Genomic DNA, 227,133 nt, shown 5'->3' on the forward strand with positions numbered 1-227,133 from the left:
TATCCCCCTTGAGAGAAACCGTTTTCCAGCGCTGGCGCCAAGGTGATTGTCTCGACGGCTTCACAGATGGTCCGAAGTTGACGCAATCTGAATGGAAATCGGTTTCTAGTAGCGTTATATGCTTTCACTCACAACACCGCTGGTCACCAGCCGCCCCGCCCGGCAGGGCGCTACGGCCCGGGGACTTACGAAAGGCAGACCATGGTCAGGAAATCGGCAACGGGCAGGATCGGCATCGCGGACGTTGCCATCAGGGCCGGCGTTTCGCATGCCACCGTTTCGCGGGTGATGAACGGCAATTTCACCGTGGATCCTGAGATTGCTGCCCGCGTCCGGGCAGCCGCGGCGGAGCTGAAGTACCAGCCCAATCCGGTGGGGCGCAGCCTGGCCCTGGGTAAAACAGACACCATCGGCATTGTGGTCCCGGACCTCGCCAACCCCACATTCCAGGCCATCCTGCGTGGATTGAGCCGGGCCGCGGCACAGGACGGCTACCGCGTCCTGATTGCCGACTCCTTCGAAGTCTCCAGTGAAGAAGCCATCCTCGCCGGCGAAGCCCGACGGCGTTGTGACGGGCTGGTGCTGTGCGCCCCGCGCATGAGCGACACTGAGCTGGAGGAGATAGCCCCGTCACTGCATCCGCTGGTCCTGATCAACAGGACCACTGCCGCTCCGAAGGTACCCAGCCTGGTGGTGGATTACGGACAGGGCGTCCAGGACCTGGCCGAGCATCTGGCAGAGCTCGGCCACACCCGCCTGGCATTCCTGGCGGGCCCGGCACGCAGCGCCTCCAACGCGCTCCGGCTCCAGGGCCTGGAATCGTTCAAGGCTGCCCATCCCCACGTGGATGTCAGGATGCTCGAAGGCGGCTCTGACTTTGACACCGGCCACGGTGCCGTGGATGCCGTGCTGGACAGTGGCGCCACGGGCATCCTGGCCTTCAATGACCTCGTGGCCATGGGCCTGATGAGCGGGCTTCACGAGCGCGGCGTGGACGTACCCGGGGATATCTCCGTCACGGGCTTCGATGACATTCCCTTCGCGCGGTACACCACCCCCGCCCTGACCACGGCGGCCGTGCCCATCACGGAGCTTGGCCAGCAGGCATGGCACCAGCTGCGGGCGCTGATCCGGAAGGAAGACAACGACGCACCCGGCAGCAGGTACCAGCCGCGCCTGGAGGTCAGGGCCAGCAGCGGGCCGGCGAAGGACTGACTTTCCTACTCATCCAGCAAGACCCTCGCGAGATGGCAGTTAATGGCAATGCCGAGCGGGGACACTGCCGCGAAGTGCTTTCTCGATCCCGCCGCCACTGAAACCAGCACTCCTCAGCCCCGCCGCGCTTAGCCCGGCAATCCCGGACGCAGGCCTGCTTCCCGGTAGTAGCCCTCGATGTGGGCGGCCACCAGCTTGGCCCCCCGCTCGCCGTCGCCGTTCCGGATAGCGGCAAGGATCTCCCGGTGCTCGGCCCGAAGGCGTGCGGCCGTGGCGTCCCAGTCCGGGAGATTGGCCGTGAGCTCTGCGGCGTAGCCCTGGATCGACTCCCGCAGCGATCCCATCATGGCGCTGACCACGGCATTTCCAGCGGCATCGGCAAGAGCCAGGTGGAACCTGACATCCAGCGCGAGAAAGTCATCAACAGGCGAGCCCGCTTCCATGGACGCGCCGGGCGATACTGCAGCGCCGGCCTCACGTGCAGTCCCGGCCTCACCTCCGGCCGGTCCGACGGCGTCCATCTCGTCCAGGAGGCTGGCTGCGGTGTCCAGTTCAGGGGCATCCGGCTTCGCCCGTGCAGCGGCCCAGGACTCCAGCAATACCCGGGTCTCCACAATGTCAGACACCGGAAGGTGCTGCGTGGCAACGTGGAGGCGCAGCGCCGAGCCCAGCGCCGCCGTCGGATCTGAAATCACCACCGTTCCGGATTCCGGTCCCGAGCCCACACCCGCACGGACAACACCCATGGCCTCCAGGATCCGGATGGCTTCCCGAACGGAGGTCCGGGAAACCTGCAGCTGTTCGGCCAGCGTGCGCTCGGCGGGAAGGCGGCCGCCCACGGTCAGCAGGCCCTCGGAGAGCTGCTTCTCGATCCAGTGCAGGACAAGTTGGTGGGTGCGCATACGGCCATCCTAGTTGATATGGTTGGACCACATGGCCTAAAGTGTGGTTAGACCACAGCCGTCCGGCCCACCACGAAGGAAGCCATGACCCATACGATCCAGCCGAACAACCCCGAGACTACTCCGGCGCCGGACGCCACGGACGTTCCCGCCGTCGGCACACCACCGCGGCCCGCAGCGGCGGCTCCTCTGCCGGCCGCCCTCAAGCGCCGCCTCCCTAAATACTCCGACCTGGCGCCCCTGATGCAATTCAAAAAGCCCGAGTTCAGCAAGGAAGCACGGCTCAAGCGCGCCAGCACCATCTGGGAACTGCGGGACATCGCCAAGCGCCGCACACCCCAGGCGCCCTTCGACTACACGGACGGCGCGGCCGAAGGTGAGATCACGCTGCGCCGCGCACGCGAAGCATTCCTGGACATCGAGTTCCGGCCGGGCATCCTGCGCAACGTCTCGAGCATCGACCTGAGCACGGAGATCCTGGGCAAGTCCTCCCGGCTGCCGGTAGGAATCGCCCCCACCGGGTTCACCCGCATGATGCAGTCCGAGGGCGAGTACGCCGGTTCACAGGCAGCCGAGGCCGCAGGCATTCCCTACACGCTGTCCACCATGGGCACCGCCTCCATCGAGGACGTGGCGGCGGCGGCCCCCGGCGGCCGCAACTGGTTCCAGCTCTACCTCTGGACGGACCGCGACCGCTCGCTGGAACTGATCGACCGCGCCGCCAAGGCCGGGAATGACACCCTGATGGTGACGGTGGACACGGCAGTGGCCGGAGCCCGCCTCCGGGACGTCCGCAACGGCATGACCATCCCGCCGGCGCTCACCATCAAGACGGTGCTGGATGCGTCCTACCGCCCGGCCTGGTGGTTTAACTTCCTCACGCACGAGCCGCTGACGTTCGCCTCACTGTCCCGCTACACCGGCACCGTGGCCGACCTCATCAACTCAATGTTCGATCCCACCCTCACGTTCGAGGACCTCGACTGGCTGCGTGAAACCTGGAAGGGCAAGCTGGTGGTCAAGGGCATCCAGACCGTCGAGGATGCCCGCAGAGTGGTGGACCACGGCGCCGACGGTGTGATCCTCTCCAACCACGGTGGGCGCCAGCTGGACCGGGCACCCATCCCGTTCCACCTGCTCCCCGAGGTCAAGCAGGCCTTCACCGCGGACAACACCGACGCCGTGATCATGCTCGATACCGGCATTATGAGCGGTGCGGACATCGTGGCTGCGCTGGCCCTGGGCGCCGACTTCACGCTGATTGGCCGCGCCTACCTCTACGGCCTGATGGCAGGCGGCCGGGCAGGGGTGGACCGCGCCCTCCAGATCCTGGAGAAGGACATGGCCCGCACCATGGCGCTGCTGGGCGTCAGCAGGATCTCCGAGCTCACACCGGACCACGTGCGGCTGCTCAACAAGTAAGGTGCGCGCCGGCCCAACTGACTCGCACTTAACGCTGTGAAAACCCGTTTTGGGAGCGTTAACTGCGAGTCAGTTGGGCTGACGGGCTACTTCTTGCGGCCGAACTTCGGGAGGTTGGGCAGGTTGGCCAGCAGGTCCGCGGCCTTGGTGGCGGCGCGGCCCACGGTCCGGCCGATCTGCTGCGGGACGGTGTCGTCGCTTAGCGGAGCGGTGGTACCGCCGGGAATAACGACGGCGGGACTCAACTCCGAGCCCCCGCGCGCGCCCGTCCCAGCAGGCACGGCTCCGGCAGCCACAGCCCCGGCAGCCACAGACTCTGCGGCCAACGCATGCGCAGCCACTAGCTCACCATCGCGGCCCTCGGCTGGCGTCCCCTGGGCCGGCGTCCCCTGGGTTGGCGCCCCCTGGGCCGGGGTGACCTCGGTTCCCTGCAGCTCCGGCGACCTATTCAGTGCGGCGGAGGGTCCGACGTCGAACGTCCCCAGCCAGCTGGCCACACTCTCCAGCGGCTTGGAGTTGAGCGCGTAATAGCGCTTCTGTCCCTGCGCGCGCATGGTGACAAGCTGCGCTTCACGAAGAACCTTGAGGTGCTTTGAAATGGTGGGCTGACTGGCTGACAGTTCCTCTACCAGCTCCCCCACCGCTTTGTCCCCCGAACGAAGGGATACCAGGATGTCACGCCGGGTTGCTTCCGCAATGACGGCAAATACGTCGTCTGTCACCATGCCTCCCACCCTAGCGACATATACGCCGAAAGGCATCAACTATTTCGGCTGCTGACGCACTTGCAAAGCAGGGTGTTGGTGGCATTCGCGTCAGTCGAACCAAGGGTCCAACCCGTGGAGGGGAAAGACTGCTTTCCGCGTAGCCATGACCGTCCTGTCCACGGCGTCGTTGGGATCGAACCCCACTTCCCAGGACCGCCACCACAGCTCCACGTCGTCGCCCATGAGCGCTGGGGCTGCCGCGCCGAACTTGTCCTGGACGTAACTGCGCCAGTCCTCCGGCACACGGCTCCCCGGCGGGACAGGGCGGCCTGCTGCGATCGCGATCAGATGGCTCCAGGATCGCGGCACCACATCCATCACGTTGTAGCCGCCTCCTCCGGTGGCAATCCACCGGTTCCCGCAGTGCCGGGCTGCAAGGGCGGCGATAGCGTTGGCGGCCTCGCGCTGGCCGTCAACGCTGACATTCAAATGGGCCAGAGGGTCCAGTCGGTGCGAGTCGCAACCATGCTGGCTGACGATCACTTCAGGCTTGAATGCGCCCACCAGTTGCGGCACCACGGCATGAAAGGCGCGCAGCCAGCCGGCATCCGCCGTCCCCGACGGCAGCGCAACATTCACGGCCGTGCCCTCAGCTTGCGGGCCTCCGATCTCATCCGCGAAGCCGGTTCCCGGGAACAGCGTGAGCCCGCTTTCATGCAGCGAAATGGTGAGCACCCGCGGATCAGCCCAGAAGATGCTTTCCGTCCCGTCCCCGTGGTGCGCGTCGACGTCGATATAGACAACGCGCGCAATGCCGCCGTCGAGCAGCCTGCGGACGGCAAGCGCAGAATCGTTGTAGATGCAGAAGCCGCTGGCCCGATCGCGGGCGGCATGGTGGAGGCCACCGCCAAAGTTCACGGCTCGGAGGGCACTGCCGTCCAGGATGGCCGAGGCTGCGAGCAGGGAACCGCCGGCCAGTCTTGCAGCGGCCTCATGCATACCCGCAAAGGCCGGATCATCTTCGGTCCCCAGACCCCGGGCTTCGTCGGCGAAATATGGATCCTCGCTGACCCGGTGTACCGCCGCCACAAAATCCGACGAATGCACGGTCTCCAGCTCGGCGTCGGATGCTATCTCCGGCGCGGCAATGGAGACGTGGTCCAGGTCCAGCAGCCCCAGGCTCCGGGCAAGCCGCGCGGTAAGATCCATCCGTTCCGGTGCCATCGGGTGTCCGGGGCCGAAGTTGTAATCGGTCATGGACGAGTTCCACACCACCGTCGTTGGTGGTGCGGGCTGGCTGAGACCGGGCAGGAATGTCATCAATCACAGGCTACCCGAGCCCGCCGCCCCTCTGGCCCGGCCATTAGTGGTTTACTACTGAAGGAAACAGTTTCTACCGAGGAAAAGCCACACACATGACGGAACGCCAGTCGAGGCCCCGGAGCCCGGCCAGCTGGCACCCTGCCGCCCAAGAGCGGGAAGGCCTCTGGATCTTTACGCGGCTGCGCGACTTTATCGACGATATTGCCAATACTTCGCCGGCCCGGCTTGCCCTGAGTGTGTTCGGCGTGGTCATCCTGGTGTTCACCCTGCTGCTTTCCCTGCCAGTCTCTGCTGCCAGCGGCGAAGCGACACCCCTGCACCAGGCAATGTTCACGGCAGCTTCCGCGGTGTGCGTCACAGGCCTGACAGTGGTATCGACGGCTGTCCACTGGTCCTTCTTCGGCCAGCTGGTCATCCTGGTGGGCATCTTCGTCGGCGGCCTGGGCACTTTGACGCTGGCGTCACTGCTGGCCCTGATGGTGAGCAAGAGGCTTGGCGTCCGCGGCAAGCTCATCGCCCAGGAAGCCATGAACAACGCCGGCCGCCTGGGCGAGGTGGGTACGTTGCTCCGGATCGTCATCACCACGTCCGTGGTCATCGAGGGGTTCCTGGCGCTGGCCCTGATCCCGCGGTTCATGACCCTGGGCGAGCCCTTCTGGCAGTCGGTCTGGCACGGTATTTTCTACGCGATCTCCGCCTTTAACAACGCCGGCTTCACTCCGCATTCGGACGGCATTGTGCCCTACGAAACAGATCTGTGGATACTGGTTCCGCTGATGGTGGGCGTGTTCCTGGGCAGCCTGGGCTTCCCCGTGGTGATGGTCCTGCAGCAGAACGGGCTGAACTGGAAAAAGTGGAACCTGCACACCAAACTGACTATTCAGGTCTCCTTCATCCTGCTCGCGGCAGGAACAGTGCTGTGGGCGCTGATGGAGTGGGATAACACCCGGACCATTGGCCCCATGAACCTGGGCGACAAGATCACACACTCCCTTTTTGCCTCCGTCATGACCAGGTCCGGCGGGTTCAACCTCGTTGAACAGAATCACATGGAGTCCACCACCATGCTGCTCACGGACGCCCTGATGTTCGCGGGCGGCGGCTCGGCCTCCACCGCCGGCGGCATCAAGGTCACCACCATTGCCGTGATGTTCCTGGCCATCGTTGCCGAGGCCCGCGGCGATTCCGACGTCCAGGTCTACGGCCGGACCATTCCGCAGGGCACCATGCGCGTGGCCATCTCCGTGATCGTGGCCGGCGCCACCCTTGTTTCCGTCTCCGCCTTCCTCCTTCTTCAAATCAGTGGCGCGTCGCTGGACCGGGTGCTGTTCGAAACCATTTCAGCCTTCGCCACCGTGGGACTCAGCACCAACCTCAGTGCCGAGCTCCCGCCGTCGGGCGTTTATGTCCTTACTGCCTTGATGTTCGCCGGCCGCGTGGGCACCGTTACCCTTGCAGCTGCGCTGGCGTTGCGACAGCGCAGCCAGCTGTACCACTATCCGGAAGAGAGGCCCATCATTGGCTAATTCCTCAGGCATCCCCAGCCGCCCCGCCCACAATGCGCCGGTCCTGGTGATCGGGCTGGGCCGTTTTGGCTCCTCGACGGCGGAACAGCTGGTGAAGCAGGGCCGGGAAGTCCTTGCCATCGAACGCGACCGGACACTGGTGCAGAAGTGGGCGCCGCTTCTGACCCACGTGGTGGAGGCGGATGCCACCAACATCGACGCGCTGCGCCAGCTGGGCGCCCAGGAATTTACGTCGGCGGTGGTGGGGGTGGGCACGTCCATCGAGTCCTCAGTGCTGATCACCGTAAACCTGGTGGATCTGGGCATAGAGCACCTGTGGGTCAAGGCGATCACGCCGTCGCACGGCAAGATCCTGACCAGGATCGGTGCCAACCACGTCATTTACCCAGAGGCCGATGCCGGTGTCCGGGCCGCGCACCTGGTGTCCGGCCGCATGCTTGACTTCATCGAGTTCGACGACGACTTCGCGATCGTCAAAATGTATCCACCGCGTGAAACAGTAGGTTTCACGCTGGATGAATCCAAGGTCCGCTCCAAATACGGGGTGACAATTGTTGGCGTTAAGTCCCCCGGCGAGGACTTCACCTACGCGCGTCCGGAGACCAAGGTGTCTTCACGGGACATGCTCATTGTGTCCGGCCACGTTGACCTGCTGGAACGGTTCGCCGCCCGCCCTTAACCCCGAGTTTTTGTCCATTTGTGGCGACTTTGCCACGGTGCAAGTCGCCACAAATGGACAAAAACTCAATGGCGGGGGCTAGCCCAGCTGCCGCGTGATCTCGGCCGCGCGCTCGGCCGCAGCCCGGGCGCCCGCAGCGATGATCGAAGGAATCCCCTGCTCATCAAACGTGGCGATGGCACGTTCGGTGGTGCCGTTGGGGCTGGTCACGGACTTCCGCAGCGCCGACGGATCGGCTCCCGGCTCGGCCAGCATAAAGCCTGCCCCCGCCACCGTTTCCCGGGCGAGGAGCAGCGACAGTTCACGGTCTAGGCCCAGCTCGACGCCGGCGGATGCCATGGCCTCGGCAAGGTAGAACGCGTAGGCCGGCCCCGAGCCGCTGATTGCCGACAGCGCATCCACCTGCTCCTCGGGCACCTCCACCACGGTGCCTGCCGGTTTGAGGATGTCCTTGGCCTTCTGAAGCTGCTCAGGGCTGCAGTTGGTGCCAGGCGATACGGAGACCACGCCACGGCCCAGCTTTGCCGGAGTATTGGGCATGGTACGGATAACTGGCTGTCCGGGTGGCAGGGCGGCTTCCAGTTGCTCCAGTGAAACCGCCGCGGCCACGCTGATGACGATGGTATCGGGCGACAGGGAACGGCTGATTTCCCGGGCCAGGTCAACTATGCCTGCCGGTTTGACGCCCAGGATGACGACGCCGGAACCCTTGGCCGCCTGCCTGTTATTCTCGGGTTCTTCCTCGCTGGCGATGGCGGTGATGCCATGGTGGCGCTGTGCCAGTTCGGCCGCCCGCTCCGCCCTTCGGACAGTGGCCACGATGTCGGCAGGGTCTATTCCGCCTTCCACCAGGCCGGTCAGGATTGCTTCGTTCATGGATCCACAGCCAAGGAATGCGATTCGGTTGCTCATGGTTCCATCATGGCAGTTAGCCAGCGTAGCCCAAAAGGAAGCGATTCACAGCCGGCTCCCATGTTCAATGCAGGTTGCTCCCACCTTCGGCACCTAACGTAGTTATTACCTCATTGAGGGTGCGAGTGATGCGGCAAGCATGGGGATGTTTGCCCGAGGCGCCGGCAGTCTCCAACAGGTTTTCCCCCCATTTTCCTGTTGCGGGCGCCGGCGCTTTCGCGTTAACCGGCACCTTCAGGACCAAAAGCGGCCGTGTCAGCTGGCCAGCGAGCCTTCGGGCGCAATCACATGCGGGGCCGGATGCAGGGGCCCGGAGAAGACCAGCTGGTCCAGCCGGCGCAGGATCAATCCTTCGCGCAGCGCCCACGGACAGATCTTGACCTTCTTGAACTTGAACAGCTCCAAAGCTGCTTCGGCCACCAGCGCCCCGGCGAGGAGCTGGTTGGCGCGGGCTTCGGAGACGCCTGGCAGGTGAAGGCGGTCTTCGGACTTCATGGCGGAAATGCGCTGGGCCCAGACTCCCAGGTCGGTGGCGTTCAGCTCACGCTTGACGTATGGACCTGCCGCGCTGGGGGCTGCCCCCGCGATCCTTGCCAGGGACCGGAAAGTCTTCGATGTTCCGCCGACGAGGTTCGCCCGGCCCAAGCCGTCGAACTCGCGGACCGCGGGTTTCAGTGTGGCCCGAATGTAGCGGCGCAGCTCCTTGACGCTCTTCGCCGACGGCGGGTCCTCCGACAGCCAGTCCCGCGTGAGGCGGCTGGCGCCGAGCGGAACGGACGTTGCCACTTCGGGAAGCTCGTCCTGGCCGAAGGCCATTTCAAAGGAGCCGCCGCCGATATCGAGGTTGAGGATGGGGCCGGCGCCCCAGCCGTACCAGCGGCGGACGGCGAAGAAGGTCATGGAGGCCTCTTCGCTTCCCGTCAGCTCCTGCAGGGTCACGGTGGTCTCGTGCTTGACGCGGGCCAGCACGGCAGGGCCATTGGTGGCTTCCCGGATGGCCGACGTACAGAAGGCCAGGAGATCCGCTGCTTTGTGCTTGGCCGCGAACTCCCAGGCCTCCAGGACGAATTCCGTCAGCTCGTGTTGGCCCGCCTCGGTGATGTTGCCGTCGTCGTCCAGGTATTGGACCAACGACAGAGGCCGTTTGTGCGAGGCGAAAGGCACCGGGCGCGCGCCAGGGTGGGCGTCCACCAGGAGAAGGTGGACAGTGTTGGACCCAATATCAAGGACGCCTAGCCGCATGCAGCCATTATTCCCCGGCCCGGCCTCCTGCTCACAACCGGGTCGCCGGAAGTCAGCTACGGCTGGCGTCAGTTCGCGTCAGGATCCGTGGGAGCGCCGTCGGGAAGCTCATCCGCGCGCTTGAAGTCCCGCTTGATATTGGCCACGCCCTCGGGGTTGATCTCGAAACCGAAAGCGGCTCCCGGGTTGATCACCATACCCAGCTCCTCACCGATGTTGGCGATGATGGCGGCGCCCTGCGTGCCCAGGATGTTTGGTGCTGCCTCAAGGTACTGCTGGTCAACGCGGGTGGGGTGGGAGAAGACCGCCAGGACGGGGTCGCCGTCGGCGTTGGCCAAAACGAGGGGCTCAACCTGTGAGTCCTCACCCTCGATGCCTTCGGTGCTGATGACGTAGACCTCGCTGTTGAGGAAGGACAGGATGACGTCCACGGGGCTGGCGTCGGGCTGTCCACCCTGGGCGAGCTTCTCTTCGAGGTCGTTCAGCGGGTTGGTATCGGCAATTCCAGGCTGTTCAGTCATGTGTCTACTCGATCACGTTGCGCACCCCGGCGCAATTCCTCCAACACCAGCCTGCCGGATGACAGGAATCCGGCAGCAAGACGTCAAGCGTGGGCCCACACCGTCCGGGTCCCTGGCCGAGCCTGCGAGGCAAGGGAGACGGTGGGGAGAACGAGCGAGCACGCCGAGGATTTCTGCCATCCGGGGCGTCCCCTTACTTTTTGGCCGCGGCCTTCTTCTTGGCCGGGGCCTTGCGGGCCGTTGTGGTGCGCTTGACGGGGCCCTTGGCCCGCTTTTCCGCGAGAAGTTCGACGGCGCGTTCCCTGGTCAGTTCCTCCAGCGACGTGGTGCGCGGGACGGTGATGTTGGTGACGCCGTCGGTGATGTACGGGCCGAAGCGGCCCTCCTTCACCACGATGTTCTTTTCCGACACGGGGTCCGGACCGAACTCGGCCAGCGGCGGAACCGCGGCGCGGGCACCGCGCTGCTTGGGCTGGGAGTAGATCTCCAGGGCCTGCTCCAGCGTGATGGTGAAGATTTCTTCTTCCGAACCGATGGAACGGGAGTCCGTGCCCTTCTTCAGGTACGGGCCGAACCGGCCGTTCTGCACCGTGATGAGGTTGCCCTCGGCGTCCTCGCCCAGTACCCGGGGCAGGCTCATCAGCTGCAGCGCCTCATCCAGGGTGACCGAATCAACCGACATCGAGGCAAACAGCGATCCCGTGCGCGGCTTAGCCTTGACGGGCTTCTTCGGCGGCTTGGGCTTGCCGTTCTTGTAGTACTCCACGGGCTGGTTGGCCAGCTGTTCGTCGGTCATCTCCGCGATGACCTCCGTGACATAGGCACCATAGCGGCCGTTTTTTGCCACGACGGTGTGCCCCGTGTGCGGATCGGTGCCCAACACGCGTTCTTCCGGGGCGGCCGTCTCCATCAGCTCCACAGCCTTGGCAGCAGTCAGCTCGTCCGGCGCCAGGTCCTCGGGGACGTTGGCACGCGAGGACTCAACCACCTCTCCCGTCTTGGCATCCACGGTGGGGATGGAGCTTTCCAGATACGGGCCGAACTTCCCCACTCGCAGGGTGATGCCGTCAGCGATGGGCACGGAGTTGATCTCGCGTGCGTCGATCTCGCCGAGGTTGTTCACGATGCTCAGCAGGCCAGGATCAGCGTCTTCACCGTAGTAGAAGTGCTTGAGCCAGGCTGAACCTACGGCCTGGCCGTTGGCGATCTTGTCCAGGTCGCCTTCCATGTCAGCCGTGAACTCGTAATCCACGTAGTCGGTGAAGTGCTGCTCCAGCAGGCGGATCACGGAGAACGCGATCCAGCTGGGCACCAGTGCGGAGCCCTGTTTTCGGACGTAGCCGCGGTCCTGGATGGTGGAAATCGTGGAGGCGTAGGTGGACGGGCGGCCAATGCCCTTCTTTTCCAGTTCAGCCGTCAGGGATGCTTCCGTGAAGCGCGGCGGCGGCGAGGTTTCGTGGCCGACGGCGATGATGTCCGAGGCCTTGAGGGCATCGCCCTTGGCAACGTTGGGAAGCCGACGGGCTTCGTCGGAGTCCTCATCGCCACGGGTTTCGTCCTTGCCTTCTTCGTAGGCGGCGAGGAAGCCGGGGAAGGTGATGACGGTGCCGGAGGCGGAGAATTCGGCGTCCCTGCCGTCAGCAGCCACTGCGCCGAGGCGGATGGTGGCCGTCGAACCCTTGGCGTCACCCATCTGGGAGGCGACCGTGCGCTTCCAAATCAGTTCGTAGAGGCGGAACTCGTCGCCGGAGAGCTGTTTGGCCACCTGCGCCGGCGTGCGGAAGGAGTCACCGGCGGGGCGGATGGCCTCGTGGGCTTCCTGCGCGTTCGCAGCCTTGCTGGAGTAGACGCGCGGCGACGCCGGGATGTATTCCGGGCCGTAGAGCTCGGACGCCTGGCGGCGGGCGGCCGTGACTGCCTCGTCGCTCAGCGCTGAGGAGTCCGTACGCATATAGGTGATGTAGCCGTTTTCATACAGGCGCTGGGCAACCTGCATGGTGCTCTTGGAGGAGAAGCGCAGCTTGCGGCCGGCTTCCTGCTGGAGCGTGGAGGTGGTGAACGGTGCCGCGGGCCGGCGGGTGTACGGCTTGGTGTCTACCGAGCGGACAGTGAACGACGCGTCCTGCAGCCCGGCTGCCAGGGAGGTGGCCAGTTCCTCGTTCAGGTGCGCCACGTTGCGCGAGGTGAGGACGCCGTCGTCGTTGAAGTCACGGCCGGTGGCTACCTTGGCGCCGTCAACGGCTGCCAGCTTGGCTTTGAAAGAACCGGAATCGGCTCCAAACTGCCCGGTGAGGTCCCAGTAGGACGCCGCCTTGAAAGCCATCCGTTCGCGTTCGCGGTCCACCACCATGCGGGTGACCACGGACTGCACGCGGCCGGCGGACAGGCCGCGGGCCACCTTGCGCCACAGGACGGGGGAAATCTCGTAGCCGTAGAGGCGGTCCAGTACCCGGCGGGTTTCCTGGGCATCCACCAGCGCCGCATCAACATCGCGCAGGTTGTCCATGGCGCGGTGGATGGCTTCCTTGGTGATTTCGCCGAACGTCATCCGGTATACCGGGACCTTGGGCTTGAGCACTTCCAGCAGGTGCCACGCGATGGCCTCGCCCTCGCGGTCCCCATCGGTTGCGAGGTAGAGAGCGTCGGCATCTTTGAGCTGGGCCTTGAGCTCGGCAACCTTTTTCTTCTTGTCCGGAGACACCACGTAGTACGGCTTGAAGTCGTTTTCGATGTCGACGGCGAACTTGCCCACCGATGTCTTCTTCAGTTCAGCGGGGAGCTCTGACGGCTGCGGCAGGTCGCGGATGTGACCGATGGAGGCCTCTACGATGAAGCCCTCGCCGAGGTACTTGGCGATAGTCTTGCTCTTGGCCGGAGACTCCACAATCACGAGTTTCTTGCCTGTTTTGGCCTTGCTTGGCACGGTGCTCCTACAGAAAAAGGTTTGCTCGGGCAGATGAGCCCATACTGGCCTAGTTCACCATATTTTGGACAAACATGCGCATTCCTGTGGAAAAGACCTTGCTTTTCGGGATGCGGTGATGGCCCGGATTTCCAGTGTTTACAGAACTCCCGGCGCGTCTGCCGTGGAGGTGACTCCGGCGGGGCCGGGGCCGGAAACAGTGCCTGAACCTGGGTTTAGACCGGGGTCTGAAACAGGGCCGGAAACAGGGTCTGAACGGTCGTCCGGAATCAGTGACCACATCGCGGCCATCCGCTCGGACCCAGGCGGAATCCGCTGCGGGTCCTCCAGCTCGTACTCCTTGAGCAGCGCAAACAGGCGTTCGGTCAGTTCTGCCTGCTGCTCCCGGGTCAGGTGCAGCAGGTTGCTCGCGAGGACGACGGCGGTGGGGTCCTGCGCCTGGCCCCCGTTTCCCCGCCTTTCCTCCCGGGCTTGGCCGTAGGCGCGGGCCCGGCGCCTGAAAGCTTCCAGTTCCAGGTCCAGGACGGCGAATTCCGGGCTGGCTGCTCCTCCGCCCGAATTGATGGTGACGTCGGTTCCCGCGGCTTTCCAGCGGCGCTCCCGGGCGTCACCGGAGGCTGCAGCCGGCACCACGATGCCCCACTTCTGCAGAGCGCGCAGGTGGTAGCTCATGGCGCTGGGCGTCAGCCCGGTCTGGACAGCCAGTTCCGTGGCCGTCCGGCTGAGCTGGGTGGAATACAGCTCCGAGATAACCTCAAGCCGGGCAGCATGGGCCAGGGCGCGGATGGCTTTGGGATCGGTGATTTCCACCTTCGTCCCGGCACGGTCACGCGGGCCCTCGGCAGCCGCTGGTGCAGCCCCTGGCGCAGCCGCTGGCGTCGGCCTGGCAGCTGCGGAAGGCACGCCCGGGTCCGCGTATTCCGTATCCACCGTTTCAGTCTAGCCAGCCCGCCCCAGCTGTGAAAGAAACGCTTGACATCGCGGAACCGCCCAACCTGCTAGGCAGGCAACAGGAAGCCGTCGCGCACCAGGTTCGCCACCTCGGTGCGCAGCCCGCTCCTGAAAGCACCGGCGTCGAACCCGTCCTCCCCCGCAAGACTGCCGCCCAGGAGCGCTTCCAGGGCGCCGATAATCTGCCCGACGGACAGATCACCGTCACACGCGGAGACGAATCCGGCCAGTTCCGTGCTGAGCAGGTTGGTACGGCGGAGCCCCGCTCCCTGGCGGAGGAGGATGACACCGGGGTGTTCCGCCCCCGGACGCTGGTGGCGCTCCTCTGTGACGTCCTCCGCCACCAGCAGGTGCGCATCCTCAAGGCTGCAGGCTGCCAGCCAGTCGGAACGCTCGACGGCGGAGCCCAGGTGGGGCCCGATTGGCTGTTCAATGGGGTACGTGATTTCCTCGAAGCGGTTGATGATGGCTGCGCCGGGCCCGTCACCGAGGGGCCGCCGGAGCCAGATCATGCCGAAGCCGATGCCTTCCACGTTCCGCGACTCAAAGTCGTCCAGATACGCGGCATACGCGTCCAGGTAATGTTTCCTGTCCCGGCCTTCGGAGGCATCCCGCAGCCAGGTTTCGGCGTACTGCTCCGGACCCACCTGCTCACGCTGGATGAACCAGGCGTCCACGCCTGGACTGACCCAGTCCCGTGGCCGCTCCTGCCACTCCGTCCCGGCAGCAATCTCCCAGTTGCCCAGCAATTGCGCGGTGCCTCCCGGGACAAGAACGCCGGGCAAAGCGGCCACCAGCGACGCCACGATCTCATCGCCCGGAAGGCCGCCGTCCCGGTACGTGAACTGCTCCGAGGTGTCTTCGTGAGTGGTCCGGGGCGTGATGACAAACGGCGGATTGGACACCACCTGATCGAACTTTTCACCCTTAACCGGATCCAAGAGGGACCCCAGGCGCAGGCTCACCCTCTCCTCCAGGCGTTCCGGGTCCACCTGGAGCACCTCTGCGTTGAGGAGCAGGTTGAAGCGGGTGAAGGCCAGCGCGCGCTCGGAGATGTCCGTGGCTGTCACATGCGCGGCCTGGTGGAGGAGGTGGAACGTCTGGATCCCGCAGCCCGTGCCAAGGTCAAGTGCCCTCGCTGCCGGACGCCGGATGGTGGACTGCACCAGGGTGGTGGAAGCCTGCCCGATCCCCAGCACATGGTCATGCCGGAGCACTCCGCCGAGCTGGTGGGCGGCAAGGTCGCTCGCAACCCAGAGCTCAGCGCCGCCGGCTTCGCCTGCCGCCTCAGTCGCCGGGCTCCCCGCCCAGCCGTACGGCCGCAGGTCCGCCTTGGCGCGGAGCAGGTCCTGCGCCGACTGATCAGTGCCGGGAACGGGCTCCACCAGGTCCAGCGTCAGCAAGCCGTCCGTCCCAACTCCCGGCAGGGCGGCGTCGAGCATGTCACGCTCTTGCGGTTCGGCCAGCAGCCAGAGACGTACAACGGCGGCGAGCGCCGCCGTCGTACCCTCGCCGTGGGCTGCACTTTCGGTGGCCAGCAGGGCGGGAATGAGCTGGTCCCGGTGCAGCGCACGGTAAGCGGAGTCACCCAGGAGCTCCGCTACGCCGTCGAGCGTGTACTCCACCCTGCGCAGGTCTGCGGCGAGCGCGGTGAGCAGTTCCGGAAGATCGCTGCGGGGAGCGTCAGGGGTGTTGCCGGCGGTAAAGAGCGAGGAGTCAGTCACCGGTCAAGTCTATTGGCGGCTGACGTCCTGTTCCGGAGCTACAGGTTCCGCTCCGCATAGACCGCCAGCGCGTCCCTGACAAAGGTGGCACCCTCCGCGCCGCCGTAATTGGCGCCGAACCGGGGATCCGCCACATACATCTCGCCGAGACCCATGACGTATGCCTTGACGTTACCTTTGCTGCCTGCAGCCCCTGCGACCCCTGCATCCCCTGCATCCCCTGGAACATCAGCAGGCGTTCCGGGGATATCTGTCAGCCACTGCACGTGCCGGCGTGCGATGTCCTGGGCCTCAGCGCTTTCCGGGGCAATCCCGGAGGTCGCCGCTGCGATCCAGTCGGCGCCCAGCTGCTGCGAGCGCTGCTTCCATTCGGCCTTCTCCTGGGCGCCCATGCCGCGCCACCACGCGTCTCCGCGGGCGTAGGCGTCCTTGCCCCAGCGCTCCTCCACCTCGTCCTTGTACTGCGTGTGGTCGAAACCGTTGAACATGTCTTCTGCCATGATTTCGCCGCCTCCTTTCACTGCTTCGATGGTTTGCCTGACCGACGCGATCTGCCGCGCCAGCCTGTCCTGTTCCTGCTTCAGCCACTCGAGGTGCCCTGCGAGCGCTGTGGCGGCGTCCGCCTGGTCGTCGAGCACCTGGCTGATGACCGGCAGGCCCAGCCCCAGTCCACGCAGGAGCAGGATCCGCTGGAGCTGCACCAGGGCGGCCTGGTTGTAGTACCGGTAGCCGTTGTGCCCGGTGCGGCTTGGTTTGAGGAGGCCGATGTCGTCGTAGTGGCGCAGCGTCCGGCTGGTGGTGCCTGCAATCCGGGCTATGTCCTGGATGGACCAGTCCATCGCTTCCTCCTGCCAATCGTCTGTGGACCCGTTGCCTGGGCTGCTACATCCACCGTAGATGTTGACGTAGCGTCAAGGTCAAGAGGCTCAGCAATGGCCTTTCACCGTGCGGCGTATTATGGACGAATGCAGACACAGCAGCGATTTATCAGCCCTCGGCCGCTTACCGGCCGCACGGGCTTCCCATCGCGCGCCTGACTGGAGCTGCCGGGGTCCGTCCGGCTCAGCGGTTGAGGGTGTTCTCCCCCTCCCGTACCTGATGCACCAAAGGACCCCCTGACATGAAGAACTACCTTTCCCTCACCCAGCTCAACTCTGCCCTGTCCCTGCGCGACCTGTCCGATCCTGAAGCCGGTCCGCATGCCATGCAGCTGCTCCTGGCGGACGTGGTCGCAGCGCTTGAACGCCTGTGGTCGGTGCCGTCCCAGATCCACAGGATCAATCCGCTGGTGGCCACGTCTGACAACTACGACCGGCTGGGGTACTCGCCCGACGACGTCACTCGCGACTCACGCTATTCGCGCCATGTGAGCCCCACCGTGATGCTCCGCAGCCATACGTCCGCCGGAATTCCCGCACTCCTGGACTCGCTGCGCGGCGAACTGGGCCACTACGACGCCCTGCACGTGCTTCCGGGCCTGGTGTATCGCCGGGATGCCATCGACAGGACCCACGTTGGCGCCCCGCACCAGGTGGATCTGTGGCGGCTCAAGGCGCGCGGGCTGTTGGGGCCTACGGACCTGGAGGCGATGATGGCCACCGTGGTGGAAGCTGTGCTCCCTGCTGCTGAGCACCCCGGGATCGAGTGGCGGGCCACGCCGGCACAGCACAGCTATACCGCGGCGGGAAGGCAGCTGGACGTGCTGGTCACCCTGCCCGATGGACGGCGCGAATGGCTGGAACTGGCCGAGTGCGGCCTGGTGGCTGCGCCTGTCCTCCGTGGCTCAGGGTTGGACCCCCGCCGGTGGGCGGGCCTGGCACTGGGCATGGGCCTTGACCGTGCGCTGATGCTGCGGAAGGGCATCACGGACATCCGGCTCCTTCGTTCCGCGCATCCGGACGTCCAGCGCCAGCTGCTGGATCTTGCTCCGTACCGTCCCGTATCGGCCATGCCCGAGGTCCGCCGCGACCTCTCGCTGGTGCTGCCCTCCGCGGACGAGGCCGACGTCGAGCTTCTCGGCGATCTGGCCCGCACCGCGGTGGGGGCGGATGCGGACGTCCTGGCTGCCCTTGAGGTCAAGGCGGTGACGCCGACGGCGGAGCTGCCGCCCGCCGCCGTCGAACGCCTGGCGATGGCCGCCGGCCAGGTGAATGTGCTGGTGCGGCTGGTGTTTCAGCCGCTGGAGCGGACACTGACGGATGCGGAGGCCAACGCCTTGCGGGACCGGGTTTACCTGGCCCTGCACCGAGGCGGCGTGCAGGAGCTGATCGCCGGGTAAGTTTGAGGCATGGCTGTCCGTCTTTGGTCGCTTCCGTGCGCCCTGTCCCGTTCCCTCTCCGCCGCAGCTGCAGTCGGTGTCCTGCTGGCGGTTGCCGGCTGCGCCCAGCAGCTTTCCGTGGAGAACGCGGATGTGCCCGGGTGGAAGGCCACTGCGCTGCCGTCCGCCCCCGGAAGTGTGGCAGAAGACGCGGGCAGGATCCTGAACTCGCAGCCGATGGAGCACACCGAGGATGTTGCCGCGGGCAGGTACACACTCACCCTGGTGTGCGAGGGCGGAGGCAAGGCCTTCCTGGCGGTCCGGTCAGGCGGCCGCGAGCTGGTGGATCTGGGGGCCGCCTGCTATGGCACCCGTGAGAGCACCAAGGTCACCGTGGCGGAAGCGGGCCCGCTGGAGATCAGCGCGTCCAGCGTGGATGCGCCGCTGCTCTACGCCTACCAGCTGGTGCCGGCAGGGTAGCTGGCGAATTGGGGGATCCCTAATACCTGCATTGGGTGGCGCCAGGTCTGGTCTGGCGTCAAGGCCGGGCCTACAGTCAGAGTATGCCCGCCGTTCAGGGGGCGCCATCGCGCCGCAACGCGGTTTCCTTTCCGGGCTGGTGCCCGTCCCGGAACGCGCGGCTGCGCACCCGCTCCAGTGCCGGCGTCGTGCTGTGGGCCGTCGGCGCCATGATCGCTGGAGCGTCGCTGGCAGGGTGTGAATACACGTACGAGGACGGGCGGAACCTTCCTGATCCTGCGGCGTCGGCGGCTCCGGCTGCCACCGCCCCCGTGTTCACCCGGGATCCGCGGCGGGACGATCCCGTCAGCGAGGCCGAGGTGGGGCCATGGCTGGAAGAAGCGCTGCCGGAGACCAAACAGCAGGTCATCCACATGGACCATGGCCTGCTGGCCGGGAACCAGGCCCAGACGGAGGAGGCAGCGGGCCTGCCGGCAGGAACTTATGCGCTGTCCTTGGCCTGCAAGGGCCAGCGGCGCGTGACGTTTACCGTTCGCAGCGACAACGTGACGTTGGTGGACGTGGGCCTGCGGTGCGGATCAACCAGGCAGTACGTCGTCTACATTTCCGGGGAGTCCATGCTGACCTTCCGCATGGAGTCCCGGTCCGCGGCCAACTACGCCTACCGGCTGGCACTGCTCTGACGCAGCTCTCTGACACAGCGGCGGGGTTCAGGCCGCACAGCCGTCCGGGCAGCGCAAGGTCTCCGGACTCGAGGCGCATTCACTGCAGTACAACGTAAGGGTGCGGCAGCTGGGGTTGGAGCAGTTCTCGAATTTGCTGGTGGGAGCGTCGCAGCGGGTACATTCGCCGATGGTCTTGGCGTCCTCACTGAACTCCACGTGCATGCGCTTGTCGAAGACGTACAGCGAGCCCTCCCAGAGGCCCTGGTCCTTGAATGTTTCGCCATACCGGACGATGCCGCCATCCAGCTGGTAGACCTCTTTGAACCCCCGGTTCACCATGAGGCTGGAGAGCACCTCGCAGCGGATGCCGCCAGTGCAATACGTGACAACCGGCTTGTCCTTGAGGGAATCATATTTGCCGGAGTCGAGCTCCTTGATGAAATCGTGGGTGGTGGCAACATCGGGAACGACTGCGTCCTTGAACCGGCCAATCTGCGCTTCAAACGCGTTGCGGCCATCGAAAAACACCACCTCCTCGCCAGCCTGTTTCCTGGTGTCCACGAGTTGATGGAGCTCTTCGGGCTGGAGATGAGTGCCGCCGCCCACCACACCGTTGGCATCAACCTTGAGTTCGCCGGGGGCGCCGAAGGAGACAATCTCGTCCCTGACCTTGACGCTGAGCCGTGGAAAGTCCCCGGCGCCGCCGTCAGACCATTTCACGTCGATGCCATGAAAGCCCTTGTATTCGCGGGTGGTTTTCACGTACTGCTTCACCGCGCCGATCTCCCCTCCGACCGTGGCGTTAATGCCGTCCTTGGAGATCAGGATGCGTCCCGTGAGTCCGAGCTTCTCGCACAAGGCGCGCTGCCAGAGCCGGACCGCGTCCGGGTCAGCGATCGGAGTAAAGCCGTAAAAAAGCACAATTCTGTTCAAAGCCACGTATTTAAGGGTACTGGGTGGCCCGAGCCGTCCAGCCTGGACGACATGTACCGGGAGCCGAGCTGCTGGAAGAAGGGCGTCGGGATCACGGCAGCCAGGACCAGAGGGGCCGGGAGACGAAGTCAGGATCGCAGTTTGCCCGGATCACAATTGCGTAAGCAAGTCATAACGGGGCACCGTACCCCTGTTGCTTGTGACAGGGCTGGAATAGTCTCATCACATGAGTCCGGACGCCATGGTTGGAGACATCACACGCCTTCTTGAAGTCTGGGTAGCCGGTTGGGCCGGCTGCCGCGGATACCCGACGGCCACCGAGGGCCGCTTTCCCGCTGTGCTGCGGGCCGACACCACCGGGGAATGGGAGTATTTCGCGCATGACCCCTCAGATGAGGAATTTGCTTCCCTTGCTGCGAAGGCAGCCGAAGCTCCTTCAAGGGTGCTCAGCATTTTGACCAACGACCTTGCCCGCTACACCTACCTGGCCGAAAAACACCGGCTCAACGTCACTTCCGCCTCCCAGGCAATGATGATCGTGGACATGGAAACACAGGACTCGGAAGATCCCTGGCTCTCCGATGACGACCTCGCGCTTGAAACGAGCGAGCTCGACGGCGTGCACCACGCAGTGGTCCGGTCCGGTGACGCCCTGGCGGCCAGCGGGCGTGTCTTTGTGATTGACGGGACGGCAGTTTTCGACAAAATCGTCACGGAACCGGACTTCCAGCGGCGAGGGCTGGGCAGCTTTATCATGAAGGCGCTGGCGGCGCAGGCTTTTGAGCACGATGTGGAAAACGGCCTGCTGCTGGCGTCCCTGGATGGTCAGAAGCTGTATTCGCACCTCGGGTGGTCCACCGTCTGCCGGGTTCTGATGCTGTCCGCCTCCACCGAGGGCTCCGATCTTTCCGTCTGATCCTGACCGGCCTGCGCGCGATCGGCTGCTTCTGGGCGGCCGCCTCTGGGCGATCAATTTTTCCAACGTGCCCAATGATTTTTTCCTGGGTGAAAGAATGTTGGGGTGAACCCCCATGACTCCCTGATTCCCTTGCTGGGCCGCGGCCCGGATCCGGAACAGCTGCGTCATGTCCGCACGATTCCGGCCCGCCGCGCCGTCCACGAGGAATGGCCCGAGTGGGCGCACCCTGATCTCGTGGCTGCCTATGGTTCCCTTGGCATCCACAAGCCCTACCGCCACCAGATCCAGGCCGCCAACCTTGCCAACGGTGGCGAGCACGTGGTGATCGCCACCGGCACGGCCTCCGGTAAGTCGCTGGCATACCAGCTTCCGGCACTGGACGCTATCCACCGCTCGGAGCTTCGGGTCCTGTCCCAGCCAGGAAAAATTCACGACGACGGCGCCGTGACCCTTTATCTCTCTCCCACCAAGGCCCTCGCCGCGGACCAGCTGGCAGCCATCCGCTCGCTGAAGCTGCCCACGGTCCGGGCCGAGACCTACGACGGCGACACTGATCCTTCATCCCGCCGGTGGATCCGGGACCATGCCAACTTCGTCCTGGCCAACCCGGATATGCTCCACTTCGGCATCCTTCCCAACCACGCCTGGTGGGCAAGCTTCTTCCGCCGCCTGCAGTACGTGATCGTTGATGAGGCCCACAGCTACCGTGGAGTATTCGGCTCGCACGTCGCCAACCTGATGCGACGCCTGCGGCGCATCTGCGCTTACTACAATTCCGGAACCTCCAACCCGGGGCCGGTTTTCATCGCTGCGTCAGCCACCGCATCGGAGCCTGGCACATCCTTCGGGCGGCTGATTGGGGCACCTGTCCGGGCTGTTGCCGAGGACTGTTCACCGCACGGCTCAACGACCGTGGCCTTTTGGGAGCCTGCTCTGATGGAGCTCAGGGGTGAAAACGGTGCCCGGGAACGGCGCACAGCCGTCGCGGAAACTGCTGACCTCCTGGCCAACCTGGTCTCCTCCCGCATCCGGACCATTGCCTTCATCAAGTCGCGGCGGGGGGCGGAAACCATCTCCTCCATTACCAAGCGCCTCCTGGACGAAGTGGATCCCAGCCTGCCCCAACGGGTTGCGGCCTACCGGTCCGGTTACCTGCCGGAAGAGCGGCGCGCCCTGGAACGGTCCCTGCGTTCCGGGGAGCTCCTTGGCGTCTCCAGCACTTCGGCCCTGGAACTGGGAATCGATATCTCCGGCCTGGATGCCGTGCTGGTGGCCGGCTGGCCCGGGACCAGGGCGTCCTTGTTTCAGCAGATAGGCCGTGCCGGACGGGCGGGCCAGGACGCCATCGCAGCATTTGTAGCCAGCGATGACCCCCTGGACACCTACCTGGTCAATCATCCCGAGGCGATCTTCGACGTATCCGTTGAGGCGACCGTCTTCGATCCCTCCAACCCGTATGTGCTGGGGCCGCACCTGTGCGCCGCGGCCGCGGAGCTGCCCCTTGGCGTGGCCGAACTGGGCCTGTTCGGCAGTTCATCTGAAAAACTGCTCGGACAGCTCGTGGCGCAGGGATATCTTCGGCGCCGGCCTGCCGGGTGGTTCTGGACGCACTCACAAAGTGCTGCGGCCATGGTCAATCTGCGGGCCGACGGCGGCGGACCGGTGAGTATTGTGGACGCCGATACGGGTTCCCTGCTGGGCACCATGGACTCTCCCCAAACGCACTATCAGGCGCACACAGGTGCCGTCTATGTCCATCAGGGCGAGAGCTACGTGGTGGAAGACCTGAATGAGGACGACCACTGCGTGGTGGTGCGGCGTGCCAACCCGGACTACTACACCACGGCCCGGGACGTCACCCAGATCGAGGTACTGGGGACGCAGCGGACTGCCCAATGGGGCGATGTTTCCGTGCATTTTGGCGACGTGAAAGTCACAACACAGGTGGTCTCCTTTCAGCGCAAGGCGTTGATCTCGAACGAGATCCTGGGCGAGGAGCCCTTGGAGCTGGGGGCCAGGGATCTCTTCACCAAAGCGGTCTGGTTTGTGGTGGAAAACCGATCGCTGGCAGGAGCAGGGCTCATCGAAGCCCAGTTCCCCGGCGCCCTTCACGCCGCCGAGCACGCTGCCATCGGACTGTTGCCGCTGGTGGCCTCCAGTGACCGCTGGGATATTGGCGGTGTGTCCACAGCCATCCATGCCGACACCGGGATGCCCACCATTTTTGTCTACGACGGGCACGCCGGCGGTGCCGGTTTTGCCGAGCGCGGTTTCGAGAAGGCCAAGGTATGGCTCTCCGCCACCCGGGATGCCATCGAGGCCTGCGAATGTGAATCAGGCTGCCCGTCCTGTGTGCAGTCCCCCAAGTGCGGCAATAAGAACAACCCTTTGGACAAGGCAGCGGCCATCACCCTGATCGATGTGCTGCTCAGGGATGCGAGCGAGGCCGCAACAGGCAGCGACTTGTTCGAGGCACCCAGCTTCCAGAGCTAGGGCGGAGGTCCTGCACGCGCTTGGCCGGTTGCGGTCCCCAGGACTGTCCTGGCGAGCAGTTCTGTCCGGACCTCAACTGTCTGGCCGGCACCTTCTGTGCAGCTCACGAGCCTGGCGGAACGTATTCCTGCCAGGTCAGCTGCCACCGCACACGGCTCGCCGGGCGTGAGGCCGCGCAGGGCATCGGCCGCGGCGAGGGCCGCCAGATCCGCGGCGGCTGCCGCCCTGCTGGCCATCACCGCTGACTGCGCCAACAACAGCATCAGAGCCATGGCCATCATCACCACTAGCGCGAGTCCCGCTGCCAGGACAGTGCCCGAGCCGCGCTCCGGGTGGTCCCGGATCCTGCCGCTCATGCGGCCGCCCGCCCCCGCAATTGGTGCATCATCAGGAGCTCGCCGAGGGCCACCGACCCCAGCGTTGTTGCCAGTTCCGCGGCCGGCATCTGCAGGGCAACCGAAGTTTCACTACGCGTAGACGCCACAGCAGTCAACGTCCAGGGCACCGTCGTTCCCAACGGGCCACCAACCCGATCAGCCACCGTGATACTCACCCATTCGCCATCAGCGGCCACCGCAGCTGTTGCGGTGGCTCCGGCCAACGTCCTGACGATCCCCTCGACAGCTGCGACGCTCTCGCCCCGCGCCAATGCCCTGGCACCGGCCCGCGCCGCCTCCTCCAAACGAAGCTGGGTAACCCCTGCCGCGGCTCCCGCCAGGAGCAACGCCAGCAGCAGCAGGACTGCCGGCAATGCCACCGCGAACTCCGCCGTTACGGCCCCGCGGGCATTTCGCCGTCCATGGCAACCAAGCCTGAAACAGCAATGGAGGATGCTTCCACCTGCCTGACGCCAACGTGCACATGCTCGGAGGCTCGAGCGGCAAGCACCGGGCATCCTGGTCATGGCAAGGCCAGCGCCGTACGGATGAGGTTCAGCAGGAAGCCACGTACTTCGTCACTGCGGAGAATGAAGACCAGCAGGCCGGCGAATCCCACCGCCGCCAACGTGGTGATGGCATATTCAGCGGTGGCCATTCCTGCCTCCGAACCCATAAGCCGGATACCGCGCCGACGCCGCTGCAGGCGGCTGACACCTGGGTACAGCTCGATTACGTTGTCATTGCCCTGCGCCGCCGGCGCCTGCCCGACGCCCGGACGCGCTACAGCCTTCGACTCGTTGGCACTGCGGCCGAGCGGGAGTGTGGGAGTGGGAGCGCCTGGCGTGGGCGCTTCAGGGCTGCTTTGGCTAAGTGACATGGTGATGTTCCTTTCGGCAGTCCGGCCTGGTTGCCGGTGGATTCGACTCTTCCCGGCCACGCAAATGGCGGTAAGGGTGAACGTGTCCTAAGTGGAAAACAGGGTGGCTGCGGCTGGCTGTGGAGGAAGAGAGCCAGGTGTGGGGGAAGAGCTGCACAAGGAGGACACCCTAAGGTGCAGCATCTGCCCGGGATATGAAACCTCACTGCGCTCTGTCAATCGGCGACCCCATCGGCCTGCGGCCGATGACATAACTGCTGCCGCACCCTTAGCTCTGGCTTGCGCCGCTGACATGTCTCATAACTAACGATGAACACTTGATTTTGCCAGCAGGTTGCAAGACGTAGTTACGAGAATTGCCGTTGCCATCCCATTCCAAGATTCGCCAGAGTCCGTGACAGTGCACTTGAGGCGACTGTTCACTCATTGAGACTTCTCGTTTCCCAATGGTTTCGAGGCACAGAGGAGCCACCTGAGTGGATTTGATAGGGAGCCGTACCTAGGTCTGACTACCAGAAGTGATCCAGGACTAGTTTTTCAGTGATATGCCTAGACATTTCGGACGAATCGATTTCGGGATGGTTGGCCTCAGCCCAGGTGGCCAGCGCGTCGCTGTAGTTGCTGAGCGGTCCGCCCGGGTCACGCACGACGCGCTCCGCTTCAGTGCGCAGTTTATTGATGGCGGCTTGCACTGCCGAGTGGAGTTTCGGTTCCACGCGGGGGCTTGCCGGGTCGGCAAGCGTAGCGACGTACCGACGCCAAGCTTCACTGTAGGCTCTCAGCGCTCTGTTCAGCTCTTTGTCGTCCATGCCCTCAATTATGAGATGGGACAAGGTAAGAGCGGGGAACAGCATGCCGAAGTTCCTCGTTTCGCTTGACTGTATAGCTCACGGTCCACCAGGTGGTCCCTCCTGGCGGGTGTCTGTGTGGTCCCGGCAGGGCAAGGACCTGACCTATTCTGTTGGCGTCAACGGCCGCTGTGCTGACCTTTGCCTGATGAGAGTGCAGCGGAAAGGGGTCAGGATCCCGAGGGAACCAGTGCCAGCAGCACCGGAATGACGCCCAGGCAAATGAAGGCCGGCAGCGAACACAGTCCGAGGGGAATGACCAGCTTCACGCCGAGGGATGCCGCACGTTTCTCCGCGGCCCGGTACCGCTCGCGGCGCAGCCTGGCAGCCTGGGCATAAAGAATGGCCGAGGATGGGGCGCCGGTCAGTGCTGCGAAACCCAACGCGTCACGCAGCTCGAGAATCTCGGGCAGGCGCACCTCCGAGCTCCGCCACGCCGTCTCCCAGTCCGCCCCGATGGCTAGGGCCGAAACGACCGGACGCAGCGATCTGCAGTAGTCACTGGAGGCAACAGACGCCACAAGGTCCAGTGAACGTCCTATTCCTGACCCCGAGTCCAGCATCGCGGCCACGAGCTCCAGGATCATCGGAGTGTCACGCAGTCCCTCCAGGTCGCCACCCCGGCCCAGGTCCGCAGACATGTCCGGGCTTCGGAACCGGTCCCCCGACTTCCCGCGTGCGGACGATGCAGGTGCAGCGCAAAGGCCGAGCAGCCGCCTCCTGGCCCGGCCGTGGTCCGCGAAAGCCAGGGTCGCGGCGGCGGCCAGGACGAATACCAGGGGAAGTACCGGGAAAAAGCTCTCTGTCATGGGACGGCCGCCCCTGCCGCGGCATGGACCAACCGCGAAGACCAGATCCGCCCGGCAACGGTGAGGACCACTCCAGCAGCCAGCGCCGCCAGGCCAAGAGGCGTGCCTAACAGGACGGCAAGAGGATCTACGCCCAAGGCAATACCCAGGCCAAGGCCCATCAGCGGGAGCCACGTCAGGAGGCTGACCGTGGCTTTGGGCCCCGCGAGCGCAGTCTGCCGGGCGGCCTCGGCGTCATCCTCCACCTCGAGCTGGCTGGCAAAGCGGGAGAGGACGTCAGCCAGGGGACACCCGCTCGCCTCGGCAATATCGAGGCAGGCAGCGAGGTCGATCCAGGTTCGGTTCTCTTTGCCTCCACGCGGGAAGGCGTTCCTGGCCGACATTCTGAGGGCGTCGGACACCGGTGCGCCACGGAAGGCTGCGGCCCTGGCGGCTCCGAGCATAGCCATTGAAGCCGAGCTCAGGCCAGAGCCGGCCCGCCCAGTCATGGCGACTTCCTGCCTCATTGTCCGCCATGACTGTTCGCTCCTCTCCCGTTGTCCGGTCCGTCCAGGCGCTTCCGTCGATGCAGGTCCTTCAGGCCTCCGGGCAGATCCTTCCGGCACGCCGGCATGGACCAGCCATAGCTCCTCCCACAGCCTCGCGGGAGTCCGGCCGCCCTTCAGTAACGCGGCGAGCTGCTGCACTACCAGGGTCATGGAGACACCGGCGGCACCCGCGCCGGCCCTGCCGGCATGACGCCCGGGACTCGGGAACCAACCGCCGGGGAACCAAGAACCACTGAACCAACCACCGCTGAACCAGGAACCGGCGAAGGCAGTATCCACAGAAGGACCACGGAGGGATCCGTCACTGGATGGGGCACCCCGGCCGCCCCACTTGGAGCCCGCCGAGCCAAAGCTGCCCACTTTGCCAGTGCCCGCAGCGCGCCGGAACCGTCGCACAACGACCCCGGGCCGATGGAGGAGCAACACGGCCACCACCAGGACGATGGCCAGCAGCACGGTCATGCTGCCGTTCCGGAAACTGTTCGAAAAGTGCCGGCGGATACAAAACCGCCGCCTGATGCCTGGCCCAGCCGCAGCCCAAGACGTGCGGCGAGCGGCGCCCACGCCGGACCGGGACGGGTTTGGCCGCTGTCAGTTTCCGCAGCGTCTGTTGCCCTGGCGCCCGTCTCCACCGCACCGGTCTCTGACGGGCTAGGCTCCCAAACGCCAGTCTCCAGCGGGTCAGTCCCCCAAGCGCCTCTCTTAAGCGTGCCACTCGCCATTGCACCAGCCTCCAGCACTCCAGTTTCAAAAACGTCAGCCTCCAAAGCAGGAACTACCGTCAGGCCGTCGGGACCGTTGTCCACCACCCCGATGCAGGCCACGCGGCGCCCAGACGCAGACCTGTTCACGTGGATAACCACATCAAGGGCGCTGGCAGCCTGAAGCCTGACGGCGTCCTCCCCCAGCCCGGCCAATGCCCCCAGGGCTACAAGCCGGGCCGGGACTGCGGTGGCAGTGTTGGCGTGGATGGTTCCGCCCCCTCCGGTGTGGCCGGTATTCATGGCGGTAAGGAGCTCCCGGACTTCAGCCCCACGGCATTCCCCCACAACCAGCCTGTCCGGCCGCATCCGCAACGCCTGCCGGACCAACTCGCCGAGATCCACCTCACCGCCGCCTTCCAGGTTCCCGTGGCGGGATTCCAGCGACACAATATGCGGGTGAACGGGGTTCAGTTCCGCGGCATCCTCGATCAGCACCAGCCGTTCGCCCGGAGAGCAGAGGCCCAGCAGGGTGGACAGCAGGGTTGTTTTGCCTGAGCCGGTGGCTCCGCTGATGAGGAAGCTCAGCCGGCGCTCCACAATACGTTCGAGGACATCCTGGACAAGAGGGCCGAACATGCCTCCGGACCGGAGTTCGTCAAGGCTGAATACCTGCTCGCGCCGGATCCGGATACTGAGCAGGGTGCCTGCGGTGGAAATGGGCGGCAGCACAGCGTGGACACGGTAGCCGCCATCCAACCTGACATCCACGCACGGCGACCCGTCATCAAGCCGTCTGCCGCCGGCAGCGACCAGCCGTGAGGCCAGGGCCCGCAACTGGCTTTCACCTGCAAAGAAGACGTTGGCCCGCTCAATCCCCTTTCCCCTGTCGACCCACACGGAGTCCGGGGCGTTAACGAAGATATCTGTCACCGCCACGTCCCTGGTCAGCTCCTGAAGGGGGCCCAGCCCGTTGAGTTCAGCACTGATGCGTTCCATCGCGGCAAGGGAACCGGCAGTCCCCAACAGCTTGCCGGTGGCCTGGACCGCCGCGGCCACCCGGGAAGGGGTGACCGGTCCGGCGTCGGCCATCACCGATTCCCGGACGGTCTCCAGCAGCGCCGAATCCAGTGCCCATGGATCCTGGGCCCTGGACTGCCGGCGCCGGATCCCTGCTGCAGAGCCTGCGGTGCCTGGTGAAAGGGGCGGACGGCCGCTCACAGGAGTTCACCCATCGGGAGCTCGCCCTCAAGCAGGTCCAGAACCGAAGCGGCAAAGTGCCTGACGCCGCGCCGTTTGCCCAACTCGAGGAGCCGTCCGTTCTCTGACGCGGCACCCACGCCACGGATCTCCGGGACTCTTCCGTGCACCGGCAGCCCCACGGCGTCCGCAATCATGGCACCGTCCAGGGCCGCTCCTGTTTTGCCCCTGATGAGGAGTGCAGTTTCAACGGGCGGAAGCTCCTGCAACAGCCGGGCTGAAGCGACCGCAGCTTTCAGCAGTGCAGGAACCACCACCAGGATGCGGTCGCAGTCCCAGGCGAAGGTCTGCAGCTGTTCGGAGCCGCGCCCTATGTCCACGACCACCAGCTCGTACCCACGCCGTGCCGCATCCATGACACCTGCCGTGGTGGGACCGTCCACTGGAGTGGGCCGGTCCCGGCTGCCCGGCCAGGACAGGAAGGAAAAACCTCCGGCGACGGGAAGGGAATCAGAAAGCTGTTCAGGATCGATGCTGCCGCTGGCCTCGGAGAGATCCGGCCAGCGCAGGCCCGGCGTCTCTTCGGCAGCGAGGGCAAGTTCCAGCCCGCCGCCCCAGGGATCGCCGTCCACCAGCAGTACGCGCGCACCCAGCCCCGCCGCCGCCTGCGCGATCCAGATGGCAGACGTAGTGGCACCTGCCCCACCGCAACCGCCCGTAACGCCGAGCACCAGGCCGCCGGGCTCGGGTGAGCGCGACCTGCTCAGATATTCCGCCAGCCAGGCTGCGGCGTCCGGCAGCACCGCTACCCTTTCAGCCCCGAGGGCAGCGGCCAGATGCCAGAGGCTGTCACCTTCTCCGTTGAGTCCCACCAGGACCGCCGGCGCCCGCCGCCGGGGTGGCAACTCACGGACGTCACTTCCCACCAGCACCGCTGCTGCTGAATCCCAGTATTTGGCGGCATCGGCCACGTCAGGCACCACACGAAGCTGTCCTCCGGCGGCGGCAACAATCCGTTCCACCTCACCCCGGAGAACGTTGAAGCCTGTGACCAGCAGAACCTCTGCAGAGTCATCCGGCAGCCATGCTGCCCCGGCAGGATCCGGCCCCCGCGCCAGGGTCATTCCGGTGGCCTGTGAGCGGTTGCCCGCAGGGGAGCTGCGGCGTGCCGGACCTGATGGGGCGCCCTGTTCAAAGGTGGACGACGGTAGCTGATGCCTGCTCATGGGACCACTCTCCCGCTGCCCGCGGAACCCGCTAAAGGGGCGCAGTGATCTATGTGGACAACACTCCGGAATGGCCGGCTGTGGAGGGGCGGTCAATCAGGCCTTTCCCACAGGGCAGAATGAGAACCATGTACTTGCTGCTCGCCGCCCACGCCGATGGCGCAGTGCTGCAGGAAGTCACCCAGGCGGGCGATCCCCACCCGGACAACCCGGAACCGTGCGTGGTCAGCGCGGCCGGTCTCCCCGCCGTCGTACGCCAGCGGGAACAGGCGCACGGAGCGCCTCCACCCCGCTGGATCTGGCACCGGACACAGGACTGGTATCCGGCTCTCCTGGCGTCCGGGGTGGAAGTTGACCGGTGCTATGACCTGACGCTGTGCGGCAACATCCTGGCCTACTCCCAGTTCACGGCGCACACCGAATACGCCCGGAAGGCCGAAATGATCACGCTTGACGATCCGCAGCAGCCGCCGCGTGCCCTCCAGCCGCCGCCACCGCCCGCCGAGCAGGGTGCGCTCTTTGAGGATCTGGCCCGGGGTGCACTATCGCAGCCTACGCTGAACGAACTGCGCGCCGAATACGCTGCCCAGCAGTCAGCCCTGGCCTCGGCCAGCGGCGCCGACAATCAGCAGAAGCGCCTTCAGCTGCTCCTCGCGGCTGAATCTGCCGGGGCGATGATCGCAGCGGAAATGCAGCATACAGGAGTTCCGTGGCGGGAGGACCTGCACGGGCAAATCCTGGCGGACCACCTCGGGCCCCGCCCGCCGCTGGGCCACCGGCCGGCGAAGCTTGAGGCGCTTAATACTGAGTTGCGCGGCCTGCTCAGTTCGCCCGGGCTGAATCCTGACTCCCCGCAGGAGCTGATGCGCGCCCTGCACCGCAACGGCATTGAGGTAAAGAGCACCCGAAAGTGGGAGCTCCAGGAATCCAGCCACCCTGCCATCGAACCGCTGCTGGCCTACAAGAAACTCTCCCGCCTGCACACCGCCAACGGCTGGGCGTGGCTGGACGCGTGGGTTAAGAACGGCCGGTTCCAGCCCGAATACGTGGTGGGCGGAGTAGTGTCCGGCCGGTGGGCCTCCCGCGGCGGCGGTGCCCTGCAGATTCCGCGCCAGATCCGCGGCGCCGTGCATGCGGATCCCGGCTACAAACTTATTGTCGCGGATGCTTCGCAGCTGGAACCCCGGGTCCTGGTGGCCCTCGCGCAGGACTCCAAAATGGCGGAGGCCGCAAGGGACAAGGACCTCTATGCGGGTATTGCGGCGCAGGGGTTCGGCGGTGACCGTGCGAAGGCAAAGATTGCCCTGCTTGGCGCCATTTACGGTGCCACTACCGGCGAATCCGGCCGCCTGATGCCGCAGCTCGCCCGTACTTACCCCCGCGCCGTGGGCTTTGTGGAGCAGGCAGCGCGCGACGGCGAGCAGGGCGGCGCCGTTACTACCCGGCTGGGCCGCAGCAGCCCTCCGCCATCGGAGGGCTGGCTCCAAAGCCAGCGGACCTCCACCGCGGAGGAGCAACGCCGGGCCGACTCAATCGCCCGTTCCCGCGGCCGTTTTACCCGCAACTTTGTGGTGCAGGGTTCGGCGGCTGACTGGGCGGCATGCTGGCTGGCGGAATTACGACGGCGGTTGCGCACCATGCGCGCGGAAGACTCCTTTCAGGCGGAACTGGTGTTTTTCCTGCACGACGAAGTGATGGTGCACGCTCCGGAGGCCGGCGTGCAGGCATGTATCCGTGCCATCGAGGAAGCCGCCGGGGCAGCCAAAGAGCTGCTGTTCGGCCGCATTCCCGTCGAATTTCCGGTCAGTGTGGCCGTGGTCGATTCATACGACAACGCCAAGTAGACGCACCGGCTGACAGCCCCTGCTCTTGTGGCTGCGGCCATGCGCAAGGGAAACTGGCCACATGAGCGGTGTTCAGGAGCAGCAGGCCGGCTCCGGGCGATCTTCCGGCATCCAGCACCAAAGCGGAATCCGGCCGCATACGGCGCTGGCCGGCTACCTGCTGGACCAACTGAATGTGCTGGAAGGCGATCTCCCCCTCGCCGGCGCCGGAGATCCGGAAGCCGTCCATAACGCGAGGGTTGCGGTACGCCGCTTCCGCTCGGTGGCCACGTGCAACAGGTTCCTTCTGCCCGATTTCCCGGCGGACGACGTCGGCATGCTGAAGACGCTGGCCCGCGGGCTGGGCGAATCACGTGACGCTGAGGTCCAGGCCCAGCGGATGTCCTTGGTGCTGAATGCCGACGGTCCGTGGCACCGTGAGGAGAGCCTGTGGAAGCTGGTTGAAGGCCTCCGTGCCCGGGCGGTGGAACGGGCGGCGTCGCTGGAGCAGACGGCTGCAGGCCCGGCTTTGGCCAGGGTGCGGGGCATTCTCGCAGCAGGTTGGGGCCACACCGGCAGGATGGAGGTCACAGCAGCGCTGCAGAACCGCTGGGAACGGCTCGGTATCCTGATGGCGAAGGCGCGGGAACCGTTGCCCTTGGACGAGCACCACCTCCACCTGCACAACGTCCGTAAAGCGATTAAGGGACTTCGCTATTCGGCCGAGGCGGTAACCGCGTCATTTGGGGAACCTGCCCTGGCCATCGTTCGCCCTGCCACGGCCCTGCAGCGGCTCCTGGGCGAACAGCATGATGCCATTGTGGCCGGCGCCTTGCTGGCTGATGCTGCACGGGCCCATTCTGCAGGCGGCCTTTCTGTAGGCGTCTCTGTGGGCGTCCTTGACGTTGATCCGCAGGACGCAGCACCACTGGCGCGGCTGGAGTTCCTGCACGCGGTCTCCGCCGAAACGGAGTTTTTCCGACTGGTTGCCCTTGACCCGGTTCCGTCACCCGCCATCGTGATGACCGTCCGACGTACTGAGAGCGCCCTGCCATAGCCGATTTTCCTTGCGGGCTCCAGTCATGCCTGATGCCGGGACCACCAACGACGTGCGCAGAAATGTACCCGGCAGTAGCTATCCTCTGTGCCGGGGATCACGTTACAGTCGGATGCGTGACTGTAGCAGCACGGTCCACCGGCATTGCAAAGAAGCATACCCAGGGGAGGTCCGGCTTATGGCGGGCAGGTTCGAAATTCACCGTGTTGGCGACGAGTCCTACAGGCTCCGGCTTACAGACGCGGAGGGGAACGTTGTGGCGGTTTCGCCGAACTTTAAACATGTCAGCGCACTGCTTGAGGGCATCAAGGCAATGCGCGAAAACGCTGCTACCGGAATAGTGGTTGATCTCCGGCAGCAGACGCAGTCGTAGCGGCATTGTCGTACCAGACATCGTCATACGGGAAGCAGTTTTGGGCGTGGGGCGTGAAGGTGGGCCCCTGAAAGAGTGCCCTGACCGGGTTAGATGTCTATCACGTGCAGGCGGGTGCGGTCCCACGGGACCGCCCATCCCAACTGCTCGAAGAGTCCCGTCAGCACCATCCCGGTAAAGCCCCACACCAGGACACCGTTCACCGTGAAGGCCGGGCTGTTAAAGGTCCGGCCGCCCCGGCTGACGGTGGACATTACACGGTTGTCCGGGTCCAGCAGGTCGCGGACCGGAATCCGGAACACCTGTGCGGACTCGGCATAGTCCACCACCCGAACCTGCGACGGCGAAGCCCACCAGCCCAGCACGGGTGTGACCAGGAAATTGCTCCGGGCCAGCCCCAGCTCCTGGAGGGTGCCCAGGACTTCAACTCCCGTGACATCCAGCCCGGTTTCCTCTTCCGCCTCACGCAGGGCGGCAGCCACCGGGGATTCGTTGGGGTCAATGGTGCCGCCCGGAAACGCTACCTGGCCGGGATGGGAATCCAGGGTGTGCGCTCGTTCCAGCAGCAGGATGTCCAGGTCCGCGGGCGCCAGGGATTTCCCTGAGGAAGCGGGGACGTTGTCCAGCACGCCGAACAGCATCAGGACCGCGGCCCTGCGGGCAATGCTTTCATCCACGGTGAGGGTGGCCCAGAGCGCGTTGGGTGCGGGTGCGGTCCCGGATTCGGTCCTTCGCACCAGGTCCATGAGGTCCTGCCGGGCGCTCACGGATTTCTCTTCTGGGATTCCATCCGGATCTCGGCGGCCCTGTGCGTTTCTGCGAGCAGCTTTTCCAGGAGCGGCTCGCTGCCGGGGGCGAGTTCGTATTTCAGCAGCTTGGCGGCCTTGGCAGGATCTGTTTCCCCAAGCCCGTAGCTGGGACACCAGTTGGCCACAGGACACGCACCGCATGCCGGTTTCCGTGAATGGCACACCCGCCGTCCGTGGAACACCACGCGGTGGGAGAGCATGGTCCAATCCTTTGGCTCAAAAAGCTCGGCAACGTCGAATTCGATCTGGACAGGATCCTCAGACTGGGTCCAGCCAAAGCGGCGGGCCAGGCGGCCGAAATGGGTGTCCACGGTGATTCCGGGAATTCCAAAGGCGTTGCCCAGGACCACGTTGGCTGTCTTGCGTCCCACGCCAGGCAAAGTGACCAGGTCCTCAAGCCGTCCCGGCACCACGCCGTCGTAGTCGTCCACAAGACGGGTGGCCAAGGCAATCAGATTCCGGGTTTTGGCCCGGAAAAAGCCTGTCGGTTTGATGATCGCTTCCAGGTCTGCCGGGTCAGCCTCGGCAAGGCTGCGCGCATCCGGGTACCGCGCAAAGAGCAGCGGAGTGATCTGATTGACGGTGACGTCTGTAGTCTGCGCCGACAGAACCGTGGCAACCAGCAGTTCCAGCGGGCTCCGGAAATCAAGCTCTGCGTGGGCGTAGGGGTACTTCTCTGCCAGCACCCTGTTGATCCGGCGTGCCCTGCGCTTGAGGGCAAGCAAGGACTCCGATGAGACCCGTGGACCCGCCGCCGCTGCGCCGGAAAGTGCGCCGGCTGCCGCTGCACCCGCCACCACTGCACCGGCCACGGCCGCACCGGCGACAGCGCCGGAGGCCGCGGCCGCTGCAGCGGCCGCAGCCTCCTTGGGACTACGGGAAGCCGGCACGGTACCTGCTACCCGCGCTCGATGTTGCTGAGGTCGCGCAGCACACCAAGACGCCCGTCAGTGTGCTGAACCAGGAACTCGTGTCCGCGGTCCTCCAGTGCCAGTACCCAGCCTCCCGGTTCGATCACAAAGGCGGGGGCGCCGGTTTGTGGGTGAAACGCAGTTCGGTGCTGCGCTACGGCGAACCAGAAGGCCTCGTGGACCGGGGCTTCGTCCGACTCGTCCGCACGGCTTGCCGGATCAACTGTGGCTCCAATGGGCTCCTGGCTCCGGACCTGCTGATGCACCACGGTTGCGGGGGCAGGCTCCCAGGCTGCCGACGATCCGGCGTCTCCTGGTGCTGAATTGCCCGAAGCCGCAGTGCCAGACGCTGCGGCACCGGACGCTCCGGCACCAGCAAGGGCTCCACCTGTTGTTGCGGCGCCGGCAGCCGCCGTCGGAAGGCTGGCTGCCTGGGTTTCCTCCGCGGCGGACGTCCGGCCAGCCGGAGGTACGACGTCGGCTGCCTGGGTTGCGGGGGTGTGGTCACCTGCCACTGACCACTCGGTCATTTCGGCTGCTGAGGAGACTGCGGCCGCACTTCCTGCCCCAGCCGCGGCGGGGACCGTTCCGGATCCGGCAGCAGCCGGCACCGCCCCCGTTGGAGCTGTGCCCGGCGTTGGTACCGCCGATGATCCGCCATGAGCGGCAGATGCTCCGACCTGCGACGCAGCGCTTCCGGCGGCAGCACCGTGCGGGACAGTCGCTCCCTGCGGGGCTGCAGTTCCGCGGGCGTGAGGCGTTGCGTGCGGATTAATAGCTTCATGCTGGGCAGCCGCGGTGGGCTTGGGAGCCTTCGGCGTGTGCGGCCTCGGCAGCGGAACGGCTGATTCCCGGGCCAGCACGTGGGCAGGTGATTCCTTACGGTCCAGGAAGTCGCCGGCAAAATACGGAATGAACCGGGCCAGCACGGTAGCGGCAAACAGGACCACGGAGCCGATGAGTCCCACCAGCAGACTGTGGGCGTAGGCGCTTGCCACCGTCAGGAAGAAGAACGCCAGGGCGAAGGAGGCCACCACGGACGCGAACTGGTCAACGGACAGCGAACCGATCCGGATCCGTGTGGCGGGTGCCAGCCTGCGGGCGGCAAAAAGTGCGCTCACGATGAGCGGCAGGACCATTCCCAGGCCAAGGAAAAACAGGCTGCCGGCGTTCCAGAGGTTAAACCGGCCGCCAAAAATTGGCAGCAGCGAGGCGACGAAGAGAATGAGGGTGGCGGCAAAGACCGCCAGATCGCGAACCGTGAACGGCCCCAGGACTGCCTGGTTGGTGGTGCCGGGTTTGGCGGTGTTCCGCGGACCACTGGCTCCTGGCCCGCCGTCGGTCCCTGTTCCCGCGCCGCCCGCGGACGAGCCACCAGGCCCGGCCCCTGTTGAGCGGCCAAGTTTCTGGCCAAGTTTCTGGCCGAAGCTCTGCTGGTTCATTTGTTCTCCTTAGCGTGGCGGCGCCCGGGACGGTTTCGACCCAAACTGTGCCGTCTGAAACAGCGGCACCGGCCGGATGAAGGCACGTGGTGTGCCCGTCCGGACGACTCCGTGGAAAGTCACAATTCAGTTTCAGCCTAGTCAACCGCATGGCCGATCACTAGCCGAGCGGCCGGAGCGGCGCCATCAGCAGGAGCGTTGGGTGACCATTCACCGCTTAATAAACGCCGCTCACGGGCGCCTGTGTGACAGCGCCCACACGGCTGGGGAATCAAGCATTAGTGTTGATCGAGGAACAGCTCTTTGCGGAATGCCCGTGATCAGCCGCTGCCCGCCGTCGTGCATGTGGCGCCGCAGCGGGCCGGTGACGGCAGGCCGCGCAGCAAGGATCGATGAATGATGAGGTTCACCATGTCCCAGGACAACCCCAGCACCACGGTTACCGCAGCCGACGCCGCACCTCAGGAAAGTCAGCAGGAAAGTCAGCCGGGCAGCCAGCACAGAGACCAGCCGGGTGATGCCTTTGAAAACCTGCTGCATGAGACACGGGCCTTCCCGCCTACTCCGGAATTCGCTGCTGACGCCGTTGTCACGGCTGCGGATTATGCAGAGGCCGACGCCGACCGGCCGGCTTTTTGGGCCAAAAAGGCACGCGAGCTGCTCACCTGGAACAAAGACTTCAGCCAGGCCCTGGACTGGTCCAACCCGCCGTTCGCGAAGTGGTTCGTGGGAGGGGAGGTCAACGCCGCGTACAACGCGCTGGACCGGCACGTGGAGAACGGCCTGGGGGACCGGGTGGCCATCTATTTCGAGGGCGAACCCGGCGACACCCGCACGTACACGTACGCCCAGCTCACCGACGAGGTCAAAAAAGCCGCCAACGCTTTTGAGTCCCTCGGTGTTTCCAAGGGTGACCGCGTGGCGGTGTACCTGCCGATGATCCCTGAGGCTGTCATCACGCTCCTGGCCTGCGCCCGGATCGGCGCGGTGCATTCGGTGGTATTCGGAGGTTTCTCCGCCGACGCCCTGCGGTCCCGGATCGAGGACGCCGAAGCCAAGCTGGTGGTCACGGCCGACGGCACGTACCGCCGCGGCAAGCCCAGCGCACTGAAGCCCGCGGTGGACCAGGCCCTGTCCGCCGATGGCCACAGCGTGCAGAACGTGGTGGTGGTCAAACGCAACGGCCAGGACGTGGACTGGCACGAGGGCCGGGACCACTGGTGGTCCGATACCGTTGACGGCGCCTCAACCCGGCACACCGCCGTCGGCCATGACTCCGAACATCCGCTGTTCATCCTCTACACCTCCGGCACCACGGGCAAGCCCAAGGGCATCCTGCACACCACCGGCGGGTACCTCACCCAGACCGCCTACACCCACAAGGCAGTCTTCGACCTGCACCCGGCCACCGACGTGTACTGGTGCACGGCCGACGTCGGCTGGGTCACCGGCCACTCCTACGTCGCTTACGCACCCCTCATCAACGGTGCCACCCAGGTCATATATGAAGGCACCCCCGATTCCCCGCACCAGGGCCGGTGGTGGGAGATCGTGGAGAAGTACAAGGTCTCCATCCTGTACACCGCACCCACTGCCATCCGCACCTTCATGAAATGGGGCCGGGAGATCCCGGACAGGTACGATCTGTCCTCCATCCGCGTGCTGGGCTCGGTGGGCGAATCCATCAACCCCGAGGCGTGGATGTGGTACCGCGAGGTCATCGGCGCAAACGCCGGCAAGAACGGCGAGCGCAAGGACCACCCGGCCCCGATCGTGGACACGTGGTGGCAGACCGAGACCGGCGCGCAAATGATCGCCCCGCTGCCCGGCGTCACCGCCACCAAGCCAGGCTCAGCGCAAACACCGCTGCCCGGCATCGCCGTGGACGTTGTGGACGAACAGGGCGAATCAGTCCCCAACGGCCACGGCGGATTCCTGGTCATTCGCGAACCCTGGCCGGCCATGCTCCGCGGCATCTGGGGCGACCCGCAACGCTTCAAGGACACCTACTGGTCACGCTTTGAAAACATGTACTTCGCCGGCGACGGAGCCAAAAAGGACGACGACGGCGACATCTGGCTCTTGGGCCGGGTGGATGACGTGATGAACGTGTCCGGCCACCGGCTCTCCACCACCGAAATCGAATCAGCACTGGTCTCCCACCCCTCCGTGGCCGAGGCAGCCGTCGTGGGGGCCGCGGACGAAACCACCGGCCAGGCCGTCGTCGCGTTTGTCATCCTGCGCGGTGACGCGGTGGACTCCGGCGACACGATCGTGCAGGAACTCCGCAACCACGTGGGCAAGGAAATCGGCCCCATCGCCAAACCCAAAACCATCCTCGTGGTCCCCGAACTGCCCAAGACCCGCTCCGGCAAAATCATGCGGCGCCTCCTCAAAGACGTAGCGGAGGGCCGCGAAGTAGGCGACGCCACCACCCTGTCGGACAACACAGTGATGCAGCAGATCGCCGCCTCCCTAAGAAAATAAAATTAAAGGGGAGGGGCAGCAAAGGTGCGGCTCCTCGGAGGCAAGGGATGGGTCCCACAACCGTGACGAGCTGATGAGTGGGAGTTATCCGGCAGCCTCCTCAGCGGGGCCTACGCCGTTAGGGTTCCCTGGCCGAGCTTGCGAGGCTAGGGGGACGGCGGGGACGGAACGAGCAGCACGCCGAGGATGACTCCCACTCGTCAGCGGACTGAACCCTAGACTGGGACCAGCCCTGTCCCCGTCCTAAGGATCCGCCCCAGATGCTCCCCGCTGCACGTCACCAGGCTATTGTGGACACGGTCCAGCGCGAGCGGGTCGTGCGCGTGTCCGACTTGGCGCAGCAGCTGGGCGTTTCCCTCATGACTGTGCGGCGGGACATTGAGCTGCTGGAAGAAAGCGGCCGGCTGGAACGCATCCACGGCGGTGCCAAGCTTCCAGGTGATCCCAGCACTCACGAGCCGGGCTTCGAACTCAAGTCCACCCAGCTGACAGCAGAGAAAAGGGCCATAGCGCAGGAGGCGGCCGCCCTGGTCCAGGAAGGCATGGCTATTGGGCTCAGCGCAGGAACCACTACCTGGGCGCTGGCGCAGGAACTGGTCAACGGTCCGCGGATCACCGTGGTGACCAACTCGATGCGGATTGCCGATCTGTTCCATCACGGTGCCTCGGCCGGAACAGCCCGCTTCGGCTCCACCGTGATCCTGATCGGCGGCGAGCGAACGCCGTCGGATGCACTTGTGGGACCCATCGCGACAGCCGCGCTGAAGCAACTGCACCTGGATGTCCTGTTCCTCGGCGTGCACGGCATGGACGCGGAGGCGGGTTTCACCACTCCAAACCTGCTGGAGGCCGAAACGGACCGCGCCTTTGTGGCCGCGGCCCGGAAGGTGGTTGTCCTTGCGGACCACACCAAGTGGGGGCTGCTGGGGATCAGCACCATTGCCGGTTTGAATGAGGCTGACGAGATCGTCACCGACTCCGGACTGGGCATGGACGCCCAACGGATCCTTGGCGAGCGAATCGGCAAAGTGCGGATCGCCTCAGCCTAGGGGCAGCCGCAGGACTGCCTGACGTGGAGCCGGGTGTCGAAAATCCGGTGCATGGGCTTGTCGCCCCGGCGGGCGCCCACCAGGGCAGCCACGGCGGCCTCTGCCATCTCGGCCACGGGCTGCTCAACAGTGGTCAGCGGCGGCCATGAATACTCGGCCTCAACGGAGCCGTCAAAGGACGCCACCGCGATCTCATCGGGAACGGCCAGGCCTGCCTCATGGACGGCCCGCAACAGGCCGATCCCCTGCATGTCAGAGGTGGCGAAGATCGCCGTTGGCCGGTTGACGGACGCCAGGAGGCGCTGCCCGGCAACATATCCGCCGGGCCGGGTGAATGAGCTGTAGACGATGGGCCCTTCGGGCAGCCCTGCCTCCTGCAAAGCTTCCCGCCAGCCCACTTCGCGGCCGTCCGTGGTGCCCGAAACGTTGGTTCCCATCGCCAGGCCGATATTGGTATGGCCATGTCCAATCAGGTGCTCTACGGCGATCCGGGCGCCGGCGGCAAGGTCCACACCGATGCTGTTAAAGCCGGGGGCGTCCCTCTCCTGGTTCAGCAGCACCGACGGGATGTCCGCCGTTTCCAGGACCTCCAGGTCAGGCTCGAAGAGGACACTGGCCAGCAGCACTCCGTCCACCTGCCGCGCAGCGAGGTTGCGGATATTGCGCCGCTCCTTGGCCAGGTTTCCGTCCGAGTTGCTCAGCACCAGGGCGTAGCCCAAGGCAGCGGCCGCGTCCTCGACGGCGTGGGCAAAAAGGGAAAAGAAGGGGTTCGAGTTGTCCGGGACGATGAGCCCCAGCGTCTCACTGGAGCCCAGCTTGAGCGCACGGGCCGCTGCGTTGGGCCGGTAGCCCAGGACGCGGATGGCGTCCTGGACCTTCGCTTCGGTGGCGGGCGCCACCTTCTTGGGCCCGCCATTGACCACATAGCTGACGACGGCGGTGCTGACGCCCGCATACCGGGCAACATCCTTGCGCGTCACTGGTCCGCGGGGAGCCTGCACTGCTGGAGTGGTCATGGACTTCATGCTAACTGTCAGATTCCGGGGGCGTCGCCGAAGTCGCGGATGGGCAGCCGCTCCCCGTTGCGCTGCGCTGACTGGTGCGCCACGATGCCGGGCAGCGTGAACCGCGCGGCAACCCAGGCGTTCACCGGTGGCAGGGTGCGGCTATTGACGGCGGTCACGAAGTCGTCCACCAGGAAATGGTGGCTGCCCTCGTGGCCGTTCGGGGCGCCGCGGAACTCCTGCGGAAGCCGTTCGGCGTCATGGACGGGCGAGAGCCCCGAAACGAAGGCGTCCCTCAGCTCCACTGCAACGTTGGCAAGCGACGGGTCGTCCAGGGACATGCTGGCCCGGGTTTCCAGCTGCTCGGAAATGTCGTGGACGTTTTCCTTGTCCTGCCACACCGTGACCTTTGCCAGCTGTTCAAAGCTGGCGTCCGTGCCGAAGAACCGGAACCGGGACTCCCTGATATGGGACGGGTAACCCACTCGACGCATCTCATTGGTCCTCATGACGCCGCCGTCGTTGAGTTCAAAGAGGGCCGTGGCATTGGAAAAGTCATTGCCGAACATGCTGACGTCCTTGTCGAAAACGCCATCATTGCGGTCATCCTTGACTCCTACACAGCTCACACTGACAGCATGCGCGGGGATGGCACCCAGCACTCCCCCTACAGCATGGGTGGGGTACAGCATGGGAGGGTAGCTGGCGGTTTCCTTCCACCGTTCGCCTCCGCTGTACTGGTAGGCGTCGTAGAATCCAAGGTCCATGTCATGGACGTAGTCGCCTTCGCTGTAGAAGATGCGGCCGAACTTCCCGGCGGCAAGCTGCTTGCGGGCGTAGACGGTGGCGGGGTTGTAGTAGCTGGTCTCCCCCATCATGTAGACCAGCCCTGTGTCCCTGACGGCGTCGATGATGCGGGCGATTTCGTCCTCGGAGATGGCCATCGGGACGGCTGAGTAGACGTGCTTGCCGGCGCGGAGCGCCTGCTCCACCAGCGGGCCGTGGGTCCAGCGCTGCGTGAAGATGGCCACGGCATCGACGTCGGAGGCAAGGAGTTCGTCGAAATCCGCCTTGACCCCTGCAAGGTGCAGGCGGTCTGCAGCCTCGGCCGCACGCTCCGGAACCTCATCCACCACGTACACGGCGCTGACTCCGGGGTGGAGATGGAACAGGTGGGCGAATTGACCACCAAACTGGCCCACGCCTACTACGCCTATTGAAAACGTCATTGTCTGCCTTCCGTGAGTGGTTGCGGGTATCTGCCGGGCAAGCGCTCTCCCATGACTTGCCAGTGTTTCACCGGAATCTACTCGAGTCAACAGTACGAGGTTGCCGGGAAAACTTTCCAAAGAAAAGCAGAAGAAATACTTGCTGGACTAAATCTACTCGTGTAGATTCGCGGTTAGTTGTTACCCACCTCACAGTCAGGAAGGGTCGAAGATGACCACCCTTACCAAACAGCAACGGGACCCGGCGGGCCGGGCAGCGCGACCCAAAGCAGGAAAAAACGGCAGTACCGGCAAGAAAAGCGTGATCCATCAACTGGGCGACCTGAAGATGGCAATGTTTTTTATCCTCCCCGCAATGATCGGCTTCGTGGTCTTTTTCCTGATCCCCACCATCCGCGGCGTCTACCTCAGCTTCACCGAATACAGCATCCTGGGGGACCCCACCTGGATCGGCATCAAGAACTACACCGCGATCTTCGCTGATGAACTGTTCTGGAACTCCATGGCGGTCACCGTGCAGTACGTGGCAATCAACATCGGTTTCCAGACAGTTATTGCGCTTGGGCTGGCACTCCTGATGCACCGCGTGGCAAAGTCAACGTTCATCCGCGGCGCCCTGCTGATGCCGTTCCTCGTGGCCAACGTCATCGTTGCGCTGCTGTGGTTCTGGATGCTGGATTACCAGTTGGGCATCGTCAATGAAGTCATCAGCTGGATCGGACTGCCACGCATCGCCTTCTTCGGAAGCGAGCAATGGGCCATCCCCACTATCGCTGCCGTCAACGTGTGGCGCCACATGGGTTACACCGCCCTGTTGATCTTTGCCGGCCTCCAGGCCATACCGCAGCACGTCTACGAGGTGGCATCCCTGGATGGCGCATCTCCCACAAGGACCTTCTGGGGCATCACCATCCCCCTGCTGCGCCCGGTACTGGTGCTGGTCCTGGTAGTTACAGTGATCGGATCGTTCCAGGTCTTCGACACCGTTGCCGTCACCACGGGCGGCGGTCCCATCAACGCCTCCCGCGTCATCCAGATGTACATCTATCAAAAGGCCTTCACCGAGTCGGACTTCGGGTATGCCTCCGCACTGTCCGTCATTCTCTTCGTCATCCTCGCCCTGGTGGCCTTCGTGCAGATGAAGTTCCTCAAGGGCAACGAATCGGACCTGGACTAAGGACCCCGCAATGACTACCTCGACTCCCTCCCTGCAAGACGCCGCCACGTCAACCCGAGCTCCAATCGCCAAGCCCCGCAAGCCCTTCAACTGGGGCCGTGCCGGGGCGTGGGCCCTCGTGATCCTTGCGTTGATCGTCACTATTGCGCCGTTCCTGTGGATGCTCCGCACTGCCCTTTCCAGCAACCATTCCCTCGCGGCCAACGCAGGCAACCTGCTGCCCGCCGATTTCAGCTGGGGCGCCTTCAAACGCGTCCTGGGCCTGCAAACCCCTGAGGAGGCCATAGCGGAAGGCGGCTCCGGTGCTGCCATCAACTTCTGGTGGTACCTCCGAAGCTCCATCATCGTTTCCACGCTGGTCACGGCGGGGCAGGTCTTCTTCAGTGCAATGGCCGCCTATGCCTTTTCCCGGCTCCGCTGGCCGGGCAGGGACAAAGTATTCGCCCTGTTCCTGGCCACCATGATGGTGCCGCCAATCTTCACAGCACTGCCCAACTTCCTGATGATCAAGAACCTGGGACTGCTGAACACCTACGCCGGCATCATCCTGCCCTTCCTGTTCATGACACCCTTCGCCATCTTCTTCCTGCGCCAGTTCTTCATGAGCATGTCCAGGGAAGTGGAAGAAGCAGCCATGCTGGACGGCGCGCACAAGTTCCGCATCTTCTTCCAAATCGTGCTTCCCAACGCCGCCGCACCCCTGGCCACGCTCGCGTTGCTAACGTTCATCGGCACGTGGAACGAGTACTTCTGGCCCCTACTGGTGGGCCAGGACGAAAGCGTCCGGGTCCTCACTGTGGGGCTGGGTGTTTTCAAGTCCCAGTCGCCACAAGGCGCACCCGACTGGAGCGGCCTCATGGCGGCCACCCTTATCGCCGCGCTTCCTGTCCTCCTGCTGTTCATCGCCTTCGGCAAGAAGGTAGTGAATTCGATCGGGTTCTCCGGGGTCAAATAGGCCTCCACCCCTGTCCCACCGCACCACTTTTCCCAGTTTCACTATTTTCCGCAGTTCCCCGTTTCGCCTGCCTGAATCGAAAGGTCCATCATGAAAAAATCCCTTGGCGTCGCCGCTGCTGCCGCTGCCTTTGCCCTGTCCCTGTCCGCCTGTGGCGCACCAGCTCCTGCCTCCACGGAGGCCAAGGGCGAAATCAATTATTGGCTCTGGGACGCCAACCAGCTGCCGGCCTACCAGCAGTGTGCTGACGATTTCACCAAGGCCAACCCGGACATCAAGGTCAAGATCACCCAGCGCGGCTGGGATGATTACTGGACCACCCTGACCAATGGATTTGTTGCCTCAACCGCCCCGGACGTCTTCACCAACCACCTGGCCAAGTACCCTGAATTTGCCTCCAAGAAGCAACTCCTCGCCCTTGACGACGCCGTCAAGAACGACAAGCTCAACTTGGATATCTACAACAAGGGCCTCACCGATCTCTGGGTCACCGAAGACGGCAAACGCTACGGGCTGCCCAAGGACTGGGACACCATCGCTTTGTTCTATAACAAGAAGCTGATCGCCGATGCCGGGTACACCGAGGAGCAGCTCAAGGACCTTGACTGGAACCCGAAGGATGGCGGCAGCTACGAAAAGGCCATCGCCCACCTCACGGTGGACAAGAACGGCAAGCGCGGCGACGAGCCCGGCTTCGACAAGAACAACGTTGCGGTTTATGGCCTTGGCCTGGAAAACTCCGGCTCCGGTACCGGCCAGACCCAGTGGAGTTTCCTCAGTGCCACCATGGGCTGGACCCACACAGACAAGAACCCCTGGGGCAAGGAGTTCAACTACGACGACCCCAAATTCCAGGAAACCATCACCTGGTGGACTGGACTCGTGGATAAGGGCTACATGCCCAAGCTGGAGACCACTGTGGGCGCCAGCGTGACTGACAACTTCGGTGCCGGTAAGGCCGCCATCAACACCAACGGTTCGTGGATGATCGGCCAGTACACCAGCTACAAGGGCGTGGAAACAGGCATTGCTCCCACTCCCAAGGGACCCAGCGGCAAGCGGGCCAGCATGTTCAACGGCCTGGCCGACTCCATCTGGGCGGGTACCAAGAATCCTGCCGCCTCAGTCAAGTGGGTGGAATACCTGGCCTCCGCAGACTGCCAGGACGTCGTAGCCAAGAAGGCTGTAGTCTTCCCGGCCATCAGTACCTCCTCCGAGATCGCGGCCAAGGCATTCGCGGACAAGGGCATTGATGTCAGCGCCTTCACCACACACGTAGAAGACGAAACCACGTTCCTCCTCCCGATCGCTGACAAAGCGGCGAAGGTCGAGGGCATCATGGAGCCGGCCATGGACGCTGTCGTGTCAGGCAAGAAGCCGGCCAGCTCACTTTCCGAGGCCAACGAGCAGGTCAACGCCCTCTTCAAGTAGGGCCCGCATCGTGGCTGCGGGTGTGGCCGCAGCCACCCGGTCCGGATGCCGCCGTTTCCTCCTTGCGACGGCGGCATCCGGACCACACAGGCATAACAGCAATCAGCAACACAACAGCAACCAGCATCAGCAACCAGACCGAAAGAGACATACCTATGGATCCGCTCTACCTCCGTACCACCGGCACCAGCCTGGTGATCAGCTTCAGCAGCGGGGAGGCCGAGATTATCCATTGGGGCGCCGATCTTGGCGCCAGCCTTCCGGACCTCGCCATCCTTGGGGAACCCATCCCGCACTCGGCTGTGGACGCAACGGTCACCGCCGGGCTCCTGCCGCAGGCATCCTCAAGCTGGCGCGGCAGGCCGGCACTCCGTGGACACCGAATCGCTGACGGGATCCCCGGCCACGATTTCTCGGCCCGCCTCCGCGTCACGTCCGCCAGCTCCGGGCCGGGGCCAGGGACCGCCGACGCCGCCGCCTCCGCCGCCATCGTCCAGGCAGACCCCGACGCCGGCATTACCGTTGAGACGTCCATAAAACTGCACGACGGCGGTCTGCTGGAGCTGCGCCACACGCTCACCAACGACGGCTCCTCCCCCTACCAGCTCGACGAACTGGCCACGGTCCTGCCGGTGGCGCCGGACGCCGTCGAGCTCCTTGACCTCACGGGACGCTGGTGCCGGGAACGCCACCCGCAGCGCCGCTCCCTCCAACAGGGAACGTGGGTGCGGACCGGACGGCACGGCCGCACCGGTCACGATTCCTCACTCCTGTTCGCGGCCGGCACCGAAGCCTTCGGCAACCGCCACGGCAAGGTGTGGGCCACGCACCTGGCCTGGAGCGGAAACCATGAACAGTTCGCCGACAGCATCGGCGACGGCCGGACCATGATCGGCGGTTCAGAGCTCCTGGGCCCGGCGGAAGTCATCCTCCAGCCCGGCGGCAGCTACACCACGCCTGCATTGTTCGCGGCCTACTCCGACCGCGGCCTGGACGGCGTCAGCGAAGCGTTCTACAGCTGGTTTAGGTCCCGCCCCCAGCACGTCCTCCCTGCTGCACCCGCCACCGGCGGCAAAAGCACTGCCGGCAAAAGCAGAAACGGCAAAGCAAGGCCCGTTGTGCTGAACACCTGGGAAGCCGTCTATTTTGACCATGACATTGACACGCTGATCGAACTCGCTGACTCGGCGGCAGAGCTGGGTGTGGAGCGATTTGTGCTCGACGACGGCTGGTTCCGCGGGCGCCGCACGGACCGTGCCGGACTGGGCGACTGGTACGTTGACGATGCCCTTTGGCCCCTGGGCCTCACGCCGCTGGTCGAGACTGTCACCTCGCGAGGGATGGAATTCGGCCTGTGGGTGGAACCGGAAATGGTCAATCTGGATTCGGACATCGCCCGGGAACACCCCGAGTGGATTGTGGGCCCCTCCGCACTCTCCCACAAGGACGGCGGCCGGCTCCCGCTGGAGTGGAGGTTCCAACACATCCTGGATCTGGTGAACCCGGAAGCCTGGCAGTACATATTCGACCGGATAGACGCCTTGCTCACGAAGTACAACATCAGCTACCTCAAGTGGGACCAGAACAGGGACCTGCTGGAGCACGGCCATGTCGGACGCCCGTCGGTACACGAACAGACCTTGGCCGCCTACCGCCTCTTTGACGAATTGAAGAAGAGCCATCCCGGCGTCGAGATCGAAAGCTGCTCTTCGGGCGGCGCGCGCGTGGACCTCGGCATCCTGGACCGGACGGACCGGATCTGGGCGTCGGACTGCAATGACGCCCTGGAGCGCCAGACCATCCAGCGCTGGACCGGGCTGGTGGTTCCGCCGGAACTGATGGGAGCGCACATCGGCCCCACCACCTCGCACACCACGGCCCGCACCCACGATCTGTCCTTCCGTGCCATCACTGCGCTGTTTGGCCACTTCGGCATGGAGTGGGACGTCCGCGAGGTCCAGGGTGCCGAGCGGGAGCAGCTCAAGCGCTTCATCGGGCTTTACAAGGAGCACCGGGACCTCATCCACTCCGGGCGCATGGTCCGCGCGGACGTTGCCGAGGGTTCCCTGCTCCTGCACGGTGTGGTGGCTGGCTCTCCTGCCGGCGCATCACCGGCTGGATCGGTGCAGGGCACGACGGCGGCTCTGTTCGCGTTGGTCAGTACCCGCACCGCGTTCGCTGAGCAGCCCGGCCGGATAACCATCCCCGGGCTGGAGGCTGACCGCGGATACCGCGTGGAAGCCATCTTCCCCCTGCCGGGGGACGCGGACTACGCCCACAACTACACCCAGGTCCAGCCGCCAGCGTGGCTTAGTGACGGTGCCGAGGCCAACGGGCGTTTTCTGGCCGAGGTGGGCCTGCCCATGCCCATCCTCAACCCTGAGCACGCCGTCCTGCTGAAGTTCACCGCACTGTAAGCCTGGCCTGCCGGGCCATTCGTTTCCTCGGTTGGGGGATGGCCCGGCATGCCCTGCCCCATTCAGGGGCTGAGGTCTTGGGGATCAGGCTGCGTTGCCGAGCCGGGAGGAAATCGCGGAACCCAACAGGAGTACGCGGAAGGTCCGCTCGGTGGCCTCCCGCAGCAGGACGGCCGCTTCGGCAACAGCCCTGTCCAGGTCCATGGGGATGGGGATAATCCCGGCTATGGCATCGATTCCCGCAGCATGCACGTCAGCCGAGTCCTTGCCGATGGATCCCGCGAGAGCCAGGACCGGGACACCGGCAGCCTGGGCGCGGCGGGCAATCTCTGCAGGGACCTTTCCGCGAGGGGTCTGGAAATCGATGGCGCCCTCGGCGGTCACCACAAGGTCTGCCCGGGCGATATGGGCATCCAGGTCCACTCCGGCCAGGCCGGAGTCCAGCAGCAATTCGAAGCGCGGAACCAACCGGGCTCCCACGGCAGCAAGCCCCGCTCCCAGGCCGCCGGAAGCTCCGGTACCGGGGCCTGTCCGCAGGTAGTTTTCGGACAGCCCGCCGGCGGCTGCCAGCAACTGGGCCCACCGGTCCAGCCCGGCGGACAACAGCTCCACCTGCTCTGGCGAGGCACCCTTCTGCGGCCCGAACACCCTGGCCACGCCCTGGGGGCCGCACAGTACGTTGTACGGATTCAGTGCCAGCTCAATCCGGCAGGAGGAAAGCCGGCTGTCCAGCCCGGTCAGGTCCACGCCCGTCGTCTCGGCCAGGGCTGCACCTCCCTCCGCGAGCTCCCCTCCTCCCGGCCCAAAGACGCGGGCGCCGAGGGCACGCAGGGCGCCCGCACCGCCGTCGGACGTTCCCGAATCCCCGCACCCCACGATAATCCGCTCAGCCCCTTCGTTCAGGGCGGCAAGCATCAGTTCCCCCACGCCGCGCGTGGTGGTGCTGCCGGGGTCGCGCATATCCGACGGCACCAGGCGGAGGCCGGCGGCGGCGGCCATTTCCACCACCGCGGTGGGACTGTCCACGTTTCCAAGCATGGCGAAGTGGGAGTCCACAGGCTTCCCCACCGGGCCGGTCACGCGCTGGGCAACCAGGCGTCCTCCCGTGGCGCAGGCCAGTGCCGCGGCGGTGCCTTCACCGCCGTCGGCCATGGGCACCGAGGTGACCTGCACGCCGGGGATGACCCGGCGGATGCCTGCGGCAATCGCCGCTGCCACTTCCACCGCGTCCAGGCTTTCCTTGAAACCGGACGGTGCCACGAGGATTCGTTGCGGAATGGACATAACCATGAGGGCCACCTTGAGGGTTGGGTTAGCGGGAAGTGAAGAGAGGAAGGCCCAGGACGGGCCAGACTGCAAAGCTGAAGACAAGGACCAGGGCAGTGCTGAGCGGGCCCAGCCAGGCAGAGAGCCGAAGCAGGTCCGCCGCGGAATAATGGGCAGTACCGTCAGTTTCTGCAAACATCGCCACCGGCTTCGCCGAACTGGTGAGCGTATGGCAGAAGCCGGCCGCGGCGGTTGACGCGAAGGCTGCCGCCATGGGATCCATGCCCATCGGAACCGCCGACGCCACCACCATAGGGATCAGCACCGCCGAGCGTGCAGACCGGGACTGGATCACCAGGTGGGCTGCCGACGAAACCGTTACAACAGCCACCACAAAGACAGGCGCCTTCCAGCTGCCCAGGGCGGCCACCGGGGCCAGCACAGAGGATGCCAGCCATCCTGCTGCCCCCGAGGTGACCAGGCTGGAGCCAAGGGCAAGGGTGGCCGCCATGAAGATCAGCATGGACCAGGGCACCTTTTTCAGCGCTGCGCCCAGCTTCACTGATCCGTAGAACGGAGAGGAAACCACCAGGGCACCGATCAGCGCCACGAGGGCCGGCTCCAAGCCGTGGATGGGCTCCGTGCACCACAGGACCACCACGGCGGCCAGCAGCAGCAGCGAGCGCTGTTCGTCCAGGTCGAGGGGGCCCCGCAGCCTGGTGCTGCTGCCGCTTTGGAGCTGACTGACCTTCACATGCAAGGGCATGGACCTGTCCGCTCCCGTCGTGAAAAGGCGGAGCGTCAACTCGGCCGCGAGGAAGCTGGATGCCAGGCCGATGGGCAGTCCAAGCAGGAGCCAGGACGCGAAGTCGAATCCCGGATAGCCGGCTGACTGGAGGACCTGGCTGGTGATCAGGTGCGCTCCGGCGCCCAGGAAGGAGCTGACTGCCGAGAGCAGGATGACGCTGGGGAACAGGATGGCCAGCAACCTGACCACCGCAGGACGCTCCTTGAGCACCGCGCGCAGTGCCAGGAAGATGGGCAGCACCAGGGCCGCCCGGCCTGACGTGGCAGGGATGGCAAAGCTGGTCACCACCAGGCCCAGAGTGGCCAGATAGGCCAGCTGGCGGACACTGCGCGCCCCAGTGATCACGAAGGCGGCACCCCGTGCGGCGAGGCCCGTTGACGCAACGGCACTCGCGATGACAAAGGCTGCCATGAGCAGCCAGACAGTTTCGTCGCCCAGGGCGGCGAAGAGGCTCTCCGTTGGCATCGCCCCGCTGATGACCAGAGCGGCGGCGGCCCCGAGGGCCACGTAGGTATCCTCCACTGCTGAGAAGATCCAGAACCACACGGCAGCCACAAAGATGCACAGCGTCAGGGCTGCGTCGTGATGGAGGCCGCCGGGACTGACGTTCAGCCACAGGAACACCATGATGGCGACTGCCACAGCCGCCGCCACAACGGCAGCGGGCCGGAGTGCCCGCGGAAGTGTGGCGGCAGGCCCAGGCCCGGATTCCGTGCTGCGCGGGGTTGACTCGTAGTAGGTGGTTTTCATCTGAGCCGGTACCCCGCGCCCCGGACTGTCTCCAGCCGTTCCGCGCCAATCTTGGCCCGGAGGGCCCGCACGTACACATCCACCACGTTGGAGGCGGGATCAAAATCCATCGTCCACGCATGGGAAATGAGCTGCTCCCGGGTCAGGACCTGGCCTGGATGGCGGAGGAACACCTCCAGCAGCGAAAACTCCCGGGCTGTGAGATCGGCGTCCGCCTGCCCGCAGCGGACCCGGCGGCTGCGCAGATCAAGTTCCATATCCCCGTGGCTAAGCTTCATCACGGGGGCTGAATCGGTGTCATCCACCAGTCTGATCCGCACCCTTGCCAGCAGCTCAGCGAACTGGAAGGGCTTGGTCATGTAGTCGTTCGCGCCGCTTTCCAGCCCGTAGACGGTGTACGCTACGGAATCGCTGGCGGTGAGGACAATGACAGGAGTCTTGGACCCTTCGCTGCGGAGCCGCTCGAGGACTTCGAAGCCATTGAGCGTGGGGAGCCCGATGTCCAGGATAAGCATGTCGAAGTCCCCGGACCGGGCCAGGAGGAGGGCGCTGGCGCCGTCATCCACCACCAGGCAGGAATAGGCCGCAGCCCGGAGCCCCTTCTCAATGAAGTCGGCGATTCGGCGGTCATCTTCAGCGATCAGGATCCGGCTCATGGCTGCCCTTTCTGTCGTTCAGCGCTTCCTCGCCCGGGCCGGGCTCCGGAGCCGGAATGGTCATCCCGAAGGTTGCACCCTGTCCTTCAGTGCTGCGGAGCCAGGCGGTGCCTTGGTGCGCTTCGGCGATGCTGCGGACAATCGCCAGTCCCAGCCCGGCACCCGGCCTGGAACGGTCGGCGCCGCGCGCAGCCTCGCCCCGGTGGAAGCGTCCGAAAATCAGGGCGGCCTCCTGGGCTCCTACGCCGATTCCTTCGTCCGACACCCAGATCAGGAATTTGCGGTGCGGCCCTGCCCCCTCGAAGCGAGAGCCCAGGTGCACTGTGCTGCCTTCCGCCGAATACTGGCAGGCATTGGTGGCAAGCTGGAGTACAGCCTGCGTGATGCGTTGCGGATCCAGACTGACCCGGCCCTCAGCGATCTCCAGGATGGGCCAGCCCCGCGCCCCCAGGGCCTGCGCCTTGGCCTCAATGTCCAACAGCAGGGCGGCTGCGTCCGTGCTGCGCAGCTGGGTAAACCCGGGCCGGTCGACTTTGGCCAGCAGCAGAAGGTCGGAAACAATGCGCCCCATCCGGGCCAGCTCGTCATCCACCAGCGCCAGCGTCCGCGTCCTCTCCGCCGGGCTGTCGGACATCAGCTCCAGGTGCCCGCGGATAACGGTGATGGGTGTCCGGAGCTCGTGCGAGGCATCATCAACAAACGCCCTCTGGGTCCGGTACGCCGCTTCGAGGCGGTCAAGCATGGTGTTAAACGTGATGGCCAAAGCAGCGATGTCGTCGTTCCCCTGGACAGGGACGCGGGCCGTCAGATCCGATTCGGAAATATCCGCAGCCACGCGCCGGACCTCCCGGACCGGCCTGAGAATCTGCCCTGCCACCAGCCAGGCAATGGCCGCGGTCACCGCGAGCCCACCGAGGGAGACGAAGAATATGGTCACAGTGGTGCTGGCCACCTGGGCCTCCCGCGGAGCCATATAGTCACCCACGATGAGGTAGCCGGTGTCGCTGCCGGACTCGATGGGCAGCCTGGCCCAGTGCATCTCACCCGCGCTGGTCTGGGCTATGCCGGTGGCATCCTGGCCCGACCTGATACCGTTCAACAGCCCTTCATCCTTGGGAAGCTCGTGCCCCGTAACCGGGGTACCCATGGCCCCGCTGGGTGTGTACAGGACGCGCCCTCCCACGCTGCCCAGGATCACTTCGCCAGAAGCCGCAGACTGCCGGCTCAAGTACCTCTCCAGCATTTTTTCGATTGACGTGAATGGCTTCGCGGTGGTGGGATCCACTCCTTCCTTGGCGAAGGCGCGGAATTCCTGGAGTTCCTGTTCTATCGCCTGGTGGGCCTGCGTGCGGGCCTGGTTGAGGGTCAGGGAGCGGACAGTCAGGAGCACCGCGAGGAGGGTCAGTGCGGTAGTCAGGACAATCCACGCGGCAATGCGCCAACGCGCCGGGACGCGTGACCCCAAGCGGCCCTGCGGGGCCAAGCTGCGTGGTTCCCTGGCCGGGGCTTTCGGGAGGGGGCGCTCCAATACTGCCGTTACTTCTCCCATCACTCGTCCCCGTCGTCGGTGTAGTCGTCGTCGTCAATGATGACCGGCGGCCCTACTGGCGCCGGCGGTGCCGGCGGTGCAGCTGGCGCCGGCGGCACCGCAGGCGACGCGGTGGGGGCGGGATCGGGTTCAGCAGGCGTCGGCTGATCAGGGGCTGCGGGCGGCGACTCTTCCGGTGGAGCCGGAGCCGTGGGCTCCAGTCCCGGTGCCTGCAGACCGTCCGGACCGGGCCCCAGACGGACAGGCTGTGAGTCAATGGCCGGCGGCCCGGCAGGTGCCGCGAGCAGGCTTCCTGCCACAGCGAGCAGCACCGGGATCACCAGCACGGCTGCCATTGTGATTACGCGTCGCATCATGAGCATGCCTTTATCGTTGCAGGCCTTAATGAGGCGCTGATGAAACGGGAATGAAGAAACCTTCATCCGGCCAGGCCGTCCCGTCCAGCCAAGAGCCCTCCGTCCGGCCGCTGAACCGGGTTCCTGATCGCCTAGAGTTGGCATCATGAACGATTCCCGCGGCACCATCCTTGTGATCAACGGGCCCAACCTGAACCTCCTGGGTACCCGTGAACCGGAAAAATACGGCATCTCCACGCTGGCGGATGTGGAGGAGTTGGCGCGCACCACGGCCAAGTCCCACGGCTTCACCGCGGAGTGCGTCCAGTCCAACCACGAGGGTGTCCTGCTGGACACCATCCATGCTGCCCGGGGCGCCGCCGTCGGAATTGTCATTAACGCCGGCGCCTTCACCCACACGTCCGTTGCGCTCCGCGACGCCCTGGCCGCCGTTCAGCTGCCTGCCGTGGAAGTCCACATCACCAACGTGCACCAGCGCGAGGAGTTCAGGCACCACTCCTTCCTCTCCCCGGTCTGCACTGCGGTTATCGTAGGGGCCGGCGTTTTCGGTTACCGGCTCGCCATCGACTACCTGGCGGAAACGCTGTAGCCAATGGCCGCCGGCCAGGGGCTGCCGTCGGAGCCGCAGCCAAAACCCATCCCGGACGGGGGCGCCACGGCCAGCCGTACGGCGGCGTGGTACCGGCATTTTGGGTTGGTGGAGGCGCCTGGGTCCTCCCCCTGTTACGCCGAGTGGACACTGGGCCTGGCCGATGACCCGCCGCTGATCGCCCGGATCGATGCGTGGCCGCACGACAAGCGCCAACCCAACCTGCTGCTGGCCGCCGCACGCTATCTGGGTGCCCGCGTAGGACCCTATGCGCAGTTCCGCCAATTTCTGGAAGACCATTGGGCGGACATCAGCAGGATCGTCCTCTCGCGTTCCACGCAGACCAACGAGGCAGGCCGCTGCGCCACTCTGCTGCCCTCCCTCGCTGCCATTGCAGCCGCCGAAGGCAGGCCGTTGGCGCTCCTGGAGGTGGGTGCCTCAGCCGGCCTCGGGCTGTTCCCGGACCGGTACGGCTACGAGTTCGACGACGGCACGTCCGTCACGCGGCTTTCCCCGGAACAGCCGTCCCGAACGGACGTAGTGCCTCCTGTGCTGCAGTGCACCACCAAGGGCCCTGTGCCCGTGCCTGCCCACCTCCCGCCCGTAGCCTGGCGTGCAGGAATCGACCTGAACCCGCTGGATATCAGGAATTCCGACGACGTCGCGTGGCTGGAAGCACTCATCTGGCCGGAGCAGGAGTTCCGTCTCAGGAGACTGCGCCAGGCTATCGCCATCGCCCGGGACGAACCACCACTCCTGGTAGCAGGCGACCTGAACGACCGGCTGGTTGACGTGGCAGCCCAAGCGCCGGCCGACACCACCCTGGTGGTTTTCCACAGTGCCGTGATGGCCTACCTCAGCGCCGAGGGAAGGTCCCCGTTCCGCAGGACCATCCGGCAGTTGGCGGCCGGCAGGGGATGCCACTGGCTGTCCAACGAAGGGCATATGGTGATTGACCAGGAGGACGGCTCCAGCGTGGTGCCGGAGGTGGATCCGCAGCTGATCGCGGGCAGGTTCCTGCTCACCCACAACGGCATTCCAGAGGCCATCACAGGACCCCATGGCCAAAGCCTCGAGTGGCTCTGACCTACTTCTGGATGCATTGCCCGGAGGACACCGGGGCGTTCATCGCTGGCGCCTGGGCGGCAACGGGCGTGAGGTCATCCATGGTGATGGCGAAACCCATCTCCGTATCCGAGGTTGCCTTGGCAAAGATCACCCCGGCAACCAGCCCGTCTGTGGTGAGGAGTGGCCCGCCGGAATTCCCGGGCTGGATATCCCCTGCCAGTCGGTAGATTTCCTCGGGCGAGGAGTTGTTGCCGTAGATATCCGGGACCAGCACGGTGGTGATGTCCTGGACTGTTGCGGGCTTGGATTGGAAGGGCCCGCCATGGGGATACCCAGCGAAGGCAGCCGGGCTTCCGTTCGGGAGGTCAGGGCTGAGCGCCAGCGGTTCTGTGGGCAGGCCGTCAACCGCCAGGACTGCGAGATCGTTCTTGGTGTCGAAGTAGACCACCCGCCCGGGCATGGCACCGCCGTTCAGGATCTCCACCACCGGCTGCGACACGCCCGCCACAACATGGGCGTTGGTCACAACCCGCCCGGGAGACACCACAAAGCCGCTCCCTGTCTGGTTCTGGCCGCATTCGTAGGCTGTGCCGGCGATTTTAAGCACGGATTCGGCGGCGCGGTTAAGCGCCGGTGTGTCGGTGCTGGCGTTCGGAACGGGCAAAGGCGCACCCTGATCCAGGCCTTCAAGGAGGGTGGGAATGCCGTTGCCGATCACCGTGGAACGGAGTTGGGCCATGGTGGCCTTCACCGGGTTGGGGGTCAGCCCATCGATGAACCGGATGACCTTGGATTCGGCCAACGGCTGTGACACAAACGGTACGCCCAGGGAACTGATGCTGAACGCGAGCATTGACATGACCAAGGCTGAGACCACCAGGTTGGCCGCTCCGCCCACCAGCCGGTCCACCGCACGCAGCGGCGTGATCCGCACTGCGCCGCGGATTTTCCGGCCGATCATGGTTCCCAAGCCGTGCCCTAAAGCCACCAGCACCACCGTGGACGCCACAATGGCAGTAAGCCTCCACGCGGAGTCGTCCACGAATTCGCTGACCAGGGGAACGGCGAAAAACGCCGCCATGGCACCGGCGGCGAAACCCGCGATCCCGCCCAGTGTCACCAGGAAGCCGTTGCGCAGGCCGTAGATCAGGTAGGACAGCAGCGCCAGAATCAGCACCAGGTCCAGAACAGTCAAGCCAAACACCCAGGCTCCTTATAAACGGTTGAGACCCAATTCTAGTGGCGCTGCCTGACATTCCCCTGTGGGACGGGGGCGGGCCGGATTCCGATCCGGCAACGTCCGCCTGTTCGAAAAAGGGTGCCGGGCATCACGCAGCCCCTGCTCCGAATATGACTTTTCTGCAGTGGTTTAGGCCGTTTCGGCTGCCAAGTACGTCACAGAACGTTGAAAATTCTGGAACAATGGCACAAGCGCCACAGCCGACACATTACTCAGGAGATTTTATGGACATCGAGGTACTGCGCCGAGCACCCCTTTTCGCCACGCTCGACGACGAAGCATTCCGTCTGCTGACGGATGAGCTGACCGAGGTGGACCTTTCCCGCGGTGCATCGGTTTTCCGGGAAGGCGACCAGGGCGACCAGCTCTACTTCATCGTCTCCGGCAAAGTGAAGCTGGGCCGCACGTCCCCGGACGGCAGGGAATCTCTCCTGGCCATCCTGGGCCCGGGCGAGCTGTTCGGTGAGATGGCCCTCTTTGACCCCAGCCCCCGAACGGCCACAGCAACCGCAGTATCTGAAACCCGCCTTGCGGGGCTCAGGAACGAAAGCCTCAACGCGCTGCTCCGCACCCGTCCCGAGGTTTCCGCGCAGCTGCTGCAGGCCCTGGCCCGACGCCTGCGCCGCACCAACGATTCCCTCTCCGACCTGGTGTTCTCGGATGTTCCCGGCCGGGTTGCCAAGGCTCTCCTGGATCTGGCAGACCGCTTCGGCCGCCCGGCAACCGATGGCGTCCTGGTGGCCCACGAACTCACACAGGAAGAGCTGGCCCAACTTGTCGGCGCGTCCCGTGAAACGGTTAACAAGGCCCTGGCCGAGTTCGTCCAGCGCGGCTGGCTCCGCCTCGAAGCCCGCGCCGTAGTGATCCTGGACATGCAGCGCCTGCGCCAGCGCTCCCGCTAAGTTTTCATTAATGAGGCCCTAAGGCCGGCATCCTGCTCTTTCGTCGCTTTGACACACGCTTCCGGATGCCCGCCTTAGGGCCTTTTGCGTGGCAGCCGGGCCTGTTCCAGCATCACTGACGGTCGTAGGATTTGAGCTACGAGGTGCATCAGAATGTCTGTGGCAATGATCGTTGTATTGGTCGTCCTGGGCTTGGCGTCGTTAGCCGGTGTTGTCGGCACGGTGGTCCTGGTGATCCGTGACGGGCATGGGCAGATTCCGCTGGAGCCTTCCGTCAGGCCGTGGACGGCAGGCCATCTCCCCAGCCGCCCGTACTCCACCATCCGCCTGTAGCATGCCGGGCGGGGACCGAGGCGAAACGAGGCAAGGCAATGAGACCCAGGCCCACCCGACTAAACCATGTAGCGGGCTTCAACATTGATACGGTGGCCGCTTCCGCAGGTGATGATCCGGAGATGTTGCGGCTGGAGAATCTGGACACGGACCTGCTGCCCCCGCCGGCAGCGATTGAAGCCACCCGCGCAGCAGTGGGCCTGGATTCAGCCAATTCCTACCTGCCGTTTACTGGGCAACTGGCCGCCAAGGAAGCCGTCGCCGGATATGTCGCCGCACGGACCGGTGTCAGCTATGACCCGGCAACGGAAGTCATCCTGACCTCCAGCGATGGAGACTGCCTGCTTGATGCCCTGCTGGCCCTGACTGATCCCGGCGATGAAATCGTGCTGACGGATCCAACGTATGCGGGCATGCTCAACCGGGTCTACCTGGCCGGAGGTGTGCCCAGGCTGGTACCCATGACCGTCTCCGCAGGTGCCTGGCGGCTGGACCTTGGTGAGCTGGAGGCAGCCGTGACACCCAAGACCCGGGCGATCTTCCTGCAGAACCCATCGTTTCCCTCGGGGTACCGGCTGACCGAGGACGAATGGTCAGCGATTGCGGGCCTCTGCGTCGGACGGGACCTCTGGCTGATCTACTGGTCCCTGATGGAAGGGATCGTTTTCGATGCCCAGCCAATCCTGAGTCCTGTGGCCTATCCGGGAATGCGTGAGCGCACCATTATCGTGGGATCGGCGTCGATCGAGCAGCGGATGATCGGCTGGCGCATCGGCTGGATTCTGGCTCCGAGGGCAGTGATGTCCGATCTCGCCGTCGTCCATATCTACAACGGCATCACTCCCGGCGGCATTGCACAGGCGGGCCTGATTGCTGCCCTCAGCGACGGTGATGACAGCTTTGCCCAGTGCGTTACCGAATGGGAGCGCCGCCGCAATGCCCTCACCACTACGCTGCAGGGCTTCGCCATGATTCCGGCCGCAGGCGGTTGGTCACAAATCGTGGATACCGTCCATCATGGCGTGGACCCGGGCGACCTCTCCCGGGTCCTGTTGCGGCACGGCGTGGCTGCCACGGCCATGACGGGCTGGGGCGGGCCCGTGGCGGACAGACACCTCCGGCTGGTGTTCAGCAACGAGCCTGTGGAACGGATCCAACTGCTGGGCGACAGGTTCCGGGCAGCCGTTCGGGAGGCCGGCGGCCGCGCGTAGAGCCTTAGCGTTCGCGCTGCGGCTCGCCTGCTACGGTCTTGGCAGCTTCCACCTCAAGCATCAGCTTGCCGTCTTCCTGCACCAGCCTGGGCTGGTAGACGTGGGCCTTGCGCTTGTAGCTGAGGTAGGCGACGCAGCCGTTGGCGGCGGCCATTTTCTCGAGTATGATCTCCGATCCGGGCACCAGCAATTGGCCCAGGGTAAGGCCAACCGTGTTTTCCTGGCCCACCTCATCGCCCAGCGCTGTGGTGTCCCGCTCCGCGATGACCTTGGAGGCGCTCACCCAGCGCCCCCACACGCCCTTGCTCTCCAAGAGGGTGGGTTCCTGGTTCATGGGCACTGTTGCCGCGAAATAGCGGGTATCAAAGCGAAAGTGCGCGAAGTCCGGACTGCGCCAGTTGACCAGGGATTTCAGGAGGTCGGTGCGCAGCGAAAGGCCACGCTTCGCCAGTACTTCGGTGAACGATTTCTCCTGGTTTGACACGGCCTCCCGCGCGCGCATCCACTCCTGGACGTACGTGGACTCGACAGTGGTGGTTGCGTCTGGCCCGGCCAGCAGCACACCGGTTTCCTCAAAGAGTTCCCGGATGGCGCCCACCACGTGGCGCCGGGCCAGGCCGACGTCGTCAGTTCCCATCTGCTCGGCCCAGTACTGGGGTGAGGGACCCAGCCAGCCGACGGGATCGTCGTCGGACGCGTCCAGGGAACCTCCGGGAAACGCGAGGACCCCCAGCGGCGAGGAACCGGGACGGTATCCAAGCCAGGTTTCCAGGCCGCTGGGGGAATCGCGCAGCAGGACTACCGACGACGCAAGGCGGGCGGCACGCGGAGTCCGCTCGCCGTGTTCGAGCCAGCTTTGTGCTGCCCCTTCAAGATCGGGTGGGAGTACAAAAAGGCGTCTGGCGAGCTGTGGCAAAGGAAGGACCGGTCCTAGCTGAATTCCGCAATCAGTTCGAGTTCCACCGGAGAGTCGAGCGGCAGCACATTAACGCCGACGGCGGAGCGGGCATGCTGCCCCGCCTCACCCAGGACCCTGCCCAGGAGTTCGGACGCGCCGTTGATAACACCGGGCTGGCCGGTGAACGACGGATCCGATGAGACGAATCCCACAACCTTGACGATCCGGGTGATGCGGTCAAGATCGCCGATCACGCTTTTGACTGCTGCCAGGGCGTTCACCGCGCACACCGCGGCGTAGCGGTGGGCGTCTTCCGGCGAAACAGTGGGTTCGTCAGCGTAGCCCTCGGTGCCGGTGGACACTTTGCCCGTTGCTTCGAGTTTGCCGTTAATAAACGGCAGCTGGCCGGAGGTGTAAACGTGGTTGCCCGAGATGATCGCGGGCACGTAAACGGCCACCGGAGCCGGTACCTCGGGGAGGGTTAGGCCGAGTTCGGCCAGCCGCTGCTCGACGGCGGAAATGGGCGCCGTTGCCGCGCCGGACGTGGTGTCTGAGGGGGTGCTCATGGCTACTGCTTCTCCCTCTTCAGGTAGGCAACAAGGCCGTTGCCGTCAGGTCCTGTGACTACCTGGACGAGCTCCCAGCCGTCCTCTCCCCACTGGTCAAGAATCTGCTTTGTGGCGTGAATAATGAGCGGAATCGTGGCGTACTCCCATTTGGTCATGAGCTAAAGACTAGTCCTTGCCGCTAAAGTGGAAAACATGGTGACTCGTAAGAACCCCATTTTCGACACGGCCACTACCCTCGGAAAGATTCTTGGCTTCCTTGGCGTGAGCGCTATTTGTGGTGTCCTGGTGGCAGGCCTGCTGGTTCCGGCCGCGGCTGTTTCCGGCAGCACCGCCAGCGGTTCCATCGAGTTTTTCGACGCTCTTCCGGCAGAGCTGAAGGTGGACCCGCCCAGCCAGTCCACCACCATCCTGGCCGCAGACGGCAGCGTGATCGCCAACCTCTACACGCAGAACCGGACCAAGGTTTCCCTGGACCAGATCTCGCCGCTTATGAAGGAAGCTGTCATCGCCGTTGAGGACAGCCGGTTCTACGACCACGGTGGCGTGGACACCACGGGTATTCTCCGAGCCCTGGTCAGCACGGCCCGTGGAAACAGGCAGGGTGCATCCACCATCACCCAGCAGTACGTGAACAACGTCCTTAACTCCAACCTCGAGGCCGAGGGAAACATCGAGGACATCAAACTCAACGGCAGCCTCAACAAGGGCGTTGGGGACAAGCTGCGCGAGATGAAGCTGGCCATCGCGCTGGAGAAGGAATACAGCAAGGACCAGATCCTTGAGGGTTACCTCAACATCGTGTTCTTCAACCGCGACGCCTACGGGATCGAGGCCGCGTCCAAGCTGTTCTTCAGCACCAGCGCAAAGGACCTTACGCTCCCCCAGGCGGCCCTCCTGGCCGGCCTGGTCAACAGCCCCAGTGCCTTTGACCCCCTCACCAACCCTGACAACGCCAAGGTGCGGCGGGATCTGGTACTGGGCCTGATGCTGAGCCAGAACAAGATCACCCAGGCGGACCACGATGCGGCCGTGGCGACTCCGGTGGAGCCCAAGGTCACCCCGGCCAAGCAGGGCTGCGCCTACGCCGCCACGGCACCGTACTTCTGTGACTACGTGCTGCACCTGCTGCTGAACAACCCGGCCTACGGTGCGGATGCCAAAGAGCGGGAAAGAAGGGTCTTCGGCGGCGGCCTGACCATCACCACCACACTGGACCCGAACGCGCAGGCCGCCGCGCAGGCCCAGTCCGATGCCTCCGCCGGCGCCAACCCCGACAAGTGGGGTGCGGCCATGGTGTCCGTGCAGCCGAACACGGGCAAGATCATCTCGATGGCGCAGAACACCTCGTTCCTCCCCGCGGACGGCAAGTTCGATTCCCAGGTGAACTTCAACGTGGACAAGCTGGACAAGGACGGCAACGACCTCAACGGCCTGGGCGGCGCCCAGCCAGGCTCCACCATGAAGCCGTTTACGTTCGCGGAATGGCTCAATGAGGGCAAGTCCATGAACACCGTGGTCAACGCCGCCCAGCGTGTCTATCCGCTGAACTTCAGGTGGCGGAACTCCTGTGGTGTCACCACGGGTGGGTACAACACCGCCGAGAAGGGCCTCGGCGCCGCCGACAACCTCCAGAATGCAGGGGAAGGTTACTACCGTCCCATGACGGTGCTGGAAGGCCTGTACAACTCCATCAACACAGCCACCTTTGCTTCGGCAGCGCAGTTGGACTTCTGCGGCATCCAGAAGATCGTGGACGCAGTGGGGCTGCACGAAGGCCTGCCGGATGCCGAGAATGGAGTTCCCAACCCCAAGGTGGACATGTTTACCTTGAGCAACCTTCTGGGTTCCAGGCAGACGGCACCGCTCACCATGGCCAGCGCCTTTGCCACCTTCGCCAACGACGGAAAGTACTGTGAGCCGATCGCCATCAGCTCCGTGACTGACCAGACCGGGGCGCAACTGCCGGCCCAGTCCTCCAACTGCCGTGACGCCCTCAAGCCTGAAGTGGCCCGCGGCGTGAACTATGCGCTTCAGGAAGTCCTGAACCAGGGCTCAGGTTCGCTGATCAAACCGCGGCTGTCCACCAAGACCAACTTCCCTGTGGCTGCCAAGACCGGAACGTCCAACTTCAACGAGTCCACCTGGGTGGTCGGCTACACCTCGGGTCTGGCCACCGCAGCCTGGTTCGGCGACCCTCTGGGCGACCAGAGGCGGCCGGGCCGGAACCTGTCCTTCAACGGCCAGTTCTACGAAAACCTGGACGGCTACATGATCGCCGGACCAATGTTCTCCAAGTACATGGCGCAGGTTGCTCCGGCCTACGGCACCAATCCGTTCCCGGCACCGCCGTCGAACCTGCTGGGTGGCGGACCGTCGAGGTCCGGCCCGGCACCCACCACGCAGGCCACGCAGGCTCCGCAGCCGTCCACGCAGCCGTCGGCTGAGCCGAGCAAGCCCGGCAACGGCAACGGCAACGGCTAGCCGCGCATGGTAGCCACCTCCGCCTTGGCCAGCCGCGTCCGGAACATCGGGCGCGGCTTTGCCGTCACCGCCGCCGCGGCATCCGCCGCAGGGCTTGCCGCTTTCGGATACGGGCTGTGGGAGAAGAACCAGTTTGTCCTGCGGGAGGAATCCCTGCCCATCCTGCCCGAGGGAGGGGCCCCGTTCCGCATCCTGCACCTGAGCGACATCCACTTCGTTCCGGGCCAGGACACGAAAGCCGCCTGGCTGCAGTCACTGGCGTCGCTGGAACCGGATCTGGTAGTCAACACGGGCGATAACCTCAGCCACGTCAAGGCTGTGGATCCGCTGCTCAAGGCCCTGCGTCCGCTCCTGGAATTCCCCGGTGTGTTTGTTCCAGGGTCCAACGACTACTACGCCCCCAGCTTGAAGAACCCTGCGTCCTACCTCCTGGGCCCGTCTAAGGCCAAGCGTGACTCCATTGAGCTGGACTGGCCGCGGCTCCGCGCCGGGTTCGGGATGGGCGGCTGGGTTGACCTGACCAACCGCCATCAGTCGCTGGTCCTGAAAGGCCTGCGTTTTGACTTCTCCGGCGTGGACGATCCGCACTTGAACCGTGAACGGTACGCCGGCTGGCCGCGCGGCACCAGGAACCAGGACCAGACCCAGCACCTGCGCGTGGCCGTCATCCACGCCCCCTACCAGCGCGTCCTGGACCACTTCACCCGTGACGGCGCGGACCTGCTGCTGGCCGGCCACACCCACGGCGGCCAAATCTGCATCCCCGGCTACGGCGCAGTGGTGGCCAACTGCGACATTCCCACCTGGCGGGCCAAAGGCCTCAACGACTGGGAATTCGACGGACGCACGACGCCGGTCAACGTCTCCGGCGGTATCGGCACCTCCCGCTTCGCCCCGGTCCGCATTGCCTGCAGGCCGGAAGCCGTCCTGCTGACCCTCACCGCCCGCTCCTAGCCTGCCGGCGCAAAAACACTGATTTCCACCGTTGATCTATCACGTATGGTTGCCATTCACGTGGTTTAGCGGCTGTAGCTGATAGGGCAACGCAGGAGGGTCAGCGAAATACGGGCTGTCGCTCATTGCGGATTCGAATAACTGGCCAAGCCGTCCCCTGCCTCAGCAATCCCGTGAACCGCCTGACGTGATGGCATAAGGTTGTTGCTACGGGAAACTACATTTCGCATAAGAGCTTGAGAAGCGGGCATGGCCAAGCAGACTCCATTCTTCAGATCCATCAGCCGTCTTTATCCCCATGTGAGGCCGATTATCCCCCGGCTGGTAATGGGGCTCCTCTGCGCACTCCTGGCCAGCCTGGTGGCACTCACCATCCCCCAGGTGCTCCGTGTGCTGATCAACGAGTCGCTTCAGCCCGGCGGCGAGGCGGGCGCGGTCTGGAGTGCCGCCATCGTGATCCTGATCCTGGGCATCGCCGAGGCCGGACTGGTGGCCTTGCGCCGGCAGTTTGTCATCAACCCGGCAACCACCGTTGAGACCCGGATGCGGGTCTCCCTTTACGGCCACCTGCAGGACCTGACTGTCTCGTTCCATGACCGCTGGGGTTCCGGCCAACTGCTGTCCCGCGCCATGACGGACCTGAACTTCCTGCGCCGGTGGATGGCCTTCGGCGCGATCATGCTGGTTGTCACCACACTGACGGTCATCATCGGCACTGTGGTGATGTTTACCATGAGTTGGCAGCTGGCCCTGGTTTTCCTGGCCGCCGCAGTACCCATCATGGCCTACGGCTTCCGCTTCCGGACACGGTTCAGCAAGGTAACACGGCGCAGCCAGGACCAGGCTGGTGACCTCGCCACCACGGTGGAGGAATCGGTCCACGGGATCCGGGTCCTCAAAGCCTTCGGCCGCAGCCGAGAGGCGCTGGAGACCTTCAACGAACAGGCCGAGGAACTCCGCCAGACTGAGATTGCCAAGGCCCGGCACCAGGCAACGTTCACCATGGTGGTCACCCTGCTGCCCGAGCTGGCGCTGGGTGCCGGGCTGGTGGTGGGTGTGATGCTCTGTGCCAGCGGTGAGCTCAGCATTGGCGCCCTGGTTGCCTTCTTCGCCACCGCCGCGGTCATCGCCACCCCCGTGGAATTCTCCGGGATGCTGCTGGCCATGGCCCTCACCGCCAAAACCGCCATCGACAGGCACTACGAAGTGATGGACACCGCCAACACCATCACCAGCCCACCAGAGCCCCAAAAGCCTTCGCAACTTCGCGGCGCGCTGAGTTTCAACAACGCGACCTTCGCGTTCGAGGACGCCCCAGACAAGCCCATTCTCAGGAACATCAACCTGGAGATCAGGCCCGGCGAAACCATGGCCCTGGTTGGTGTCACCGGAAGCGGCAAGAGCGCCATGATCCAGCTGGTCCCCCGGCTTTACGACGTCACCGATGGTTCCATCACCATCGACGGCGTGGACCTGCGCGACTTCGACGTCGAAGAACTCCGCCGCGTGGTGGCAGTGGCGTTCGAGGACACCACCCTGTTCTCAAATTCCGTCCGGGACAACGTGCTGCTCGGCGCGCAGGAACGGACCGATGAAGCCCTGGAGGAGGCCCTTGACGTCGCCCAGGCACACTTCGTTTACTCTCTTCCCGAAGGTGTGGATACCCTCATCGGCGAGGAAGGGCTCAGCCTGTCCGGCGGGCAGCGCCAGCGCATCGCCCTGGCGCGTGCCATTGCAGCCAAACCGCGGGTCCTGGTGCTGGATGATCCCCTTTCCGCCCTGGACGTGCACACCGAGGAACTGGTGGAGGCGCGGCTCCGTGAGGTACTCGCAGAAACCACCACGCTGATCGTGGCCCACCGTCCGTCAACCGTGGCGCTTGCCGACCGTGTGGCGCTCCTGGAGGAAGGGCGGATCACCGCCGTCGGGACCCACACCGAACTGCTGGCCCGCAACTCCCACTACCGGTATGTGATTGCCAGCCTGGACCGGGAACCGCGCGACCTGGATTCGGAGCTGTCGGATCTTGAAGAAGAGGCAAACGCAGAGGCAGCCGCTGAGGAGATCAACCGATGAGCAGCACCACCTTCGGCACCGCCAACGAGGACAACGCCCACCTCAGCAAGAGCGACAGCAGAACCGTACGGCGCCGGTCCCTCGCCCTGCTGGCCTCCCTGATCCGCCCGGTGCGCCTCAGGTTCTGGCTCACCATCGCCACCGTGGTCCTGTCGCAGGCGGCCCGCGTAGCGGGTCCTGCCCTGATCGCCTACGGCATTGACCACGCCCTGCCCGCCCTGCAGGCAGGTGACAACTTCCCGTTGGTGCTGACCGGCGTCGCATATTTGGCGGCGGCCCTTGCGACGGCGGGACTCACCGCCCTGTACGTAACGTCCACAGCGAGGCTCAGCCAGGCCATGCTGCTGGACCTGCGGGTACGGGTTTTCCGCCACACCCAGCGCCTCAGCCTGGAATTCCACGAAAAATACACCTCAGGCAGGATCATCGCCAGGCAGACCTCGGACCTGGAGGCCCTGCGCGAACTCCTCGATTCCGGCGTCAGCTCACTGGCCTCAGGCATGCTGTTTATGGTCTTCACCGCCGTCACAGTGTTTGCCCTTGACTGGCGAAGCGGGCTGATAGTGCTCGCCGCCGGCGTGCCCATGTACTTCCTGTCCCGCTGGTACCAGAAGCATTCCCAGATCGCCTTTCGCGAATCCAGGGTGGTCTCGGCCCGGCTGATTGTGCACTTTGTGGAAACCATGACAGGCATCCGCGCGGTGAAGGCTTTCCGCAAGGAACGTGAAAACGCGGAAACCTACGGCCAGCTCGCCGAGGATTACCGCCTGGTGACGGTCCGCTCCATCAACCTCAACGGCATCTTCCAGCCGGGCCTGGTGCTGATCGGCAACGTCTGTGTTGCTGCCGTGCTGCTCTTCGGCGGTTTCCGGGTGCTCAACGGAGAGCTGGCCGTGGGCGTGCTGCTGGCACTGATCCTCTCCACCAAGCGCTTCTTCCAGCCCGTGGACCAGATGGCCATGTTCTACAACTCCTTCCAAAGCGCCCAGGCCGCCCTCGAGAAGGTCTCCGGCCTGCTCCAGGAGGTCCCCACCGTGCGGCCGCCCAAGAATGCCGTGCCGCTCCGGGACGCTGAAGGAACCATTGACTTCAAGGGCGTGGAGTTCCGCTACGGGGACGGTCCTGTCATCATCCCCAGCCTGGACCTGCATATCCCCGCCGGGCAGACGGTGGCCCTGGTGGGCCAGACTGGTGCCGGCAAGTCCACCCTGGCGAAGCTGATCGCCCGGTTCTACGACGTCTCCTCCGGCTCCCTGACACTGGACGGTATTGACCTGCGCAACCTGGGCAGCACCGACCTGCGGCGGAACATTGTGATGGTCACGCAGGAAGCGTTCCTGTTCAGCGGCTCCGTGGCGGACAACATTGCCTTGGGCCGGCCGGAGGCTTCGCGCGCGGAGATCGAGGAGGCCGCCCGGGCCGTGGGCGCGCACGGGTTCATTACAGAACTGCCCGAAGGCTATGACACTGACGTCAACAAGCGTGGCGGGCGTGTCTCCTCCGGCCAACGCCAGCTCATCAGCTTCGCACGGGCATTCCTCGCCCGGCCGGCAGTCCTCATCCTGGACGAAGCCACCTCGTCACTGGATGTTCCTTCCGAGCGGCTCGTGCAAACAGGGCTGGCGCGCCTGCTGCAGGCAACCGCGGGCAATAGTTCGGCGCGCGGGGGCCGCACCGCGCTCATCATCGCCCACCGGCTCTCCACGGTGGAAACGGCTGACCGGGTGCTCGTGATCCACGACGGCCGTGTGGTGGAGGACGGTACGCCGGCTCAATTGATCGGTGGCGGCGGACGCTTCGCGGACCTTCATGGCGCCTGGAAGGACTCCCTGGTCTGAGCGCCGGTCTGAGCGCCAGTCTGAGCCCCGGTCTGAGCGCCGGCGGATTTCGCATCCGGACCCGGCATCGGCTATTCTTGTAAAGTTGCTTTTGCAGCGGATCGGGATGTAGCGCAGCTTGGTAGCGCGCTTCGTTCGGGACGAAGAGGTCGCAGGTTCAAATCCTGTCATCCCGACCACAAGAAAGAGGGTCTCCCCCGGGAGGCCCTCTTTTTTCATGCTCCGTGAGCGTTCGGCGGTGACCGTTTTGTGTTCCCTGTAACCGTCCCGTGACAACCTTCCGGGCAGGATTTTCGGGCCAAAAAATCTTAGGGGAAAGGAATGGCCCCGGAGCATGGTTCGCACATGCTCCGGGGCCTCGCCTCCTTAAGAAGAAGGTTGATTACATTGGGTCAGGCCAGTTGCCGACGTTGGTGGTGTAGGTGGTGTCCTTGTCCTTGTCCTTCTCCTTGACGGGCTTGGACATGGGGTCAGGCCAGTTGCCTACTGCTACGGCGCTACCCGTGGTATCAGCAATGGAACCTGCAGACAGGACGGCCGGGGCCGCCGCAGAAAACGCCAGGGCACCAGCCAGTACGGCTGCGGCTGCAATCTTCTTCAACATAAAAGTTCCTCAATACGAGTCGGATTCGTTACAAAGTCAGCACTGTCCTTGTTGACATACATTGTAAAATGTTTTCCACAGGGACTGTCAAGCATTGAGTACAAAGACTGTCCGGAATAAGGAGGAAATCCCGTGGGCAACGGATTCGGGGAGAAGCTCCGGGCGGAGCGACTCGAACGTGGGCTGACGCAGGCTGAACTGGGCAAGGACCTGTACTCCCCTAGTTATATTTCTCTGCTCGAGACCGGCCGGAGGGAACCAACGGCCGAAGTAATCGAGGAACTGGCACGCAGGCTGGAGCTGGCGCCCAAGGCGCTGGAAGCCTGGAGTCAGCCAATTTCAGTCAGCGACGCCGAGTACGTCCTGGCCGGACTCTATGCGCGGCAGGCCTGGGACCTGCGGGATTACCCGCTCGCTGCCAGCCACGCCGCCACCGCCGCACAGATCGCTCTGGAGGGCAAGAACACCAGTGCCTGGTGGAACATGACCTACATGCAGGCGGAGTGCCTGATCAAGCAGGGCAACTGGCAGGAAGCCCAGAAGATCATGTATCACCTGCTGGAACATCCCATGGCCACCGAGTCCGTCGGACTGGGCGTACGGGCACGCCAGATGCTTGCGGGCATTTGCCAGGGACAGGGTCAGCTGAGCACCGCCGTGGACCATGCCCTGGAAGCCGTGAAGCTCTGCGCCCAGCTGCCCAAGGGCTCCACCCTCATCATCGGCGCGCACCGTGCGCTGATTGGCGCCCTCGCGGAAAGCGGCCGGCTGGACGAGGCCTGGAAGTACTGCCAGGCCATGAACGAACACGTGGATGAGCACTCGATGTCCCAGCTGGCCGGGGAAGTCGCCTGGGTCATCGGCAACGTGGCCTTTATGCGCCACGATTACCCGGAGGGCATCAAGTACCACGAGCGTGCCGCCAAGATGCTCTCCCCTGCGAACGACATCGAACTCTGGGCCCGCTTCAACAAGGCTTCCGCCGCAGTCCGGCTGTCCTCAGGAATTGTGGAGCCGGAAACGCTCTCCTCGATCGAACGTGCCGAATTGGCGCTGTCCATTGTGGGCGGGAACAAAACAGACCAACTGGAAGTGGCCTTCATCCGTGCGCGCTGGCTTTACCTCACCGGCGACATCGTGGCCGCCGTGGAAAAGCTGCGCGAAATCCACTCCGAACGCTCCGCACTGGCCAAGCACACGGCTGGGGAGGTCTCACTTTTGCTGGGCAAGTCCCTCAAGGCTGCGGGCGAATCGGACGAGGCCCTGGTGTACCTGGAGGAGGCGCAGAAGGCCTTCAGCGCCGCCGGTGCCCAGGACCGCGTCCAACAGGCGTTGGACGCCGTCCTGGAGATCAAGCTGGCCCAGCAGCGGGCTGCGAAGGCTGCCAAAGCCAGCTAGCGAAGCCTAGGAGAACGTTTTACCGGTGAGCTTTTCGTAGGCCTCTACATAGCGGCTTCGCGTCCGGCTGATAACGTCCTCAGGCAGTGCCGGCGGAGGGGTGTCCGATTTCCTGTCCCAGCCGGATTCTGCTGAAGTCAGCCAGTCCCGGACATACTGCTTGTCATAGGACGGCTGCGCCTGGCCCGGCTGATACGTGGCGGCGTCCCAGAAACGGGAGGAATCCGGGGTGAGCACCTCATCCCCCAAGGTGATGGCGCCGGAGACGGCGTCGTAGCCGAACTCCACTTTCGTGTCCGCCAGGATGATGCCGCGTTCCAGGGCGACCTTTTCCGCGGTGGTGTAGATCTTGAGGGTCAGTTCGCTCAGGCGTGCTGCGATGTCGTCTCCCACCATTGCCACCACGTCGTCGTAGGTGATGTTCTCGTCGTGCTCGCCCACCTCAGCCTTGGCGGAGGGAGTGAAGATGGCCCTGTCCAGGCGGGAACCGTCCACCAGGCCCGGCGGAAGCGGGATCTCGCAGACAGTGCCGGACGCGTTGTACTCAAGCAGCCCGGAGCCGGTGAGGTAGCCGCGGGCGATGCACTCCACGGGGAACATGTCCAGCTTCTTGCAGATCATGGCCCGGCCTTCAACCTCGGCGGGGACCCCGCCTTCCACCGTGGAGGCAAGCACGTGGTGGACCACGTCCAGCTGGTCAAACCACCAGAGGCTCAGCTGGGTGAGGATGCGCCCCTTGTCGGGGATTTCGCTGGCCAGGACGTGGTCGAAGGCGCTGATGCGGTCGCTCGCCACCACCAGGACGCAGTCCTGGCCCACCTGCTGGCGGATGGTTTCGTCCACGGGCTCGTACAGGTCCCGGACTTTGCCGGAGTAGACGTGCTGCCATCCCGGCAGGTCCAGCGTCTTCGTGTGCAGGCCGGCTTTGGCGGCGTTGCCGGTTTCGTAATTTTCAGTCATGCTATGCCTTTGTCTTTGTCACGGGCAGTGACGCGGTTGCGTTGGCTACCTTGATCTCGCCACGGGCGGCTTTGCCGCCGATGTCCGTCCGGAACTGGGACCCTTCCAGCTGAACCAGTTCCACGCCGTCGTACGCCTTTTCACGCGCCTCCACGAGGTCGCTGCCGAGCGCAACCACGGCGAGCACCCGGCCGCCGGCCGAGACCACCTTGCCTTGCTCGTCCAGGGCAGTGCCCGCGTGGATCACGTGGACGCCTTCCAGCTCGTCAATTTTCTTCAGCCCGCGGATCCGGTCACCGGTGCGCGGGGTGTCCGGATAATTCTCGGACGCTACGACGACGGCGACAGCGGTTTCCTTGGACCAGCGAAGCTCTTCCGCCTGGTCCAGTTCGCCCTTGGCGGCTGCCAGCAGCAGCGCACCGAGCGGCGTCTTGAGGCGGGCCAGCACGGCCTGCGTTTCGGGATCGCCGAAGCGGACGTTGAACTCGATCACGCGGGTTCCGCGCGAGGTCAGGGCCAGGCCAACGAACAGCACGCCCACAAAGGGGGTGCCGCGGCGGGCCATTTCGTTGACGGTGGGCTGGGCCACGCGGTCGATGACCTCCTCGACCAGGCCTTCCGGTGCCCACTCCAGCGGAGTGTAGGCGCCCATTCCGCCGGTGTTGGGGCCTTCATCGTTGTCAAAAATGCGCTTGAAGTCCTGTGCCGGGGACAGTGCCACGGTGTTGCGGCCGTCGCAGAGGACAAAGACAGAAACTTCCGGACCGTCCAGGAATTCTTCAATCACCACGGTGCCGCCGGCGTCGAAGCAGGCCTGCGCGTGGGCCAGTGCTTCGTCACGGTTGTTGGTCACCACCACGCCCTTGCCTGCGGCCAGGCCGTCGTCCTTCACCACGTAGGGTGCGCCGAAGGTATCAAGGGCGGATGCTGCTTCCTCCGCGTTGGCCGCCACCATTGCCATGGCCGTGGGCACGCCGGCTTCCGCCATGACTTCCTTGGCAAAGGCTTTGGAAGCCTCCAGCTGGGCGGCTGCCTTGCTGGGTCCGAACACCGGGATGCCGGCCTCCCGGACTGCGTCCGCCACGCCTGCTGCGAGCGGGGCCTCGGGGCCAACCACCACTAGGTCCACCGCGAGCTTGGTGGCCAGTGCCGCGACGGCGTCCGGATCATTGCCGTTGATGTTGTGGGTGGGGACCAGCTTGCTGATACCGGCGTTGCCGGGAGCAGAGTGGACCTCGGATACGTTGGGGTCGGCGAGCAGGGAGCGGACAATGGCGTGTTCGCGGCCTCCGGGGCCGATGACGAGTACCTTCACAGTCTCCAAGCGTACTTTGCCCACCCGGCTGGCTCCTAAGCTGCCTCCCTGCCGGAGCAATCCCCACAGCCCTCCGTTACGAACCAGAGGCATGATCAAGCTCCTGAACTGGCTCAAGGGCCCCACAGCGCTGGCGGCTCTGGCCGGCGTGGTGGCTGCCGCCGTCGTCCTGTCCGTAGCGGAGCTGATCGGGGCGTTCTTTACGGCGCGGGCAACTCCCGTCATTGCGCTCGGCTCCACCTTCATCGATTTCACCCCGCCGTGGATGAAGGACTTTGCCATCGCCACGTTCGGCACCAACGACAAGGCTGCGCTGTTTGTGGGCATGGGCCTGACCATTTTCCTGCTGGCCTGCGTGCTGGGGGTGGTGGCCTACCGTCGGTGGGTGCTCGGCGTGGCGGGAGTGCTGCTGATGGGCTCTGTGATGGTGGCGAGCGTTGTGACCCGGGCCAGCGTCAAGCCGCTGGATGCCATCCCCACCCTGGCAGGCACGCTGGCCGGGCTGGTGGTGCTGCGCCTGCTGGTTGCGCCGCTCTGGCGAATGAAGGCATGGCCTGATGCCCCTGCGGACACTTCATCCAAGGACCCTGAGCGGCCGGCCAGCACCCGCCGCGGCTTTTTCGCAACCGCCGGCATCACGGCGGCAGCCGCCGGGGTGGCGGCAGTTGGCGGCCGGCTCCTGGGTGCTGCCCGCAGCAACATTAATCAGGCCCGGGGAGCCCTGCGGCTTCCTGAGCCGGTCAGGGCTGCGGCCGCGGTTCCGGCCGGGGTTCAGTCGGCGGCATCCGGCGTCACTCCCTGGGTCACGCCCAACAGTGACTTCTACCGGATCGACACCGCGTTGAGCGTGCCCGAGGTCAACGCCGATGACTGGGAGCTGCGGGTCCATGGACTGGTTGAGGAGGAAATTCGCCTCACGTTCCAGGACCTGCTCGACGCCGACCTCATCGAATCGCACATCACCCTCACCTGTGTCTCCAACCCGGTGGGCGGGAACCTCGCCGGGAACGCCACCTGGCTGGGCCTGCCCATTCGTGAGGTCCTCCGGCGCGCCCGCCCCAAGGACGGCGCGGACATGGTGCTGTCGACGTCGGTTGACGGCTTCAGCGCCTCCACGCCTTTGGAGGTCCTCCAGGATGACCGCGATGCCATCCTTGCCATCGGCATGAACGGGGAAGCGCTGCCGCTGGAGCACGGCTACCCGGTCCGGATGGTGGTTCCCGGGCTGTACGGCTTCGTCTCCGCCACCAAATGGGTGGTGGACCTGGAGGTGACGCGTTTTGAGGACAGCAAGGCCTACTGGACCCAGCGCGGCTGGTCCGAGCGCGGCCCCATCAAAACGATGGCGCGTGTGGAGGTCCCCAAGTCCTTCGCCAAGGTCCCGGCCGGGCGCGTGGCCATCGGCGGGACGGCCTGGGCCCAGACCCGTGGCATCACCAAGGTGGAAGTCCAGATAGACAATACCGACTGGGCCGAGGCAACACTGTCCACGGAGGCGTCCCTGATCACGTGGCGGCAATGGTCCTTCGATTGGGACGCCACGCCCGGGCCGCACTACATCAAGGTCCGGGCCACCGACGGGACAGGCGAGGTACAGACGGACCAGCGCGCTGATCCGGTCCCGGACGGCGCCTCCGGCTGGCAGTCGGTCATGGTCACCGTGGAGTAGCCCGGCATTCCGGATTGCGGCCCCTAGACTGGCATTATGCCCCACAACCCCCATGCCACCTTTACCGTGGACTCCGCCGTCGAACTCGCCGTTGTTGAACGCAGCGGCTTTGTGGAGTCCCGGCACATCGGCTCCGCCGTGGTGCTGGCAGCCGACGGGTCCGTGGTGACCGAACTTGGTGACATCACCACGCCCATCTATGCGCGGTCCACGCTCAAGCCGCTGCAGGCGCTGGCCGCCATGCAGTCGGGCGTGCCGCTGCGCGGTGCCCAGGTGGCGCTTGCGTGCGCCAGCCATGTGGGATCCCTGGACCACATGGACGTGGTGGAGGGCATGCTCAAGGCCGCAGGGGCCCGCGAGGACCAGCTCCAGTGCCCCGACGCCTGGCCGCACGACGAGACGGCCCGGGACTGGCTGGTCCGTTCCGGTCGCGGCAAATCCAAGCTGGCCTTCAACTGTTCCGGCAAGCATGCCGCGTTCCTCTGGGCCTGCACCGAAAACGGCTGGGACACCCACAGCTACCTGGAGCCCAACCACCCGCTGCAGCAGCGCATCCGGAGCGTGATCGAGGAATACGCCGGCGAACCGATCGCGCATCTGGGAATCGATGGCTGCGGCGCCCCCGTAGCGGCCATCTCACTCCTGGGGCTGGCCCGTTCCTTTTCGAGGCTGGCCAAGGCCCCGGGGGACAAAAACGCCAGTGCCCGCGCCGCCACAATTGCCACGTCCATGCTGGACTACCCCTGGGCGGTGCAGGGCCGCGGCGAGGCCAACACCATTGTGATGGACGAGTTGGAGGTCATCGCCAAGATTGGCGCGGAAGGCGTCCTGGCCATGGCCACGGCGCAGGGTGTGTCCGTGGCCGTCAAGATGCTGGACGGCAACCTCCGTGCCACCTCGCTGGTGGGCCTGACGCTCCTCGCGGCTGCCGGCGCCGTGGACATCCCCGGCGTCTCCAGCGTCCTGGAGAAAGTCGTGGAACCCGTGCTGGGCGGCGGGCGGCCGGTGGGGAAGATCCGGCTGGGACCTGCCGTCTCGGCACTCCTCGACTGATCCTGTTCCAGACCCCTATCCCCATCTCAGGAGGCCGGCCGCATGGCTGTAGCGCGCCGTCGTATTGACGTTGAAGAAGGCAAGGCAGCGCTGGCTGCCTGGCAGGAAGCTGCCGCCACGCCGTCGGACGTTTCCGTCCCGCGTACCGTCACCGCAACCGCCGTCCGATACACGCTGGAGGAGGTCACCGCCCGGGCGCCGGGCAACTCGGTGGAGGTGCGGGTGCCGCCGTTCGGGGTCACCCAGTGCGTGGAGGGGCCCCGCCATACCCGGGGTACGCCGCCCAACGTTATTGAGTGCGACGCCGCCACCTGGCTTGCGATGGTGACCGGCCAGTTGAGCTGGGCAGACGCGGTGGAGGCGGGCCGGGTTGCGGCCTCCGGTCTCCGCGCCGACCTCTCCGCCCTCCTCCCCCTCTAACCCCCCGAGTTTTTGTCCATTTGTGGCGACTTTGAGGCACTTTTGCCCGCCACAAAGGGACAAAAATTCCACGGGTTTTAGGCGCCGGCAGCCCGCCCCTTGAGGGACGGGCTACCTTGGGCGGTGGCGGCGGAAAGCTATTCGCCCGCTGCAGAGCCTGAGGGTGAATCAGGGACGGCGGCTGCCGGGGACCTCCTGCTCATCTGGAACTCGGGGATGTCGCCCGGGTTCGGGCCGCCCCGGAACTTTGGCGAGGGCGCCTGGCCATCGCTGAGGCGCTCCAGCTCCTGGTCCTCAAAGACTTCCTCCACGCCCAGCATGATGGCGGAATCATGGTTGGTGATTTCGCCCTTGAATGCCCGGACCATCACACTGCGGTCGAACTGGCCTTCCCATTTTGAGACCGGGACACCTTCCCGGGCCTCAAGGGGTCAGCGCTGCCAGCCCTGCTTCCGGAGCGCCTGCTTGACCCTCGATGCCACCCATCCCGGGCCGTGTTCCATATCGATCCTGTTGATCTTCACCTGACGCCATCCTGCCTCCGTCACCCGCTGGTCCCGGTAGGCATCCATCGCCTGCTGTTCGGGAGTCAAATGATGGAGGCCGTCGTATTCCACACAGGTACGGAATGCGACGCAACCCAGATCGGTCCACACCGGGCGGTCAAGGACGTCATCGACCGGGCAGTTCGGTACGAACTCGGGAAGCCCCGCGTCATCCAGAAGGAGGCGCAACCGGGTCTCAGGAGGCGAATCCACGCCCACCCGCAATGAGTCGAGGGCGATCCGTGACCTGCGAACTCCGTGCAGGCTATTGGCGTGTTCCACGAACTGGCGAAGTTCCGCCAGCGGCACAAGAGCCATTTTCCGGGTGTCAAACGTCCTTGCGTGTGCACTGACGATCGCATCGCCGGCCACGATGAGGTCGTCGACGGGCAGGACCGAGCCGAGATCCACCCAGGTTCGAGCCACCGTGGTAACTCGCAGGCCGTCGACTTCCGTAAGGTCGCCATCCCTGATCTTTAGCCGGTGCCCCGCGATGCCTCTGCGTCGGGGCAGCGTCCCGCCGCCTTGCCGTGCGAGATGGAGAAACCGGCCGGGCTCGCGGAAGTGAGCCCCGCTCTTCTTTCCCCACGGAACTGGTTCGACGGCGGCAGTTACCGGCGCGCCGCCGTCGGGCCTGAACTCCGCCCAGGGCGGAAGTGGGAGGCCGTGAACCTCCGCCGCGCTCACAAGACAGGCAAATGTATCTGCATGCAGTTGGGTGTGCGATCGGACGAGGGCATGGAGGTTTTGTTCGCTGGACTTGGGAACCCTGATTCCGCGGCTTGGCAGGAGCAGGTCAGCGGCCTTCAGCCTGCTGGCGGACACCCCTTCCTGAATAGCCTCCGCGGCGGCAAAGGGCCGCGCTCTCATCGCTTCCGGAAGGGGCACCAATCTGTTCATAGTTCAATTCAGGCACCCCCACACGGACAATTTGGAGTTATCCACAGGGCAATCATCCCCACCAGGAGTTTTTGTCCATTTGTGGCGAGTTCCAGTCGCGGGAAGTCGCCACAAATGGACAAAAACTCCAAAAGGGGAGGGCCTGGGAGGAACGGGGGTGGGGGGAACTGGGGAGGGACAGGAGGGGTGCGGCCGGGAATGGAAGGGCTAGCCTCGTCCGATGAACGGCATGCCGGCCGCCGTTACTACCAGGGAGCCTACGGTGGCCGATGGCGGCATGTTGGCCATCAGCAGCACCGCCCGGGCTGCTTCCTCCACCGGAAACGTTGGTTCCACCCGACGGCTGCCGTCTGCCTGGAGCGCGCCGGGGCCTCCTCCAATGTTGTCCATGATTTCCGTGGCCGTGTTGCCGATGTCGATCTGGCCGCAGGTAATGCCAAAGCCACGCCCGTCCAGTTCAATACTCTTGGTGAGGCCCGTCATGGCATGCTTGGTGACCGTGTAGGCCACCCGCTGCGGCCGCGGGGAATGCGCAGCAATGGAACCGTTGTTGATGATCCGCCCGCCGCCCGGGTCCTGCGTCTTCATCAGCCGGACCGCTGCGGCCGCACAAAGCATGGAGCCCGTCAAGTTCACGGCCACCGTTGCCTCCCAATCCGGAAGGGAGATCTCGTCGACGCCGCCGGCAGGGCCGAACGTCCCGGCGTTGTTGAAGAGCACGTCCACCCTCCCCCACCGCATGCGGGCTGCCTCAAAAAGGCGCTCGACGTCGTCGGGCCGGGTGACGTCGCACGGTACAGCCAATGCCTGCGAATGGCCTGCTGCGGCTTCGAGCAACTGCTGCTCCCGGCGGCCGGCAAGGGCAACGGCGTACCCTTCAGCCAGCATTAGCCGGGCGACGGCCCGGCCGATCCCCGAGCCTGCCCCGGTGATGACTGCCACCCTTGGGCTGTTCTGATTGCCGTTCATCCATACTCCTCTGCGCGGGTCTAGGCCTTGCCAAGGATTTCAATAGGCAAGATGCATCTCTCATGATACGGAAAGTAGCAGAACCACCCACAGCCAGGAAGAGCTGCCGGAAACTCCGTTAGGGTGTGCTTATGGGCAATGGCAGCAACACGCGGACAACGGGCGTCCTGCTGGCCGCTGGCGCGGGAACGCGCCTGGGGATGGGACCAAAGGCCCTGCTGCCGTACCGCGGCCGGCCTTTGGTTGAGGCCATCGCCGATGCGTTGCTGGACGGCGGCTGCCGCGAGGTGGTGGTAGTCCTCGGCGCCAGGGCAGCGGATGTCAGCACAACAGCCCACCTTGACCGCTTCCGGACGGTGGTGAACCGCAACTGGCAGTCCGGAATGGGCAGCTCCTACCTGCTGGGAACCAAATCTGCCGACCCCGCGGACCATCTGCTGATTGCCCTGGTGGACCAACCCGGCCTTACCACCCGGACGGTGGGCAGGCTCCTGGCTTTCCACCGGCCAGGACGGATCACCGCTGCTGCATATAACGACGGCGGCCCCGGTGGCGTGCTGCGGCGCGGGCACCCGTTGCTCGTCGACGTCGCGCTCAGGGACGAGGTGGCAGCGACAGTGACGGGCGACGCCGGCGCACGCCTCTACCTTCAGGCCCACCCCGAGCTGGTGGACGAAGTGGATTGCAGCGACCAGTCCACCGGAGAGGATATTGACACTCCGGAGCAGCTCCACCTGTTGGGGTAGTCACTGCTCCGCACCGGCGAGGAGCAACTCCCCCAGTCCCCGCTTGAACCCGGACCGCCCGCCGTGGGAGGGGTGCCGCACCTTCGGCGCGTCCACACCGCTCCGAAGCAGGCTGCGGTGCGCCACGTTGCCCACAGCCACCACGGTCTCGATGCGGAACACTTCCGTCAGCGCCCGCCAGAAAGCAGTTCCCAGGTTAGCTTCCGCAGCCGTGGGCGTGCGGTTGGACTGGGGCCGGCCTGCGAGATGGGTGTGAAACGGGCACGCACTCCACAGCAGGGGAAGGAATTGCAGTTCCGCCAGAACCTCCCACATCACCGTTGCGGTTGGCTCGGATGCGACCCCTGAAGCCTCCGGTGGCAGCGAATAGCCCTTTCCCGGCCCAAACAGTCCGAAGCGGTTGGCTGGCCCCTCGAACATGGTGCGGTTCGTGAAGGGAACACCGGTGATCCTCATGCCCCTGAAACCCGGTGCCTCGCCCAGCAGCAGCACCTTGGGCGAGCGGTCCAGCATTTCCTGCAGATAGATTTCCAGGTTGCGCCGGCGCTGGGCGTTGGCCGGGACAGCGGTATCAAAGAAGTTGTTGCGGCCAGGCGCTGACGGCACGGAAGAAAGCCCCTCCACAAAGGCGCCGACTCTAGTGCTCATGTGCTACCAGCGGGGATGGATGGCCTCGCGGAAGTAGTGGTCGTAGATCCAGCGGACGCCCTCGTCGAATTCCTCACCCAGTGCAACTGAACCTGCAGCAGCATTGGCCTTCGCCTGATCCACGGTGCGGGCGCCGGGGATCACGGTAGTGACGCCGTCCTGGGCCGCGATCCAGGCGATGGCCGCCTGTGCCGTGGAAGTCCCCTCGGGAACAAGCTGTTCGAACTCGGCCACGGCCTTGAGCCCCAGCTCGTAGTCCACGCCGGAGAACGTCTCGCCGACGTCGAACGATTCTCCGGTGCGGTTGAAGTTGCGGTGGTCGTTCTCAGCGAAGGACGTGTCCTTGGAGTATTTGCCGGACAGGAGGCCCGAAGCCAGCGGAACCCGGGCGATGATCCCCACGCCTGCCGCCTTGGCGGCGGGGAGCACCTCGTCCAGCGGCTTGAGCCTGAAGGCGTTCAGGATGATCTGGACGGACGCCGTCCCCTTGTGGCGGATGGCTTCCAGGGCCTCGTCGGTACGCTCGACGCTGACGCCGTAGCTGCGGATGGCACCTTCGGAGACCAGGGTGTCCAGGGCGTCGTAGACCTCGTTATTGCTGTACACAGCGGTGGGCGGGCAGTGCAGCTGGACCAGGTCCAGTGAGTCGGTGCCGAGGTTGTGCCGGGAACGGTCAACCCACTGCCGGAAGTTGGCCAGGCTGTAGTTCTCCGGCTGCTGCTCCAGCCTGCGTCCCATCTTGGTGGCCACGGTGATGTCAAGCCCGGGGTTGTCCTTCAGGAACGTGCCGATGGCCTGCTCGCTGAGGCCATCGCCGTAGACGTCAGCCGTGTCAAAGAATGTGACGCCGGCTTCCACGGAGGCTGCCAGGATGGCCTGGGCCTGGGACTGGTCCACGTTGCCCCAGTCGGCACCCAGCTGCCAGGTGCCCAGACCCACGATGGAGACATTCCGTCCTGTCTTGCCTAATTTGCGCTGTTCCATCCCTCGACTATATGGGTTGCGGACTTGACTCGCGGGTAACCTTGGCCGCGTCCCGGAGGCCAAGGTAGATCTTGTCCCGTGCGATGGGCAGCTCGGCAAACCGTACTCCCGTGGCGTTGCGGATGGCATTTGCCAGCGCCGGAGCCACCGGATTGAAGGGGCTTTCGCTCATGGACTTAGCTCCGAGCGGGCCCAGTTTATCGTTGGTGTCGGCGAAGTACACCTCGCTTCGGGGCACGTCTGCGAAGGTGGGGATGTGGTACTGCCGCAGGATATCCGTGGTGACGCGGCCGGCGTCGTCCACCACCACTTCCTCATACAGTGCGGCACCCAGGGCCTGGGCAATTCCGCCCTCGATCTGGCCGCGGCACTGCCGCGGATTGACCACCACGCCGGCGTCGGCGGCCTGGACGCTTTGCAGGATCCGCAGCTCCCCTGTCCCCCGGTTTGCCGCAACCCGGAACCCGTGCACGTTGAACGCCACGGACCGCGGCGTCCCGCCCCAGCGCCCTTCTGCGGCGAGTTCGACGCCGGCTTCCGCAGCCGTGCGCGCCAGTTCAGCGAGCGGGACGGGCGTTCCCTCGCAGATGACGGAATCGCCGTCCAGGACGCAGCCGGAGGACTGGACCTGTTTGATACCGGCGGCGAACGCCCGGATCCGGACGGCCAGCTCCTCGGCTGCCGCCAGGGTTGCCTTCCCGGCCACCACGGTGCCCGTCGAGCCAAACGCGCCGGTGTCGTGCTCGATCAGGTCGGTGTCGGATTGCCGCACCTGAACCCGCGAGGCCGCCGTGGACAACGCGGTGGCGGCAAGCTGGGCATGCACGGTGGAGGTACCGTTGCCGAACTCAGCAGTGCCGACGTCGGCCTGGTATGTGCCGTCCGGGAGGAGCCGGAGCCTGGAGTGGGCGAAGTGGCCGCGCGGCGGAACGGTGTCAATCATGGACAGCGCCGTTCCTTCACCGGTGACCCAGTCCGGGCCGAGGTCATCGAGCCCCGCAGCCCGGTACCGCTCGGCACCGCGCTCCAGTGCATCCCTGACCAGCTGCGTGCACTGGTCCAGGCCGTAACTGCCGTATAGGACGTCCTCCTCAGGATCCGGATGGGTGGACAGCATGTGGTCGCCCTCCCGCACCATGTTGCGGCGGCGGAACTCCAGGGGATCCATGCCAATCCCGATGGCGAGTTCGTCCATGGCCGATTCGATGGCAAAGAACATCTGGCTCAGGCCATAGCCCCGGAACGCCCCCGAGGGAACGGTGTTGGTGTAGACCGCCTGGGCGTCCACTTTCTTGTTGGTGCAGTTGTACACGGCCAGGGATTCCCCGCAGCCGTGGAACATCACGCCCGGGCCATGGTTGCCGTACGCGCCGGTGTTGGTCAGAACGTCCAGCTGCAGCGCGGTCAGCGTGCCCTCCTGGCTGGCACCGGCCTTGAGCTGGATGGTGAACGGGTGCCGGGTGGTGGTGGCTGTGAACTGTTCGCTGCGCGTCAGCTCAAGCTGGACCGGGCGGCCAAGCTTCAAGGCGGCCAGCGCCACGATGTCCTCGGTCAGCACTTCCTGCTTGCCGCCGAAACCGCCACCCACCCGTCCTGCCACCACGCGGACCTGTTCCTCAGGCAGGCCGAAGACCCGGCAGAGGGTGCGCCGGACCAGGAATGGGACCTGACTGGAGGTGCGCACCTGCAGCCGCCCGTCCTTATCCAGGGAAGCGATGGCAGCGTGGGTCTCCAGCGCCACGTGCTGGACGCGCTGCGTGCGGTAGGTCTGTTCGTGGATAAAGTCCGCAGCCGCGAAGCCCTGCTCCACACTGCCCAGTTCGGAGTGCAATTCGGCCACCACATTCTGCTCCGGCCGGGCGATTCGGGCGGCAGCACCGTCCTTGTCCCCGTGGACGGCGGGCGCGCCGGGACGGATGGCATCCTGAGGGGTGAAGACGGCCGGAAGTTCCCGGTACTCCACCTTCACCGCCCGGGCGCCTGCTTCGGCTGCGGCCACGGATTCGGCCACGACGGCGGCAACGCGCTGCCCGATGAACCTCACCACGTCATCAAGCACCCGGGTATCGTCCGGATCATCGGTGTACAGCTCGTGCTGGGCAGTGGAAAACAGCTGGGCCGGAGCGTCCTGGTGCGTGAACACTGCCACCACCCCGGGCACCTTCAGCGCAGCTTCCGTATCGATGGAAAGGACCTTGGCGTGGGCGTGCGGCGAGCGCACGAGTTTCAGGTGCAGCAGCCCCTGCAGCTGATCGCCGGATAGCCCGCCGTTTTGATGCTGGTCCCCGTGCAGCCCGTCCTGCAGCCCGTCTTGCAGCCGGTCGAGGGGAACGTCCAGTGTGTAGCGGGCAGTGCCTGTGACGATGGCGCGGCTGGCGGGAGCGGGGACGTCGTCACCCAGTTGCCCCGGGTGGGGCTCCGGCTGGCCTTCGCCGCCGATTCCGGAACCCTGCCCTGCCGGATCAGGATGCCCGGCGTGGCCGCAAATGGCGTCCCCGATGGCCCGGTAGCCCGTGCAGCGGCACAGGTTGCCCTTGAGGCTGCGGGGCAGGTTGTCCTTCTGGTCCTCGGTGAAGGTGGCGGCCGTCATCACCATCCCGGCCGTGCAGAAGCCACACTGGAAACCCTGGCGCTCCAGGAACTGCTGCTGCATGGGGTGAAGGCTGCTGCCCCCTGCCCCGGTGCTGGCGGCCAGGCCTTCGATGGTGGTTACTGCATGTCCCTCGGCCCGGACGGCCGGGTAGATGCAGCTGTGGACAGGAGTGCCGTCTACATGAACGGTGCATGCTCCGCAGTCCCCGCCGTCGCAGCCTTTCTTAACGCCCAGGGTGCCCTGCTCCCGGAGGAAGGTCCGCAGGCATTGCCCGGGGCGCGGTTCAGCCGCCGCCGGGGTGCCATTGATTTCGATAGCCATTCCTCAGGCCCCTTCCTGTGGTGCAGCTGTCTGATGGGCGGCTGTTTGCGGTGCAGCTGTCTGAGGGGCGGCTGTTTGCGGTGCAGCTGTCTGAGGGGCGGCAGTTTGCTGTGGAGACCTGTGTGGCGGCCAGAAATCCCCCGAGACGTTGGCGGGCGCCGTGCCGGCCGGGGCTGCCAGCTCGGCCCGGATTTCTTCCGCCAGCCGGTAGGTCATGTCCCGCCGCCAGGCAGGCAGGCCATGGATATCGTCGTGGTACAGGCCCGCAGGAATGGCGTCGTCCAGCGCGGCGGCCAGCCCGGCAGCGTCCGGCAGTTGGCCGAAGCGCAGCTGCACAGGCCGCTTGGTGGCGGCGGTGACGGTCAGGACAAAGGAGGTGCCGCCGTCGAGCCTTCCGATCAGCAGCACTCCCGACCGGCCCAGGTTGCTCAGGGACAGCCGGCGGAACGCCACCCGTGCGGAAAGGGCCGACGCCGGGAGGTGGACGCTGCGCAGCAGCTCGCCGGGTGCCAGGCTATTTTGCCCGTCCCCGGTGACGAAGCCGGCCACCGGAACCGTGCGGCTGGCGCCGCCCGGGCCAAGGATGGTGGCCACCCCGTCCAGGCCGGCGCATAGCGAGATCACGGGCCCGGCCGGCAAGGAGGTACAGAGGTTGCCGCCCACAGTTGACATGTTCCAGACCTTGAAGGACGCCACAAAGGAATCGCAGCAGGGCCTGATGAGGTCAAGGGCGGGCCAGTCCGTTCGGCGGGATGCAAGAGTGTCCGGCAGGCCGTAGAGATCTGCGACGGTGCAGGTAGCGGAAAGCTCGATGCCCGGCCCGGATTCCCCGTCCACAGTCACCGCGTGCCACCCGGCCGCGCCCAGATCGAGCAGGCGCCTTGGCGGCTGCGGGCCGAATGCATAGCTGCCATAGGAGAAGAGGACAGTGCCGCCTGCCAGCCAGGCATCGCCGTCGCGCCAGTCGGCCGGGTCCGCAGTGCGGACCACCGCCTCGATGGTGTTCATGTCCATGCTGTCTCCTGCTGTACAAGGGGGTTCGGGACAAGGGGGTTCGGGGCGGGCCGCGCGGCGGCCTGCTGATGGTCGGGCGCCTGATGGATCAGCGCCTGATGGATGGGGCCCGCGGTCTCCCTGAGGGGCTGGTGGCTGGCGGCCGGGTTGCGTGCTGCAATGATTTCCGCGGCAACGGATACGGCCACCTCGGCCGGCGTCACAGCACCGAGGTCCAGTCCAAGGGGTGAATGCAGCTGCGCTATCTGCTCAGGGGGCACCCTTGCAGCCAGGAGGGCGTCCACCCGCTGGAGGTGGCTGCGTCTGGACCCCAGGGCGCCGACGAAGGCAACGTCCAGGGCCAAAGCAGCTTCCAGGAGCGGGATGTCGAACTTGGGATCATGGGTCAGGACGCAGATCACGGTGCGAGGATCGAGGTGTCCTGCTGCCGCTTCTGCTGCAAGATACCTGTGCGGCCAGTCTGTGACCACGTCATCTGCGGCCCGGAACCGGGCCTGCGATGCGAAGGCTGGCCGGGCATCCACCAGTGTGACGCGGTAGCCGAGCAGCTTGGCGGCCGGCACCAGTGCCGCACTGAAATCGTTGGCGCCAAAAACCAGCAGCCTGGGTGGGGGCAGCCGGCTTTCCACCAGCAACGTGACAAGTTCGGGTGCTGGAGAGTGCCCCTGTGAAACACCGGAGGGGGACACCGTGCAGCCGTTAGGTGGTGCCAGCCTGACCAGCCCTGTCCGGCCGCCGCGAAGCAGCGGTTCAAGCTGCGCGGCGGCCGAAAGCAGGGCATCGTCAGGGGTTGTGCTGCGCTCAGGGGTGGTGCCGGTGGTGCTGCCGGTGCTGAGCTCGGTGATGCTGCGGCCGGTGGCGGTGGGGTTCGGGGCCGTGTCCGGCGCCAGCTCCAGAAGCCGGGCGATTCCGGCAGAGCGGGCCACCTGGAAGGTCCCCGGATCATGGACCACCACCAGCCCGCGGCCGTTGGCGTCCACCCGCCGGATCACCGCCACCGGCCCGTCCGCCGGGACGCCGCGCAGATGCTGGAGCGTCTCCACTCCGGCATCCGGCCGGGTTCCCTCGGCGGCCAAGGCCTCAATGTGCACCTCCAGTTCGCCACCGCAGGTGAGCCCGACGGCGAAGGCATCGGCGGCGCTGTAGCCAAACCTCTCAAGGCGGGTGGCGCCGTCGTTCATTGCTTCGAATGCCAGCGCCACAACCGCCCCTTCCACACAGCCGCCGGAGAGGCTGCCCAGTACGGCACCAGACTCTGAGATGAGCATGGACGTCCCTACCGGCCGGGGAACGGAACCGCTGACATGGACGATGGTGGCTACGGCGCAGCGGTTACCGGGCAGGCCTGCTGTCCAGCCGTTGAGCGAAGGAATCAGGTCGAGCATGGCGGCACTCCTTCCGCAGTGGTGTCCATATTCTCGTTCTTATCGGGGTTGGGGCCAAGCATCGCCGGATCCGCTAAGGATGCCGGCACGTCGGCACGGGCGTGAGACTCAGGCGCCCAGCAGCACGTTGATCGGTCCGCGGGCGAAGTACACCAGGAATCCCGCGCTGACCACCCACATCAGCGGATGGATTTTCTTCGCCTTGCCCGACGCTGCGCCGATGATGGCCCAGGAGACAAAGCCCACGCCGATGCCGTTGGCGATCGAGTAGCTCAGCGGCATGGTGACAATGGTGAGGAACGCCGGCAGGGCCACCGAGAATTTGCTGAACTTGATCTCGCGGATCTGCGCCATCATCATGGCGCCCACCACCACCAGGGCAGCCGCCGCCACCTCGAGCGGAACAACGCTGGTGAGCGGCGTCAGGAACATCGAGCCTAGGAACAGCACGCCGGTGACCACCGAGGCCAGGCCGGTGCGGGCGCCTTCGCCGATCCCGGCCGCGGAGTCGATGTACACAGTGTTGGATGAGCCGGAGGTGGCCCCGCCTGCCACAGCCCCGAGGCCTTCGACGATGAAGGCCGGCTTGAGGCGGGGGAACGTGCCGTCTTTGTGGGCCACGCCGGCGCTCTTGGCGAGTCCTGTCATGGTGCCCATGGCGTCAAAGAAGTTGGTGAAGACCAGTGTGAAGACCAGCATGGTGGCGGCCAGGCCGCCGATCCTGCCGAAGGCTCCGAACATGTCGAACTGGCCAACGAGTCCCAGGTCCGGGGCGGAGACGAGCTGCCCGGTGAGGACCGGGGTATTGAGGTGCCAGCCGCCGGGGTTGGTGGCGCTGGCGGGGCCGATCTTCATGGTGGCTTCCACCACGGCCGCCAGTACGGTGGTGCCCACGATGCCGATCAGCAGGCCGCCCTGGACTTTGCGCGCAACCAGGATGCCCATGGCCAGCAGGCCAACGACGAATACCAGGGTGGGGATGGAGGTGATGGAGCCGCCGTCGCCCAACTGCACGGGCGGCCCGCCGGCCGTGGCACGGATGAAGCCGGAATCCACAAAGCCGATGAAGGCGATGAACAGGCCGATCCCGACGGTGATGGCGGACTTCAGCTCCTTGGGCACGGCCCGGAAGATGGCCGTCCGCGCACCGGTGATGCCGAAGAGCACGATCAGGATGCCGTTGATCACCACCAGGCCCATGGCCTCGGCCCACGTAACTTCCTGGATCACCGAAACCGCCAGGAACGAGTTGATGCCGAGCCCGGCGGCCAGGCCGAACGGAAGGTTGGCCACGAGCCCGAACAGGATGGTCATCACACCGGCCGTCAGCCCGGTTACCGCGCCCACCTGGGCCGCAGAGAGCCAGCCCCCGGCGACATCGGTGGGCGCATTGTCCGCCGTGAAGCCGCCCAGGATCAGCGGATTGAGGATCACGATGTACGCCATGGTGAAGAAGGTGACCAGGCCGCCGCGGAATTCGCGGGCCAGGGTGGAGCCGCGCTGGGTGATCTGGAAGAAGCGGTCCAGGACGTTCGACGCCGGAGGTTGGGGCCTGCGTGCGGGCTGTGGAGCCGGATGCTCCCCGTGGGATTGATCCAGGATGGTCATCTCTGCCACCGGCCCTAGTAGTCGATCCTGGAATCGAGCGTGTTCCACGTGTTGAACGGCTCCAGCGGCGCGGGCCCCCGGTGATCGTCCAGCGTGAGCTTGGCAACCGGCATCAGGGAATCCCGGTCCCTGTTCTCGAAGTACTCGTAGAACACGGCGTCGTCGAAGCCGACGGAGGCGGCGTCGTGCCGGTCTGCGGCGAACACCACGCGCTCCACCCGGGCCCAGAGCGCGGAGGACAGGCACATGGGGCAGGGCTCGCAGCTGGTGTAGAGGATGGCGCCGCTGAGGTCGAAGGTGCCCAGTTCCCGGCAGGCGGTGCGGATCGCTGTGACCTCGGCGTGCGCGGTGGGATCGTTGTCGGCAGTGACGCGGTTGACGCCGTCGAACGACTGTCCGTCAGCCGTGACGATCGTGGCGCCGAAGGGCCCGCCGCTGTTCAGGACGTTGGCCGTTGCCAGCCGGATTGATCTGGCCAAATACTGCTCGGCCGTGACGGTGGTACTCATGATGCGACTTCCTTATTGCCGGGAAGCCTGTTGCCGCTTGCAGGACCAGTAGAACCAGGTGCGACGGTTACCAGGCTTCAGCATGTGCTGTGAAGGTTTAGTTGCGCCTGGTAGATAGCTTCCCGTCAGTCCGGGTGCCCGCCTTTGGCAAGTTCGAGATTAGCACCATGGTGTGGCCTGCGCCATAGTTTTCTGGAATTTTAATTTCGCAATGTGAAATCCATGTTTCGCAGTCTTCACTGTTCCCTTCACTGTCCAGGGACCCGTGGTCACATTCTCCGGACGTTGACGCAGGTCAGGATCGTTCCCTAGGCTGATCCCAACCCGCCGCCGCTCCGCAGCCGCGGCTACCTGGATCAGCAGACAGGGCCTCACTGAGCTGGAATCACCGCCACTACGCTCAGACAAGGACAGCCATGACCCACCCCCTTCCCGCCAGCCCCGCGCCCCGCCTCTGGATCAGGAATCCGCAGGCCGCCTTCACCGCGAATACCCTGGACGCTTCCGGCGGACTTGTGGTCAGCGGGGGCGTCATCGCGGAGGTTCTTGCCGCCGGGCAGCAACCCGCGTCACCCTGCCAGCAGATCTTCGACGCCGGAAACCACGTGCTGCTGCCGGGCCTGATCAACACCCACCACCACTTCTACCAGACCCTCACCCGCGCCTGGGGTCCGGTGGCGAACGCGCCGCTGTTCCCCTGGCTGCAGAACCTGTATCCCGTCTGGGCCCGGCTGACCCCTCGGGACCTCGAACTGGCCACCACCGTTGCGCTGGCAGAACTCCTGCTTTCCGGTTGCACCACCGCGGCCGACCACCACTACCTGTTCCCGGACGGCCTGGAACACGCCATCGACGTGGAAGTGGACGTGGTCCGCCGGCTTGGCATGCGGGCAACGCTGACGCGCGGTTCCATGACACTGGGAACGGACGACGGCGGCCTGCCGCCACAGTCCACCGTCCAGGCTCCGGAGGTGGTGCTGGCGGACAGTGAACGCCTGATCGGCCAGTACCACGAGCGGGGCGGGGATGCGGTTATCCAGATTGCGCTGGCGCCCTGCTCGCCCTTCTCGGTGACGAAGGAGATCATGGCCGAAAGCGCGGCGCTCGCCGGGCGGCTGGATGTCCGACTGCACACGCACCTGGCCGAAACGCTGGACGAGGAGGACTTCTGCCGGGAGATGTTCGGTCTGCGCACGGTGGACTATCTGGACAGCGTTGGCTGGCTGACCGACCGCACCTGGCTGGGCCACGGCATCCACTTCAGCGACGCCGAGATACGCCGGCTGGGAGCCGCGCGCACCGGCGTCGCGCATTGCCCCACCTCAAACATGCGGCTGGCATCCGGCACCGCGCGGATCCTGGAACTGGAGGACGCGGGAGTCCCCGTGGGGCTGGGGGTGGACGGCTCGGCGTCGAACGATGCCTCCAACATGATCCTTGAAGCGCGGCAGGCGCTCTACCTGCAGCGCCTCCGGTACGGCGCTGACGTCCCGGTGGAGCGGGCGCTTGGCTGGGCGACGCGCGGCTCGGCGGCGGTGCTGGGCCGCCCGGAACTGGGCGAGCTCGCACCCGGGATGCAGGCGGACCTCGCCCTGTTCCGGCTGGATGACCTCCGCTTCTCCGGCAGCCACGATCCCATTGCCGCGCTCCTGCTGTGCGCGGCGGACCGGGCAGACCGGGTGATGGTTGGGGGCCAGTGGCGGGTTGTGGACGGGCAGATCCCGGGCCTGGATATTGCCGGGCTCATCGCAGAGCACTCCGCGGCGGCCCGCCGGCTGGTGGCGGGCTAGGCACGGCGCCGCCGGTTCGACGGTTCCCTGCGCACACGACTTAGCGTCCCGCCGTCGTGCCTGGCAGGGGAACCGTGCATGTCAAGGGGACCGTGCCTGCCAGGGGAACCGTTGAAGGGGGCCTATGCGGCGGCAGCAGACGTTGCTAGCGTGGCGGCATGAACCCGTCGAAGACCCCGGCCGAGATTCTGGACATTGACGGCGCTGAGGTCCGCATCTCAAGTCCTGACAAGGTGGTGTTCCCCGAGCCCGGGCTGACCAAGCTGGACCTGGTGCGCTACTACCTTGCGGTTGCGGACGGTGCGCTGCGCGGCGCCGGCGGCCGGCCCATGGTACTCAAGCGCTTTCCGAAGGGCATCGACTCGGAACCGTTCTTTCAAAAGCGCGTCCCCGAGAACCACCCAGAGTTTATCGACACGGCAACCCTGCACTACTCCTCCGGGACGTCAGCCGAAGAGGCCGTGATCCGTGATGCTGCCGGCCTGGCGTGGGTGGTGAACCTTGGCTGCCTGGATCTGAACCCGCACCCGGTGCGCGCCGAGGACCTGGAGCACCCCGATGAGCTCCGGGTGGACCTTGATCCGATGCCGGGGGTTGACTGGTCACAGATCGTTGATGTCGCTTATGTGGCGCGGGAAGTGCTCGACGACGTGGGGCTGGTGGGTTGGCCGAAAACGAGCGGATCCCGCGGCCTGCACATCCTGGTGCGTATCACGCCGCAGTGGTCGTACCGCGACGTGCGGCTCGCGGCCGAGACCCTCGCCCGCGAGGTGGAGAACCGCGCCCCGGGCCTCGCCACCGCCCGGTGGTGGAAGGAGGAACGCGGCGAGAGCGTGTTTGTTGATTTCAACCAGAACGCGAAGGACCGCACGGTGGCATCGGCCTACTCTGTCCGGGCGCTGCCTGATGCGCGGGTTTCGACGCCGCTCTCATGGGACGAGGTCCGCTCCACCCGGCCGGAACAATTCACAGCGCGCACCGTCCCGGAGCGCTTCGCCGAGGTGGGCGATCCCCACGCCGGGATCGACGACGCGGCCGGCAGCCTCGACGGGCTCCTCGCTCTGGCGGCTGAACTTGGCCCCGCCGAGAAGGCGCCACGCAGCGGTGACGGTTCCGGCCGCCGTCAGTCCGTGATGCCGCTGATAGAAGTGGCCCGCACCAAGACCAAAGCGGAGGCCAACGCGGCCCTTGACGAGTGGAAGTCCCGGCACCCCTACGTCGTCCCGGCCCTGCACCCGGCCGACGTGCTCATCGACGGGATGCGTGGATCGAGCTCACTCTGGTACCGGGTGCGGGTGAACCTGCAGCACATCCCCGAATCCGAGCGGCCGCCACAGGAGGAACTCATCGCGGACTATGACCCGTGGGCTGGCAAGGAGTGGCCGGGCCGCCCGCTGTCCTGACGCCGTCGAGACTCTATTTACCTGGCGACACGCAAAAAGCTTGGCGACGCGCTAATCACCTGGCGGCATGCAAAGACCCTGGCGACACCCGAATTCGGGTGTCGCCAGAGCTTTGGCGTGTCCTCAGCGAGGATGCGCGTCGTCAGCTTCGTGACGAACGCTGGCCACCGAAACCTGGCAGGCCGTGGATCCAGCGCGACAAGCGACCAGGGACGTGCTCCCAATCCGCCGGCAGATGGAAGTCCGGGTCCGTACCGCCTCCAAGGGGGAGGTAGAACTCCTGGACTGCGGGTGCCGCCGTGTTGGTCGGTGCAAGCTGCTTGGTGTCCTGCAGGTACATCTGGTCCTCCTTCAAAGCTAAGTGATCGGTAATTCCGGTAAGCGGAAACTAAATCTTGCTATGTGAAATAGCCTAAGTTGCTGGATGCCCCGCGTCAATGGCCAACGGAGCTGCCAGTCACAAACCGAATTTTCAGCTTGTGATGTACACCACGGCGTCGCTGGGTTATTCTGGGACTCAACTCGTGGCGCACGTCACGTAACCTGGGAGCAGCAGGCAGGGTCGTAATGAGCTGACATCTATTGATGTCGGCTCATTTTTTGTTGGGCCGACGGCACAAGAAACGCGTGGGAAACGCGCGCTTAATTTCTATGTGGAACTTTGGTCCCACATACCTGAAGTTGGGAATCTGACCATGAGCAGCAACATCATCCTCGGCCACAACCAGTACGGAAAGGCCGAAGTCCGGGTCGTCAAGATCACCCGGGACACGGACCGCCACGAGATTGAAGACCTGAACGTCACCTCGCAGTTGCGGGGCGACTTTGAGGCCGCCCACCGTGAAGGCGACAACGCCCACGTGGTGGCCACCGACACCCAAAAGAACACCATCTACGCCTTCGCCCGGGACGGCGTCGGCTCGCCGGAAGCCTTCCTGCTGCGCCTCGGCGAGCACTTCACCTCCAGCTTCGAATGGGTGTCCGGCGGCCGCTGGGAGGCGGAATCCTACAGCTGGGACCGGATCCAGGCGCACGGCGCCGAGCACAATCACTCCTTCGTGCGCAATGGCCAGGAAGTCCGGACCGCAGTCCTGGTGCGCGACGGCGCCACGGCCCACCTCATCTCCGGGCTGACGGACCTGACTGTCCTCAAGTCCACCCAGTCCGGCTTTGTGGGGTATCCCAAGGACAAATACACCACGCTCCCGGAAACCACGGACCGCATCCTGGCCACCGACGTTTCCGCCCGCTGGCGCTACAAGACCGGCACCGACTTCCGCGCCCTGGACTTCAACAAGAACTACGACGACGTCAAGGCACTCCTGCTCGAAGGCTTCACCGAGAAGTACTCGCACGCCCTGCAGCAGACCCTCTTCGACATGGGCACCAAAGTCCTGGAGGCCCACAGCGAGATTGATGAGATCAGGTTCTCCATGCCCAACAAGCACCACTTCCTGGTGGACCTCTCCCCGTTCGGCCTGGACAACCCCAACGAGGTCTTCTTCGCGGCCGACCGCCCATACGGGCTGATCGAGGCCACAGTCCAGCGCGACGACGCCACCCCGGCGGACATGGCCTGGTCCGGCATAGCGGGCTTCTGCTAAACCTTCGGCAACAAGTCCGCACCAACCCCAAACGCCCACCCCCAACCCAGCCCCCACCCCCGGAGTTTTTGTCCAGATCGGGCGACTTCAGACCCCCTGAACCCGCCGTATCTGACCAAAAACTCCGGGGGCGGGGGGGCCGTAAGCACCCCAGCAATAGCCAGACCACGTTAGCCAGACAAAGACGTCTGCCATGAACCAGAAAGTCTGCCGTGATTCTTAAGAAAAAGTCATCGAGCCCGGCCGCCAAAACAGGCCGCCAGCCCTCTGCCCGCCCCGAAGACCAGCGCCTCTCCATCGGCAGCAGCTTCGCCTACGGCTTCCAGCACGTCCTCACCATGTACGGCGGAATTATTGCGCCGCCGCTGATCATCGGCGCAGCGGCCGGGATGTCGTCGCAGGACATCGGCCTGCTGATCGCCGCCTGCCTCTTTGTGGGCGGCCTGGCCACAATCCTCCAGACCGTGGGCATCCCGTTCTTCGGCTCAAAGCTTCCGCTGGTCCAGGGCGTCTCCTTCGCCGGCGTCTCCACCATGGTTGCCATCGTCCACGGCGGCGGAGGCATCCAGTCGGTCTTCGGCTCGGTCATTGTGGCCTCGCTGATCGGCCTGGCCATCACGCCGCTGTTCTCGAAGATCATCCGCTTCTTCCCGCCGGTGGTCACGGGAACGGTCATCACCACCATCGGCCTGACCCTTATGCCCGTTGCCGCCAACTGGGCCATGGGCGGCAACAGCAAGGCGCCCAACTACGGGAGCGTGGCCAACATCGGCCTTGCCGCAGCCACCATGGGCATCGTGCTGCTGCTCAGCAAGGTGGGCAGCAGCACCATCTCCCGGCTGTCCATCCTGCTGGCCATGATCATCGGCACGGCCATCGCCTTCGTCACCGGCATGGCTGATTTCTCCAAGGTGGGACAGGGCGAGATCGTCGCGTTCCCCACCCCCTTCGCGTTCGGCCCGCCCACCTTCCATCTTGCGGCCATCATCTCCATGCTGATCGTGATCCTGGTGACGCTTACGGAGACCTCGGCGGACATCATTGCCGTCGGCGAGATCGTGGGCACCAAGGTTGATTCGCGCCGGATCGGCGACGGCCTCCGGGCAGACATGCTCTCCAGCGCCGTGTCCCCGCTCTTCGGCTCCTTCACCCAAAGCGCCTTCGCCCAAAACGTGGGGCTGGTGGCCATCACCGGCATCAAGAGCCGCTTTGTAGTTACCGCCGGCGGCGTGATCCTGGTGGTCCTGGGTCTGCTGCCGGTCCTTGGCCGGGTGGTGGCGGCGGTGCCCACACCCGTCCTGGGCGGTGCCGGCGTCGTACTCTTTGGAACGGTGGCCGCCAGCGGCATCAGGACCCTGTCCAAGGTGGAGTACCGGAACAACATGAACCTGATCATCGTGGCGGCGTCCATCGGTTTCGGCATGATCCCCATTGCCGCGCCTGCCTTTTACGACCAGTTCCCGTCCTGGTTCGGCACCATCTTCCATTCAGGCATCAGCTCGGCCGCCGTGATGGCCATCCTGCTGAACCTGCTGTTCAACCACCTCAAGGCGGGCAACTCCGAGAACCAGTCCGTCTTTGTGGCGGGCACCGGGCGCGTGGTCCGGGAGGAGGACCTGAAGTGCCTGGCCGACGGCGACCGTTACGAAGGCGGCAAGCTCATCGACTGTGACGGCAAGGAAGTCCCGGTGGAGTCGTCGTCGAAGTCTGACCACTAAAGAACCGGTCACCAGGCGTGAACTGGCAGCAGATGCCCTCAAATGGAAGATTTGAGGTCATTGGCTGCCAGTTCGCGCCTTCAGTTGCGGTTGAGCTCGTTCGAGATGGCCTCGGCGGCTTCGCGCAGGAGCGGCACGGCACGTTCACCGAAGGACTGGTCCACGCGGGACACCGGACCGGAAACGGAGATGGCCGTCGGCGTAGGGGCGTTCGGCACGGCCATAGCGAAGCAGCGGACACCCAGTTCCTGCTCCTCCTCGTCAATGGAGTAGCCACGTTCACGGATCCTGCCCAGGTCCGCGAGCAGGGACTCAATGTCGCCGATGCTCTTGGCGGTGGGGGTGGGCATGCCGGTGCGGCCCACGATGCCGCGGACGGCGTCGTCGTCCAGCTGGGCCAGGATGGCTTTACCCACGCCGGTGTCATGCATATGGGCGCGGCGTCCAACCTCGGTGAACATCCGCATGGAATGCAGGGAGGGGACCTGGGCCACGTAGATGACCATGTCCGAATCAAGCACGGCCATGTTGGAGGTCTCCCCCAGCCGGTCCACCAGGGATTTGAGCTGCGGGCGGGCCACTGCGCCAAGCTGCTTGTTCGCTCCTTCGCCCAGCCTGATGAGCCGGGGACCCAGCGCGTAGCGGCGGTTGGGGAGCTGGCGGATGTAGCCCAGGGTCACCAGGGTGCGCAGCAGCCGGTGGATGGTGGGCAGCGGAAGATCAGTCGAGGAGGAGAGTTCACTCAATGTGACGTCTCCCCCGGCGTCGGTGATCAGTTCCAAAAGTTCAAAAACGCGCTCTACGGACTGCACGCCTCCGGGGCTTTTTTCAGCCATCTACCAGTCTCCTGCGGCTCGGTTCCGACAACTCTTATCCGCATCGTGAAAAGAATTGGCCTAGATAACCCAACATACCTCACGGATCTCTTCGCAGTCGAAGGGCCCGTGGGCTTGTAATTCCACAAAGCAGATAATAATATCCATAATACGAAAACAGTCAGGCAAGATCACTGCCCGCCAAGGCCAACAGGAGGACATTCAATGGCGAATCCCAGCCCCGGAAACTCGATCACCCTTCGCGTGGAGGCCCCTTCCAGCTTCTCCGCCACCAGTGAGCTCGCCGCTGCCGTCGGAGCGGCCGGCGCTGCCATCACCGCGCTGGACGTCAGCGAGTCCCACCACGAAACGCTGGTAGTGGACGTCACCTGCAACACCACAGACGACGAACACGCCGGCAGGGTCAAGGATGCCCTCAACGCGCTCGACGGCGTCACGGTCCAGCACGTCTCGGACCGCACCTTCCTGATGCACTTGGGCGGCAAGCTCGAAGTTGTCCCCAAGGTAGCCCTCCGCAACCGCGACGATCTCTCCCGCGCCTACACTCCCGGCGTCGCCCGCGTCTGCCTGGCCATCGCCGAGGACCCGTCCGCAGCCCGCAATCTCACGGTGAAGCGGAACACCATCGCCGTCCTCACCGACGGTTCCGCGGTCCTCGGCCTGGGCAACATCGGCCCCGCCGCCGCCCTGCCGGTAATGGAGGGCAAGGCTGCGCTGTTCAAGCAGTTCGCCAACGTGGACGCCTGGCCGGTCTGCCTCGATACGCAAGACACCGAAGAAATCATCATGATTGCCAAAGCAATGGCCCCCGTCTACGGCGGCATCAACCTCGAGGACATCGCGGCGCCGCGCTGCTTCGAAATCGAAAACCGGTTGCGGGCGGAACTGGACATTCCGGTCTTCCATGACGACCAGCACGGCACCGCGATCGTCACCCTGGCCGCCCTGGTCAACGCCCTTCGGGTGGTGGGCAAGAAGCTCGGCGAGGTCCGCATTGTTGTCTCGGGCGTGGGTGCTGCAGGTTCCGCCATCATCCAGCTCCTGAAAGCACAGGGCGCGCAGCACATCATCGCCGCCGGCCGCTCCGGCGCGATCCATGCCGGTGAAAAGTACGGCGACGAACACCGCAGCTGGATTGCCGCCAACACCAATGAAGAGGGCTTCGCGGGTACCCTGCACGAAGCCCTCAAGGGGGCGGACGTCTTCATCGGCGTCAGCGCCCCGCACGTGATCGGCGAAGAGCAGGTGGCCTCGATGGCGGAAAACGCCATCGTCTTTGCCATGGCCAACCCCACTCCGGAAATCGACCCCGTCATCGCATCCCGGCATGCAGCCGTCGTGGCCACCGGACGCAGCGACTTCCCCAACCAGATCAACAACGTCCTGGCGTTCCCCGGCTTCTTCCGCGGCCTCCTGGACGCCGGCGCATCGGACGTCACGCCGGAGATGCTGGTGGCCGCCGCCGAGGCAATCGCCAGCCGGGTAGCTGACGATGAGCTTAATGCCAGTTACATTATCCCCAGCGTCTTTGATCCCCACGTAGCCGCCGATGTCGCCAGTGCGGTTGCCCACGCGGCCGCAAACCCGGCAGCGGCAGTTACCCCGCCCGCAACCGCACAGCCCGAAGGTGCGGGAGCCCAAACCGCCTTCGCCTCCGCCTGATGCTCCGCCTGATTCACTGCAAGATATGCAGCCAAAGCATTCGCAGCCAACGAAAGGACCAGCAATGGCCATCACCGTCACAGACCCCCGGCCGATCGAACGCGCGGAGGAGATCCTCACCCCCAAGGCCCTGGCGTTCATCGAAGAGCTGCACAACCGGTTTGCCGGCACCCGCAATGAGCTCCTCGCCGCCCGCGGCGTCAAGCGCCAGCGGGTTGCGGAAACCGGCAAGCTGGACTTCCTGCCGGAGACCCGGGACGTGCGCGACGGCGACTGGAAAGTTGCGCCTGCGCCTGCGGCACTGCAGGACCGCCGGGTTGAAATGACCGGCCCGGCTTCTCCCGCCAAGATGGCCATCAATGCCCTGAACTCGGGCGCCAAGGTGTGGCTGGCCGATCTGGAAGACGCCAGCACCCCCACCTGGCGCAACGTCATCGACTCCATCCTGAACCTGCGTGACGCCGCGCAGGGAACCCTCAGCTACACCTCGGATGAAGGTAAGGAATACACGCTCCGCACCGACGCGCCGCTGGCCGTTGTGGTGGCCCGCCCCCGCGGCTGGCACCTGCCGGAAAAGCATCTGCTGCTCGACGGCGAACCGGCCGTGGGTGCGCTGGTGGACTTCGGCCTGCACTTCTTCCACGTGGCCAAGCAGCTGGTCCTCAACGGCCATGGCCCCTACTACTACCTGCCCAAGATGGAGAGCCACCTTGAGGCCCGGCTCTGGAACGACGTGTTTGTCTTTGCGCAGGATTACCTGGGCCTGGGCCAGGGCACCATCCGGGCCACGGTGCTGATCGAAACCATCCCGGCGGCGTTCGAAATGGACGAGATCCTGTACGAGCTGCGCGACCATGCCTCGGGCCTGAACGCCGGCCGCTGGGACTACCTCTTCAGCATCATCAAGTACTTCCGCGACGCCGGCGAGGAGTTTGTCCTGCCGGACCGCGCTTCCGTGGTGATGACGGCCCCGTTCATGCGCGCCTACACCGAGCTGCTGGTCAAGACCTGCCATCACCGCGGGGCCTTCGCCATGGGCGGCATGGCCGCCGTCATTCCCAACCGCCGGCACCCCGAGGTCACCGAGGCGGCCTTCGCCAAGGTCAAGGCCGACAAAACCCGCGAAGCCAACGACGGGTTCGATGGCTCCTGGGTGGCCCACCCGGATCTGGTCCCCATCTGCCGCGAGGTGTTCGACGCCGTCCTCGGCGACCCGGAAAACGGAGGCCGGCCCAACCAGCTGGACAAGCAGCGCCCCGAGGTGTCGGTGACGGCAGGGCAGCTGCTGGACATCGCCTCGGCGGACGGCCAGGTCACCGAGGCCGGGCTGCGGCTGAACCTGTATGTCGCCGTCGCGTACACAGCCGTCTGGCTGTCCGGGAACGGCGCGGTGGCCATCCACAACCTGATGGAGGACGCGGCAACGGCGGAGATCTCACGCTCCCAGGTGTGGCAGCAGATCCGCAACAAGTCCGTCCTGGCGGATACCGGGAACACGGTGACCCGGGAGCTGGTGGAGCGCATCCTCGGCGAGGAAACGGAGCGGCTCCGCACCGAGTTCGGCGACGAAGCCTTCCGCCGGTACTACGGTCCGGCCAGCCAGCTCATCGCGGACATCTGCCTGTCAGAGGACTACACCGACTTCCTCACCACTCCGGCCTACGAACTGGTGGACTGAGCCGTGGCGGCATCCCCCACCCAGGCCCTCGCCGCGGCGGACCTTGCCAGGATCGACTCCCAGCTGGCGGACACCGACCGCCTGCTGGAGCTGCACTACCCCGGCGACGACGGCTCCCGCCAACCCATCCACACGGTCTATGTGCCCGCAGACCGTTTCACGCCGTCGCTCCCCGCTGACTGGGGCGCCCAGGCCATCGCGACGGCGGAGGGGCACGGGGGCCTGGAAAGGCTCGCCGGGCTTCTGGGCCAATCCCTGGCGCTGGGTGCCGCCGTCGCGTCCCGGGTTGCGCACAAGCTGGCCAATGAGCCGATCGAGGACCTGCGCCTTGACTTCGAGGACGGCTATGGCGACCGCGGGGACGAGGCAGAGGACGCCGACGCCGTTGCTGCCGCCGGCCTGGTTGCCGACGCCGTTGCTGCAGGGACTGCACCACCTTTCATCGGGATCCGCTTCAAGTGCTTTGAGGCCCCTACCCGTGCCCGCGGCCTGAGGACGCTGGACCTCTTCGTCTCGGCCCTGGCTGCCGCCGGAGAGCTGCCGGCGGGCCTGGTGCTGACGCTGCCTAAGGTCACCACGGTGGCGCAGGTGCAGGCGATGGATTACGCGGTCGCCAGGCTGGAGGAAGTCCACGGGCTGCCGCACGGCCGGCTGCGCTTTGAGGTTCAGGTGGAGACGCCCCAGCTCATCCTGGGCCCCGACGGCACGTCCCCCGTGGCACGGCTTGCGCATGTTGTGCCCGGGCGCATCAGTGCCCTGCACTACGGCACCTACGACTACAGTGCCTCGCTGCAGATTTCGGCCGAGTACCAGTCCATGGAGCATCCTGTTGCGGATTTTGCCAAGGAGACCATGCAGCTGGCGGTAGCCGGGACAGGTATCCGGCTCTCAGACGGTTCCACCAACATCATCCCGGTGGGCGACAACGTGGAAAACGCCTGGCGGCTCCACGGCCGGCTGGTGCAGCGCTCCCTGGAACGCGGCTACTACCAGGGCTGGGACCTTCATCCCGCCCAGCTGCCCAGCCGTTTCGCGGCGACGTACGGGTTCTACCGGCACGGACTGCCTGCTGCCGCCGCACGGCTGCGAAATTATGTGGAGCAGACCGAAGGCGGCGTGATGGATGAACCGGCAACGGCCCGGGCCCTCGCGGCGTTTGTGCTGCGAGGCGTCCAGTGCGGCGCTGTCGGCGCCGACGAAGTCCAGGCGCTTGCCGGCGTCGGGCTTTCCCGGCTCACCGCGCTGGCGCATCCGCGGCTGGCCCCTTCCAACTCATAAATAAAAGGATTTCACCATGGGCAAGTACTACTCCCCCCAAGGCGGTTTACCGCCGCAGACCCACCTGACCACCGAGCGCGCCATCGTCACCGAGGCCTACACCGTCATACCCAAGGGCGTTATGACGGACATCGTGACCAGCAACCTGCCGGGCTTTTCGAACACCCGCGCCTGGATCATTGCCCGGCCCATTTCCGGGTTCGCCACCACGTTCTCGCAGCTGATTGTGGAGATCGGCCCCGGCGGCAGCGCACCCAGGGCGGAGTTCGAGGCCGGTGTGGAGGGCGTCATCTTCGTTAGCCGCGGCAAGGTCAACCTCACCCTGGACGGTGAATTGCACCGGCTGGAGGAGGGCGGCTACGCCTACCTGGCTGCCGGTTCACACTGGGGACTGGAAAACGTCTCCGACGACGTGGTGTCCTTCCAGTGGATCCGCAAGGCGTACGAACGGCTGGAAGGGTACGAGGCCAAGTCCTTCGTCACCAGTGACCAGGAAGTGGAGCCCCGTGAAATGCCGGACACGGACGGCGCATGGAAGACCACGCGCTTCGCTGACCCCAACGACCTTGCGCACGACATGCACGTGAACATCGTGACCTTCCAGCCCGGCGGCGTCATTCCTTTCCCGGAAACGCACGTGATGGAGCACGGGCTGTATGTGCTCGAAGGCAAGGCCATGTATCTGCTGAACAACGACTGGGTGGAAGTGGAGGCCGGCGACTTCATGTGGCTCCGCGCCTTCTGCCCCCAGGCATGCTACGCCGGCGGTCCGGGCCCGTTCCGGTACCTCCTCTATAAGGACGTCAACCGGCAGATCCGCCTGACCTGACCCAGGCGCCCTATCCCAACTGACTCGCAGTTAACGTCGTCAAAACGCGATTTCGCGACGTTAACTGCGAGTCAGTTGGGATTAAGAGGGGTTACTCGCGGCCTTGACCCGCTTCCGGCCTGGCGAGGAGCATTGATGGTGCCGGCCCCGTGGTGTCCTGAAGTTCGGGCCGGCACTAAGGATCTGAGGACATGTCAGGAGCCAGGACGCAGCACACTCTGGGACGGATCGCCGCTGCGTTGTCTGTGGCCCTGCTGGCCACCGCTCTGGACGGCTGCACGTTCGGCCCCCGTCCCCCTGATGAGCAGGAGACGGCAGGGCAGCATCAGGGGCTGGAGGCATTCAGCAGGCAAATGCTCGATGAGGGCGCCCCGGCCGTTCTTATCGAACTGCGGCACGGTCCAGACGTATGGACCCACGGGGCAGGGGTACGGAACCTGGAAACGGGGGAACCCGTCACGGCGGCAGATCCGTTCCAGGTGGGGAGTATCTCCAAGTCAATGGTGGCCGTATCCGTCCTGAAGCTGGTTGAGGAGGGCCTGCTCAACCTGGACGCACCCGTGAGCGCTTACCTGCAAGAGTTCGGCACGGTGCTGCATCCGCCGCGGCCGGTCACGGTACACCAGTTACTGATCCATGAATCTGGACTGCCCGATTTCATCGCTCCCCTGCTGGCTTCCGCACCGCCACCGGAATTCCTGAACAGGCCGCTCAGCCTTGAACAGCAGCTGGCCCTGGCCGCCACGGTCCCGTGGGAACGCAAGCTTGTCCAAGGTTTTGAATACTCGAGCTCCAACTACTCCGCGCTTGGACTGATCGCCCAGCGGATCCGGGGTCAAAAAATCGCAGACGTCCTCAAAAGTGACATCGCGGATCCCCTGGGCCTACGGGAAACCCGGCTGCCCGGCGCGGGGCCTCCGCCCGAAAACATGGTCCACGCCTACATTACGGTGGCCGGCAAACGGCTGGACGTAACGCATCCGGCCTGGCTGGCCGAGCTGGCGCCGGGGGGCGTGGTATCCACTGTCAACGAGGTAAACACCTTCTACTCCGCCCTCCTGCAGGGGAAGGTCTTGGCTCCCGCAACTATGGCAGGGATGCGCGGCCAGGACGGTGCACGGTATGGCCAGGGGCTGCAGAAATGGAACGACCTGTGCACCAACAGGTTCTACTACGGCCACACGGGCGACGCCGACGGGTACGGAACCGTCTCCATGACCAGCGAGGACGGCACCCGGCAGCTCACCCTGGCCGTTGCCTACCCGCCGGCACCTCCCACCTTGAGCGTCAATCCACTGATCTCCGATCTGGAAGACGTGGCCCAGGAGACGCTGAATGATTTGTGCTGACCCGCCGGGGCTGGCCAGCAACTCGCCAGCAAAAGTAAGCAGACTGTCGAAATTGCTTGAGATGGCGGACCAACCCTCATAGCGTTGGAACCAATACAGCGCTGGGCTCAAAGAATTGCGCCCAGGAAACAGAATCAGGAAGGACCGCCATGACGCTCTACCAGCCGGAACCTGTTGAGATTTCCACCCGGATACGCCCCGGGGAATGGACGGAATCCAGCCTGGAGGAACTAGTGACCACCTACCGGGCCCAGATCCTGGCCATGGGCGCCAGGGTCTCGGACGTCGTGACGGATGTTGAGCGGAACGACGACGGGTCCGTCAAGGTAGCGGTGTCCTGGGCCAAACCCGCGCTAGCGGACGAGACGCTAGCGGACCAGACGGTGGCGGATGAAGCCGTAGCGGATGACCTTGCCACGGAAAGGAACGCGGGGGAAGCCACCGCAGTCCCCAGGGATACTGTCCCCAGCCACGGAACAACCCGGCATACCGGCACTACGGGCGGCAGCAGCACTGTTTAGCCCCGCCAGCCAGCCACTGTTTAGCCCCTTTAGCCAGCCCCGTTTAGCCGCACGAATCAGGCATTGGAGACCAGCGGGAACAGCCTGCCGATGGCGCTGGCCTGCAAGTTCTCCAGAAGATCCCGCGGGCCCTCGTACACTTCAAGCGCACCGGCATCCCTGAGTTCAGCCGCACTGGTCCCCCCGCTCGTAACGGCCACCACCGGAATGCCGAGGGCGGCTGCCGCCTGCAGGTCCCATATCGCATCGCCCACATAGAGGGCATCAGCTGCCTGGACGCCTATGGCCTCCAGGGCGGCCACCAGGATGTCGGGCGCGGGCTTGCTCTCCTTCGCATCATTGGCGCTGGTTGCGGCGTGGATATAGGCATCCGCCCCGAGGGCCATCCTCAGCGCATTCAGGTCCTGCTCGCGCGCGGACGAGGCAAGGGCTACAGCCAGGCCGCCGGCGTGACACTGTGCGAGCAGGTCCCGGGCTCCGTCAAATGCCCGGAGCGCCGGCCAATTCACGGCAAAGAGGGCAGCATGGCTGGCCATAATTTCGCCGTCCCCGCCCTTGTCGCGGGCGGCCGGGAGAAGGGCGTCCACCAGGCGGTCCCCGCCCATGCCGACGCACCGGTGGATGGAAACCATCGGGACGTCGTACCCCTGCTGCCGGAAGGCCTGCCACCAGGCAAGCGTGTGCAAGTAGGAGGAGTCCACCAGTGTTCCATCCACGTCAAAGAGGACTCCGCGGCGCGGTCCGGGGCCTGTGGGGCCGTTTCCCTGCGGCCCCATCAGCTAATCGCAGCCCGCCTGGCTCCGGCGAGCTTCTTCTTACGGGACGCGGCATCAACCTTCGGCGAGCTCACCTGGCGTACCCGCTCCCTGAGGACGGAGCCTGCACCATCGCGGCTGCAGTCCCGAATCAAACCAGTGCCTGCGATTTCGCGGGCCATGGCCACGCCGGCCACAGCCGCACGTTTCGTGGGAAAGGTAACCGAAATGGCCATCAGGTTTCCTGAACCATCCAGCATCCTGACCCTATAACCACCATCAGGCGCATCTACTAGCTCGAAATAACCGGCCATTCCTACCACCCCTTCGTCAGTCACGGCGCTGTGCTTTGGTAAGCACACCATGAAGTATTAGTAAGTATACTTACCTCTTCGGCCGAGTAAAAGTCCGAGACGCCGCAGGAGCTGCTAGCCCACCCGCTCCGTCTCCGGCGGGATGGGTGTATCGCTCCTTCGGACGCTGTCCTGATGCAGTTCCAGGGCGCTGGTGACAAGCGCGAAGTGACTGAATGCCTGCGGCGTATTTCCGAGCTGCCGCCCCGCCCTGACGGCCCATTCCTCGCTGAGCAAACCAACATCGTTCCGGAGTTCCAGGAGGCGCTCAAACAGTTCGGTGGATTCCTGGCGGCGGCCGGCCCCCAGCAACGCCTCCACCAGCCAGAAGGAACAGGCCAGGAAAACGCCCTCGCTTCCCGGCAGCCCGTCGTCGCTGACCTCCGGACGGTACCGCAGCACAAAGCCGTCTTCGGTCAGCTCGCGCTGGATGGCGTCGATGGTCCCCACCACCCTTGGATCGTCCGGAGGCAGGAACCCCACCCGCGGAATGAGCAGGAGGCTGGCGTCAAGTTCGGGACGCCCATAGGCCTGGACAAAAGTGTTGCGCGCGGCGTCGAAACCGTTGGCCATCACGTCCCGGTGGATGGTGTCCCGCAGCGCCTCCCAGCGTTCCACCGGCCCGGGCAGCCCCGATTCCCGGACGCCTTTGACCATCCTGTCCGCAGCCACCCATGCCATGACCTTGGAATGGGTGAAATGCCGGCGCGGGCCGCGCATCTCCCAGAGTCCGTTGTCCGGCTGGTCCCAGACCGTCTCCAGGTGCTTCATCAGCTCAACCTGCACATCCCAGGCTTCATCGGTGTGCTTCAGCAGGGAGTTGCGGGTCAGCGACAGACAGTCCAGCACTTCCCCCCAGACGTCAAGCTGGAGTTGCTCGGCCGCCCCGTTGCCGATCCGGACCGGCGCCGAGTTCTCGTAGCCGGCGAGCCACGGCAGCTCCATCTCCGGCAGCCTGCGTTCCCCGTGGATCCCGTACATGATCTGCAGGTCCGCCGGGTCCCCTGCCACCGCCCGGAGCAGCCAGTCCCGCCACGCTGCCGCCTCGGCCGTGTAGCCGGCGGCCAGGAGGGCCTGGAGTGTCATGGTGGCGTCCCGGAGCCAGCAGTAGCGGTAGTCCCAGTTGCGGGTACCGCCAAGCTCTTCCGGCAGGGACGTGGTCACTGCCGCCACAATGCCGCCCGTGGGCGCATAGGTCAGGGCCTTCAGCGTCACCAGCGAGCGCAACACCGCCTCCTGGTACTTTCCCTTGACGGTGCACTGCGACGCCCAGCCGCGCCAGAAGGCGGCTGTGGTGCCCAGCACCTTCTCGGCATCAACGGTTTCCGGGCGCGGCCTGTGGCTGGGGGCCCAGGCCAGCACAAAGGGGATCCGCTCGCCGGCTGACACCGAAAAATCGCTGACTGTGTGCATGTTCTCGCCGTGCAGGGGCGCCTTGGTGATGAAGTAGACGGCATCGGGACCGGCGATGGCGTGCAGGCCCTGGTCGTCCTTCCGGACCCACGGCACAATATGGCCGTAATCGAACCTCAGGGTCAGCTCGCTGTGCATGCTGACCGTTCCGCTGAGGCCTTCGACGATCCGCACAACGTCCGCCACCTCGTCCCGGGGCGGCATAAAGTCAATCACCCGGACCGAACCCTCCGGGGTTTCCCACTCAGTCTCAAGCACCAGCGTTCCGTCCCGGTAGCTGCGCCGGCTGCATTGGCCACCGCCCTTCGGGGCCAGCAGCCACCGACCGGCATCCGGGGTGTCCAGCAGTGCGTTGAAACATGCCGGCGAGTCGAACCGGGGCAGGCAGAGCCAATCGATGGACCCCTCCGTGCTCACCAGGGCCCCGGTATAGAGATCGCCCAGCACCGCATAATCTTCAATTCGCGCCATTCCCATACCCTGCCACATGGATTCCCTCAGGACATCGGGTAAAGAGGTGTAGCCTGAAATGACGGTAATGCAGCTGCCGAAAAACCCCTCGTTGGCGACTGAAAAACTGATGGCCCGGTCCGCGTTTCAAGTGCCGGACAAGCACCACCGGAGGCACCTATGCAAGAAGCTTCAACCCCAAGCCTGGTCATCGAAAACGTCCAGGACCTCCTCCTGGATACGCAAGATGTTGAGGACTTCCTCAATGAACTGGCAAGGTATTCGGCCCAGAACCTTTCCAGTCCCCGGGGGGAAGTCCTTTGCGGCATCACACTGCTTCGCCACCGCACGGCGGCTACCGTGGCCAGCAGCAGCGAACGGGCCCGCCTGCTCGATGAAATCCAATACGGCTACAAAGACGGCCCGTGCCTGAAGTGCGCCCGCGAAGGGGTTCTGGTCCACGTTCCGGACTTCAAAACGGAAACGTTGTGGCCGGAGTATTGCGAAGCCGTGCTGAACCACGGCATCAGGTCTGTGCTGGCAATTCCCTTTGAACTGTCCGGCCAAGAGGCCAAGGCAGGCATCAACCTCTACTCGGACAGGCCGCACGCCTTCGATGCCAGCGCAGTGGAGCATGCCATCAGTTACGTTGCCCAGGCATCCAAGGGGCTAAGCCTGGCCGTGCGCCTGGCCCAGCATTCGGATGCAGCGGCCAACCTCAAGGCTGCACTGGATTCCCGCACCGTGATTGACACTGCCGTGGGCATCATCATTGCGCAGAACCGCTGCAGCCAGGACGAGGCAATCGAACTCATCAAGTCCGCCTCAAGCACCCGGAACGTGAAGCTGAGGGAAGTAGCCGCGGCCATTGTGGAATCGGCCGGGGGCGGCCCTCTCAAGACCCACTTCATCTGACTTGGCCATCCATGTCGGCACGTCCGGGTGGAGTTATGACCACTGGGAGAACGTGCTGTATCCCCCTGGCCTTCCGGCCAGGGACAGGCTGGGGCACTATGTTTCCCGGTTCGGCACCGTTGAGCTCAATGCCAGTTTTTACCGCTGGCCCAGGGACACGGCGTTTGCCAGCTGGCGCCGGCGCCTCCCCCCGGGTTTCACTATGTCCGTCAAGGCCCCCCGCGGGCTGACGCACGGCAAGAAGCTCTATGCGCCGGAGGTGTGGCTGGAGCGGATTGAGCGCTGCTGGCATGAACTGGGGGACAAACGCGCCGTCCTGCTGGTCCAGCTGCCGCCCCAAATGGCCAGGGATGACGCCAGGCTGGAGTATTTCCTGGCCAAGGTCCCCTGGTGGATTAGGGTCAGCGTGGAGTTCAGGCATCCCAGCTGGGAGCATCCGGACGTCTTCGCCCTGCTGGAGCGGCACCGGGCGGCCTACTGCATCATGAGTGGAGCACACCTCCCCTGCATCCTGCGGACAACCGCACCTTTCGTTTACGTGCGGCTGCACGGACCGGACCATCAGCACCTGTACGGCGGATCGTATTCGGATACTGACCTGCACTGGTGGGCGGACCGGATCAGGGAGTGGTCCGGTAACGGCCAGGATGTCTTTGTCTATTTCAATAACGACGGCGGCGGGAACGCGGTGCGGAATGCCGAAACCCTCCGCTGGATCCTTGGTGAGGGCTGAGGCGCGGCCTCCTTCCCCATGTTCGCCCTCCCCCCTGGCCGCTAAGGGCAAGTCGTAGTCCTCCGCACTGGAGCCCGGCCTGTGGCAGAGTGGAGGCATGGACAGGGCTTCCCAGGACACACCGCACAACGAATCGCCTCAGAACGAATCGCACGGCGCAGCTGCCGACAATAGTGCCGGCAGCAATGCCGGCGCGCACGCCACGATAGTTTCCGGCGGCCAGATCTTCCGCCTGGCCCACAGGCTTTCCGACGGCGTCAACGGCACCCGCATTCAGCTTGCCAAGCGCTGGAACTTCGAACCGCAGACCGTGGCGTACCAGGGCTATGGATCCACCGACTGGGTCAGGGTGCTCGGCCGTGTTGTGCTGACGAAGAAACCCGCGCCAGGAAGCCGGGCAGAGCACGCAGCCCGCAACGGTACCCAGAACGTTCGGGGCTGGCGCGCCTTCACCAGCGTTCCAGTGCAGTTCACGGACGTGGAAATCACCATCGGCGGCGTGGTGGCCCACGCCCGGGCGGACCGCGGCGGGCTGATCGACACTGTGGTTGACGTCAAGCTCGCCCCGGGATGGCATACCGCTGTCCTCCGGGCCGCTGGGACTGAGCCGGTGGAGGCACTCATCCGGGTGATTGCACCGGACGTCAAGTTCGGCATCATTTCCGACATTGACGACACCGTGATGGTCACCGCCCTGCCGCGTCCCTTCCTGGCGCTGTGGAACACGTTTGTCCTGAGTGAGCGGGCCCGCATGGCCACCCCCGGCATGGCTGTGCTCCTGGACCGGCTGACCATCGAGCACCCGGATGCCCCCGTCATCTACCTGTCCACGGGCCCCTGGAATGCCGCCCCCACCCTGGCACGTTTCCTGAACCGCAACATGTACCCGGCAGGCGCACTGCTGCTCACAGACTGGGGCCTGACCCACGACCGCTGGTTCCGCAGCGGACAGGAACACAAGCGCCGCAACCTGGAGCGCCTGGCCAAGGAATTCCCGGACATGCGCTGGCTGCTGATCGGGGACAACGGCCAGCACGACGAGCAGATTTATTCAGGGTTCGCGCGGGAGCACTCGGACAGGGTGGCCGCCATCGCCATCCGGCAGCTGTCCATCAGCGAATCAGTGTTCGCTGGCGGCCACTCCGAAACCGGCGACCACACCGCCTCTGCCGTCCCCTGGATCTACTCCCCCGACGGCGCCGGAATGGCCAAGCAGCTCACCACCCTTGACATCCTTTAAGGCACGGCACCCTCTAAGGCACAGCATTCTTAGCGCACAGCATTCCTGACCCGGCTGCAGCACCTCCGCGAATCTAGGCGGTGGCATCCAGTGCGGCAACGCCGTCGTCGGGGGCTTCTGTGTCTTCGGAATCTGTGGGCGCGGGCCCCACGGCCTTGGCGATGGCGGAGGCCGCCGATATCGCGAGGTTCCGTTCTTCAATGAGTTCCTGCAGCCAGAAGTAGGACGCCTTGGGGGTCCTTTCCAGGGTCTCGAAGTCCACATGCAGCAGCCCGAACGGCTGGTTAAAGCCAGCGGACCACTCGAAATTATCCATAAGCGACCACACGTAATAGCCGCGCAGGTCCACCGCCTCCGCTTCACCCCCGGGAGCTGTGGCCCGGAGTGCGGCCTCGATGTGGTCCGAAAGGTACTTCAGCCTCCGCTCGTCCGGGATGAACGTCCGGTTGGTGGACTTGTCGCGGACGATGATGTCCTCGAAGCTGGCGCCTCCCTCGGTGAGGATCACAGGGGGAAGGTTGGGATACCGCTCGGCCATTTCCTTCAGGGCCACGGCCATGTAGTCGGGCTTCACCGGCCAGCCGTAAGCCGTGATGTCCGCTTCCGGCCACGGGACAACGTGGAAAGGCGTCCCGCCGCCGGCGGCCGACGTCAGGTCATCGCCCAGGGCTTCGGCCATGCTGGCCGGGACGGCACCTTCACCGGCGCCCACTGCCACCTTGGTAGGCATGTAGTAGTTCAGCCCGTAGAAGTCCAGCGGCTGGGAGATGAGCTCCAGGTCTCCGTCCGGGTGGTCGAACGAGCCAAAGAACTTTGCGGCGCGGATCAGGTCCGGATACTTTCCAGTGAGCACCGGATCCGCGTACAGCCGGTTCTGCGCGAGGTCCATGAGCCCTGCACTGAGCTTGTCCAGCGGGTTGAATGAATTGGGAACCATCGGAGAGTAGACGTTGCTCATGCCTATCTCTCCCGGTACTCCGGCGGCCCGCAGCGCCTGGACCGCCAGCCCATGGCCAAGCAACTGGTGATGCACTGTGGGAAGCGCATTGAGCAGCAGGGCTTCGCCTGGTGAGTGGAGCCCCAGGGTGTAGCCGTTGGTCGTGACGGTGGCGGGCTCGTTGATGGTGACCCACCGGGCAACCCTGTCCCCGAAGGCGGCGGCGGCGATAGCGGCGAACTCGCCCAGACGGTAGGCCGTGTCCCGGTTGAGCCAGCCGCCGGCGTCGTCCAGAGCCAGCGGCGTGTCCCAGTGATAGAGGGTCACCATGGGTGAGATCCCGTTGGCCAGCAGCTCATCCAGAAGCCGGTCGTAGAAGTCCAGGCCGGCACGGTTCACCGCTCCGCTGCCTTTGGGCTGGATCCGTGGCCAGGACAGGGAGAACCGGTAGGAGTCCACGCCCAGCTGCTTCATGAGCGCCACGTCACCAGGCATCCGATGGTAGTGGTCACAGGCCACGGCCGGGCTGTGCCCGCCCACAATCGCCCCCGGCTTTGCCGCGAAAATATCCCAGCCTGCCGGCCCGCGGCCGTCCTCCTCCAGGGCACCCTCGATCTGGAAAGCGGCGGTACCCACACCCAGCGTGAATCCCGGCGGAATGAGCCCGGCCAGCTCCTTGGCGGTGATATGCATGAAAATCAGCCCTTAGTGACGGAGGGAAGGTTGCACGCGGGGCCCTTGAACCACGCGATATCCGGACCATATCCTCGCATGGTTTCCCCATCCTTGTGGCGTGAACATGGCCAGCTCCTTTGCTGATATCCCGATGGATAAGACTCAGAATGGCACACGCCACGGCCGGTGACGAGGATCTGCTTTTCCGCCACCGCGGGTGGGCCGAATAGGGCCGCCGCTGTGCTCGGGGCGGCCGTGGCGGCGCATCCTGCTATGGTCTGGGGATGGATGAAAAACTGGGGAAGTTCATCGACGATTTTGCCGAACTGGTGCAGCTGGCGCAGGCCGGGAACCACAGGCAGCAGCCCGGCAAGCAGCTTCTGGAGGCCCTGACGGAGCATCTTGGGGCACCGGCAGAAGGCCTCGCCGTCGTGGTGGAGAATATCCCGCCGCACCGGTTCGTGGACGCGGACATCCTGTTGGCTGAGTTCGCCGGCCAGGATCCGGACAGCCGCCTGGTGGGGATCGGCGGCGGCGGCCAGCGGCATCATCAGTCCCTCAGCGACATGGTCCAGCAATCCCAGCTCTTCCCGCAGTTTCCGCTGGCACAGCCTGACTACACCAACCTGGCGGTGGGGCCGGAGGAACAACGCCAGGCCGTCGCCCTGGGACTGTGGCTTCTCAGAATCGACGGCAGCCCTCTGGCGGTACTGCAGCGAGACGCCGATCCGCGTTCTGGGCGGCAGGCCGCCTCGCTGGAGGTAGTAGCCGCGGAACCCCGGGCCGGCTCCGCGTTCCTGGCCGAATTCCGCCGCCGGATGGAGAGCCGCAGTGTGCTCAAGGGCCAGGTCATCTCGCTGACCATGGGCGAATACGGTCCAAGCACCGGCGGGGTTACCTTCCATCACCGGCCAGCGCTGCCCGCCTCAGATGTCATTCTTCCGGACGGACTCCTGCAGAAGGTGGCGGACCATACCGTGGGGATCGCCACCCACCGGGAATCCCTCAAACGGCACGGCCAGCACCTCAAGCGAGGAATCCTCCTCTACGGCCGGCCGGGGACCGGCAAAACGCACACCGTGCGTTACCTGCTCAGCTAAAGCCAAGGGTCGACGGCGATCCTCCTCTCCGGCGGTTCGCTCGCCAGGATCTCCGAGGCGGCCCGTATGGCCAGGGCACTTCAGCCCTCGATTGTGGTCCTGGAAGACTGCGACCTGATCGCCGAAGACCGGAGCTTCGGGCATGGGCCGCAGCCCCTGCTTTTTGAGGTGCTCGATGCCATGGACGGGCTGGACAACGACGCCGACGTGGCCTTCGTCCTGACAACGAACCGGCCGGACATGCTGGAACGCGCCCTGGCGCAGCGTCCAGGCCGCGTGGACCTCGCTGTGGAAATCCCGTTGCCTGCCTTTGAGGAGCGCGTAGCCCTGCTGGAGCTGTACGGGCAGCATGTGGCGTTCAGCCCGGAGGCCTTGGCCGCAGCCGCCGAAAAGACGGCCGGAACCACAGCATCATTCGCCCGGGAACTGGTGAGACGGGCCGTTGTGGGGGCGGCGCTGGAGGACATGCCTGTGTCAGATGCCCATTTGGCCGCGGCAGTGGAAGATCTCATGGCCGACGCCGAATCGCTGACGCGCAGCCTCCTGGGCAGCGGAAACCAGGCCGAGGCGGCGGGATGGGCCGGAGTAGGCGTCCCCGGCCAGACAGTGACAGGCCCGGGGTTCTCCGGGCAGGGCTTTTCGAGTGCAGGCGGACTCGGGCCTGGGCCGGTTGTGCCGGGCTGATTCCTGCTGGACAACTCCCGCCTGATTCCTGCTGGACAACTCCCGCCTAATTCCTGCCCGGCCCGTCCTGCAAGGGGCGGTTATTGGGATCCGAACAGGAATTCCTTGGCGTGCGCCACGGCTTTCCGGAAAGCGTCGTTCCGGAGCGTCACGAGGTGTTCTGTCTCCCCGTCTGCCGGTTCAAGATAGCCGGTGTAGCCCGGCCGGAGTACCCAGATATCACCCGCAGGCGGAAGATAGAACACCCCGAACGAACGTTGCTGTCCCTCGTCCACCGTCCATACAGGAACAACCGCCAGGGCGGCCCCGGTTGCAGGGTTGATCCACTGGGCCCGGGGAACCGGCTGCTCATGTGCTTCAGGATCGAGGAACGGCGCTGTGCCCTTTCCCCACCGCTCTTCAAACCGCTCATGGAACGCGGGGATCAGGTGGGAGTCATAGCGGCGCCAGTCGCTCATGGTCGATGTCCTCTTCCTTCCAGGTTGTGTCATTCCAAGCCTTGGCCGGATAACTCGGCTCAGGCCCAGGGTCCGCTTTCCCAACGGACAGGGGTGATCCGGATGGTGTGGCCCGAACGCTCGGCACGGCTGCGAACCTTGCGGACCGGGATGTCCTGCGGAACGGAATCGCCTGTGCTCTGAGCCGTGAACCGTCGTCCGCCGGCCTGCGTGCTGCTGCCTTGCCCTGCAGTTTCCCGTCCCGCAGTTGTTTGTCCAGAAGTTCCCCGCTCCGCAGTTTCTTGTTCCCCACGGCCGCGGGACGTGCCGCCGTATCCTTTGTTGCCTTGTCCCCTGCCGTCCTGTCCAGTGGCCCCCTGTCCCGAGCCGCCCTGTCCCAAGCCGCCCTGTCCCCGGATGCTGCGGTCGTAGGCAGCCCGCCGAACCGGATCACGGAGGACAGCGAAGGCCTGCATGATTCCCAGCAGTTCGTTGTCCTGCGCCTTCCGGTCCGCAGCATTTGTGCCGTCGACGTCCGGGTGGTGGGTCCGCATCAGCGCCCGGTAGGCGCGCGAGATCTCCCGCTGCGAGGCAGCAGGTCCCACATGCAATGCTGCGTAGTAGTCAGGGAGGCTCTCCATGCCGGCACCCTTCAAGACCGGACGATGTCATTAGGGACTTTGCCACCAGGGACTATGTCATCAGCGGACGGTTTTGCTGGACGGCATCACCGGTGGACCGTGCCACCGGTGAACCGTGTCGCCAGCGAACCGTGTCGCCAGTGAACCGTGTCGCCAGAGGACCGTGTCGCCAGTGGACGGACGGCCGGGCGCAGGCGGCGCGTACGCGCCGCCTGCGCCAGATGGACGTACGGGCTAGGTGCCGATCTCGTGCATCTGTCCCTTGGTTTCAATTTCGATCTTGCGCGGCTTGGCCTGCTCCGCCACTGGTATCCGCAGGGTCAGGACGCCCTGGTCGTAGCTTGCCTTGATGTTGTCGGTATCCAGCGTGTCGCCCAGGATCAGCTGGCGGCTGAAGACACCGCGCGGCCGCTCGGAGGCCACCAGCTCAACATTCGGCTGGGTTGGATCCTTGCGCTCAGCCCTGACCGTCAAGACGTTTTGTTCGACATTAAGGTCTACTGTGTCGATCTTGACGCCCGGGAGGTCAAAGGCCACCACAAAGGTGCCATCCTCCTGCCAGGCATCCATAGGCATGGCGGCTGGCCGGGCTGCTGTTCCAAAGACCTGCTGGGTGAGCCGGTCCAGCTCACGGAACGGGTCCGTACGCATCAACATCATTTCCCACTCCTTCAGCTTCTCGATGTTGAATCCACTCGCATATCCACTCATTTATCTATGGTGGTGGATATAGATTTTTTATAGCACCTGTGGGAGACTGAGGCAATACCAGCCGGTGAAAATTTTGGAGAAGACATGAACAATGGGCCAACGGGACGGGTGCCGGAACCCAGGGCAGGGCGCGCGCTGTATGCCATTTCCGTGGCGGCCAAGCTGGCCGGCACTGGCCAGCAGAACATTCGACTCTACGAAACGAGGGGTCTCCTCACACCGGTCCGGACGTCCGGCGGAACCCGCCAGTACACCGATTCGGACATTGCCGTGCTGCTGCGCATCGGAGAACTCCTGGACCAGGGGCTCAATCTCGCCGGAGTGGCCAAGGTCCTTGAACTGGAGGCTGCTAACGCCAAACTGCACCGTGCCCTCAAACGCGCGCAGGCGCGCCCGGAGCCGGAACAGAAAGGTCGGTAAGCTCAGGAGGTTCCGCGTCCACCCGCCAGCAGGTAGGACTCCTCAAGCACCTCCGCCAGCTCCTCCACATCAATCCGTGCGAGCCGGATCAGAATCAGCTGCGGGGACCGCTCATGGTGGGGCGTCCAGAAGTAGGTTCCGGAGTCGGTCCCGGCCAGGGCTTCCCGCTCCGCCGTTTTCACCGTCAACACACCGTCTTCCCACATACGGGCCATCAGGGTCTTCGCGAACCACGCGGGCTGGTTCCAGCTGCTGCGCTCGGTAACGCCGGGCAGCGCCAGGCAGATGCGGCGAACGTCCTCTTCAGTGGCCATGAGTCCTCAGTCGCCCGGTGCATCTGCCTTGGACAGTTCGCCCGTGATGCGTTCGCCGGGAATCCGGGCGGTACGCCAGGTATCCAATGCGATGACGGCACCCAGGATCACCAGCGACAACGAGATGGAGGCGAGGGCATCGCTCAGCCAGTGGTAGCCCAGGTAGAGCCTGCTGAGGGCCGCGAGGACTATCCCCGCCCCTGCTCCCACAAAACCCAGGACTGCGGCACGCGGATTTTTGCGCCGGGAGAAGATCAGGAACGCCGTGACCAGCAGGAAGTCACAGGCGCCCAGGACGTGGCCCGACGGAAACGAGAACGTATGGTCCGCCCCGAACAGCATCAGCTCCACGGGAGGCCGCGAGCGCCTGACGATCTGCAGGATGATCTGCGATATGAGAACTCCTGACAGCATCGCGGCAGCCAGGACGATCGGACGCCAAGCATGCTTCGCGGCAAAACCCCACACCACGTTGACCACCAAAACAATGATTGGCAGGGCAACGGGCCCAAAGATCACCGCCAGGAAGATCATCACGCCGGTCAGCGGTTCCGAGCGGAGGGTGAGCAGCCAGTCACGGGCCGAACCGTCCACAGCCGCAAGCCCGTTCCCCTGCACTACACCCAGCAGGGTGGCGACGAACAGGACAACACCCAGCCCGATGAGGACCATCGCAGTCCGGTACAGCCTCCTTCGGGCCCCAGGGTCCATATAACGTTCCTCCACCACGAACTTGTCATGGAAGGCCCGCCACCGTCCTGGGCTGGTGCCCGGATCTCCGGACTTTCGTGTTCCTGACCGCTCTGCCACCCTGAATCCGTCCCTGTGCCGCCGAAGACTTCCTAGGGGAAGATTATCCCGGCACGGCGCCCGCTGCAGGGTTCCGCGGCCGCCACACTGCCGGCCCGCCACGATAGCCTGACTTGATGGGCGTCATGAATGAACTCATCAACGCGCAAGGCGTGGGATCCCTGGCCGGAATACTTGCTGAAGCCTCAGCCGGGAAGACCTGGGAACACGTTGCTGCCGCGGCAGCCGGACTCAGCCCGCTCAGCCTTCGCGAACGCACGGACCACGTGAGCCACGCTTTACTGGAGGATCTGCGTCAGTTGGCTGATCCGGCGTATCCGACCGCGGCCCGCACTTTCCGGAACGCCCTCCGGAGGCCCGCATTCACCGGCTGGATTCTGTGGCCGGTATCCGAAGCTGCCGTCACGCTCGCACTGGAATCGGGCTCAGACCAGGATTTCGACGATTGCCTGGCCCTGTTGGCCGAACTGACCCCGCGGCTCACCGGCGAATTCGCCGTCCGCCGCCTGCTGGCCCGCGATCAGGGCCGTGCACTCCGCACCATCCTGACATGGACGTCACATCCCGACGAACACGTCCGCCGGCTGGCCAGCGAGGGCACCCGGGCCTACCTTCCGTGGGCAGTGCGTGTGCCTTCGCTGATCCGCACCCCGGAAGCGACTGTCCCCATCCTGGACGCCCTCTACCGCGATCCGTCGGAGTACGTGCGGCGGTCGGTAGCCAACCACCTCAATGATCTGGCCCGGCATGCGCCGTCCCTGGTGGTATCGACGGCGGCACGCTGGCTGGAGGCGCCTGACGCCAACACCGCGGGCCTGGTCCGCCAGGGACTGAGGACGCTGATCAAGAAGGCGCATCCGGAAGCGCTGGCGTTACTTGGCTTCTCCCCCGCTTCGGTGACTGTCAGCGCACCGCGGCTTGACCGGCAGGTGGTGACCATGCCGGCCGAGCTGACTTTTGATTTTGAGGTGTCCAATACCGGCAGCACTGATGCCCGGCTGGCCGTGGACTATGTGGTGCACTACCTCAAGGCAAACGGCAGCCATTCGGCCAAGGTCTTCAAAATGACCTCACTGACCCTGGGCGCGGGAGAGACAAAAACCCTGTCAAAGCGGCACGCCTTCAAGCCCATGACCACCCGGGTGCACCATCCGGGAATGCACGCGCTGGAGCTGCAAATCAACGGAATACGCCATGCACGGGCCGAATTCGTCCTGGAAGCGGAACGCGTGATCCCATAAGTGTTGCAGAAAAGTGATTTGACTCACACCAATAGAAGCGAGTAAGCTCCTACTTGTTAGCGCTAACAACATATCACCTTATGAGAACCCGCAAAAACTGGCAAAAACACGAACACAGCCGCCAGTCCAAACAGTTCTCGAGAAATGGCAGGAGCTTCCGGTCCCGCCATTGTGACAGGTGTAATACTGGCTGCTATACCCGCCGGTAAGCGCAGATGCTTGCCTGCTCAAGTACCACTTCGCGGACCCACCCGTCCGCGGAAGGAGAAATAAACGTGAGAATTAAGAAACTCCTGGGCGCGGTCGCCGTCGTCCTCGCAGTGACTGTGGGGGCCACTGGCTGCGGAACCCGTGGCGGGGAAGCAACCTCCACGGGCACTGCGAACCCCAGTGATTCCCTGGTTGGCATCTCCATGCCGACGCAGACATCGGAACGCTGGATCGCTGACGGCGCCAACGTCGAGAAGTCGCTGAAGGACCTGGGCTACAAGACAGACCTCCAGTTCGCCAACGATGACATCCCCACGCAGGTCTCCCAGATCGAGAACATGCTGACCAAGGGCGCCAAGGCCCTGATCATCGCCGCAATTGACGGCACCACCCTTACCGACGTCCTCGCCAAGGCGAAGGAATCCAACGTCAAGGTCATCGCTTACGACCGCCTGATCAACGGGACCGAGAATGTGGATTACTACACCACGTTCGACAACTACACCGTGGGCGTGCAGCAGGCCACATCCCTGCTGACCGGCCTTGGCCTGGTTGACGCCAGCGGCAAGAAGGTCGACGGCAAGGGCCCGTTCAACGTTGAGCTCTTTGCCGGCAGCCCGGATGACAACAACGCCAACTTCTTCTTCACCGGCGCCATGGACACCCTGAAGCCATACCTGGATGCCGGCACCCTGAAGGTCCCCAGCGGCCAGACCAGCTTCGAGCAGGCAGCCATCCTGCGCTGGCAGGCCCCGGTTGCGCAGAAGCGCATGGAAGACATCCTGACCGCGGCCTACAGCTCCGGCACCAAGCTTGATGGCGTGCTGTCCCCGTACGACGGACTCTCCATCGGCATCATCTCGGCACTGACCAGCACCGGTGGCTACGCCAAGGGAACCCTGCCGGTCGTCACCGGCCAGGACGCCGAAAAGGGCTCCGTGAAGTCCATCATCGCCGGCGAGCAGTACTCCACCATCTTCAAGGACACCCGCCAGCTGGGTGAACAGGCCGTGAAGATGGTCGACTCCGTGCTGAAGGGCCAGGAGCCTGAGGTCAACGACACCAAGACCTACAACAACAAGGTCAAGGTTGTTCCGGCCTACCTGCTCAAGTCCGTGATCATCACCAAGGACAACTACAAGAAGGAACTTATTGACTCGGGCTATTACACCGAGGCAGACGTAAAGTAAGAGAGCGTCGCGGGGTTGTGGCCGGGCCCGGCAAGGCCCGGCCACAACCCGTCTCATAGGGCCCCTGCAGCCGCAGGCCAGCCCAGTTCCGACCAGTCAGTGGGAATTGACGATGAATACACCCATTCTTCAAATGCGAGGAATCACCAAGACCTTTCCGGGCGTTAAGGCGCTGCAGGACGTCACCCTGGATGTTAACCGCGGCGAGGTACACGCCATCTGTGGTGAGAACGGGGCCGGGAAATCCACCCTCATGAAGGTCCTGTCCGGTGTCTATCCGCACAGCTCCTTCGAAGGGGACATCCTCTTCGAAAACGAACCCTGCAACTTCTCCACCATCAATGACAGCGAAAAGCGCGGCATTGTCATCATTCACCAGGAGCTCGCGCTGAGCCCCTACCTCTCCATCGCCGAGAACATCTACCTCGGCAATGAGCAGGCCAAAAATGGCTGGGTGGATTGGCGCAAGACCAATCTTGAGGCCGCAAAGCTGCTGGCCAGGGTGGGGCTGGCCGAAAATCCCATCACTCCTGTCCAGCACATCAGCGTGGGCAAGCAGCAGTTGGTTGAGATCGCCAAGGCCCTGTCCAAGGAAGTCAAGCTGCTGATCCTGGACGAGCCCACCGCGGCTCTCAATGATGAAGACTCCGGCCATCTCCTGGACCTGATCCTCCACCTCAAGGGCCAGGGAATCACCAGCATCATCATCAGCCACAAGCTCAACGAGATCCGTAAGGTGGCCGACGCCGTCACGATCATCCGTGACGGCAAGACCATTGAAACCCTCAGGCTGCATGAAGGCCAGATCACCCAGGAACGCATCATCCGCGGCATGGTGGGCCGCGACCTGGAAAGTCTCTATCCTGACCGCGACCCCAAGATCGGCGAGGAAGTCCTGCGGATTGAGGACTGGTCCGTCCAGCATCCCCAGGACCACACCCGCGTTGTAGTCCATAACGCAAGCCTCAATGTCCGCAAGGGCGAAGTGGTGGGGCTGGCAGGCCTGATGGGGGCAGGCCGGACGGAACTTGCCATGAGCGTTTTCGGACGCACGTACGGCCACGCCATCTCCGGGAAAGTGTTCAAGTATGGCAAGGAAATCGACACTTCCTCGGTCTCCAATGCCATCCGGCATGGCATCGCGTATGCCACCGAGGACCGCAAGCATTACGGTCTGAACCTTATCGAAGATATCCAGCGGAACGTCTCCCTGGCAGCCCTTCGCAAGCTGGTCAAGGGCGGCTGGGTAGACAAAAACCGGGAAACGGTGGTGGCCAACAGCTACCGCAAGAGCATGAACATCAAGGCTCCCTCCGTTGCCGCGATCACCGGCAAACTCTCCGGCGGAAACCAGCAAAAGGTGGTCCTGAGCAAATGGATGTTCTCCGACCCTGATGTGCTGATCCTTGATGAGCCAACCAGGGGTATCGACGTCGGCGCCAAGTTCGAGATCTACACGATCATCGCCAAGCTGGCAGCGGAAGGAAAGGCAGTCATCGTCATCTCATCCGAACTGCCCGAACTCCTTGGCATCTGTGACAGGATCTACACCTTGTCAGCGGGCCACGTCACCGGCGAGGTGCCCATCGCCGAAGCATCCCAGGAAACCCTCATGCACTACATGACCAAAGAGAAGGAATAGCCACCATGTCCGCCCTACGAGAATCCCTCGGGTTCCTGACAAGCCGCCTCCGGCAGGTCGGCATCTTTGTTGCCCTGATCCTGATCGTCCTGCTGTTCCAGGTGCTCACCGACGGAATCCTGCTGCAGCCGCAGAACGTCAGCAACCTTGTAGTCCAGAACAGCTACATCCTCATCCTCGCAATAGGAATGGTCATGGTGATCATCGCCGGCCATATCGACCTCTCGGTTGGGTCGATCGCCGGCTTCATCGGCGCCGTTGCCGGCGTCATGATGGTTCACTGGGGGTGGGCCTGGTGGCTGGCCATCCCTGCCTGCCTCCTGGTGGGAGCCCTGGTGGGAGCGTGGCAAGGCTACTGGATTGCGTACGTTGGCATCCCGGCGTTCATCGTCACCCTGGCCGGCATGCTGATCTTCCGCGGCCTCACATTGATCACGCTTAAGAACCAGCAGATCACCCCGTTCCCGTCCGAGCTTCGAGCGCTGGGCGGCGGCTTCCTGCCGGACATTTCCGGCGGCACCTCCGTCCTGGAGTGGCTGACCGTGATCCTGGGCGTGGGAGCCACCCTGGCACTGGTCATCCAGGCCCTCAAGGAACGCAGGATCCGAAAGAAGTTCGATCTCGAGAACGAACCGATGGCCTGGTTCGCCACCAAGACAACCTTCGTAGCCCTGCTCGTGCTGATCATCACGTTCCTCCTGGCGAGCTACCGGGGTACACCCATTGTTCTCATCGTGCTGGCTGTCCTGGTGATCGGCTACACGGCGTTGATGAACAACAGCGTCTTCGGCCGCCACGTCTACGCCATCGGCGGAAACCTGCACGCAGCCGAACTCTCCGGTGTGAAGACCAAGGCCGTCACCTTCCGGCTGTTCGTCAACATGGGCGTCCTGGCCGCCCTCGCCGGCCTGGTCTTCACTGCCCGCCTGAACTCCGCACAGCCTGCCGGCGGCACCGGCTTCGAACTGGACTCCATCGCCGCCGCCTTCATCGGCGGCGCGGCGGTTACGGGCGGCATCGGCACCGTGGCTGGAGCAATGATCGGTGGCCTGATCATGGGCGTGCTGAACAACGGCATGTCCATCCTCGGCCTGGGCACCGACTACCAGCAGCTCATTAAGGGGCTCGTCCTCCTGCTGGCCGTCGGTTTCGATATCTTCAACAAGAACCGCACAGGTGGCGGTGGAAGTACCATCGGCAAGAAGTTCAAGTTCAGGACTTCGCCGCCGGCCACCACCGAATCCAAGGCACCCGCGGCTACCCCCGCCCAGTCGCAGGACCGGCCTGTCCCGGTTCCCTCGGTGAAGCCGGAGTAAACTGGGCCAAGCCCGACTAAGCATGAGTGACCGGTCACGCCCACAGATCTGGGTTGACCGGCGCAGATGAAGCTCGCTGCTGGCGGCGAGGCGCTTTCCGACCTATCACGGCGGAAAGCGCCCTGCCCCCGGTAGTTAGCGCTCACAACGGATCCGCAATCTCCACCCCCAGCAACGCAACATCCAACCCCCAACACAAATAAGGAACACCATGTCTACCCCCATAGACCGCATTGATATCGAAGTCGCCAGCCGGCACCTTTTGGACGACGAGCTCGACGCCGCCGTCAAACGCCTTCAGGAAGTGGCCCTCCTTGCCGGCACACACGGCATCCTCGTTACCCGGGTAGGACCGGGCCGCTACACCGCAACCCTGTCAGACCAGGTTCCGTTTGGAATGACCCGCGAACTGGTTTCCTAAGGACCGGCGAAAACCGTGGACGAGCCCACCGAAGACTGGCATCAGCTCATTGGCAGCTGGGTGGAGTTGCGCTCTGGGGGGAGCGTCATCCGCACCGGCGAAGTTGAGACTGCCACGGCGGACTCGTCAGTCATGTGGCTGAAGTTCAACGGCAATCACGGACGGCAGATGGTGGCCAAGACGGACGGCTACGAAGTCCTGCCGATCCGCGAATCCGGCTTCGGGACGTAGGAAGCTTCCACCAAAGGAGGCCGACGGCGGCAGGTAACTGCCGCCGTCGGCCTCCTTTTTCCTGTCCGCCCCCCAATGCCGGTCAGGAATACCCGTGTCACCAACCTGCCGGGACAGTATGGCTAGAACGAGCCGGTGGTGAACTGCCAGGTCCTGGTGGCCAGCTGGTTGCCGGCCAGGTCGCGGACCGCTGCCGGTCCGCCGGAGACGGTCACCGTGTACTTGGTCTTCGGGGCCAGAGCCTGCTGCGGATCCAGGATCCATTGGTTAGTGTTGCCGTTGCGCACAACGGCGGCCGTGACCACTGCGCCCGTTGCCGCGTTCTTCAGCGTGAAGGTGGCTGAGCCCACCCCCTGGACTGCCTCGCTGAACGTCACGGTGACGTTGTTGCTCCTTCGCACCAGACTGTCGTTGATCCGGGGTGTAAGGGCGGTGAGCGTTGGAGCCGGACCGGTCACGAACGTCCAGCTGGTGGTGGCCAGCGGAGTTCCGGCGGCGTCGCGGATGGCAGTGGCGCCACCCACCAGCGTGGCGGTGAACGTGGCGTCAACAGCCAGGCTCAATGTTGGATCCAGGGTGGCGGTGCGGGTGGTGGCGTTGTAACTGACTGTGGCAGGGATGATGGTGCCGGCGGAGTTCCTGAGCACAAAAGTTCCTGCCCCGACCCCCTGAACCGCGGTGCCGAAAACGGCTGTTGCGTTGCTGCCAACAGCCACCGACGTGGTAGCGGGAGCCGGTGACATTGCCGTGACTACAGGCGGCACGAGCGCGACCGGAGGCTGGGTGCTGACCGGAGCCGCTCCTGTGAAAAGCAGCCGGTTGGGTGTGCCGGGTCCGGCCGCCGTGATGGCGCCGGGGGTAGCGTTCGAGGCGATGCTTGCCGCGACCTGCGACGGGGTGAATGCCGGATTCTGGGACAGCAGCACGGCGGCGGCACCGGCGGCATGGGGTGCGGCCATGGAGGTGCCGGACATGGAAGCAGTTGCGGCGGCAGACGTGTGGTGGGCAGAGACAATCCCTACACCCGGGGCATAGAGGTCTACGCAGGCGCCGAAGTTGGAGAAGGAGGCCTGCCGGTCAGCGGAATCGCTGGCCGCCACGGTCACTGCAGCGGGGAGGCGTGCCGGGGAACTGCCGCAAGCATCAACGGCGGAGTTGCCCGCCGCAACCACTGCAGTTACACCGTCGTTGATAACGCCCTGGAGCGCGGCGTCAACCGCTGAGCTTGCTGCTCCCCCAAGGCTCATGTTGACGACGGCGGGCGTCCCGGCCGAGTGGTTGGCAGCGATCCAGTCGAGCCCTGCCACGACGTCGGAGTTGTAGCCTGAACCGTTGCAATCGAGGACCCGTACTGGAACCACGGTTGCGGTCTTGGCTACACCGTAGGTGGACCCGGCCACCGTGCCGGCCACGTGCGTGCCGTGGCCGTTGCAGTCACCCGATCCGAGGCCGTCAGCAACGGCTGTCCAGCCGGCTGTGATCCGGCCCGAGAATTCGGCGTGGGAGGCCAGGACGCCGGTGTCCACCACGTAGACGCTGACGCCCGCACCGGATGCCGTCCAGGTGTAGGAGCCGGAGAGGGGCAGCGGCCGCTGGTCCACCCTGTCCAGGCCCCAAGGAGCGGGCTGCTGTGTTCCCGAGATGCTCACAGGGGCGTCCGCTTCCACCGACGTGACGCGGGCTGAACGGGCCAGCGCCGCAGCCTGTGCCGGATTTGCTGTCACCACCGAGCCCTTGAAGGCGTGCGAAAACGTCTTGTTAACCCCTATGCCCCGGGACTTGTGGGCTGTTGCTTCGGCGGCCGGGTCGGCGTCCGCGGAGTACCTGACGATGTAGCGGGAGCTGGCTCCGGCCTCTGCCGGGGCAACTGCTGCGGCTGGAACAGCGGCCGCCGCCAGGGCAGCGGCGGCAACCAAAACGGCGGCAGGCAGCACAAAATATGAGTTGCGAATTTTGGGGTCCTCTGTACGGGCACTGACTTGGCGGTCCGGGCTACTTGGGGCGGATGTCCACTGGCCCCTAACAAAAGAATAGGAGCACGTCTCCGCAATAACAGGGAATTTGCAGGATCCTGCGGCAACCCTTGGAGCCTTTCGATTTTCCCGCGAAAACCTGGCGAAATTCCTGCGCCACGGCGCGATACCCCAGAGGCGGCCGTGCTTGCGCAACGCAAGAGTGACTGGCTTCAACTGTTGAACAGTTCAGTTTTCAACTCTTGACAGAGGTCTACCACTCGCTTTAGAGTCGTAGCACGCCCAAGCCTCGTCGACAATCGACGACGCATCGATCAATTGGAGGATCACATGGCATTCGAATTCGAAACCAAGCCGAAGTTCGTGACGTTCGACATGAACGGAACGCTGATCAAGTTCGCTATCAGCGACGCGCTGCGTCAGGTGCTGGGCGACCGGCTGCCGGCCGAGCTGGCCGAAGACTACCTGCAGGCCTGCAAGGCGTACCGCATCGACGAGTGCATGGGCGAATACAAGCCGTTCCGCGAGATCGTCGCCAACTCCATGGAACGCGCCTCACGCAGGCTTGGCATTGAGTACCGCGAGGCCGATGCACAGGCGGTTTACGAGATCGTCCCCACCTGGGGCCCGTACCCCGGTGTCACCGAGGCACTGAACCGCCTGGCTGAAGAAATCCCCCTGGTCATCATCACGAACAGCGAAACCGCTGATGCTGCCCGCCTTTCGGCCAACCTCAAGGCCCCCTTCGACGTCGTCATCAGCGCAGAGGAGATGGGCACCTACAAGCCGCGGCTCGGTGCATTTGAGTACATGTTCGACAAGCTTGGCGTGACACCGGACGAGATCGTGCACGTCTCTGCGAGCCCGATGTATGACCTGCGCTCAGCCGCTATCCTCGGCATCAAAAACAAGGTGTATGTGGACCGCGGCTTCGAGCAGGACGAGCACTGGCTCGGCTACGAGCGGATCACCGACATCGCCGACCTCCCCGTCCTCTTCGGCCTGCCGCGTCCCGCTGGCTCCTAACAGAGGCCTAGGTAAAAATGAGCGTCACCAAGGCCGGTTCGGCTTCGGATCGTCTCCAGGCCCTTGGCCTGGAACTTCCCAGCCTTGCTGATAATCCGTACTACGTGGACCACCGCGCGGTGGATTCCAGCATCCACATCTCGGGCCAGCTGCCTTACAAGGACGGTGTGCTGCTGGGCCAGGGCGTTGTTGGCCGGGACGTAGACCTGGAGACAGCACGGGAGCTCGCCCGCCATTGCGCGCTGAACTGCCTGGCTGCCGCTGTACAGGCGGTAGGGGACCTGGACCGGGTCCGGATCGTGCAGATGCTGGTCTTCGTGGCCAGTGAGCCGGACTTCGGACTGCAGTCCCGGGTCGCCAACGCGGCCAGCGAATTGCTCATCGAAGTGTTGGGTGAGAACGGGCGCCACGCCCGTACAGCGATCGGTGTCGCAGGGTTACCGGCCAACACGCCGGTAGAGATCCAGATGATCTGCACGGCCGTTTAGCAACGGGCACGACGGCGGTGCTGTTCCGGGGCGTTGTTGTTCCAGGGCCGTGCTGTTCCAGGGCGGTGGTGTGCGGGGCCCGCTGATGCGGGTCCCGCACGCTCGGCATCCGAGGACATTAGCACCGCTGCCCTCGACATTCATTCACAGAATCATGAGGAGTACAGCGTGAACCGCATTCAACAAGCACTCGAGGCTCTCCTCGGGCGAGTTGACACCCCGGCACCGATCGTCCTGGCCGACGTCATGCAGGAGAACATCGACCGCATGCAGGCCTTCGCCGCCCGGCAGAACCTGGACGTTCGGCCGCACGTCAAGACGCACAAGTGTGTGGAAATAGGCCGGCGCCAGGTCAAGGCCGGGGCGGTCGGAATCACCGCGGGCAACGTGGGTGAGGCCGAAGTCTTCGCCGCGGCCGGGTTCGAGGACATCTTCCTCGCCTACCCCATCTGGCCTTCGGGAACGAAAGGGCCAAGGATCCGCAAACTGGCCGAAACCACCCGGCTGCGGGTCGGCGTCGACAACCTCGCGGCGGTCAACGCCCTCGCCGACGCGATGGGATCAGACCCTGACAGGCTGGAGATCGTGATTGAGATCGACTGCGGTGCCCGGCGTTCCGGCGCTCCTGCCGAGGCCGCGGGTGACCTCGCCCTTGCCGCCCGCAACCGCGGCCTGATCCCGGCCGGCGTCTTCACCTACCCCGGCCACGGCAGCGCCGGGCCGGACGCCCGCAAGCGCGCCGCCGAGGACCAGGACGCCGCCCTCGTCACAGCTGTCCGCAGCCTCACTGCGGCCGGGATCACTCCCGAAGTGGTCAGTGCCGGCTCCACACCCACCGTGGAATTCGCCACCAACAGCGTCATCACCGAAATCCGGCCCGGCGAATACGTGTTCAACGACCTGAACAACACCAGGCTCGGCGCCTGCACCGCGGATCAGATCGCGCTCTTCGTCGCCGGCACCGTGGTCAGCGACTGGGTCCCCGACCAGGTCATCCTCGACATCGGCACCAAAGCCCTCGGCCGCGAAGGCAACCCCGAAATCGGCTACGGCGCCATCGCCGGCACCAACGCCCTCCTGTCCAAACTCAACGAATACCACGGATTCCTCCCCCTGCCCGCCGGGTTCCGCCCCAGCGTCGGGACCGTGCTTCCGGTAGTGCCCAACCACGTCTGCCCCGTCGTTGTGAACTTCGAGGAATACATCGTTACCGACAGCACCGGGACCACGCTGGAACGCTGGCCGGTCGACGCCCGCGGATTCCTCAACTGACCGATCCGGACCGATCCCCCCGGAGCGATCACGCGGGACGGGACGTCCGTCCCCCAGCCTGCAACCCGAGAACCAACCCCACAATGGAGTGACTGACATGAGACTTGATAAGACCACGGCCCTGGTAACCGGCGCCAACAGCGGAATCGGGCAGGCAGTATGTTCCCATTTCCGGAACGAAGGCGCCCGGCTGCTGCTCACCGGCCGCAGGGAGCAGATCGACAGCGCCCAGCCCGATGACCTGTACGTCCCCGGAGACCTCAACGACGAGGCGTTCGTCGAAAGCCTGGCCCGGCAAGCCGCCGAGTCCTTCGGCACCGTGGACGTCGTCGTCCTCAACCACGGCCTGCAAGTCAGCGGCCCGCTGACGGAAATGGCCTACGAGGACGCGAAGAACGTGCTGCACAGCAACCTGCTCAGCTCCTTCCTGGTGATGAAGCACTTCGCGCCGCTGATGCCCGCCACGGGTGGGTCATTCGTCCTCGTCAGTTCACGGCTGGGCATGGTCGGCAAGCCCGATGAAGTCCTGTACTCCGCGGCCAAGGGCGGCCTGATCATGCTCGCCAAGGGCGCGGCGATCGAATGGGCCGCACGGAACATCCGGGTCAATATCGTCGCACCGGGGCTGACGGCGACCCCGATCATCGAAGCATCGTTCCAGCGCAGGGAGGACCCCGAGGCCTACCGCGCTCAGCGCGAAGGCCAGATCCCGCTCCAGCGACTGGCCACCCCCGAAGAGATCGCCGACGCCATCCTCTTCATGGCGTCCCCGGAATCGTCCTACATCACCGGGGCGGTCCTGCCCGTCGACGGCGGATACACCGCCGCCTAAACATCACTCCAGGCCGTGTGGCAGCGATGGCTCCGCCGTCCTGCCAGCTCAACGCTTCCCAGACAAAGAAGGACGACAACTCATGACAGCCCTTGCGGCAACACCCCGAAACGGCGAACTCGGCTTCTGGATGGCCGGACTCTCGGACACCAGGCCCACCTATCCCCGCTTTACCGGTCAGGACTCTGTAGACCTGGCCATTATCGGCGGCGGCTACACCGGCCTGTGGGCCGCGTACTTCGCCAAGAAACTCGAACCCTCACTCAACGTCGCGGTCTTTGAGGCAGAACAGATCGGCTACGGCGCCTCCGGACGCAACGGCGGCTGGCTCTCGGCAATGCCCCCGGGAAACCGCGCCACCTTCGCCCGCGCATCCGGCGGCGGGATCGACGCCAGCATTGCACTGCAGCAGGAGTTTGTCGCCGGCGTCGATTCCGTCCTGGATATTCTCCAGGCCGAGGGCATCGACGCGGATCAGAACAAGGGCGGCGCGCTCGTGGCTGCCCACACCAGGGCCGGGCTGGGCCGGCTGGTGAGCAGGCGTGACACCGACTGGAAGTACGGGCTGACCGAAGACGATGTCCATCTGCTCAACCGGAACGAATTCCAAAGCCAGATCAACATCTCCACCGTCCACGGCGGACTCTTCTACAAGAACTGCGCGCGGATAAATCCGGCCAAACTCGTCTACGGTCTCGCCGAAACCCTGACCTCCATGGGGGTGAGCATCTACGAAGGCAGCCGGGTAGGCAGCGTCGAGAACAAGACCCTCACTGTGAACAACGGACGGGTGACCGCGGCCAAGACGTTCATCTGCACCGAAGGGTATTCCGGAGAACTGCTGGGCAGCAGGACCCTGATCCCGATCAATTCCTCGATGATCGTGACCAAACCGCTCTCGGAGGAGGCGTGGGAGCAGATCGGCTGGAACGGGCCGCAGTGCCTTAACGACTCCGCGCACACCTTCATCTATTCGCAGCGAACAGCGGACGGCCGGATCGCCATCGGCGGCCGCGGAGCGCCGTACCGCTACGGCTCAGGCACCGGAGGCGCCGGTTCAACACCACAATCCACCATTGACCTGATCTCCACCAAGCTGCGCTCCTTCTTCCCCGGGATCCCCTTCGAAGTGGACCACGCCTGGTCCGGAGTCCTCGGGGTGACCCGTGACTGGAACGGCGGCGTGCACTGGGACCAGGCATCCGGAATCGGATCCTCCACCGGCTACGCGGGACACGGCGTCACGGCAGCCTACGTTGGCGGCAGGACCCTCGCGGAGCTCGCCTTCGAGAAGGAAACAGAACGCACCACGCTTCCCTGGGTCGGCTATCGGGCACGGAAGTGGGAACCCGAACCCCTCCGCTGGCTCGGTGTTCACGGCATGTACCGGCTCTTCGGACTTGCCGACCAGTGGGAAGAACGCCGGGACTCCACCAAGACCTCACTGCTGGCCAAATTCGGCAGCAGGCTCGCCGGACTTCACGAATAATCCACCACCCAAAACTTTCACCTGAACCCCTTTGAAGGGAAGCATCATGAAGACCATAAATAAGATCCAGACGGCGGCCGCCGGGCTCGCTGTTGTGTTGGCCCTGTCCGCTTGTGGCGGCGCGGCATCATCGAATGCCCCGGCGGCGGAACTTTCGAAGACGCAGAATACCCGGGATGTTTCCGAGGGGGTTCAGCCGGACGCTGCGGCGGTGGCGTTGTTGCCTGAGTCGTTTAAGTCCAAGGGTGAGATCACGGTGGCGATGGATCTGAGTTCCCCGCCGATGACGTTCCTCGCCGAGGATAACTCCACCCCGATCGGGCTGAACCCGGACCTGGCCCGGCTCGTGGCGAAGAAACTGGGGCTGAAGCTGAAGTTCGAAAACACCGCGTTTGACACGATCATTCCCGGGATCGACGGCGGCCGGTACGACTTCACCGCCACCACGATGTCCGCCACCGAAGAACGGCTCAAGGTCCTGGACATGATCAACTACCTCAAGGGCGGCTCGGCCGTATCGGTACCCAAAGGCAACCCGAACAACCTGACCAACGACATCCTGTGCGGGAAAAACATCGGCGTGACCAAGGGCTCCACCCAGCAGCTCAAGCACCTGCCCAACGTCTCGAAGTGGACCTGCGAGGAAAAGGGCCAGCCCGCCATCAACGCCATCACCCTGCCCAACGTCCAGGAAGCCCTGACCCAGCTGGACTCCAAACGGATCGACGGTGTCTTCTACGACGCCAGTGCCCTGGCCTGGGCCAACGAACAGCAGCCGGACCACTTCCACATTCTGGAACCGCGGATTGATACCCGCACCAACACCAACGTCGCCATGGGCGTCAAGAAGGGCTCAGCGCTGACCCCGGCGCTGCAGGCAGCCATCCAGTCCGTCCTGGAAACCCCTGAATACAAGGAATCCCTGGAGTACTGGGGCCTGGGCGAATCAGCCATCACCGAAGCCGCAATCCGCTAATGGCTGCCCCGATGTCCCACGAAATGGGCTTCGCCCGCACCCGGGCCTTCCTGGAACAGGTCCTCTAACCATGGACGGAAAACTCGCCGTCATCGGCCTGGGCAGCATCGGCTCCATGGCCCTCTGGCAAGCCAGCCAACTCACCGATTCCATCACGGGTTTCGAAGCCCACACCCCCGCCCACGGCCGCAGCGCCGTGGGCGGGGACACCCGGCTCTTCCGCATGATCTACCGCGGCAACCCCCACCTCTACCCCATTCTGGAACGCTCACGGGACCTCTGGGCCGAACTCGAAGCCGAAACCGGCCAGAACATCCTCACCCGCTGCGGTGGGCTCTCCATCGGCACCAAAAACGGCCCCTACCTCACAGCCCTCCTCGAAACCATCAAACAAACCGGGGCCGAGCACGAAATCCTCAGCCACGAACAGATGGCCCAACGCTACCCGCAGCACAACCTCCGCCCCGACGACATCGGAGTCTACGACCCCCACGCCGGCGCCCTGCGCACGGACCGCGCCGTCACAGCCGCCATCACCGCCGCCCAAACCAACGGCGCAACCATCCGCAGCAACACCCCGATCAACAACATCACCGAAACCCCCCACGGGGTCCTCATCACCTCCGGCGAGAAATCCTGGACCTTCGAAAACGTCATCATCGCCTCCGGCGGCTGGTCCCAACTCCTCATGCCCGACTACCTGAAGGCGGCCACAGTAGCCAAACGGCTCTTCCTGACCTGGTTCGTGGCCAGGGACGGGGCCGAATTCACCCCTGACAAATTCCCCACCTTCAGCCGGGTACACGAGGGCCGTTCCATGTATGGCGCACCGGCGGTTGACGGGGTCACCGTCAAGGCAACCCTGGACGGCCGCGGCGGACCAACACCGGACCCGGGCGCCTTGCCCAGGGAACTGACTCCCGCGGAAATAGCCGAGACAACCGAAACCGTCACCGACTTCCTCCCCGGCCTCATCCCCAACATCGTCCGCTCCGACACCTTCCCAGACCTCTACACCAAGGACGGCAACCCGCTGGTCGGCCGGTTCAGCGACGGAAGCAGGATCTACTGCGCCACAGGCTTCTCCGGCGGCGGCTTCAAAAACGCCACCGGCTACGGCCAAATCGCCGCACACGAAGCCCTCGGCAAACGCACCTTCGACGGCTTGGACTTCGTCCGGCCCCAACGATTTCAGACCTAGGCCAATCCGTCAGCGGAGGTAACTTGCGGGGCCAAACCCCTTGAGTACGAATACACCGGAAAGCAATCTCGAAAACATGCAGCATGCAAAAGCGTGAGATGAGTGGGATGTAATGGCAGCACCGGAAGGACTCCTTGCACTGGAGGGAAGGCCCACGGCGCAGCTGATCGCCGATCAGCTGCGCGAACAAATCGTTCAGGGTGCCTTCCGTCCCGGAGAGCAGATCAATGAATCTGTCCTGGCAAGCCAGCTGGACACTTCCAGGGGCTCTGTCCGCGAGGCATTGCAGCGGCTGTGCCAGGAGGGAATCCTGGTCAGGCGCCACAACAGGGGCGTCTTCCTCCTTGAGCTAACTTCCCATGACATCAGCGAGATCTACGCAGCCCGCCAGGCGGTGGAATCAACTGCCGCGGCCGTCCTGGTCGATGCCGGCCAGGACCAGGTCAAGGACACCTGCCAGGCCCTGAAAGCCATCATCAGTGAAATGGCCAAGCAGGCGGCCGTCTCGGACTGGCAGGCAATTGCCCGGCTCGATATCGATTTCCACACCACCTTCGTGGCCGGGGCGGGCAACACACGCCTGATCCGGATCTACGAAACCCTCGCAGCCGAATCCAGGATGTGCATTCTCAACCTGGCCGCCGCCTACCCACGCATGGACGTCCTGGTCCAGGAACACCAGACCCTGCTGGATCTGCTCGAGGCCGGAGACAAGGAAGGACTCAACAAAGCCATCAAACACCACCTGGAAACGGCCGTCGAGGACCTCACCACACCTGAGCGGGAGAAGCCATGACGTGGACGATGTATAATCGACAATCGACAAGAGGGGGGACCATGGACGGCAAATTCGCATGGCAGGAACAGAGGACAACGACACCGGACGGCGTCTACCGCGTGCTGCGCACAGCAATCCTGGATGGCACCGTGGCTCCAGGGGAACAGCTGCGCGAGACGCACATTGCTGCCGACCTTGGGATCAGCCGGTCCCCGCTGCGGGAGGCGCTGACCAAGCTTGAAGAAGAGGGGCTGGTGGTGAAGATCCCCTTCAAGGGATCCTTCGTTGTGGAGGTAAGTGCCCGCGACGTCGCCGAGATCGCCTCAATCCGCATGCTTGTGGAGCCTTATGCCGCTGAGCTCTCTGCCCCAACGTTGCGCGGTCCTGAGCGGCTTCGGTTGAAGCAGACCATCGAGGAACTGTACCGGGCCACGGACACGAACGATATCCCGGCAAGCGTTGACGCCCACCTTCGCTTCCACAGGCTCTTCTACGAACTTTCGGGCAACACTGCCCTGCAAAGTCTGTGGAACGGCTGGGAGAACAAGCTGCGTCTCTACTTCGCGGCAGATCATCCGACCTACAGCAACCTCCATGAAATCGCCGTCGAGCACGAGCGACTGGCTGAACTTGCCTTAAGCGGTGACATCGAATCGTTCCGTCAGGAGATGGCAAGCCAGTTCCACAATGCGCTCAGCGGCGAAAGCCAAAACGAATCCTAGGCGTCAGTCTTCGGTGGGTGTCGTCCGGTTGGAGTGGTAGGTACGCCAGGAGTGTTCGGGTTCAAATCCGAGCAACCGCCGGGCCTTGCCAATGGACAGCAAGGTTTCGTGCTCGCCCAAATCCTTGGTCACCTTGACGTCGGGGAAGACCTCCGCGGCGAGGCCGGCGCTGGAACGGCTCATGACGGTGTCCGCGTTGGCGATGATGAAGGCCTCGAAACCGGGCTGGCCATTTTCCAGGGCCCGCGCCACTGCCTGTGCACCGTCGCGGCCATCGATGTAGCCCCACAGGTTCCATTTGCGCAGCCGGGGATCGGAATCGAACGTTGGAAACGCTTCGTAGTCCTCCACGTCCATCACATTTGAGAACCGCAGCCCCACGATGCTCAGTTCAGGATCCCAGCGTGTGAGTTCCGCGGCCATCTGCTCTTCCAGGTGTTTGACCAGCGAATAGGTGCTCTCCGGCCGGGCCGGGTACTCCTCATCCACAGGAATGTAGGGAGGGTCGACGTCGAAGGGCAGCCCCAGCACCGTCTCGCTGGAGGCGTACACCACTTTTTTGATGCCGGCCCGGCGGGCCGCCTGGAACACGTTGTAGGTGGACAGCATGTTGTTCTCGAAGGTGGCGGCGTCCGGAATGATCCCGGGCGCCGGGACTGCCCCCAGGTGCACCACGGCGTCAAAACCGCTGTGCCTGTCATCAAGGCCCAGGAGCACATCAAGAACCTGGCCGTAGTTGCGCAGGTCCACGATGGCAAGCTGAGCGCTGCGCTCCCCTGCCCGGTCCAGGTTCAGCACCGTGTGGCCGTCCCCGGTCAGCCGGCGGATGACGTGGCGTCCCAGCTTTCCGCTGCCACCGGTTACGGCAATCTTCATAAAAACTCCTGTTGTGGCTTTGAGTGCGGCCCCGGTGCCTGGCCAGCTACGTGGTGAGGAACTTTTCGACGGCGGCAATCGCTCTTTTGGTGATCTCGCTTGGTTCGCCGCTGCCGTCAATGCACACCACCAGCCCCCGGCCCGCGTAAACAGAGACTACCTCATGCGTTTCGCGGTGGTAGAGGTCCAGCCGCCGCCGGAACACCTCCACGGTATCGTCCTTGCGTCCCTGGTCCTTCGCCCGCTGCAGCATCCGCTGTTCCAGCTCGGCATCGGGCGCCAGGAGTTCGATGACGGCGTCAAGGCGTTGCCCCAGGGATGCCAGCATATTGTCCAGCTCCGAAACCTGCGGCGCGGTGCGCGGATAGCCGTCAAGCAGGAAGCCTGGGCCCACGTCGGAGTCGCGGAGCCGCTCTTTGACCAGGGCGTTGGTGAGGTGGTCCGGCACGAAGTCCCCGCCGTCCAGGTACCTGGCGGCCTCCCTGCCGAGAGGGGTCTCCTGGCTGACGTTGGTCCGGAAGATCTCCCCCGTTGATACTGCCGGGATGTTGAAATGCCGTGCGATGTGCTCGGCCTGCGTGCCTTTGCCGGAGCCGGGCGGACCAATAATGAGCAGTCTGGTCATGTTCTACGTCCCTCCGCGGCGCCATTGCCGCTGGTTCCATGGGTCCGTCGCAGGCAGCGCCGGCGCGTCCTTTATTCTGCCCACAAGAATGTCCACACCGCCAGCCTTGAGTTCCAGCGGGATGGCACGCAGAGTGACCATTCGCACAGCCGGGCCCGTATATACTTCTCGATATCGGTTTAGCAGCAGGCCGTTGGGAAGTTCGTCGATCCAGCGACCCTTATCACCCCCATTCCGTTCGGAGGGGGCGGTACGTCGCCGGCTCGTTTGACCTGAGCGAATGGCACCAAGAATCGTGGCCAGCGAGTCAACAGCTAAAACTGATACATCCATCACCGAGCACCTGCATGAACTGGTCCTCAACAGCTCCGACGTTGAGGACTTCCTTAATGAGCTCGCGCGCGTATCCGCGCGTAATCTTTCCGAGCCAGACGACGAGGTACTCTGCAGCATTACCCTTTTGCGTCGTCGCAAGGCGGCCACCATCGCCAGCAGCGGCCCGGAGGCGCAGGCCATCGGCCAGGTGGAGTACCAGTTCAGTGACAGTCCCAGCATGGCCGCCTCGGTGGAACAGGTGACAGTCCATCTGCCTGATGTTGAGGATGACGGCAGGTGGCCGGAGTATTCCGCGGCTGTCCTGGCCCAGGGTGTCCGCTCAGTCCTGGCCCTTCCCTTCCAGCTGGAGGGGGAAACCAAAGCCGCCCTCCTGCTTTACTCCCAGCGGTCCTTCCGTTTCACCGGGCGGATCCTTGAATTCGCCGAGGACTTCGTCAGCCAGACCTCCCTGGCGCTGCGGCTGGCCGTCCGGTTTGCGCATTACAGCGAGTCGGCGGCGAACCTGCGGGCCACGCTTGAGTCCCGGACCGTGATCGACATGGCTGTGGGCATCATCATGGCCCAGAACCGGTGCAGCCAGGACGAAGCGTTTGGGATCCTCAAGACGGCGTCCAGTACCCGCAACTCCAAACTCCATGACGTGGCGGCAGCGGTGGTCAACGCGCTGGGCCAGGGACCGGCGCGGACCCACTACGACGGGTAGCGAACAGCCGGGCTCCTATTGGGGGGAGCCCGGCCAGCGCCCGTAGGGTAGGGCTAGTGGGTTGAGAGTAACGGGTGAGCCGTAAATGGGCCTGACAATTCGGCGCCGCGAATTCGCTGGAGCGCTACCCAGTTCGCCGGAAAATTACCGCGAACTGGACGCTGTCCCACGACCTCGGCGAGTGACGGACTTTACTCGGGATCCGGGGAACAGATCGTAATACAGCTCGTTGCGGTGAACCCGGACCCCCGACGTCGGCTGGTGCGGAACCAGCTTTCCGCCGGGCATCAGGTGCCGGACATCCACTCCCTCCACCAACAGGGCATGGTCGGCGATGAGCCGGCGATGGCAGCGCCACCAGAGCGTCTCGCTGCACATGATCGCTGCCGGCCGGCCAGAAGCCTCAGCGATCAGTTCGCTGAGGGCCTGGGAGAAATCCGGAGACCGCATGTAGGCCGCATAGGCACGGAATGAATCATTGCGCAGGGCGGTATCCGGCGAATCCGGCGGAAGCTTCCGGAAGCCGCCCAACCGCTTTTCCCAGCGGTACCCGATCTCACGGGCTGGCAGCCATTGCGCCAGCAGGTCCTTACCAAAGTGCGGAAATTTCCGGCTTCCTGGGGCTATGCGGACGTCAACCAGCAAGTTGATCCCTGCAGCTGTCAGCAGTTTTCCGAAATCCTCTTCGCTGGAGGTTCCATGGCCTACCGTGGCCAGCCGCACCGTCGTCTCCGCCATGGTTCAAGCCTTTCACAGGCCCAGCACATCAGAGGGCAAACCCGGCCTAACCCGGATGCGCTATCACTTGTAGTCCTTATCAGCGCCTGGGAACGACCAGAAGTGATAGGGCATCGAGGGGATTCCTGCCAAAGGTGAGAGGGCGTCCTGCTTTTAGGCCGACCACAGGCCGTATTTGGCGCGGGGATCCAGGACATCGCTGGTCATGCTCAAGACCTGGACCGTGGGGGTCACCATTATGGGCTGCGTGACGGCAACCATGGCCTCGCTGCTGTGGCTTGCGGTGTCCTGACCGCGGTTGAGTAGCCTGGTTCAGTAGTCTTGGGCTGTGCGAAACGAAGCGGTCATCATCGGTGCGGGAATAGCCGGTCTGAGCACGGCCCGGGCCCTGGCACGCCACGGCTGGTCAGTCACGGTGCTCGAGCAGGCTTCCTCCCTGCCGCGCACCGGCACCATGCTGGGGATGTGGCCGCAGGCAGTCAGCGCGCTTGACGCCATCGGAGCCGGTGAAGCCGCACGCAGCAGCGGCGGCTGGACCCATATTTCCGGCGGTGCCGGCACCCGGCTGTGGACGCCCGAGGGGCGGACTCTGGTGTCCGCCCCCGGCGGTGCAGACCTCAACCTGGTCTCCCGGCCCGCACTCCTGGCCGCGCTGGCCCGGAACGTGGACATCAGCTTCAATACCCGGGTGGATGAACAGGACCTGTTCAAGGGTGCCCGCCTGGTTGTCGGCGCGGATGGCACCTTCAGCCGCAGCCGGCACCGGATGTTCGGCGATCGCTTCAGCGCCCGTCCGCTGGGAGCGGTCGCCTGGCGGGGCACAGTTCCTGGAAGCGTCCGGGAACACGGCGAGATTTGGGCGCCTGGCGCCCTGTTCGGCATCACACCGGCAGGTCCGGATGCCACCAACTGGTACGCCTGCATGAACGCGGACAGTACGTTCGATGGGCCGCACCTGCCGCACCTCAACGAACGTTTTGGATCCTGGCATTTCAGCGTCCGGGACGTGATGGACAGGATCGAGGAAGACGGCATTTTGCATCACGGACTCTTCGAAACGCCCAAGCTGCCTTCGTTCACCAAGGGGAACACGGCTCTGGTGGGCGACGCTGCCCACGCCATGGCCCCCTTCCTTGGCCGCGGTGCGTGCGAAAGCATTGTGGACGGCGCCGCGCTCGGGCGGGCCGTAGCGAAGGCCTCCACGCTCGACGCCGGCCTGGCCGCCTACGACAGGGAGCGGCGCGCGCGGTCGCAGCGGCTGGTGCGTTCCTCACGCCTGATGGGAAAATTCGCCATGATGCGTACTGGGGCTCAGGCCCGAAACGCTGCCATCGGTACGATCGGGAAGCTGCTGAAGCCGCTTATTTCCTGATCTCCCAGGCCCGCCGGGCTGACGTGCGTGCCTCCCTCACGAGGTGCCGGCCGCCAGTGGCATCACAAAGGAGTTAAGAATGGCCGGGCAGCCGTTGCGACTCAATAACACCCGTTGTTCGGCGTGCGGAAGCTGCCTAGCGTGATTATTGACGCCACAGCAGGAAAGGCGAAAAGGATGCCTCTGTCCGACGACGAGCGCAGGCGCCTCGAAGCGCTTGAGGAACAGCTGAGCGAAGACGATCCGCGCCTGGCGCGCAACCTGGGAGACGCGCGCCCGGACCGCAAAACCCAACGCCGGAAAAGCTTCGCCGTTCTGGCGATACTGGCCGGCCTCGCGCTTGTCATCACAGGGATCGCCATGCAGATGCCCGTCATCGGGGCAGCGGGTTTTGCCCTCCAATGCGCAGGAGCGTACTGGTTTTCGGCCACGCTGGGCCTGTTTGACGGGTACAGCAGTTTGCATTTCGGGGCCAGGAATGGCAAAGGGGCCACCTGATGGAGCTTGCTACCCGGTAGGGAAAAGCTGGAGCCCCGTCCAGGCCCATTGACGCGCCTCCAGAATAAGCGCCGCCGTTCACCTTCTCGCCGCACTGCACCGGCCGCGCATTCTACCGACGCCGGGCGCCTGCTCCGGCTTGGTCAAAACAGCCACGGACGTCACGATTTTTTCGGATTGGTGAAACCTTTTGGGCTTTGCCGGACACTAAAAGGCATGGGGAACAGAGGAGACAGCGAAGAGGGGTTGTGGCACCAGAGCCTTCTGGGCCAGGGCGATGCCTTTGGCGCCCTGTATGACCGGCATCGGGACAGGGTCTTCCGGCACGCTTACCGGCTCTGCGGGAACCACCACGACGCTGAAGACATCATGGCTGCCTCCTTCCTTGAGCTCTGGCGGCGGCGAAAGCAGGTCCGGGTCGTGGACGGGTCCATCCTTCCGTGGCTGCTGGTGACAGCCACGAACATGGCACGCAACAGCACCCGCGCGGTACGGCGCTACCAACGCCTGCTGAACGCCCTTCCCCGAACCGAGGACCTGAGCGACCCAACAGCAGATTCTTACCGCTCTTACCAGGACGCTCTTGACCAGGACCTTGCACGGGCTCTGGCCACACTAACTGCCGAGGACCTGCACCTGGTCACCCTGGTGGTGTTCGAGGAGCACACCATCGTTGCTGCCGCCGCTGTCCTGAATCTGACGCCTGCCGCTGCGAAGTCACGGATCCACCGGGCCCGTCAGCGGCTCAGAGCCGCCCTTGAACCTGGTACATCAACCAACCCGACCACCGCTCCAACCCCGGTGTTGGAAGGAGGACGGCCATGAATCAGCTCCACGTCGATGATCGCTTCAGTGATGCCCTCCGGGCAGAACTGGTCTCCCAGGTCAAGAAGGAACAACCAGCCGCGAAGCGGAGCCGCACCAGGGTGTGGCTTGGTGCCGGCGCATTGGCCGGGGCGGGACTCCTTGGCGTTGGAGCGGCGGCGGCAGGGCTCTTCCTCATCCCGGGAGGCGAAAAGGTGTCACCCTTGGCCTCGCCTGTGACCACCACCTATGCCGGCACAGCCACCGTTGAGCTGGGTACTCCTCCCGAGGGAACCACGGGGATTCAAATGGAACTTAGGTGCCTGACCCCTGGCTGGTTTGAGTTTCCCGACGGTGCCTCTAGCAGCTGCTCGGAGGAGGATGCTGCCAGCGACACACTGGGCTGGAGCGGCTACACCATCCCCCTCGCGCCCGGCCAGGACAGTGTCACGATCAAGGCCGGCCCGGAGGCCCGCTGGCAGCTTACCGCCGAGTATGTAAAGCAGGAACGGACCCCTCTGGGTGTCAACGCCAAGGGTGAAACCTACGGCGTCGAAAGCCAGGAGAACGGAACCCCCGACCTGATCGCTGTGATGGCCACCAACGGGCAATCCGGGTACGCATACGCCAGTGACCTGTACGGCGGCCCCATGCCCACCAGCCCGGAAGACGCCGTGAAGAACTTCAGCACCCCGCGCCCTCACCGCGAGGTCCCTGTCTTTTTGAGCGATGGTGAAACCCCCGTCGGCGTCTTCATGGCCGCCGGCTCTGGCGGAGGGATACCCTCCTATCCAACGCGAAGTGCCCCGCCAGGGTGAATCGATCATTCGCCGTGTCTCCTCCGGTCAGCGTCCGCTATGAGGGAGCACCATGAAACGCATGAGGTTGTGGCGATGCCTGATTCCATCCCTACTTCTCATCCTGCTGACATCGTGCGACGGCGGGGTGACGGGCGGACCGGGAACTGCAAAACCCAAGGCCAACGCCACCAGCACAATCCCTGGTTCCACCAGTAGCCCCGTTGCAGGCGGCGGTACCGTAGCGTGCGTTGACTGGGTCTGGTTCGAAACCCCTCAGAACCAATACGACAATGCCGCCGTAGCGCTCATCGGAAGATCTGTCAGCCAGGTCGGCGAGACCACGATTTACGGTTCCCAGGCCACCACCCACCTTGTTGAAGTCGAGCAGGTTCTCAAAGGGAACCCCGGAAACGGGAACCTGCGCATCTCGTCCATGCCCCAGACCTGCTCTGGGGGCGAGTCCTACCTGGACGGCGATCCGCTCGATACCGGTCAGAGAGTCATCATTTTTGCGACCAAGCAGGGCGGCGAGTGGTTCACCATGACACCAGCACAGGGAGTCTTGCCTTTCCCCCAAGGTTCAGAGCTGCCCTTTCACCAATGAGCCCGGCCTTTGACTGGTCGGCGGCGATGGATACTCGGAGTTCTGACAGGATATGACGAACGGCTCATGGGGCTGGTGGAGCTAGCCTTCCAGCAGTGCCAGCAGCGCGGCGGGGGTGGTGTTGTCCGTGACCAGTAGCTGCGCGCTACCCGTGCCCGGAGTTCGTCGTGCAGGTCCTCGTCAGCCCGGCCCCCGCCCGGTCAGACTGGGGTCAGTGCGGCGGAGGCGACGCGGACAGCCGAAGCGTGCTTCGAATGAGTTCCACGGCCTCCTCCACCGTCAGCTCGGCCGGAACCCGAATATGTGCCTCGTCGGCCTGGGGCGGTTCCAGCGTCGCCAGCTGCGATGCCAGCAGCGTGGCGGGCATAAACTCGTGCTCCCGGGTTTCGAGCCGGCGGGCGATGATTTCCGCGGCTCCGTCAATGTAAACCAGGAGCAGATCCGGCACATGGCTTCGGAGCAGGTCCCGGTAGGACCGCTTGAGGGCGGAGCAGGCCACCACGCTGGCGTGGCCCTCACTCACCCCCTTGGCGATGGCTGACCCGACCACCCCAAGCCACGGGATTCTGTCCTCATCGGTCAGCGGAGTACCGGCTGCCATCAGGGCCTTGTTCGAGGCCGGGTGAAGATCATCGGCGTCTATGAAGGGGACGCCCAGGCTTTCGCCCAGGGCTTTCCCGAGGACGCTTTTGCCGCTTCCCGAAACACCCATCACCACCATGGGCCGGAGTGCCCCGGTCATGGCTTACCCCCGCCCAGGGCGGAGGCCTGCGGGGCCTGCTGCTGATCGGATGGTGCAAAGCTGAGCAGCACTTTGCCGGACTCGGCGGAATTCCTGGCCGTTTCAAATGCTTCAAGGCCGCGTTCCAGGGGGAAGACGTGCGTGACCACCGGGTCCACCACCAGGGAGCCGTCCGCGAGTGCCGCGATGACGTCGTCGATCTCGTCATTGAACCGGAACGATCCCAGCAGCTCCAGCTCGCGGGTGATGGCAAGGGAAATCAGGACCGGCTGCGGCCCGGTCGGCAGGAGGCCAACCATCACCACCTTCCCTCCGCGGACCGCACCTTTGATGGCAGATGCCAGGCCGTGGTGGCTGCCGGAGGATTCAATGACGACGTCGGCCTGGACCGCTTCGATCGCCTCCACCGCTCCGGCGTCCAACACCTCATCGGCGCCCACCGCCTCGGCGATCTCCAACGGTTTCCTGTGCATGTCGACCGCCACGATGCGGGCTGCGCCGGCCCGCTTCAGCACAGCCACGGCCAGTGCGCCGATGGGTCCGCTGCCGATCACCAAGGCAGTCTTGCCGCGGACGTCGCCGGCGCGGGACACCGCGTGCCAGGCCACGCTTGCGGGTTCAATCAGCGCGGCCGTCTTCAGGTCCAGGCTGTCCGGCAGGACGCGCAGCATCCGGGACGGAAGGTTGGCGTAGCGGCTGAAGGCCCCGTCAGTGTGCGGGAACCGTGCAGCACTGCCCAGGTACGTGCAGCCCGGCGACAGGTTGGGCCGGTCTTCGGGATACTTGACGACGCCGGGGCCGGCTACCGGCCCCGGCGTCGCAGGATGCACGGCAACGGCGGAGCCCTCTGCTGGACCTGATCCGTCTGCCGCCGCGCGGGCCACCACACCCACTATTTCGTGCCCCAGCACCATGGGTGCCTTCAGCACCGACTCCCCGGCCGCACCGTGCAGCCAGTAGTGCAAATCGGAGCCGCAGATGCCGCCATACTCTATTTCGACGACAGCCTGGTCCGGGTGTGGTGAAGTCAAAGGAATGTTCTCAATCCGGAGGTCCCCGGCGGCGTGGGCCACCACGGCGGGACCTGATGCAGGCAGCGGTGCTTGGAGAAGCCCGGCTGAGGGAAGCTGTACCGGAGTCGCCATCAGACCACCACCGTCATTCCGCCGTCGATGAAAATGGTCTGACCGTTCACAAAGTTTGAGCCATCCGACGCCAGCCACACCGCGGGGCCGGCAAGGTCCTGGACGGTCCCCCACCTGTTCGCCGGGGTCCGGCCCAAAATCCACGAATTGAACTGCTCGTCGTCCACCAGGTTCTGCGTCATTTCGGTGTGGATGTAGCCCGGAGCTATGCCGTTGATCTGCAAACCCGAGGCAGCCCACTCGGCTGTCATGGCACGTGTCAGGTTCCGCAGCCCGCCCTTCGCTGCAACATACGGTGCAATGGTGGGCCGGGCCAGGTCTGCCTGGACGGAGCAGATGTTGATGATCTTCCCGTGCCCGCGCGGGATCATGAACCGCGCGGCTTCGCGTCCCACCAGAAAGGCGCTGGTGAGGTCCGTGCTGATGACCCGTTCCCAGTCCGCAACGTCAAGGTCCAGCATCGGCACCCGGTGCTGGATTCCCGCGTTGTTCACCAGGATTTCCAGCGGGCCAACATTCTCCTCGACCCAGGCCACGCCCCGGGCGGCCTCAACATCCTTCGTCACGTCAAAGGCGCAGCTGTGGATCCGGCCCGGCGCAAAATCCGCGGCGAGGGCAACTTCGGCTGCCTTGAGACGCTCGGCGTTTATACCGTTCAGCACCACCGTGGCTCCGGCATCCGCCAAAGCGCGGGCCAGGGCGTTGCCTATCCCCCGGCTCGAACCTGTCACCAGGGCAATCCGCCCTGTCAGGTCAAAAAGTGAACTCATGGTGTGGTCTCCTGAACGGTAGCTGTCATGCGGGCGGCCGCAGCGGGCGCTGACGCCGCGTCAACTGCGGCGTCAGGTGCGGCGGAGGCGCTGAGGTTGGCAATGGTTTGCCGCACCACGGCCAGGTCCAGATCGCCCAGGCCCTGGTCCTTCAGTTCCCCGTACAGTCCGACGGCGGCTGTCGCCATCGGCACGGACGCCCCCACAGCGGCGGCACTTGCCAGCACAAAGGAAAGATCCTTGTGCATAAACTTTGCCGGTCCGGTGGGCGCGTAGTCCTTCGCGGCGAGGCGGGGGCCCACAAAGTCCAGCACCCGGCTGCCCGCGAGGCCGCCCGAAAGCACCTCAAAGAGCGCTGCAACGTCCATGCCAGAGTGTTCGGCGAGTTCTGCCGCCTCGGCGAGCGCCGCCGTCGTGGTTCCCACAATCAACTGGTTGCACGCCTTGGCGAGGGACCCCGAGCCCAGCCCGCCCAGCCGCCGGACCGTGGTGCCCATCGCCTCCAGCACTGGCCGGAGGCGCAGGAAATGTTCGGCCGGGCCGCCGGCCATAATGGCCAGGGTTCCAAGCCGCGCACCTTCCGTGCCGCCGCTGACCGGTGCGTCCAGCACCGTGGCGTTCCCGCCGCTGGCCTCCGCAACGGCAAGGCCGAAGGCCCTGACGCCGACGGGGGAAACACTGCTCATCACTACCACCACGGTTCCCGGCGCCGGCGGGACCAGCCGCCATTCATCGAGGAGAGGTGACGCCGCGTCCTCGATGAAGGACAGATCCGGGAGCATAAAGATGATCACCGGCTGGTCCCGAAGGGCTGCGACGTCTGGCGCCCGGGTTCCGCCGAGCAGCACAAAGTGGTCCACTGCTTCCGGGGACCGGTTCCAGGCCGAGACCGCCCACCCGGCTTTCAGCAGATTGGCGGCCATGGGGGCACCCATCAGCCCCAGCCCGACGAAGCCGGCACTGAGTGGTGTGCCGTTCAAGGCCGTGGCCTTGCTGTCCATCGGGCCAGGGGCCTGGGGGTTGTTAGTGTTGTGCAATTTCCAACCTTGGTTCTCGGACCGGGGCCCGTTTACTGGTGACCGAACTGTTTTCCCAGACTGCGGCGTTTACTTGCCCCAGATGGTGCGGTAAGCGTCCTGGTAACCTACTGGATCCCAGGCATCGGTGACAGTGGTGTTTTCTTTGGTGGAGACGTGGATCTGGGGGACGTAGCCGCTGGCGGGCTGATTGTTGAAGGCCCGGTTGAGTTCGTCCACGATCTGCCACCCCTCGGATTTCAACGGGGAGGGAACGGTGGCGGTCTGGTATTCGCCGGCCTTGATCCGCTGCAGCGCGGAGGAGTCGCCGTCGCCCGCGCCCACGTTGAACGGTGCTCCGCCGGCCTTCACACCGCCGGCGCGCAGGGCTGCCGCCGCGTTTTCGTAGTAGACGTCATTGATGGCCACGGAGTAGGTCCAGGCTTCGTTGTGCTTGCTCAGCAGGGAGGACACCTCCTGGGGCATCCTGGCGCTGACGTCGGACAGTGGTACGTTGTCGTATTCCAGCACCTTGATGCCGGCGCAGGTTTCCAGTTCCTTCTTGATCATCTGCGATTTGCCTTCGGCAAACGGGATGGAGGAGTCCGTGAAGATCACGACGCCGGCATTGCCGTTCGATTTCGCGATCACGTAATCGGCGCTGATTTTGGCGACGTCCTCCACCTTGGTGGTGATGTTGGTGAACAGCAGCGGGTCGGTGCTGGGACCCGGCGTCGAGAGTGCCTGCCAGGCGGCCAGCGGAATGTTGGCGGCGTTGGCCTCGGCTACCTGGGCGGCGGTGGTTTTGGGATCAAAACCGCCGATCACAATGCCGTCGGGCTTGGTGGTGAGGGCCTGGCTGAATGCGCTCTGGATCCCGGCCGGCGTGCCGAGCCCGTCGATGACCTTGACGTTCCAGCCGATAGCCGCGGCAGCTTCCTGCAGGCCCTTCGCCACGCCTGCCACACCAGGGTTGGTCATGGACTGGGCCACGTACACCAGGGTCTTTCCCGCCACAGCCTTGGGGCCCGTGGTGGGCCCGTCCCAGGGCGTATCCGTCTTCGATGCCGCGTCAACGGCCTTCTGGGCCGTGGCAACCACGTCGGCACAGCCGCTGTCCCCCGCGGCAGTTGAGCCCGCCGAGGCGGATTCGGAGGAACCGCTGGTGCAGGCAGTGAGCCCCAGGGCCATAATGGCGCCGGCCGCGAGCAGCAGTCGGGGAGCGGTTTGGTTCATGGTGGTGCCTTTCAGTCATGGGGAGAGTGCATGGGGTGCTGCGGGGAGATAGTGCTGGGGTGGTGCTGGTGGTCAGGAAGCGGTGGTGGCCGGGGCCGGCGGAAGTGCGGCCGTACTGGCCGGTCCGGCGGGAGCCGAAGGTCCGGCGTCGTCCGCCTTGGGCAGGGTGGGCGGCGGGGCGGCGACAGCTCCCGCCCGGAGCTTGCGCCGGGCTGAGTAGCCGGCCAGGCCGACGGCGATCAGCAGCGTGACGCCGTTGAAGAGCGGAGTGACCCAGAACTGGGCGCCCAGCTGCGAGATGCCGGCCAGGCCGATCGCCAGGGTGATAACAGCAACCAGGGTGCCGATGACGTTGGCCCGTCCGGGCTTGATGGCGGTGGCTCCCAGCAGCGCCCCGACGAACGCCGGCAGCAGGTAGTCCATGCCGACGCTGGGGTTTCCGATCTGCTGCTGCGAGGCGAGCAGGACCCCTGCCACGCCGGTGACTACTGCGGAGAACGCGAAGGCGTAGATGGAGTACCGCTTGGTGGGGATGCCCATCAGGGCAGCTGCCCGCGGGTTGGAACCCAGCACGTAGAAGTAGCGGCCCAGCGGCAGCCGTTCGAAGAGGATCCAGAGGATCACGGCGACGATCAGCAGGTACACGGCAACGATCGGCACTCCGGCGATCTTGGAATCGTAGAGGTCCTTGAAGGAGACCGGGAGGCCGCCGTCACCCGGCACCACCCGGGCACCGTTGGTGATGGCTCCGGTGATGGCGTACAGCACGGTTCCCGTTCCCAGGGTGGCAACAAAGGAGTCGATCTGTCCGAATTCCACCAGTAGCCCGTTGATCACTCCCACCAGTGCCATGACCGCGATGGCCACGAGGGCGGCGATGCCCCAGGGCATGTTGCCATCCACGATGAGCTTAAGGACGATGACGTGGGAAAGCCCGAGGCCGTAACCGATGGAGAGATCGAACTTTCCCGTGGCGATCGGGATCATGGCGCCCAGCGCCAGCAGCGCGGGAATCGCCTGGTTGCTGAGGATGGCGTTGAAGTTGCGGCCGGAGAGGAAGGTCTGCGGCAGGATCAGGGCAAATACCGCGAACAGCACCACCAGGATCAGGACGAGTCCGTAGGGCCCGAGGAGGTGCGCCGCGCCGCCGCGCCGGCGGTTGGTGTTTAGCTGGGTCATGTGAGGATTACTCCGAAGTGAGAGCAGCACCGGAGGCCGCCGCAGTGAGGTTTGAAATGGTCAGGTCAGCGCCGGAGAGCTCCGCGGTGACGGTTCCCTGGACAAAAACGAGTGCACGGTGGCAGACGTTGGCGACTTCCTCGAAGTCGGTTGAGATCATCAGGACGGCAAGGCCTGCAGCCAGCGACTCTTCCAGCAGTGTGTAGATGTCTGCCTTGGCGCCGACATCCACTCCGGCGGTGGGCTCCTCGAGGATGATGAGCTTCCTGCGCGTGCTGAGCCACCGGCCGATCATGATCTTCTGCTGGTTGCCGCCGGACAGCGTGGCAATGGCCACTTCCGTCAGGGCAGGCCGGACGCCGTACCGCTCCACGAGCTCCGCTGCCAGCTGGCGTTCCTTGCGGGGGCTGGTCCAGGCGAAGGGGTTCCTGGAGCGGATCCTCGGGTTGGGCAGGAAGTTCTCCCGGAGCGACAGTTCGGGAGCGCAGCCCTCTTCCATCCTGTTGCTGGTGACAAATCCGACGCCGGCATCCACGGCCTCCGCCGGCGTCCTCGGCTGGAAGTCTCTTGAGTCGAGCAGGACGCTGCCGGAGGTCATCCTGTGCGCCCCGGCCAGTGCTCGTCCCAGCTCCATGTGCCCAGCGCCGGTGAGCCCCACCATTCCCACAACTTCGCCGGCACGGACCGAGAAGGAGCTGGCCCTTGTCTGCGAGGTGGTCAGTTCGTTGACTTCCAGGCGTACCGTTTGTTGCTGGATACCGCTCCCGGACGTATAGCTGACGGGTTTGTGGCCCACGATGTCCAGCACAAGTTCGCGCGGGGACTTCTCGGCGATTGGACCGCTGTGGATGAGCCGGCCATCGCGCAACACCGTGACGGTGTCCGAGATCGCGAAGACTTCGTCCAGGCGGTGGCTGACGTACAGGAGGCCCTGCCCGTTGCTCCGCAGCTTCTCCAGCACATCAAAGAGACGGCGGGAATCCGCGGCCGGAAGGCTCGCCGTTGGTTCGTCCAGGACGATCACCGAGGCGTTGGAGGCCAGCGCCCGGGCAATGGCGACGAGGGATTTGTCTGCCCTGGTCAGTTCGGAAACGTACCGGTCCGGCTCGAGGTGCGAGGCCACGGTCTGCAGTGCCTTCGCGGCGCTGTCACGCACCTGGCGCCAGGAGATGAAACCGCCCCTGAGTCCGAAGCCCGTGCCCAAGGCAATGTTCTCGGCGATGGTCATGGAGTCCACCAGCCCAAGGTCCTGGTGGATAAAGGCCATGCTGGAGCTGGCTTCCGGCGTTCCCAGCGGATGGCCCGCCACCGTGATGCTGCCGCTGGTGGGGGTGTAGAGCCCTGAGAGGATCTTGATCAGGGTGGACTTGCCTGCGCCGTTCTGGCCAAGCAAGGCGTGGATGCTGCCGGCCTCCAGCGTGAGGTTGACGTCCTGCAGGGCCGCATTGACGCCAAAGCGTTTGGATAACTGGTCGATCTGAATCAGCGGCATCGCGGGAGGGTTGAGTCCCATGTTCGCTCCTTGCAGCCCCAGTGCTGCCTAAATTTCTGGGTGGTCACCTATGACCTGCTGACCAATATCTTGTACTAAGACCAACATATTGGTCAAGACATGATCAGAAAGTGGTTCCCCGGAGAACGCGCTCAGAGCGAGTGGGCACTCAAGGGATTGGCGAGTGCGCGCGCAATATGCTGCAACTCGCCAACGATTTCGGCATGATCCAGCTCATCAGCACGGGCCTTGAGCAGGGTGGCACTGATGGCAAACTGCGCTGGCTGGCCCGGGAGATTCACCACTGGCACCGCAAAGCAGACGACGCCGATGTTGGTTTCCTCGTCATCCATGAAGTAGCCGCGCTGCCTGGACGTCTGAAGCTCCCCCATCAGGTCCGTCAGGCTGGTTAAGGATTTGGGCGTGAACGGCACAAAGGTCTTGCCGCGGTACCGGTCTTCCACCACGGCGTCCGGAAGGGTAGCGAGTACCGCCTTGCCCGTGGCGGTGACGTGGGCCGGAAACCGGTCGCCGATGTTGGCGGTGAGTCGGATGGGATTAGTCCCCTCATAGCGGGCCAGATAGAGGACATCGGTGCCGTCCAGCAGTGCAAGGCGAGCGGCTTCGCGGGATATCAGCCGGGAGCGGCGGCACAACGCATAGAACTCGGCCAGCTGGTCGGCGGAGCGGAGGTAGTCTCCGGCCAGCGAAAGGATCCGTCGCCCCAGGGTCAGGCGGCCGTCCGAGCGCCTGAGCATACCCTCGCCTTCAAGGGCTGCGCAAATGTTGGCGGTGGAAGACTTGGCGAGGTTCATTGACTTTGCCAGCTCCGGAACGCTGGCGCCCGCCTGCCCGGCGGCGGCGACCAGTTCCAGAATGGCCATCCCGCGGGTGATCGCCGGAACTGAGCTCTGCCCGCTGACGCCCGCTTCTGTTGCCGTCTCTGCCGTCATGTTTTCCTGCCCCTATCCAAAATATTGACTTTCAGCCAGTATATTGGCTTATCATTGCGGAGTCACCCCCTCCCCGCCCTTCTGTGGGGACGGGTGGCACCTTGTGTGGCCGCCCGGGCGTTTTCGCCGGCGTCCAGCCCGGCAGTCCGGAATGGTTCCCAAATTTCAAGGAGTACACCGTGTGCGCGGAAGAAATCAGGCCTAGTCCACTTTACCCAGCCGAGGCCAGGAATGGGCCCCCTGTCAGCAAAGAGGCCTTTGAAGAGGTGTTCGAACAGGTGAAGACCTGGGGCACCTACCCGGACCCCTCTGCCGGGGCGTGGCAAACAGTCACCCCTGCTTCAATCGTGGAAGCGGCTTCCCTGGTCCGCAGCGGCCGGGTGGTTCCCACCGCCCTGCCCTGGAACACTGTCAGCGGGCCCTCCAACGCCAATCCTGCACTGCATTACATGACAGACCTGGGCGTGCGTGAGGCTCCGGAGCCGTCGTGCAACAAGGACTTCATCGGCGTCGACTACCACGGCAAGGCCGTCAGCCACTTGGATGCCCTGAGCCACATTGCCTACAAGGGACTCCTCTACGACGGGCAAACCTCGAAAGAGGTTGTTACCGCAACCGGGGCAGACTTCGGCTCGGTCAGCTCGCTTGGCTCGCTCGTCACGCCGGCCGTTTTGCTGGACTTCACCGTCCTGTTCGACGTTCCCTGGCTGGAACCCGGCACCGCCATCCATGCGGAGGACATCCTCGCTGCGGAGGCAAAGCTTGGCGTAAAGATCACAGCCGGCGACGCCGTCCTGATCCGGACAGGGCACTTCCGCCGCGCCCACGAGCTGGGCATCTGGGACTCCTCAGACCTGAGCGCAGGGCTGCACGTTGACTGCATGCCGCTGCTTGCCGAGCGCGGCATCAGCGTTTTGGGCGGCGACGGCGACTCGGACGTTCGCCCCTCCCCCACCCCGGGCATCCACTCGCCCATCCATATCCTGGCCATCACCGCGATGGGCCTGCCCCTCTTGGACAACCTCGACCTCGAAGCACTCGGCGCGGCCTGCGCCGAAGAGGACCGCTACCGGTTCATGTTCGTTGTTGCACCCCTCAACATTCCCCGCGGCACAGGTTCGCCCGTAAACCCCTTGGCGGTCTTCTAATGACGTTCACAGTAGGAATTTCCCCCGATTTTCTCGACACCGCCGGCAATAACGTCTGGGGCGACATCGGTCTGACGGGCCTCGACGAGGCCGGGATCGGGTGGGAGTACATGAAGGACAAGGCCCAGGCGCTCACGCCGGACCAGATGGAACAGTACGATGCCATCCTCTACGCCGCGCCCGCCGTCACCGCTGACTCCTTTGCCGGCGTCGCCAATCCTCCGCTGATCCTGGCCCGGTTCGGCGTCGGCTATGACGCCGTGGACCTCACCGCCTGCACCGCAGCAGGGACCGTTGCCACCATCACCCCCGACGGCGCCCGCGGCCCCGTGGCCACTGCCACCCTGTCGATGCTCCTGTCAGTTCTTCATCACACGGTGACGAAGGACCGGCTGGTGCGGGACCAGCGCTGGGATCTGCGGGAGAACTTCATGGGCACAGGCCTGACGGGAAAGACGATCGGCCTTCTCGGCGTCGGGAATACCGGAGGTGAACTGGTCCGCCTGCTCGCCCCGTTTGGCGTCCGCTGTGTTGGCTACGATCCCTTCTGCCCGCCGGAGCGGGCCGCCGAACTCGGCGTTGAACTGATGGAACTCGAGGACGTGGCGGGCTGCTGCGACGCGCTGATTGTCATGGCCGTCCTGACGGACCAGACCCGGCATATCGTAGACGCCGGCATCCTGGACCGGATGAAGCCCACCGCCGTTGTCATAAATATGGCGCGCGGACCCATCATCAACGAGCCTGACCTCATTGCTGCGCTGGAGAGCGGATGCATTGCAGGGGCCGGGCTGGACGTCTTCGAAGAAGAACCCGTCAAAAATGCGCTCCTTGGCCTGGCCAACGTCACGTTGTCGCCGCACTGCCTGTCCTGGACGGACGAGATGTCCCTGGGTAACGGCGGTAGCTGCGTGCGCGCCATCGTGGATGTTGCCAACGGGCGCACCCCAACGTTTGTCATCAACCGGGAAGTACTGGATTCAGGGGCCTTTAAGGACCGGCTCAGCCTCCTGGCCCGCTAAGCTGTCCTGCCGCCCGATGAAACGACACGTACACCACGAGGAACCTCTTTGCGGATTGCACGAATAGCCACACCGGCAGGTCCGCAGCATGCCGTCCTACGCGACGGCCGCTGGGACCACATAGTGGACCTGTTTGCCTGGCCCTTGACCTTTACAGGGGCCTCAACCGCCGACGACGACGCCGTCTTCCTGGCGCCCGTCCGGCCGGCGGTGATTGTTGGCATTGCCCACAACCTCACCATCAACAACCATCCGCTGCCCATCCAGGCGTGGCTCAAATCGGTCCACACGCTCGCGGATCCGGACGCTCCGATCGTGGCCGCACGCGCGCGGGGCACGGTGAACGTTGAGGGGGAACTCGCCGTCGTCATCAGAAAGACCTCCACGGCGCTGACCGCGGAGAACGCGCTGGAACACATCCTCGGGTTTACCTGCGTCAACGACGTCACCAATGTGGACCAGGGTGCGGTGGACGAGCGCAACTTCCAGGGCAAGGCCGGCGTCAACTACACGCCGCTTGGCCCCTGGATTGAGACCGACATTCCGGATCCCGGCCTGGTGGGGATTGATGTGATTGTCAACGGCGAAGTAAAGGCGAAGTCGGGCTCGTTCAACCTGCCGTCGTCGGTGGTGGACTGCCTCATCTACGTGACATCATGGCTGACCCTCGAGCCCGGAGACGTGGTGATGACCGGCGCTCCTGGCACGGCGGTCGCCGTCGAGCCAGGTGACCGGGTGGACATCGACCTGGGCGGCATCGGAAGGCTTTCCAACACGGTCGCCTAAACGCCTCCCAACGGGATGCGCTATCACTTGTAGTCCTTATCAGCCCTGGGAAAGGACCATACGTGATAGAGCATCCAGGGTGCCAAATGTGAGAGAGCGGGCGGCCTGTGACGATTCCGGTTAACGGCGCATAATTGAATCCACAGGCGGCGGCCTGTCAGAGGAGGACACCATGCGGATTCTCGGAGCGCTCATTGTTATCTGGCTGATCATCGGAGGCATCGCCGCCTGGCAGCGAGGATACTTCGGTGGAGCAGGCACCACCTGCGCGGAGATCGGCACCGTGGCGGTGACTATCGTCGCCGGACCCCTGAATTACATGGGAGCCAACCCGCAGATTCAATGTGAGCTGCCCCAGCCGTCGCAGTAGCTGTCGGGTGTCCTGCCGGCGATCCTTGCCTAGAGTAGGAAGTGCCGGGTGCGGCCACGTCCGCACCCGAATCGATCCTCCAGTCTCGAAAGGACCGCCGCGATGGCTTTCATCACCGTTGGAACCGAAAACAGCACTGACATCGAGCTCTACTTTGAAGACCACGGCACGGGCCAGCCGGTGGTCCTGATCCACGGCTACCCTTTGGACGGTTCATCCTGGGAGAAACAGACTGCCGCGCTCCTGGACGCCGGTTACCGCGTCATCACCTATGACCGGCGCGGGTTTGGCAAGTCCAGCAAGACGACGGCGGGCTATGACTACGACACCTTCGCCGCTGACCTTAATACCCTTCTCACCACCCTGGACCTGAACGACGCCGTATTGGTCGGCTTCTCCATGGGCACCGGCGAGGTTGCCCGCTACCTGAGCACCTATGGTTCAGCGCGGGTGGCAAAGGCCGCCTTCCTGGGATCACTGGAACCGTTCCTGCTGCAGACGGAAGACAACCCCGACGGCGTTCCGCAGTCCGTGTTTGACGGGCTCACCGAGGCCGTCACCACCGACCGCTACGCGTTCTTCACCGAGTTCTTCAAGAACTTCTACAACACCGATACGTTCCTGGGCACGCCGCGGCTCAGCCAGGAGGCACTGAGCGCCAGCTGGAACCTCGCGGCAGCCGCCGGAGCCACCGCCTCCGTGGAAGCCCAGCCCACGTGGCTCACTGACTTCCGCGCGGACATTCCCAACATTAAGGTTCCGGCGCTGATCCTGCACGGTACGGCGGATAACATCCTGCCCATCGACTCCACCGGGCGGCTCTTCGCCAAGGCCCTTGCGAGCGCTGAATATGTGGAGATCGACGGCGCGCCGCACGGCCTGCTGTGGACCCACGCCGCTGAGGTCAACGAGGCGCTGCTGCGCTTCCTCGCCAAATAGCATTTATTTAGCAGGCAAGCCGGCGAAGATGCATCCGGCGAAACAGCAGAGGGGCCCGGTTCACAAACCGGGTCCCTCTGCTGCTGGTGCGGAAACTGGTGCTTGTCAGGCCTGGGCGGTCTTGCCGGGCAGTGCCAGCTTGAAAACCTTGGCCCAGGAGGATCCAACCTGCTTCAGCAGCGGGCCGGTGGTGTACTTCAGGCCGTAGCGCTGGCAGATTTCACGAACCCGCGGCGCCACCTCGGCGTACCGGTTGGACGGCAGATCGGGGAAGAGGTGGTGCTCGATCTGGTGTGAGAGATTGCCCGTCATCAGGTGCATGAACCGGGAACCAGAGATGTTGGCTGAACCGATCATCTGGCGGACGTACCAGTCGCCGCGCGTTTCGCCTTCCACCATTTCCTCGGTAAAGGTGTCCGTGCCCTCCGGGAAATGGCCGCAGAAAATGACGGCGTGGGCCCATACGTTGCGGACAGCGTTGGCAGCCAAGGTTCCATAGAGTGCCTGCTTGCCCGATCCTGTGAGCATTGCCACGGCGGGCGTGGCCGCATAATCCTTCGTGAACTGCGTGATCACCTTTCGGCCCAGGGCCTTGAGGTCCTTATGCAGTGCTTCCTTGGACTTGGTGCCTTCCTTGTACTCGGTCAACTCGAGATCGTAAATGGCAATGCCCCACTCGAACACCGGCGCCAGGATGGCATTGAACAGCGGGTTGGCCAGGTTGATGGGCTTCCACGGCTGGTTCTCGTCCATGCGCAGGAGGTTGTATCCGACGTCGTTGTCTTTGCCCACCACATTGGTCCAGCGGTGGTGCAGGTCATTATGGGTGTGCTGCCAGGAGCGCGACGGCGTGACGAAGTCCCATTCCCAGGTGGTGGAGTGGATGTCCGGATCCCGCATCCAGTCCCACTGGCCGTGCAGGATATTGTGGCCCAGCTCCATGTTTTCCAGGATCTTGGCCAGGCTCAGCAGCGTGGTGCCGGTGACCCAGGCGGCCTTGTTCTTGCTGACCAGCAGGGCCGCGCGGCCGGAAATCTCCAGCCCGCGCTGGATCTTGATCATGCGCCGGATGTAGGCGGCGTCCGAGGCTCCGCGCTTGGCCAGGATCTCGTCGCGGATGGCGTCGAGTTCGCGGCCCAGCTCAGCCACCTGTTCGTCTGTCAGGTGCGCCGCAGCGGGCGGGCGCACCGTGGGACTGCCGGACTCGGCCAACGCTCCGGGGCGTGTCCGTGTCCCGCTGGTCGAGGTTGCCTTGCTTGCTGAAATTACTGACATGCGGTGGTGCTCCTCAGAGTTCGAGGTTGACGGGTCCGGCGGCTGCCGAGACACACGTTTGGATCAGTTGGCCGGGTTCGCCGTGGACTTCGTTGGTACGCAGGTCCCGCACCTGTCCGGCCAGGAGGGGGGTCAGGCAGCTGTGGCAGATGCCCATCCGGCAGCCGCTGGGCATGAGTACCCCGGCGTCCTCGCCCACGTCCAAAAGCGGAGTATCGCCGTCGGCGTCCACTTCCCGGTCCGACGCTTCAAAGGTAACCAGGCCGCCGTCGTGCCCGACGCCGCCGGCGAAGGCGGTATTGAACCGTTCGATCATCAGGTTTCCCGGGTCGCCGGGGAGCACCACATCCGTGCCTGGGGCACCGGCGGTGAGCGCAGCCTGTTTCCAGAGCGCCTCGGCGTCGTCCAGGAAGCTGTCCGGGCCGCAGGCGTACGCCGAACGTTCCTTCCAGTCCGGGCAGATCTCCTCAAGCTCAGCGGTGGTGGTGAAATCCAGGCGGCCCTGCTGCCCCGTAAACCACTGGGCAAGCCGGAAGTTGGGGAACTGGTCCGCGAGTTCGGCCAGTTCTTCCCGGAAGAGGCTCTCGCCAGGGGTGCGCGCGGAGTGGATCAGTACGACGTCGGCATCCCGGCGGCGCGGTACCAGCGTACGGATCATGGACATCACCGGGGTGATGCCGCTGCCAGCGGTGACCATCAGCAGGGGCCGGGGGTGCTCGGGGAGGACAAAGTCGCCCTGCGGCGGGGCCAGGAACAGGACATCGCCTGGACGGGTGGTGCGGACCAGCGTTCCGGACACTGCACCGACGTCCGTGACGGTGATGGCAGGGTCTTTGCCTGCGGGGGCGCTGAGCGAGTAGGACCGCCAATGGCGGACCCCGTCCAGTTCGACGCCGATGCGCGCCCACTGGCCTGCCAAGTGGGCATGCCAGCCGCGGCCGGGACGGAAGAAGATGGTGGCCGAATGGGCCGTCTCCTGGACAACACGCGTCACCACGCCGCGGAGCTGCCGGGCGGAGAAGACTGGATTAAAGAGCGCAAGGATGTCTTCGGGCGCCAAGGGCGTGGTCAAAACAGAGGCCGCCTGGGCCAGCTGACGCAGCCGGATCATGCCGTTGTACCTAAAGCGGCGCGAGCCATATTTCTCTCTCCCGTCACATGACCGTTCCGCAGTCACGCTGTAATGGTGGACGCTAAGCCCCCCAAAGCCGCTATAAGCCTAACGGCTTCCATCCGCCGATCGTTCCTTCATGATGCTAATAAGCGAACTGATCAATATCCACTCCTGCACTCCGGATCCGCCAGGAGAGGCTTGGCGGCTGGGGTCAGCGTGAATCCCGCTCTGCGAATTCCTCGTCGAGATCGTGGTGCCGGAACTCGGTCTCGGGGTTCGGTTCGCCCTCGGCCACGTATTCATAGTCGAGTTGGCGCTGGACCTGGCTGTCCAGAACCTGGAGCTCCAGGTCAGGCACTGCAGAGAGGTCTGCCGGGAAATCTTCTTCCGGCGTGAGATGGAGATTGTCAGACATGGGTGCCTCCCGGGACGTCACTAATTGCCCGGCCTCTGCGGCACGAACCCTCTCAGGATATTCCCTGTTTCACCGAACTCCCAGCCGTTTCCGCAATTGTCAGGAAACGGCCCGGCTCCACCCAGTGGCAGGGGCGATATGGCGGGCGATGTTGCCCAGCAGCTTGGCGTTGAAGTCCACGCCGAGCTGGTTGGGGACGGTGACCAGCAGGGTGTCCGCCGCCTGCACGGCGGCGTCGCCTGCGAGCTCCCCAGCTAGGACGTCCGGATCCCCCACATAGCTTTTTCCGAACCGTGCCGTCAGCCCGTCGATGATGCCCACCTGGTCCCGCGTGTCCCGGAGCGCACTGCCGCCAAAGTAGCGGCTGTCTTCCTCATCCACGATGGGCAGGATGCTGCGGCTGACCGAAACCCGTGGCTGGTGACTGTGCCCAGCCGCCGCCCAGGCCTCCCGGAAGAGCTGGATCTGCTCCGCCTGGAGTTGGTCAAAGGGCACCCCGGTGTCCTCGGTCAGCAGGGTGGAGCTCATCAGGTTCATCCCCTTGCCCGCCGCCCACACTGCAGTCTTCCGGCTGCCGGCTCCCCACCAGATGCGTTCCGCCAGGCCCGGCGACTGCGGCTGGACGGGCAGCAGCCCGGTGGCACCGCCGGCATAGCGTGGATCCGCCTCCGCCACGCCCGCGCCGCTAATGGCATGCCGGAACTGGTCCGTGTGCCTGCGGGCCATATCAGCGTCAGTCTCGCCGGCCGCCGGCAGGTGCCCGAAGGCGGCGGCTCCGTTGCGGGCCGGTTCGGGTGAACCCCGGCTGATGCCGAGCTGAAGCCGGCCTCCGCTGATCAGGTCCGTGGCGGCGGCTTCCTCTGCCATGTAGAGCGGGTTTTCGTAGCGCATGTCGATGACGCCGGTACCCATTTCGATCCGGCTGGTGCGGGCAGCGATGGCAGCCAGCAGCGGGAACGGGGAGGCCTGCTGGCGGGCGAAGTGGTGGACCCGGAAGAACGCCCCGTCGATGCCCAGTTCCTCCGCCGCGACGGCGAGTTCGATGCCTTGGACCAGGGCCTCGCCCGCGGTCCTGGTGCGGGAACCCTGGCCGGGGCCCCAGTGGCCAAAAGAGAGGAATCCGATGCGCTGCATGTCAGGCCCAACCGTCAACGGCCTCCAGGCATTCCCATCCGTATATTCCCATCCGTGCCCGGTTACAGGAGAATCTCAGCAACATCGGCAGCGGAGAAGAACATGAGGAAAGCGGCCGAGCCGCGGAAAGGTGGTTGGCCTGTGGCGCACTTCGACTTTTGTGTGGTGGGCGGAGGCATCGTGGGGCTGGCCACCGCCTACCAGCTGCTCCGCAAGAACCCGGGCGCCTCATTGGTCCTGTTGGAGGCCGCCGATACCGTGGCCTCGCACCAGACCGGCCACAACAGCGGCGTCATCCACTCCGGGATCTACTACCCGCCGGGCAGCCTGAAGGCCCGGTTCAGCAAGGCCGGCGCGGAACAGACCCGGGAGTTCTGCCGGGAGCACGGCCTGCGGTACCAGGAGCCTGGCAAGCTGTTGGTGGCCACCACGGAGTTGGAGCGGCGGCGGTTGGACGACCTGGAAAAGCGGGCGGCCATCCACGGCCTGGGCTGTGAACGACTGGACCAGGCGGAGCTGGCGCGGCGCGAGCCCAATGTGGCCGGTCTTGGTGCCCTCCTGATTCCCAGCACCGGAATCGTGGACTACCGGGCGCTTGCCCTCAAGCTGGCAGAGCTTGTGGCGGCAACCGGTGGTCAGGTGCTCACCAGCGCCCGCGTGATCTCCATCAGCGAGTCCGCAGACCGGGTGGACGTTGGAACCGGCAGTGAGCGGTACAGCTGCGGGAGGCTGGTGGTGTGCGGGGGGCTGCAGTCGGACCGGCTCGCGGAGCTGGCGGGCCTGGCCATCGACGTGCAGATCATCCCTTTCCGCGGCGAGTACTTCCAGCTGCCCGCTGAGAAATCCCGTTACGTCAGGCACCTCATCTATCCCGTACCTGATCCTGCCCTCCCCTTCCTGGGTGTCCATCTCACCCCGACCATAGACGGCACTATTACGGTAGGGCCTAACGCCGTCCTGGGCATGTCCCGCGAGGGCTACCCCAAGTTCTCCATCAACGTGCCCGACGTGGCGCGTTACGTCCGCTTCCCGGGGCTTTGGCGGGTCGCCCGGGCCAACCCGGCCACCGCTGCCAGGGAACTGCGGAACTCGATGTTCAAGGGCAGCTACCTGCGGGAGTGCCGGAAGTATGCACCAGGGCTGACCAGGGCGGACCTGCTTCCGCACGAGGCCGGGATCCGGGCCCAGGCCGTCCGCCGCGACGGGACCCTCATCCACGACTTCCTGCTGGCGGAAACACCCCGGATGATCCATGTGCTGAACGCACCCTCCCCTGCCGCCACCGCAGCCCTGCCCATCGGCGGGCATCTGGCGTCCAAGGCATCAGCGCCCTCCACGCCACCCACGCCGTCCACACCGTCCACGCCGTCAGACGGTGTCATGTAGCGGGAAGCTCCCAGTCATTTAGGGGAAAGCTCCCAGCCTTGCCTGATATTCCAATGGCTGGGAACGCCGAGCACGGCGGTCCTTAGCCACGGAAGCACAAAGGACAACTATGTTAAGCACGCCGGAATTCTCCAGGAAAACGCTCATGCTGGGAGCGGGGATGGGCTTCCTGGCCCTTGCCACGGGATGCGCCAGGGCAGGCAGTGAAGCACAGCCGACGCCGGCCGCTTCTTCGGCTGCCTCCACCGCGGCCGCTGCCCCCGAATGGGAATACACGGGAGCCATGGGGCCGCAGGAATGGGGAACCCTCAGCCCCACTTACGGATCCTGCCAGGCGGGCACCGCGCAGTCCCCCATTGATCTGACAGGCGGAGCCCTCAACGGAACGGCCAGCGGCAGCGGGGACCAGGGCACTGTCATCCAACTGCAATACCAGCCATCGGACGCTGAAGTGGTCAATAACGGCCACACGTCTGAGCTCCACTCGGCGGCTCCGCAGGTGATGCTGCTCAACGGGCTGCCCTGGACGTTCAAGCAGTTCCACTACCACGCACCGTCCGAACACACCCTGGACGGGAAACGGTTCGAGGCCGAATTCCATTTTGTCCACCAGTCCGACGACGGCCGGCTGGCCGTGCTGGGTGTGCTCGCCGTCGAGGGCCCGAACAATGCCGCCTGGGCGGCTTTTGTGGACGCTGCAGCGGCCGCTCCCGCCGCTGGCTCCGAGGCCCCGGCCGGCGTCGTGGATCTTGGCTCACTCATCCCGGCCTCGCTGGACCACTTCGCCTATACCGGCAGCCTCACCACGCCGCCCTGCTCGGAAAACGTCCAGTGGCTTGTCCTGGAAACGCCGGTCGAGCTGGGGCGGGGGCAGCTGGACGCGCTTACCGCAGTCCACGACGGGAACGACCGCCCCCTCCAGGCCCTCAACGGGCGTGCTGTGAGTGTGGTGCACCAGTAATTCCGACGGCGACGCCCGGCTACCCTGCCCGTCAGGGGACCTCGATGGTCACCACAGCGGGGCCGGCTGCAGCGGACACGGGGGCGGTGGTTCCGGGAACAGCATGCCCGGACACCCCCGTGCCCTGCGCTGCGGGTCCCGGCGCCGCGGCAGCCGCGGCAGCCGCGGCAGCCATGGCAGCCGTGGCCGAGGTGACCGCCCTGGACACGCAGCACGCCATCTTTTCCGTGGCATTCTTCTGCCTGGCGCTGTAGAAGACGTCGCGGTGGTCGATGGCGCCCTCCAGCCGGAGGATCCTGACTTCGCAGAGACCACATTCGCCCTTGCGGCAGTCGAACATCATGTCCAGGCCGGCTCCCTGAAGGGCCTCCAGCATGGATTCGCCGGGCCCCACCGGAACCTCCATCCCCAGGCCGGGAACCCGGACGATGAACTCCTCGGCCCGGTACCAGCCGCTGTTTCCAAAAGTCTCGTAGCGAAGGCTGGCGGGGCTGAGGCCCTGCTGGGTCCACGCCCGGCGGACGGCGTCCATCAGCCGGATGGGACCGCACATGTAGAGCTCCGTACCGTCGTCCTCTATGCCGGCCATCAGGCTGTTCACGTCCAGGGGTGTCCCTTCGGCGTCGCTGTGGACCACCAGGTTTGCACCGTGCAGCTCCTCCAGCTGCGGCAGGTACGCCATGGCGGCCCGCCGCCGGCCCGCATACACCAACGTGTAGTCAAGCCCCAGGTTTTTCAGGACGCCTGCCATGGCCGCTATGGCAGTGATACCGATTCCCCCGGCCAGAAGGATGTAGCGCGCCGCGCCTACCCGGAGCGGAAAGTTCTGCAGCGGCTGGGTGATCTCCAGCCTGTCGCCGCGCTGCAGGGCGTGGATGAAGAGGGAGCCGCCCCTCGACGCCGGGGCCTTCAGGACGCTGATCGCCAGCCGCTTGCCATCCTGGCTGGATTCCACAATGGAATAGGACCGCCTCACGCGCTGCCCGTCGATGAGCACCATGACATCGAGATGCGAGCCCGGCTCCGCTTTGAGCGGCAGGTCAGGTTCCAGCACGATCCGCTGGATGTCAGCCGCTATGGTTTGGGCCTCGACAACTGTTCCCAGCTGCCACACTTCACTATTTGTTGCTGCCACGGCTATCCCGTCCGCTCGTGTTGGCTGCGTGCGTCAGGCACTGGGAACCAGGCGGCCTTCGGCCTCGAGCTGGCGTTCAATCAGCCGCCTCACCCACATGCCGCCGGCGTCGATGTTCAGGTTGTAGAACTCGTAGTCAGGATTGGCATCGATCGCTTCCTGCTGCGCGGCCAGCATCGCCTCGTCCTCGCCAAAAACGCCATGCACGCCGTCCCTCAGCTGGGTGGTGATGAGCTGGCTGTCCAGCCGGTAATTCCGCATAAAGGCCCAGAAGTAGTGGCAGGACCTGTCACCCTCGGGGGTGATCGCGTTCATGACAAAACCGTTGACGCCCTGGCTGCGGTCGCCGTCGAACGCTCCCGTTCCAGCCTTGGCAACCCCAACGTCGATGTTGATGACCGACGGCGAGCGGAAGGTGATGATCTGCCAGCGGTCCACTTTGCCCGCGAAGCCCGGAAATTTGTCCCTCATGTTCTTGAGCCAGAATGGCGGGGCGTCGATGTCAAACATCCACCGGGCGACGGTGACGGTGTCGCCGTCGTGCGTGACCACGAAGTCAGACTCGCTCAGCTCCTCCTGCCCGATCGAGGAGGAGTGGATGAATTCCTCGTGGGTGAGGTCCATCAGGTTGTCCAGCACCAGCTGGAAATTGCACGGCGCATGGATGGTTTCACCGTCCCCCGCCCATTCCGCCGAATCCAGCTGATGCATGTCCGGGACAAGTGCCGGGTTGGCCTGGGTGGGGTCGCCCAGCCAGACCCACACATAGCGGTGCCGTTCCACCACCGGAAAAGAAGGGACGGTGGCGCTGGGGTTGATGGTTTCCTGCGCCGGCATGGAAACGCAGCGCCCGGCCGAGTTGTAAACGATGCCATGGTAGGGGCACTGGATCTGGTCCTTGCCCAGGGTCTTGCCCATGGAGAGCGGAGCCAGCCGGTGCCAGCAAGCGTCAGCCAACGCCACCGCCTTGCCGTCCTCGGTACGGTAGAGGGCCAAAGGACGGCCGGCCACTTTCCGCGCCATTGGTTTACGGGTCACTTCCTTGTCCCACGCCGCCACGTACCAGGCATTCAGCGGGTAGCCGAGGACCTTGTTGGTGGTGGAACTCCTGGCTTGCATTGCGTTCATGGCGCTTCCCTTCCGCGGGCTAAATGCCTATCTCCATAGGTAGTGCACTGCGTCACACAATAACTATGGATATAGTTATTGGCAACAGCCGGGATCATATTTCGGGAGGGAGCGTCATGAGTCTTCGTTATGCACTGCTGGCTTTGCTGTCTGTGGAGCCGATGACGGGCTATGACCTCGCCAAGCACTTTGAATCGTCGGTCGCGTACGTGTGGCACGCCCCCGATTCCCAGATCTATCCCGAACTGCGGCGGATGGAGAAGGAAGGGCTGCTGCTGGCCAACGAAGTGCCCTGGGGCCCCAACAGCACAAAGACCCGGTACAGCATTGCGGCCGCAGGCACGGCGGCCTTCCGGGAGTGGATGAATACTCCGCTGGAATATTCCCGCGAGCGCGACCCCGCCCACCTCAAGGCTGCCTACCTGGAATGGGCCGAGCCGCCGTCCGCCCGCGCGCACATGAGGGCGCACCTGGAATACCACTCCCTTCGTCGCAGGCAGTGGGAGGGCATGATCGAGGAGCTGCGGAACGGCACCAACGTGATGCTGAGCAAACGGCTGGCGAAAACACCGGAAGCGGACAGGCGCCGGACCACCGAGTACAAGATCTTCACCTACGAAGGTCTCATTGCCCGGGCGGAGACAGAAATTGCCTGGGCACGCCGGGGCCTTGAACTCATTGATTCCCTCGAAGGCAGCAACTGAGCGCCGTTTACCACTGCGTCGGCAAGGGGCGGACCCAACGCCGGGGACCGGCAGCGTTCGGCGGCTAAACTGGCACCGTGCCCACCGACCAGACACCGCCCAACAGTCCCGAGCCGCCGTCGCGCGGGAAACTGGCCGAGCGGCTGCTGCCCGGGGGAACGGAACCTGATCCCCGCTTCACCCTCGCCAACGAACGGACGTTCCTTGCCTGGATCCGCACCTCGCTGGCTCTCCTTGCCGGCGGGATAGCCATCGAGGCATTCACCGCGGATCTTTTCCTGGAGCCTGTGCGCAAAGGCCTGGCTGTCCTGCTGTTGCTGCTGGGAATGTTGCTGAGCGCGGGATCAGCAGTGCGCTGGATCAGGGTGGAGCGCAGCATGCGCAACAAAACACCGCTCCCGCTGCCTCTGATCGTGCCACTGCTGGCCGGGGCCGGTGCCCTGGCGGCCGCCGCTGTCCTGATTTTTGTTCTCTGGCGCTGAACCTGTGGAACGCCGCACACCAGCCCCTGGCCTGCACGGCGATGCCGGGCTGCAGCCGGAACGGACCACGCTGGCGTGGGGCCGCACCATGATGGCGCTGGTCACTGTCAGTGCCATTTTCCTGCGCTGGCTCCCCCAGCACGGCCTGCCCATCCTGTTGCTGTTCGCCGTTTCCATCACGGCCGCAGCGGCCATTTACTTCACCCAGCGCCGCCGCTACCGTGCCAGCGCAGCGGGGATCGTCCGGGAAAATGTCGACGCCGGCGCCTCCGCCGTGATCTGGACGGCGTTCGCGGGGGTTGTGCTGGGGGCGTTGGGAATCGGCGTGGTTCTCCTGGGCAGCCCGTGACGGCGCACCTTACCGCCCCACAGAATGCCGAAACGGGGTTTAATGACCGCATGACCCACCCCACACAGCAGTCCACCAGCCCACTGACGCCGCAAGCGGCCCCTGACCCCGCTTTCGAAGCCGCTTTTCAAGCCGCCCAAAAGAGCGCCAACGAAGGCGGCATTCCTATCGGGGCAGCGCTTGCACGTGACGGCGTGGTCATCGCGAGCGGACACAACGAACGGGTTCAAAACGGCGATCCGATAGCGCACGGGGAAATGTCCGCCTTGCGTGCGGCCGGCCGGCAGAAGAGCTACCGGGACACCACTTTGTACACCACCCTGGCCCCGTGTGCCATGTGCACCGGAACCATCATCCAGTTCAAAATCCCCCGGGTGGTGGTGGGCGAAGCGCGCACGTTTGGCGGCGAGTTCGAACTTCTGCGCTCACGCGGCGTGGAGGTGGTGGTCCTGGATGACCAGCGGTGCGTGGACATGATGCGGGCGTTCCAGGAAAACAACCCCGACTTGTGGGCGGAGGACATCTCTGAGGACGTCAGCCCGGACATCACTAAGCAGGACTAGAGTGCGCCACCTGGGGCTTGCAGCCATGCCATTTTTCAGAGATCGTCTTCGGGCCGGGCGGTGAGGATCCGATGGGCCCTGGCCTGAAGGATGCCAAGCGACTCCTGGATCAGGGGTGATGCGATACTGCCGCTGCGCACCGCAGCGACAATGCGGCGCGCGGGCCGCCCCTTGCCGGTAATGCGCAGTCGAACCACGTTCTCGGCACCACGCAGGGGCGCCAGTCGCGGCAGCAGCCCCACGCCCAGCCCCGCACCAACGAAGGCGATCTGGGTTTCCCATTCAATGGCCTCATGGGCAATCCGCGGCGTCACGCCGACTGCCGTGAAGGCCGCGGTGAACAGGGAATGGTAGGTGGAACCCGCGGCCTCGGTGATCCAGGGTTCCGACGCCAATTCTTCGAGCGTCACCGTCTCCCGCGAAGCCAACGGATGGTCGGAGGGAATGATCACGTCCAGGGGATCGTCGAGCAGAACGGTCTGCTCGAAGCGCGGATCGTCCTCAACATAGGTGTCGGACTGCATGGCGACGATGACCGCCAGGTCGATTCGTTCGGCAACCAACAAGTCGAAGCAGCGGGCCGGATTGGCCTCGAGTACCTGCACCTCCAGCAGCGGGCGTGTTGAGCGCAGCGTGGCGGCCAGCGGCGCGAGCAACTGGGCGGCCGCCGTCGAGAATCCGCCGAGGCCAAAACGGGACTGCACCTGGTCGCCAGCCTCCATGGCGGCGGCGCGCAGGCTCTCCCATTCCGCAATCAGGGCGTCCGAGCCTTCTACGAGAAAGCGGCCCGTGGCGGTCAGCCGCACACCCCGGCCATCCTTCGTCAGCAGCTGCATTCCCAGCACGCGCTGGAGCTCCCGCAGTTGCGCGGAGACTGCGGAGGGAGAATAACCCGTGAGCTCCGCGGTCGCACCAACAGTGCCGCACCGGGCAAATACCCGAAGTGTTATGAGCCGTGGATCGATCATGCACCCATTGTGCACTGTTATCTCCTAAATGTTGCGCTTTTGCTGCAGATCGATCGGCCCTAATCTCGTGAATACAAGGTTTTCGACAACGCCGCTTGCACTGACGCAAGCAGTGGTCGCAACGCATCGCCCGCTTATCCACGCCTCCCGGGAGGAAACACATGTCTGCTCCAGTCTTGCCCCTCAATTCACGCGGAAAACTCGCCTCATCATTGCCTGCCGAGCAGCTGGCGGAAATCAAGGAGTTGTTCGATTTCCGGCGCGTGGGATATTCCCTCGATGCCCCCTTCTACACCGACCCGACGATCTTCAACATCGACATGCAGGCCATTTTTGGCCAGCACTGGATCTTCGCCGGCAGCATCGCCGAACTCCCGGAGCCGGGCGACTACATCACCGTCGACTACGGGCCCTACTCCCTGATCGTGCTGCGCAACGACGACGGCGGCGTGAACGTCCTGCACAACGTGTGCCGCCACCGCGGCGCCCGCGTCCTGACCGAGCCCGCCGGGTCAACGGGAAACCTGGTCTGCGGCTATCACTCTTGGACCTACTCGCCGGAGGGCAATCTGATCCACGCCTCGGCACCCGGGGAGACAAAGTTCGACAAGGGCTGCTTCGGCCTCAAGCGCGCCCACAGCCGCGTGGTGGCCGGGCTCATCTTCGTCTGCGTTGCGAACGAACCGCCGGCGGATTTTGACGAAACCGCCAAGATCTTCGAGCCTTACCTCGCGCCCCACGATCTGTCGAAGACGAAAATCGCCTACCAGCAGAACATCATCGAAGAGGGCAACTGGAAGCTCGTCATGGAGAACAACCGTGAGTGCTACCACTGTGACGGCCACCCGGAGCTCGCCTGCTCCCTCTTTCCCACCTGGGGCCTGACGGAGGGCCTGATCCCGGCCCACCTTGAAGAAGTATGGGACCGCAACAAGGAAGCACAGTCCTCACTCGAGGAACGTTGCCGCCGCTACGGCCTTCCCTACGAGGTGGTGGAGGAGCTCGACACACGCGTAGCTGGTATCCGCATCTCACGGGAATCGCTCGACGGTGAGGGCGAATCGTTCTCGCCGGACGGGCGCAGGCTCTCCAAAAAGCTGCTCGGCGACTTGCGGGACTTCCGCCTTGGCCGCTGCTCGATGCACCTGCAGCCCAACAGCTGGTTCCACTTCCAGGGGGACCACGTCATCACGTTCGGTGTTTTCCCCGTGAACGAACACCAGACACTGGTGCGCACCACCTGGCTGGTAGCTGACGACGCCGAGGAAGGCGTCGACTATGACCTGGAGAAGCTCACCTACACCTGGAAGCAGACCAATCTGCAGGACAAGGCGTTCGTGGAGCTGTGCCAGACGGGCGCCGGCAGCCCCGCGTACGAGCCCGGCCCTTATATGAAGAGCGAGTACCAGGTGGAGGCGTTCATCAACTGGTACGTGCAGCGCGTGCAGGAGCACTTGGCATGATTGAAGTCCTCACTGAGACGGCCACCCAGGAACCACAGCGTATTCGCGGTCTTGAGATGCCCTGGAACAGGGTAATGGGCAGCACCGAGGGAGCCGCAGGCGCAGCCCGCGCCTTGGGCCCCTGGCACCCGCAGGAGTTCATGGCTGAATGTGTCGAGACCGTTCCCGAGGCGGGCGGCATGATGACCTTCGTGTTCCGCCGCTGCGACGGTGCGCCGCTGGCGTTCCGTGCGGGGCAGTACGTGAACGTCGCGTTTCCCCTCAACGGCGAGGACCAGGATCCGGTGGACCGCAGCTACTCGCTGTCCAGTTCACCCACACAGCCCTGGACCTTCAACATCACGGTCAAAAGCGACCCCGCGGGACTCGTCTCACCGTGGGTGCACGAGAACGTCAAGCCCGGCACCGTCCTGGAGATGCTCGGACCGGTCGGGGCATTCCACCTGCCCGACGCCGACCGCCGGGCCCGGTACCTCTTGCTGGCTGCCGGCGCAGGCATCACCCCCATCATGTCGATGCTGCGGACCATCCACTCCCTGCCCGGACAGGCGGATGTTGTGGTGCTCTATCACGGAGCGGAGGCCGGAGGCTTTGCCTTCCACCAGGAGTTGGCCTACATCGCCTCAGTTGACTCGCGGGTCAAGGTCTTCTACTCGCTGGGCGACCGCAGCGTTCCCGAGGGGTGGGAAGGGCTCACCGGAAGGCTGACGGCGGCCATGCTGGAGGAGGTTGCCCCCGATGCCAACGGCCGCCAGGTCTATGCCTGCGGCCCCGAGGGTTACCTGAACACCGCCACTGAGCTCCTCAGGAAGGTCGGCGTCGACGACACCTCCATATACATGGAATTCTTCTCGGGAGACCGCCAGACCCTCCTTGAGTACCAGGCGGAGCTCGCGTTTGCAGTGGATATTGCGGAGGAAATCGCCGAGGAAATCGCCGATTCCGCCGAGGACTACTACGAAAGCCAGCCCACCGCGTTCGGGCTCTACGAGCCCGGTTACGACGCCGAGGGAACCCTGAAGGCCACGGGGCTGGCGCTGGAAACCGTCGATCCGGACGTACCCGCGTCAGAAGCCCCTGGAGGCAATCCGGACGTGGGGTCGGAGGCCGGGTCCCCCGATGCCTCGAGCTTCGACACGGTGGGAACGGGAAGCCTCACCCTGTCCTTCATGCGCACCGGCATCAATGTGCGCATCGACCCCGAAGAACACATCCTTGGGGTGGCCCAGCGTGCGGGCGTCAGGATCGGCGCGAACTGCAAGGAAGGCATGTGCGGCTCCTGCAAGGTCGTCAAGCTTTCCGGGGAGGTGGAGATGAACCACCAGGGCGGGATCCGGGCACGGGAAATCGATGCAGGCAAGTTCCTGCCCTGCTGCTCCACCGCGCGGACGGATATGGTGATCGATGCCTAGCGGCTACCGGCTGCTCTTGGGCAGCATCAGGGTCTAGGCCGGACAGTTTCAGGGATAGTTTTCACGGCAGGAACACAATCTGGGTCTTCGGATCGTGCTCCAGGGCCGGCCTGCCGGCCACGATCACCGTAGCCCGCTCCCATGGCCGGTCTTGGAGTAGGAAGGGAATTTCTTGGGCTTCCCACTCCCTGTGCAGGTCTTGTTCCTCCTGGCCATCTCGTGCCAGGAGGCGACGTCTGGCTTCAAGGTTGTCGCACTGCACCCAGATCGAAGCGTCGATCAGGTCGGTGAGGTCTTGTCGTGATGATCCGCTCCCTTCCACCCACACCACCGAACGCCCGGCGCGTAAAGCAATGGCTCCTGGACGTTCCCGGGCCACCCAACCCGGCGGACGGTAGTGGACTGCCTCGCCTTGGAGCAGGGGTTCGAGGACCCCTTCACGGAGTTCATCGGCCCAGTCAAAAAACGAGAGGTGCCACGCTACATCGTCCGTGTGGACCACATCCGAGTCCGGCACTCGAGCCAGCAGACGATTGACCAGGGTGGTCTTGCCGGCCCCGCTCCTTCCATCAACGGCTACAATCCAAGGGCGGTTCGGACGCTGTCCTGCTGCCGGCAGGAGCCGCTGCACCAAGGCTTCCAGTGACTCGGCTTGCCAGCCTCCCGCATTGGATTCACCGATTTCAGGCTTCACATCCATGGTTACCTCGCTTTAGATGGACGGGTCTTCTGGCGGCGGTGCATGCCGTCCATCGAGCAGCGCGCTGCTGCTGCTCTGTGGCACCACGACGTGCACGGCGTTGCGCTGGATGGTGAAGTCTGCCGGCGTGGCAGTGGTGATCTCGCCGTCGAGGTTCACTGGCAGCGGCTGCTCGGTGACCACCCGGACACGTCGGCTTGTCAGGTGATACACCCGGTCATGTTTGATGAAGCTTCCGTCCTTGAGTAACCGTGCGATGCTCACGTGCTCACGGAGCGGCCCCGCCAGGATGGCGTAGATGTCCAGGGTGTGATCATCGATCCCAGCCGTGGGGGAGACCGTGTTGCCACCGCCGTAGTGCCGGCCGTTGCCGACTGCCACCTGAAGCAGGTTGTCGAGCTCCATCGGCTCGTGGTCCCCGTCGGTGAACTCGAGACGGGCCGGGAAAGCCTTGTGCCGGGCATAAGCGTTCAGGGTGGCAATGCCGTATGCCAGCGGCCCGATGTACCGCTTCAGCCGCGGGCTAAGAGCTTCGGTAACAGCCACGGAGAGGCCTACGGACGCGACGTTGAGGAATGGCTCGCCGTTTGCCCGGCCGAGGTCGATGTCCACCACCTTCCCGTCCGCGACGGTAGCGCACGCCTCGGCCAGGTTGCTCGGTATCTCCAGGGTGCGGGCGAAGTCGTTGGCGGTGCCCAGTGGAAGAACGCCGAGCATGACGTCGGTGCCGGCAACCCGGCCGGCGGCGCAGCTCACCGTCCCGTCGCCGCCGCCAACAACCACCAGGTCGTGCCCGTCCGCCATCACTTGATCGAGCGTGCCGGCCAGTTCTGCTCCCGACAGCACGTGGTGCACGGAAGTGATCGGCAAACCTGCCATTTTCATCTTGTCCACCGCAAGTTCAAGCGCTGCCGCTCCCCGGCGGGATCCGGCGTTAATCACCACGGCAGCAGAGCGCGCTTGCGCAACCTTCATGAGGGACATACTAGGTCGATTGCCTGAGTAGCGACTGCGAACTGGCTGGCTCCCAGGAGTGCCTCGTGTTCGCCGCTTTGAGGGCTCAGCGCCTCTTGGGCCATCTGATGGACGCAGCGCAGAGAACGGCTGACGACATCCATAAGGCTCCCCCGGGTCCAGCTGGAGCTGCCAGCAGTCCTGCCCCTATCGGCAAGGCCACCTGTCCGAGGCGGTTGCCGAGCAGCCTCAGCGCCAGTGCGGCGCCCCGCGCATCTGGAGGAACCGCCTGCGTGATGAGGGTCATCGTGATCGGTTGTCCGAGTCCGAGGAAGAATCCAACGATTGCCAGGAGGACGGCTGCAAGGACTGGATTTCCAAACAGCCACGGCAGGATGGACAAGCTGATGCCTGCCCCTGCAAGGCTGGCTGTGATGAGTCCGGTTCTGCTCCATCGGGTCAGCATGACGGGCAGGAGCAGACGGGACGTGATGGATGCTGCCGCCCGGATGGCCAGCAGGACGCCAATTCCGATGGGGGCGATTCCATTTTCCTCTCCGAGCAGAGGGAGGAACGCAACGATGATGTCGGTTGTGGCCAGCAATGCAAGGCTGGCCAGCATGTTCGTCTTCACTGTCGGGATACCGAGAAGGTGGCCTACAGATTTAGATGTGGGCGCCTTCGCCGGCGCTGCCTCTGAAGTTTCCCGTCCACTCGTGCGTTCTTTCGCCGATGCCCCCAGAGCTACCGGAATGGCCAGCACAGATATTGCCCCCGCCAACATCAATGCTGCGTTGGCGTCCATGAGCCGGGCGGCGGCCGCCGCGTTTCCTGCAGATCCCATGGCCAGGCCTGCAACAAGTGGACCGACGAGCTGACCAAGGGAGAATGACGCAGTGAACCAGCCGAAGGCTGCGTCCATCCGGCTGAGCGGAACAAATCTTGCGATGGCGGACTGTCCAGCAATCGTGAAGCACAGGTGTCCAATGCCCAGTACCGCACTGGAGATTCCAACGAGCAGGAGGGACGGGGCGGTGGACAGCAGGAACGGGCCGCCCGCCAGCAGGAGCGTCCCCGCCAAGGTGATGCCCTTCATCGACGTTCGGCGGTCTGACAGTCGCCCGAGCCAGAGGGCGATCGCCACTGGAAGGAGGGCGAAGGAGGCAGAGGTCAGGCCAACTGCCACCGAGTCGCCGCCGAGGGCCAGCACCTTATAGGAGATAAGCGGCCTAGCCAGGTTGAGGGCGATCTGGCAAAGCACTGCTGAGGCAATCAGCATCCACAGCCACCGAATGGACTTCCGCTCGCTCACCTCTTCCCCTTTAGCTCCGCCAGGTCAGCGGATGCCAGGCGCGGCGATGCAGATGTGCACGCGCATCCGCATGCGGAGTAAAGGTACCGGGCTTCGCGAAGGCCATCCTTCACCGGAAGTCCGCGGTGGTGTCTTTGGCAACGTCCAGCAGCGTTGCCTGGAAGGCCATTTCCGCGGCGGCGCGCACCCTGTCGTGGCGGTGGGCGAGGAGCACTCTTCGGGACGGGGCACTCGAACCGAGGGAAACAATGCTGACACCTGGATGCTTGTTGACCACTGCGGTTCGCGGAGCAAGCGCTATGCCCAGGCCAACACTGACCATGGCTTGGGCCTCCTGGTAGTCGTTGGCCTGGAAAGCTATTCGTGGAGTGAACCCCGCGGCACGTGCGCTTCTCTGCAGAACTTCAACCACAGGATGTGCATCACCGCGAACGATCCATTCTTCTGTGGCCAGGTCTGCCATGTCCACCTGCTTCCGCCGCGCCAGCCGGTGGTCTTTGCCAACAATGAGCGCCGTGGCGTCTTCGAAGACAGTAGTGAGGGCAAAGTCCCCGGGATTGATCCGGTTCCATTCGTAGTCCCACAAAAGAGACATTCCCACCTGGCCGTTTTCCAGCATTTCCACGAGGTCCTCGAAGCGGCTGCTGCGGACGTGCAGTTCAATGGCCGGGTACTCCTTCTTGAATCTGCTGATCACGAGCGGCAGAAAGGAACCACCCAAGGTGGGGAAGGTTCCCATGGTGAGGCTGCCACGGTGCAGTCCTGCTATTTCTGCCAGATCAGCCTCCGCGGCAGCCATCTGTCGCAGGATACGGCGCGTGTGTGCAGCGAGGACATGCCCGGCATCGGTGGGGACCATCCCACGGGTCTGCCGCTGAAGAAGGGGCTGCCCGATTTCGGCTTCCAGGCGCCGCAGCTGTTGAGAGACTCCCGACGGCGAGTAGACGTGCTTTTCGGCAGCAGCCGTAATCGATCCAAGCTCCACTACGTCCAAGAGCAATTCGAGTCGTCGAATGTTAAGCATTTGCCGAGTCTCCTTTGAAGGATTTCTTACCTCCCCCTCACATTATTATCCTTGCGCTTCATCTGGAGCGGAATTTGGCCCTCGAGGGGACACCGTTTTTGAGAACTCCTGCACCGATCGCCTAGCCGCCTGCCCATTTCAAGACCTGTGATTGAAGAATAAGTGCATGGATATGCATTTTTTGGTGGTTGTAATTCATATCAAGTGGGGATCACACTTGAGCCAACCGGCAAGGCTTGCAGGCCAACAAAGGGCCCAGGAAGGTGTGAAAGCAATCATGTTAAAGATCCCAGCAGCGTGGATGCGCGGTGGAACCAGCAAATGCTGGGTGTTCGAGTGGGACAATCTCCAGGTCCCAGGAAAAAGCGTGGACGAAGTTCTCCTGCGTCTCTTCGGCAGCCCCGATAGCCGTCAGATTGACGGCGTGGGGGGCGGAACATCCACCACCAGCAAGGCCGTCATCCTTACCCGCTCCCTCAGCGAGCATGCCGACGTCGATTACACGTTCGCACAGGTGGCCATCGACGAGCAGCGGGTGGACTGGGGCAGCAACTGCGGCAACTGCTCAGCCGTAGTAGCCCCCTATGCAATCCAACGGGGTTGGGTGGCTCCCGGCCAGGAGAGCACATCCGTCCGGACCCTGAACACCAACACAGATCAGCTCATTCTGCAGAAAGTTCCGACGCCGGGCGGCCAGCTTCAGGACACAGGCACCCAGATGATCCCCGGCGTTCCGTTCCCCGGGCTGTCGGTCGGCATGGGGTTCCTGGACCCCGCCGGGAGAACCACCGGGAAACTGTTTCCCACGGGTGAACCGGTGGAGAAAGTGACATTCGACGGGCGTGAAGTTCCGGCCACGCTCATCGATGCAGGTGCTCCCCTCATCATTCTGGACGCTGAGTCCATCGGCCTCACCGCTATGGAGGCGTCTGCCGACATCGACAGCCAGGCTGCACTCCTTGTGCATTTGGACGACGTTCGCCGGGATGCCGCCGTACGCATGGGCCTTGCGGCCACCCGGGCTGAAGCAGCACGGGCGATACCGAAACTGGCGCTGGTGGGCAAGGCGGGCCAGGACGATGAAGCGGACCTCAACGTGAGAATGCTGTCCATGGGAAGGCTCCATCCTGCCCTGGCTATCACGGGAAGCGTCGCCCTGACCATGGCCGCCCAGCACGAAGGGACGGTGGTCCGGGACCTCCTCCCCACTGATCCTTCATCGGGGCTGACCATGCGCACCCCGGCCGGCATCGTTCAGACATGGGCGGAAATTCGTGATGGCGTGTCCGTCGTCGGAACGATTCGAAGCGCCCGCCGCCTCGCGGACGCCGAACTGCTGCTTCCAGAGTCCTGGTAAGCGGAAGACAAAAATAACCGCCTGTCCTCGTCCTTGCGCCCGAGTGGTGTTGCAATGAGGTAGGCCCAAACCAAAGGATTCCTCAATGACGAGCAACAAGTCATCCTTGGAGCCGCCCGGGCTCTTCCCGGAAGGCACCGACGGGCAGACCGAGCCAAGCGAGCAGCCCGATCTGCCCAAGCACTCCCGGCGCACCGTCCTTACAGCCGTCAGCGCTTTCGCACTGCTGGGCGCTGCAACCACCGTCCTGGGTGGAAGCCTGCTGAACCCGCCCTCAAGCACAGAAGACGGCAACTTCAGTGGAGAAACCCTCGAGTTCCTGATTCCCCTGGCTTCAGGCGGTGGAACTGACACCTGGGCGCGGTTCATTGGCACAGAACTGACCAATTATGTTCCGGGCCGGCCGGGTTTTGCGCCAGTGAACGACGCCGGCGGCGAAGGCATCCTGGGCACCAACCGGTTCGCCCGCTCAGCCAAGACCGACGGCACCGAGATCCTGGTCGGCACGGCATCCACCGTGGTGCCGTGGGTCCTGGGACGCTCGGCCGTGAAGTACTCCTTCGAAGACCTTAAGCCTGTAGTGGTGAACGGCACCGGCGGAGTCATTTACGCCCGGGCCGAAGCCGGGGTGGCCGGTGTGCAGGACCTCATCAACAGGGACCAGCCGCTCGAGTTCGGCGGGATCAGCGCCACGGGCCTGGACATTACCACCCTGGTCGCCTTCGACCTGCTCGAAGCCGACGTGACAAGCACCTTCGGGTTCGAGGGCCGGGGCCCTGTCAACCTGGCCCTTCAGCGCGGGGAAATCGATCTGGACTACCAGACGACCTCCGCCTACGGCTCCGCCGTCGCAGGCATTGTCAAGGAAGGCAAAGCCGTCGTGCTGATGTCCTTCGGCCAGCTGAACGAAGCCGGGGACGTCATCCGTGACCCCAACTTCCCCGACGTGCCCACAGTCGCAGAAGCGTACGAAACGCTCCACGGCATGAAACCCTCGGGCGAAAAATACGAGGCCTACAAGACACTGCTCGGGCTGACGTACACCTACCAAAAAGGGCTCTGGGTTCCTCAAGAGACCCCTGAGACCGCCTACGAGCTGCTGCGCCAGTCCAGCGAAAAACTGGGCACAGACGCAGGATTCCAAGAAAAGGCCGCCAAAGTCCTCGGCGGCTACCCCCTCGTTGCGGACGCCGGCGTAGCCGACCGCGTCAGGGACGCCTACAAAGTCAGCGGCTCCGTCCGGTCCTATGTCACAGGGCTGCTCGCGGACAAATACAACATCCACGTTGAGTAAGGACCATCATGCTTGACTCCGCAATGGCAGCGCTGGCATCCCTCGCTGACCCCTCCCTGCTCATCATGCTCCTGATCGGCACCGTCGCTGGTCTGATCATGGGCCTCATCCCCGGACTCGGCGGCACCGGCGCCGTCGCGATCCTCCTCCCCATCACGTTCGGAATGGAACCGCCCCAGGCTCTGGCCCTCCTTATCGGAGCCCTCGCTGTAGTCCATACCTCGGACACTGTCTCGGCGGTTTTGCTCGGCGCCCCGGGCTCCGCGTCAGCCAGCGTCACCATGCTGGACGGATACTCCATGGCAAAGAAAGGACAAGCGGCCCGGGCACTAACCCTGGCGTTCCTGTCCTCCATGGCCGGCGGCATCATCGGCGCCGTCGGCCTGACACTGGCCATCCCGTTGGCCAGGCCCCTCGTCCTCTCCTTCGCCAGTCCCGAACTCTTCATGCTGACCGTCCTCGGTGTATCTTTGGCGGCAGTCCTGTCACGGGGAAACATCATCAAAGGAGTCTCGGCAGGCCTCCTTGGCCTGATCCTGGGCATGGTTGGGACCTCGCCCACCACAGCCGAGGAACGGTTCACCTTCGGCAGTCTGTTCCTCGGCGACGGCTTGTCACTCGTCGCCGTTGCCCTGGGTATCTTCGGTCTGGCCGAAATCGCATCCCGCGCCAGCCAGCGCCGCGGACAAAAGCAAACCATCAGCCTTGGTGGCGGATGGGGCCAGGGCATCCGGGAATGGCTTACCCATTGGACCCAGGTCATCCGCGGCGCGCTCATCGGTATCTGGGCAGGCGTCCTGCCAGGCGTTGGCGCCACCGCCGGAACCTGGATGGCCTATGGCCAGGCCGTCGCAACCGCCAAGGATAAGCGCCAGTTCGGCAAGGGAGACCCCCGCGGCATTGTCGGCCCCGAAAGCGCCAACAACTCCGTGGAAGCCGGCGACCTGATCCCCACACTCCTCTTCGGCATCCCCGGAGGTGTCCCCTCAGCGATGCTCCTGGGCATGCTCCTTACTTACGGCATCCAGCCCGGACCTTCCATCATCACCGAACACCTCGACCTGATGTACCTGATCGTCTGGTCCTTCGCGATCGCTTCGATCCTTGGCGCGCTGCTCTGCTTCCTCAGCGTCAAACAGCTCGCAAAACTGACCAAGGTCCCGTTCGCCGTCCTGGCAGCAGGCCTCGTAGCCATCATGCTCCTGGGATCATTCCAGGAAGGCGGCCAGCTCGGCGACCTCTGGATCATGATCATCCTCGGCGCCTTCGGTTGGCTGCTGAAATCGACGGGGTTCCCTCGGGCACCGTTCCTCATTGGCTTCGTCCTGGCCATTCCACTGGAACGCTACTACTTCCTCACCGACAGCCTCTACGAAGGGTTCGACTGGATGGCCCGCCCCGGCGTCATGGTCTTCCTGGCAATCCTGATCCTGCCGATGATCTGGGCGTTCATCAAGTTCATCCGCGCCCGCCGACGCACCAACACTGACGATGGTCACCGGGACGAACAGCCTGAGGACGACGAAGCTCCGCTGAAGAATTCAACCTGGTCCCTCACAGCATCAGGCATCTTTTTCGTCGCCTTCGCCGCCGCCCTAATGTCGTCCGCTTCATTCTCACCGGAAGCCAGGCTGGTCCCACAGCTGGTGAGCATCGGAGGCCTGATCTTCTCCGGCATCCTGCTCTTCATTGAGATCCGGAGAAGGCTTCGCGACAGAACCCCGAAGGCAGATGACACCTTTGTTCAGGAGGCAGAGGGGATCCTTGGCACACAGCCCGCGAAGGCAGGTTGGACCCTTGACGCAAAGTTCGCGTTGAAGACGTTCCTCTGGATGACAGGCTTCCTGGCTCTCACGGCCGCCTTCGGATACCTGATTGCAGTCACGATCTTCATCCCGGCCTTCCTCCTGATAGTCGCAAGGGCCCGGCTCAAGGTCGCCATCATCTACACGGGCGTCCTGTACGTCGTGCTTCTGGCACTGCCCTCGCTCCTGCCGATTGACCTGCCGCAGGGCTGGCTCAACACCCTCGTCTAGCATCCGGCACCGTCTAGCATCCGGCAGCGTCCAGCATCCGGCGCCCTGCACATCAAATGCCATTGGAGAACGAAAAATGACAGTACTCGTAGCCTACGCACCCGCCCCCGAAGGCAGGGAGGCGCTGACTGAGGGGATTAGGGAAGCCCATCTTCGGAAATCAGACCTGCTCATCGTGAATGTCGGCCGTGGCCACCACGATCTGGACGCGCAGGAATTGCGGGAGTTGGAAGGCCAATTGACCGACGCCGGCCTGGCCCTGACCATCGAATCCTCGATCCTGGCAGATCCGGGGGACGCGGTCATCCAGATCGCACAGGACCGCAGCGCCGAAATGATTGTCATTGGGCTGAGGCACCGGTCCATGGTGGGAAAGCTCATCCTGGGAAGCACCGTTCAGCGCATCCTGCTGGACGCTACCTGCCCTGTACTTGCAGTCCGGTCAGACAAACTCTGACGGATGCCACTGCTGCCGGACTCATGGTCCGGTGAGCGTGCTGCCGTTCCCGCACTCCATCGCAACAGGTAGCCCGACGGACGGGCGCGGGACTGTGCGGCATGCAGGAGGAGGCAGGGTGACCACACCGGTCGCCCTGCCTCCTCTTATTGCGTCGAAGTCTGGTTAGTTACGACTAGGGAGTGACGTCTACTGACGAATGGAGTACGATTGTCAACAATTCACGATTGAGTGGAAAGGAAAAACCATGCGTCCATACGTATATGTCCCTGCAGCCAAAATCACCGGCGAGCTCGAGCCCAACGGCCACCGTGCCGGCTACGACTCGGGTGACCCCAAAACGGCGATCCTGAAATTCGACACCGGTTTCCAGACTGGTGTCTGGGAGTGCCAGCCCGGCGGCTGGAACATCACTCCCCGCGAGGACACCGAGGTGTGCTACATCGTCAGCGGCCGCGTGACCGTCACGGATGGCGCCACCGGCAACGTCCACGAGGTCTCTGCCGGCGACGTCGTGGTGCAGCCCAAGGGTTGGTCGGGCCGCTGGGAGGTCACCGAGACCATCCGCAAGGTGTACACCCACGGCTTCGACTGAGCACAACTAACCTGACGCTAGCTACCGGGCCGTACCCTCATAGAGGGTGCGGCCCTGTAGTTTTTCCGGCGCCCGCGCCGATTTCAAACCCCACCAGGTCCTCGCCACACCCCATCAGCCGGGGCAGCAATAGTCAGCCGGATTGGACAACTCCCTGATAGCTGAACCCAAACACAGGCCACCGCCTGATGAACACCCTTAGAACATCGGAAGCACAAAACCCGCGACGAAGGCGACGGTACCAATTCCGGTGAGGATCCGGCCAAGGGCGACGGCGGTCCTCCCCTCTGGCTCAGGAGCTGCGGTCTGCCACTGCGTGGGGCGGTTGGGGTGGTAGTAGATCGGCAGCGTGTCCCCCACAGCCAGGTCTTTGATGTCATGTGGCGACATGGGCGCATGGTGGACCCGGTACTTTTGGTCAAACCAGCGAAAACCCGTCCCGGTCGGGTCGGAGTACACCACGCCCTCAGCCACTGACCAGGGATGCACAAAACGCCGCAGGATCCCCGTGTAGACGAGCAGGATCAGCCCGGCGGGCAGGCACAGCCAGGTCAGCATTTCCAGAATGGGACCTGCCATTTCGAGCACAGTGGGCATGATCTTGATGGTACAGGGGACAGGTAACCGTCAGGCGACCCAGGATTCAGGCTCCAATCGTCTACCAACCCAGGACAGCACAATCGCTGAACTGTTCAACAGTTGAAGTAGAACTGTTGAACTGTTGACATTAGACGGAAAGCAGGGTTTCATTGCTATACGGAACGAGAGCTGAGTCACAGCTCAGCTCATAGAAAGCATCAAGACCAACGCCGGCCTCACCTGTTGCATCAGAACGTGAGAAAAGGCCTTGGAAAGACTGCACCCGCTTCAGTCGGCATGTGCCGCTGAATCACTTTGAAGGGAAGCATCATGAAGACCATAAATAAGATCCAGACTGCGGCCGCCGGGCTCGCTGTTGTGTTGGCCCTGTCCGCTTGTGGCGGCGCGGCATCATCGAATGCCCCGGCGGCGGAACTTTCGAAGACGCAGAATACCCGGGATGTTTCCGAGGGGGTTCAGCCGGACGCTGCGGCGGTGGCGTTGTTGCCTGAGTCGTTTAAGTCCAAGGGTGAGATCACGGTGGCGATGGATCTGAGTTCCCCGCCGATGACGTTCCTCGCCGAGGATAACTCCACCCCGATCGGGCTGAACCCGGACCTGGCCCGGCTCGTGGCGAAGAAACTGGGGCTGAAGCTGAAGTTCGAAAACACCGCGTTTGACACGATCATTCCCGGGATCGACGGCGGCCGGTACGACTTCACCGCCACCACGATGTCCGCCACCGAAGAACGGCTCAAGGTCCTGGACATGATCAACTACCTCAAGGGCGGCTCGGCCGTATCGGTACCCAAAGGCAACCCGAACAACCTGACCAACGACACCTTGTGCGGCAAGAACATCGGCGTGACCAAGGGCTCCACCCAGCAGCTCAAGCACCTGCCGAACGTTTCGAAGTGGACCTGTGAGGAAAAGGGCCAGCCGGCCATTAGCGGCATCACGCTGCCCAACGTCCAGGAAGCCCTGACCCAGCTGGACTCCAAGCGGATCGACGGTGTCTTCTATGACGCCAGTGCCCTGGCCTGGGCCAACGAGCAGCAGCCGGACCACTTCCACATTCTGGAACCGCGGATTGATACCCGCACCAACACCAACGTCGCGATGGGCGTGAAAAAAGGCTCAGCGCTGACCCCGGCGCTGCAAAAAGCCATCCAGTCCGTCCTGGAAACCCCCGAATACAAAGAATCCCTGGAGTACTGGGGCCTGGGCGAATCAGCCATCACCGAAGCCGCAATCCGCTAGGGGCCTCCATGCAGCAAACAACCATTGAACGAAGCGGACCCGGCAAAAACGGGACCGACCCGGCGCTGAAACCCCGGCTCAAGCGGCGCAGCACCTTCGAATACGTCGCCTGGGTGCTCTGTTCCCTGATAGCCATCGGCATCCTGGCCTCGGTATCGACCAACCCGAACTTCAGGTGGGGCGTCGTCGCCCAGTACTTCACCCACGAATCCATCCTGCGCGGGCTGATGCTCACGCTCTTCCTGACCTTTGCCAGCATGGCCCTGGGAACCCTGTTGGGCCTGGGCCTGGCCGTCATGAGGGCCTCGAGCATCAAACCCGTCGCGGCCACCGCGGGGGTGTACATCACGATCTTCCGTGGCACGCCGGTGCTGGTGCAGCTGATCTTCTGGTTCAACGTCGCCGCGCTGTATCCGAACCTGTCCATCGGGATCCCGTTCACGGACATCAGCACCGCGATCGACGTCAACGCCCTGATGGCCCCCATCACCGCGGCCCTGGTCGGCCTGACGCTGAACGAGGGCGCCTACATGGCCGAGATCATCCGCGGCGGGTTCTCCTCCGTGGGCAAGGGCCAGATCGAAGCCGCAGACTCCCTCGGCATGAGCGGGTCGATGAAAATGCGCAAAGTCATCATCCCCCAGGCCATGCCCTCCATCATTCCCGCCACCGGCAACCAGGTCATCGGCATGTTCAAGGGAACCTCCCTGGTCAGCGTCCTTGGCGTCGCCGAGCTGCTCCAAAGCGCCCAGCTGATCTACGCCCGGACCTACGAGACCATCCCGCTGCTGCTCGTCGCCAGCATCTGGTACTTGGTCATGACCCTGCTGCTGAGCTACCCACAGTCCAAGCTCGAGGAAAAATACTCCCGCTCAACCTCCAGGCTTCCCCGGAAGGCCAAGAAAGCGGTTGTCCTGACAGAACCGGAAGAAGGTAACCTCCGATGAGCAACGACGGCACCATCCTCGCCCAGAAAATCCGCAAGTCCTTCGGACCCAAAACAGTCCTCAAAGACATCGACCTGGACATCGCCAGCGGTGAGATCTGCTGCATCATCGGCCCCAGCGGCTCAGGCAAATCCACCATCCTGCGCTGCATCAACGGCCTGGAAACAGTGGACTCCGGCGTCCTGAAAGTCAACGGCGAAGACTTCGGTTACTACGAAACCGACAACGCCTACCACGCCCTGCCACCCAAAAAACTCGCCGAACAGCGCACCAGGGTGGGCATGGTCTTCCAGTCCTTCAACCTGTTCCCCAACATGACCGCCCAGGAAAACATCATGTCCGGCCCCGTCCTGGTCAAAGGCCAGGACAAAAAACAAGCCGCCAAACGCGCCCACGAACTCCTCGCCAGCGTCGGCCTGGCCGGGTTCGGGGACTACTACCCCGCCCAGCTTTCCGGCGGCCAGCAGCAGCGCGTCGCGATCGCCCGGTCCCTGGCCATGGACCCGGAGATCATGCTCTTCGACGAGCCCACCTCGGCCCTGGACCCCGAAAAGGTCGGCGAAGTCCTCACCGTCATGAAACAGCTCGCCAAAAAAGGCATGACCATGGTCGTCGTCACCCACGAAATGGGCTTCGCCCGCGAAGTCGCCGACTCGCTGATCTTCATGGACGACGGCTACGTCATCGAACGCGGCGACGCCCGCGAAGTCCTCACCAACCCCAAAGAAACCCGCACCCAGGCCTTCCTGGAACAGGTTCTCTAACCATGGACGGAAAACAAACCATGGACGGAAAACTCGCCGTCATCGGCCTGGGCAGCATCGGCTCCATGGCCCTCTGGCAAGCCAGCCAACTCACCGACAACGTCACCGGTTTCGAAGCCCACACCCCCGCCCACGGCCGCAGCGCCGTAGGCGGGGACACCCGGCTCTTCCGCATGCTCTACCGCGGCAACCCCCACCTCTACCCCATCCTGGAACGCTCACGGGATCTCTGGGCCGAACTCGAAGCCGAAACCGGCCAGAACATCCTCACCCGCACCGGCGGACTGTCCATCGGCACCAAAAACGGCCCCTACCTCACAGCCCTCCTCGAAACCATCAAACAAACCGGGGCCGAGCACGAAATCCTCAGCCGCGAACAGATGGCCCAACGCTACCCCCAGCACAACCTCCGCCCCGACGACATCGCCGTCTACGACCCCCACGCCGGCGCCCTCCGCACCGACCGCGCCGTCACAGCCGCCATCACCGCAGCCCAAACCAATGGCGCAACCATCCACACCAACACCCCCATCGACACCATCACCGAAACCCCCAACGGCGTCCACATCACCTCCGGCGAGAAGTCCTGGACCTTCGAGAACGTCATCATCTCCTCCGGCGGGTGGTCCCGGAAGCTTATGCCGGAGTCTCTGCGGGCGCACACCCAGCCGAACAGGGTCTTCCTCACGTGGTTCGTCGCCAAAGATCCCGCGCTCTTCTCACCTGAGAAGTTCCCCATCTTCATCCGAGTCTCCGGAGACCACTCCATGTACGGCGCACCCGCCATCGACGGCGCCACGGTGAAGGCAACCCTGGACTTCCGGCCAACCCCCACCGAGAACCCCGATGCAGTTCCCCGGGAACTCACCCCGGCAGAGATCGCCGAGACCACCGAGACGGTGAGCGAGTTCTTCCCGGGCCTGTACCCCAACATCGTCCGGTCGGACGCGTTTCCTGACCTCTTTACCACCGACCGCAACCCCCTGGTGGGGCGATTCAGCGATGGCAGCAGGATCTACTGCGCCACAGGATTCTCCGGCGGCGGCTTCAAAAATGCCACAGGCTACGGCCAGATCGCCGCATACGAAGCCCTCGGCAAACGCACCTTTGACGGCTTGGACTTCGTCCGGCCCCAACGATTCAAAACCGGCTAACCCAGGAACCCTTCCCTCCGACACTGAAAGCGTGACATGAGTCTTTCCTTTGATCCCACCACTCTTCATACTGACTTGTTCATCGACGGTGCCTGGCGGAAGGCATCCAACGGCGCCACGTTCGCCGTCGAAAACCCGGCCACCAATGAAATCATCGCCCACGTCGCCGACGGCGGACCCGAGGACGCGGCCCTGGCCATCCAGGCCGCCGGCCGGGCCCAGGCAGCCTGGGGCAAGTCCACCCCGCGGGAACGGGCAGACATCCTGCGCCGGGCCTTCGAACTGGTCATCGCCAACACCGACCGGCTCGCCGCGATCATGACCGCGGAGATGGGCAAACCCCTCGCCGAAGCCAAGGGCGAAGTGGCCTACGGCGCCGAGATGCTCCGCTGGTTCTCCGAAGAAGCCGTCCGCATCGGCGGGGACAGCACCACCTCGGTGGACGGCAACACCCGGATCCTGGTCACCAAGGAACCCGTTGGCCCCTCCGTGCTGGTCACCCCGTGGAACTTCCCGCTGGCCATGGGCGCCCGCAAGATCGCCCCCGCCGTCGCCGCCGGCTGCACCATGGTCTTCAAACCCGCAGAACTGACCCCGCTGACCTCCCTGGCCCTGGTGGACATCTTCCAACAGGCCGGCCTGCCCGACGGGGTCCTGAACGTCGTCACCACCGCCAGCGCCGCCCCCGTAGTGGAGAACTGGACCAGCAGCGGCATCGCCCGCAAAATCAGCTTCACCGGCTCCACCGGCGTCGGCAAGATCCTGCTGCGCCAGGCATCCGAGAACGTCATGCGCTCCTCGATGGAACTGGGCGGCAACGCCCCCTTCATCGTCCTGGCCGACGCCGACATCGAAAAAGCAGTCGACGGGGCCATGAAAGCCAAAATGCGCAACATGGGCGAAGCCTGCACCGCCGCGAACCGCTTCTTCGTCCACCGCTCAGTCCTGGCCGAATTCTCCGAGAAGTTCGCCAAGAAAATGTCAGAACTCCAGGTCGGCAACGGCGCCCTCGCCGGAACCGACGTCGGTCCCCTGATCGAACAAAAAGGCCTGGACAAGGTCCAAAGCCTCGTCGCCGACGCCGTCGCCAAGGGCGCACGCGTCCTGACCGGCGGAAACCGCCCCGAAGGCCCGGGCTACTTCTACACCCCCACCGTCCTGACCGACGTGACCCTGGACGCGGACCTGATGAACACCGAAATCTTCGGCCCCGTCGCAGCCATCACCACGTTCGACAGCGAAGATGACGTGCTGCACGCAGCCAACGACACCGAATGGGGCCTGGTGGGCTACGTCTTCACCGAAAACATGGCCAAGGCCCTGCGCTTCTCCCAGGAACTCGAAGTCGGCATGGTGGGCATCAACACCGGCCTCGTCTCCAACCCGATAGCACCCTTCGGCGGCATCAAGCAGTCCGGCCTGGGCCGCGAAGGCGGCAAAATCGGCATCGAAGAATTCCTTGAGTACAAATACACCGCAATAGCAATCTAAGAATCATTTGGTGAAGGAGATGAGAGGATCCACAGCAGGCAAAGGCCTGTTCACCTTGGAAGGAAGGTCCACCGCGCAGCTGATCGCCGATCAGCTGCGCGAACACATCATCCAAGGCATTTTCCGCCCCGGAGACCAGATCAACGAATCAATCATCGCCGTCCAACTGAACACCTCCAGGAGCCCCGTCCGGGAAGCGGTGCAACGCCTGTGCCAGGAAGGCATTCTCATCAGCCGGCGCAACCATGGCGTGTTCGTGCTGGAAATCTCGGCCCAGGACAGCAAGGAAATCTACCCTGTGCGTGAAGCTATGGAAACAACCGCAGCAGATACCCTGCTCAACAGCAGCCCCAAGCACCTCAAGGAAACCTGCCGGGCCCTGAAAACAATCCTCAGGAACATGCAAAAGCGGGTTGACGCAACCAACAGGCAATCCATCGCCCAACTGGACATGGAGTTCCACACCACAATTGTGGCAGCCGCCGGCAACAGCAGAATGACCCGAATTTACGAAACCTTGGCCGCCGAATCAACGATGTGCATTGTTAACCTGGAGATCTCATACCCGGAAGCACAGACCTTGGTACAGGAGCACGAGAACATCCTCAACCTGCTCGAAACCGGCAACAGGGAGGAACTCCGGAAAGCCCTCAAAAGCCACCTGCAAAAGGCCGTCCATGACCTCGCCAGGCGGGACAAACAGATTGCAGCCAGCACTCCCTGAGTGGTCTACTGCACTACAGTTGACGATCCCTGTACCATGAAGGCATGGTTGAGCAGATAAAGATAGTCCATTCATCTACGGTGCAGCAGGTCGCAGATGGTCTCACAGCCATGATCCTTAGCGGGGGGCTGAAGCCAGGAGAACGGCTCAGGGAGAGTCTCCTCGCGGACAACCTGGGGCTTTCCAGGAACACCGTTCGTGAAGCCGTCCGCATAGTTCAAGCGGGCGGCCTTATCCGCCACCGCGCAAATCAGGGCGCTATCGTGTGGGACCCCACCGACGCCGAGATCATGGACGTCTATAACGCGCGGTACCACCTGGAGACCACTGCCGCGCGAAGCATCTCCGAAAGCACCTCCATGGACGAAGTCCACGCCGCCATGGAGGAGTTCCGGGCCGTTTTGAAGAGCGGAGATCCGTTCAAGATTGTCGAGAAGGACCTGGCGGTTCACAGCGCGATTGTCGGACTCCTCGGAAGCAAAAAGTTGAGGACCTTCTATCAGCAATTGGTGACCGAACTGAGGTACTTCATGTTTGTTCTTTCCATTGAACATCACGAGTACGAGGACCCGGACACACTCGAATCTGAGCACCAAAACATCGTTGATGCGCTTGACTCGCGAGACCCTGTCCTGGCGGAGAAGGTTGTCTCAGATACGATCATCCAATATCGGGAATCGATCCGGGAAATTATCGCCCAGCGGCACCAAGCAAGCTAAAGGGGCCGCAGGCCATCCTCCACTCGCGGCTGGTCAGCGCGGGATCTGTCAAGAAGCCCTAGGCCGTAGTGCCTAGCCGGCGGGGACGAATCCGAGTTCTTTGTCCACGATGTTTTCCAGTGGTTCGCCGTTGCAGTAGCGTTTGAGGTTGTCTACGAAGAGCTTGCCGAGGTCATCGAGGTAGTTCTCGGTGTCGCCGCACATGTGTGGGGTGATGATGACGTTTTCCATGTCCCAGAGGGCGTGTCCGGCCGGAAGCGGTTCCGGGTGGACAACATCCAGGGCGGCGCCGGCGATGGAGCCTGTGGTGAGCGCGTGGATCAGTGCTTCGGTATCAACCAGTTCCCCGCGTCCGACGTTGATGAGCCGGGCCGACTGTTTCATGGCATTGAGGACGTCAGCGCCGACCAGATTCTTGGTGTCGGCGGTCAGCGGCGCGGCCAAGACCACGTAGTCGTAGTCGTAGACAACAGTGGCGAGGTTCTGGGAGGAGTGGATCCGGTCAAAGTTCGTGTCCCCTGGCCGGGCTGTCCTTCCGGCGCCGTCCACCTTCATGCCCACGGCGCGGAAGAGCCTGGCTATTTCCCGGCCGATCGACCCGGTGCCGACCACGAGGGCGGTTTGGCCCTGGATTTTGCGGGTAGTCCGGTGCTGCCAGCGCTGTTCCTGCTGCAACCGGTAGGAGCCCTGGGAGTCTTTGGCCATATCCAAGACGAAGCCCAGCGCGAACTCGGCGATGGCCGTGCTGAGCACGCCGCGGGAGTTCGTGTAGGTCACGTTGCTGCGGACCAGTTCATCGAACAGGAGCTGGCTGACACCTGCTGCGGTGACGTGGATCCATTGCAGGGTGGAGGCGGCGCCCCAGTTCTCACGCAGTGCCGGCGAGAAGGAGTGCCACTGGTAGAGCACGTCGGCGCCGTCGAGGGCCTCCGCCAGGCCGTCTGCCTTGGTCAGCCGGACCTCTGCGAGTTCCTCGACCTCCGCCAGCCGGGGCGGGAGCGCCTCGCGGTAGAGGGCGGCGACGACGGGACGCTTGGGCAGTGGGGCGCCGGTCCTCATGCTGTCCGTTCCGTCAGGCCGCCCAGGACCTGCCAGCGGGCCGTTGACTGGCCGAGGTTGATGATGGTGTTTTTGGGTTCTGTCATCTCGCGGACCGCGTGGCTGACACCTTCGCGGCCGACCCCGGATTTCTTGAACCCGCCAAAGGGCATCGAGTCGATCCGGACGTCGCTGGTCTCGTTGATCACCACGGCGCCCACGTGCAGTTTCTCCGCGATCGCCAGGGCCAGGTCGATGGACTGGGTGAAGACCCCGGTCTGGAGGCCGAACTCGGTGTTGTTGGCCGCGAACACGGCGTCGCGGACCTCGATGAACGGCAGGATGCTGACCACCGGGCCGAACACCTCGTCCCGGATCACCCGGGCCTCCGAGGGCACATCGGTCAGGACCGTGGGCTCATAGTAGGCGCCCCGGCGGGTCCCGCCGGCGTGGATGGTGGCGCCGGCCGCTGTGGCTTCTTCCACCCATTCCTCCACCCGGCGGGCCTCGGCCTCGGAGATCAGCGGGCCCACGTCGGTTCCCCGGTCAAGCTTCGGCCCGGTCCGCAGCGCCCTCGTGCCCGTAGTGACCAGCTCCAGGACTTCCTCAAACAGTGAGGTGTGGACGTAGACCCGCTGGACCGACAGGCAGTTCTGCCCCGCGACGCCGAACGCGCCGGCCACGACGGCCTTTGCCGCGGCCTGCGCGTTCGCGTCGGAGCAGATGATCGTGGCGTTGTTCCCGCCGAGTTCGGAGAGGATCTTCTTCGCCCCGGCCGCCGCGGCGATCCTTTCGGCCGTGGCGGGACCGCCGGTGAAGGAAATCAGGTCAACGCCCGGGTCCGTGACAACAGCCTCGGACACGCCGGGCCCGGTCACGATCGCCGCGATCCGGCCCGCCGGGACACCGGCTTCCAGCAGCAGCTGGACAAAAGCCAGCCCCACCAGGGGTGTGCGCGTGGAGGGCTTGAGCAGGACGCCGTTGCCGCCGATCAGGGCCGGGCCCAGCTTGTGCGCCACCAGGTTCAAAGGATCATTGAACGGGGTGATCGCCGCGACGATCCCCACCGGCTTCCGGCTGTACCAGCCAATCTTGCCGGCACCTGCCATGCTGTCCTCAAAACCCAGGGTCTCCCCTGCCAGCTCCCCGGCAGCCGCCGCGGACAGCCGCAGCGTCTCGGCGCAGCGGCGCACCTCGCGCTCCGCCTCGGTGATGGTCTTGCTGCTCTCGGACGCGATGATGTTCGCGAACCGCTCAGCCTGCTCGCCCAAAAGCAGCACAGCCTTTTCCAGTGCCTGCCGGCGGGTACGCAACGGCCACTCACCCGCCTCAAGGTGACGGCGGATGTGGGCGATGGCACGCTCCACATCCTCTGGAGTGGAAGTGCACACCCGGCCGAGCAGGACACCGTCCTCAGGATCCCGCACCTCCAACGTCAGATCGGCGGTCTGCCACCGACCTTCTAAGAAGGCACCGCCAGGGAGGCGCGCCACGTCCGCCCGCGCGTCGGTCGTTCCAGTGGATCCGGTTGTTTCCGGGCGCGCGTCAAGAGCGTTAATGGATGGAAGCATGGGATTTCCTTCGTGGGCCTAGCTGAAGCGGTCGATGATTTTTGCGGCCCCGCCGATGAAGGGCAGGAACCACGGTGGGCCAAAGTGGCCTGGCACGGGCGGGTTCTTCAGGTCTTCCCACACGTTGGCGCTCTTGTCGCCGGCCATGTAGTGGGCCATCCGCTTGCCCATGTGCGCAGCCATCTGCACGCCGTGGCCGCTGTAGGCCAAGGAGTAGTAAAGCCCGTCGTGAACACCGGCGTGGACCATCTGGTCCATGGAAAGATCCACCAGGCCGCCCCAGATGTAGTCCACCTTGGCGTTGGAGAGGTACGGGAACAGCTCGAGCATGGCCTTACGGAGGATCTCGGCGCTCTTGACGTCCGAATCCGGGCTGGACAGTGCAAAACGGGCCCGGCCGCCGAACAGCAGCCTGTTATCCGGGGTAATGCGGAAGTAGTAACAGAGCATCTTGCTGTCCGACGCCATGCGCCTGTTAGGCAGGATCCGGTTGACCACGTCTTCGGGCAACGGCTCGGTGCAGATGATGAAGCTGCCCACCGGAATCACCCGGCGCTGCAGCCACGGTGTGACATTGCCGGTGTAACCGCTGGTAGCCACCAGGACCTGCTTGGCCCTGGTGATGCCCCGGGTGGTGTGCACGTCATGTACGGTGCCCGCAACCTTCTTCAGCTCCGTGACACCGGCTTCCTCGCAGATATCAGCCCCGGCGGTGACAGCCGCCCCGCCCAACCCATGCACAAACTTGCCCACATGCAGCCCTGCTCCCAGCGGGTCCAGCATGGCCCCCTGGTAGAAGTCCGTTCCGATTTCGCTGTGGATCTCGGACTTGGGGATAACAGTGACATGATGATCGGCCAGGGCGGCCATCTTCTCCTGCGACCTCAGGAAGCCTTCGTAGTGGGACTTGTGGAAGGCCAGCGAGAGCTTCCCGTCCCGCCTGTAGTCACACTCAATGCCATTGTCATGCACCAGCTTCTCGATGCTGTCGATGGCGTCGTTGTATTCACGGAACATCTCGACGGCACGCGTGGCACCGTAGCGCTTCACCGCCGTGCCGAAACCGATGGCCAACCCGGTCGTCGCCATTCCCCCATTGCGGCCCGAGGCGCCCCACCCCACGGTGTGGCGTTCGAAAACGGCAACGCTGGCGCCCTGCTGGGCAAATTCCAGGGCAGCGGAGAGTCCCGTGAAGCCGGCGCCGATGATGGCGACGTCGACGTTCTCGGGTACCGGGGTTCGCCGGTAGTCCCCGGACGGTTCGGCAGTGTCCAGCCAATAGGGGTTAAGTTTCACGGGTTGACCTTTCGCCTCGAAATCGGTTTAAAGACCGAGGTGCTTGTTGATCTCGTCCAGGGACTTAACCGCGTTGTAGTCGTATCCCCCGGTGATGGGGTCGTAGCCACGGTCCAGCACCCAGAGGTTACGGAAGCCCATGTCGTGCATCGGGTGCATGTCGTAGCGGGTGTGCGAGGCGATGTGCAGGAAGTCCTCGGGCTTGGCGTTCAGGGTGTCCAGCATGTACTCGAAAGCCTGGTAGCGCGGCTTGTAGGCCTGGGCCTGCTCAGCGGTCAACACCGCGTGGAAGTCAGCGCCGAGCTTGGGAATGCTGATCTCCAGGAAGCTGTCGTCGGCGTTGGACAGAGCCACCAGCTTGTAGTTGTCGCCCATGAGCTTCAGCGGAGCCGGCACGTCATCGTGGGCACCAAAGCTGCGCACAGCGTCAGCGAACTCCGCGCCCGCACCGCGGGTGGGCCCAATGCCAAAGAACTTGCATACGCGGTCAAAGGAATTCTGGAGGATCTCCTCGTAGGGCTTGTAGTCCCCAAGGACCTCGTCGAACCGGTACCCGCGGAAAACCTTCTTGAACGCAGGCCACTGCTCTTCGGGCAGACGGCCGGCGAGCAGCCGGCGGGTAGTGGAATCGGTATCCCAATTGATCAGTGTGCCGTAGATATCAAAGGAGATGTACTTCGGCCGGTTGGAGTCTGCCATGATTCGTCCGTTCATTGAAGTTTGAGAGGCCATGGGTGACCTTCTGTTCTTGTAGGTGTCTGAGCTCCACGGGTTCCTCTGGGGACTGATGAACTCCGGCAGCTCGATACGTCGACTTTAGAGCGCGCATTATCAATCTGTCAACAGTTGAACAGTTCAGCTGCAGCGCATTAAAAGCGTTGCAAAAGTGGACGCACGTGGGTATGGGGAAGCAGTTTAAACAGCCCCGCCCGCGGCGGCTACGATAACGAGCACGCCACGGGCGGTGGTGGGGTCCAGTGATCACCGAACCAATTGATCAAACGTTTCTTTCGCTTGCCGCGTACCTACACAGCAGCCTCGGCGAGCTTCTTGTCGCTTGAACGAGCGCTGCGCTTCCCATTGGCAGCCGGTGCGGCGCCGGCTCGTTCTTCCACGGCCTGGGCGGCAATGTAGAGACCCTCACGGTTCAGGTTTCGTGAGTAGGAGGAATCCAGGTACAGAGTCGGGAATGAATCCACCGAGTTCATCTCGGTGGCCTTGGCCAGGAGTGCCGGATACAGATGTGGCTTCACCGGGCCTGCCCCGCCGCCGAAGACATACGCGACCTCTGTGGTCGCACCAACGACGGCCAGAACGCGGCCGAACCGCTCGGTAACTTCCTTGGCAAAGAATCGCATCTCTTCATCGACGAACTGAGCGACCTTGTCGTAGAAGTTACGCTTCAATGGCGACGCTCCGGCCTGCAAGTACTCGGCCAACTGCTTGCGGGAAGTGAAGCCATGCGAGAAGCCCTGGTCCTCCATGGCTTTCAGCGCGTCATTAAGAACCGAACCGTAACCTCGGTTGTGCGTGGTGGAGGCGTCGGCATTGAACTCTCCGGCGGTGAACACGGGAAAATTTACTGTCCCTTCGCCGACATCGATGCCGACAGTGTGCTCCGCTGCCAGCACGTCAGCAGAGGTGATTCCCACCAGCGACAGGCCCCTGCGGCGGACATCGGCGAGCATAGCGTCCATCAACGGCTCACCTTTGGCAGTGATCGCATACTGGGCCGATGCGCCCTCGGGGATCACCTGTACATCAACGAATTTAAGCTTCACGGTGACCGGGGTCTCGAAGTTATGCACTGTAACCGTATGAGTGCCGTTCGTGAACTCGGCCGCATAGCTGGTGCGGTGCGAAATGTACTCGTTGATCGGCAGCGCAAGTGCTACCCGAGCCTCCACACTTATGGTTTCAATAGCCGGGGGCAATCCACCGTGCTTACGCACATAGTCACGCAGGGCCTTGGCGGCGAAAGCACCCATGACCAGGACCTTACTCAGCTCCTGCTGAGCCTTGCTGCGACGGCCCACCACGTCGAATTCATCAAAGGCACCTTGGGCGCTCAGGGCACGCAGGCCGAAGAGCCTGCGGTGATAATTGCTGACCAGAGGGGAGACGAAGCTGACGTCCAGCTCATTATAGAAGTTGCCTTCCAGTTTGGTTGGGGCTTCATCGTCAGGGGTCGGCAGAGCGTTCGGGCGCGTGATCGTTGACACGCCGCTTGGCAAGTCGATCTCGTCCACGTTGGTGGCACCTGATGCGCCGGCGCCGCGGATGAGGCCCTTGACATAGCCGTTGCCAACGTCGATGCCACCCGTGAGATTGATCGAAATGGTCATGAATGTGATCCCTTCGTGGAAAGTGCTTGATGTGGTTACTGAGTTGCCATACAAGAGAAAGTGCTGGGAGTTGTTACGGGAGTCAGCGCAGCATCGAGAAAATGTCGTTGACTTCAACCGGCCCGACAGAAGATTGCTCCGATTCAGGAGTGGCCGGGGAGGAAGTGTGGACGTCGTCCTGTTGTGGTGCAGACTTCGGAACCAGTGCCGGTGATTCCACTGCGATGCCCAGGATCGCGGGTTCGCTGTTTGTCTGCTGGCTGGGATCCGTATCCGCGGACGCAGCAGGCGTCGCCTTCTGCTGAACCAACGCAGACGGAGCCCCAGCCGTCTCTAAATTCCGCTCCGTCCGTGTTGATTCCCCTTCAGGACCAACAAGACGTTCCCGCGTGGGTAGTTGAGAAACTGGCCGGTTAATGACATCGACGTAGCCAAGGCGCTCGATGCTCTCACGGATCAGCATCCGAACAGATAGTGATGGGTTGTCCTGCAAATCCATCCACGCCAACACAGCCTCATCGGCTGCGGGGACGCTCAAGCGGAATCGCTGCGGCGGCGGTTTCACAGTTGATACAGCAGAAGTTTTTGACGTTTTCTTAGCAGCCGCCCTCGCTTTTGGTGCTGCTACCTTGCTCTGAAGATTCGTCATGGACCCTCCCCCCTCTCTTTCTCCGATTAACAAAAGTTCATGATGAGACCTGACTGAACCCCTCGCTCGGGGCCCTTAATCCACGCATGACCCGCTCCCGGTCAATTCTGGTCAGGAACAACCCAACCTTAGCCCGCAATTTATGGTGCAACTTACCGCCGCTACGACCGATCCGTGCGCCCAGACGCAGTGGTTTCTTTTTTGTCGGTATCTGCCCGTAGAACTAAGGTTGTCCACATGAGTGCAGAACGAAAAGCCAGCCGCCACGCCCAAGAATTTCGGTGGCATCAGATTAACCTCCAGTTACCGGAGACTGAAGCTGCCATTCGTGACCTCAGGGCCCTCAAGGAGGCGGTTGACCAGCTCCTCATCGAAGCTGTCATTCGAGCCCACGACGAAGGAATGAGCCCGGCAATCCTTGCTGATTCGCTCGGATTCACTAAGAACGTGGCGGCAGAGCGACCCTCCCCCGAAATCCTGAACCCTGCAGTAGCACGGCCTTCTGGCCGTCGTGGCATTCATTTTGAGCCAATGGCCTAATTGAGAAACAGTCCCTGCCAGGAAGGGTACTGTCGAATCTGGAAAGCCCACCGGTCCCCCATTGAACTGGGCCCCGATAGTTGGACTGGCCAAATTAGATCCTAAGCCGCGAGGGCCTGGGCACGGTATTGCACCGGGCTCAGGCCCTCGAGCTTTGTCGAGATCCTTTTGGTGTTGTACCAATGGATGTACTCGTTCAGTTGCGCGGTCAGTGCGTCGGTGCTGATAAACCGGACCCTGTGGAAGAGCTCTTCCTTGAGGTGGCCGAAGAAATTCTCCATCACGGCGTTGTCGTAGCAGTTGCCCTTGCGGGACATCGATTGGACCGCGCCGGCGCCCTGGAGCAGGTTCCGCCACGAGGTGTGCTGGTACTGGAAGCCCTGGTCGGAATGGACGAGTGGCTGCTGACCGGGCTGAAGACAGGCCAGGGCCTGCTGCAGCGCAGCGTTGGTGAGCGCCAGGCTCGGGGATGTGCCGATTGAATGGGCAATGATCTGCCGGTCGAAGAGGTCCATGATTGGTGAGAGGTAAAGCTTCCGGTCGCCGACGCTGAACTCGGTCACGTCGGTCACCCACTTCTGGTTTGGGGCGGTGGCGTCAAACTTGCGGTTCAGCAGGTTCGGCGCGACAGTGCCCTGTCCGCCTTGGTAGGAGTTGTAGCGCTTTTTCCGCCGGACCTTACACACCAGCCCCAGCACACGCATCAGCTTCAGCACGGTCTTCTTCGCGATCCCCCAGCCCTGCTTGAGCAGTTCAGAGTGGATGCGCCGGTGCCCGTACCGGCCGTGGTTGGTCGTGAAGATCTCCGTGGTTGCGCTCTTGAGTTCCGCTTGCGGGTCAGGGGCTTGGAGACGGGCCTGGTGATAGAAGAATGTCGATCGGGCAAGACCTGAGACCTGCAGCAGAACCGGAAGTGGGAAGTCAGCCTTGAGGGCGATGAGAGCATGGACCTTCACCGTTGTTTTTGGGCCCTCAAGGCCCGCAATTTTCCCAGATAGGCCACTTCTGCCCGCAACCGTTCGTTCTCACGGCGCAACCGCTCCAGCTCGGATATCTCCGCGGGCGGTGGGGCGTCAGGCTTCCGGGGTCTGCCTTTAGCCTTCGGGCGCAATGAGTCCGCGCCCTCGCGACGATACGCACGCACCCACGTTTTCAGTAACACAGGCGAAGACAAGCCAGCCTCCGCCGCCAGATCCGGGGCAGTCTCACCCGCAAGGAACCGTTCCACTAAGGCGAGCTTGAAGTCGAAAGAGTACGACTGTTTTGTCGGCTTAGTCACCAGCGCTCCTTGACCATGGATCCTCCACCGCCGATAGAGATCCCTGACCGGCGATCGGGGCACACCCAGTAACCGCGCCGCGGCCCTATCGGCGATGCCCTTCTCAAACCACGCTACAGCGGCCTCGCGCTGATCCTTGGATAACGAACTACTTGCACGCATAAAACTGCTCCCCGGGAGTCGGAACTGAATTTCTCAGTCCAACTTCCGGGGAGCAGTTCACATCCGGTGGGCTTTTCTTTGCGCGTCGCACTTGCCTGCCTCAATGGTTGCTCGCGCGGCCCCAGGCCTCAGCATCTGATACCTAAGAGTCCTTGCGGTCCGGGTCGAGGTTATGGCAAACTCTTTCTTGTAGAACTGTTGAACAGATGAACAGATCAACATGTGTCTAGCCTTAGAATTCCCTTCAGCGGCAGGAGCCCACGAACATGGATGTCAGTACCGACTCCGAATTTTTCGACGCCGTCGCATCGGAGAGTGGGCTCCTGGCGGAGCAGTCCCAGCTCGCTGACTCCACTGTGTTGGAGCTCCTTAAACAGTCCTATGGCCTGAAGGGGACCCTTGTCCGGATTCCCACCGAGAAGGATGAGACTTTCCGCCTCCGGGACGGCGAACACACCTATCTGGTGAAGGTGTCGCCACCGGATGAGGATCCGCTGATCGTCCACCTTCAGACGGTATGTATGGAGCATTTGGAGGCGACTGCCCCCGAACTTCCGGTCCAGCGTCTTGTCAGGAGCCTTGGCGGAGATCCGCAAGTGCGCATTCCGGCACCGGAGGGACCGTTTGACCGGGTGCTTCGGGTGATGCGCTTCATGCCCGGAAATTTGCTGGCCAGTCACGACGCCTCCGCCGGTCAGCTTCAGCTGGTGGGCTCAAGCCTTGCCCGCGTTGGCCTTGCTTTGCAGGACTTGGATCATCCGCGTGCGGACCGGCTGCTCCTGTGGGACCTGAAGCACTTTCACCGGATGCGGCCGCTGCTTGAGTATGTCGATGAGCCATCCAAACGCTCCCTGGCCGAAGCAATTTTTGACCGTTTCGACGAGAACGTGGTTCCGCTTCTGGGTTCACTGACCTCCCAGATCGTGCACGGGGATTTCAGCCCGTTCAACGTTATTGTCAACCCGGACAGGCCGGAATACGTCACCGGGATTATCGACTTCGGCGACGTCGTGCGCACCCCGGTGATCTTCGACATCAGCGTCACCATGGCCAACCTCCTGGGAACAGACCCCTCCAGCCCCTGGAAACACGCACTGCACGTCATGGACGGTTACCTGAGCGTCCGCCCGCTGCCCGAGGCGGAGCTGGAGGCCCTGATCATCTCAGCCCAGGCCCGGCTGCTCCTGCGCGCCCTGATCACACAGTGGCGGGCAAGCCAACTGCCGCAAAGACGCGATTATCTGCTCTCCCACTCCAAACCGGACTGGGACCGCCTCGCCGCCACCGCCGCTGACCCGGCACCACAGACCGCACGTCCCGCCCCCAACCCCGTCGCACCCTGAACCAGACTCACTAGCCGTCAAGGAGAAATGATGAGCACTACTCCCCAAACCATCCGCAAGCCTTCCCGGGCCATGATCAATGGCTTTGATCCCAACCGCCTCGGTGAGCTTCCGGATCAGATGCAGAAGAGCATCCGACGGCGGGACCAGAGCCTGGGACCAAGTTACCGGCTCTTCTATGACACCCCGATCGAAATCGTCCGCGGCAAGGGCGTGACGCTCTTTGACCCGGAGGGAAACGAGTACCTCGACGTTTACAACAACGTCCCCTCCGTAGGCCATGCCCACCCAAAGGTCATCGCAGCCGTCCACGAACAGATGCAGACCCTGAACACCAACACCCGGTATGTCCAGGAATCCATCCTCGATTACTCCGAGCAGCTCCTGTCCACGTTCCCGGCCGAGCTCGGCAATGTCATGTTCACGTGCACCGGCTCCGAAGCCAATGACCTCGCCATGCGCGTGGCCAAATACGTCACCGGAAACCAGGGCATCATCGTCACCTCCGGCGCGTACCACGGCCTGACCGCGGAAGTTTCGTCCTTCTCGCCGTCGCTGGGTATCGGCGTGCCGCTGGGCGCAAATGTGCGCGTCATCGACGCCCCCGACGCCCTGCGGTACTCCTCCGACCAGGCATCCCTGGAGGACCACCTGCGGAACCAGGTGCGTGCCGCCATCGCCGATCTTCACCGGCACGGCATCGGACTGGCGGCCTTCATCGCCGACAGCATCTTCTCCTCCGACGGCGTCTTCGCCGGCCCCGCAGGCTTCCTGCGCCCGATCATCGAAGAAGTACACGCCGCCGGCGGCCTCTACATCGCCGATGAAGTCCAGCCCGGCTTTGGCCGTACCGGCGCCGAATGGTGGGGCTTCCAACGCCACGGAATCGTCCCGGACATCGTGACCATCGGCAAACCAATGGGTAACGGGATCCCCGTCGCGGCCGCCATCTTCAAACCCGAACTGCTCGTGGAATTCGGCAAGAACATCCGCTACTTCAACACCTTCGGCGGCAACTCGGTAGCCATCGCCGCCGCCCAGGCAGTGCTGGACGTGATCCGCGAGGAATCACTGATCGAAAACGCCCTCAAGGTGGGCGAGAAGATCATCACCGGGCTGAAGGACCTCTCCCAGGGCCTGGACCAGGTCGCAGAAGTCCGCGGAAGCGGCTTCTTTATCGGTGTCGACCTCGTCACCGACCGATCCTCACTCACACCCGACGGGCAGGCCGCCGCGGCCATCGTGAACTCCCTTCGGGAAGACCGGATCCTCATCTCCGCCTGCGGCGCCCAAGGAAACGTCCTCAAACTCCGCCCCCCGATGCCGTTCTCCAGCAACGACGCCGACCGCCTGCTCGAAGGAATGGGCCGCGCCTTCAAGGCACTGCGCTAAGGACCGGCTTCGAGAGCACGGACGTAAATTCTGACGACGATGACACCGCAGGGGTGCCTTCCATCTGGAGGAACCCCTGCTGTCGCAGTATCACCCCGTGAAATTATTGCGAACAGTTCTGGATAAGAGCGAGTGTCGGCGACGGCGCCGAGTCGCCGGGTGGCTCGGCCCTCCTAAGCACGCCGCCGGTTAAACACGACGCCCGGTGGTTACCTTTTGAGGGCGGCCACCCATTCGTCGAACGCATCCAGATGGGCGTCGTGCGATGCCCCGGGGAGGTCCACTCGGGTCACATCATGGCCCCGCCGCACGAATTCGTCCTTCTCGGCCTCCGTGAACATACCCTTGCCGCCATAGACCACCAGCGTGCGCGCTGACACCTGCTTCCATTCCGTCCACCGAGCCACCGTCACGGCACTGATCGCCTGGACCATCACGTCCGCGTCGAACCGGGGCCGGAAACCGTCCGGGTGTTCCTCAAGGTCAGCTACCCAAGCCTTGGCCAAGGCTGTGTCGCCGAGGAATTCCTGGGCAGCCCTTCGGCTGGGGAAAGGCACCGGCCAGGACCGGAAATACTCGCCCATCGACTCGTGGTCTTGCGGCCTGCCTCCTCCCGCGCCGGCCTCCAGCAGCACCAGCCGGGACACCAGGTCCGGCCGCGCTGCAGCGGTCAGCATCGCGGTGTGCCCGCCCATCGAGTGCCCCACCAGCGTGACCGGACCCGCCGCTGCTTCCTCAATAACGCGGACGACGTCGGCAACATACGCCTCGCGCGAGACGTCGCCGGGGAACCGGGTGCTTCCGCCGTGGCCGCGCTGATCCATCAGGATTGTCCGGTATTCCGGCAGGCCCGCCGCCGTCGGAAAGAATTCAGCGGCACTGCCGGTCAGGCCGTGAAGTATGACCATAACCGGCCCGGGTCCGCCTGTGTCATAGCAACGGATGAGTACCCCTGGCGCGGTGGTAAGCATCAGTTCAGACAGAGGCGGGGACACAGGCATGCCCTCACGCTACGTCACGGCTGCCGCCCGCCCGGTGAGCCCGCGTTCATCTCCGGGAAATGTTGGCCGAACCGGGACCCGGCGGCTCCGTCTCACCAGCCCTGCGCCTGATGCCCGCCATGGATAGGCAATTCCAGGGCTACGCACCTTGATGGCGCTCAGCAGAAGAGTACCCCTTTACCTGCCCGAAACACTCCGGTCATGCGATCTTCACAAAATGGCCCGCTGCGTAACGTGCGCGCAATCTGAAGCGGCCGCAATGGAAACACAGGGCCGCAAATATTGACCCGGGGAAGCAGGGGCCGGCAAGGACAGTCCCGCATTCACGCTTAACGCGAAGGGACCGCTGGTGGAGATCACTGCTCAACACGTCTGGCTGATGATTTCGGCCGCGATGGTACTGCTCATGACGCCGGGCCTCGGCCTCTTTTACGGCGGCATGACCCGCGCCAAGGCAGCATTGAACATGATCCTGATGAGCTTCATCTCCGCCGGCATCGTGGGCGTCGTGTGGGTGCTCTGGGGTTACTCCATGACCACGGGCGAAGGGGTCTTTGGCATCTTCGGAAACCCCTTCACCAGCTTTGGCCTGGAAAGCCTGATGGGTTCACCGGACCTGATCAAGGCCGGCTACAGCGCCACGTTCGCCATGGTCACGGTGGCCCTCATCAGCGGAGCCATCGCGGACCGCGCCAGGTTCAGTGCCTGGGCCCTGTTCGTCCCGCTCTGGATCACCCTGGTCTACTGTCCCTTGGCGTACATGATCTGGGGCGGCGGCCTGATGAGCGCTGACGGCGCCATCACGGCCGTGTTCGGGCAGGTCATCGACTTCGCCGGCGGCGCGGTGGTGGAGATCAGCTCGGGTACGGCGGCCTTGGTCCTGGCGGTGATTGTGGGCCAGCGCCAGGGTTTCGCGAAGGACCCCAACCACCGCCCGCACAATGTCCCGTTCATCATGCTCGGCGCAGCCATCCTCTGGTTCGGCTGGTTTGGTTTCAACGGCGGTGCCGCCACCACCGCTGAGCAGGCCGGTCTCATCTGGGTCAACACGCTGGTTGCCCCTGCCGCTGCCATGCTCAGCTGGCTGGTTACCGAAAAGATCCGCCACGGACACCCCACGTCCCTCGGCGCCGCCTCCGGCGTGGTGGCAGGCCTCGTGGTGATCACACCCTCGTGTGCCAACATCAGCCCGGTGGCGGCCGTCGGCCTGGGCCTGGTGGCCGGGGTTGCCTGCGCCATTTTCGTAGACCTGAAGTACCGCTTCGGCCTGGACGATTCGCTGGACGTCGTGGGTGTCCACCTTGGCGCCGGTGTGATCGGCATGCTAGCGCTGGGTTTCATCGCCCTTCCCTTGGATGGCCACGGCGGCGGCCTCTTCTACGGCGGCGGCCTGCAGCAGCTGGTGGCGCAGTCCGCGGCAGTCCTGGTGACCGTCCTGTTGTCCGGCGCAGTCACCGCCGTGATAGGCCGGGCCATAAACAAGACTGTCGGTTTCCGGGTCAGCGCCGAGGCCGAAACAGTAGGTGTGGACCTCGCCGAGCACGCCGAGACGGCCTACGCCTTCGGAGAACAGGGCACGGGCTTCAGCCCTGTCAACGTCCCCACAGAGCCGGCGGACACCGGTGCCGCCCGGACCCGGGAAAACACCTTCGCCTAGGCTCCTCCAGGAGAGGGACAGGAGCTCAGTCCGCGAGGATGTGGTACAGCGCGCGGCGGGTTTCGTCGATCTTTTCCACCGCGGCATTGCGCTGTTCTTCGGTGGCCGCATGCCGGAACTGGTGGATGACACCCATCAGCTTTCCCACACTCTGGTAAAAAGCCTGGCCTGATCCTTCCGGCTCAGCGTTCCAGGCGTTATCCAGATCCTCGGCGTGCTCACTGACGTAGGCCCTGCCCGCGTCAGTCAGGGTGAACTCGGTCCGCCGTCCCTCGCTCAGCGGCGCGATGAGGTCTTCATCAACCAGTTGCTGGAGCGTCGGATAAATGGACCCGGGGCTGGGCCGCCAGGCTCCGGACGTTTTCTCCGCAATGGTCTTTATCAGCGCGTAACCGTTGGACGGAGCCTCCGCCAGGAGCGACAGAATCGCTGACCGGACATCTCCCCTGTTGGCCCTCCGGGAGCCGGGACCAAAGCCTGGGCCAAACCCACGCCCGGGTCCGAAACCAGGGCCGAAACCAGGTCCGAAGCCGGGCCCAAATCCGCCGCCGCGGTGTCCGTGCGGTCCGCGGCGGCCCCTGCCGCGTTCGAAGCGTCCGCGGCCTACACCCCTGTCCGAAAACTTGTCGTCATGAATGCCTTCCATACCGGCATCGTCCTTCCATCTCTGTTTCTCATACATTCGGTGAACATACAGTCGGTGAACATACAGTCGGCGAACCATTCACCGATACTTAACGATATATCGGTAACTATCGGCGGTCAAGACTTTTCCGCGCGATTGTTTCGGGTTGGCATCACCTTGTCCTGGCTCTGGAGGAAGCTGGTCAGGCGGCGTATTCTGTTGACACATCGCTAGCTTGGGGCTGAAAAATGGCGAAGAAGAAGAGACGCGGGCACGGATTTGCCGCAACCCTGAAAAGGGTCATCGGCTTCTTTATTGCGAGTGCCCTGTGCGGTGTCCTCGCCGCCAGCCTGGTGGTTCCGGCCGTAGCAGCCGCCGGTTTTGGGGTCACCAATTCCATCAGTTTCTTTGAGAAGCTCCCTGACGAACTGACCGTTGCACCGCCGTCGCAATCAACGAAGGTCCTGACGGCGGACGGCCAACTAATTGCCACCTTCTACGCCGAGAACCGGGTCAGGGTCCCGCTGGACCAGATCTCCCCCTACGTCGTGGATGCCATTGTGGCCATCGAGGACAGCCGCTTCTATGACCACGCCGGCATTGATCCGCAGGGGATTCTGCGGGCAGCCATCTTCAACATCAGCCAGGACGACGGGCGCCAGGGCGCATCCACCCTCACCCAGCAGTACGTCACCAACGTCATCAACGAATCGTTCCTGTCCCAGGAGAAGACCGACGAGGTGATTCTCAGCGGGCAAAAGAGCATCGGCGACAAGCTGCGCGAGATGAAGCTGGCCATCGCGCTGGAGAAGAAGTTCACCAAGGAGCAGATCCTCGAGGGTTACCTCAACATCGTGTTCTTCAACCGCGACGCCTACGGGATAGAGGCCGCTTCCCAGTACTTTTTCAGCAGCACCGCCAAGGATGTCACCCTGCCGCAGGCCGCCTTGCTGGCCGGGCTGGTGAACAGTCCCAGCTACTACAACCCGGCCATCAACCCGGACAAGTCCCTTGCCCGGCGCAACCAGGTGCTCGGTGAGATGCTTGCGCTCGGCAAGATCACCCAGGAGGAGCACGACGCGGCTGTTGCCACTCCCATTGAACTTAAGCTCAACCCCGCGAAGCAGGGCTGCGCCTACGCCACCATGGCACCGTATTTCTGCGATTACATTTCCCATCTGATCCTGAACAATCCGGCCTATGGCAACAGCTTGAGCGAGCGCGAGCGGAAGCTCTACCGCGGCGGCCTCACCATCGTCACCACGCTGGACAGCAGGCTGCAGGCCGCCGCCCAGGTGCAGGTGGACGCGTCCGCCGGAGCAAATCCGGACAGGTGGGGTGCAGCGCTGGTGACCATCCAACCGGGCACCGGCAAGATCCTGGCAATGGCCCAGAACACTGTGTTCCTGCCGCAGGAGGGAAAGTTCGACACCCATCTGAACTTCAACGTGGACGCCAAGGACCCGCAGGGCAACGACCTCAATGGGGCCGGTGGCTTCCAGCCAGGATCCACCATGAAGCCGTTCACGTTCGCGCAATGGCTCAATGAAGGCAAGTCCATGACCGCCATGGTGGACGCATCCAAGCGTGTCTACCCCCTCGGGTTCCCCTGGCGGTCCAGCTGCGGGAAGGTCCTGGGCGCTTACAGCACAGCCCAGAACAACCCCGAACTAGGGGCGGCGGACGATCTCCAGAACGCCGACGAAGGCTACTACCGCCCCATGCCTGTCAACTATGGCCTTTACAATTCCATCAACACCGCCACGTTCGCCTCGGCATCCCAGCTGGACTTCTGTGGCATCCAAAAAATGGTGGATGCTGTGGGCCTGCACAGCGGCCTGGACGGCGCCCAAATCAACATGCACCAGCTGGGCAACCTGCTGGGCGCCATCGGCGTGGCACCGCTTCACCTGGCCAACGCCTTTGCCACCTTCGCCAATGACGGCCGCTACTGCGCACCCATCGCCATTGCGGACGTAACCGACGTAACCGGCGGGAAGCTTCCGGCCCAGGCCAGCGAATGCCGCGACGCCGTGAAGCCGGACGTTGCCCGCGGGGTGAACGCGGTACTCCAGGATGTGCTGAAGGTGGGCTCCGGCGTTTACATCAACCCCAAGCTCCACACCCAGATGCCCATCGCGGCCAAGACCGGCACCTCGAACAATAACGGGGCCACCTGGATCGTTGGCTACACGTCGAGCCTGGCCACCGCATCGTTCTTTGGCGACGCGCTGGAGGGCCAGAAACGCCCCGGCCAGAACGTCACCATCAACGGCACCTTCTATCAGCGCCTGGACGGCTATATGATCGCAGGCCCGCAATGGGCCAACTACATGCAGCAGGTGGGCAAGCTTTACCCCACCAACCCGTTTGCACCGCCGCCGCCGTCCATGGTGGGAACACCCGGTCCTACCCCGACTCCCGGCCGCTGAACGACGGCGGGCGCTGATCGGCGGCGGGCCCGGAGCGCCTCAACCCCCAGCTGACAGGACCGCCAAGCCCTTCGCGGGCAGGGACACGCGGTTGCTCCCCTCCAGCCGGCCGTTCCCGGCCAGCAGGACAGAGGCCGACGGCGGCACCTCAAGGGCCGCTTCCTGCTCGGTTTGGTTGAGCGCCACCACAAGGCTCCCTCCTCCGCCGGCCCCGCCATCGGCGGCCGCCCGACTGGCTGTTGCTTCATACACAAGGTGGCCGTTGGCCAGGGCGAGCACCCTGGTGCGGGCTGTATGCAGCCAGGCGTGCCGCCGTCGTACTCCGATCAGCTGCTGATGCAGCCGGTAAACGTCCCCGCCCAGAGGGGACAGCTCCGACGGGGATGCCGGAAACGCAGGCCGGACGTCGTCATCGCCTCCCTCCCTGTCCTCCTTGACGCCGCGATACGCCTGCTCGTCGCCGTAATAGACGGACGGGGTGCCGCCCACCGTCAAGAGGACCACCAGGGCGTGCGGCAGCAGCTCCGGGTCCTTGAGTTTGCTGGCGATCCGTGTGACGTCGTGATTTCCCACGAAAGTGAGCGGAACGAAGGTTTCCAGGAACGAGTTGTGGCGTTCCAGCGCGGAGGCCAGTTCGTAGAAGTTTGTGTCGTTCAGGGAACTCCACGCCGCCTTCCACAGCTCGTACTGGGTGGCGGCATCCAGGGCCGCGTTGCCCACCTCGGCCGCGTAATTCCCGTGGATGTACTCCCCCACAAAATAGGCGTCGGGATGGCTGGACCGGACGTCCGCCAAGACCTTGGCCCAGAAGCCGGCGGGCACCGCGTAGGCTGCGTCCAGCCGCCACCCGTCCGCGCCGCGGTCCAGCCAATGCTTCATCACTGCCGCGACAAACCCGGCTACCTGCGGTTCATCATGGTTCAGTGCCACCAGGTGGTGATGGCCTTCGAAATCCTCATAGTCCGGCTCATTAGTCGGGGTGCGGCCTGCAGCCCCATTCTCTGGCCAATGGATCCTGAACCAGCGCGCGGACGGGGCGGATGGCCCGTGCTTCAAGGCCTCCTGGAAAGGCTGGAATGAGCGGCCGGTGTGGTTGAACACACCGTCCAGGAGCACCCTGATGCCCCGCGCGTGGGCTTCACGGATGAGATCGTCGAAGTCGCCGTCGTCACCCAGTCGGGGGTCGATGCGGAAGTAGTCCGTGGTGTCGTAGCCGTGCGTTTCGGAGGCGAAGACGGGCCCCAGGGCGAGGCCGGAGGCTCCCAGTTCCAGGACGTAATCGAGCCAGGGGATCAGTTGCCTGAGCCCGTGTTCGGGGGCAGCCCCGACCGGGAGCGCTTCCTTGCCGGCTCCGGAGAACCCCAGGGGGTAGACGTGCCACCAGACGGCGTGCTGGACCCAACTCGGTTCTGCCATTGCTCCATTCTGCTTCACCCAGGCCTTTCCAGCCATCTGGCCGGACCGCCCATGGCGCGTGGCAGGATAATAGAGTGCAAAATCTGGAAACCGACCGGCTGATCCTGCGCGCCTGGGAGCGGGAGGATGCCGATTTCGCCTTCGACCTCTACTCACGCTGGGAGGTGCAGCGGTTCATTGGCAACCCGCCGCAGGTCATGACGGCACGATCGCAGGCTGAGGAGCGCATTCTGGCGTGGCGGGAGATGGATCATCCGGTACACGCGGTCTGGGCGGTGCAGCTCAAGGCCACCGGCCAGCTTGCCGGCGCCCTGCTCCTGAAATCCATTCCGGCGTCGGGCGGTTCAATGCCTCTCCAGCCATCCGGTGACACGGAAATCGGCTGGCATTTCCACCCCGATCACTGGGGCCACGGCTACGCCTCCGAAGCCGCCGCCGTTGTCCTGGACTACGCCTTTGACAGCGGCCTGGACGAGGTCGTGGCTGTCACTGCACCCGCGAATGTGGCATCACAGAAGGTCTGCGAACGCATCGGGATGCGCCATGCCGGCCAGACGTCCAGGTACTACAACTCGCTGTGTGAGCTTTTTGTGGTCTCCGCGGCTTCCTAGGCTGTACCCCGCCAGAGCCGCTGCCACCAGGAGCGCCTTGGCTCAGGTTCGGAAGGCAGTACAGCAGCCCGGGTCCGGCGCTCCTGCCAGCGGGCCACTTCGGCCTCCACATCCCTGGTTTTGGTGATGACCGGCGGGCCGCCCTGGAGCTGGCGGCGGGCGTCAATGACCCTTGCGTTAAAGTCCTCCAGTATCTCCCTGACCTGTTTCTCGGTGAATTGGGCGTCCAGCCTGGCGTCCAGTTCGGCATCCTCGGTACGGAGCAGGATGGCCTTTGGCCCCAGGCCGCTGACGTTCTCCCGCTGGAGCAGGCCCGTAACCCACCAGTCCGGATCGTAGGGCTCCCCCAGCCCCGGGATCGGCTTGCCCGCGTACTTCAGGTTGTCGAACTTGCCCTGGGCCATTGCGTCGCGGATGAGGTATTCCACCCGGGCGGCATCGTCCACTTTCCGTCGCTTCTGCCGCTCCTGGTCATCCACGGCCTCAAGCTCGGCTTCTTCCTCCGGCCTGATGCCTGCGTCGCGATAAGAACGAACCTCCGCAGCGCGTTCCATCCGCCGCCTGAAGTCCCCCGACCCGCCGCTCATTTCCTGCCACCGCCCTGCACCCGTTGGAACCTTCAACTTCAAGTATTCAGGCACCGGCAATGGCTTTCAACGGCAGTGGCGGCGGATTGTTTTGCTGCATCTCCTGCCCAGCACAGAGTGGGCAGGCCGCTTAAGAAGCTACATCGAGGTTCTCATCGGATGAGCGGCGCAGCGTTCCCTGGATGGCGTCAAGGGAGAGACCCAGTTCTTCGGCGAGGGCCGCCACGATCATGAATGACGGTGTGGCGATTCGACCCGTTTCGATTTTCCGGAGTGTTTCAGGGGATATGCCTGCTCCAAGAGCCACCTGAACCAGCGTCCGTTTCCCACGCGCATTGCGGAGCATTTCTCCGAGCATCTTCCCTGCACGGACCTCTTCGGGGCTTAGGGGGACTCTGACCATCTTTCAAGCTTAGTACCGTTATAATAATAACGGTCCACAATTGGAGGAATCATTGATTGAAGTGCTTACGCCCCGAGAAGTTGACCAAGCCCGCCTCTCCGGCCAATTTGTGGCCAGGACCCTGTCAGACCTGAGGGACAGGACCGAGCCGGGCACGAACCTCCTGGAAATTAACGACTGGGCAGATTCGATGATCCGGGCCGCAGGAGCCCGCTCCTGTTATGTCGACTACGCCCCGTCCTTTGGGCGCGGCCCGTTTGGCAAAGTGATCTGCACGTCCGTCAACGATGCCGTTCTACACGGACTCCCCCATGACTACGTTCTGATGGAAGGGGATCTGCTGACTTTGGATTTCGCTGCGAGTGTCAACGGATGGGTCACCGATTCCGCCATCAGCTTCGTTGTAGGCGAATCTCCTTCGCGTGCTGACCGGCACATGATTGAAACCACGGAGAAAGCACTTGTGGCCGGCATCCAGGCAGCCCAGTCCGGAGCGCGCATTGGCGATATCTCTTTCGCCATCGGGTCAGTGCTCGAAGCAGCCCGCTTCAAGGTCAACAAAGAATTTGGCGGACATGGGGTTGGAAGCACCATGCACCAGGACCCGCACATTCCGAACACCGGAACACCTGGACGCGGATACACTCTTCGCCCCGGACTGCTTTTGGCCATCGAACCCTGGGTTATGGACGGCACCAGCAAACTCGTCACAGCTGCCGACGGGTGGACCCTGTGCAGCTCCAATGGCCGCCGGACCGCGCACTCCGAGCACACGATTGCCGTCACGGAATCCGGACCGGTCATCCTCACTCAACTGGCCTAGAAGGTGTCTCTTCCAGCCGCGCCCCACAGCCGGCACGGCCTGCAACCACCGCCCGCGAACTTCATGCCGCGGAGTTGACGCTATGGTCGATTGCATGGCGGCGTCCTTCATTGGTGTGAGTGAACTCAAGGTTGCCGAATCATCAGCCTCAGGGCCTTATGGTCCCGTCCCGATCCGCTGGTATCGGCCAGCAGTTGAGAGTGCAGCGGCAGCACCGGTCCCGACGATGGTCTGGGCGCACGGCGGAGGCTTTTTTGCCGGCGGCCTTGACCAGCCTGAAGCCCACGACGTCGCCCGCGCTCTTGCGCAGCGCGGGCTTCCTGTTGCCACAGTGGACTACCGCCTCGCGCCACTTCCCGGGCTGGCGTGGGCCGGAAGGGGCGGAAGGCGGCCCCGCGCGCGGTTTCCTCTTCCCGTTGAAGACATCGTTACCGCGCTTGGCAGTGTGGGCAGTGAGTCACCGGGTGGAGTGATTCTCGGTGGAGCAAGCGCCGGAGCTTGCCTCGCCTCCGCCGCCACTCTCCGTGCCCTCAAGGGTGAGCTGAAACCGAGGGGGATTGTTCTTGCCTACGGCTTTTTCCACTCGTTGCACCCCAGGTCTCACAACATCCGGAGGCGGGTACCCGGCCACCGGCGGCTGACACATTCCCTTTGGATCCTTGACGCCGTTAATCGCAACTACGCGGGCTCACCGTCCGCGTTGGCTAATCGCTTCGCCTTCCCCGGAGGGCACGGCCTCGACGGCTTGCCTCCAACCCTCATGATCAATGCCGACCGGGACGCCATGCGCGCATCCGGTGATCAGTTCGCGGGCGAACTCCTCGCGGCAGGAATCGACGTCGAACAGCACGTTCTGCCAGGCTCCCGTCATGGTTTCCTGAACCGTCCGCGTCTCGAGGCCTTCACAACCGCAATTGATCTCATTGCTTCATGGTCCTTGACGCGGCTGCCGGGGCCGCCGGTACCTATGAAGTGAAGGCGTAAGGGCCGAACCGGCCCCAGGCAACAACCGCCGCCAGAATGAGCAAAACCACGTTGATCGCCACCATCGGGGTTTCCTTGCGGCGGCCGTGTGTAATCGCAGCGCCAACCATCAGGCCTGCGAGCCCGAGGGCCGCCAGCGGAACCAGTACCGGGACGATCCCCAGCACCGCGGGTAGGATCAGGCCGACGGCGGCAAGCACCTCCAGGAGGCCTATGGTCTTCACCATGCCCTGGCTGAAGTCGTCCGTCCACCCCATCCCGGAAGCTGCGAGCTTTTCTTTGGACTGCATGACCTTCATGGCCCCGGCGGCGAGGAAGGCTGCTGCCAGCAACCCGGCGATGACCCAGAGGACGATATCCATGGCATTTTCCTATCTTCGAATGACTTCAATCTTTAAGTGAATCGTAGACCTTAACGACTTAAAGATGCAAGTAAATTGCTCGAAGATGACTTCAACCCTGAAGCGATAGGATGGGCGGATGGATGCAACTCAAGAGCCCCGTTGGCTGACGCCCGAAGAGCGGGACGCCTGGCTGGCACTGACCAGCGTGATCATGAGGCTGCCTTCCGCGCTGGACGCCCAACTCCAGCGCGATGCAGGAATCAGCCACTTCGAATACCACGTGATGGCAGGGCTCTCCGAGAGCAAGGGCCGGACAGCTCGAATGAGCGAACTGGCCGTGATTGCCGAAGGCTCCCTCCCCCGCCTCTCGCAGGTAGTGGGCAGGCTCGAGAAGCGCGGATGGGTGCGCCGCAGACCGGACCCAACGGACGGCCGCTATACCCTGGCGATCCTCACTGATGAGGGGTGGGACAAGGTGGTCAAAACGGCACCCGGCCATGTGGAGGAAGTGCGCACCCTGGTCTTTGACCCGCTCACCAAGGCCCAGGTCCAGCAGCTGACCAATATCGGCCGGCGGGTCACCCGCGCCATCGACCCCAACGACTACTGCCTCCGCGGCCTTGACCAAGGCCGGCAGTCTGGAACTGCAGCGGGCTAAGCCAGCCCTCCGCAACATTTCGCGAGCCCGTTGACACATACTGCGACTGATGCCATGCTTTGGGTATGGATGACCTGTTGGACAGCTGGACAGCTGGACAAGATCGAGTGGTGCGAGTGGGTGCCGCTGAAGCTGTATTCGCATCCCTTCGCGGCGCCATCGAGGGCGGCAAGATTCCCGTTGGTACACGCCTGGATTCAGAGGCGTCGCTGGCCAAGCAGTACGGAGTCAGCCGCACCATGGTCCGCGAAGCCCTCCGGTCATGCACCGCCCTCGGCCTGACCGCCACGCATACCGGCAAGGGCACTTTTGTCATCGCCGACAAAGTAGCCCAGGACCTCAAGCTCGGTAAATACTCCGCCAGCGCCCTGATGGAGGCCCGCCCCCACGTGGAAGTTCCGGCCGCAGGCCTCGCAGCCCAGCGCCGGACCAATGAAGACCTCGAGGCCCTCCGGGAGATTCTCCGGGAGATGTCCGAGGCCGAAAACCTCCAACAGTGGGTTCAACTCAACACCGAATTCCACGTGACCATTGCCCGTTCCAGTGGCAACGGCGTCTTCGAATCATTCCTCTCCGACATCGTTGAGGCCATGGCCAACCAGTCGAACACCCTCAACCTGGTGGCCGACCGCCGGAAGGAGTCCGGCGACGAGCACGCCCGCATCTTTGATGCGATCGAGCGCGGTTCGGCCGAGGACGCGTCGGAGGCCATGACCATGCACCTGCATGGCGTGGAGTGTGCCCTGGGCACCATCGTCCCCGGAAGCGGAAATACCAACGCTGGCCGCACAGGCTGACCCTCAACCCGGACCCACCAGTGCACCACGAACCAGGCACCGCCACTGACCGCTTCTCCGCACGGGACCGTTTCCGTCGCCACCACCTATGCGTTTCCCGCGGGCCTGCCCTGCCGGCTGCTGATTTTCCTCTTTCTCAACCGTCAACCCGTCCAAACCCGTCAACGAAGCCCTGTAAGGACATCATGAGCACCCCGAGCACCACCGCAGCCGCAACCACTATCGGCACCACCGCCGCTGCCGGCATTGCTACAAAGGCAGTGTCTACGCGTTCTGAGCATGATCTGCTCGGTGACCGGGACGTCCCGGCGGAGGCCTACTGGGGCGTGCATACCCTGCGCGCGGTGGAAAATTTCCCCATCACCGGGCAGCCGCTGTCCTCGAACATGCACCTGGTCCGCGGCCTGGCCGCGGTCAAACAGGCCGCGGCCCGCACCAACCTTGAACTCGGGCTCCTGGACCCCGAACGCGCCGCCGCGATCGAACAGGCCTGCACCGACGTGATCAACGGCCACTACGCTGACCAGTTCGTCGTGGACGTCATCCAGGGCGGCGCCGGGACCTCCTCAAACATGAACGCCAACGAGGTCATCGCCAACCGCGCCCTGCAAATCCTGGGCCACCCCAAGGGCGAATACACCCGCCTGCACCCCAACGACCACGTCAACCTCTCCCAGTCCACCAACGACGTCTACCCCACCGCCGTGAAACTGGGCACCATCTTCGCCGTCAAGGAACTCCTCGCCGCGCTCGAAGAACTCGAAGAAGCCTTCGCCGCCAAAGCCCTGGAATTCCGCACCATCGTCAAAATGGGCCGCACCCAACTCCAGGACGCCGTGCCCATGACCCTGGGCCAGGAATTCGGCACCTACGCCATCACCATCGGCGAAGACCGGCTCCGCCTCGCCGAAGCAAACCTGCTCATCCACGAAATCAACCTCGGCGCCACCGCCATCGGCACCGGCCTGAACGCCCCCGCCGGCTACACCGAAGCCGCCTGCCGCCACCTCGCCCACATCACCGGCCTGCCCCTGGTCACCGCCCCGGACCTGATCGAAGCCACCCAGGACGTCGGCGCGTTCGTCCACCTCTCCGGCGTCCTCAAACGCGTTGCCGTGAAACTCTCCAAAACCTGCAACGACCTGCGCCTGCTCTCCTCCGGCCCACGCGCCGGCCTCGGCGAAATCAACCTCCCCGCCGTCCAGTCCGGCTCCTCCATCATGCCCGGCAAGATCAACCCCGTCATCCCGGAAGTAGTCTCCCAGGTCGCCTACGAAGTGATCGGCAACGACGTCACCATCACCATGGCCGCCGAAGCCGGGCAACTCCAACTCAACGCCTTCGAACCCATCATCGTCCACAGCCTCCACAAGAGCATCTCCCACCTCCAGGCAGCCTGCACCACCCTCACCGCACGCTGCATCCGAGGCATCACCGCCAACACCGAACACCTGCGCCTGACCGTGCAACAATCCATCGGCCTGGTCACCGCACTAAACCCGCACCTGGGCTACACCACGGCCACCGCCATCGCCCAGGAAGCACTCGCCACCGGCAAAGGCGTCGCCGAACTCGTCCTCGAACACGGACTGCTCACCGACGCGCAGCTCCAGGAACTCCTCAGCCCCGAACGCCTGGCAAACCTCACCAAAGAACCCACCCAGCAATAGCAACAACAAAACCAACAAAAGTCCCACCGCCCCCCTCGCACGACCGGTCAGGGAACCCTGCGGCCGTGGGCCCAGCCAGCACCACCCAAAAACCCTGTCCTGCCCGGGAACAGGGGCACACCGACGTGCCCAAATTCCCTTCGGATGACACAAAAAGAGAGCCCGCTGTGCCGGTCCGCCGCCCCAGGCAACACCGGCACAGCGACGCCCGCCACTGCTTTGCCTCTTCAACCCCATGAAAGGCCTTGGAAAATGACCGTTGAGCTCCAAAACCCTGCAACCGCACGCCGCATGCTGAATGAAGACCCCGCCCGCAGGAAAGAAGAACGGCGCCGTCCGATCAGATCCCAAATTATCGACTACCTTGCCAGCAACGGCGCCAGCAAGGTGGCAGATATCAGCAGCGACATCATCTGCTCCCGCGATTGCGTGAGGTACCACCTCGCTGCGCTGGAAAAGGCGGCGATCGTCCGTTCAAACATTTCCCCCGGAACCCGCGAGGGGTTTACGCCCTTCTACGCCCTCACCCCCGCGGCAGCCAGCGTCCGCGTCCAGCCCCGCCCCCAGAAAACCAGTTCATAGAAAACAGCCGACGGCGGCGGGACCCTCAGCGGGGATCCCGCCGTCGTTAGTCATTTCCAGCCGATTGCGCGCCTCAAAAGGCGCATCCTTGTGCGCCAGGATTTGTTAACGCTAACATCACAAGTTCCTGCGCAGTCGCAGAACACTGCAGGCGATCTTCGGAAAGAGCGCAGGTGGACAGAACATACGGAGGAAGCGGTCCCGTGGCTAAAACATTCAATGTCGAGGTGCTCCCTGAGGATCTTGAGACCTCGGTCTACCTGCTCGAAACCGGACTGGGCGACGTCGACATCCAGGATCCCTACCTGGTCAACGGAAACCGGAAAACCATCGCCTACCTGCTGGGCCTTGACCCCGGGAAGTTCCTCTTCTCGTTCTACAAGCAGGCGGGCCTGACACCCACGACGGCGGCGGGTTACGGCGGCTGGGAACGCGAATCGGGCACACGCTTCCAGGGGCACTTCTTCGGGCACTACGTCTCGGCGCTGTCCCAGGCCTATGCCACAACCACTGATCAAGCCACCAAGGCGGGGCTGCTCACGAAGCTGACTGCCGCCGTCGACGGCCTGAAACACTGCCAGGATGCCTACGCCGTGAAGGATCCGGCCAACGCCGGCTTCGTCTCGCCGTTCCCGGTGACGTACCTGCCATCAGGGGCCGACGGCCTTCTGGTTCCCTTCTACAACCTGCACAAAATTGTTGCGGGGCTGCTGGCCGCCCATGACTATGCGCCCCAGGACGTCTCCGCCATGGCACTGTCGGTTGCTGACGGTTTCGCCACCTGGATCGCCAACTGGGCAGGCCGGCAGGCAGACCCTTCGGTGCTCCTCAGCACCGAGTACGGCGGCATGAACGAGGCGCTGTACAAGCTGTTCAGCATCACAGGGAAGCCTGCCCACAAGCGCGCGGCGGAATACTTCGATGAAGTTGCACTGTTCCAGAAGCTGGCCGCGGGCCAGGACGTCCTGAACGGCCTGCACGCCAACACCACCATCCCCAAGCTCATCGGGGCACTGAAGCGCTACACCGTCTTCACGGACAATCCGCGCCTGTACGCCACCCTTACAGACGTGGAGAAGAGCGGCCTGGGCATGTACCGTGCTGCTGCGGAGAACTTCTGGCAGATAGTGCTTGCACACCATACCTATGCCAACGGCGGAAACAGCTACTCTGAGCACTTCCACGCCGCCGGCACGCTCTACCAGTACGCCACCAACGGCCAGACCATCGGCTATGGGGAGAACTCGACGTCCGAGGGCTGCAACGAGTACAACATGCTCAAACTCTCCCGGGCCCTGTTCCAGGTCACAAAGGATGTGAAGTACGCGGACCACTACGAGTCAGCGTTCATCAACTCCGTCATGTCAGTCCAGAACCCCGAGACCGGCATGGTCACCTACTTCCAGCCCATGGCCCCCGGCTACGCCAAGGTGTTCGGCCACCAACAGGACGAGTTCTGGTGCGATCACGGTACCGGGATCGAAAGCTTCACCAAGCTCGGAGACTCCATCTACTTCGAAACCCGGGATTCGGTCTATGTGAACCAGTTCCGCTCGTCCGTCCTCCGCTCGTCCGCCCACAACCTGAAGCTGACCCAGAAGGCGGATGTACCCAACCACGAAACCGTCACCCTGTCGGTTGAGGCGCTGGATGGAGGGGCGGTTGTCGGCGGTACCAGCATCAGGCTGCGCATCCCGTCCTGGGTTGACGGAGTGCCCACCCTCCGCATCAACGGCGTCGAAACGGACATAGTGCCGCTCGCCACCGCCGGCTATGTGCTGGTGCCGGTGACTGCGGGAGACACCGCCTCCTACACCCTTCCCGCGAGGGTTACGGTGGAGGACAACACCGAAAATCCCAACTGGGTTGCCTTCAAGTACGGCCCCGTGCTGCTGGCTGCCGAGCTGAACCGCAACAACGTCAATGCTGCCTATACGTCCGGTGTCCTTGTCCGGATGGGCACCGCGGATAAGACGGTCAACTCCCATGTCGTCGTGGACGACGCGGCCGCCTGGAAGCAGGGCATCGGGAGCAACCTGGTGCGCATCCCGAATGGCCGGAACGCGAACGGCACAGAGGCCATGCGGTTCTCGCTCCGGAACGTCGATGAGGCGTCGGCGGCATTAACGTTCGAGCCGTATTACAGCCTGTACAACGCACGGTATGCCATCTACATGACTCTCGTTGAGCCGGATTCCGCGGAGGCGCAGGGGCTGATCCGCAAGGAGAAGGAACGGCTGCGGATCGACGAAACCACCATCGATTCACTGACTTCGTTCGACAACAACAACAGCGAGGCTGACAAGAACTACAAGTACAACAAGTCCGCGGTGGGGACCTTCCACGGACAGGGGTTCCGGGACGGGCAGCGGGCCACCGACGCCTACTTCCAGTACGAGATGATCGTGGACCCGGCACTCGAGGAAAACTACCTTGGAGTGCGCTACTACGGCGGCGACGACGGCAGGAGCTTCGGCGTCTACCTCAACGGTGTGCTGCTCAAGGACGAAGTGGTCACCAACGCCAATGGAGCCACCACCTGGTACACCCAGTACGAGCAGATTCCCCCAGTGGTCCTGGAGGGGATTGCCGCAAGGGACAGCTACAAGCGCGACCAGAATGGCAACTATGTGCTCGATGCGGACGGTGCAAAGGTGCCTGTCGTGACGGTCCGCTTCCAAGGCAACGGCACAAGCTTTGTGGGCGGTGTCTACGGCGTGTCCATTACGTCCAGCAACGCCTTCGGCACCAATGCCCGGCTGAAGGCACTCACCTCCGGCACCGGCGTCCTGAGTCCGGCACTGGCGGAGGACATCTATTCGTACACGCTGACGGTGCCGGCGGCGGCCACAAGCGTAACTCTCGACGCCGAGCCGGCGGCGGGAAGCGGACTGGTGCTGATCGGCGACATCCTGATCGACGACACCAAGACGCGCACCATTGCCCTGGAACCCGGCGCGGAACGCACCAACATCGTCCTGACCACTTACGCGCAGGACCATGCCACTACAGCCACCTACCGGATCGCCATCGTGCGCGCAGATCCGGAACCCGCATTGGCCCCGACTGCTTCCGTCCTGCATATTGACTGACTGTGATGCATCCCGCATGATTGGGGATAACGTTTTCCTACCCCAATGACGTCGGCGGCAATGGTGCCGGCAGGGAAAACCTTTTCTCCAAGGAGCATCATGAAAGTTATGAAGCGTTTATTGACCGGCGTGGCGGTCCTGACGACGGCAGCCACCCTGGCGGCGTGTGGCGGCGGCGCCCCCACGCCGTCGGCCTCAAGCACCGCAGATGCCGGTATCGAAGGCACTGACGACAAGCCCATCACCCTCGAATACTGGGGTTGGGCCAAGGGCACGGGCGAGCAGGTCAAGCTGTTCAACGCCGCCCACAAGAACGTGCAAATCAAGTTCACCGAGGTCAAGGGCGGCAGCGACGCCCTGAACGGCCTGCGCAACGCCGCCTCCGCGGGCAACGCCCCGGACCTCCACCAGGGAATCCAGGACTGGATGGTCCCCCTGGTGGCGGAGAACATCATCACGGACATCACTGATTGGGTTACCCCCGCTGAGAAGGAATTCAAGGCCTCCGCCTTCAATTCCTCCAAGGTGAACGATAAGAACTACATTGTGCCGAACGCCCAGGCACCGCAGTTCTTCGTGTACCAGACCCCCGTCTATGACAAGCTGGGCCTCAAGCCCCCCAAGACCATGGAAGAGTTTGTGGACCAGGGCAAGGTGCTCGGAGCCGCAGGCCACAAACTGACCAACATGGCAGGCGAAGACCCCTCCACGCTGGTGAACTGGGCCTGGCAGGCCGGGGCCTCCTGGTACAAGGTGGACGGCGACTCCTGGAAGATCAATTTCCTGGACGACGCCACCCTCGAGGCAGCAGACGTAACCCAGAAGCTCATTGACGAGGACGCCATCTCCACCCAGACGTTCGCCGACTATGCCGCCGTCCAGCAGATGTACGACAAGGCCAACACCGCCACCCGCCACATCTGGACCTGGTCCACCAACGGCATGGTCAACAACTTCAAGGAGTCCTTCGGCAACTGGGCTGCTGCCCCGATCCCGGAGTTCAGCACGGGCGGCAAGGCCAACGTCAGCCCCATCGGCGGCACGTTCGTCACAGATCAGTCCAAGAGCAAGAAGGCAGCAGCCGAGGCAGCCGTCTGGCTCGCCACCAACAAGGAATCCGTCACGCTTGCCGCGGACCCCATCAAGGGTTCCTCGGCGTTCCCCGCCGTGGCTGACTCCGATTCCTACGTCGCCAACATGCTGCCGGAAAAGCTTTTTGGCGCCAACCACGCCGAAGCTGTCAAGGTGGCCACCCAGGCCTCCAAGGACATCGCCGGAGACTGGACCTACGGCCCCAACTACACCGCGATGTACACGGAAATGGCCGATGGCTGGGCCAAGGTCATCACCAAGCAGCAGAAGGTCACCGCACTGCTTGAACACATGCAGGAATGGACGGTGGATGACCTGAAAAAGAAGGGCATCAACGTCATCGACGGGTCCAAGTAGTCCTGCCCGCCCAAGGGTGTCCCGGCCCCAGGGCCGGGACACCCTGCAACGGCATCGTCACCAGAACTTTGAAGGAAGACCCATGTCCACCCAGATCCTGAGGACGGAAAGTTCCGCCCCCGCACCTGCAGCTGCACGCCGGCGCATTACGTGGCGGACGCTGCTGGCAGCCAAGGGAGCAGCGTTCACACTGCCATTCGTCGTCGGCTTCATCATCCTCTTTATCCTGCCGATTGCTTACGCAGTGGTGCAGAGCCTGTACACCGTTAAGTCCTCCGGGCTGGGCCTGAGCGGCAACCAGACGGTGTTTGTCGGCCTGGACAACCTCACTGCCGCCGCCACCGATCCGCGCTTCTGGGAGTCCATGGGACGGGTAGCTGTCTTCGCGTGCATCCAGGTTCCCATCAAGCTGGCCATCTCCCTGCTGCTGGCCCTCGGCCTTGACTACCTGAAGGGCCGGGTGGTGGCCGGGTTCCGGATTGGCCTCCTGGTTCCCTACATGATTCCGGGGATCGTGGGCACGCTCGTGTGGATCTACCTCTACTCCCCCAACATCGGCCCGCTGACCGAGATCGGCAAGTTCTTCTCCCTGGACTGGAACTTCCTCTCCGAGGCCATGATGTGGCCCTCCATCGGAAACCTGCTGACGTGGGACAGCATCGGCTTCAACATGCTGATCATCTACGCATCGCTGCAGGCCATCAGCCCGGAACTCTTCGAAGCCGCACGGATTGACGGCGCCGGCGAAGGACGCATTGCCTTCTCCATCAAGGTTCCCTTTGTCCGCTCCGCGCTGGTCCTGACCGGCATGCTCTCCATCATCGGGCTGCTGCAGATCTTCGCGGAGCCCCTGCTGTTCCGCTCCTTTGTCCCGGAAGTGGTCACCAAGGACTACACGCCTACCCTGATGATCTTCAACCAGGCCTTCGACGCCAACAACTACAACTATGCAGCGGCACTTTCGCTGGTCTTCGCCTCTGTCATCGCCCTGGTGTCCTTCTTCTACTACAAATTCACCAACAAGCCGGAAGCCTAGCCATGAGCACCACCACCCCCGCCACCGGCGCCGCTGCCCAGGACGATGCGGCGCTGACCCCGGTCATCGTCCCGTCAGCGCCGGAAGAAACCGGCCACCTCCCGGCCAAGGAACGGCGCCGCGCCAAACGCCGCGCCAGCCTCACCCGCCGCGGCCTGCCTGTCGGGGCCAAGCAGAACAGGGCCACGCAGCTGCTGGTCTTAGCAGGACTGGGCCTGGCCGTCATCTACTCTGCGGGCCCCATCTGGTGGCTCATCGTCGCGTCCACCAAAGGCCAGGCGGACCTCTACGCCTCCACCGGTTTCGAGTCACTCTGGTTCGCCGAATTCAACCTGTGGGAAAACCTGCAGCAGATCTTTATCTACGACGAGGGCTTCTTCCTCCGCTGGATGCTCAACTCCATCCTCTATGCCGGCGTCGGCTCCTTTGTCGGCATGATCATCTCGCTGGCCGCCGGCTACGGCCTGGCCCGCTACGAGTTCTGGGGCAAAAAGGCGGTCTTCGGCGCCGTCGTCGCGTCCTTCCTCCTGCCCAGCGCCCTGCTGACCATCCCGCTGTACCTCCAGTTTTCCGCTTGGGGACTCGTCGGCCGCCCGTGGGCCGTCCTGATCCCCTCCTTCATCAGCCCCTTCAGCGTCTACCTGGCGAAGGTCTACATCGAAGGGGCCATCCCGCCGGAAATCCTGGAAGCAGCGCGGATTGACGGCGCCGGCGAGGTCCGCATCTTCTTCCAGGTGGTCATGCGGCTGATGACCACCGGCGGCGCCACAATCTTCCTGCTCGCCTTCGTGGGCAACTGGAACAGCTTCTTCACACCGCTGACCATGCTGGGGGCATCCGGCAAGGAAAACTGGCCCCTCGCGCTGGGACTGTACGCCTGGTCCGGGAAACGCACCCTTGAAGGTGAGAGCATCGACGGGACCAGCATGCTGATCCTTGGCTCGCTTCTGGCCATCATTCCGCTCGCCGTTTTTATGATTGCCATGCAGCGCTTCTGGAAGACCGGCGTTACGCTCGGCGCCGTCAAGTAACTCACCGCTTCGAACGAAACAGAGAAAAAGACCATGCACACATCGAGCGCCACCTCGCCGGCCCACCCACATACCGCTCCCCGGCAGCCCGTTACCATGGCGGTGATGGCTCCGCCAGAACTGTTCGGCCAGCTGATCGCCGCCGATTCGCTGGAGCGCCTGCATGGCGTTGCCGACCTTCGCGGCCCCGTCTTTGAGGACTTCTCCTCTGCTGATGCCAGGGCCCTCCTGCCGGAAGTCGAGGTGCTGATCACCGGCTGGGGCTGCCCGCCTCTGCCGCCAGAGGTGCTGGACCTGGCCGTCAACCTCAAAGCCATCATTCACGCGGGCGGAGTCGTCGGCGACAAGGTGCCGCCCCTTCCCGCGGGCCGGGTGATCACGGCGTCGAACGCCGGAGAAGCCAACGGCATCCCCGTGGCCGAGTACAGCCTGGCCATGATTCTGCTCGCCAACAAGCAGACCTTCGACGCCGTACGGATGTACCGCACGCGACGCAACTGGATAGACCGGGAGAGTGAATTTCCGACGGCGGGCAACTACCGCAAGACCGTCGGACTCGTTGGCGCCTCCCGGATCGGCCGCGCCGTGGCCAAACTCCTGCAGCCGTTCCACCTTGACGTCCTGGTATACGACCCGTACCTCAGCAACTACGACGCCAGGGCGTTCGGGGCGGAGCTGGTTCCCCTCGCTGCCCTGATGTCCCGCAGCGACGTGGTTTCCCTGCACGTGCCGGTCACACCAGAAACGACAGGGATGATTGGCGCGGACGAGCTGGCCCTGCTGCGGCCTGGAGCCACCCTCATCAACACCGCCAGGGGCGAAGTCCTGGACCAGGAAGCCCTGGAAGCGGAACTCATGTCCGGGCGGATCAACGCGATCCTGGACGTCGCGGTACCCGATGTACTGCCGCCCGAGCACGTCTTTTACGACCTTCCGAATGTCCTGCTCACCCCGCACATCGCCGGGTCCATGGGAACGGAGCTGCTTCGGATGGGCGACCACGTGGTGTCCGAACTGGAGCGCTACGTGGCCGGGATGCCCTTTGAACACCCCGAAATCCTTGCATCCTTGCCCGATTCGATGCCTCCTCGGGAGACCTCCGCATGACACTGCTCACCAACCCCGTGCTGCCGGGCTTCTCGCCGGACCCCTCACTGATCCGCGTCGGCGACTGGTACTACCTGGCCAACAGCTCCTTCGAGTGGTATCCGGTGATCCCGATCCATCGCTCGCGGGACCTGAAGACGTGGGAATTCGCAGGCTCCTTCACGGGCCCGGACGCACGCGTGGAGCTCAGGGGCCTTCAGGACTCTGGCGGTGTGTGGGCACCGTCGCTGAGCTGGTCCGACGGCGACTTTTGGCTGGTCTTCACCGTGGTTCGCGGTTTTGGCGGGCCGCACAAGGACATGGACACCTACATTTCCCGGGCCGCCGACGTGGCAGGGCCGTGGTCCGCGCCCGCGCGGGTTACCACCACCGGCTTCGACCCGTCCCTCTTCCACCACAACGGCCGGCACTGGCTGGTCAACATGGAATGGGACCACCGCCCCACGGGCCGCGGCGGCTTCGCCGGCATCAACCTGCAGGAGGTGAACGCCGCGGGCACAGCCACCATCGGCACCCCCAAAATCATCCACCGCCGGGACGTCCTGATCGAGGGTCCAAACCTGTACTCCTTCAACAACCGCTTCTACCTCATGCTGGCCGAGGGCGGAACGGGACAGAACCACGGCATCGCCATGATGCGCTCCGACAACCTTTTTGGCCCCTACGAGCCGGATCCGCTGGGGCCCGTCCTGACCACAAGGGACCTTCCCAGCCACGAACTGCAGAAGGCAGGCCATGGCGAGATCGCCGTCGGACATGACGGCACCCTCTACTTGGCCCACCTGGCCAGCCGCTGGGCTGAAAGGGACGGCAAGCAGTATTCGGTCCTCGGCCGGGAAACCTGCATCCAGCGGCTAGCCTTCACCGACGACGGGTGGTTGCGGCTCGAACAGGGCGGCCGGCACCCTGACGTGGAAGTCCGGGGCCCGCTGCCTGCCGTTTCACCGACTCCCGACCGTGACGGTGACGGTGACTTAGCCGGTGACCCTGACGGTGACCCTGGCGAGGACGCCGGATTCGGCGGCTTCACGCCAACTTCCGACGCCGATGGCGGCACCACGGTGGGCTGGCCCTGGAGCACGCTGAGGCATCGTCCCCATGCTGAATGGGCCAGCCTGGACGCCCGGCCTGGCTGGCTCCGGCTTCGCGGCAGGCACAGCACAGACTCATTCTTCGACCAGTCGCTGGTGGCCCGCCGCCTGACCTCCCCCGACGTCACAGCCGGAGTGACGCTGGAGGCCAGTCCCGCCAATTTCACCCAGAGCGCGGGCCTCATTTTCTACTACAACACCGCCAGCTACTTCTATCTCAGGACAACGGTGCGGGAAGTGGGCGGAGACCTGGTGGACGGCGATGCCCCCGTGGAGCAGATCCTGGAAGTGTTCGAACGGGACCCGTTCACCGGCCTGCAGTCACACGGGGCCGTTGTGGTGGAGCCGGGACTTCCGCTCCGCCTCGAGGGCAGCATCAACGGCGACCGGGCGCAGTTCCGCTGGGCCCAGGGCGGCAATCCGTTGAGCCCCATCGGGCCGGAACTGAACGCGCTGCAGCTCTCAGACGACCACGGCCACGTCCTGCGGTTTACCGGCGCTTTTGTGGGTATTGCGGCGCAGGATCTCCGGGACAGGAGCTTCAGCGCAGACTTCACGGATTTCCGCTACGACACGGGCGAGGCTGACCGATGAAAACGATTCCCCGCCCTCAACCTGCCTGCCCGCCTTTCCCGGCAAATGGCATTACGCTGTGAAGGTGACCAAGGATCCAGCCCCTGCCCTGAGGCAGAAAGTGCCTGTGCTGAGCGACGTCGCCAAGGCCGCCGGCGTGTCCGTTCCCACGGTTTCGCGCGTCCTGACCAGCAGCAAGTTCGTGGCCCCGGAACTGCGCGAGCGCGTGATGAAGGCTGTCGGCGAACTTGGCTACCGGCCCAACGGCGCCGCGCGCGCCACCCGCTCCGGAAAACGCTCCATGGTGGCGGTGCTGACGGGCGGAACGTCCAACTACGGCTATGCCAGGACCATCGAGGGCATCGAGAAGGCGGCCCGCGAATCAGGCATGTCCGTGATCATCGCCGTGGTGGAATCCGATGACGACGACGCCGTGAACTCCGCGATCGACCTCGTCCTGTCCCAACCGGTGGCCGGCGTCATCATCCTGGAGTTCGACCGGCCTGGCCTGGCCGCCGTCAAGGCTTTCCCGTCATCCATCCCGCTTGTGGTGGCAGGTGGCGGGACCAGGCGCACCGGCAAGGCACCCGGCGCCCTGCTGGATGAACGCGGAGCCGGCAAGGATGTCACCAATCATCTGCTCTCGTTGGGGCACAAGACCGTCCACCACGTGTCGGTACCCACCATGGGCAAGCACTCTGGCCGTACCGACGGCTGGCGCGCGGCGCTGACAGCCGCCGGCGCCGTCATTCCTCCGGTGCTGCACGCCACGTGGGAGCCTGCCAGCGGTTACCGGGTGGGCCAGGAACTGGCGGCCAGGGATGAAGTAACGGCGGTATTCTGCGGCAACGACGACATCGCCATCGGTGTTGTCCGGGCGCTGCTGGACAGCGGCAAGCGCGTCCCGGAGGACGTGTCGGTGGTGGGGTTCGATGACCAGCCGCACGTCGCCTTGTGGCGGCCCGCGCTGACCACCGTCCGGCAGGATTTCCAGGATCTGGGGGCCAGGGCGTTTGCCCTGCTGGCCTCCACTGTGGAAACGGGCACCATCCCGGCCTCGTCCACGGTCAAACCCGAACTCGTCCTGCGGGAGTCAACCGCCGCCCTCGGCTAACCGCAGTCCCGCCCCTCCCAACTGACTCGCAGTTAACGTCGTCAAACGGGTGTTTCACGACGTTAAGTGCGAGTCAGTTGGGCTGCTGGGCCGGGGTGGGGTTAGGCGCGGAGGAGGATCAGCCGGGCGCTGTTCACCTCGGTCAGGGTCACCTTCAGGACAGCCGTCCCCGGCGTTTCGGAAAGTACGACGGCGTCTGCCGCACCCCAGGCGGGATAGGCCACCGTCACGTCGGGGTTCTGGCCCAGCCAGGCAGGCAGCTCGATGGACTGCTCCACGTCGCCTCCCCGCCGGTGGACTGCAATGGCCAGCGTTGACTGGCCCAGCCTGGAGCCCTGCGCGATCCAGTCATCACGCCACGCGGGAAGTCCCAGCGGGAACGTGGGCAGGCTGGTGGGAATGCCGGCACGCAATCCCTTGTAGACCTCCAGTGCAGCGCGGACCACCTCCAATTGCACGGGATCCAGGGTATCGATCCGGCCTGCCAGGTGGACGCGGGACAGCAGCGCACTGACCAGGGAAAAGGCCAGCTGCTCATCGCCCATGGACCCCTCCACGGACGCCCAGACACCTGACTGTTCCGGCGTGAGCGTGAGCGGCGCCGCGGCGGAAATAGGCGGGGTCTTGACGAAATCCTGCTGGTCTGTCAGGGACTGTACCGGGAACACCGCTCCCGAGGCGCCGTCCAGCCGGGATCCGCCCGCGGCGCAGCCTTCGATGGTCAGGCCGGGGTGCCTGTCCATTGCTGCCGAGGCCCAGGCCAGGAATGCGCGGTTGTGGTCCAGCAGGCCCGCGCCGACAGCGCCGTTGAGGTCTGTGCCCGCTCCGATGTCCACGTTGTAGTCCAGCTTGAGGTAGGCGAGGTCGAAATCGTCCATCAGCCGGTCCACCACCCCGTCCAGGTGCGCCCGGGCCGCGGGGTGCCGCAGGTCCAGCTGGTAGCGGCCCCATTCCTTGATCCGCTCTCCGCCGCGGCTGAAGAAGGCTTCGGCTGGAAGCAGCTCCGCGATCCGGCTCCTGGCGCCCACCACCTCGGGCTCGAGCCACAGGCCAGGCTTCATGCCGGCTGCACGGATTTTTCCGAGCAGCCCGGCCAGGCCGCCGTCGGGGAAGCGTTTGATGGAGGGTTCCCATTCGCCCACCGAGTCCCACCAGCCGCCGTTTTCGTCGTCGTACCAGCCGGCGTCGATGCAAAAGACCTCCACACCCAGCGCTGAGGCGGCAGCGATCAGCGGCAGCTCCTTTTCGGTGGTGGGGTCCGACATGAGGCAGTTCAGGAAGTCGTTGTAGATGACCGGCAGGGCCACGTTGTCAGGGTGGGCCCGCCGGATGCGCCGGCGGTAGGCAGTCAGTTCGGCCGCGACAGCGTCAAGGCCGCCGGCCGGGACAACAGCCACGGAGGCCGGGACGGTGGTGAACGTTTCGCCCGGTTCCAGCGTGACGCCCCACTGGTGCTCGGCCGCGGTGGGGCCGGAGACCGTGAGATAGAGATCGTTGTAGCGGTCGCCGAGCTCGTAATGCCAGGCACCGTTGTGCTCCAGCTGCCAGGCCAGCATGCTCCCGGTGCCGGCGTCCTCCAGGATGCCCATGGGGAGGTGTTCGGCAGTGGACCAGGCCCCGATGGACGTGGCACCCACCCGGTTCTTGGATCCAACCTGGCCGTATTCCACCATTCCGACGTTATAGAGGCCACGTTCCGCCAGTGTGGCCCGCCGCCAGCGGAACTCGCCGGACCACGGGTTGGCGGCCTGCCAGAGGGCAAGCTCCTCTTCCCAGTCCCTGCCATGCCCCAGCCCGGAAAGGGTGAACGAGGAGACATATTCCACGCCGACGGCGGAGCTGCCCGCCCGAAGTTCCGTCCAGCAGCGCAGGACGGAGGAGCCGCCGGCAAGCTCATAGTGCACGGCAGCAGTGATACCCGATACGGGATCTGTGGCTTGCAGTTCCAGCCCCCGTACGCCGTTGGCCACCGTTTCCCGCGTGCCGGACAGCCGCAGCCGCTGGGCCGCAGCCCCGTCCACGTGCCGCTTTCCCGCTGTACCGTGCCGGCCGTCGCCGGCCAGGGCAATCTCGACGATGGGCAGGGAAGCCTGGCGCAGCTCCTCCAGGTCGGCCAGCGGGGCCTGTTCGTGCTGGATGGCGAGGAGCCTGGGGGCGATGTCATCACCGTGCAGAATGTGAAGCTGAAGGCAGTCGTTTCCCCAGGACAGGATCTCCCCACCATCCGCGACGTCGGGAGTCGGCGGCTTGTCCTCTAGTTCGGGACTGAGGTTCGCAAGGGTCATGGTGGCTCCCGGGAAGTACGCAGTCGGATATCGAACTCCGCCGCTAAACGATGATGAATAACAGGATAACGTTATCCTAGCGTTTTGGCGAGCATTGAAGGACGACGACGGCGGGTGGTCCCGCAGTCGTCACCCTTAGCCCCGCGCAGGTTCAGGAAACGGTTTCCCACGGCTGGCCGGAGTGGGGGGCCCGGATCCTGGTACCTTCCCCCCGCTCCCCCTGCTCATTTTCGCCACATGGTTTTCCGGGATGAGGGAAAGCGTCCAGCCGATCTCGCTTTCTGCATATATCTCTTTAGCAATTTCCGCGGTATTTTGACAAATCACCTTATGCAAAAAGAAGAGAAGCCAGTATGAGCAATTTCGCCATGGGCGGTGAGTTGGTCCGTGGCAGAGTTCTAATCTGTCACACTTTTTTAACTTGTTATTCGTTCAGGATCGACTGGATTTCAAGGCACGAGAGCTGACCTGCATCGGCAAGCAGTTCGCTGGAGACGCCTTTGGCCGAAGCGCTCCGAATTGCCGTGCGGAGCTGGAGGAGGGCCTGGTCCATCTCCCATTGGCAGGTTTCAACCGAGGCGGCGGCAGCCCACACGTCTTCCCGCGGGTCCGGCTGCGGATCAAGAGTGAATCCGCACCGGCATTGCCAAACAAGGCGCAGATCATCACCGGCTTGCGGGCTGGATAAAGTGGAATCTCCAGCAGCCCGATGGACGGTCAGCTGCATTGCCTGACCGCAATGCGCAGGCCGGAGACTCGACGCCTCAGGCCCGGAGACTGCAGACGAACCACCCATCTTCCGCCGGTGCCCAATTGTGTCATCATTGCCGACAAAAAGCATCAGACTTTTCCTTCCAATTCATGCGATAAAGAAAAACCATCCTGATTCAGTTATAGCCGATATTTTTATTAAAGCCAGTTCGTGATTTGGGGCTTGACCAGAGGGTCGTAAGGGCTGTGCCGGCTGACAAAGCCACCCGACGCGAGGAGCTATCGAGGAGCAGTCAAGGCCGGCTTGACTTCCATCCGGAAGGTTCCTATGGTCATGAATACTGACATAAGAGATGCGAGTTTTTAAACGGTGCTGCACGCTCTACGGCCAGCCACAGGCGACGGCTGCGAGAGCTGTTGCAGTGGGGTGGCGGGTATCCAAAGGAGGTTCCGAATGCCATTGTCCGATAGGGAGCGGAAACTGCTGGAGGAACTGGAGTTTGACCTGGCAGCAGACGATCCGCCCCTTGCCCGCAAACTCTCATCAGGCTCGCTGGAGGCTGCGTTCAGGGCAAGTACCTACTTCGCCGCCATGGCCTGCCTGATCGGGATGGTGTTGCTTATCGCCGGAGTTGCTTCACAGATCATCGCCGTCGGCATCGCCGGCTTCCTGCTGATGGGTACGGGCGCCTACCTGTTCACCTGGAGGCGCCGCTGATCCAATCGGAGCCAGTCCCGGCCACGAGCCTTCAAATGCTGAGCTTCGTCAGGCCCGTATCAGACAGACCAAAATGCGTCCCGGAGAGCGATAGCGGCAAGCCCGCTTGACCATAAGACGCCTGATCCAAGGATGATGCAGATCGTGACAGGAAAATTCGAACTGGTGGTAACCAATCGCGGGGCTTTTGGTTTCAGGCTGTTGTCCAGCACGGGAGAAGTGCTTGCGGTCTCCGAAACCTACAGCGACAAAGATACGGCCGTTGCTGCCATCCGGGACGCACGCGAGAGTGCAGCAATGGCGCTCATCAACGATTGCACCCTGCCGCCGCGGCCCTCAACGCCCTCCCCCGCAGCACCACGCTTCAACGCGCAGGGTCCGTCGCGCTGGTTCGGCTAGGGCCACGGCTTACTCATCGGCCGCCCCCTCGGACAGCCTGCCGCTGCGCTTCTGCAGCCGGTCAATGTGCTCGGAAGCTTCCGCTTTGGTGATGTCCGCGGAGATTTCCTCGCCTGCCTCGCGGGCGAGGGTGTCCAGGTAGCTGCGCTGCGCCGCCGTCATGGGTTCGTCACCAGTCACCCAATCCTTGGGATCACGGTTCAGCCCGGCTTCGGGTTCCGGGACAGGACTGCCGAGGGTGCCTTCATCTTTGGCATTCATAAATCCGCCTTAAAACAGGGTTGTCAGGGTAGCCGTCTATTGAAGCTGTCCGGTCCCGCGGGCTCCCTTCCCGAGGGAGATGCGAGTGGTGTAATTTGCCCCCTGCTACAACAGTAAGCAAGCTTACCTGTATGCGCCAGACTGGACACTGGGCTCCCTGCCGATCTCTGCGCGCACTCTGCACGTCATTGCTATGAGGGATGCGGACTCTCAAGGCCTTGCCGCGGGCGCACTTTTTACCTCCAACGCCTCGGCAAAAAAGGCTGTGGATGCCCTCATGAACGTGTCTTCCATGTCCCGGCGGACGAAATGCGAGGCGCCGTCGAAAACCACCACCCTTGCACCGGACCCTCGGGCCATGCGCTGGTGTTCTGGCGTGATCCCGGCCCGGACCGTTCCAGTGATGATCAGGACCGGCACATCGGCAGCCGTGAGGGACGCCGTCAGGTCAGGCCACGGTGTGGAGGGGATGACGTTACCGTTGCGGATCAGCCGGGGGTCGCAGTTCTCCTGAGCCGTGGTGCTCCGCAAAATCTCGGCCTCGCTCCAGTTTGGCCACTCACGCCGCCTGATGGCGGCGCGTTCCGCCGCCGTGCAGCTCTGGACTTTGAGGAGGTGTGCATAGGCCGCTTCCGCCGCAGATCGGTCCTGTAGGGGAGTGACCGGAAGCCGCCAAAAGGGATCCTCCAGCAAAACGGCTACGGGACTGAATCCGGGCCGCACTTGATCGAGTACCGCGGCCGCGACAGCCGCCGCCACCGAACCTCCCGCCGAATGGCCGTAATAGAGAACGGGCAGGCCCGCCACGTCGCGGAGGTCCGCTGGCCTAAAGACATCCAGGACGTCCTGCACCATGACGTCGCCCGGATGCTTGCTGAGATCTTCGTCAGACCAGCGGGGAGAATTGCCGTGGCCACGGAGGTCGATCGACAGGACAGCCCATCCGTGGCAAAGCCAGTGCGGAAAGGCAGCCTCAAGGCACTCGGCCGATTCCGCCAGGCCGTGGATCGCCACAATGACGGCCCGTGCCGGCCCCTGAGGCAGCGACAATTCGTACGACAACACTACAAAACCCTTCCCCCAGATCCACCTGTCGCCGCCACAACCTTATAGGAAAACGTTTGCCGCAGCTAGGTTATGCTGCTCAGGAAATCGATTGCCTAGGATTCAAACCGCCGCTAAGCTTGGCACAAACCGGTTGCTCCGCGCTTATCCGTGCAGGAAGCCGGCAACGCCGGACCATCACCCCAGGCGCTGCACCGCCATAGTGCGCGCCCACCGGAGTACGGCCGCGCGCCTCGTCCGCAACACCGGGCCACATCAGGCCCCGGCCCGGTGGGACGAGTTGAAGAGTTTGGAATGGCACAAAGACCCTCCACCCAAAAGCACCACCAATCGATCCAGGAGGACCGATGAAGCATCCTTCAACGATGAGGCGATGGGCCCGCATGCTCGGGCTTGCCGCTGCCGTTGCCCTCGTGGCACCGGCCGGCGGTATCCCCTTGCCGGGAAGCGCGGCACCCGCCACCGCTGACACAGGCCAGGACGTCACCATCACCGAAAGTGTCAGCGCAAACGGCTTCGTCCACCCGGGCATCGGCGTCAGCGCTGACAGCCTGCGCAACGCCCGTGCCATGGTCAAGGCCGGCACCGAGCCGTGGAAGAGCTACTACGACGCGATGGTGGAAACGCCGTTCGCCGCCCGCGACTTCCGCTCCTCCAATGGCAGCGCCGTCCCGGATCAGCCAGGCACCACGGCGTTCAATTCCCAGGGCGTCCAGAGCAAGCTCATCAGGGATGCCTTCGGCGCCTACACCCAGGCAACCCTGTACGTCATCACGGGCGATCCGGTGTACCGCGAAAACGGCATGCGGCTCATCCGGACCTGGAGCAACATGGACCCGGCAAAGTACGCGTACTACCCGGATGCGCACATCCATTCGGGCGTCCCGCTCTACAGGATGGTGGCGGCGGCAGAGCTGTTCCGTGCCACCAGCGTCCCCGACGGCTACACGGCCTACGACCTGAACTGGAACGAACAGGACACGTCCAAGC

General features: G+C 64.2%; 215 protein-coding genes, 1 tRNA gene and 1 pseudogene (1 of these 217 cut by a window edge). 117 read left to right on the forward strand and 100 right to left on the reverse strand.

Features of this window, described 5'->3' with window-relative positions; genetic code table 11:
* Nucleotides 1-201: 201 nt before the first annotated feature.
* On the forward strand, nt 202-1,215 hold the full coding sequence (locus tag M1E17_RS18970; RefSeq protein WP_457963471.1) for a LacI family DNA-binding transcriptional regulator: 1,014 nt from the start codon (nt 202-204) through the stop codon (nt 1,213-1,215).
* 128 nt (nt 1,216-1,343) lie between these two features.
* On the opposite strand, the gene M1E17_RS18975 is transcribed toward M1E17_RS18970, so the two are convergent.
* Complete coding sequence (locus M1E17_RS18975) at nt 1,344-2,117, reverse strand: FadR/GntR family transcriptional regulator (protein WP_457963472.1); 774 nt, start codon at nt 2,115-2,117, stop codon at nt 1,344-1,346.
* Between the two features lie 84 nt (nt 2,118-2,201).
* Between M1E17_RS18975 and M1E17_RS18980 the strand changes: the two genes are divergently transcribed.
* The gene (locus M1E17_RS18980; RefSeq protein ID WP_457963473.1) at nt 2,202-3,539 is read left to right on the forward strand and encodes an alpha-hydroxy acid oxidase; all 1,338 of its coding nucleotides are present in this window, start codon (nt 2,202-2,204) and stop codon (nt 3,537-3,539) included.
* 86 nt (nt 3,540-3,625) lie between these two features.
* On the opposite strand, the gene M1E17_RS18985 is transcribed toward M1E17_RS18980, so the two are convergent.
* Together M1E17_RS18985 and M1E17_RS18990 are read right to left on the reverse strand one after the other, a co-directional pair.
* Nucleotides 3,626-4,264 carry an ArsR/SmtB family transcription factor gene (locus tag M1E17_RS18985; RefSeq protein ID WP_457963474.1) on the reverse strand — a complete coding sequence of 213 codons (639 nt, stop codon included), beginning with the start codon at nt 4,262-4,264 and terminating at the stop codon, nt 3,626-3,628.
* Between the two features lie 90 nt (nt 4,265-4,354).
* Nucleotides 4,355-5,566 (reverse strand): acetoin utilization protein AcuC, encoded by a 1,212-nt coding sequence (locus M1E17_RS18990; protein WP_457963475.1) that lies wholly within the window; start codon nt 5,564-5,566, stop codon nt 4,355-4,357.
* Between the two features lie 95 nt (nt 5,567-5,661).
* Between M1E17_RS18990 and M1E17_RS18995 the strand changes: the two genes are divergently transcribed.
* On the forward strand, nt 5,662-7,095 hold the full coding sequence (locus M1E17_RS18995) for a TrkH family potassium uptake protein (protein WP_457963476.1): 1,434 nt from the start codon (nt 5,662-5,664) through the stop codon (nt 7,093-7,095).
* Nucleotides 7,088-7,774 carry a potassium channel family protein gene (locus M1E17_RS19000; protein ID WP_457963477.1) on the forward strand — a complete coding sequence of 229 codons (687 nt, stop codon included), beginning with the start codon at nt 7,088-7,090 and terminating at the stop codon, nt 7,772-7,774. The genes M1E17_RS18995 and M1E17_RS19000 overlap by 8 nt, the downstream gene beginning before the upstream one ends.
* Nucleotides 7,775-7,852: 78 nt before the next feature.
* Here the strand turns inward: M1E17_RS19000 and proC are convergent, their stop codons facing one another.
* The 7 genes from proC to M1E17_RS19035 all read right to left on the reverse strand — a co-directional run bounded on the left by proC (nt 7,853) and on the right by M1E17_RS19035 (nt 16,886).
* Entirely contained in the window at nt 7,853-8,686 is an 834-nt protein-coding gene (gene proC / locus M1E17_RS19005) for a pyrroline-5-carboxylate reductase (protein WP_457963478.1), read from the reverse strand.
* Nucleotides 8,687-8,941: 255 nt separating this feature from the next.
* Complete coding sequence (locus M1E17_RS19010; protein WP_457963479.1) at nt 8,942-9,928, reverse strand: Ppx/GppA phosphatase family protein; 987 nt, start codon at nt 9,926-9,928, stop codon at nt 8,942-8,944.
* Nucleotides 9,929-9,996: 68 nt separating this feature from the next.
* Nucleotides 9,997-10,449 carry an SseB family protein gene (locus tag M1E17_RS19015; protein ID WP_457963480.1) on the reverse strand — a complete coding sequence of 151 codons (453 nt, stop codon included), beginning with the start codon at nt 10,447-10,449 and terminating at the stop codon, nt 9,997-9,999.
* Nucleotides 10,450-10,642: 193 nt separating this feature from the next.
* Nucleotides 10,643-13,372 carry a type I DNA topoisomerase gene (gene topA / locus M1E17_RS19020; RefSeq protein WP_457963481.1) on the reverse strand — a complete coding sequence of 910 codons (2,730 nt, stop codon included), beginning with the start codon at nt 13,370-13,372 and terminating at the stop codon, nt 10,643-10,645.
* 138 nt (nt 13,373-13,510) lie between these two features.
* Nucleotides 13,511-14,302: an ArsR/SmtB family transcription factor gene (locus M1E17_RS19025; RefSeq protein WP_457963482.1), complete on the reverse strand. Its 792-nt coding sequence runs from the start codon at nt 14,300-14,302 to the stop codon at nt 13,511-13,513.
* Between the two features lie 68 nt (nt 14,303-14,370).
* Nucleotides 14,371-16,047 carry a DUF7059 domain-containing protein gene (locus M1E17_RS19030; protein ID WP_457963483.1) on the reverse strand — a complete coding sequence of 559 codons (1,677 nt, stop codon included), beginning with the start codon at nt 16,045-16,047 and terminating at the stop codon, nt 14,371-14,373.
* 38 nt (nt 16,048-16,085) lie between these two features.
* Complete coding sequence (locus M1E17_RS19035; RefSeq protein ID WP_457963484.1) at nt 16,086-16,886, reverse strand: MerR family transcriptional regulator; 801 nt, start codon at nt 16,884-16,886, stop codon at nt 16,086-16,088.
* A gap of 281 nt (nt 16,887-17,167) precedes the next feature.
* On the opposite strand from M1E17_RS19035, the gene srmL reads away from it, so the two are divergent.
* The 3 genes from srmL to M1E17_RS19050 all read left to right on the forward strand — a co-directional run bounded on the left by srmL (nt 17,168) and on the right by M1E17_RS19050 (nt 19,467).
* The gene (srmL, locus tag M1E17_RS19040; protein ID WP_457963485.1) at nt 17,168-18,325 is read left to right on the forward strand and encodes a PheS-related mystery ligase SrmL; all 1,158 of its coding nucleotides are present in this window, start codon (nt 17,168-17,170) and stop codon (nt 18,323-18,325) included.
* Nucleotides 18,326-18,334: 9 nt separating this feature from the next.
* The gene (locus M1E17_RS19045; protein ID WP_457963486.1) at nt 18,335-18,784 is read left to right on the forward strand and encodes a hypothetical protein; all 450 of its coding nucleotides are present in this window, start codon (nt 18,335-18,337) and stop codon (nt 18,782-18,784) included.
* An 83-nt stretch (nt 18,785-18,867) separates the two neighbouring features.
* Entirely contained in the window at nt 18,868-19,467 is a 600-nt protein-coding gene (locus M1E17_RS19050) for a hypothetical protein (RefSeq protein WP_457963487.1), read from the forward strand.
* A 27-nt stretch (nt 19,468-19,494) separates the two neighbouring features.
* Here M1E17_RS19050 and trhO read toward each other — a convergent pair whose 3' ends face one another.
* On the reverse strand, nt 19,495-20,388 hold the full coding sequence (gene trhO, locus M1E17_RS19055) for an oxygen-dependent tRNA uridine(34) hydroxylase TrhO (protein WP_457963488.1): 894 nt from the start codon (nt 20,386-20,388) through the stop codon (nt 19,495-19,497).
* A 220-nt stretch (nt 20,389-20,608) separates the two neighbouring features.
* On the opposite strand from trhO, the gene M1E17_RS19060 reads away from it, so the two are divergent.
* Both M1E17_RS19060 and M1E17_RS19065 read left to right on the forward strand, forming a co-directional pair.
* Entirely contained in the window at nt 20,609-21,298 is a 690-nt protein-coding gene (locus M1E17_RS19060) for a GNAT family N-acetyltransferase (protein WP_457963489.1), read from the forward strand.
* 105 nt (nt 21,299-21,403) lie between these two features.
* Complete coding sequence (locus M1E17_RS19065) at nt 21,404-23,794, forward strand: DEAD/DEAH box helicase (protein WP_457963490.1); 2,391 nt, start codon at nt 21,404-21,406, stop codon at nt 23,792-23,794.
* On the opposite strand, the gene M1E17_RS19070 is transcribed toward M1E17_RS19065, so the two are convergent.
* The 8 genes from M1E17_RS19070 to ssd form a co-directional block, all read right to left on the reverse strand.
* The gene (locus M1E17_RS19070) at nt 23,791-24,150 is read right to left on the reverse strand and encodes an Rv3654c family TadE-like protein (RefSeq protein ID WP_457963491.1); all 360 of its coding nucleotides are present in this window, start codon (nt 24,148-24,150) and stop codon (nt 23,791-23,793) included. The two genes, M1E17_RS19065 and M1E17_RS19070, sit on opposite strands and share 4 nt — an antisense overlap.
* The gene (locus M1E17_RS19075; protein ID WP_457963492.1) at nt 24,147-24,551 is read right to left on the reverse strand and encodes a TadE family type IV pilus minor pilin; all 405 of its coding nucleotides are present in this window, start codon (nt 24,549-24,551) and stop codon (nt 24,147-24,149) included. The genes M1E17_RS19070 and M1E17_RS19075 overlap by 4 nt, the downstream gene beginning before the upstream one ends.
* Nucleotides 24,552-24,694: 143 nt before the next feature.
* Complete coding sequence (locus tag M1E17_RS19080; RefSeq protein ID WP_457963493.1) at nt 24,695-25,051, reverse strand: DUF4244 domain-containing protein; 357 nt, start codon at nt 25,049-25,051, stop codon at nt 24,695-24,697.
* A gap of 509 nt (nt 25,052-25,560) precedes the next feature.
* Nucleotides 25,561-25,860, reverse strand: a complete 300-nt coding sequence (locus M1E17_RS19085; protein WP_457963494.1) for a hypothetical protein — start codon at nt 25,858-25,860, stop codon at nt 25,561-25,563.
* Nucleotides 25,861-26,069: 209 nt separating this feature from the next.
* Nucleotides 26,070-26,708: a type II secretion system F family protein gene (locus M1E17_RS19090; protein ID WP_457963495.1), complete on the reverse strand. Its 639-nt coding sequence runs from the start codon at nt 26,706-26,708 to the stop codon at nt 26,070-26,072.
* Entirely contained in the window at nt 26,705-27,406 is a 702-nt protein-coding gene (locus M1E17_RS19095) for a type II secretion system F family protein (RefSeq protein WP_457967838.1), read from the reverse strand. The genes M1E17_RS19090 and M1E17_RS19095 overlap by 4 nt, the downstream gene beginning before the upstream one ends.
* Nucleotides 27,407-27,714: 308 nt before the next feature.
* On the reverse strand, nt 27,715-29,127 hold the full coding sequence (locus M1E17_RS19100) for a TadA family conjugal transfer-associated ATPase (RefSeq protein ID WP_457967839.1): 1,413 nt from the start codon (nt 29,125-29,127) through the stop codon (nt 27,715-27,717).
* 47 nt (nt 29,128-29,174) lie between these two features.
* The gene (ssd, locus tag M1E17_RS19105) at nt 29,175-30,281 is read right to left on the reverse strand and encodes a septum site-determining protein Ssd (protein ID WP_457967841.1); all 1,107 of its coding nucleotides are present in this window, start codon (nt 30,279-30,281) and stop codon (nt 29,175-29,177) included.
* Nucleotides 30,282-30,511: 230 nt separating this feature from the next.
* On the opposite strand from ssd, the gene M1E17_RS19110 reads away from it, so the two are divergent.
* The 3 genes from M1E17_RS19110 (at nt 30,512) to M1E17_RS19120 (ending at nt 33,636) form a co-directional block, all read left to right on the forward strand.
* Complete coding sequence (locus M1E17_RS19110) at nt 30,512-32,227, forward strand: bifunctional 3'-5' exonuclease/DNA polymerase (RefSeq protein WP_457963496.1); 1,716 nt, start codon at nt 30,512-30,514, stop codon at nt 32,225-32,227.
* Between the two features lie 61 nt (nt 32,228-32,288).
* On the forward strand, nt 32,289-33,263 hold the full coding sequence (locus M1E17_RS19115) for a CHAD domain-containing protein (protein ID WP_457963497.1): 975 nt from the start codon (nt 32,289-32,291) through the stop codon (nt 33,261-33,263).
* 178 nt (nt 33,264-33,441) lie between these two features.
* Nucleotides 33,442-33,636, forward strand: a complete 195-nt coding sequence (locus M1E17_RS19120; protein WP_457963498.1) for a YegP family protein — start codon at nt 33,442-33,444, stop codon at nt 33,634-33,636.
* 89 nt (nt 33,637-33,725) lie between these two features.
* Here M1E17_RS19120 and M1E17_RS19125 read toward each other — a convergent pair whose 3' ends face one another.
* The 3 genes from M1E17_RS19125 to M1E17_RS19135 form a co-directional block, all read right to left on the reverse strand.
* On the reverse strand, nt 33,726-34,403 hold the full coding sequence (locus M1E17_RS19125; protein WP_457963499.1) for an NUDIX hydrolase: 678 nt from the start codon (nt 34,401-34,403) through the stop codon (nt 33,726-33,728).
* A complete protein-coding gene (gene nth, locus M1E17_RS19130) occupies nt 34,400-35,170 on the reverse strand; it encodes an endonuclease III (RefSeq protein WP_457967842.1) in 771 nt (256 codons plus the stop codon). Before nth ends, M1E17_RS19125 begins: the two co-directional genes overlap by 4 nt.
* Nucleotides 35,171-35,343: 173 nt before the next feature.
* Nucleotides 35,344-36,798 (reverse strand): hypothetical protein, encoded by a 1,455-nt coding sequence (locus tag M1E17_RS19135; protein ID WP_457963500.1) that lies wholly within the window; start codon nt 36,796-36,798, stop codon nt 35,344-35,346.
* Nucleotides 36,799-37,194: 396 nt separating this feature from the next.
* Here M1E17_RS19135 and acs point away from each other — a divergent pair, with 396 nt between their 5' ends.
* Nucleotides 37,195-39,285 carry an acetate--CoA ligase gene (acs, locus tag M1E17_RS19140; RefSeq protein ID WP_457963501.1) on the forward strand — a complete coding sequence of 697 codons (2,091 nt, stop codon included), beginning with the start codon at nt 37,195-37,197 and terminating at the stop codon, nt 39,283-39,285.
* Nucleotides 39,286-39,545: 260 nt separating this feature from the next.
* Entirely contained in the window at nt 39,546-40,334 is a 789-nt protein-coding gene (locus M1E17_RS19145) for a DeoR/GlpR family DNA-binding transcription regulator (RefSeq protein ID WP_457963502.1), read from the forward strand.
* Here M1E17_RS19145 and M1E17_RS19150 read toward each other — a convergent pair.
* Both M1E17_RS19150 and M1E17_RS19155 read right to left on the reverse strand, forming a co-directional pair.
* Nucleotides 40,331-41,350 (reverse strand): LacI family DNA-binding transcriptional regulator, encoded by a 1,020-nt coding sequence (locus M1E17_RS19150; protein ID WP_457963503.1) that lies wholly within the window; start codon nt 41,348-41,350, stop codon nt 40,331-40,333. The two genes, M1E17_RS19145 and M1E17_RS19150, sit on opposite strands and share 4 nt — an antisense overlap.
* A 17-nt stretch (nt 41,351-41,367) precedes the next feature.
* Complete coding sequence (locus tag M1E17_RS19155) at nt 41,368-42,567, reverse strand: Gfo/Idh/MocA family protein (RefSeq protein ID WP_457963504.1); 1,200 nt, start codon at nt 42,565-42,567, stop codon at nt 41,368-41,370.
* A 211-nt stretch (nt 42,568-42,778) separates the two neighbouring features.
* Here M1E17_RS19155 and M1E17_RS19160 point away from each other — a divergent pair, with 211 nt between their 5' ends.
* The 4 genes from M1E17_RS19160 (at nt 42,779) to M1E17_RS19175 (ending at nt 48,547) form a co-directional block, all read left to right on the forward strand.
* The gene (locus tag M1E17_RS19160; protein ID WP_457963505.1) at nt 42,779-43,744 is read left to right on the forward strand and encodes a carbohydrate ABC transporter permease; all 966 of its coding nucleotides are present in this window, start codon (nt 42,779-42,781) and stop codon (nt 43,742-43,744) included.
* 10 nt (nt 43,745-43,754) lie between these two features.
* Complete coding sequence (locus tag M1E17_RS19165; RefSeq protein WP_457963506.1) at nt 43,755-44,699, forward strand: carbohydrate ABC transporter permease; 945 nt, start codon at nt 43,755-43,757, stop codon at nt 44,697-44,699.
* A gap of 90 nt (nt 44,700-44,789) precedes the next feature.
* Nucleotides 44,790-46,130, forward strand: coding sequence for an ABC transporter substrate-binding protein (locus M1E17_RS19170; protein ID WP_457963507.1), 1,341 nt, complete (start codon nt 44,790-44,792; stop codon nt 46,128-46,130).
* Nucleotides 46,131-46,285: 155 nt separating this feature from the next.
* Entirely contained in the window at nt 46,286-48,547 is a 2,262-nt protein-coding gene (locus M1E17_RS19175) for an alpha-galactosidase (protein ID WP_457963508.1), read from the forward strand.
* A gap of 84 nt (nt 48,548-48,631) precedes the next feature.
* Here the strand turns inward: M1E17_RS19175 and M1E17_RS19180 are convergent, their stop codons facing one another.
* From M1E17_RS19180 to M1E17_RS19200, 5 genes are read right to left on the reverse strand one after another with little or no spacing between them, the layout of a single operon-like run.
* Nucleotides 48,632-49,837, reverse strand: coding sequence for a glycerate kinase family protein (locus M1E17_RS19180; protein WP_457963509.1), 1,206 nt, complete (start codon nt 49,835-49,837; stop codon nt 48,632-48,634).
* Nucleotides 49,838-49,859: 22 nt separating this feature from the next.
* A complete protein-coding gene (locus M1E17_RS19185; protein WP_457963510.1) occupies nt 49,860-51,371 on the reverse strand; it encodes an SLC13 family permease in 1,512 nt (503 codons plus the stop codon).
* Nucleotides 51,368-52,027, reverse strand: coding sequence for a response regulator transcription factor (locus M1E17_RS19190; protein WP_457963511.1), 660 nt, complete (start codon nt 52,025-52,027; stop codon nt 51,368-51,370). Before M1E17_RS19190 ends, M1E17_RS19185 begins: the two co-directional genes overlap by 4 nt.
* Nucleotides 52,005-53,576 (reverse strand): sensor histidine kinase, encoded by a 1,572-nt coding sequence (locus tag M1E17_RS19195; protein WP_457963512.1) that lies wholly within the window; start codon nt 53,574-53,576, stop codon nt 52,005-52,007. Before M1E17_RS19195 ends, M1E17_RS19190 begins: the two co-directional genes overlap by 23 nt.
* A complete protein-coding gene (locus M1E17_RS19200; RefSeq protein ID WP_457963513.1) occupies nt 53,576-53,932 on the reverse strand; it encodes a hypothetical protein in 357 nt (118 codons plus the stop codon). The genes M1E17_RS19195 and M1E17_RS19200 overlap by 1 nt, the downstream gene beginning before the upstream one ends.
* A gap of 145 nt (nt 53,933-54,077) precedes the next feature.
* Between M1E17_RS19200 and aroQ the strand changes: the two genes are divergently transcribed.
* Both aroQ and M1E17_RS19210 read left to right on the forward strand, forming a co-directional pair.
* Nucleotides 54,078-54,521, forward strand: coding sequence for a type II 3-dehydroquinate dehydratase (aroQ, locus tag M1E17_RS19205; protein ID WP_457963514.1), 444 nt, complete (start codon nt 54,078-54,080; stop codon nt 54,519-54,521).
* A 3-nt stretch (nt 54,522-54,524) separates the two neighbouring features.
* Nucleotides 54,525-55,607 carry a DUF2332 domain-containing protein gene (locus tag M1E17_RS19210; protein WP_457963515.1) on the forward strand — a complete coding sequence of 361 codons (1,083 nt, stop codon included), beginning with the start codon at nt 54,525-54,527 and terminating at the stop codon, nt 55,605-55,607.
* Nucleotide 55,608: 1 nt separating this feature from the next.
* On the opposite strand, the gene M1E17_RS19215 is transcribed toward M1E17_RS19210, so the two are convergent.
* Nucleotides 55,609-56,793, reverse strand: a complete 1,185-nt coding sequence (locus M1E17_RS19215; RefSeq protein WP_457963516.1) for a MarP family serine protease — start codon at nt 56,791-56,793, stop codon at nt 55,609-55,611.
* 260 nt (nt 56,794-57,053) lie between these two features.
* Here M1E17_RS19215 and M1E17_RS19220 point away from each other — a divergent pair, with 260 nt between their 5' ends.
* The 3 genes from M1E17_RS19220 (at nt 57,054) to M1E17_RS19230 (ending at nt 59,275) form a co-directional block, all read left to right on the forward strand.
* Complete coding sequence (locus tag M1E17_RS19220) at nt 57,054-57,731, forward strand: Crp/Fnr family transcriptional regulator (RefSeq protein ID WP_214961308.1); 678 nt, start codon at nt 57,054-57,056, stop codon at nt 57,729-57,731.
* Nucleotides 57,732-57,896: 165 nt separating this feature from the next.
* Nucleotides 57,897-58,064 carry a hypothetical protein gene (locus tag M1E17_RS19225; protein ID WP_457963517.1) on the forward strand — a complete coding sequence of 56 codons (168 nt, stop codon included), beginning with the start codon at nt 57,897-57,899 and terminating at the stop codon, nt 58,062-58,064.
* Nucleotides 58,065-58,156: 92 nt separating this feature from the next.
* A complete protein-coding gene (locus tag M1E17_RS19230; RefSeq protein ID WP_457963518.1) occupies nt 58,157-59,275 on the forward strand; it encodes a pyridoxal phosphate-dependent aminotransferase in 1,119 nt (372 codons plus the stop codon).
* Nucleotides 59,276-59,279: 4 nt separating this feature from the next.
* On the opposite strand, the gene M1E17_RS19235 is transcribed toward M1E17_RS19230, so the two are convergent.
* From M1E17_RS19235 to M1E17_RS19245, 3 genes are read right to left on the reverse strand one after another with little or no spacing between them, the layout of a single operon-like run.
* Nucleotides 59,280-60,191, reverse strand: coding sequence for an NUDIX hydrolase (locus tag M1E17_RS19235; RefSeq protein ID WP_457963519.1), 912 nt, complete (start codon nt 60,189-60,191; stop codon nt 59,280-59,282).
* A 14-nt stretch (nt 60,192-60,205) separates the two neighbouring features.
* On the reverse strand, nt 60,206-60,739 hold the full coding sequence (locus M1E17_RS19240) for a RidA family protein (protein WP_457963520.1): 534 nt from the start codon (nt 60,737-60,739) through the stop codon (nt 60,206-60,208).
* 2 nt (nt 60,740-60,741) lie between these two features.
* Nucleotides 60,742-60,897 carry a DUF4177 domain-containing protein gene (locus tag M1E17_RS19245; protein WP_011693223.1) on the reverse strand — a complete coding sequence of 52 codons (156 nt, stop codon included), beginning with the start codon at nt 60,895-60,897 and terminating at the stop codon, nt 60,742-60,744.
* A gap of 37 nt (nt 60,898-60,934) precedes the next feature.
* On the opposite strand from M1E17_RS19245, the gene M1E17_RS19250 reads away from it, so the two are divergent.
* The 5 genes from M1E17_RS19250 to M1E17_RS19270 all read left to right on the forward strand — a co-directional run bounded on the left by M1E17_RS19250 (nt 60,935) and on the right by M1E17_RS19270 (nt 68,270).
* Nucleotides 60,935-63,223, forward strand: coding sequence for a transglycosylase domain-containing protein (locus tag M1E17_RS19250; RefSeq protein WP_457963521.1), 2,289 nt, complete (start codon nt 60,935-60,937; stop codon nt 63,221-63,223).
* Nucleotides 63,224-63,229: 6 nt separating this feature from the next.
* The gene (locus tag M1E17_RS19255) at nt 63,230-64,177 is read left to right on the forward strand and encodes a metallophosphoesterase (protein WP_457963522.1); all 948 of its coding nucleotides are present in this window, start codon (nt 63,230-63,232) and stop codon (nt 64,175-64,177) included.
* Nucleotides 64,178-64,426: 249 nt separating this feature from the next.
* Nucleotides 64,427-66,253, forward strand: a complete 1,827-nt coding sequence (locus M1E17_RS19260; protein ID WP_457963523.1) for an ABC transporter ATP-binding protein — start codon at nt 64,427-64,429, stop codon at nt 66,251-66,253.
* Complete coding sequence (locus tag M1E17_RS19265) at nt 66,250-68,091, forward strand: ABC transporter ATP-binding protein (protein WP_457963524.1); 1,842 nt, start codon at nt 66,250-66,252, stop codon at nt 68,089-68,091. Before M1E17_RS19260 ends, M1E17_RS19265 begins: the two co-directional genes overlap by 4 nt.
* 102 nt (nt 68,092-68,193) lie before the next feature.
* Nucleotides 68,194-68,270, forward strand: a tRNA-Pro gene (locus M1E17_RS19270).
* Between the two features lie 203 nt (nt 68,271-68,473).
* On the opposite strand, the gene M1E17_RS19275 is transcribed toward M1E17_RS19270, so the two are convergent.
* Nucleotides 68,474-68,695, reverse strand: a complete 222-nt coding sequence (locus M1E17_RS19275) for a hypothetical protein (RefSeq protein ID WP_457963525.1) — start codon at nt 68,693-68,695, stop codon at nt 68,474-68,476.
* Between the two features lie 132 nt (nt 68,696-68,827).
* On the opposite strand from M1E17_RS19275, the gene M1E17_RS19280 reads away from it, so the two are divergent.
* Entirely contained in the window at nt 68,828-70,093 is a 1,266-nt protein-coding gene (locus tag M1E17_RS19280) for a helix-turn-helix domain-containing protein (RefSeq protein WP_457963526.1), read from the forward strand.
* 6 nt (nt 70,094-70,099) lie between these two features.
* On the opposite strand, the gene M1E17_RS19285 is transcribed toward M1E17_RS19280, so the two are convergent.
* Together M1E17_RS19285 and purD are read right to left on the reverse strand one after the other, a co-directional pair.
* The gene (locus M1E17_RS19285; RefSeq protein WP_457963527.1) at nt 70,100-71,053 is read right to left on the reverse strand and encodes a phosphoribosylaminoimidazolesuccinocarboxamide synthase; all 954 of its coding nucleotides are present in this window, start codon (nt 71,051-71,053) and stop codon (nt 70,100-70,102) included.
* Nucleotide 71,054: 1 nt separating this feature from the next.
* A complete protein-coding gene (gene purD, locus M1E17_RS19290) occupies nt 71,055-72,368 on the reverse strand; it encodes a phosphoribosylamine--glycine ligase (protein ID WP_457967844.1) in 1,314 nt (437 codons plus the stop codon).
* A gap of 91 nt (nt 72,369-72,459) precedes the next feature.
* Between purD and M1E17_RS19295 the strand changes: the two genes are divergently transcribed.
* The 3 genes from M1E17_RS19295 to M1E17_RS19305 are packed head-to-tail and all read left to right on the forward strand — an operon-like array spanning nt 72,460 to nt 75,510.
* Nucleotides 72,460-74,037 carry a molybdopterin-dependent oxidoreductase gene (locus M1E17_RS19295; protein WP_457963528.1) on the forward strand — a complete coding sequence of 526 codons (1,578 nt, stop codon included), beginning with the start codon at nt 72,460-72,462 and terminating at the stop codon, nt 74,035-74,037.
* Nucleotides 74,038-74,073: 36 nt separating this feature from the next.
* Nucleotides 74,074-75,090, forward strand: coding sequence for an asparaginase (locus M1E17_RS19300; RefSeq protein WP_457963529.1), 1,017 nt, complete (start codon nt 74,074-74,076; stop codon nt 75,088-75,090).
* 42 nt (nt 75,091-75,132) lie between these two features.
* Nucleotides 75,133-75,510 (forward strand): sterol carrier family protein, encoded by a 378-nt coding sequence (locus tag M1E17_RS19305; RefSeq protein ID WP_457963530.1) that lies wholly within the window; start codon nt 75,133-75,135, stop codon nt 75,508-75,510.
* Nucleotides 75,511-75,647: 137 nt separating this feature from the next.
* Here the strand turns inward: M1E17_RS19305 and M1E17_RS19310 are convergent.
* The 3 genes and pseudogenes from M1E17_RS19310 to M1E17_RS19320 all read right to left on the reverse strand — a co-directional run.
* Nucleotides 75,648-75,914: pseudogene (locus tag M1E17_RS19310) on the reverse strand (hypothetical protein); the annotation flags it as partial.
* A gap of 27 nt (nt 75,915-75,941) precedes the next feature.
* Nucleotides 75,942-76,955, reverse strand: coding sequence for an endonuclease domain-containing protein (locus tag M1E17_RS19315; RefSeq protein ID WP_457963531.1), 1,014 nt, complete (start codon nt 76,953-76,955; stop codon nt 75,942-75,944).
* A 207-nt stretch (nt 76,956-77,162) separates the two neighbouring features.
* Nucleotides 77,163-77,924 (reverse strand): SDR family oxidoreductase, encoded by a 762-nt coding sequence (locus M1E17_RS19320; RefSeq protein WP_457963532.1) that lies wholly within the window; start codon nt 77,922-77,924, stop codon nt 77,163-77,165.
* Nucleotides 77,925-78,055: 131 nt separating this feature from the next.
* Here M1E17_RS19320 and nboR point away from each other — a divergent pair, with 131 nt between their 5' ends.
* Nucleotides 78,056-78,670 carry a nicotine blue oxidoreductase gene (gene nboR, locus M1E17_RS19325; protein ID WP_457963533.1) on the forward strand — a complete coding sequence of 205 codons (615 nt, stop codon included), beginning with the start codon at nt 78,056-78,058 and terminating at the stop codon, nt 78,668-78,670.
* Here nboR and M1E17_RS19330 read toward each other — a convergent pair whose 3' ends face one another.
* The 7 genes from M1E17_RS19330 to M1E17_RS19360 all read right to left on the reverse strand — a co-directional run bounded on the left by M1E17_RS19330 (nt 78,671) and on the right by M1E17_RS19360 (nt 87,732).
* Nucleotides 78,671-79,318 (reverse strand): uracil-DNA glycosylase, encoded by a 648-nt coding sequence (locus M1E17_RS19330; RefSeq protein ID WP_457963534.1) that lies wholly within the window; start codon nt 79,316-79,318, stop codon nt 78,671-78,673.
* A gap of 3 nt (nt 79,319-79,321) precedes the next feature.
* Nucleotides 79,322-80,302, reverse strand: a complete 981-nt coding sequence (locus tag M1E17_RS19335) for an aldo/keto reductase (protein WP_457963535.1) — start codon at nt 80,300-80,302, stop codon at nt 79,322-79,324.
* A 7-nt stretch (nt 80,303-80,309) separates the two neighbouring features.
* Nucleotides 80,310-83,216, reverse strand: a complete 2,907-nt coding sequence (locus M1E17_RS19340; protein WP_457963536.1) for a molybdopterin-dependent oxidoreductase — start codon at nt 83,214-83,216, stop codon at nt 80,310-80,312.
* Between the two features lie 3 nt (nt 83,217-83,219).
* The gene (locus tag M1E17_RS19345; protein WP_457963537.1) at nt 83,220-84,230 is read right to left on the reverse strand and encodes an FAD binding domain-containing protein; all 1,011 of its coding nucleotides are present in this window, start codon (nt 84,228-84,230) and stop codon (nt 83,220-83,222) included.
* Nucleotides 84,221-85,615 carry an XdhC family protein gene (locus M1E17_RS19350; RefSeq protein WP_457963538.1) on the reverse strand — a complete coding sequence of 465 codons (1,395 nt, stop codon included), beginning with the start codon at nt 85,613-85,615 and terminating at the stop codon, nt 84,221-84,223. The genes M1E17_RS19345 and M1E17_RS19350 overlap by 10 nt, the downstream gene beginning before the upstream one ends.
* A gap of 108 nt (nt 85,616-85,723) precedes the next feature.
* Nucleotides 85,724-87,223, reverse strand: a complete 1,500-nt coding sequence (locus tag M1E17_RS19355; RefSeq protein WP_457963539.1) for an NCS2 family permease — start codon at nt 87,221-87,223, stop codon at nt 85,724-85,726.
* Nucleotides 87,224-87,237: 14 nt separating this feature from the next.
* Nucleotides 87,238-87,732 (reverse strand): nucleoside deaminase, encoded by a 495-nt coding sequence (locus M1E17_RS19360; RefSeq protein WP_457963540.1) that lies wholly within the window; start codon nt 87,730-87,732, stop codon nt 87,238-87,240.
* A 416-nt stretch (nt 87,733-88,148) separates the two neighbouring features.
* On the opposite strand from M1E17_RS19360, the gene M1E17_RS19365 reads away from it, so the two are divergent.
* Together M1E17_RS19365 and ligD are read left to right on the forward strand one after the other, a co-directional pair.
* Nucleotides 88,149-89,522 carry an 8-oxoguanine deaminase gene (locus M1E17_RS19365; RefSeq protein WP_457963541.1) on the forward strand — a complete coding sequence of 458 codons (1,374 nt, stop codon included), beginning with the start codon at nt 88,149-88,151 and terminating at the stop codon, nt 89,520-89,522.
* A 158-nt stretch (nt 89,523-89,680) separates the two neighbouring features.
* Complete coding sequence (gene ligD / locus M1E17_RS19370) at nt 89,681-90,925, forward strand: non-homologous end-joining DNA ligase (RefSeq protein ID WP_457963542.1); 1,245 nt, start codon at nt 89,681-89,683, stop codon at nt 90,923-90,925.
* A gap of 142 nt (nt 90,926-91,067) precedes the next feature.
* On the opposite strand, the gene M1E17_RS19375 is transcribed toward ligD, so the two are convergent.
* Nucleotides 91,068-91,265, reverse strand: a complete 198-nt coding sequence (locus M1E17_RS19375) for a hypothetical protein (RefSeq protein ID WP_457963543.1) — start codon at nt 91,263-91,265, stop codon at nt 91,068-91,070.
* 355 nt (nt 91,266-91,620) lie between these two features.
* Between M1E17_RS19375 and pucL the strand changes: the two genes are divergently transcribed.
* Both pucL and M1E17_RS19385 read left to right on the forward strand, forming a co-directional pair.
* Nucleotides 91,621-92,529 carry a factor-independent urate hydroxylase gene (gene pucL / locus M1E17_RS19380; RefSeq protein ID WP_457963544.1) on the forward strand — a complete coding sequence of 303 codons (909 nt, stop codon included), beginning with the start codon at nt 91,621-91,623 and terminating at the stop codon, nt 92,527-92,529.
* A 212-nt stretch (nt 92,530-92,741) separates the two neighbouring features.
* Nucleotides 92,742-94,247: a nucleobase:cation symporter-2 family protein gene (locus tag M1E17_RS19385; protein ID WP_457963545.1), complete on the forward strand. Its 1,506-nt coding sequence runs from the start codon at nt 92,742-92,744 to the stop codon at nt 94,245-94,247.
* 80 nt (nt 94,248-94,327) lie between these two features.
* Here the strand turns inward: M1E17_RS19385 and M1E17_RS19390 are convergent, their stop codons facing one another.
* Nucleotides 94,328-95,083 carry an IclR family transcriptional regulator gene (locus M1E17_RS19390; protein WP_457963546.1) on the reverse strand — a complete coding sequence of 252 codons (756 nt, stop codon included), beginning with the start codon at nt 95,081-95,083 and terminating at the stop codon, nt 94,328-94,330.
* 204 nt (nt 95,084-95,287) lie between these two features.
* On the opposite strand from M1E17_RS19390, the gene M1E17_RS19395 reads away from it, so the two are divergent.
* From M1E17_RS19395 to M1E17_RS19420, 6 genes are all read left to right on the forward strand, one after another.
* Nucleotides 95,288-96,745, forward strand: coding sequence for a malic enzyme-like NAD(P)-binding protein (locus tag M1E17_RS19395; protein ID WP_457963547.1), 1,458 nt, complete (start codon nt 95,288-95,290; stop codon nt 96,743-96,745).
* Between the two features lie 64 nt (nt 96,746-96,809).
* Entirely contained in the window at nt 96,810-98,423 is a 1,614-nt protein-coding gene (gene aceB, locus M1E17_RS19400; RefSeq protein WP_457963548.1) for a malate synthase A, read from the forward strand.
* A gap of 3 nt (nt 98,424-98,426) precedes the next feature.
* A complete protein-coding gene (locus tag M1E17_RS19405) occupies nt 98,427-99,701 on the forward strand; it encodes a DUF6986 family protein (RefSeq protein WP_457963549.1) in 1,275 nt (424 codons plus the stop codon).
* Between the two features lie 16 nt (nt 99,702-99,717).
* Nucleotides 99,718-100,530 (forward strand): bifunctional allantoicase/(S)-ureidoglycine aminohydrolase, encoded by an 813-nt coding sequence (locus tag M1E17_RS19410; protein WP_457963550.1) that lies wholly within the window; start codon nt 99,718-99,720, stop codon nt 100,528-100,530.
* Between the two features lie 191 nt (nt 100,531-100,721).
* Entirely contained in the window at nt 100,722-101,879 is a 1,158-nt protein-coding gene (locus M1E17_RS19415; protein ID WP_457963551.1) for a serine hydrolase domain-containing protein, read from the forward strand.
* A 149-nt stretch (nt 101,880-102,028) separates the two neighbouring features.
* Complete coding sequence (locus M1E17_RS19420) at nt 102,029-102,400, forward strand: hypothetical protein (protein ID WP_457963552.1); 372 nt, start codon at nt 102,029-102,031, stop codon at nt 102,398-102,400.
* A gap of 56 nt (nt 102,401-102,456) precedes the next feature.
* Here the strand turns inward: M1E17_RS19420 and M1E17_RS19425 are convergent, their stop codons facing one another.
* The 3 genes from M1E17_RS19425 to M1E17_RS19435 all read right to left on the reverse strand — a co-directional run bounded on the left by M1E17_RS19425 (nt 102,457) and on the right by M1E17_RS19435 (nt 105,392).
* Nucleotides 102,457-103,176, reverse strand: a complete 720-nt coding sequence (locus M1E17_RS19425) for an HAD family hydrolase (protein ID WP_457963553.1) — start codon at nt 103,174-103,176, stop codon at nt 102,457-102,459.
* On the reverse strand, nt 103,176-103,391 hold the full coding sequence (locus M1E17_RS19430; RefSeq protein WP_457963554.1) for a hypothetical protein: 216 nt from the start codon (nt 103,389-103,391) through the stop codon (nt 103,176-103,178). Before M1E17_RS19430 ends, M1E17_RS19425 begins: the two co-directional genes overlap by 1 nt.
* A 192-nt stretch (nt 103,392-103,583) precedes the next feature.
* Nucleotides 103,584-105,392, reverse strand: coding sequence for a glycoside hydrolase family 15 protein (locus M1E17_RS19435; protein ID WP_457963555.1), 1,809 nt, complete (start codon nt 105,390-105,392; stop codon nt 103,584-103,586).
* A gap of 159 nt (nt 105,393-105,551) precedes the next feature.
* Here M1E17_RS19435 and M1E17_RS19440 point away from each other — a divergent pair, with 159 nt between their 5' ends.
* From M1E17_RS19440 to M1E17_RS19450, 3 genes are all read left to right on the forward strand, one after another.
* Complete coding sequence (locus M1E17_RS19440) at nt 105,552-106,286, forward strand: ANTAR domain-containing protein (RefSeq protein ID WP_457963556.1); 735 nt, start codon at nt 105,552-105,554, stop codon at nt 106,284-106,286.
* A gap of 1 nt (nt 106,287) precedes the next feature.
* On the forward strand, nt 106,288-107,019 hold the full coding sequence (locus M1E17_RS19445) for a DUF72 domain-containing protein (RefSeq protein ID WP_457963557.1): 732 nt from the start codon (nt 106,288-106,290) through the stop codon (nt 107,017-107,019).
* 97 nt (nt 107,020-107,116) lie between these two features.
* On the forward strand, nt 107,117-108,259 hold the full coding sequence (locus tag M1E17_RS19450) for an App1 family protein (protein WP_457963558.1): 1,143 nt from the start codon (nt 107,117-107,119) through the stop codon (nt 108,257-108,259).
* Between the two features lie 73 nt (nt 108,260-108,332).
* Here the strand turns inward: M1E17_RS19450 and M1E17_RS19455 are convergent, their stop codons facing one another.
* Complete coding sequence (locus M1E17_RS19455) at nt 108,333-109,889, reverse strand: glycoside hydrolase family 1 protein (RefSeq protein ID WP_457963559.1); 1,557 nt, start codon at nt 109,887-109,889, stop codon at nt 108,333-108,335.
* A gap of 266 nt (nt 109,890-110,155) precedes the next feature.
* Here M1E17_RS19455 and M1E17_RS19460 point away from each other — a divergent pair, with 266 nt between their 5' ends.
* Complete coding sequence (locus M1E17_RS19460; protein ID WP_457963560.1) at nt 110,156-110,971, forward strand: hypothetical protein; 816 nt, start codon at nt 110,156-110,158, stop codon at nt 110,969-110,971.
* An 18-nt stretch (nt 110,972-110,989) separates the two neighbouring features.
* Entirely contained in the window at nt 110,990-111,655 is a 666-nt protein-coding gene (locus tag M1E17_RS19465) for an AAA family ATPase (protein ID WP_457967845.1), read from the forward strand.
* 80 nt (nt 111,656-111,735) lie between these two features.
* On the opposite strand, the gene M1E17_RS19470 is transcribed toward M1E17_RS19465, so the two are convergent.
* From M1E17_RS19470 to M1E17_RS19480, 3 genes are all read right to left on the reverse strand, one after another.
* On the reverse strand, nt 111,736-112,113 hold the full coding sequence (locus M1E17_RS19470; protein WP_457963561.1) for a hypothetical protein: 378 nt from the start codon (nt 112,111-112,113) through the stop codon (nt 111,736-111,738).
* 59 nt (nt 112,114-112,172) lie between these two features.
* Nucleotides 112,173-112,733, reverse strand: a complete 561-nt coding sequence (locus M1E17_RS19475) for a J domain-containing protein (RefSeq protein ID WP_457963562.1) — start codon at nt 112,731-112,733, stop codon at nt 112,173-112,175.
* Between the two features lie 234 nt (nt 112,734-112,967).
* On the reverse strand, nt 112,968-113,390 hold the full coding sequence (locus tag M1E17_RS19480) for an Hsp20/alpha crystallin family protein (RefSeq protein ID WP_457967846.1): 423 nt from the start codon (nt 113,388-113,390) through the stop codon (nt 112,968-112,970).
* A 138-nt stretch (nt 113,391-113,528) separates the two neighbouring features.
* On the opposite strand from M1E17_RS19480, the gene M1E17_RS19485 reads away from it, so the two are divergent.
* Complete coding sequence (locus M1E17_RS19485; RefSeq protein ID WP_457963563.1) at nt 113,529-113,864, forward strand: MerR family transcriptional regulator; 336 nt, start codon at nt 113,529-113,531, stop codon at nt 113,862-113,864.
* A 2-nt stretch (nt 113,865-113,866) separates the two neighbouring features.
* On the opposite strand, the gene M1E17_RS19490 is transcribed toward M1E17_RS19485, so the two are convergent.
* Together M1E17_RS19490 and M1E17_RS19495 are read right to left on the reverse strand one after the other, a co-directional pair.
* Nucleotides 113,867-114,178, reverse strand: coding sequence for an MmcQ/YjbR family DNA-binding protein (locus tag M1E17_RS19490; protein WP_457963564.1), 312 nt, complete (start codon nt 114,176-114,178; stop codon nt 113,867-113,869).
* 6 nt (nt 114,179-114,184) lie between these two features.
* The gene (locus M1E17_RS19495; RefSeq protein ID WP_457963565.1) at nt 114,185-114,889 is read right to left on the reverse strand and encodes a phosphatase PAP2 family protein; all 705 of its coding nucleotides are present in this window, start codon (nt 114,887-114,889) and stop codon (nt 114,185-114,187) included.
* 215 nt (nt 114,890-115,104) lie between these two features.
* On the opposite strand from M1E17_RS19495, the gene M1E17_RS19500 reads away from it, so the two are divergent.
* From M1E17_RS19500 to M1E17_RS19525, 6 genes are all read left to right on the forward strand, one after another.
* Nucleotides 115,105-116,229 (forward strand): DNA alkylation repair protein, encoded by a 1,125-nt coding sequence (locus M1E17_RS19500; protein WP_457963566.1) that lies wholly within the window; start codon nt 115,105-115,107, stop codon nt 116,227-116,229.
* 275 nt (nt 116,230-116,504) lie between these two features.
* Nucleotides 116,505-117,629, forward strand: a complete 1,125-nt coding sequence (chvE, locus tag M1E17_RS19505; RefSeq protein ID WP_457963567.1) for a multiple monosaccharide ABC transporter substrate-binding protein — start codon at nt 116,505-116,507, stop codon at nt 117,627-117,629.
* Nucleotides 117,630-117,741: 112 nt separating this feature from the next.
* Nucleotides 117,742-119,271, forward strand: a complete 1,530-nt coding sequence (gene mmsA, locus M1E17_RS19510; RefSeq protein ID WP_457963568.1) for a multiple monosaccharide ABC transporter ATP-binding protein — start codon at nt 117,742-117,744, stop codon at nt 119,269-119,271.
* A 5-nt stretch (nt 119,272-119,276) separates the two neighbouring features.
* On the forward strand, nt 119,277-120,587 hold the full coding sequence (gene mmsB, locus M1E17_RS19515) for a multiple monosaccharide ABC transporter permease (protein WP_457963569.1): 1,311 nt from the start codon (nt 119,277-119,279) through the stop codon (nt 120,585-120,587).
* A gap of 211 nt (nt 120,588-120,798) precedes the next feature.
* Nucleotides 120,799-121,008: a hypothetical protein gene (locus tag M1E17_RS19520; RefSeq protein ID WP_457963570.1), complete on the forward strand. Its 210-nt coding sequence runs from the start codon at nt 120,799-120,801 to the stop codon at nt 121,006-121,008.
* Between the two features lie 15 nt (nt 121,009-121,023).
* Nucleotides 121,024-121,239 (forward strand): hypothetical protein, encoded by a 216-nt coding sequence (locus M1E17_RS19525; RefSeq protein WP_457963571.1) that lies wholly within the window; start codon nt 121,024-121,026, stop codon nt 121,237-121,239.
* A gap of 122 nt (nt 121,240-121,361) precedes the next feature.
* On the opposite strand, the gene M1E17_RS19530 is transcribed toward M1E17_RS19525, so the two are convergent.
* Entirely contained in the window at nt 121,362-123,173 is a 1,812-nt protein-coding gene (locus M1E17_RS19530; RefSeq protein WP_457963572.1) for a S8 family serine peptidase, read from the reverse strand.
* Between the two features lie 369 nt (nt 123,174-123,542).
* On the opposite strand from M1E17_RS19530, the gene M1E17_RS19535 reads away from it, so the two are divergent.
* The 9 genes from M1E17_RS19535 to M1E17_RS19575 all read left to right on the forward strand — a co-directional run bounded on the left by M1E17_RS19535 (nt 123,543) and on the right by M1E17_RS19575 (nt 131,996).
* Nucleotides 123,543-124,238 carry a haloacid dehalogenase type II gene (locus tag M1E17_RS19535; RefSeq protein WP_457963573.1) on the forward strand — a complete coding sequence of 232 codons (696 nt, stop codon included), beginning with the start codon at nt 123,543-123,545 and terminating at the stop codon, nt 124,236-124,238.
* Between the two features lie 17 nt (nt 124,239-124,255).
* Entirely contained in the window at nt 124,256-124,726 is a 471-nt protein-coding gene (locus M1E17_RS19540) for a RidA family protein (RefSeq protein WP_457963574.1), read from the forward strand.
* Nucleotides 124,727-124,894: 168 nt separating this feature from the next.
* Nucleotides 124,895-125,998 carry an alanine racemase gene (locus M1E17_RS19545; RefSeq protein WP_457963575.1) on the forward strand — a complete coding sequence of 368 codons (1,104 nt, stop codon included), beginning with the start codon at nt 124,895-124,897 and terminating at the stop codon, nt 125,996-125,998.
* 97 nt (nt 125,999-126,095) lie between these two features.
* On the forward strand, nt 126,096-126,830 hold the full coding sequence (locus tag M1E17_RS19550) for an SDR family NAD(P)-dependent oxidoreductase (RefSeq protein WP_457963576.1): 735 nt from the start codon (nt 126,096-126,098) through the stop codon (nt 126,828-126,830).
* 82 nt (nt 126,831-126,912) lie between these two features.
* Nucleotides 126,913-128,319, forward strand: a complete 1,407-nt coding sequence (locus M1E17_RS19555) for an NAD(P)/FAD-dependent oxidoreductase (protein WP_457963577.1) — start codon at nt 126,913-126,915, stop codon at nt 128,317-128,319.
* A 46-nt stretch (nt 128,320-128,365) separates the two neighbouring features.
* The gene (locus tag M1E17_RS19560; protein ID WP_457963578.1) at nt 128,366-129,295 is read left to right on the forward strand and encodes an ABC transporter substrate-binding protein; all 930 of its coding nucleotides are present in this window, start codon (nt 128,366-128,368) and stop codon (nt 129,293-129,295) included.
* A gap of 70 nt (nt 129,296-129,365) precedes the next feature.
* Entirely contained in the window at nt 129,366-130,496 is a 1,131-nt protein-coding gene (locus M1E17_RS19565) for an FAD-dependent oxidoreductase (protein WP_457963579.1), read from the forward strand.
* A gap of 112 nt (nt 130,497-130,608) precedes the next feature.
* Nucleotides 130,609-131,292 carry a GntR family transcriptional regulator gene (locus M1E17_RS19570; RefSeq protein ID WP_457963580.1) on the forward strand — a complete coding sequence of 228 codons (684 nt, stop codon included), beginning with the start codon at nt 130,609-130,611 and terminating at the stop codon, nt 131,290-131,292.
* A gap of 41 nt (nt 131,293-131,333) precedes the next feature.
* Complete coding sequence (locus M1E17_RS19575) at nt 131,334-131,996, forward strand: GntR family transcriptional regulator (protein ID WP_457963581.1); 663 nt, start codon at nt 131,334-131,336, stop codon at nt 131,994-131,996.
* Between the two features lie 3 nt (nt 131,997-131,999).
* On the opposite strand, the gene M1E17_RS19580 is transcribed toward M1E17_RS19575, so the two are convergent.
* From M1E17_RS19580 to M1E17_RS19590, 3 genes are read right to left on the reverse strand one after another with little or no spacing between them, the layout of a single operon-like run.
* The gene (locus tag M1E17_RS19580) at nt 132,000-132,872 is read right to left on the reverse strand and encodes an NAD-dependent epimerase/dehydratase family protein (RefSeq protein ID WP_457963582.1); all 873 of its coding nucleotides are present in this window, start codon (nt 132,870-132,872) and stop codon (nt 132,000-132,002) included.
* Nucleotides 132,873-132,918: 46 nt separating this feature from the next.
* Nucleotides 132,919-133,497 carry an adenylate kinase gene (locus M1E17_RS19585; RefSeq protein WP_457963583.1) on the reverse strand — a complete coding sequence of 193 codons (579 nt, stop codon included), beginning with the start codon at nt 133,495-133,497 and terminating at the stop codon, nt 132,919-132,921.
* A 3-nt stretch (nt 133,498-133,500) separates the two neighbouring features.
* Nucleotides 133,501-133,638, reverse strand: a complete 138-nt coding sequence (locus tag M1E17_RS19590; protein WP_457963584.1) for a hypothetical protein — start codon at nt 133,636-133,638, stop codon at nt 133,501-133,503.
* 154 nt (nt 133,639-133,792) lie between these two features.
* Here M1E17_RS19590 and M1E17_RS19595 point away from each other — a divergent pair, with 154 nt between their 5' ends.
* Nucleotides 133,793-134,536 (forward strand): ANTAR domain-containing protein, encoded by a 744-nt coding sequence (locus M1E17_RS19595; protein ID WP_457967848.1) that lies wholly within the window; start codon nt 133,793-133,795, stop codon nt 134,534-134,536.
* Nucleotides 134,537-134,680: 144 nt separating this feature from the next.
* Here M1E17_RS19595 and M1E17_RS19600 read toward each other — a convergent pair whose 3' ends face one another.
* Nucleotides 134,681-135,274 carry a DUF488 domain-containing protein gene (locus M1E17_RS19600; RefSeq protein WP_457963585.1) on the reverse strand — a complete coding sequence of 198 codons (594 nt, stop codon included), beginning with the start codon at nt 135,272-135,274 and terminating at the stop codon, nt 134,681-134,683.
* A 328-nt stretch (nt 135,275-135,602) separates the two neighbouring features.
* Here M1E17_RS19600 and M1E17_RS19605 point away from each other — a divergent pair, with 328 nt between their 5' ends.
* From M1E17_RS19605 to M1E17_RS19625, 5 genes are all read left to right on the forward strand, one after another.
* On the forward strand, nt 135,603-136,646 hold the full coding sequence (locus M1E17_RS19605) for an FAD-dependent oxidoreductase (protein WP_457963586.1): 1,044 nt from the start codon (nt 135,603-135,605) through the stop codon (nt 136,644-136,646).
* A 177-nt stretch (nt 136,647-136,823) separates the two neighbouring features.
* Nucleotides 136,824-137,144: a DUF3040 domain-containing protein gene (locus M1E17_RS19610; protein WP_457963587.1), complete on the forward strand. Its 321-nt coding sequence runs from the start codon at nt 136,824-136,826 to the stop codon at nt 137,142-137,144.
* Between the two features lie 216 nt (nt 137,145-137,360).
* Nucleotides 137,361-137,969: an RNA polymerase sigma factor gene (locus tag M1E17_RS19615; RefSeq protein ID WP_457963588.1), complete on the forward strand. Its 609-nt coding sequence runs from the start codon at nt 137,361-137,363 to the stop codon at nt 137,967-137,969.
* On the forward strand, nt 137,966-138,766 hold the full coding sequence (locus tag M1E17_RS19620) for a peptidase M56 family protein (RefSeq protein WP_457963589.1): 801 nt from the start codon (nt 137,966-137,968) through the stop codon (nt 138,764-138,766). The genes M1E17_RS19615 and M1E17_RS19620 overlap by 4 nt, the downstream gene beginning before the upstream one ends.
* A 52-nt stretch (nt 138,767-138,818) precedes the next feature.
* Nucleotides 138,819-139,352 carry a hypothetical protein gene (locus M1E17_RS19625; protein ID WP_457963590.1) on the forward strand — a complete coding sequence of 178 codons (534 nt, stop codon included), beginning with the start codon at nt 138,819-138,821 and terminating at the stop codon, nt 139,350-139,352.
* 211 nt (nt 139,353-139,563) lie between these two features.
* Here the strand turns inward: M1E17_RS19625 and M1E17_RS19630 are convergent, their stop codons facing one another.
* The 8 genes from M1E17_RS19630 to M1E17_RS19665 all read right to left on the reverse strand — a co-directional run bounded on the left by M1E17_RS19630 (nt 139,564) and on the right by M1E17_RS19665 (nt 147,885).
* A complete protein-coding gene (locus M1E17_RS19630; protein ID WP_457963591.1) occupies nt 139,564-140,094 on the reverse strand; it encodes a gluconokinase in 531 nt (176 codons plus the stop codon).
* On the reverse strand, nt 140,091-141,239 hold the full coding sequence (locus M1E17_RS19635) for an L-idonate 5-dehydrogenase (RefSeq protein WP_457963592.1): 1,149 nt from the start codon (nt 141,237-141,239) through the stop codon (nt 140,091-140,093). The genes M1E17_RS19630 and M1E17_RS19635 overlap by 4 nt, the downstream gene beginning before the upstream one ends.
* Complete coding sequence (locus tag M1E17_RS19640; protein WP_457963593.1) at nt 141,239-142,009, reverse strand: SDR family oxidoreductase; 771 nt, start codon at nt 142,007-142,009, stop codon at nt 141,239-141,241. The genes M1E17_RS19635 and M1E17_RS19640 overlap by 1 nt, the downstream gene beginning before the upstream one ends.
* Nucleotides 142,006-143,010 carry an NAD(P)-dependent oxidoreductase gene (locus M1E17_RS19645; protein ID WP_457967850.1) on the reverse strand — a complete coding sequence of 335 codons (1,005 nt, stop codon included), beginning with the start codon at nt 143,008-143,010 and terminating at the stop codon, nt 142,006-142,008. Before M1E17_RS19645 ends, M1E17_RS19640 begins: the two co-directional genes overlap by 4 nt.
* A gap of 105 nt (nt 143,011-143,115) precedes the next feature.
* Nucleotides 143,116-144,261 (reverse strand): substrate-binding domain-containing protein, encoded by a 1,146-nt coding sequence (locus tag M1E17_RS19650; protein ID WP_457963594.1) that lies wholly within the window; start codon nt 144,259-144,261, stop codon nt 143,116-143,118.
* A 72-nt stretch (nt 144,262-144,333) separates the two neighbouring features.
* On the reverse strand, nt 144,334-145,440 hold the full coding sequence (locus tag M1E17_RS19655; RefSeq protein ID WP_457963595.1) for an ABC transporter permease: 1,107 nt from the start codon (nt 145,438-145,440) through the stop codon (nt 144,334-144,336).
* Nucleotides 145,441-145,447: 7 nt separating this feature from the next.
* The gene (locus M1E17_RS19660) at nt 145,448-146,953 is read right to left on the reverse strand and encodes a sugar ABC transporter ATP-binding protein (protein WP_457963596.1); all 1,506 of its coding nucleotides are present in this window, start codon (nt 146,951-146,953) and stop codon (nt 145,448-145,450) included.
* 131 nt (nt 146,954-147,084) lie between these two features.
* On the reverse strand, nt 147,085-147,885 hold the full coding sequence (locus M1E17_RS19665; RefSeq protein ID WP_457963597.1) for an IclR family transcriptional regulator: 801 nt from the start codon (nt 147,883-147,885) through the stop codon (nt 147,085-147,087).
* Between the two features lie 179 nt (nt 147,886-148,064).
* On the opposite strand from M1E17_RS19665, the gene M1E17_RS19670 reads away from it, so the two are divergent.
* The 5 genes from M1E17_RS19670 (at nt 148,065) to M1E17_RS19690 (ending at nt 152,150) form a co-directional block, all read left to right on the forward strand.
* Nucleotides 148,065-149,033: a cyclase family protein gene (locus M1E17_RS19670; RefSeq protein WP_457963598.1), complete on the forward strand. Its 969-nt coding sequence runs from the start codon at nt 148,065-148,067 to the stop codon at nt 149,031-149,033.
* Nucleotides 149,033-150,055 (forward strand): NAD(P)-dependent oxidoreductase, encoded by a 1,023-nt coding sequence (locus tag M1E17_RS19675; RefSeq protein ID WP_457963599.1) that lies wholly within the window; start codon nt 149,033-149,035, stop codon nt 150,053-150,055. Before M1E17_RS19670 ends, M1E17_RS19675 begins: the two co-directional genes overlap by 1 nt.
* A gap of 48 nt (nt 150,056-150,103) precedes the next feature.
* A complete protein-coding gene (locus M1E17_RS19680) occupies nt 150,104-150,841 on the forward strand; it encodes a fumarylacetoacetate hydrolase family protein (RefSeq protein WP_457963600.1) in 738 nt (245 codons plus the stop codon).
* 172 nt (nt 150,842-151,013) lie between these two features.
* A complete protein-coding gene (locus M1E17_RS19685) occupies nt 151,014-151,211 on the forward strand; it encodes a hypothetical protein (protein WP_457963601.1) in 198 nt (65 codons plus the stop codon).
* Between the two features lie 102 nt (nt 151,212-151,313).
* Nucleotides 151,314-152,150 carry an alpha/beta fold hydrolase gene (locus tag M1E17_RS19690; RefSeq protein ID WP_457963602.1) on the forward strand — a complete coding sequence of 279 codons (837 nt, stop codon included), beginning with the start codon at nt 151,314-151,316 and terminating at the stop codon, nt 152,148-152,150.
* A gap of 105 nt (nt 152,151-152,255) precedes the next feature.
* Here M1E17_RS19690 and M1E17_RS19695 read toward each other — a convergent pair whose 3' ends face one another.
* The 4 genes from M1E17_RS19695 to M1E17_RS19710 form a co-directional block, all read right to left on the reverse strand.
* Nucleotides 152,256-153,425, reverse strand: a complete 1,170-nt coding sequence (locus tag M1E17_RS19695) for a fatty acid desaturase family protein (protein ID WP_457963603.1) — start codon at nt 153,423-153,425, stop codon at nt 152,256-152,258.
* Between the two features lie 13 nt (nt 153,426-153,438).
* A complete protein-coding gene (locus M1E17_RS19700) occupies nt 153,439-154,536 on the reverse strand; it encodes a ferredoxin reductase (protein ID WP_457963604.1) in 1,098 nt (365 codons plus the stop codon).
* 214 nt (nt 154,537-154,750) lie between these two features.
* Nucleotides 154,751-154,954, reverse strand: coding sequence for a hypothetical protein (locus M1E17_RS19705; RefSeq protein ID WP_457963605.1), 204 nt, complete (start codon nt 154,952-154,954; stop codon nt 154,751-154,753).
* 99 nt (nt 154,955-155,053) lie between these two features.
* Complete coding sequence (locus M1E17_RS19710) at nt 155,054-156,088, reverse strand: LLM class flavin-dependent oxidoreductase (protein WP_457963606.1); 1,035 nt, start codon at nt 156,086-156,088, stop codon at nt 155,054-155,056.
* Between the two features lie 141 nt (nt 156,089-156,229).
* Here M1E17_RS19710 and lhgO point away from each other — a divergent pair, with 141 nt between their 5' ends.
* Both lhgO and M1E17_RS19720 read left to right on the forward strand, forming a co-directional pair.
* The gene (lhgO, locus tag M1E17_RS19715; protein ID WP_457963607.1) at nt 156,230-157,474 is read left to right on the forward strand and encodes an L-2-hydroxyglutarate oxidase; all 1,245 of its coding nucleotides are present in this window, start codon (nt 156,230-156,232) and stop codon (nt 157,472-157,474) included.
* Between the two features lie 109 nt (nt 157,475-157,583).
* A complete protein-coding gene (locus M1E17_RS19720) occupies nt 157,584-158,435 on the forward strand; it encodes a carbonic anhydrase (RefSeq protein WP_457963608.1) in 852 nt (283 codons plus the stop codon).
* 31 nt (nt 158,436-158,466) lie between these two features.
* On the opposite strand, the gene M1E17_RS19725 is transcribed toward M1E17_RS19720, so the two are convergent.
* Together M1E17_RS19725 and M1E17_RS19730 are read right to left on the reverse strand one after the other, a co-directional pair.
* The gene (locus M1E17_RS19725) at nt 158,467-159,570 is read right to left on the reverse strand and encodes a PDR/VanB family oxidoreductase (protein WP_457963609.1); all 1,104 of its coding nucleotides are present in this window, start codon (nt 159,568-159,570) and stop codon (nt 158,467-158,469) included.
* A gap of 33 nt (nt 159,571-159,603) precedes the next feature.
* Nucleotides 159,604-160,698, reverse strand: coding sequence for an aromatic ring-hydroxylating dioxygenase subunit alpha (locus tag M1E17_RS19730; RefSeq protein WP_457963610.1), 1,095 nt, complete (start codon nt 160,696-160,698; stop codon nt 159,604-159,606).
* Between the two features lie 116 nt (nt 160,699-160,814).
* Here M1E17_RS19730 and M1E17_RS19735 point away from each other — a divergent pair, with 116 nt between their 5' ends.
* The 4 genes from M1E17_RS19735 (at nt 160,815) to M1E17_RS19750 (ending at nt 162,796) form a co-directional block, all read left to right on the forward strand.
* On the forward strand, nt 160,815-161,402 hold the full coding sequence (locus M1E17_RS19735) for a PadR family transcriptional regulator (RefSeq protein ID WP_457963611.1): 588 nt from the start codon (nt 160,815-160,817) through the stop codon (nt 161,400-161,402).
* Between the two features lie 77 nt (nt 161,403-161,479).
* Complete coding sequence (locus M1E17_RS19740) at nt 161,480-161,884, forward strand: YidH family protein (RefSeq protein ID WP_457963612.1); 405 nt, start codon at nt 161,480-161,482, stop codon at nt 161,882-161,884.
* 31 nt (nt 161,885-161,915) lie between these two features.
* Complete coding sequence (locus M1E17_RS19745) at nt 161,916-162,233, forward strand: DUF202 domain-containing protein (RefSeq protein WP_457967852.1); 318 nt, start codon at nt 161,916-161,918, stop codon at nt 162,231-162,233.
* Between the two features lie 50 nt (nt 162,234-162,283).
* Nucleotides 162,284-162,796, forward strand: a complete 513-nt coding sequence (locus tag M1E17_RS19750) for a nucleoside deaminase (RefSeq protein ID WP_457963613.1) — start codon at nt 162,284-162,286, stop codon at nt 162,794-162,796.
* A gap of 35 nt (nt 162,797-162,831) precedes the next feature.
* On the opposite strand, the gene M1E17_RS19755 is transcribed toward M1E17_RS19750, so the two are convergent.
* On the reverse strand, nt 162,832-163,764 hold the full coding sequence (locus M1E17_RS19755; RefSeq protein ID WP_457963614.1) for a LysR family transcriptional regulator: 933 nt from the start codon (nt 163,762-163,764) through the stop codon (nt 162,832-162,834).
* A 161-nt stretch (nt 163,765-163,925) separates the two neighbouring features.
* Between M1E17_RS19755 and M1E17_RS19760 the strand changes: the two genes are divergently transcribed.
* Together M1E17_RS19760 and M1E17_RS19765 are read left to right on the forward strand one after the other, a co-directional pair.
* Nucleotides 163,926-165,227 carry an aromatic ring-hydroxylating oxygenase subunit alpha gene (locus M1E17_RS19760; protein WP_457963615.1) on the forward strand — a complete coding sequence of 434 codons (1,302 nt, stop codon included), beginning with the start codon at nt 163,926-163,928 and terminating at the stop codon, nt 165,225-165,227.
* Nucleotides 165,224-166,639, forward strand: coding sequence for a ferredoxin reductase (locus M1E17_RS19765; RefSeq protein ID WP_457963616.1), 1,416 nt, complete (start codon nt 165,224-165,226; stop codon nt 166,637-166,639). Before M1E17_RS19760 ends, M1E17_RS19765 begins: the two co-directional genes overlap by 4 nt.
* Before the next feature lie 61 nt (nt 166,640-166,700).
* Here the strand turns inward: M1E17_RS19765 and M1E17_RS19770 are convergent, their stop codons facing one another.
* The 4 genes from M1E17_RS19770 to M1E17_RS19785 all read right to left on the reverse strand — a co-directional run bounded on the left by M1E17_RS19770 (nt 166,701) and on the right by M1E17_RS19785 (nt 170,629).
* Nucleotides 166,701-167,339, reverse strand: a complete 639-nt coding sequence (locus tag M1E17_RS19770) for a uridine kinase family protein (protein WP_457963617.1) — start codon at nt 167,337-167,339, stop codon at nt 166,701-166,703.
* Between the two features lie 12 nt (nt 167,340-167,351).
* Entirely contained in the window at nt 167,352-168,323 is a 972-nt protein-coding gene (locus M1E17_RS19775) for a lipid kinase (protein WP_457963618.1), read from the reverse strand.
* Nucleotides 168,324-168,399: 76 nt separating this feature from the next.
* Nucleotides 168,400-169,605: an MFS transporter gene (locus tag M1E17_RS19780; RefSeq protein ID WP_457963619.1), complete on the reverse strand. Its 1,206-nt coding sequence runs from the start codon at nt 169,603-169,605 to the stop codon at nt 168,400-168,402.
* Nucleotides 169,606-169,714: 109 nt separating this feature from the next.
* Nucleotides 169,715-170,629 (reverse strand): LysR family transcriptional regulator, encoded by a 915-nt coding sequence (locus M1E17_RS19785; RefSeq protein ID WP_457963620.1) that lies wholly within the window; start codon nt 170,627-170,629, stop codon nt 169,715-169,717.
* A gap of 277 nt (nt 170,630-170,906) precedes the next feature.
* On the opposite strand from M1E17_RS19785, the gene M1E17_RS19790 reads away from it, so the two are divergent.
* The 5 genes from M1E17_RS19790 to M1E17_RS19810 all read left to right on the forward strand — a co-directional run bounded on the left by M1E17_RS19790 (nt 170,907) and on the right by M1E17_RS19810 (nt 176,368).
* Nucleotides 170,907-171,986, forward strand: coding sequence for a PrpF domain-containing protein (locus M1E17_RS19790; RefSeq protein ID WP_457963621.1), 1,080 nt, complete (start codon nt 170,907-170,909; stop codon nt 171,984-171,986).
* A gap of 85 nt (nt 171,987-172,071) precedes the next feature.
* Nucleotides 172,072-173,280 (forward strand): Bug family tripartite tricarboxylate transporter substrate binding protein, encoded by a 1,209-nt coding sequence (locus M1E17_RS19795; RefSeq protein ID WP_457963622.1) that lies wholly within the window; start codon nt 172,072-172,074, stop codon nt 173,278-173,280.
* An 8-nt stretch (nt 173,281-173,288) separates the two neighbouring features.
* A complete protein-coding gene (locus M1E17_RS19800) occupies nt 173,289-175,316 on the forward strand; it encodes a tripartite tricarboxylate transporter permease (RefSeq protein ID WP_457963623.1) in 2,028 nt (675 codons plus the stop codon).
* 76 nt (nt 175,317-175,392) lie between these two features.
* The gene (locus M1E17_RS19805) at nt 175,393-175,773 is read left to right on the forward strand and encodes a universal stress protein (RefSeq protein WP_457963624.1); all 381 of its coding nucleotides are present in this window, start codon (nt 175,393-175,395) and stop codon (nt 175,771-175,773) included.
* 247 nt (nt 175,774-176,020) lie between these two features.
* Nucleotides 176,021-176,368, forward strand: coding sequence for a cupin domain-containing protein (locus M1E17_RS19810; RefSeq protein ID WP_457963625.1), 348 nt, complete (start codon nt 176,021-176,023; stop codon nt 176,366-176,368).
* 198 nt (nt 176,369-176,566) lie between these two features.
* On the opposite strand, the gene M1E17_RS19815 is transcribed toward M1E17_RS19810, so the two are convergent.
* Entirely contained in the window at nt 176,567-176,965 is a 399-nt protein-coding gene (locus M1E17_RS19815) for a hypothetical protein (RefSeq protein ID WP_457963626.1), read from the reverse strand.
* Nucleotides 176,966-177,277: 312 nt separating this feature from the next.
* Between M1E17_RS19815 and M1E17_RS19820 the strand changes: the two genes are divergently transcribed.
* From M1E17_RS19820 to M1E17_RS19850, 7 genes are read left to right on the forward strand one after another with little or no spacing between them, the layout of a single operon-like run.
* The gene (locus M1E17_RS19820; RefSeq protein WP_457963627.1) at nt 177,278-178,207 is read left to right on the forward strand and encodes an ABC transporter substrate-binding protein; all 930 of its coding nucleotides are present in this window, start codon (nt 177,278-177,280) and stop codon (nt 178,205-178,207) included.
* A gap of 8 nt (nt 178,208-178,215) precedes the next feature.
* Nucleotides 178,216-179,154 (forward strand): amino acid ABC transporter permease, encoded by a 939-nt coding sequence (locus M1E17_RS19825; protein WP_457963628.1) that lies wholly within the window; start codon nt 178,216-178,218, stop codon nt 179,152-179,154.
* Entirely contained in the window at nt 179,151-179,918 is a 768-nt protein-coding gene (locus M1E17_RS19830; protein WP_457963629.1) for an amino acid ABC transporter ATP-binding protein, read from the forward strand. The genes M1E17_RS19825 and M1E17_RS19830 overlap by 4 nt, the downstream gene beginning before the upstream one ends.
* 2 nt (nt 179,919-179,920) lie before the next feature.
* The gene (gene solA, locus M1E17_RS19835; protein ID WP_457963630.1) at nt 179,921-181,072 is read left to right on the forward strand and encodes an N-methyl-L-tryptophan oxidase; all 1,152 of its coding nucleotides are present in this window, start codon (nt 179,921-179,923) and stop codon (nt 181,070-181,072) included.
* A 36-nt stretch (nt 181,073-181,108) separates the two neighbouring features.
* Nucleotides 181,109-182,563 (forward strand): NAD-dependent succinate-semialdehyde dehydrogenase, encoded by a 1,455-nt coding sequence (locus M1E17_RS19840; protein WP_457963631.1) that lies wholly within the window; start codon nt 181,109-181,111, stop codon nt 182,561-182,563.
* Between the two features lie 19 nt (nt 182,564-182,582).
* A complete protein-coding gene (locus M1E17_RS19845; RefSeq protein WP_457967853.1) occupies nt 182,583-183,287 on the forward strand; it encodes a GntR family transcriptional regulator in 705 nt (234 codons plus the stop codon).
* Between the two features lie 44 nt (nt 183,288-183,331).
* Complete coding sequence (locus M1E17_RS19850) at nt 183,332-184,006, forward strand: GntR family transcriptional regulator (RefSeq protein WP_457963632.1); 675 nt, start codon at nt 183,332-183,334, stop codon at nt 184,004-184,006.
* 72 nt (nt 184,007-184,078) lie between these two features.
* Here M1E17_RS19850 and M1E17_RS19855 read toward each other — a convergent pair whose 3' ends face one another.
* The 6 genes from M1E17_RS19855 to M1E17_RS19880 form a co-directional block, all read right to left on the reverse strand.
* On the reverse strand, nt 184,079-185,065 hold the full coding sequence (locus M1E17_RS19855) for a D-2-hydroxyacid dehydrogenase (RefSeq protein WP_457963633.1): 987 nt from the start codon (nt 185,063-185,065) through the stop codon (nt 184,079-184,081).
* On the reverse strand, nt 185,062-186,615 hold the full coding sequence (locus tag M1E17_RS19860; RefSeq protein ID WP_457963634.1) for an aldehyde dehydrogenase family protein: 1,554 nt from the start codon (nt 186,613-186,615) through the stop codon (nt 185,062-185,064). The genes M1E17_RS19855 and M1E17_RS19860 overlap by 4 nt, the downstream gene beginning before the upstream one ends.
* Before the next feature lie 18 nt (nt 186,616-186,633).
* Nucleotides 186,634-187,911, reverse strand: a complete 1,278-nt coding sequence (locus M1E17_RS19865; RefSeq protein WP_457963635.1) for an NAD(P)/FAD-dependent oxidoreductase — start codon at nt 187,909-187,911, stop codon at nt 186,634-186,636.
* A gap of 27 nt (nt 187,912-187,938) precedes the next feature.
* Nucleotides 187,939-188,610, reverse strand: a complete 672-nt coding sequence (locus M1E17_RS19870; protein ID WP_457963636.1) for a haloacid dehalogenase type II — start codon at nt 188,608-188,610, stop codon at nt 187,939-187,941.
* Between the two features lie 326 nt (nt 188,611-188,936).
* Nucleotides 188,937-190,256, reverse strand: a complete 1,320-nt coding sequence (locus M1E17_RS19875) for a ParM/StbA family protein (protein WP_457963637.1) — start codon at nt 190,254-190,256, stop codon at nt 188,937-188,939.
* 82 nt (nt 190,257-190,338) lie between these two features.
* Entirely contained in the window at nt 190,339-190,905 is a 567-nt protein-coding gene (locus M1E17_RS19880; RefSeq protein ID WP_457963638.1) for a hypothetical protein, read from the reverse strand.
* 237 nt (nt 190,906-191,142) lie between these two features.
* Between M1E17_RS19880 and M1E17_RS19885 the strand changes: the two genes are divergently transcribed.
* Nucleotides 191,143-191,445, forward strand: a complete 303-nt coding sequence (locus M1E17_RS19885) for a hypothetical protein (RefSeq protein WP_457963639.1) — start codon at nt 191,143-191,145, stop codon at nt 191,443-191,445.
* Nucleotides 191,446-191,546: 101 nt separating this feature from the next.
* Here the strand turns inward: M1E17_RS19885 and M1E17_RS19890 are convergent, their stop codons facing one another.
* Together M1E17_RS19890 and M1E17_RS19895 are read right to left on the reverse strand one after the other, a co-directional pair.
* Nucleotides 191,547-192,401, reverse strand: a complete 855-nt coding sequence (locus M1E17_RS19890; RefSeq protein WP_457963640.1) for an IS3 family transposase — start codon at nt 192,399-192,401, stop codon at nt 191,547-191,549.
* Nucleotides 192,398-192,724: a helix-turn-helix domain-containing protein gene (locus M1E17_RS19895; RefSeq protein ID WP_457963641.1), complete on the reverse strand. Its 327-nt coding sequence runs from the start codon at nt 192,722-192,724 to the stop codon at nt 192,398-192,400. Before M1E17_RS19895 ends, M1E17_RS19890 begins: the two co-directional genes overlap by 4 nt.
* 428 nt (nt 192,725-193,152) lie before the next feature.
* Here M1E17_RS19895 and M1E17_RS19900 point away from each other — a divergent pair, with 428 nt between their 5' ends.
* Together M1E17_RS19900 and M1E17_RS19905 are read left to right on the forward strand one after the other, a co-directional pair.
* Nucleotides 193,153-194,229: a phosphotransferase gene (locus M1E17_RS19900; RefSeq protein WP_457963642.1), complete on the forward strand. Its 1,077-nt coding sequence runs from the start codon at nt 193,153-193,155 to the stop codon at nt 194,227-194,229.
* A 27-nt stretch (nt 194,230-194,256) separates the two neighbouring features.
* Entirely contained in the window at nt 194,257-195,621 is a 1,365-nt protein-coding gene (locus M1E17_RS19905; RefSeq protein ID WP_457963643.1) for an aspartate aminotransferase family protein, read from the forward strand.
* 209 nt (nt 195,622-195,830) lie between these two features.
* Here M1E17_RS19905 and M1E17_RS19910 read toward each other — a convergent pair whose 3' ends face one another.
* Complete coding sequence (locus M1E17_RS19910) at nt 195,831-196,622, reverse strand: alpha/beta fold hydrolase (protein ID WP_457963644.1); 792 nt, start codon at nt 196,620-196,622, stop codon at nt 195,831-195,833.
* A 349-nt stretch (nt 196,623-196,971) separates the two neighbouring features.
* On the opposite strand from M1E17_RS19910, the gene M1E17_RS19915 reads away from it, so the two are divergent.
* Nucleotides 196,972-198,279: an ammonium transporter gene (locus M1E17_RS19915; RefSeq protein WP_457963645.1), complete on the forward strand. Its 1,308-nt coding sequence runs from the start codon at nt 196,972-196,974 to the stop codon at nt 198,277-198,279.
* Between the two features lie 25 nt (nt 198,280-198,304).
* Here the strand turns inward: M1E17_RS19915 and M1E17_RS19920 are convergent, their stop codons facing one another.
* A complete protein-coding gene (locus tag M1E17_RS19920; protein ID WP_457963646.1) occupies nt 198,305-198,925 on the reverse strand; it encodes a PadR family transcriptional regulator in 621 nt (206 codons plus the stop codon).
* A 227-nt stretch (nt 198,926-199,152) separates the two neighbouring features.
* Here M1E17_RS19920 and M1E17_RS19925 point away from each other — a divergent pair, with 227 nt between their 5' ends.
* Nucleotides 199,153-201,336, forward strand: coding sequence for a transglycosylase domain-containing protein (locus M1E17_RS19925; protein ID WP_457963647.1), 2,184 nt, complete (start codon nt 199,153-199,155; stop codon nt 201,334-201,336).
* A gap of 39 nt (nt 201,337-201,375) precedes the next feature.
* Here the strand turns inward: M1E17_RS19925 and M1E17_RS19930 are convergent, their stop codons facing one another.
* Nucleotides 201,376-202,752, reverse strand: coding sequence for an alpha-amylase family protein (locus tag M1E17_RS19930; RefSeq protein WP_457963648.1), 1,377 nt, complete (start codon nt 202,750-202,752; stop codon nt 201,376-201,378).
* A gap of 74 nt (nt 202,753-202,826) precedes the next feature.
* Here M1E17_RS19930 and M1E17_RS19935 point away from each other — a divergent pair, with 74 nt between their 5' ends.
* Complete coding sequence (locus M1E17_RS19935) at nt 202,827-203,363, forward strand: GNAT family N-acetyltransferase (RefSeq protein ID WP_457963649.1); 537 nt, start codon at nt 202,827-202,829, stop codon at nt 203,361-203,363.
* On the opposite strand, the gene M1E17_RS19940 is transcribed toward M1E17_RS19935, so the two are convergent.
* Both M1E17_RS19940 and M1E17_RS19945 read right to left on the reverse strand, forming a co-directional pair.
* Entirely contained in the window at nt 203,360-203,950 is a 591-nt protein-coding gene (locus M1E17_RS19940; RefSeq protein ID WP_457963650.1) for a DnaJ family domain-containing protein, read from the reverse strand. The genes M1E17_RS19935 and M1E17_RS19940 overlap by 4 nt on opposite strands.
* 130 nt (nt 203,951-204,080) lie before the next feature.
* Complete coding sequence (locus tag M1E17_RS19945) at nt 204,081-204,353, reverse strand: helix-turn-helix domain-containing protein (RefSeq protein WP_457963651.1); 273 nt, start codon at nt 204,351-204,353, stop codon at nt 204,081-204,083.
* Between the two features lie 52 nt (nt 204,354-204,405).
* On the opposite strand from M1E17_RS19945, the gene map reads away from it, so the two are divergent.
* Both map and M1E17_RS19955 read left to right on the forward strand, forming a co-directional pair.
* Complete coding sequence (gene map / locus M1E17_RS19950) at nt 204,406-205,176, forward strand: type I methionyl aminopeptidase (RefSeq protein ID WP_457963652.1); 771 nt, start codon at nt 204,406-204,408, stop codon at nt 205,174-205,176.
* Between the two features lie 94 nt (nt 205,177-205,270).
* Nucleotides 205,271-206,152, forward strand: a complete 882-nt coding sequence (locus M1E17_RS19955) for an alpha/beta hydrolase (protein ID WP_457963653.1) — start codon at nt 205,271-205,273, stop codon at nt 206,150-206,152.
* Here M1E17_RS19955 and M1E17_RS19960 read toward each other — a convergent pair.
* Entirely contained in the window at nt 206,142-206,522 is a 381-nt protein-coding gene (locus tag M1E17_RS19960; RefSeq protein WP_457963654.1) for a DoxX family protein, read from the reverse strand. The two genes, M1E17_RS19955 and M1E17_RS19960, sit on opposite strands and share 11 nt — an antisense overlap.
* A 118-nt stretch (nt 206,523-206,640) precedes the next feature.
* Between M1E17_RS19960 and M1E17_RS19965 the strand changes: the two genes are divergently transcribed.
* From M1E17_RS19965 to M1E17_RS20015, 11 genes are all read left to right on the forward strand, one after another.
* Nucleotides 206,641-207,162, forward strand: a complete 522-nt coding sequence (locus tag M1E17_RS19965) for a MarR family winged helix-turn-helix transcriptional regulator (protein ID WP_457963655.1) — start codon at nt 206,641-206,643, stop codon at nt 207,160-207,162.
* A gap of 65 nt (nt 207,163-207,227) precedes the next feature.
* Entirely contained in the window at nt 207,228-207,959 is a 732-nt protein-coding gene (locus M1E17_RS19970; RefSeq protein ID WP_457963656.1) for a FadR/GntR family transcriptional regulator, read from the forward strand.
* 185 nt (nt 207,960-208,144) lie between these two features.
* A complete protein-coding gene (locus M1E17_RS19975) occupies nt 208,145-209,629 on the forward strand; it encodes an aspartate ammonia-lyase (RefSeq protein WP_457963657.1) in 1,485 nt (494 codons plus the stop codon).
* A gap of 252 nt (nt 209,630-209,881) precedes the next feature.
* Nucleotides 209,882-210,211, forward strand: a complete 330-nt coding sequence (locus M1E17_RS19980; protein WP_457963658.1) for an ArsR family transcriptional regulator — start codon at nt 209,882-209,884, stop codon at nt 210,209-210,211.
* Between the two features lie 203 nt (nt 210,212-210,414).
* Entirely contained in the window at nt 210,415-213,303 is a 2,889-nt protein-coding gene (locus tag M1E17_RS19985) for a beta-L-arabinofuranosidase domain-containing protein (protein WP_457963659.1), read from the forward strand.
* Between the two features lie 99 nt (nt 213,304-213,402).
* Nucleotides 213,403-214,752: an ABC transporter substrate-binding protein gene (locus M1E17_RS19990; protein ID WP_457963660.1), complete on the forward strand. Its 1,350-nt coding sequence runs from the start codon at nt 213,403-213,405 to the stop codon at nt 214,750-214,752.
* Between the two features lie 82 nt (nt 214,753-214,834).
* Entirely contained in the window at nt 214,835-215,788 is a 954-nt protein-coding gene (locus M1E17_RS19995; protein WP_457963661.1) for a carbohydrate ABC transporter permease, read from the forward strand.
* 2 nt (nt 215,789-215,790) lie between these two features.
* A complete protein-coding gene (locus tag M1E17_RS20000) occupies nt 215,791-216,819 on the forward strand; it encodes a carbohydrate ABC transporter permease (RefSeq protein WP_457963662.1) in 1,029 nt (342 codons plus the stop codon).
* Between the two features lie 33 nt (nt 216,820-216,852).
* The gene (locus tag M1E17_RS20005) at nt 216,853-217,926 is read left to right on the forward strand and encodes a hydroxyacid dehydrogenase (protein ID WP_457963663.1); all 1,074 of its coding nucleotides are present in this window, start codon (nt 216,853-216,855) and stop codon (nt 217,924-217,926) included.
* Nucleotides 217,923-219,611: a family 43 glycosylhydrolase gene (locus M1E17_RS20010; protein WP_457963664.1), complete on the forward strand. Its 1,689-nt coding sequence runs from the start codon at nt 217,923-217,925 to the stop codon at nt 219,609-219,611. The genes M1E17_RS20005 and M1E17_RS20010 overlap by 4 nt, the downstream gene beginning before the upstream one ends.
* Nucleotides 219,612-219,675: 64 nt before the next feature.
* The gene (locus M1E17_RS20015; RefSeq protein ID WP_457963665.1) at nt 219,676-220,704 is read left to right on the forward strand and encodes a LacI family DNA-binding transcriptional regulator; all 1,029 of its coding nucleotides are present in this window, start codon (nt 219,676-219,678) and stop codon (nt 220,702-220,704) included.
* 101 nt (nt 220,705-220,805) lie between these two features.
* Here the strand turns inward: M1E17_RS20015 and M1E17_RS20020 are convergent, their stop codons facing one another.
* Nucleotides 220,806-222,989, reverse strand: coding sequence for a glycoside hydrolase family 36 protein (locus M1E17_RS20020; protein WP_457963666.1), 2,184 nt, complete (start codon nt 222,987-222,989; stop codon nt 220,806-220,808).
* Between the two features lie 424 nt (nt 222,990-223,413).
* Nucleotides 223,414-223,830, reverse strand: a complete 417-nt coding sequence (locus M1E17_RS20025; protein WP_457963667.1) for a hypothetical protein — start codon at nt 223,828-223,830, stop codon at nt 223,414-223,416.
* A 324-nt stretch (nt 223,831-224,154) separates the two neighbouring features.
* Between M1E17_RS20025 and M1E17_RS20030 the strand changes: the two genes are divergently transcribed.
* The gene (locus M1E17_RS20030) at nt 224,155-224,418 is read left to right on the forward strand and encodes a DUF3040 domain-containing protein (RefSeq protein ID WP_457963668.1); all 264 of its coding nucleotides are present in this window, start codon (nt 224,155-224,157) and stop codon (nt 224,416-224,418) included.
* A 144-nt stretch (nt 224,419-224,562) separates the two neighbouring features.
* A complete protein-coding gene (locus tag M1E17_RS20035) occupies nt 224,563-224,817 on the forward strand; it encodes a YegP family protein (protein WP_457963669.1) in 255 nt (84 codons plus the stop codon).
* 9 nt (nt 224,818-224,826) lie between these two features.
* Here M1E17_RS20035 and M1E17_RS20040 read toward each other — a convergent pair whose 3' ends face one another.
* On the reverse strand, nt 224,827-225,078 hold the full coding sequence (locus M1E17_RS20040; protein ID WP_457963670.1) for a DUF3072 domain-containing protein: 252 nt from the start codon (nt 225,076-225,078) through the stop codon (nt 224,827-224,829).
* Between the two features lie 210 nt (nt 225,079-225,288).
* Nucleotides 225,289-226,143, reverse strand: coding sequence for an alpha/beta hydrolase (locus tag M1E17_RS20045; RefSeq protein ID WP_457963671.1), 855 nt, complete (start codon nt 226,141-226,143; stop codon nt 225,289-225,291).
* A gap of 365 nt (nt 226,144-226,508) precedes the next feature.
* Between M1E17_RS20045 and M1E17_RS20050 the strand changes: the two genes are divergently transcribed.
* Nucleotides 226,509-227,133 carry the beginning of a discoidin domain-containing protein gene (locus M1E17_RS20050; protein ID WP_457963672.1) on the forward strand. The gene runs 2,831 nt beyond the window's last position, so only the first 625 of its 3,456 coding nucleotides appear in the window; the start codon lies at nt 226,509-226,511; the stop codon falls past the right edge of the window.

Source organism: Arthrobacter sp. D1-29, from assembly GCF_054130585.1.

Excerpts from the sequence above, each read along its gene's own strand:
- M1E17_RS18970 (WP_457963471.1), top strand. The coding sequence starts at position 202 with ATGGTCAGGAAATCGGCAACGGGCAGGATCGGCATCGCGGACGTTGCC.
- M1E17_RS18975 (WP_457963472.1), bottom strand. The coding sequence starts at position 2,117 with ATGCGCACCCACCAACTTGTCCTGCACTGGATCGAGAAGCAGCTCTCC.
- M1E17_RS18980 (WP_457963473.1), top strand. The coding sequence starts at position 2,202 with ATGACCCATACGATCCAGCCGAACAACCCCGAGACTACTCCGGCGCCG.
- M1E17_RS18985 (WP_457963474.1), bottom strand. The coding sequence starts at position 4,264 with ATGGTGACAGACGACGTATTTGCCGTCATTGCGGAAGCAACCCGGCGT.
- M1E17_RS18990 (WP_457963475.1), bottom strand. The coding sequence starts at position 5,566 with ATGACATTCCTGCCCGGTCTCAGCCAGCCCGCACCACCAACGACGGTG.
- M1E17_RS18995 (WP_457963476.1), top strand. The coding sequence starts at position 5,662 with ATGACGGAACGCCAGTCGAGGCCCCGGAGCCCGGCCAGCTGGCACCCT.
- proC (WP_457963478.1), bottom strand. The coding sequence starts at position 8,686 with ATGAGCAACCGAATCGCATTCCTTGGCTGTGGATCCATGAACGAAGCA.
- M1E17_RS19010 (WP_457963479.1), bottom strand. The coding sequence starts at position 9,928 with ATGCGGCTAGGCGTCCTTGATATTGGGTCCAACACTGTCCACCTTCTC.
- M1E17_RS19015 (WP_457963480.1), bottom strand. The coding sequence starts at position 10,449 with ATGACTGAACAGCCTGGAATTGCCGATACCAACCCGCTGAACGACCTC.
- M1E17_RS19035 (WP_457963484.1), bottom strand. The coding sequence starts at position 16,886 with ATGGACTGGTCCATCCAGGACATAGCCCGGATTGCAGGCACCACCAGC.
- srmL (WP_457963485.1), top strand. The coding sequence starts at position 17,168 with ATGAAGAACTACCTTTCCCTCACCCAGCTCAACTCTGCCCTGTCCCTG.
- M1E17_RS19045 (WP_457963486.1), top strand. The coding sequence starts at position 18,335 with ATGGCTGTCCGTCTTTGGTCGCTTCCGTGCGCCCTGTCCCGTTCCCTC.
- M1E17_RS19050 (WP_457963487.1), top strand. The coding sequence starts at position 18,868 with ATGCCCGCCGTTCAGGGGGCGCCATCGCGCCGCAACGCGGTTTCCTTT.
- M1E17_RS19060 (WP_457963489.1), top strand. The coding sequence starts at position 20,609 with ATGAGTCCGGACGCCATGGTTGGAGACATCACACGCCTTCTTGAAGTC.
- M1E17_RS19070 (WP_457963491.1), bottom strand. The coding sequence starts at position 24,150 with ATGAGCGGCAGGATCCGGGACCACCCGGAGCGCGGCTCGGGCACTGTC.
- M1E17_RS19080 (WP_457963493.1), bottom strand. The coding sequence starts at position 25,051 with ATGTCACTTAGCCAAAGCAGCCCTGAAGCGCCCACGCCAGGCGCTCCC.
- M1E17_RS19085 (WP_457963494.1), bottom strand. The coding sequence starts at position 25,860 with ATGGACGACAAAGAGCTGAACAGAGCGCTGAGAGCCTACAGTGAAGCT.
- M1E17_RS19090 (WP_457963495.1), bottom strand. The coding sequence starts at position 26,708 with ATGACAGAGAGCTTTTTCCCGGTACTTCCCCTGGTATTCGTCCTGGCC.
- M1E17_RS19095 (WP_457967838.1), bottom strand. The coding sequence starts at position 27,406 with ATGACCCTGGTAGTGCAGCAGCTCGCCGCGTTACTGAAGGGCGGCCGG.
- ssd (WP_457967841.1), bottom strand. The coding sequence starts at position 30,281 with ATGACCCTGGCGCGGGGGCCGGATCCTGCCGGGGCAGCATGGCTGCCG.
- M1E17_RS19110 (WP_457963496.1), top strand. The coding sequence starts at position 30,512 with ATGTACTTGCTGCTCGCCGCCCACGCCGATGGCGCAGTGCTGCAGGAA.
- M1E17_RS19115 (WP_457963497.1), top strand. The coding sequence starts at position 32,289 with ATGAGCGGTGTTCAGGAGCAGCAGGCCGGCTCCGGGCGATCTTCCGGC.
- M1E17_RS19120 (WP_457963498.1), top strand. The coding sequence starts at position 33,442 with ATGGCGGGCAGGTTCGAAATTCACCGTGTTGGCGACGAGTCCTACAGG.
- M1E17_RS19135 (WP_457963500.1), bottom strand. The coding sequence starts at position 36,798 with ATGAACCAGCAGAGCTTCGGCCAGAAACTTGGCCAGAAACTTGGCCGC.
- acs (WP_457963501.1), top strand. The coding sequence starts at position 37,195 with ATGATGAGGTTCACCATGTCCCAGGACAACCCCAGCACCACGGTTACC.
- M1E17_RS19145 (WP_457963502.1), top strand. The coding sequence starts at position 39,546 with ATGCTCCCCGCTGCACGTCACCAGGCTATTGTGGACACGGTCCAGCGC.
- M1E17_RS19150 (WP_457963503.1), bottom strand. The coding sequence starts at position 41,350 with ATGACCACTCCAGCAGTGCAGGCTCCCCGCGGACCAGTGACGCGCAAG.
- M1E17_RS19155 (WP_457963504.1), bottom strand. The coding sequence starts at position 42,567 with ATGACGTTTTCAATAGGCGTAGTAGGCGTGGGCCAGTTTGGTGGTCAA.
- M1E17_RS19160 (WP_457963505.1), top strand. The coding sequence starts at position 42,779 with ATGACCACCCTTACCAAACAGCAACGGGACCCGGCGGGCCGGGCAGCG.
- M1E17_RS19165 (WP_457963506.1), top strand. The coding sequence starts at position 43,755 with ATGACTACCTCGACTCCCTCCCTGCAAGACGCCGCCACGTCAACCCGA.
- M1E17_RS19170 (WP_457963507.1), top strand. The coding sequence starts at position 44,790 with ATGAAAAAATCCCTTGGCGTCGCCGCTGCTGCCGCTGCCTTTGCCCTG.
- M1E17_RS19175 (WP_457963508.1), top strand. The coding sequence starts at position 46,286 with ATGGATCCGCTCTACCTCCGTACCACCGGCACCAGCCTGGTGATCAGC.
- M1E17_RS19180 (WP_457963509.1), bottom strand. The coding sequence starts at position 49,837 with ATGGTTATGTCCATTCCGCAACGAATCCTCGTGGCACCGTCCGGTTTC.
- M1E17_RS19185 (WP_457963510.1), bottom strand. The coding sequence starts at position 51,371 with ATGAAAACCACCTACTACGAGTCAACCCCGCGCAGCACGGAATCCGGG.
- M1E17_RS19190 (WP_457963511.1), bottom strand. The coding sequence starts at position 52,027 with ATGAGCCGGATCCTGATCGCTGAAGATGACCGCCGAATCGCCGACTTC.
- M1E17_RS19195 (WP_457963512.1), bottom strand. The coding sequence starts at position 53,576 with ATGGGAGAAGTAACGGCAGTATTGGAGCGCCCCCTCCCGAAAGCCCCG.
- M1E17_RS19200 (WP_457963513.1), bottom strand. The coding sequence starts at position 53,932 with ATGATGCGACGCGTAATCACAATGGCAGCCGTGCTGGTGATCCCGGTG.
- aroQ (WP_457963514.1), top strand. The coding sequence starts at position 54,078 with ATGAACGATTCCCGCGGCACCATCCTTGTGATCAACGGGCCCAACCTG.
- M1E17_RS19210 (WP_457963515.1), top strand. The coding sequence starts at position 54,525 with ATGGCCGCCGGCCAGGGGCTGCCGTCGGAGCCGCAGCCAAAACCCATC.
- M1E17_RS19220 (WP_214961308.1), top strand. The coding sequence starts at position 57,054 with ATGGACATCGAGGTACTGCGCCGAGCACCCCTTTTCGCCACGCTCGAC.
- M1E17_RS19225 (WP_457963517.1), top strand. The coding sequence starts at position 57,897 with ATGATCGTTGTATTGGTCGTCCTGGGCTTGGCGTCGTTAGCCGGTGTT.
- M1E17_RS19240 (WP_457963520.1), bottom strand. The coding sequence starts at position 60,739 with ATGAGCACCCCCTCAGACACCACGTCCGGCGCGGCAACGGCGCCCATT.
- M1E17_RS19245 (WP_011693223.1), bottom strand. The coding sequence starts at position 60,897 with ATGACCAAATGGGAGTACGCCACGATTCCGCTCATTATTCACGCCACA.
- M1E17_RS19250 (WP_457963521.1), top strand. The coding sequence starts at position 60,935 with ATGGTGACTCGTAAGAACCCCATTTTCGACACGGCCACTACCCTCGGA.
- M1E17_RS19255 (WP_457963522.1), top strand. The coding sequence starts at position 63,230 with ATGGTAGCCACCTCCGCCTTGGCCAGCCGCGTCCGGAACATCGGGCGC.
- M1E17_RS19260 (WP_457963523.1), top strand. The coding sequence starts at position 64,427 with ATGGCCAAGCAGACTCCATTCTTCAGATCCATCAGCCGTCTTTATCCC.
- M1E17_RS19265 (WP_457963524.1), top strand. The coding sequence starts at position 66,250 with ATGAGCAGCACCACCTTCGGCACCGCCAACGAGGACAACGCCCACCTC.
- M1E17_RS19275 (WP_457963525.1), bottom strand. The coding sequence starts at position 68,695 with ATGTTGAAGAAGATTGCAGCCGCAGCCGTACTGGCTGGTGCCCTGGCG.
- M1E17_RS19285 (WP_457963527.1), bottom strand. The coding sequence starts at position 71,053 with ATGACTGAAAATTACGAAACCGGCAACGCCGCCAAAGCCGGCCTGCAC.
- M1E17_RS19295 (WP_457963528.1), top strand. The coding sequence starts at position 72,460 with ATGATCAAGCTCCTGAACTGGCTCAAGGGCCCCACAGCGCTGGCGGCT.
- M1E17_RS19300 (WP_457963529.1), top strand. The coding sequence starts at position 74,074 with ATGCCCCACAACCCCCATGCCACCTTTACCGTGGACTCCGCCGTCGAA.
- M1E17_RS19305 (WP_457963530.1), top strand. The coding sequence starts at position 75,133 with ATGGCTGTAGCGCGCCGTCGTATTGACGTTGAAGAAGGCAAGGCAGCG.
- M1E17_RS19315 (WP_457963531.1), bottom strand. The coding sequence starts at position 76,955 with ATGAACAGATTGGTGCCCCTTCCGGAAGCGATGAGAGCGCGGCCCTTT.
- M1E17_RS19320 (WP_457963532.1), bottom strand. The coding sequence starts at position 77,924 with ATGAACGGCAATCAGAACAGCCCAAGGGTGGCAGTCATCACCGGGGCA.
- nboR (WP_457963533.1), top strand. The coding sequence starts at position 78,056 with ATGGGCAATGGCAGCAACACGCGGACAACGGGCGTCCTGCTGGCCGCT.
- M1E17_RS19330 (WP_457963534.1), bottom strand. The coding sequence starts at position 79,318 with ATGAGCACTAGAGTCGGCGCCTTTGTGGAGGGGCTTTCTTCCGTGCCG.
- M1E17_RS19335 (WP_457963535.1), bottom strand. The coding sequence starts at position 80,302 with ATGGAACAGCGCAAATTAGGCAAGACAGGACGGAATGTCTCCATCGTG.
- M1E17_RS19340 (WP_457963536.1), bottom strand. The coding sequence starts at position 83,216 with ATGGCTATCGAAATCAATGGCACCCCGGCGGCGGCTGAACCGCGCCCC.
- M1E17_RS19345 (WP_457963537.1), bottom strand. The coding sequence starts at position 84,230 with ATGGACATGAACACCATCGAGGCGGTGGTCCGCACTGCGGACCCGGCC.
- M1E17_RS19350 (WP_457963538.1), bottom strand. The coding sequence starts at position 85,615 with ATGCTCGACCTGATTCCTTCGCTCAACGGCTGGACAGCAGGCCTGCCC.
- M1E17_RS19355 (WP_457963539.1), bottom strand. The coding sequence starts at position 87,223 with ATGACCATCCTGGATCAATCCCACGGGGAGCATCCGGCTCCACAGCCC.
- M1E17_RS19360 (WP_457963540.1), bottom strand. The coding sequence starts at position 87,732 with ATGAGTACCACCGTCACGGCCGAGCAGTATTTGGCCAGATCAATCCGG.
- M1E17_RS19365 (WP_457963541.1), top strand. The coding sequence starts at position 88,149 with ATGACCCACCCCCTTCCCGCCAGCCCCGCGCCCCGCCTCTGGATCAGG.
- ligD (WP_457963542.1), top strand. The coding sequence starts at position 89,681 with ATGAACCCGTCGAAGACCCCGGCCGAGATTCTGGACATTGACGGCGCT.
- M1E17_RS19375 (WP_457963543.1), bottom strand. The coding sequence starts at position 91,265 with ATGTACCTGCAGGACACCAAGCAGCTTGCACCGACCAACACGGCGGCA.
- pucL (WP_457963544.1), top strand. The coding sequence starts at position 91,621 with ATGAGCAGCAACATCATCCTCGGCCACAACCAGTACGGAAAGGCCGAA.
- M1E17_RS19390 (WP_457963546.1), bottom strand. The coding sequence starts at position 95,083 with ATGGCTGAAAAAAGCCCCGGAGGCGTGCAGTCCGTAGAGCGCGTTTTT.
- M1E17_RS19395 (WP_457963547.1), top strand. The coding sequence starts at position 95,288 with ATGGCGAATCCCAGCCCCGGAAACTCGATCACCCTTCGCGTGGAGGCC.
- aceB (WP_457963548.1), top strand. The coding sequence starts at position 96,810 with ATGGCCATCACCGTCACAGACCCCCGGCCGATCGAACGCGCGGAGGAG.
- M1E17_RS19410 (WP_457963550.1), top strand. The coding sequence starts at position 99,718 with ATGGGCAAGTACTACTCCCCCCAAGGCGGTTTACCGCCGCAGACCCAC.
- M1E17_RS19415 (WP_457963551.1), top strand. The coding sequence starts at position 100,722 with ATGTCAGGAGCCAGGACGCAGCACACTCTGGGACGGATCGCCGCTGCG.
- M1E17_RS19420 (WP_457963552.1), top strand. The coding sequence starts at position 102,029 with ATGACGCTCTACCAGCCGGAACCTGTTGAGATTTCCACCCGGATACGC.
- M1E17_RS19425 (WP_457963553.1), bottom strand. The coding sequence starts at position 103,176 with ATGGGGCCGCAGGGAAACGGCCCCACAGGCCCCGGACCGCGCCGCGGA.
- M1E17_RS19430 (WP_457963554.1), bottom strand. The coding sequence starts at position 103,391 with ATGGCCATTTCGGTTACCTTTCCCACGAAACGTGCGGCTGTGGCCGGC.
- M1E17_RS19435 (WP_457963555.1), bottom strand. The coding sequence starts at position 105,392 with ATGGCGCGAATTGAAGATTATGCGGTGCTGGGCGATCTCTATACCGGG.
- M1E17_RS19440 (WP_457963556.1), top strand. The coding sequence starts at position 105,552 with ATGCAAGAAGCTTCAACCCCAAGCCTGGTCATCGAAAACGTCCAGGAC.
- M1E17_RS19450 (WP_457963558.1), top strand. The coding sequence starts at position 107,117 with ATGGACAGGGCTTCCCAGGACACACCGCACAACGAATCGCCTCAGAAC.
- M1E17_RS19455 (WP_457963559.1), bottom strand. The coding sequence starts at position 109,889 with ATGCATATCACCGCCAAGGAGCTGGCCGGGCTCATTCCGCCGGGATTC.
- M1E17_RS19460 (WP_457963560.1), top strand. The coding sequence starts at position 110,156 with ATGGATGAAAAACTGGGGAAGTTCATCGACGATTTTGCCGAACTGGTG.
- M1E17_RS19470 (WP_457963561.1), bottom strand. The coding sequence starts at position 112,113 with ATGAGCGACTGGCGCCGCTATGACTCCCACCTGATCCCCGCGTTCCAT.
- M1E17_RS19475 (WP_457963562.1), bottom strand. The coding sequence starts at position 112,733 with ATGGAGAGCCTCCCTGACTACTACGCAGCATTGCATGTGGGACCTGCT.
- M1E17_RS19480 (WP_457967846.1), bottom strand. The coding sequence starts at position 113,390 with ATGTTGATGCGTACGGACCCGTTCCGTGAGCTGGACCGGCTCACCCAG.
- M1E17_RS19485 (WP_457963563.1), top strand. The coding sequence starts at position 113,529 with ATGAACAATGGGCCAACGGGACGGGTGCCGGAACCCAGGGCAGGGCGC.
- M1E17_RS19490 (WP_457963564.1), bottom strand. The coding sequence starts at position 114,178 with ATGGCCACTGAAGAGGACGTTCGCCGCATCTGCCTGGCGCTGCCCGGC.
- M1E17_RS19495 (WP_457963565.1), bottom strand. The coding sequence starts at position 114,889 with ATGGACCCTGGGGCCCGAAGGAGGCTGTACCGGACTGCGATGGTCCTC.
- M1E17_RS19500 (WP_457963566.1), top strand. The coding sequence starts at position 115,105 with ATGGGCGTCATGAATGAACTCATCAACGCGCAAGGCGTGGGATCCCTG.
- mmsA (WP_457963568.1), top strand. The coding sequence starts at position 117,742 with ATGAATACACCCATTCTTCAAATGCGAGGAATCACCAAGACCTTTCCG.
- mmsB (WP_457963569.1), top strand. The coding sequence starts at position 119,277 with ATGTCCGCCCTACGAGAATCCCTCGGGTTCCTGACAAGCCGCCTCCGG.
- M1E17_RS19520 (WP_457963570.1), top strand. The coding sequence starts at position 120,799 with ATGTCTACCCCCATAGACCGCATTGATATCGAAGTCGCCAGCCGGCAC.
- M1E17_RS19535 (WP_457963573.1), top strand. The coding sequence starts at position 123,543 with ATGGCATTCGAATTCGAAACCAAGCCGAAGTTCGTGACGTTCGACATG.
- M1E17_RS19540 (WP_457963574.1), top strand. The coding sequence starts at position 124,256 with ATGAGCGTCACCAAGGCCGGTTCGGCTTCGGATCGTCTCCAGGCCCTT.
- M1E17_RS19550 (WP_457963576.1), top strand. The coding sequence starts at position 126,096 with ATGAGACTTGATAAGACCACGGCCCTGGTAACCGGCGCCAACAGCGGA.
- M1E17_RS19555 (WP_457963577.1), top strand. The coding sequence starts at position 126,913 with ATGACAGCCCTTGCGGCAACACCCCGAAACGGCGAACTCGGCTTCTGG.
- M1E17_RS19560 (WP_457963578.1), top strand. The coding sequence starts at position 128,366 with ATGAAGACCATAAATAAGATCCAGACGGCGGCCGCCGGGCTCGCTGTT.
- M1E17_RS19565 (WP_457963579.1), top strand. The coding sequence starts at position 129,366 with ATGGACGGAAAACTCGCCGTCATCGGCCTGGGCAGCATCGGCTCCATG.
- M1E17_RS19570 (WP_457963580.1), top strand. The coding sequence starts at position 130,609 with ATGGCAGCACCGGAAGGACTCCTTGCACTGGAGGGAAGGCCCACGGCG.
- M1E17_RS19575 (WP_457963581.1), top strand. The coding sequence starts at position 131,334 with ATGGACGGCAAATTCGCATGGCAGGAACAGAGGACAACGACACCGGAC.
- M1E17_RS19580 (WP_457963582.1), bottom strand. The coding sequence starts at position 132,872 with ATGAAGATTGCCGTAACCGGTGGCAGCGGAAAGCTGGGACGCCACGTC.
- M1E17_RS19585 (WP_457963583.1), bottom strand. The coding sequence starts at position 133,497 with ATGACCAGACTGCTCATTATTGGTCCGCCCGGCTCCGGCAAAGGCACG.
- M1E17_RS19590 (WP_457963584.1), bottom strand. The coding sequence starts at position 133,638 with ATGGTCACTCTGCGTGCCATCCCGCTGGAACTCAAGGCTGGCGGTGTG.
- M1E17_RS19600 (WP_457963585.1), bottom strand. The coding sequence starts at position 135,274 with ATGGCGGAGACGACGGTGCGGCTGGCCACGGTAGGCCATGGAACCTCC.
- M1E17_RS19610 (WP_457963587.1), top strand. The coding sequence starts at position 136,824 with ATGCCTCTGTCCGACGACGAGCGCAGGCGCCTCGAAGCGCTTGAGGAA.
- M1E17_RS19615 (WP_457963588.1), top strand. The coding sequence starts at position 137,361 with ATGGGGAACAGAGGAGACAGCGAAGAGGGGTTGTGGCACCAGAGCCTT.
- M1E17_RS19620 (WP_457963589.1), top strand. The coding sequence starts at position 137,966 with ATGAATCAGCTCCACGTCGATGATCGCTTCAGTGATGCCCTCCGGGCA.
- M1E17_RS19625 (WP_457963590.1), top strand. The coding sequence starts at position 138,819 with ATGAAACGCATGAGGTTGTGGCGATGCCTGATTCCATCCCTACTTCTC.
- M1E17_RS19630 (WP_457963591.1), bottom strand. The coding sequence starts at position 140,094 with ATGACCGGGGCACTCCGGCCCATGGTGGTGATGGGTGTTTCGGGAAGC.
- M1E17_RS19635 (WP_457963592.1), bottom strand. The coding sequence starts at position 141,239 with ATGGCGACTCCGGTACAGCTTCCCTCAGCCGGGCTTCTCCAAGCACCG.
- M1E17_RS19640 (WP_457963593.1), bottom strand. The coding sequence starts at position 142,009 with ATGAGTTCACTTTTTGACCTGACAGGGCGGATTGCCCTGGTGACAGGT.
- M1E17_RS19645 (WP_457967850.1), bottom strand. The coding sequence starts at position 143,010 with ATGGACAGCAAGGCCACGGCCTTGAACGGCACACCACTCAGTGCCGGC.
- M1E17_RS19650 (WP_457963594.1), bottom strand. The coding sequence starts at position 144,261 with ATGAACCAAACCGCTCCCCGACTGCTGCTCGCGGCCGGCGCCATTATG.
- M1E17_RS19655 (WP_457963595.1), bottom strand. The coding sequence starts at position 145,440 with ATGACCCAGCTAAACACCAACCGCCGGCGCGGCGGCGCGGCGCACCTC.
- M1E17_RS19660 (WP_457963596.1), bottom strand. The coding sequence starts at position 146,953 with ATGGGACTCAACCCTCCCGCGATGCCGCTGATTCAGATCGACCAGTTA.
- M1E17_RS19665 (WP_457963597.1), bottom strand. The coding sequence starts at position 147,885 with ATGACGGCAGAGACGGCAACAGAAGCGGGCGTCAGCGGGCAGAGCTCA.
- M1E17_RS19675 (WP_457963599.1), top strand. The coding sequence starts at position 149,033 with ATGACGTTCACAGTAGGAATTTCCCCCGATTTTCTCGACACCGCCGGC.
- M1E17_RS19685 (WP_457963601.1), top strand. The coding sequence starts at position 151,014 with ATGCGGATTCTCGGAGCGCTCATTGTTATCTGGCTGATCATCGGAGGC.
- M1E17_RS19690 (WP_457963602.1), top strand. The coding sequence starts at position 151,314 with ATGGCTTTCATCACCGTTGGAACCGAAAACAGCACTGACATCGAGCTC.
- M1E17_RS19695 (WP_457963603.1), bottom strand. The coding sequence starts at position 153,425 with ATGTCAGTAATTTCAGCAAGCAAGGCAACCTCGACCAGCGGGACACGG.
- M1E17_RS19700 (WP_457963604.1), bottom strand. The coding sequence starts at position 154,536 with ATGATCCGGCTGCGTCAGCTGGCCCAGGCGGCCTCTGTTTTGACCACG.
- M1E17_RS19705 (WP_457963605.1), bottom strand. The coding sequence starts at position 154,954 with ATGTCTGACAATCTCCATCTCACGCCGGAAGAAGATTTCCCGGCAGAC.
- M1E17_RS19710 (WP_457963606.1), bottom strand. The coding sequence starts at position 156,088 with ATGCAGCGCATCGGATTCCTCTCTTTTGGCCACTGGGGCCCCGGCCAG.
- M1E17_RS19720 (WP_457963608.1), top strand. The coding sequence starts at position 157,584 with ATGTTAAGCACGCCGGAATTCTCCAGGAAAACGCTCATGCTGGGAGCG.
- M1E17_RS19730 (WP_457963610.1), bottom strand. The coding sequence starts at position 160,698 with ATGAACGCAATGCAAGCCAGGAGTTCCACCACCAACAAGGTCCTCGGC.
- M1E17_RS19735 (WP_457963611.1), top strand. The coding sequence starts at position 160,815 with ATGAGTCTTCGTTATGCACTGCTGGCTTTGCTGTCTGTGGAGCCGATG.
- M1E17_RS19750 (WP_457963613.1), top strand. The coding sequence starts at position 162,284 with ATGACCCACCCCACACAGCAGTCCACCAGCCCACTGACGCCGCAAGCG.
- M1E17_RS19755 (WP_457963614.1), bottom strand. The coding sequence starts at position 163,764 with ATGATCGATCCACGGCTCATAACACTTCGGGTATTTGCCCGGTGCGGC.
- M1E17_RS19760 (WP_457963615.1), top strand. The coding sequence starts at position 163,926 with ATGTCTGCTCCAGTCTTGCCCCTCAATTCACGCGGAAAACTCGCCTCA.
- M1E17_RS19765 (WP_457963616.1), top strand. The coding sequence starts at position 165,224 with ATGATTGAAGTCCTCACTGAGACGGCCACCCAGGAACCACAGCGTATT.
- M1E17_RS19770 (WP_457963617.1), bottom strand. The coding sequence starts at position 167,339 with ATGGATGTGAAGCCTGAAATCGGTGAATCCAATGCGGGAGGCTGGCAA.
- M1E17_RS19775 (WP_457963618.1), bottom strand. The coding sequence starts at position 168,323 with ATGTCCCTCATGAAGGTTGCGCAAGCGCGCTCTGCTGCCGTGGTGATT.
- M1E17_RS19785 (WP_457963620.1), bottom strand. The coding sequence starts at position 170,629 with ATGCTTAACATTCGACGACTCGAATTGCTCTTGGACGTAGTGGAGCTT.
- M1E17_RS19790 (WP_457963621.1), top strand. The coding sequence starts at position 170,907 with ATGTTAAAGATCCCAGCAGCGTGGATGCGCGGTGGAACCAGCAAATGC.
- M1E17_RS19795 (WP_457963622.1), top strand. The coding sequence starts at position 172,072 with ATGACGAGCAACAAGTCATCCTTGGAGCCGCCCGGGCTCTTCCCGGAA.
- M1E17_RS19800 (WP_457963623.1), top strand. The coding sequence starts at position 173,289 with ATGCTTGACTCCGCAATGGCAGCGCTGGCATCCCTCGCTGACCCCTCC.
- M1E17_RS19805 (WP_457963624.1), top strand. The coding sequence starts at position 175,393 with ATGACAGTACTCGTAGCCTACGCACCCGCCCCCGAAGGCAGGGAGGCG.
- M1E17_RS19810 (WP_457963625.1), top strand. The coding sequence starts at position 176,021 with ATGCGTCCATACGTATATGTCCCTGCAGCCAAAATCACCGGCGAGCTC.
- M1E17_RS19815 (WP_457963626.1), bottom strand. The coding sequence starts at position 176,965 with ATGCCCACTGTGCTCGAAATGGCAGGTCCCATTCTGGAAATGCTGACC.
- M1E17_RS19820 (WP_457963627.1), top strand. The coding sequence starts at position 177,278 with ATGAAGACCATAAATAAGATCCAGACTGCGGCCGCCGGGCTCGCTGTT.
- M1E17_RS19825 (WP_457963628.1), top strand. The coding sequence starts at position 178,216 with ATGCAGCAAACAACCATTGAACGAAGCGGACCCGGCAAAAACGGGACC.
- M1E17_RS19830 (WP_457963629.1), top strand. The coding sequence starts at position 179,151 with ATGAGCAACGACGGCACCATCCTCGCCCAGAAAATCCGCAAGTCCTTC.
- solA (WP_457963630.1), top strand. The coding sequence starts at position 179,921 with ATGGACGGAAAACAAACCATGGACGGAAAACTCGCCGTCATCGGCCTG.
- M1E17_RS19840 (WP_457963631.1), top strand. The coding sequence starts at position 181,109 with ATGAGTCTTTCCTTTGATCCCACCACTCTTCATACTGACTTGTTCATC.
- M1E17_RS19845 (WP_457967853.1), top strand. The coding sequence starts at position 182,583 with ATGAGAGGATCCACAGCAGGCAAAGGCCTGTTCACCTTGGAAGGAAGG.
- M1E17_RS19850 (WP_457963632.1), top strand. The coding sequence starts at position 183,332 with ATGGTTGAGCAGATAAAGATAGTCCATTCATCTACGGTGCAGCAGGTC.
- M1E17_RS19855 (WP_457963633.1), bottom strand. The coding sequence starts at position 185,065 with ATGAGGACCGGCGCCCCACTGCCCAAGCGTCCCGTCGTCGCCGCCCTC.
- M1E17_RS19860 (WP_457963634.1), bottom strand. The coding sequence starts at position 186,615 with ATGCTTCCATCCATTAACGCTCTTGACGCGCGCCCGGAAACAACCGGA.
- M1E17_RS19870 (WP_457963636.1), bottom strand. The coding sequence starts at position 188,610 with ATGGCAGACTCCAACCGGCCGAAGTACATCTCCTTTGATATCTACGGC.
- M1E17_RS19875 (WP_457963637.1), bottom strand. The coding sequence starts at position 190,256 with ATGACCATTTCGATCAATCTCACGGGTGGCATCGACGTTGGCAACGGC.
- M1E17_RS19880 (WP_457963638.1), bottom strand. The coding sequence starts at position 190,905 with ATGACGAATCTTCAGAGCAAGGTAGCAGCACCAAAAGCGAGGGCGGCT.
- M1E17_RS19885 (WP_457963639.1), top strand. The coding sequence starts at position 191,143 with ATGAGTGCAGAACGAAAAGCCAGCCGCCACGCCCAAGAATTTCGGTGG.
- M1E17_RS19900 (WP_457963642.1), top strand. The coding sequence starts at position 193,153 with ATGGATGTCAGTACCGACTCCGAATTTTTCGACGCCGTCGCATCGGAG.
- M1E17_RS19905 (WP_457963643.1), top strand. The coding sequence starts at position 194,257 with ATGATGAGCACTACTCCCCAAACCATCCGCAAGCCTTCCCGGGCCATG.
- M1E17_RS19910 (WP_457963644.1), bottom strand. The coding sequence starts at position 196,622 with ATGCCTGTGTCCCCGCCTCTGTCTGAACTGATGCTTACCACCGCGCCA.
- M1E17_RS19920 (WP_457963646.1), bottom strand. The coding sequence starts at position 198,925 with ATGGAAGGCATTCATGACGACAAGTTTTCGGACAGGGGTGTAGGCCGC.
- M1E17_RS19925 (WP_457963647.1), top strand. The coding sequence starts at position 199,153 with ATGGCGAAGAAGAAGAGACGCGGGCACGGATTTGCCGCAACCCTGAAA.
- M1E17_RS19930 (WP_457963648.1), bottom strand. The coding sequence starts at position 202,752 with ATGGCAGAACCGAGTTGGGTCCAGCACGCCGTCTGGTGGCACGTCTAC.
- M1E17_RS19940 (WP_457963650.1), bottom strand. The coding sequence starts at position 203,950 with ATGAGCGGCGGGTCGGGGGACTTCAGGCGGCGGATGGAACGCGCTGCG.
- M1E17_RS19945 (WP_457963651.1), bottom strand. The coding sequence starts at position 204,353 with ATGGTCAGAGTCCCCCTAAGCCCCGAAGAGGTCCGTGCAGGGAAGATG.
- M1E17_RS19955 (WP_457963653.1), top strand. The coding sequence starts at position 205,271 with ATGGCGGCGTCCTTCATTGGTGTGAGTGAACTCAAGGTTGCCGAATCA.
- M1E17_RS19960 (WP_457963654.1), bottom strand. The coding sequence starts at position 206,522 with ATGGATATCGTCCTCTGGGTCATCGCCGGGTTGCTGGCAGCAGCCTTC.
- M1E17_RS19965 (WP_457963655.1), top strand. The coding sequence starts at position 206,641 with ATGGATGCAACTCAAGAGCCCCGTTGGCTGACGCCCGAAGAGCGGGAC.
- M1E17_RS19970 (WP_457963656.1), top strand. The coding sequence starts at position 207,228 with ATGGATGACCTGTTGGACAGCTGGACAGCTGGACAAGATCGAGTGGTG.
- M1E17_RS19975 (WP_457963657.1), top strand. The coding sequence starts at position 208,145 with ATGAGCACCCCGAGCACCACCGCAGCCGCAACCACTATCGGCACCACC.
- M1E17_RS19980 (WP_457963658.1), top strand. The coding sequence starts at position 209,882 with ATGACCGTTGAGCTCCAAAACCCTGCAACCGCACGCCGCATGCTGAAT.
- M1E17_RS19990 (WP_457963660.1), top strand. The coding sequence starts at position 213,403 with ATGAAAGTTATGAAGCGTTTATTGACCGGCGTGGCGGTCCTGACGACG.
- M1E17_RS19995 (WP_457963661.1), top strand. The coding sequence starts at position 214,835 with ATGTCCACCCAGATCCTGAGGACGGAAAGTTCCGCCCCCGCACCTGCA.
- M1E17_RS20000 (WP_457963662.1), top strand. The coding sequence starts at position 215,791 with ATGAGCACCACCACCCCCGCCACCGGCGCCGCTGCCCAGGACGATGCG.
- M1E17_RS20005 (WP_457963663.1), top strand. The coding sequence starts at position 216,853 with ATGCACACATCGAGCGCCACCTCGCCGGCCCACCCACATACCGCTCCC.
- M1E17_RS20010 (WP_457963664.1), top strand. The coding sequence starts at position 217,923 with ATGACACTGCTCACCAACCCCGTGCTGCCGGGCTTCTCGCCGGACCCC.
- M1E17_RS20020 (WP_457963666.1), bottom strand. The coding sequence starts at position 222,989 with ATGACCCTTGCGAACCTCAGTCCCGAACTAGAGGACAAGCCGCCGACT.
- M1E17_RS20025 (WP_457963667.1), bottom strand. The coding sequence starts at position 223,830 with ATGCTTTTTGTCGGCAATGATGACACAATTGGGCACCGGCGGAAGATG.
- M1E17_RS20030 (WP_457963668.1), top strand. The coding sequence starts at position 224,155 with ATGCCATTGTCCGATAGGGAGCGGAAACTGCTGGAGGAACTGGAGTTT.
- M1E17_RS20040 (WP_457963670.1), bottom strand. The coding sequence starts at position 225,078 with ATGAATGCCAAAGATGAAGGCACCCTCGGCAGTCCTGTCCCGGAACCC.